Here is a 230,686-nt window from a genome sequence, read left to right on the forward strand (position 1 = left end):
TTACATAGCCGTCATCTTTCACTTGCTGGGCATGAGCGGCTGGACTTCTGCAAAGCTGGCACAACCAATCGAGCTAGCCATCCTCGCACTGATGCTCCTGTCCATTTTCATATTACGGAAAAAGAAACGAAAAAAGCGTCGGGCAAGAAGGCGAGCACCAGAAGTAGCAGTCATGCTTGAGCATGCCGAGGAAGGAGAACCAGGCAAATGATCCATGACATCCACATGCAGGCGATTCTGGACGCTTCTCATGACGGGATCATTGCGGTCGATCGGGATTCGATTATAATCGGAGTCAATAAAAATGCGATGGAAATACTCGGTCTGCCTAGCAATATTGTTGGACAAAAAATTACCCGTTATATCCCTAATTCAGATATGTTGAGGATTTTGGCAACGGGAAAAAAAGAGATAGGGGACATTGCGACGATCCTGAATCGACAAATTATCATCAACCGTTTGCCGATTGTCATAGAGGGTGAAATCGTGGGGGCGGTTTCCACTTTTAAAGAGATTACCGACATTCAAAAAATGGAGATGCGCATTCGCAAGCAAAGCATGGAGAGCGGCTTGGAAGCCAAATTCCGCCTGGAGGATATCATTGGAGAATCTGCTGCGATCCGGGAAGCAAAGGAATGGGCGGAAACATTTGCGCGGACAGATGCGACCGTTCTTATACAGGGAGAGACTGGGACTGGCAAGGAGCTGTTTGCTCAAGGGATACATTTGAGCAGCCAGCGTGCAACCGGACCGTTCATCCCGGTTAACTGTGCGGCTCTCCCTGGCAATTTATTGGAGAGCGAGTTGTTTGGATACGAGGAGGGCGCTTTTACTGGCGCGCGAAAAGGTGGAAAGCCCGGGCTGTTTGAATTGGCCCACGGAGGCACTCTGTTTCTCGATGAAATCGGAGAGATGTCGATTCCGATCCAAGCGTTGCTCTTGCGTATCTTGCAGGAGAAAAAAGTGCGCAGAATCAGCGGAGAGCGTATCGTCCCTGTCGATGTGAGAATCATTGCGGCAACGAATCGGGATTTGGAACGACTGGTCGAGGAAAAGCAGTTTCGTTCAGACCTGTACTTCCGATTGAATGTGTTGACGCTTGAGTTACCTGCTTTGCGAGAGCGAATCGAAGATATTCCTCTATTGGTGACATCGATCATGGAAGAAATCAAGGAACGGGAAAATAAAAGGCATTTGAAAGTAGAAGAGGCCGTTTTTCACGTTCTCAAACAATACGACTGGCCAGGCAATGTACGAGAGCTGCGCAACGTAGTGGAAAGAATGGTCTTGCTTTGCAAGGATGACGCGCTTGGCAAGGGGGACACAGCTTTTTTTGCCAAGAAGCTGTATCAGCGACAATCTTACCGAGACCATGAAGAGGGAGAAGCAGAAGCCATCCGAAAGGTTTTGGCGGAGACGAAGGGAAACAAAGGGGAGGCGGCGAAAATTTTGGGAATGGATCGGTCCACCCTATGGAGAAAAATGAAGCGCTACGAAAGGTCGTAAAAATTGATGCAATTGCAACAATGTCGATGCATAATTGCAACAGAGTGCCACCGTTAGTAGCTTAATTTACAGAAAATTAAAAACATATTTATTTGGCATGGTAGTTGCTTATTTATAGGAACACAACACATACGACTTTTACGAAGAGGCGAGGGGAGAGCATGACACCACAACCGATTATTCGTGTAGAAAATGTCTCGTTTGCCTATCAGGTTAACCAAGAGCAACAAATTCCTGTCCTGCAAAATGTCTCCATGGAGGTGTTTCCAGGAGAGTATGTGGCCATCATTGGTCATAATGGATCCGGTAAGTCAACACTGTCTAAGCATCTCAATGGAATATTGACTCCAAAGGAAGGCGATGTCATCGTTAACGGAATCAACACGCGTGAAAAACAGCGCATTCATGAAGTGAGGAGCCGTGTCGGGATGGTTTTTCAGCATCCGGACAACCAGATTGTCGCGACGATTGTAGAGGACGATGTGGCCTTCGGATTGGAGAACATCGGAACATCGGCGGAAGAGATGAAAACACGAGTGGATTTTGCCCTAGAGGCAGTAGGAATGAGTGCCTTTCGCCATCGACCGCCTCATCATTTGTCTGGCGGACAAAAGCAGCGGATCGCCATTGCGGGGATATTGGCGATGAAGCCACAATGCCTCGTCATGGATGAAGCGACGAGTATGCTAGACAGCTACGGTAGACAGGATATTTTGGCAGTCGTCCGCAAGCTGCACCGCGAAGGAATGACGATTGTCACAGTGACCCATCACATGTCAGAGGTAGCAGAAGCGGATCGCGTCATCGTGATGGAGGGAGGCAAGATCGTATTGCAGGGCACTCCGCGAGAAGTATTTTCCCATCAGGAAAGACTTCGCGAGCTGCATCTGGATGTTCCGGACGCGAGCCGGATTGCTCATCTCGTTCATTCCGAATATAGCGAATTTACACCTGATCTCATCCACAATGAGGAAGTTGTCGCGGAGGTTAATCGTCTGTACGTCAGACAAGCGGAGGCGAGTGGTTCATGACGCAACCGATCGTAAACGTAGAAAATCTATCTCATGTCTATATGCAAGGAACGCCTCTCGAACATCGTGCTCTCGATCAGGTAACCATCCAGGTGGAAGAGGGCGAATGCTTGGCCATTATCGGTCATACCGGCTCGGGAAAATCGACGTTAATCCAGCATTTTAACGGCCTGATTCGCCCTCAATCTGGTACGGTCATCATTAATGGAATGGATGTCTCTCAACCGAAGATCGATATACGTACGTTGCGCAGACAAGTAGGGCTCGTTTTTCAAAACCCAGAGGATCAACTGTTCGAAAAGCTGGTCGGTGATGATGTAGCCTATGGCCCTTTTCGGATGGGGCTGCCTTTAGAGGAGGTGCGGCGACGCGTTCAGTGGGCGATGGACTTGGTTGGCCTCTCGTTTCAGGAGATGAAAGACCGTCCGACTTTTGCCCTAAGTGGCGGACAGAAGCGTAAGGTGGCATTGGCTGGCGTCCTTTCCTTGCAACCCAAGATTCTCGTGCTTGACGAGCCAACCGCAGGGCTAGACCCGCGCTCTCGTCTTGAGCTATTGGAACGCATCCGCCGTCTCAATCGGGAAGAAAAGCTTACCGTTATTTTCGTCTCACACAATATGGAAGAGGTCGCGAAGCTCGCTGATCGCGTTTACGTCATGGCAAACGGCCATTCAGTCTGCGAGGGGACACCACGTGAAATTTTTGGCAATCAGGAATTACTGCGACAGCATCATATCGGCACACCGGAATCAGTTGATATTTTATACAGGCTCCGTGAGCAGGGCTACAGCATCGATCCAAGCGCTTTTTTACCTGAAGAGACGGCAATGGAAATTTTGAAACTGATGAACCGCTAAGGAGGGGGCACATATGTCAGCAGAATTTGAATTGACGCGCAATATTACCATCGGTCAATATTTACCCACTGCTTCTGTCGTTCATCGTCTCGATCCTCGTTTCAAGCTGGGGGCTTTCGTCATCCTCATCCTAGCCATTGCCATCTGTGATACATACGTGGGCAACCTGTTTGCTTTAGCCATTTGTATCTGGATGTTTCAAATCTCGAGAATCCCCCTGCATTACGGCATATCCGGGATCAAGCCCGCCATCCCCTTTATCATTATTTTGGCAATCATGCAGTTGCTTTTCTACGGGGAGGTTGTCAATGGCGGAACCGTTTATTTGAAATACGGCTTCATCACGATCACGAGTGAGAGTGTGCGCCTCGTCATCGTGTCTGCCATGCGCTTTGTAGAAGTCATATTCTTATCAAGTGTCCTCACGCTGAGCACTTCTACGACGGAACTCACGCACGGAATGGAACGACTGCTAGGGCCCTTGGAAAAAGTAAAATTTCCGGTTCACGCGTTTGCATTGATCATTACGATTGCTGTGCGCTTTGTACCTACCTTCGCGATGGAAATGGAAAAAATGATGAAAGCACAAGCGTCCCGTGGTGCAGATTTCGGGACAGGAGAATGGTGGAGGATCATCCAGCGAACAAAAGACATGTTTCCCATCATCATCCCGTTGTTTAATGTGGCGCTTTCCAGAGCAGAAGATTTGATTTTGGCAATGGAAGCCAGATGTTACACACCAGGTGCCGCACGGACGAGATACACCCAATACAAGGCGGTAGGCAAGGATTACGTCGCGCTGATCGCAAGCATTGTCATTTCTGTCATCATGCTCGCCATACCTTGGTAGGGAGACTAGGGGGAACTCGCCCGAGTAGGGCATTCCACATAAAACGCGTAAAAGGAGGAGTATGCATGGAAAAAGGCTTGACCGTTCGCAAGATTGTCATTGCAGGCGTTCTGGGCGCGATCGCGATTTTGCTCGGGGTGACACGTCTTGGCTACATTCCGGTTCCGACAGCAGCGGGCAATGCCACTATTATGCACATCCCGGCTGTTATCGGGGGCATAATGGAGGGCTGGGGCGTTGGTATGATCATTGGCCTTATATTTGGAGTCTCTTCTTTTTTAAATGCCACCGTTCCGCTTTTTAAAGACCCTCTTGTCGCCATTCTGCCACGCTTGTTCATCGGTGTGACTGCTTACTTGACTTACGTTGGTTTGAAAAACGTCAATCAGTATGTAGCGATTGGTGCCGCTGGCTTTATTGGGGCGATGACCAACACAATCCTGGTCCTGGGTATGGCCGTCATTCGAGGCTATATGACCCTCGGTGTAGCGACAACGGTCGCAATCACGAGTGGTTTGCCAGAAGCAATTGTGTCTGTCATTGTTACGGTGGCTGTCGTTGCGGCTTGGAAAAAATTAGGATCAGCAGGCAGGCAAAAATCAAAAATTTCAGGAGACTTATAATGAGTGGAACGATTGTTGACGTACCTGGCGTTCTCGTCGGGCATGCACAAAACGAAGAAACATTAACGGGATGTAGTGTAATTATGCTGGAAAAGCCATCTGTCTGCGGTGTGGATGTCCGGGGTTCTGCCCCGGGCACCCGTGAGACGGACCTCTTGGACCCTGTCAATCTGGTGAGTGTCGTCCATGCGATTTGCCTTTCCGGTGGTAGTGCATACGGTTTGGATGCTGCTACAGGTGTCATGCAGTATTTGGAAGAACAAGGCATCGGACTGGATGTTGGCTTTGGCGTCGTTCCTATCGTTCCAGCAGCAGTTTTGTTCGATCTGGCTGTAGGCGACTATCGGGTTCGTCCGGATCGTCAAATGGGCTATGAGGCAGTACAGGCAGCGAGCAGTGAGACAGTAGCACAAGGAAACGTCGGCGCTGGTACAGGTGCGTCAGTAGGAAAGCTGAATGGATTTGGGAATGCGATGAAGAGCGGGTTGGGCACAGCTTCCGTGATTCTACCCAATGGACTCGTCGTTGGCGCTATCGTCGCTGTCAATGCGGTCGGTCATGTCGTAGATCCCCAGTCAGGGACGATCATAGCTGGGCCGAGGGATGAACAGGGAACGATTCGGGATAGCATGGAGATAATGCGCCAGCGAGCTTTTGCCCCGATCCCTCCAGGTACAAACACGACGATAGCCGTAGTCGCGAGCAATGCCCGCTTGTCCAAAGCAGAAGCAAACAAAGTAGCGCAAATGGCTCATGACGGGCTTGCCCGTACGATCCGGCCGATTCACACCATGTACGATGGCGATACGATCTTTGCGGTAGCAACAGGCGAAGTCGAGACGAGTGTAGACTTGGTGGGCGCGTTATCCGCAGATGTGCTGGCGGAAGCCGTCATCCAAGCCGTTAAGCACGCAGAGGAGGCAGGGGGATTGCCTTCTTATCGCAGTTACTTCCAGGAATAGGTGTACCATAATGGGATGCAGAGGAGATGATTGGCGGATGAATCAGGTAATATCCTTTGTTGACGAGCAGGAAGTTGTGCGCCTAACGCAGGAGCTCGTTAGAATTCCGAGTGTGTTTCGCCCCGATCAGGCAGGAGCGAATGAAGAGCGGGTCGCGCTATTTGTCGCCGATTATCTTCGCAATATGGGGTTGCAGGTCTTCTATGAAGAGGTTGTTCCGGGCAGGCCAAATGTCATCGCGTTTTACGATTCGGGTAGACCTGGCAAAACGCTTTTGTTCGAAGCCCATACAGATGTCGTAACAGAAGGGGACCGGGGGGCTTGGAGCTACGACCCTTTTGGCGGGACAATATCTGGTGGGCGTATCTACGGGCGAGGCTCCTGTGACACAAAAGGAAATCTGGCTGCCGCAATATGTGCCGTCAAAGCAATCCAACGATCCAAACAGTCTTTTACAGGAAAAATCCTCCTGTGCATCCCTTGCGATGAGGAGGGCATGATGATCGGGATCAAAGATTTCATTCGGCGCGGCTGGGCCAATAATGTCGATGCTGCGATCATCTGTGAACCGGAAGAAAATCAGCTCTGCATCACGCAAAAAGGAGCGATGCGAGCGATTCTTCGTACGTTTGGCAAAATGGCGCATGGAGCTATGCCATTGACAGGAATCAATCCGAACACAAGGATGGCACGCGCCATAGTCGCATTAGAGGGGCTGGAGCGCAAGGAAATGGCTCGTCTGGGAGAGCACCCGATGTTGGGCTGGCCGAGTATCACTCCGACGATTTTGCAGGCACCGGTCAAAGGAGACGCTCAAATCAACGTCGTACCAGATCAATGCATGACTACACTTGATATTCGCACGGTACCTGGGCAGGACCACCAAGGGCTGTACAAAGAAATCAGTGTCATATTAGAAGGATTAAGTAAAGAGGATGACAAGTTCAAAGCCACCTTGGAAGTCATCGAAGAGCGTCCTTGGACGTTGACTGGCATGAAGGAAGAAGTCGTGACCGCTGTCGCAAGCGCCTATCGGGAAATCACGAAAAAAGAACCCGTATACAATGGCGTTCCAGGTGCGACAGATGGAACCTTCCTGCACAAGGCAGGCATTCCGATTTTGACAACAGGCGCAGGCGATCGCCACATCCCTCATCATGCAGACGAGTACGTAGCCATTGACCAATTGATAGAATCTACTCAGCTTTTTGCCTTGTCTGCCTTGACGTTTTTGACGCAGCCGGTACGAGCTTGATCGTATACAAAAGACCTCTGCTTACGCTAGCGGCAGAGTCTTTTTTTTCGCAAAAGAAGTTTTCTTAGTAAAAACTTGCAGAATCTATCTAATTTTTTTTACAATAGGCTTGTTACATAAGTGAAAAGGAGGCGCGTGCCCATGAATATGCGCTGGAATTTAGACGTCTTGTATTCCTCATTTGATGCACCAGAATGGAAACGAGATTGGGAGAAGTTCGTACGGGAAACAGAAGAGATCAAAAGCTGGGCAGCGCAAAACTTGCAATCTTCAGAAGATGCAGTAGCGAAGATGGAGAAATACATCACGATGATGACCTCCGTCCTGCAAACGCAATTCCGCTTGTATGCCTACGGAGAGCTGACTGCCAGTGTCGATGCCAAGAATGAGGCAGCACTGCTCGCGATTGAAAAAGTGCAGAATCAGGCTGTTGAATTGGTTGAACCAGGCGTACAATTCCAAAAATGGTTAGGATCGTTGAGCAACCTGGACGAGTTGATTACCCAGTCGGAACTGTTAGAAACACATCGTTTTATGTTGACAGAAATGTCAGACAAGAGCAAATACATGCTGGGAGAAAAAGAAGAAATCATCTTGGCAAAAATGAAAAATACAGGGTCAAATGCATGGACAAAGCTCCATGAAATGCTGACCTCCACATTGCTCGTAGACATTACAGTCGATGGAGAGCACAAGCAGCTTCCATTGCCAGTGGTGCGAAACATGGCGAACGAAAAAGATCCGCAGCTTCGCAAAACGGCATACGAGGCAGAACTTGCCGCTTACAAAAAAATCGTTGATGCTGCTGCTGCCAGCTTGAACGGAATTAAGGGCGAGGTTATTACCGTAGCGAAACTGAGAGGCTATGAATCACCACTGGATAAGACGTTGCAAGACTCCCGCATGGATCGCGAGACGCTCGAAGCAATGCTTCAGGCAATGCGTGAGAGCCTGCCATCTTTCCATCAATACTTCCGTACAAAGGCGAAGCTGCTCGGTCATGAGAGCGCTCAGTTGCCGTTTTATGATTTGTTTGCGCCAGTGGGCGAGGCAGACATGCGTTTCTCTTATGAGGAATCCCGCGATTTCATCGTGAAGCATTTTGGTAGCTTTAGCGAAAAGCTCGCCAACTATGCAGCACGAGCGTATGACAATCAGTGGATAGATGCAGAGATTCGTGAAGGCAAGCGTGGAGGGGCATTCTGCTACAACCTGCACATCGTAGGGGAGAGCAGAATTATGTCCAACTACACAGGCAGCTACAGCGATGTGAGTACAATGGCACATGAATTGGGACATGGCTATCACGGAGAATGTCTTGTAAACGAAGCCTTCTTGAATAGCGACTACCCAATGCCAATCGCTGAAACCGCGTCCATTTTGTGCGAAACCATCATTGCAAATGCAGCGCTTGAACAAGCGACTTCCGAGGAAGCATTTGCGATTTTGGAAAATGATATCAGCGGAGCAAGTCAGGTGATCGTCGATATTTATAGCCGTTACTTGTTCGAGACTGCTGTCTTTGAGCGCAGAACAGAAGGTGCCTTGTCTGTTTCCACGCTGAACGAACTGATGCTGCAAGCGCAAAAGGATGCGTACGGAGATGGTTTGGATCCGGAAGCTCTGCACCCGTACATGTGGGTATGCAAACCGCACTATTATAGCGCCGATTACAATTTCTACAACTTCCCGTATGCTTTTGGACTCCTGTTCGCGAAAGGCTTGTACGCAGAGTATCTCAAGCGCGGGGAAGCTTTTGTTGAGCAGTACGACAAGCTCTTGTCCGTAACGGGCAAAATGAGCATTGCGGATGTAGCAGCCATCATGGATGTTGATGTACGCTCCGTTGATTTCTGGCGGAATTCCCTCTCTTTGGTTGCAAAAGATATCGAAAAATTCGTTGAGCTCGCGTCTGCTCGCCTGAACTAAATTAGGAAGAACGTCCGCTATGTCATTAGCGGACGTTTTTTATTTATGCTGCTAAGCGTTTTTGTGCGCATAGGGAACAGAGGGGAAGGAGAAAGTAAGAAAAAACAGATGAGGTGATTACGTGGTAAATGGATTGCAGTTACTCGACCTATTACGGGAAACGGAGAACAAGATGCTGCATTTACATAGAGCCATCGACAGAGTAAGCAGCGAGCCGGATTTCAAGGAGTCTGTCAGTGTTCTTACCGTAGTCGTTCGTGATTATCAACTTCAGCTCGACAAAATGAAGCAAGCGTTGGGCAAAATTGAAATCGGAGGGCAACAGCAACAACAGCAGCAACAGCAGGGACATAATACCGAAATACATTAAGCATAGAACGACAAACAGCCCTCGAACTGCGCTGAAAAGGCGGATAGGGCTGTTTGTTTTCTTATCCGTGTAAGAAAGCTTACTGGAAATTAGCGTAACGCTTCACACCGTAAAACGGGTAGAGCTTATGCATGTATTCGACTTTGCCATAACGAACATCTTCGCCATTCGCGTGCACAATTGCTCCATTACCCAGATAGATCGCTACGTGGGACACGCGTCCTTTTCCAAGCGCATCGTAGAACAAAAGGTCACCCGGCTGTGCTTGATCCAGTGATACTTCTTGACCGCCACGGAATTGATCTTCAGAAGTGCGCGGAAGTGTAACCCCAAGCTGCTCAAAAACGTATGAAGTAAAGCCACTACAATCAAAGCCATTCGGAGTCGTTCCGCCTAAAACGTATGGTGTTTTGAGCAATGGCTCAAAAATTTCCTTCAAACGACCCAGATCTTCTGCATTTACCTCGACAGGCAGCGAAACGGTAGAAGTGAGATTTGGACTGAGGAATTCTGTAGCAACGTATGCTTCACGATCTTCGAATTCGATTTTCGTCCATTCACTACCCGTTTCTACGACTTCTACAATGGAACCGGATCGTAGCTTGCCTAACACTTTTGCGTCAGTCGAAGGCTTTTTACGCACATTCAGCACGTCACCAGTGACACGGGCTTTTTCACCAGCGGTTAGTTCTTTAGACTCAGTGGTAGCGTTATCATTCTGATCGACAGTTACATCGGAAGGAATGTCTGTCGCAATGGAGCCAGTAGTGTTTGCACCATGAATTGACAAAGTTTGTCCAATTGACAATCGATCATCATTCAGTTGGTTCCATTGAATAATTTGATCCACCGTGACCTGATGTTCGCGAGCGATCTTGCTCAACGTATCACCTGCTGATACCACATATGCCGATGAGGAAGCATGGGCAGCAGTAGGCAGCAGAGTGAAGAGGGCGAGGAAGGTGAGTAGCCTCGAAGTCTTTTTCATGTCATCGTCTCCACCAATCTACTAAAATCTGCATATCTAGCTAAAATTCTATCGGATTTTGCTTGGTAAATCTATGAAAAAATTAATCTTTCTATTATTTTTAAAAAACTATTGCTTCACGAGATAGGATCGTGCTATATTACAGAAGTCGCCGCAAGATGGGGGACAAAAACCACATGGAGCTGTGGTGAAGTTGGAGTTCACGCCGGTCTGTCACACCGGAGGTCGCGGGTTCGAGTCCCGTCAGCTCCGCCATTCTTTTACTAGAATGTGCAAATTGAATAGTTTCTTTTAACGTGCCGGTATAGCTCAATTGGTAGAGCACCTGACTTGTAATCAGGGGGTTGTGGGTTCAAGTCCTATTGCCGGCACCATTTTTATGCGGTCGTGGCGGAATTGGCAGACGCGCTAGATTCAGGTTCTAGTGGTGGCAACACCGTGGAGGTTCAAGTCCTCTCGACCGCACCATATGGCAAACAACAGGTTCGTAAATTAGCGGATGAAGCTAATTACGAGCCTTTTTATTTTTTCTAGCATGTTGAATCCTCCTCCATTTTCCATTACAATCACATTGTGATAATGAATCTCATTTTCACTATCACTTGATGATTCATAAACAAACGAGAAACACAGTGGAGGGGTAGTTGTGGGAGAACAGTTGGAACTGTTTGATGTAACCATTATCGGCGGTGGCCCTGCGGGGATGTACGCTGCCTTTTATAGCGGAATGCGCGATATGAAGACGAAACTCATTGAAGCGAAAGAAGAGCTCGGTGGACGAATGTTGATCTATCCAGAAAAAATGATCTGGGATGTAGGCGGTGTACCACCACAGTTATGTGAAAAGCTGATTGCCAATCTGGTGCAACAAGCGAAGACATTTGATCCAACCATCGTCCTAGGTGAGGCAATCATTGGACTAGAGCCACAAGAAGATGGCACGTACATACTCGTTGCAAAATCAGGGAGACGGCATTGGACCCGCACGATCATTTTGGCTTTAGGCCGAGGTATTTTGAAAATGGCAAAGCTGGAGATCGAAGGAGCAGAGCGCTACGAGGTGACAAATCTTCATTATACAGTACAGGAACTGGAGCCATTCCGTGGCAAGCACGTCCTTATCTCAGGTGGTGGGGACTCCGCTGTCGATTGGGCAAATGAACTGGTGCAGATTGCAGCGTCCGTAACGGTCGTGCATCGCCGTGATGTATTTGGTGGACATGAACGGAATGTGAAGCGCATGAAGGAGTCATCTGCGATCGTACGCACCCCATATGCGGTCACGCAATTGCAAAGCTCGGACAAAGAAACGATCGATAAAGTGACGATACGTCATCTAGAGACAGACGAGACGGAGCAAATCAATGTCGATGCGATCATCGTCAATCACGGATTGAAGGCCGATTTCACCGGGATTAAAGAGTGGGGCTTGGACATGGATGAATGGAACGTATTTGTTAGCCCTCGTCTGGCAACGAATCTACCAGGGATTTTTGCGGCGGGTGATTTTGCGAGCTTTGACAGCAAGATTACGCTGATCGCGGGAGCATTCACCGATGCGGCTGTGGCCGTAAACAGTGCCAAATTGCACATTGACCCGGTAGCAGATCGGATGGCGTACGTTTCTTCTCATAACCAGCGTTTTAAAGAAAAGAACAAAGCCCTCGGGGTTATCGACGAGGACGACGAGTAGAATTGATGTAGGACAAAAAGCCCAACATTTGCAGGTTGATTGTCGCTTTTCCCATACGTTACATTGTAAGAGGCAAGGTAGAAAAACTAGGTCAGACGATATAAATAGGGAACTTCGTGCTAGATAATCGATCAACAAATGTGGGAGAGGAAGTAGAAATGAAGAAAGTTCGGCATTGGCTGATCACTATGGCTACAGTGGCCCTTGTGTTCTCGCTCAGTATGAACTTCGCGCCTGAGCATGCAATGGCATTACAATTAGACCAGGTATCTCCTTCTATCGAGTTGCAGGATAAGTTACAGGAAAAGTATGTGGAGAAGATGGGCCTCAAGGAAGACGAGGTTCTCGGCTTTTATTACTCATCGATGAAAAACAGCACAGATGAGCGTAAACATAACATCAAGCAAGCATTGAGCAAGATTCATAATGAAAAAATCAAGCCGCAACAGGTGTTTTCTTTTAACGATATAGTGGGAAATTCGAATTTGCCCGAGGGTGGTTGGCAAAAGGCTGGCGTCATTCAGAACGGGCAGCTCGCTGATGACTATGGAGGCGGGATATGTCAGGTTTCCAGCACGCTTTACAATACAGCTGCTGAAGCGGGAATGATCATGGTGGAACGGCATAACCACAGCAAATCGGTGAGATACGTGCCAGCGGGTCAAGATGCCACAGTCGCGTATGGCTATATGGATTTCAAATTTGTCAACTTGTACGACTTCCCTGTGAAGATCAAAGCAAAATCATACGATGACGAACATGTTGTGATTGCGATCATACGTGCGTAGCTTCGAAGGAATAAAGGGGGCATCCTATGGATGAACCCTGTTTTTTTCGGTGTTTTTACAGGTAAAAAATGGATATTGATTTAGTTTTGAGTCATGCATTCCTGACCATACTGTGTTAGAAGGAGGTGCCGTGATGTTCGTTCAGGTGACAGGTGATTCACACAAGCAAGAGGTTCTCGTCATGGGAGAACGGTTAGAACGCCAGCAGGATGGTTGTTATCTTTTGCCTGGGAGACTTGTCCACGCATTGAAGCCACATGATTTGCCGGTAGGAATCCCATTCAAGCTCTCGGGTGCGCTGCCCTCTGGCTACGGGTTTTATCGGGAAGACTCTGTTATTTTCCGGCGGACGAATGATACTCCTTCCCTCTGGATTGATGTTACTTCTACATATATGGTGGCGGAATGGGATGGCATGTTCTCGGTGGAAGCAACGGTTGAAGCCAGAAAGCATGTCGTGGAACAACAACAGCAGTTTGCCTTTGTCCTCTCCGAAGCGACAGAGCAGCATGTGATTTTCCATTACGAGTTTTCCTGGAGCTCCGAGCAAGAGATGGATCTGGAAAGTGCCTTGGAATCTATTTGTGATACCGTAATTGAAGTAGAAGCACGTGGAAATGCCCGCCTTTGGCCTGGCTATGGAAACTGCATGGAAGAGGACGAACAAGACAAGCTGTAATACGCCATGCAGCCATGATATAGTGAAAAAAAGACAGCCACCAAAGGAGAGGACAAAATGGAGCACGTCAAAAATATTTACTGTATCGGTCGCAACTATCGATTGCATGCTGCGGAGTTGGGGAACGATGTGCCAACCAAGCCAATGATCTTTGATAAGCCAACACATGCGCTTGCAATGGCAAATGGTGAGGCCATTGAGCTTCCTTCATCTCGTGGAGAGCTCCATTATGAGGCGGAGCTTGTGATTCACATCGCGAGGCCGTATGAGGCTGGAGTTACTCTTGATGAAATGATTGACAAAATAGCGCTTGGGATCGACTTTACTTTGCGGGATGTTCAGAGCGAGCTCAAGAAAGCAGGGCATCCATGGTTGTTGGCAAAAGGGTTTAAAAATTCAGCGATTTTGACTTCTTTTCATCCTTTCCTTGGCATTGATGCGCTTCACCAAACAGATTTCTCCTTGCTGAAAAATGGAGAGCAAGTGCAACGCGGCAATCTGCGTGATGTGATTTTTGATTTGGAAATGATTATTGCCTATATTTCCGAACATCTAGGACTGGATCAAGGGGATATCATTTACACGGGTACGCCAGCGGGGGTAGGACCTGTTACGGATGGAGATGTCCTCACTCTCAAGTGGGGAGAAGAGACGTGGGGGCAGTTTACGGCGAAAATGAAATAGGGACAAATAGAGAACCATCTTCTGACAGAAACAAGCAGAAGATGGTTTTTGTTTGGGGATCGGGCCAGCAATAGAGCGGATTTTTGCGGCGAAAATCATCTTTGATACCGTTTTGTAACCTTTATGGTTCTATGGAACTAAGGAGTAGCAACCGCCTACGTTACACCTTGTTTTCTGACTAGTCCCATGCTACCAATTCCATCATTGGAAAATTTTACGGTCTTATCCTCCTGTTTCCTCCTGCGCTATTCTGTCCATGTACCCAAGACGGGTGCCACAACATGACAAGGAGGAAAAGAAAGTGACGAAACGAGATTGGGTAATGAGGTCAACAGTAGCAGTCATGCTGAGTACGTCCCTGTTAATGGGTGGTCAAGTTGGAGTAGTGGCCGCTAAGACACAAGATTCAAAACAATCAGAGGTTGCAAATATTGCTACTTCTTTGATCGGGAAGGATTACGAGTACAAAGCAAAGGGACCGAAGCAATTCGGATCAGCAGAGCTGGCTACGTATGCGTACAAACAAGTAGGGATTTCCATCGGGAGCACAATCTCTAGCCTGTACAAGACTGGGACGAAAGTATCCGAAAAAAGTGTAACGCCAGGAGATTTGGTGTTCTTCGCCTCTAGCGGAAGCGGCAGCCCAACTTTTATGGGAATATACATAGGCAGTGATCAATTCGTTTATTCTTCGAAAGGGGAAGACGAGGTAGTTGTCAAAACATATTCGGAGTACAGTGACAAATTTGTAGGGGCTCGTCGTGTTATTGAGAGCAATTCCTCAGAGAATAAGCCAAGCAAGCCAGAAAAGCCGGCAAGCACTGTTGCCGATCAAGTCATTAAAAATGGCGAAAAGTACATGGGCACCAATTACAAATACGGCTCTAGCAGCAGTACGACCAAAACATTCGATTGCTCTTCCTTTACACAGCGCGTGTTTAAAGAAGCGGGCATTACACTGCCGCGCGACTCCCGCCAGCAATCTACTGTAGGGAAATCTGTTTCCAAGAGCAATCTGCAAAAAGGTGATCTGATCTTCATGAAGGCATCGGTAAACAGTACTTCTGATCGGATTACACACGTGGCGATCTATGCAGGCGATGGGAAAATCCTGCACACGTACGGCAGTCCTGGTGTGACTTATTCCAAGTACGATGGAACGAACTGGGAAAAGCGCACAGTGAAAATCAAGCGCGTCATTTAAGCATCCAATCCATTTCAGCTCTCGTGCTTTTGCATGGGAGCTTTTGTATTATATATGACGCTTGTTCGCACAGATCGTTTCGCGTCAATTTTTGCCAATAGGGAAAAGGGAATCATAGCGCTTTTACGTTCGCAACAAAAAATATGTTGTAATATTCAGAAATATACATATAATAAAAACTGAGAGGTGATTCAGGTGTCAGAAAATAGTCTACCTACCGCTGTTTTAACCAAGAAAGGACAGGAAACCCGCAAAAAAATACTGGATGCCGCAGAGCATGTGTTTGGCGAGCTGGGTTATTATGATGCCTCTATCGTCTTGATCACGCAGCATGCACAGGTGTCCCAAGGAACGTTTTACAATTATTTCGAGTCGAAGAAAGCGATTTATGATGAATTGATCAGGCAGCTGAGTAGAGAGCTACGTTCCACGATCAAAGAAGCGATCATGGGAGCAACCACGCAAGAAGAGAATTTGCGCCTAGGATTTCTGGCCTTTTTTCGTTGGATCAAACATCATCGCAATATGTACAGCATTATTCAACAGGCTGCACTCGTCGACCAGGAGCTGTATCGCTGGTATTACGCCAAACTGGCAGCCGGGTACGTACGAAGTTTGAAGAACGCCATGAACGAAGGTGCGTTTCGAGAGATGGATCATGAGACGCTGGCTTATTGTCTCATGTCGATCGGACAATTCATCGGGATGCGTTGGGTTTACTGGGAAAATGAAGACGTACCGGAAGAGGTGTTAGAAACAGCCATGTCGATGATTATGAAAGGGATTGCTGCCAAGCCGTAACCGATCCATTTTATAGGCAAAGGAGTAGAGTTCATGCACGGAATTGCTTATTGGATTGAAAAGCGAGCCCGAATCACTCCGACGCGGATCGCAGTGATTGCCAACGAGCAATCACTTACGTATCAGCAAATGAATGAGCAGATCCAACGTGTTGCCAACTATTTACGACATGAGCTACAGGTCAAAAAGGGGGACCGGATCGGCATTTTGTCCCAAAACAGTTTGGAGTATGTGCTTCTGCTGTTTGCCATCGCCAAACTCGGTGCGATAGCCGTCCCCTTTAATATCCGCTTGACCCCTGCAGAATTAGATTATCAGTTTGAGGATAGTGGTATTCGCGTGTTATGTGCCCAGCCAGAGTTCGCTGCTACCATTGAGTTGATCAAGGCGAAGGCAAGTGTTGCGCACATGATATGGCTGGAACCGGGAGAACTTCCTTGGAGCCAGGATGGGCCGAGTGAGTCATCCCAGCACAGTAGGATCGACGCAGATGACGGCAGTGGAGATGATCCATACATCATTTGCTACACATCAGGAACGACAGGAAAGCCTAAGGGAGCAGTGCTCACCCAAGAAAACATGTTCTGGAACTCCGTACACAATGTAGCCGCGCTTGATCTCACCTCAGAAGACTGCTCGATTGTCTTATTGCCACTCTTTCATATCGGGGGAATCGGACTGTTCGCCTTCCCTACATGGCTTGCTGGCGGACGCGTCGTTGTAGCCGGGAAGTTCGACCCTGATAAAGCGATTCAACTAATCGAAACGCACCGAGTCACCATCGTGATGGGTGTGCCCGCCATCCATGAAGCCATTCGTCAAAGCCCTTTATTTGCAACCACATCATTCGATTCCGTCCGTTGGTTCTACAACGGCGGCGCTCCATGCCCCATGGAACTCATCCAGCATTTTCAGGAGCGAGGCCTCCCTTTTGGACAAGGATACGGCCTAACAGAAACATCCCCCACCGTGTTTATGATTGCCAAGGAAGATGCGAGAAGAAAAGCAGGCTCAATCGGAAAGCCCGTCATGTTTTGTGAAGTCCGCCTGATCTCGGATGACGGAAAAGACGTGGGTCAGGGCGAAATCGGAGAATTGCTTGTCAAAGGCCCGAATGTGATGAAGGAATACTGGAACAGACCAGAAGAAACAGCCAATACCATCCGCGATGGGTGGCTGTACACAGGGGATTTGGCGCGTTTTGATGAAGAAGGGTTCGCTTATATCGTAGGAAGACGCAAAGACATGATTATCTCAGGCGGGGAGAACATTTATCCGCTGGAGCTGGAACAGGTCATCGGCGAGCTGGATGGTGTTCAGGAAGCCGCAGTCGTCGGTGTACCCGATGAAAAATGGGGAGAGGTCGCGAAGGCGTTTATCGTGCCCAAATCAGGTGCAGTCATCACGGAAGCACACATCAAAGAACACTGTGAGCAAAGACTGGCGAAGTATAAAATCCCGAAGTCATTCGTGTTTTTAACTGAGCTGCCACGCAATGCGACAGGGAAAATTGTCAAGCAAGCATTGACCAGATTGAAAACAGATTCCATTACACAATGAGGTGATTACATGGCGAGATTTGCAATAGGGGAGCAAGCATCTTTTAGCAGAACGATTACGGAGACTGATATCGTTCTATTTGCGGGAATGAGTGGGGATTATAATCCGGTGCACATTGACCAACAGTACGCAAAAGACACGCGATTCGGCCAGCGTATCTCACATGGACTGTTGACGGCTAGCATGTTGTCCAGATTGCTCGGGATGCAGCTGCCTGGCATCGGTTCCATTTACAAAGACCAGACCATTTCGTTTACGGCTCCGGTATTGATCGGAGACACGATCACCGCGACCGCCACTGTGCTGGAGTATCAAGAAGAGCGTGGCATCATCCGATTGCTTACGGAATGCACGAATCAGCATGGAAAAGTAGTTCTGACTGGAACAGCGACGATGCTCGTACCGAGGGAAGGAGCGAAAGTATGAATCATCTTGAAGCGAATACGATCCAAGAGCAGACCATCGGAGTGGAAGCGACGTCCGTATTTTTTCCTGAAGGTGTAGAAACAGCTGAATGTTTGGCTGAAAAGACAGGAATCCCCACGCAAGTCATTATCGAAAAATTCGGTCTTTATCAGAAGCATGTCGCAGATGACACCCTTCATGCATCAGACCTCGCTGTGCTCGCTGCCCAACAGCTGACCGGCTCGGTGATCGATCCATCTGAGATTGACGTGATTATTTACTTTGGCAGCCCGCACAAAGATTACTATGTATGGTCCAGCGCACCGAAGATTACATACGAGCTAAAAGCGACAAACGCATACGGTTTCGAGATGATGAACGTCAGCTCTTGTTTTCCAATCGCCTTGAAGGTTGCCAAAGATATGCTGACGGCAGATGCATCCATTGAAAACATCTTGCTGGTTGCTGGCTGTAAAGAATCACAAATCGTCGATTACGACAATCCTCGCTCACGCTTCATGTTTAATTTTGCAGATGGGGGGACAGCGGCTCTCGTAAAACGTGGAGCTACTAAGAGCAGAATTCTCCACAGCTGTGTCATTACCGATGGTTCTTTTCACGATGATGTAAGGGTACCCGCTGGCGGCTCAAGGCACCAGCCTAGCCATGAAACGGTGGAAAACAGACTTCATTACATCGATGTGCCGAATCCGAGCGATATGAAAGAACGGCTTGATCCCATCTCGATACCAAACTTTGTTCATGTGGTAGAGCAGGCATTGGCAAAAAGTAATCGTTCCTTGCGTGATTTGAAGCTGCTGCTTCCTTTGCACACAAAGCGTTCGATGTTCCTGGAACTATTGGAACGTTTGCAACTGAGCGAGGAGCAGGCCGTCTATCTCGATCATTACGGGCATTTGTCTGCACTCGACCCGTGTATTGGACTGCATGTCGCACAGCAAGAGGGACGTCTTTCCCCAGGGGATATTGTCGTAGCGGTCAGTGCTGGGACTGGATATACGTGGGCTGCAACCGTCCTGGAATGGTTAGCCGAATCGCAATGAACATTATGACACTCGAGGAGGAACGGGCGTGAAAAAAAGAGGATGGAACATGTTGCTTCCGCTAGCGATGTCTGTCGTGCTTGTTGTTGGCTGCAGCCAAAATGAAAGCGCTTCATCTGGTGGCGGCAATACGATCAAGGTAGGCGTACTCGCTTCGCTCACAGGTCCACTGGAGAGCTACGGCAAGCAGACGGCAAGAGGTTTTGAGCTCGGACTCGATTATGCAACAGAAGGCAAGCGAGAGATCGGTGGCAAAAAGATCGAGTTTGTCATGGAGGATACGGAGACGAAGCCGGATGTCGCCGTCCAAAAAGCAACGAAGCTCCTGGAAACTGATAAGGTAGATTTTCTCGTAGGCTCCTCGAGTTCAGGCGATACGCTAGCTGTCCTTCCTCTGGCAGAGGAGTACAAAAAAATCATGGTCGTAGAGCCAGCAGTAGCAGATAGTATCACCGGGAAAAACTGGAACAAATACATTTTTCGCACAGGTCGAAATTCTTCACAGGACGCAGTAGCAGGCGCTGCGGCAATTGCTTCTAAAGGAACAAAGATCGCGACAATGGCTCAAGACAGCGCCTACGGTCGAGAAGGGATCGAAGCCTTTAAGACCGCCGCTGAAAAATTAGGGGCTGTCATTATCGAAGAGCAATACGTGGACACGAGCACGACTGATTTTACAGCCAACATTCAAAAAATCATTAGCGCTAAACCCGAGTATGTGTTCATCACGTGGGCAGGCTCGAACTCCCCGTGGAAACAGCTGCAAGATATGCAGGTTCAGAAAAAAGGCATCAAGGTGTCTACGGGAGCGCCTGATATCGCTGCATTGAAAACGATGGAGGCAATGATCGGGATGGAAGGCTTCTCGGTGTATTACCATTCGCTCCCCAAAACGAAAATGAACGACTGGCTCATCGATGAGCACCAGAAGCGTTTTCAAGGCGAGATTCCAGATTTATTTACGGCAGGCGGGATGACGGCAGCCGTAGCGATTGTGGAAGCACTGAAAAAGACGAACGCCGATACAGATTCGGAGAAGTTGATTGCTGCGATGGAAGGCATGACCTTTGATTCGCCGAAGGGTCAGATGCAGTTCCGGGTGGAGGACCATCAGGCACTGCAAACATTGTACGCGATCAAGCTAGAGAAAAAAGAAGGAGTCGATCATCCGGTCCCTGTGCTCGTTCGGGAGATGACGATGGAAGAGACAGCACCGCCTGTCAGGAACCAGAAGTAGAGGAGGTGTGTGATGAGTTACTTGTTGGAAACGGTTGACGCAAGCGTAGCATTCGGGGAGCAAACAGTCATAAACAAGGTATCGCTACGCATACCGAAGCAGCGATTTACTTCGATCATTGGACCGAATGGAGCTGGAAAGACGACGCTGTTTAACCTGTTAAGCGGACAGCTTACTCCCTCGCAAGGAACAATCAAGTACAAGGGACAAGAGATTACACACTTGCCCCCAGCAGCACGAGCGAGAATGGGGATTGGCCGATCGTTTCAATTGACAAACTTATTTCCCAAGCTAACGGTGCGGGAAAATATTCGATTAGCCGTGCAAGCTTCGCAGGGAGTTCGGTTTCGTCTATGGATTTCCCAGGCAGATCAGATGCGACAGGCTGAGGAAGTTGAACGATTGCTACATCTGGTATTGCTGGAGAAAAAGGCAGATGTGTTGGCAAGCCTACTGGCGCATGGGGAAAAACGAAAGCTGGAGCTGGCCATGCTCCTTGGACTGCGTCCGGATGTTCTTTTACTCGACGAACCGACGGCGGGGATTTCGCTGGAGGAAGTCCCGGCTGTATTGAGAGTGATCGAATCCATAAAGGAAAGCAATTCGTGCACGATCATCCTCATCGAACACAAGATGGACATGGTCAAATCACTCTCCGATCACATGGTCGTTCTGTTTCATGGAGAGCTATTGGCTGAGGGAACCCCGACTGACATGATGCGAAATGAACAGGTGCAATCTGCCTACTTGGGAGGGTTGTATAAGCATGATGCTGCAACTTGATCAGATTGAAACGTACCTCGACCAGTTTCACATCTTGCAAGGTGTCTCGCTCTCTGTGCAAGCAGGTAGTATTACTGTCCTGTTTGGTCGAAACGGCGCTGGCAAAACAACGACGCTTCGTTCCATCATGGGGCTTGCCCCGATCCGTCATGGTCAGGTTCGCTATCGAGGAGAAGAAATCGGACATTTGCCGACCTATTCCATCGCACGTAAAGGGATTGGGTATGTGCCCGAGAATCAAGGGATTTTTCATGATTTTACGGTAGAAGAGACGTTCCGGCTCGCCATGCAAAAAAATGACGACGAACAAAAAGAAAAGCTGGCGTGGATGCTCGATCTTTTTCCAGACCTGCATCACTACTGGAAAAAGAAAAGTGGGCACTTAAGCGGTGGTCAAAAACAAATGCTTGCGATTGCACGAGCTTACGTGAACAGCAACGGACTCTTGTTAATAGACGAACCGAGCAAGGGGCTTGCACCCATCATGGTTGAAAAACTCATGTTCCACATCGAATCGATGAAAGAGAAAACGACCGTGCTATTAGTTGAACAAAACTTTATGATGGCGAGCATGATTGGCGAGCAGTACTACTTGATGGATGAAGGGAAAATTGTCCGCAGTGGCGCGATGCAGGAGTTGAAGGATGATGCAGATACGCGACAAAAATATTTGGGTATTGCATGAGCGTATGACAGGGAGGGGGAGGATGAAATGGATGTCGCGATAAATTTGCTTGTAAATGGACTGGCGACAGGCACACTCATTTTCTTGCTCGCTTCCGGGCTCACGTTGATCTTTGGCTTAATGAGTGTGTTGAACTTTGCCCACGGCGGATTGTTTGCCTGGGGAGCCTTTGCTGGTGTATGGCTTTTCGGAGTGACCGATAGCTTTCTTCTGGCCATCGTAGGTGCTGCCGTCATCGGGATGCTGCTCGGTTTCGTGCTAGAGCGCGTTCTGATCCGTCCCGTGTATGGTGATCATATTCAGCAACTGCTTGTGACATTGGGCGGAATGCTCGTGATCAGTGAATTGCTCAAGGTGTTTTGGAGCCCCAATCCCATTCGGGCAGGATTACCAGATTATTTGCAAGGGAGCATCGAGCTTGGCGACATCATACTAATTACGTATCGCTTGTTTGTCATCGCAGTGGGAATAGCGGTGTACGTCGGGTTGCACCTGCTATTGACGAGAACGAGACTAGGCTTGATCGTCCGAGCGGGCGTCATCGATAAGGAAATGGTGCAGGCACTCGGCATCAATATTAAACAAGTGTTTACTTTCGTCTTTTTGCTGGGGGCAGGCATGGCTGCGCTGGGAGGAAGTCTGCTAGCCCCGTATTCGGGGGTGATTTTTGCGGAAATGGGTATGCAGTATGCGATTCTGGCATTCATCGTCGTCATTGTCGGTGGGATGGGAAGCGTTCAAGGCTCTATGATTGCGGCGCTTTTAGTAGGGGTGCTCGGCTCGTTTATGGCATACTTCGTTCCAGAGCTTTCACTGGCAGTGAACATGCTGCTGATGCTGGCAGTGCTGCTTATCAAACCATCCGGCCTGTTTGGAGCGAAGGGGTGATTATGCGTTGACTACATCCGGATTGTTGAATCATCGTTTTATCCTCTTTGTGTTTTTGTCTTTAGCCGTTTTGCCGTTTCTTTCAGACTCGCGAAGCCTGTACATCTTGTTCACCCAAATCTTTATCTTTGCAATTTTTGCGATGAGCTTTGATTTGTTGCTCGGCTATACGGGGATCGTCTCATTTGGACACTGTATGTTTTTCGGTATAGGTGCGTACTCTGTGTCTTTATTCCTGAAAAACTTTGACGCGTCGATCGGCTATTTCTTACTTGGTGTACTCGTTGCCATCATGCTATCTGGGATTCTTAGCTATGTGATCGGGATGCTATCCTTGCGCTTAAAAAGTCATTTTTATGCGATGCTGACGTTGGCGATTTCCCAGCTGCTATTCGTATTGGCAGAGAAATGGCGCTCGCTGACGATGGGGGGAGATGGCTTCACCTTCCCGGTGCCTGAGCTGTTTCGGGATCGTTTGTCCTTTTACTATGTATGCCTGCTCTTAATGGTCATGCTGTTCGTCATCTTGCGTGCGTTTACGCGCTCTCCACTCGGCAAGGTACTGAAAGCCATCGGTCAAAATGAACAACGCGCGGAAGCGTTAGGCTATCAAATTCTTCATTATAAGGTTATCGTCAGTATCGTCGCTGGAGTGGTTGCAGCGATTAGTGGGGGCTTGTACGCGGTCATGCTGCGATTCGTAAACACCCAAGTGTTTTCGATTGAAACGACACTGGATGCACTCTTGATGAGCATGATCGGTGGGCTGGGAACGCTATTTGGCTCTATTTTGGGGTCGGGGATCGTAGAGCTGGCGCATCACGGATTGACTGAGTTGGCAAAGCTTCACCCGATATTCGAGAGATGGGTCATATTCCTTGGCTTGCTCTATATTTTGGTCGTGCTCTGCTTTCCGAGCGGAATTGTCGGCAGCTTTCAAGAGTGGAGGGAAAAAAGAAAACAGCGTTCCGTGCAGGCTGCGACGATCGTAGAGCCAGTAGAGTGATAGGGATGAAAGAAGGGAGGTCAACCGATGGAAAAGGTTGGCCTTTTTTTGTCCCATTTTTGTCGAAAGAAAAAGGGGAGAATTATAGTGATGTCGAATTATAATTCATCAATCTTAGAAAAGGTGGAGATGTGCTATGGAATTAAACATGCCAGTGAACTATAATTTCGCAGCCCAGGTGGACGAATGGTCGAAAAAACATCCAGAGAGACGTGCGGTTTGGGAGTTAGATGAGCAAGGCCAGGAGCATATCCTTACGTACGAGAATTTGCGCCAATATTCAAATAAAATCGCAAATGGACTAGGGTCCATTGGAATCGGGCATGGAGATCGGGTACTCGTCCTGGTTTCCCGAGGAACATTGGCTTACGGTCTCTATTTGGCACTACTGAAGCTAGGGGCAGTGATTTTGCCAGGGTCTGAGATGCTGCGTTCCAAAGATATCGAGTACCGGATCAATCATGCAAAAGTAAAGGCAGTGATCAGCTTCGCGGGAGCAATGAGTGAGGTTGATCTGACGAGAGGCAACTGTTCTACCTTGCAACACTACATCACGACGGGCGAAGAAAAAGAAGGGTGGATTTCGCTTGAGGGGTTGCTCCAGGGGCAGGACACAGAATTTGAGGTAGTAAACACGAAGTCGGATGAGCTGGCCTTCCTGTCTTATACTTCAGGGACGACTGGGGGACCAAAAGGGGTTATGCATGTTCACGGTTGGCCGTTTGCGCATTTGGCTGTGGCGGCTACACAGTGGCTGGACGTTCGCGAAGGTGATGTGGTTTGGGCAACGGCTGGGCCTGGTTGGGCCAAGTGGATCTGGAGCCCGTTTGTCTCTACGTTAGGGCTGGGAGCGACCGCGTTTGTCTATAAAGGAAAGTTTTCTGCGGAAAATTATTTGACGATTCTGCAAAATTACCCGGTGTCTGTTTTGTGTGCGACGCCAACCGAGTACAGAATCATGGCAAAAGTAACGGATTTAGAACAATACAAGCTGTCCGCCCTGCGCTCCGCATGTTCGGCTGGTGAACCGCTCAATCGGGAAGTGATCGACACATTCCGCCGCGTCTTCCAGTTGACCGTGCGAGATGGATACGGACAGACAGAGAACACTTTACTGGTGGGTACCTTTGTCGGCATGGAGCCAAGGCCAGGTTCAATGGGCAAGCCATCGCCAGTTGTAAGGATCGCCATTATTGACGAAGAAGGAGCGGAGCTGCCAGTAGGCAAAGTAGGAGATATTGCCATTGATCGCCATATGGTGGCGCTATTCAAAGGCTATCTGGATGATCCGGGGCGCACTGCCAGAGCTTTTCGGGGTGACTGGTACGTGACGGGTGATCAAGGCCGCATGGACGAAGATGGCTACATCTGGTTCGAAGGACGTTCTGATGACATTATCATCTCAGGTGGATATACGATTGGTCCGTTTGAGGTCGAGGATGCGCTGGTGAAGCATGCGGCGGTAGCGGAATGTGCGGCGGTTGCCAGTCCTGATCCGGAGCGTGGTCATGTGGTAAAAGCGTTTGTCATCCTGAAAAAAGGGAATGAGCCATCCGAAGAGATGATCGTGGAATTGCAAAACCATGTCAAGCAATTAACTGCTCCGTATAAATACCCGCGCAAAATCGAGTTTGTACAAGAACTGCCGAAAACAACCTCCGGTAAAATCAGACGGATCGAGCTACGGCAGCAGGAGGCACAGCAAAATCAGCATTTGTAGGGAATCGTTTGTCTTACGAAAATGTAAGATTGCTGTAAGTGGATTCGATGGGACGAAATGCGTGCATCCCCTACAATGTGAGTAGAAGCAAGGCAAGGGGGAGTGCAGCATGAACCACCTTCCAATCCCATTAGGAAGAAACACCGACTTGTATGAAGCGGCGAGCATACCCAAGATTAAGAAACTCGGTGTTCGTTGGAAAAAACGACTGCGTATCAGTTTTCTCGTGATCATGATGGCAGCTATCCTGGCGCCGATCGTGCTTGCGTGGACAGGGAATATATGGATAGATGAAAAAAAGCTGGCTGGTGTACAGCAATCCAACAGTTATGTAAAGCTGGACGAAATGCCTGATTATGTGTGGAAGGCATTCGTTGCAATAGAGGATCATCGGTTTATGCAGCATCCAGGAGTGGACCCGATTGGATTGAGCCGAGCGATCTGGGTCGATGTCAAGGAAGGTGCCTACGTGCAGGGCGGAAGTACAATCACCATGCAGTTGGCGCGGAACCTGTTTCTCACAAACGACAAAACCATGACTAGAAAAGTAAAAGAAGTCGCGATCGCGTTACAATTAGAGCAGCGATACAGCAAAAAAGAACTGCTCGAAATGTACCTCAACGTCATTTATTTCGGGCACGGAAAATACGGAATTGGCGAGGCTGTTCCCTTTTACTTCGGAAAAAAAGCAAATGAAACAGGAAATCGAGCAGTAACATTAGGAGAAGCGGCCATGCTAGCTTCTTTGCCGAAAGGACCAGAGCGTTACTCACCGGTAAAGAACTGGGACCGAGCCAAAGAACGACAGGTGGTTGTGCTAAATCGGATGAACGAATTGGCCGTGATCGATCAAAGCGAAAGTACATTGGCAAAGAATGAGCAGATATCCGTTGTTCCCACCGCCAAACGCGCAGCGAAATAAATGAATGTGATGGAATCCCCTGTCTGGATGGCAGGGGATTTTTGCTATTTCCTGTGCACTCACCCATCCCAACCGTTGGGCATAAAATACAAGGAGGAACTACAGGAAGGAGTCCAAAAACGTCATGAGTTCGTATCCTTTTCAGACACAAGCACAACCAGCGTCGAGTACCCCCTCTATGAATTCCTTCATCGAACCTTATTTGTACCAGACGTTGCAAAGTGTCATACGGCGTGAAGTTGCCATTCAAACAACCCAGGGAAATGTCCGTGGAATCGTTGTCGATGTGCTACCTGACCATGTGGTACTGCAGATGGGTGGTTCTACGTTTTTTGTACGCATACAACAGATCGTCTGGGTTATGCCGTTTTAAACTGGTATGAAACAACCCTTCGCCCACATAAAACAGTACAGGTAGGTGCAAAAAGGGGGAGGGAAGCAGGTTGTTTACTCGTATCAACAGGTTGGCAATTGAGCTGCCAGAGCCGGCTTATGGTGATGCCAACGCTGCTGCGGCCGTCCAGGAGCTATTGGGCGGTCGTTTTGGTGAGATGTCAACGCTAAACAATTATTTGTTCCAATCCTTCAACTTTCGTGGAAAGAGCAAGCTGAAGCCTTTTTATGACTTGGTCGCCAGCATTACAGCGGAAGAAGTCGGGCATGTGGAGCTGGTCTCCAATGCAATCAATTTGTGCATGAAAGGCATTACGCGACCGGGGGACCCTGATACAACTCCACTGAATAACGGCTTGAATAAGCGCAATACGTACCATTTTATTGCGACCGCACAAACCGCCATGCCAGGAGACTCCATGGGAAAATCATGGACAGGGGATTACGTATTTTCGAGCGGGAATCTGGTGCTTGATCTTTTGCACAACTTTTTTCTCGAGTGTGGGGCGCGAACTCACAAGATGAGGGTGTACGAAATGACGGATCATCCCACAGCCCGGGCCATGATCGGTTACTTGCTCGTCAGAGGGGGCGTCCATATCGTAGCGTACGCCAAAGCGTTGGAGATCGCTACGGGTGTGGATATGACGAAAATGCTGCCTGTTCCCAATCTGGATAACACACAATTCGATGCGACTCACCCGTATATCGCGATGGGATTGAATCGCAAGCTGTTTACGTTCAGCTATCAGGACTATCAGGATATTGCCATGATTTGGCGCGGCCCGTTGCCTGATGGTGGAACAGCAGAAGTCATTCAAGGCGTCCCGGATGGCGGCCCAGTTCCGGATTTAGATGAACTGCCAGAAGAATTTGCACCAGGTGTATCGCGGGAAGACTTTATGAAAATCGCGGAACGCTTGCAAAGGTCAGCGGGGATGTAGATGGAATGGAAAAGCACGAAAAAAGTGACCAGTCCGCAATGGCATGCAGATTGGTCACTTGTTCTTGTTCAGCAATATTACGTCGTTCGATTCACAGCCTTGCCCAAAGCATCTTCTAATACATGGGCATACTGCATCGTCGTTTCGATTTTGGAGTGCCCCAGCTGTGCTTGGAGCTGATGGGGGTCTGGATTCAAGCGGAGAAACTGTGTAGCAAAGCTGTGACGAAGCTTATGGACAGACAAATCGGGAATGCCGAATGCTTTCGCGTACTTTTTGACCAGCTTTTGTACAGATCGTACTTCGATGCGATGCCCATTCGGATTGGCAGGGGAGACAGCGAGAAAAACAGCGTCCTCTTGCGGTTCGGGATTGTATTTGTCACGCAGCTGCAAGTATTTGGCTAAGTGCTCTTTGCCCCAGTCACTAAAAAAGGGAGCGTCCTCTTTCTTTCCTTTGCGAATCAATTTCAACTGGTTTTTTTCCATAATAATGTCGGATAGATCGAGACTGACGATCTCTGAAACACGGAAACCACCGGAGAGAATCATCGCGATCAAGGCAGTATCCCGGTCGCGGTTTTGCATGTGATACTGCTTCTTTTTTTCCGTATCGCAATGAGCCAAATATCCGTTGTAGACAAAATCAACGAACTGATAGATTTCGTCGTCTATCAGGATTTTTGCCCGAATGGCGTGGGCGCGTGCGAGGGGAGTCAGCTCCGTGATCTCCAGCTCGATTTTGGCGAGTACATTCCGCGTCAAATACGATTCCCCATTCTCATCCTCAGCGAGGGCAGACAAGTAATGAAAAAGCGATTTCAGGCTCGATATTTTTCTGCTGATCGTGCGGTCACTGTACTCTTTCTTCGCGCTTTTGGTAGGGTTCGAGAGCAAAGCAGATCGCTCATACAGATGCGACTCCTGCAAGTATAATATGTAGCTTTCTACCGTTTCCTTCCTTAAGTCATTCAAATCGCTTAACGGAATGTCCTTCATATCCGATGCAGTACTCAATCCTTCTGTCATCATCCAGCGAAAGAAAAAGGAGAAATCGCGCAGGTATCCAAGTAAGGTGGAGGGTGAGTTCTTTTTTGCTTTTTTATGCTCAATAAACTTTTCGACATACCATGGGTAGGAGCCCACTGTTTGCAAAAGCTGCAAGGCATCGCGCTGTTTGGTAACGGACATGCTTTCACCACCAACATCTATTTGTAATCGTATACGAACATATATTCTATCAAAAACCAAACGTTCTGGGAATTGCAAATTGAACAAGAAACCGTCATGATGGGGAGTGTGGATCGATGTTGGACAAGAACGGAGTGGATTTGTAGTGGCAACATGGGACTTATCTCAGACGAAACATCATGTGCTGATTTGTAACGGTGGAAGCTGTATGCGCAAGGGGGGCGAAGAGGTTACCGTAGCGATACGCGAAGCGATTACCGAATCAGGTTTGGATGACTATGTACATACAACTCGCACGCGTTGCAACGGACGCTGTGAGGACGCGTGCGTAATGATCGTGTACCCCGAGGGAATCTGGTATGAAAACGTGACACCAGAAGATGCACAGAAGTTGGTGGAAGAGCATTTTCAAAATGGCAGACCAGTAGAGTCCTTGATGACGCATCGCTTCGAAACGAACGGTTTTGTGCGTACGATAGACACCAAGCCCGGTATCTTAAAATCACAAAAGGCAAAAAAATGAGGAAAAGGCCACGATCTGCTCATGAAGCGAGAGAGTGGTTTTTTCATTTTCAGGAGTCTACGATTTACGACAAAAGGAGAAAGTAGGAGAGATGGCATTATCGAAAGGAAAATGATTGAAAGCGTTAACAATATGTCTTTGTGATATGGACGTTTTAAGTAAATGGTGGTAAAATGTCTGTAGATTAAGTTGATTTTATGCGAATTTTATCAAAATGATATGTCCATACAGTGTGAACAATTGTTTTTGTAGAAGTTACTAATCGATGGCTGAATAATGGAGGGATTCTCGTTGGCGAGCAAAACACTTGAACATTTTTTACATGAAAATTTGGCAGATTTGAAGAGCAAGGGACTGTACAACGTCATTGATCCATTGCAAAGCGCAAATGGTCCTGTCATTACGATTGCAGGAAAAGAACTGATCAACCTCTCCTCCAATAACTATCTGGGCTTGGCTACTGATCAACGCCTTGTGGACGCTGCGATTGCAGCAGCAAGCAAATACGGCGTAGGTGCAGGGGCTGTTCGTACGATTAACGGAACCTTGGACTTGCATGTGAAGCTGGAAGAAAAGCTCGCTGCCTTCAAGCATACGGAAGCTGCAATCGCTTACCAATCTGGCTTTAACTGCAACATGGCTGCGATCTCTGCTGTCATGGACAAGGACGATGCGATTCTTTCTGACGAATTGAACCACGCTTCCATTATTGATGGATGCCGCCTGTCTCGTGCACAAATTATCCGTGTGAACCACTCCGATATCGATGACCTGCGTGCGAAAGCGAAGGAAGCAAAAGAATCCGGCAAATATAAAAAACTGATGGTCATTACTGACGGCGTATTTTCAATGGATGGCGATGTTGCCAAGCTGCCGGAAATCGTCGAGGTAGCCGAAGAATTTGACTTGATTACGTATGTAGACGATGCCCACGGCTCTGGTGTTCTCGGTAAAGGGGCAGGAACGGTTAAGCATTTTGGTCTGTCTGATAAAATCGACTTCCAAATTGGCACGCTTTCCAAAGCAATTGGCGTAGTAGGCGGTTATGTAGCGGGACGCCAAGAGCTCATCGACTGGCTCAAAGTACGCAGCAGACCTTTCCTGTTCTCGACTTCGCTGACGCCAGCGGATGTGGCTGCTTCCATTGCTGCGATCGATATTTTGATGAACAGCACCGAGCTGCACGACAAGCTGTGGGATAACGGACATTACCTGAAAAAAGGCTTGAAAGAACTCGGCTTCAATATCGGGGAGAGCGAAACGCCTATCACTCCTTGCATTATCGGAGACGAACAGCAGACTCAAGAATTCAGCAAGCGACTGTATGAAGAGGGCGTGTACGCCAAAGCGATCGTGTTCCCGACTGTACCAAAAGGGACCGGCCGTGTACGGAATATGCCAACAGCGGCGCATAGCAAGGAAATGCTGGATCGTGCCCTTAGCATCTACGAAAAAGTTGGGAAAGAAATGGGGATCCTGAAATGAAAAAAATTCTGGTAACCGGGGCGTTAGGACAAATTGGTTCCGAGCTCATCATGAAACTACGCGATATTTACGGAGCGGATCAAGTCATCGCTACAGATATCCGGAAAAACGAAGAAGATCCTGTGGTGCAATCTGGACCCTTCGAAGTTCTTGATGTCACAGACGGAAACCGGATGTTTGAGCTGGCGAAAAAACATGGCGTGGATACGATCATGCATTTGGCTGCGCTGTTGTCTGCAACAGCAGAAGCAAAGCCACTCTTGGCATGGAACCTGAACATGGGCGGGCTGGTAAACGCGCTGGAAGCAGCACGTGAGTTGAACTGCCAGTTCTTTACACCGAGCTCGATTGGTGCATTTGGTCCGACTACACCGAAGGACAACACACCGCAGGACACGATTCAACGCCCTACGACCATGTATGGGGTAAATAAAGTTTCAGGTGAGTTGCTCTGCGATTACTATCATCAAAAATTTGGGGTAGATACGCGCGGCGTGCGCTTCCCAGGTTTGATCTCGTATGTAGCGCCTCCGGGTGGTGGTACGACTGACTACGCAGTAGATATTTACTACAAGGCGATCCAGCATGGAGCGTATACGTCCTACATCGGTAAAGGCACGTACATGGATATGATGTATATGCCTGATGCGTTGAATGCGATTGTTTCCCTGATGGAAGCAGATGCCTCCAAGCTCATCCACCGCAACGCGTTCAACGTGACTGCGATGAGCATTGAGCCAGAAGATGTAGCAGCAGCGATCCGTAAACACATTCCTGAGTTTACACTTTCTTATGAAGTCGACCCTGTGCGTCAGGCGATTGCCGATAGCTGGCCGAACTCCATTGACGCTACGGCTGCCATGCAAGAGTGGGGCTTCAAAGCCGAGTACGACTTGGACAAAATGACTGAGGACATGCTCGCAAAACTGCGGGGAAAGCTACTCCAGCAAGTCGGATAAACGAATAGAGAAAAGGAAAATGTGCCACTTCTTCTTGTGCCGTGATGCGAGAGAGGTGGCCATTTTTTGTTTGTCCGTTCACATGCACGTTATCAGACTTTTGAATGCCTTTCCTGTTCTCTGGGTACATTATGAAAAGAGAGGGGGAAAATCATGGATTTACCAAAAAACTTGCAGGACAACCATTTGAAGCACGACGAAGAAGGACAAGTCATCCCAAATATACAGGACAACAAAGACAGTAGTAATGAAGAACGACCAATAGAAAGCTGGGGCTGGTCAAATAATACGGAGAAGGTTCGAGAGAGCTGACACCATGTAACAAACAAAACCTTCCGGAATCCGGGAGGTTTTTCTCGTACACACAAAGGGAAAACCGTCCGAACAAGGACGGTTATTGAGGCTTACAGGAGCATTTGTTGTTGCGGCTGGTAGGCATTAATCATCGTGTTCATTGTGTGATCGGCAAGCTGTGGAGCTTGGTAGTAGCCTTTGGCATTCATGTATTGCCAGGTTTCATAAGCCATTTGCTGGCATGCATTAGCGCCATTTACATGATATTGCCGGATACCTGGATCTACGCACTCAGCCGCCCAGAGCATGCCAATTGCCGAACCCGATTTATGCCAGTTCAGCATCAGGGTAGCAATCGTCATATCTGACAAGCGGGTTGGGTGTGGGTTGGGAGCAGCCATCTGCGGGTTATTAAGACCTACTGCTGTAGGTTGTGCTACACGCAATTGAATAGGAGCTGGTGCAATGTTGAAGCCTTTTCCCTGCAAAAGGCTAATCCCTTGCTGGTAGGCGTTCATGATCATTTGCTGATGTCTGTTAATGATACCTGTTAATTGCGGGTCTTGTGCCATCTCGGCAAGTACTCCGTGCATTTCAATCGCGGCGTGTTTGGAGCGGAGTGCTTCTTGTGTTTCCAAAAACTCATGAGCAGCAAATCGTTGCATAATAGCCTCCTGTAATCGAATTGGGTTACTGTCAACCTTTGATAGTGTTTGTATAGAATCAATGGATATTCAGGAAAAAATGGGGAAAGGATTGTCGCTGACTTGTTCGTGTGTAATGGCGAGCCCTTGCTCGTGGGCATTAGGCAAAGGGGTGCTAACTCACGTATTCCGCTGAGTATGAATTAAAGCCTGCATGTACTGAAAGTAACGTATTGGCATAGCCAACCAAACGATTGACGGTCTCATCGACCACTGCGTAGACGAGCGGATGCAGAGTAGGGTCATGCAGTTTTGGGTCATCGAAAATCACGGTGGTGTTGATGAACACATCCCGATTTCCAAACAGGTCGTAATGAATGAATACTTTCCCGCAAGCCCCTTCTGTCTGCGGATCTCGATATCCCGGCAAAAACAGATACCATTCTTCGGCTGTTGCAGAACGGAAATTTTTCGTGAATGTGAGACCTTGGATAGCTTCTTCTGTTTTTCTTTTTAATTCAGGGCTCATCAAAATATCTGGCAAGAACCTTTCCTCCTTCTGCTCCTTTTCAGTATGAAGAAAGGAGGGCATTCCCATGCAGAACACCAATGATTGTCTAATAATCGTTAAAAGGAGACAAACTACAGCTAACTTGCATTCGGGAGGGATCATATTGACTGAACAAAACAATCAGGAAGTAGAAAATAAAGAACTGAAAGTACTGGGGACGCACGCAGCAGGAAGCACCGATTTATTTGAGACCCGAAAAGCGTCAAAGGACGAAGTCGTCGAAGCGCCCAAGCATCCTGGCGGAGCGGGCTCATCCGGGACTTATTGAGAATTGCCTAGCACAACAAAAAGAAGCGCCTCTGCCACGGCTATCGCCGGACGCGGGCGCTTCTTTTCATGAGTCTTACAGTTTTTCACGTGCATGTTTAAGGGTAATCGAATTGGCAATGGCTGCCCACATATCCGTTGATTCAGAGCCAACGTACCAGTACGCCAGCCCACCCACTTGCCATTGCAGACTAGCCTGAGCCTTGAGCCCAATCGAACGGCTTTCTTCCAGCCAAATTGTGTGCGTGACGCCTTGCTTTTGATACGTCGAACGGTATTGTCCAACTTTATCGTCCCACACTGTTTTTGCTCTGTATTGCGAGAGCAACTGGTAAGACTCAGGGATGCTGATATCTGTTGACTTCAATGTTCCATTCGATTGGTACCAGTCGCGCGTGTAAAGAGGCATTCCGACGATCAGCTTTTGGGTCGGAACCTCGTCAAGCAGATCGGTAATGACTTTCGTAAACCAAGGCAAGGATGCTACGGAGCCTGCTTCTGACCCACCTACCCAATGCTCTTCATAGGCCATGACTACCAAATAATCCGCATACTTTGCTAATTTGGCAAAATCGAAAGGATCGCTCCAGTCTGAATCACCATCAGGCGGAATATCTACAGATAGGACAGTGCCTTTTGCGTGAAGAGCAGTCGCGAGCTCCTGAATAAACAAGGTGAAGTTGTTGCGATCCGCAGGGGAGAACCCTTCAAAATCGATGTTAATCCCATTTAGGTGGTATTGATCAATGAACGAAGAAAGCTTTTGCACGGCTGCTTTTCGTTTATTCGGATCGGACAGCATGGCGTGAGTAGCATCAGGATCAAATTTATTCCCGAAAAGCGGCCACACCTGCTTGCCATTTGCATGTGCCCATTGGACAAGGGAAGTATCCGTAGAGTCGCTAATCGTTCCGTCTTTTTGCAGGAAGTACCAACGTGGAGATAGTGTATTGACTCCGCTATTCTTGACTTGTGCGATGAACTCCTCTGTCGTGGATTGGTATTGCCATCCGAGAGAGACAAGCGACTTTGCTGTAACGTTTTGCTTCTTCAGATTCTCCTGAATTCGATACAAAATAACAGCGGTTTCTTCTCTCGAGAGTGCGTGAGTCGGGCGGAAGTAGCCATTGTAGCCAACCAACCAATTTTTTTGCATGGCGTGGCTGACTGAGGCGCGTGCCCAGCTCGAAATCGCATTGGCATCCTTCACGGACAACTGGTAAGAAGACGAAATGCTTTGTTCCAGTGCGCGTACGAGAAATGCAGCGGCCTCTTCGCGAGAGATTGTCTGGTTCGGAGCAAAAGAAGTAGGACCGATGCCATTCGCGATGCGAAGTCCAGCAGCAGCTTGTACGTACCCGTATGCCCAAGAGTTTTTCGGAACATCCGAGTAGGATGCGACGTTGCTGACCACCGGTTTCATACCGAGCGTTCGTGTGAGCATCGCGACAAACTCAGCACGCGTCACCGGGCGAGTTGGGTGAAAGTACCCGTTTTCATCGCCGGAGATGACACCTGCCGCTTGTAGCGAACGGATTTGCTCTATCGCATAGCTGTTTGCGATATCTTTTAAATTTTTCGTCGAGGCTGTGGATGCTGGGACTCCTATGGCAAAAGAGAGACCGTACACCAGAAAAGCCAAGGAGACTAACCAGATATGTATCTTTTGTTTATTCATCATACATCCAGTATAAGGAGGGAGAACCATTCTTTCATTGGTCAGATTTTGGTAGAAACCTAGCAGGGGTGCCCGAACTCTTTTTCAGGAAATACAATATGATATGATGGAGGAATAAAAATAGAGAGAATGAAGCGAGGCGGAGAGAAATGGAAGACGTACTGATTGTAGGCGGTGGGCCTTGTGGACTGGCAGCGGCCATTGCCTGCAAACGAGCTGGACTTGATCCCATCATTATTGAAAAAGGGTCGCTTGTCCATTCGATTTATCGCTACCCGACCTATATGATTTTTCATAGCACACCAGATTTACTGGAAATCGGAGGTGTCCCTTTTGCAACGGCGAACGACAAACCGACTCGACAAGAGGCACTCAATTACTATCGACTGGTAGCAGCGCGAGAAAAATTGCGCGTGAACGTATATGAAACGGTAACGGAAGCGAAGAAAACACCAGAAGGCTTCCAGATTACGACTACGGACCGTTTCACCAAAACCCATACGTATGAAGCGAAAAACTTGGTGATCGCCACAGGTTACTTTGACAATCCAAATCGGTTGCAGGTCCCAGGCGAAGAGCTGCCAAAGGTTTCGTCCTTTTATAAGGAAGCACATCCGTATACAGGGATGAAAGTAGCGGTAGTAGGGGGGAACAACTCTGCCGTAGACGCGGCGATGGAGCTGGAGCGGGCAGGTGCAGAGGTAACGGTGATTTGCCGCCGAACGGAGCTATCTGACAAGGTCAAGGCATGGACAAGACCTGTTTTTGAGAGTCTGATCAAAAAAGGACGCATCCATATGCTGTTTGGTGCAACCGTCGAGAGCATTGAGGAACGTTCCATTAGGGTGAGGATGGGCGATGAAGTCATTACGCTTGCCAATGACCATGTATTTTCTTTGATTGGATACCGTCCGGATCGTACCTTCCTTCATTCGTTAGGAGTTATGATTGACGAGGAAACGGGAATCCCAGCACATCATCCTGAGACAATGGAGACGAACATCCCAGGACTCTATATCGCGGGAGTCATTGCGGCGGGCCGTCACGCGAACGCCATTTTTATCGAAAATGGAAGGTTTCATGGTGAAGGTATCGCCCGCCACATTGCCTCTCACTAAGAGCAGTAGCCGCTATTAATTAGAACTGCCACTCCAATTGTCGGCCTCCAATGAGGTGGTAGTGCAGATGGAAGACGGTTTGTTGCCCGTGCTTGCCAATGTTGGTTACGATACGGAAGCCATCCTCGTTCACACCCATTGTTTCTGCCACTTTTTGCAGCGACAGATGAAGGTGACCGATCAGCTCCTTGTCCTCAGGCTCGATAGCCAGAACGGATTGAATATGCTTTTTCGGAATCATCAGGACGTGAACAGGGGCGACAGGATTAATGTCGTGAAAGGCCAATACATGCTCGTCCTCATACACTTTTTTAGAAGGAATGTCTCCGTTTACAATTTTGCAAAATAAGCAGTCCATAGGGCTATACATCCTTTCTATAATGATAGATCGTAAAGCCTACTTCGTCATGCAAGTAGGCTTTCCCTGTTTTTTACTCTGGAAAAGTCCGTTCCAAAAACTGAAGAACCTCACGCCAAGAGTGCTCGGATGCGTAGGCGTTGTTTTTGGGCGTACCACCATTGAGCTGTGTGCGGGTAGTCGGTATGTAAGGAAAGCGGATCCCATGTCCTGTATCCGGGTAACGCAAATGCACCACCGAATGAGCAAACTGATGATTCTTTAACCGCTCGACCATTTGCTCGCAATGCTCTGCTGCTGGCCACCAGTGATCGTCATCCGAGGAGAGGAAGAGGATCGGGCCATTGATATTTTCCACCGGGATTTCGGCATCTTCTAACCATGCACAAGCAGCCCATGCTTCGGCATGGATGTGATCGATACGTTGACCTGCGTCGAGCCGCTCCTGCGAGTCTTTTGTCTGCTCCTCGGTCCATGGCACGAATGAGAGAGGCTCTCCTTGTAACGACCAAGAGGATTGCGGGGAGAACGTGTCTGACCCAGCGGATGCCTTATCTGTACCGATATTAACTGTAGAGCTGGGACTCGAAGCAATGACAGCATGCACATGTTGATCGATCGATGCTGTGACTAATGCCAATTCTGCTCCTTTGGAACGTCCGAATAACGTAATTTTATCAGGATGTACGGAGGGCTGTTGCTGTAACCAATGAATGGCGCGTTGAACATATTCGATCGGGATCTGGCGAATATCGTCAGGAAGATCATTGCATTGGAAATAAGCGAGTGCTAGTGCCGGATAGCCGTGAGAAGCGAACAAAGCTGCGAATTGTGAGCAGGAACCAATTCCGCCTTCGCTTCCACCTAGTACGACAATTGCGGGTCTTTGCTCCGTGTGGGGTTTTGAAAAATACAGACCGACTAGCCCATGGTCTGTCACTTTCTGTATCGATACGTCTCGGGAGACAAAAATACGTTTCACGACTGCTTTTGCTACGGACTTATCGTAGACTTCTGCCGTTAATTCTATCTCGGTGGAGCGTGGGGTGAACTGAAAGTCGTCCAGAGAATAAGCATGATAAAAACGCATGGTCTGGACATTCATGGACCAGAAAAGCCTTATCGGATCAATTCCTTCATACGTACCGAATAAGGGAGCTTGGGAAACCAAGTCCACCGAGCCATTTTCGTCTGCTTGGAATATAGCATGTGAGGATGCAGTCAAATCTCCTCCGGGCAACCCGTTTTTGAGAGTAGCATGAAGGGTGATTAATTGATTCGGGACAAACCCGCTGAGTGTAATATGGACGGGAACATCGATTAAGGCTGTTGCAGGCGTAACTTCAATTTGTGGAAGCATCATTTTGTCAACACTCCTTCCAGATTACGGGAACACTTGACACAGTCATTATAGTAGAATGAATAAAAGTTCGACGTGATGAAATGTGACGGTATGGTTAACTTGACTTCTTGTATTCGGTGTAACTATAATCATTACAACGAAAGGGTGACAACGTATGAAAATCAGCAGCCGTTTCTCCATTGCGGTTCACATTTTATCACTGCTTTCCATTGATTCGAATTCGCATTGCACTTCCGAATGGATCGCAGGTAGTGTGAATACAAATCCGGTCGTGATCCGACGTGTGCTGGGGCTGTTGAAGAAGGCTGGGCTCGTGAACGTACGTGCCGGAGCTGGCGGGGCTTCTCTCGCCAAGGAATTGGATCAAATCACGCTTCTTGAAATTTACCGTGCAGTCGATGTCGTGGAAGAAGGGCAACTTTTTCACATCCATGAGCAGCCGAACCCCGATTGTCCAGTGGGAGCGAATATACAGTTTGTGCTGGAGTTGATTTTGACCCGTGCGCAGCATGCCATGGAGGAGATTTTGGGCGGAGTGAAAATGTCCGAGCTCGTAGATAACCTTCGTCAAAAAATAACCGAAAAAGCGCAGTAAGAACAAAATGCCCTTGCATAAGCGAGGGCATTTTTGCGAGGAAGGAGTGCCCACATCCATTTTCCAGATGTTTCACGAATTCGGGTTAAAGGAGGTGGGATGTTTCTTTTTCATGATGGAGCAGCCAGCGTTTGCGCGAAAGTCCTCCTCCGTAACCTCCCAGATCACCATTGGAGTTGATGACCCGGTGGCAAGGAATGACAATCGCTAACTGATTCGCACCATTTGCCTGCGCGACTGCACGAAAGGCGCTTGGTTTCCCAATAGCTGCTGCAACATCGGAATAGGATGAAGTATGCCCCGGAGGAATCGTTTGCAAATGCTCCCAGACCATTCTTTGAAAAGGCGATCCGCACAAAAACAAAGGCGTTGCAAATTGTGTTCGCCCTCCGTCAAAATACTCCTCTAACTCACGTTCAATCGAACGGATAGGTGCTGTAGAACCAGGGATAATCGCTGACTTCGTTCTTTGTCTAAGCCGTTCAACTTCTCGTTCCAAGCCACGGCGGTCAATGAATTCAAGGAGATAGAGAGCTTCTTCATCTGCAATGGCGATCATGGGACCGAGTCGCGTATCCAGCCACGATGCCTTTAAGACTTGATGATCGCCAAGTAGAGTAGGTGCTGCCCCCATAATTCGTGAAAATGCGTCTCGAAAACCACTACTAGACTCGTAGCCGGTGGATAGCTGGGCATCGATGACGGCTTTTCCTTCTCTGATTTCTTTCAGTGCAATCCCCATACGTCGCGCCCTTGCATATTCGACGAACGTCATGCCAAAACGCTTTTTGAATTGGCGCCGCGCTGTTGCAGCATCCACGGATAATCTTTGAAAGTCATTTTCGGTCCAGCGCTGCTCGGGGTTTTCTTCTACAGCGTTTACTAGCAAACGCACGAGCTCTGAAACATGATTGGGATGTGAAAGTGGACGGCAGCGCTGGCAGGGCCGGAATGAGGCCAAAAGTGCTTGTTTGGCATGATCAAAAAACTCACAATTTATAAACTTAGGTTTTCTTGCTGGACACGTCGGGCGACAAAATACGCCAGTGGTTTTGACTCCAACAAAAAAGACACCTTCATATTCTGAATTTTTATCCAGTAACGCCTGATAATACTCGGACTTCATCTCGGCCGTTATCATTCGGTTCCCCCTTCATCGTTATGTTTTCATTTTATCGCTCACCCAAAATAGCTGCAGCCGAAAATCGTACATTGATTTTTTCTCGTACCTTCACTAGGAGGTAGCAAGGGAGAAGGGTGGGTTGGATTTAAGCTGGAATTAGCCTGAAAATATAGATATAATAAACGTATTCAGAAATATGCGATAAACCGACAACGGCGTCGGTTGCGTATGGAAATGATGAGTAGTTGGCACGTCCGTTCACTGGTGATCGGGAGGTGGAGTATTGCGTCAGCATTATCGAGTCATCATCATAGACGACGACCCCATAACGCGTATGGACCTGGTTGAGATGTTGCAAGAGCAGGGATATAACGTCGTAGCTGAAGGAAAAAACGGCAAAGAGGCCGTTCGATTGACGCAAATGTGGAACCCGCATCTGATTATTATGGATGTGAAAATGCCAATTATGGACGGTTTGACAGCGACTGGGATTATCCGAGAGCATTCGGACGCAGCGATCCTTCTCTTGACTGCTTACAGTCAAAAGGACATGGTCATGCAAGCCAAAGCGAAAGGGATATGTGCCTATCTGGTCAAACCCGTCATGGAAGAAGAACTGCTACCGGCAGTGGAGTTCGTGCTTACAAGCAAACAATGAACGCAAAAAAGTGAATCGATAGGAAGAGCAACGGCGCTTGGACCAAGGCGAGCATTTCGTCTTTTGTTTCGAAGCGCTTTTTTCGTTCCATGAGATAGAGTTTACGGAAAGTTGAAAAGAAAGTGAGTGAAGCTAGAGATGAAATTGGCTTGCGTTGTACGTAAACAGCATTACCAGTTTACTTCGGTTCGTGATGTATTGGCAAAAGCAAGTGAAGAAAAGTCTGGCGATCACATGAGTAAACTAGCAGCTAATTCCGCACTGGAGCGGATGGCGGCCAAAGTCGTATTAAGCGAAATGCAACTTCGTGATTTATATGAAAATCCGGTCATACCGTACGAAAAGGACGAAGTGACACGGATCATTTATGATGATATCAATCTCTCTATTTACGAAGAGATCAAAAATTGGACAGTAGGGGAGCTACGGGAGTACATCTTGTCGTTTTCCACAGGAATGCCTGAGCTGACACGAATTAGTCGTGGGCTGACCAGCGAGATGATTTCCGCTACGGCCAAGCTGATGTCCAGCATTGACCTAGTCATGGCTTCCCAAAAAATGAAGCATCAAGCCTACTGCAATACACTGATTGGCGAGCCGGGAAGACTGGCGTTCCGCTGTCAGCCGAATCACCCAATCGATGATCCCGATGGTATTTTGGCTTCGATGAAGGAAGGCTTGTCCTATGGATCTGGCGACGCCGTCATTGGAATTAACCCGAATAACGACTCCGTTGAAAGCGTTACCAAGCTCTTGAAAATGACACATGATTTCATGCAAAAGTGGGAAATCCCTACACAAAATTGCGTGCTGGCCCATATTACGACACAGATGCAGGCTCTTCGCGGCGGAGCGCCCATTTCCCTGATGTTCCAAAGTCTGGCAGGTTCACAACGCGCGAATGATGCGTTTGGTGTAAATAAAGAGATTTTGGATGAGGCAATGGAGTTGATGCTCCGAAAAGGCACAGCGTCGGGACCAAACGTCATGTATTTTGAGACAGGGCAAGGCTCCGAAGTGTCGCTGGACTCTCATGAAGGCGTCGATATGCAGACGCTGGAAGCGCGTACGTACGGTTTTTGCCGTCACTGGAAGCCATTCATGGTCAATAACGTCTCTGGCTTTATCGGACCAGAAACACTTTATGATGGCAGACAGATGATTCGTGCCGATCTGGAGGACTTGTTCATGGGTAAGCTGCATGGTTTGCCGATGGGAATCGCTCCGACTTATACGAACCACATGTACGCGGATCAGAATGACCAGGAGATTGCAGGGATGCTGACGACCTTGGCAGGGGCGAATTTTTATATGGGCGTACCAGGTGGGGACGATGTCATGCTCAGTTACCAAGACACGAGCTACCACGATGACGCCAGCTACCGCGAGCTCTTGGGACTGCGACCTCTCCGGGAATTTGAGAAATGGATGGAAAAAATGGGCCTTATGGAAAATGGTCGTTTGACAGAGCGCGCAGGCGATTTAACCATTTTTGACTAACGAGTGGGGAGGGAAGCAAGGTGAAACAGATCAATATGGAAGACTTGGTCCAGCGTGTAATCGATGAGCTGTCCAAAAAAGGCCAAGGAGTGATTCATTTTCCTGAGCAAAAGCAATGCGGGGTCAAGAATCCAAACAATCCAGAAGCATTGGAGCAAGCGATGAAACGAACGCCTGCTCGCATCGGAATCGGGCGGGCGGGTACCCGGATGAAGACGGGAAGCTACCTCCAATTTCGGATTGATCAGGCAGCAGCACGCGATGCGGTTATGAAAACGATCAGTCCAGAGCTGATCGAGAGTCTGCAACTGCCTGTCCTCCATTCAAGAGCGACAAGCATGGAGGAGTATTTAATGAACCTCGACTCCGGACGGATGCTATCGGATGAGTCAGCGCGTTGGCTGGAGCAGCATGGGGATAAAAACAAAGACGTGCAAATTGTCATCTCGGACGGACTGAGCACCTCAGCGTGTGAGGCGACAATCCCAGACTTGCTGCCTGCGTTAATCCAAGGTCTTTCCATGAGAAACGTCAGTGTAGGAAAACCAGTTTTCATTAACAAAGGTCGCGTTTGGATTCAGGATCAGGTCGCTTCCATCGTCAATTGCAAGGTCGTCATTTCCTTGATCGGAGAAAGACCGGGACTTGCGACGGCAGAAAGTCTCAGTGCTTACATGATTTACAAACCGGATGCCAATACGGTAGAATCAGATCGTACGGTTATTTCTAATATTCATAAGGGTGGCACGCTACCGATTGAAGCGGGTGCTTACCTTGCAGAACTTTTGGAGGAAATTTTGATGTACCAGGCGAGTGGTGTTAAATTATCACAGCTTCGGGCGATTAACGGGTAGATTCCCACTGGCGCTTCCTCCTGTCTTGCACTAGAATACATAGAAGATAACCAATTTCTATGAGGAGTTGCTAAGCATGACGGAGCCAAACCAAAACGAAAAAAATACCACTGAACAAAAGCCTGGAAAAATCAGCCTGCAAGAGGCAATGAAGCGCAAAATGGCAGAAAAGAAACAAGCGCAAGCACAGGCTAATAACCCAATGAATCAAAAGGCGCAAAATCAATCAATGAAAAGCCAGCTCACCAAAAAACCAAACAATCAACGCAGACGTATGGGCGTATAGCTTCGTATGAAGCAAAGCAAAAGGGAATGTGCAGCAACTTTAGGCTGCAGATTCCTTTTTTGTATGATCATTCATACGGGAATGATCTTCAAATTTTTAAAAGCCATCGATGAACCAACTAAGCTGGCGAGAAGAAAAAGCACAGGGCTCGCAGACCTTGACAACGCCTACTTAGTCGGAACTTCAAAAAGGGGGCCACGCTTGTCGAACACTTCTCCTCTGAGAAACTTCCGCCCGTAGGGTGGCTTTGGCTCGACGGTCCCCTTTTTGTAGAGGAGACGTCCAGTGAATCCCCCTGCTGGCGTGTCAGAGTCGAAGAGACCTGTGCTTTTTCTTCTCCACCACTATGTCGACTCAAAAGAAAAGGGGGCCAATCATGAAGGTAGAACGGCTACTCGCTATTGTCATCATGCTGTTGAACAAGCGCCGTGTGAGCGCCCGTGAACTATCTGACCACTTCGAAGTATCCTTGCGTACAGTCTATCGGGATTTGGAAACCATTAACGCAGCGGGAATTCCAATCGTAGCGTACCCCGGGGTAAGCGGCGGATACGAGATCATGGAGAATTTTACGATCGATCGACAATACTTATCCTTGGACGAGCTAGTCGCGGTTATTGCTGCGCTAAAAGGGGTTCATTCTTCCACAGACGACAAGCAAATCGGACAGCTTCTGGAAAAAATAAAAGCGTTGCTCACCACTGCACCATCCTCTCTTCAAGGAAGTGCACATCCTGTTGTTTACGACTTTAATCCATGGGGCAGTACACCGGCAATCGCCGAAAAAGTAAACAAGCTGCGGGAAGCCATCGAGAAAAGACTTCGTGTGCGGATCATATATACGAAAATACAAGGAGATGCGACAGAGCGCACCATTGAGCCTGTCACACTGATTATCAAAGGTTATGTGTGGTACATTTATGGCTATTGTTTACAACGCCAGGAGGATCGTCTGTTTCGCTTGTCGCGGATTGCAGACATGTCCGTGCTGACAGAGGAGTTTTCCCCTCGCCCCAATCAAATAGATAAACTGGAATGGCTCGAAGAATGGGACACGGCAGAGCGTATTTCTCTTGTCCTCGAATTTGCGCAGCGTGTACATGTAAGGGTACGGGATATGTTTGCGCCAGAAACGATAGAGACCATGCAGGATGGCTCATTGCTGGTACGAACGAACATGACAGACGACGAATGGTTAAACGGGATGCTGCTTAGCTTTGGCGATGCCTTGTGTGTACATGAGCCTTCCTATGTAAGACAGCGAATGGGGGATACGGTAAAAAGAATGGCGAAACTTTATGAATAAACGTTGGAACGTTGACAGATAGTTGTCAGGGTATGGTCGTTATACTAAGTCATGTAAACAAACTCTTACAGGAGCGTGGTTAATGATGAACCCAACGATCGTCAAACTGGATGAAATGCGTGTAGCAGGCTTGCATATTCGGACAACCAATGAGGCGGAAGGCGGACCGAACGGGAAAATTGGGGGACTGTGGCAGCGCTATTATCAAGAAGAGCATCCCATCAAAACTCCCCATCAAAAAGAACCGGGTGTGGTTCTGGGGGTGTATTCCGATTACGACAGTGACGAGACAGGCGAGTACTCCTTGTTAGTGGGAACCGTTGTAGAAAAAAACGGTGAGCTTCCTGCTGAGGTTACAGTCAAGACCCTGCCGGCTTCTACTTACGCTGTATTTACGACTCGCGTTGGCCCGATGGTAGAGGTTGTGATGGAGGCCTGGGCGAAGGTGTGGGAGTGGTCCCATCAACCGGGGAACAAGCGGACATTTACCGGAGATTTCGAACGATATGACGGAGTGCGCTGTGCTGATCCCAACAACGCGCAAGTGGATTTGTACATCGCGATCGCTGAAGAATAAAGAGGCATTCAATTATACAAGCAGTCGTAGTCGATCAGGCTACGACTGTTTTGCTTTTTTCCATGATTTCTTCACAAGTTTCGTTTACTCTAGAGGGAGAGTGGCAGAGGGGAGTCATACAGACGAATGGATTGGATAACCAATATAGAAGCCCTGGCAGAGTGGATTCGCTCTTTGGGGATGCTGGGGATTGTCGGTAGTATTTTATTGAACATCGTGATCAGTGTGGCGGGTGTATTGCCGTCCATTTTTTTATCGGGTGCGAACGCAGTCGTGTTTGGCTTGTACGGAGGGTTCTTGATTTCCTTAACGGGAGAGGTGGTTGGTGCTTGCATAGCCTTCTTTCTGTACCGCTACACGATCAAAAAAGCAGATCGAAGCGAAAAGCTGAAATCATTCAAATGGGTACATACCATCAATGGAACGACGAGTTTTCGCAAGTGCCTTGCCATCGTTTTGCTCCGGATCAATCCGCTGATGCCTTCGGGTGTAATCAATTTAGGCGCGGCTATGACGAATATCACCTTCGGGCAATTTTTGGTGGCGACCTTCCTGGGAAAAGTGCCGTCGATGGTTTTTGAAACATTCGTCGGGCATGATCTGATTACTTTTGGTGAAAACAAGTTTCGGTTGCTCGTTGCCTTGCTGGCAGGCGCTCTCGTCTTTTTCCTTTTCTGGAAAAAAGGAAAGGCTCAAACACAAGAAGAGTAGGGAGGATTCTTATGTCTACCATTTTGCTAGTCGATGATGAGCCGCAAATTTTAGAAATATTGTCCTCCTATCTGCAAAAGGAAGGCTATCATGTCCTGACCGCCCAAACAGGCAAGGAAGCAGTGGAAATGGCCACGACGATTTCATTGACCTGCATCATTTTGGATCTGATGCTTCCTGATTTGAGTGGGGAAGAAGTCTGCGTCCAAATTCGCAAAGAGTCGCGTGTCCCGATTTTGATGCTAACGGCGAAAAGTGGAGAGGCGGATCGGATTCGCGGGCTTACGATTGGTGCTGATGATTATTTGATCAAGCCTTTTAGCCCGAGAGAACTTGTCGCGCGTGTTCGAGCCGTCATGCGTCGTGCGGGCGATTATTCTACACTCTCCGATTTTGTTGAAGTGGGCGATTTGACCATATCGATGAATGAGAAGAGAGTCACGAAAAATGGAGTCGCTCTGGAGGTTACGCCGAATGAATACCGCTTGCTCACCACTCTTGTCCGTTATCCGGGGAGAACGTGGGGCAGGGAGGAGCTCGTGCGTGAGGTCATGGGCTTTGATTTTGAGGGATACGATAGAACCATTGATACGCATATCAAAAATCTTCGCCAAAAGATAGAGGCAGACCCGAAGCAACCTGAGTATATCAAGACGGTGTATGGATTGGGCTATCGCTTTGACGATCCCATGAAGAAGTGAGGCAACGATGAAGCATATTTGGGTAAAGCTCGCCTTTGTGATTATGACAGTTGGAGCATGCGCCGTTCTTTTTTCTTCGTTGTTGTCCGTAAAGGAAATGGATGTTCATTTTTCCATGTATGCCGATGAGGTGAGAAATCAGCATAACCAAGAAATATCACGTGTCGCACTCGAGGCATATCAGGACAATCAAGGCTGGGGAGCGGAAGCCTATCATAAGCTGGAAGCGGTTTCTGAGGTCTTGGGATTGCATATCACACTCCTCGATCAACAGCAACAAGTGAAAAACGAGTGGGGCAAGCGGCCAGTCCATACGAGCAATTACAGTATAGACAGGATTCCCCTCGTCAGTAAAGGTGTCATGATCGGGCAACTGGTGATTAGCCACGATGATCGGAGTGCGTACATGACCTTGGAAAGTCACTTCCAATGGGCCCATAAAAACACGACGTTGTGGACGATGGCTGTGCTGCTCATCCTGGTCATTATCATCAGCATACCACTCGCTCGGACCATGGTGCGCCCTGTCGTACAAGTGAGCACCGCAGCGCAACGAGTCGCAAGAGGCAATCTGTCCATACGCGTACCGGAGCCACGTGGCAAGGATGAGGTTACGTCATTGGTCGCAGCTTTTAACAACCTGGTCCAAAGTCTTGAGCATCAGGAGGAGTTGCGTAAGCGACTAACCTCCGATATTGCCCATGAATTGCGAACACCACTGAACACCTTATTAGCGCAGGTAGAGGGGATGATCGACGGTATATGGGAAGCAACACCCAAAAATCTCGACAGCACAAGGTCTGAGGTACTGCGTTTGAGCCGTCTCGTCCGCGATTTAGATCAGGTGATCCAGGTGGAGTCGGGCTCCTTGCAAATGCGCAGTGAAGAAGTGGAACTGCGTGAGGTTGTCAAAGAAGTCACAGAGTCGATGAGTGCTACGTTTGCCCGTGCGCAAGTGAATTTTCACTTCAAAGGCGATCATGCTGTCTGGATCACAGGGGACAGGCAGCGACTGGCGCAAATCGTGGCCAATTTGTTGACGAATGCCTGCAAGCATACGCCAGCGGGTGGAGAAGTCGTCGTCACGGTAGACAAACCGAGTACAATGGTCCGGTTGCAAGTGAAGGACAGCGGCACGGGCATCGACCAAAAGGACCTCCCGTACGTATTTGAGCGTTTTTATCGGGGGGATCGCTCGCGAGCAAGGGAACGCGGTGGAGCAGGTTTGGGGTTGACGATTGTGAAAGGGATCGTGGAGGCACACAAGGGAATCATCTCGTTGGATAGTAGTGTGGGTGAGGGTACGACCATTACGATTTTGTTTCCGCCGCAACCATATGAACTTTATGAGGCGGGGCATCAGAATTAATTTCCATTCATAAAATCAACCTCCTGTAAAATGAGCAGGAGGTTGCAGGAGCGGAGTGAAAACGGCCGACGGGCATGTTGTTACCGACAACGACAAGTTTTGGAAGCTGGGGACTTTTTATTACAATCCAGAGTTTGCTATTGTGGTGGTTATCGTTATAGAAGTGCTGGCGAATTAATCAGCAAGACTACCGATTCTTGCTGATGTGATTGGAGACTAGTAAACCACTTTCCAACTGAATACGTACCAATTTCTGAATAGGAATAACTGTATAGTTTAGTTCTCGTTCCAGCTCATCCGTATACTGTCGCAAATGGCGAAGCCCTTCTTGCAGCACTGCTTTCAGTTTTGTAATTGCCTCTTGGTCGTTTGAGCCTTCCTTTGCTAGCCGCTCTAGCTCAAATTCGCAAGTGCGGACCGCTAGTCCTAAGCTCAATCCTCGATAAAACTTCGATACCACGAAACTGCTGAAAACTTGGGAACCCTTTGCCGGCTTTTCAAATTCAGGATCGCTCATTGCCCATTTTCTCTGTGCTTCGTTCCTTTCTTTGCGTGCCGGGGAAGAGGGGTCCATCAACTTGAAAAACGGGTTATCCTGCGAAATATAGGACCGTATGCCACCCAAAAGTCCCTCCAGCATTTCAAAGAAAGCCTCACTTTGATCTGCTTCGGTCAGAAGTGCCTCTCTGCGGGAGATATCTGAGTCACTCTGATCCTCTATTCGTGGATCGAAAAAATAGGGCAGCTCGGTGATTAATGTTACACAATCCGCTTTCGAAGAGGCGTATGTGTGGCTGTCTGCCCCCACATCAAGTGTTGGGGGTTTTCCTGTATGTTTCTCCATATAATCATAGTATTCGTCTTGCCCGTTTAAACTGAAGATGGCCGGAGCAAACTCTGTCGCAAATGGCGTCTCTGGTTCTCCGAGATCTAAAGGCACGTCTTCCTTCCTTGCTGAATTGTGAAATCCCTCGTATAATTCCGGCAAATCGTGCGAAATATACCAATAAGCACCGCATAACCCCCCATTGTGTAGAGAATACATAAACTCAGGTCTAGTCTCGTCAATGATTTTCATGAGCACTTGCGTTTCAGGCAATGGTTTGTCAAAGCGATATTCTTTATATTCAAATGGAAAAGTCCATTCCACCTGCTCGTAGCCGACAGGTCTATAGTAATTTCTCATGTAGTTAAAAATAGTGTATGGCCCTTTAAACCAATTTTCATTTAGTCGCGTACCATCAGGGTCAGCACATTTGATGATGTACCACGTGAAGCCCAGCTCGTCGCGCAGAGCCTTGTCCTCTGCCAATGCCCGGGAGAGATATTCCATCGTCATCGCGCCAATTGGCTCGTTAGGATGCGGGCAGGCAAAGCATAGCGCATTTTTGGGTCCGTCTCCGATTTTGATACATTGAATGGGGTGTCCATCGCGGGACTTTCCCGCCTCAAATACGGTTACAGCATCAGGAAACTCTTCGGCCAGCTTTCTGGTGCTCTCATCCATTTCATCTACTGTTAGAAAAACCTTGTAGTCTGGCACCTTATCAATCACATGTTGAAAATTCATCGATCATTCCCCCTCGTCTGATGCAATATTTTAAAAAAGATGCTATTCCTGTAACGTATCAATTAGGTTCTTGACGTAGACGTAAAGACTCCATTTATTTTTCTACCCAGCTATCTTGGAAATTGGGAGAATAAGACGTCCATTTCACGCCTTTTACTCGCGAGCTTACTACCACAAAGAGCTTGTCATAATAGATGGGAACAACATATGCTTGCTCAAGGAGATGTTTTTGGGCATCTACATATACCTGTTTTCTGGCTTCCGTTTCAGTGGTTGCACGTCCTTTTGTTAATAAAGCGTCCAGCTTACCGTCTTTTAGACCACTTATGTTAAAGCCAGCACCAATTTGGCTAGAGTGGAAACTTTGGTATAAAGCATCAGGGTCATCGTAACTATAAGTAACCATTGTCACATCAAAATTTCCTTTCATTTGTCCATCACTAAACGCTGACTCTTCTAAATTTTGAATGGTAGCTTTGATACCCACCTCGCCCAGCATAGCTTGCAACAACTGAGCTTGCAGCTCAAACCTAGCCGAACTCAAAAAGGAAAGGGTAAATACTTTGCCATCCTTTTCTCTCAGGCCTTCTCCGTTTACCTTCCATCCAGCAGCGTCAAGGAGCTTCTTTGCTTCTTCCACATTGTATGGGTACCCGTATTTTTCCAATGACTTATCATACCCCAATGTTGAAGGGGATAAAAATGATTGGGCAACTTCTCCTTCACCCATCAAAACCGCCTGGACCATCGCTTGTTTATTAACCAGCATATGGAATGCTTTTCGGACTTGGATATCCTGGAACTCCGGTTTTGTCAAGTTCATATATAAACTAAGAGGTATCCCAGCTCGAAAGAGTTCCAAAACCTGATATTTAGGATTATTTCGATACTTCTTGATATCTTTTACGGGTACATCGAATGCAACATCGATGGTTCCGTTTTCCAAAGCGGCCAACATAACACTTTTATCTGGAATTGTTTTGATCACCAGTTTATCAGGTCTTGGCGGTCCTTGATTTTCATCGAGTGGCATGGCCCACTTAAAGGCTTCATTGCGAACCAATGTAACTCCCTCGCCAGCCTTCCAGCTCTCAAACTTCCATGGACCCATTCCCACAGGATTTCGTCCATATTCCTCACCATATTTTTCAATGGCCTTCATGGATAGCGGTTGAGTTACACCAATGCCTAAATCTTCAAGAATCGACACATTGGGTTCATGTAATTCAAGGATGAGGGTTTTATCATCAGGGGCACTGACGCTCTTCACCGGCATCATAACTATTCCCGCCAGTTTTGCTTTTGTTTTCGGATTCTTAATGCGTTCAAAGGTATCCTTAAAACTCTTGGCAGTCAGAGGTGTTCCATCGTGAAACGTAACATCGGAACGAATGGTAAAGGTGTACGTTTTTCCATCCTCTGAAATCTTGAATTCACTTGCGAGATTAGGTTTGAATTCTTTTGTAACAGGGTCCTTGTAGACCAGCGATCCACCCATATTCCAAGTAACACCCATATCGTTGCCAACTGACTTGTGAACATCTAAGGTATCTGCTTCACTTGCGTAAGCCACAGTGATGGTTCCACCTGTCTTTGGTTTGTTAGCCTCTGGCTGTTGATTTGGTTCAGGTGTGGTTGATTGTGTGCTGCATGCAACCACCAACGACGTACATATCATAATTAGTAATCCTAAAATAATGCCATGAAATCTCTGTTTTTTCTTCTTTACCATGTTACAGCTCCCTTGTTCTGTATTGTTTAAAAAATCTACATGACGACATATTTTTGAAAGATATCTTCTCCTTTATGAATCCAACGCATCAGCCCCCCTAACTCCCGATTATAAAACCTCCAGCAAGAGGAGATTCAATCGTTAGTTTTCGACAATATGTTTCTTCAAAAGAATAGGGAGTTTGTTTTAGAAGCTCCCTGCGCATGCTGAAATTCCAGCTCAGTCTCATTTCATTATCGTGCAGTGAAGAAGTGGAGCTGCGTGGAGGTTGTTCAAGAAGTCACAGAGTCGATGAGTGCTACGTTTGCCAGAGCGCAAGTGAAGGACAGCGGCACGGGCATCGATCAAAAGGACCTTCCGTACGTATTTGAGCGTTTTTATCGGGGAGATCGCTAGCGGGCGAAAAGTAAGTCTAAACCGTATCGCACTCGTTGCACATCGTTTATGATAAGAAGGGAATTTGAATATTTGATACAAAGAGGGAGAGGCACATGTTTGATTGGACTACTATGGGAGCATTTTTAGCTGTTGTGATCGGCCTCTTTTTAATTCCGGGACCCGCTGTCCTGTTAACTGCGACGCGTACCGTTCAGGGAGGACGTAAAGCAGGGATCATGGCAGGGCTTGGCATTGCTACAGGCGACTTCATTCATACGATTTTTGCTGCGGTCGGTTTATCCGCGATTTTGATGACATCTGCATGGGCATTCCATCTCGTAAAATTTGTGGGAGCGGCTTACTTGGTGTATCTAGGGGTTCGGGCCATGCTTGAAAAACCGGTTGACCCAGAGCTGCCAAAAGTAACACCGTTGCCACCGCTGCAATCGTATGGGCAAGCTATCCTCGCAGAAGTTCTAAATCCGAAGACTGCGTTGTTTTTTCTGGCGTTTCTGCCACAATTCGTACATCCGGAGCGCAGGGGGGCCATTTATCAATTCCTTGTCTTGGGATTGATTTTCGCCATCTTGGGGTTCTTTTACACCGCGTTGATTGCGATCAGTATAAGGCCACTGGGGCATCTGGTGAAGCGAATTTCCTGGCTGGGCCGCTGGAGTGGCAAGATCGTAGGTTCTGTTTACATCTTATTGGGATTAAAAGTAGCGCTGCAAGAAAGATAAAGGAATGAGTCGGGAGGACAGTCTTCCCGGCTTTTTTTATTGCTTGATTATTGGTGTAAGGTACTTTTTGGTGCCTATGATACTTGAAAGTACGTACTTCCTATCAAGTAAGGCATGAGACATAATAGCATTCAGAACCAACATATTCGCCAATCATGATAAGTAAGGGGCCCTGCTTTGTGAACGGCAAGAAAAATAAAGGGAGGATACAACTTAGATGAGCACAATTACATCCAATGTGAAGCAGCAAGCAACTGGTGCGAAAAAATCGACTCTTGCTTTACTTGCTCTCGCAATCAGTGCATTTGGTATCGGGACTACTGAATTCGTTATCGTCGGTTTGTTGTCTACTGTCGCACAGGATTTGAAAGTAACGATCACCTTAGCAGGACTTCTTATTTCTGGATATGCATTAGGGGTAGCCATTGGTGCACCGATTATTACAGCACTCACAAGTCGAATTCCACGCAAAGCGCTACTCATGCTTTTGATGATTGTCTTTGTTGTCGGAAACAGTGCGGCAGCCTTGTCGAGTAGCTTTGCGATATTAATCATTGCCCGTTTCTTTACCGCGTTTTCTCATGGTGTATTTTTCTCCATCGGTTCGACGATTGCGGCCGATCTGGTGCCAGAAAACAAGCGTGCCAGTGCGATTGCGACGATGTTTACCGGTCTGACTGTTGCAACCGTTACAGGCGTACCTTTGGGAACGTATATTGGTCAAATGTTTGGATGGAGAGCGACTTTTTGGGGAGTGGCCATTCTTGGCGTGATTGCACTTATCTCGACAGCGATTCTGGTACCAAGCAATTTAAAAAATGCCAAGCCAGCTTCTATTAAAGACCAAGTGAAAATTATTACAAACTTGCCACTGTTGCTTGTCTTTGCCATTACGGCTCTTGGCTACGGCGGTACCTTTGTAACCTTTACGTTCTTAGGTCCGATTCTGGAAGAAATCACAGGTTATCAGGCGAGCGCCGTCAGTTTGATTCTACTCGTCTATGGGATTGCGGTAGCGATTGGAAATACGGTCGGAGGAAAAGCGGCCGACAAGAATCCGATAAAAGCACTGCGCTGGATGTTCATCGTCCAGGCGATCATTCTGATCATCTTATCATTTACCGCTCCGTTCAAATGGGTGGGAACCCTTACGATTATGCTAATGGGCCTCTTGGCCTTTATGAACGTACCGGGCTTACAAGTGTATGTCGTGCAGTTGGCTGAAAAATACGTGCCAAGTGCTGTTGATGTAGCTTCTGCCATTAACATTGCGGCATTCAATCTCGGCATTGCGATTGGAGCCCTCGTTGGAGGAATGATCGTCGATACGATTGGCCTGATTCATACACCATGGGTCGGCGGAGTGATGGTGTTAGGTGCAGCATTACTCACGGTGATCAGCAGCAAGCTGGAAAAAACTCGTCGTTAATCGAACAAAGACGCGGATGCGGATCAAAGCATGTGTCCGCTGGTCACCATAGAAGGAGAGAGCATCGATGAGCAAATTCGACGGTCACTATGGCTTTCAGCGAATGTTCCAAGAAAGAAAGATGACGTTAGGATTTCACATTCCGCTGGAGGCATACGAATGGGAAGCGCCGACAATGGAGCGCCAGGTTGAACTCGTCAGAGCAGCAGAAGACTACGGCTTTACTGGAATCTGGCTGCGCGATGTGATTTTGCAGGACCCTGCTACCGGGCAAATTTATGACATGATGATTTATTTAACCTATTTGGCTGCGCAAACCAAAAAAATCGCTTTTGGTACCTCGAGCATCGTGCTTCCACTGCGGCATCCGTTGCGAGTGGCAAAAGAGACAGCGACCATCGAAAATTTGTTTCCCCAACGTTTGATGATGGGGATTTCTTCTGGGGACAGACGGGCTGATTTTCATGGGTTGAATGTGCCGCATGAACAGCGTGCGGAACTGTTTCGCGATGGCTACGACTACTTGCAGAAGGTTATGGCAGAGGATTTCCCGAAAATCAACTCGCCATACGGTATGATTAATGGAGCGAATCTTGTGCCTAAATCGACTTCGCCCATTCCTACCTTTATCACGGGGTACAGTCAACAAACGATGGACTGGTTTGCGCAAAACGGAGATGGCTGGATTTATTACCCGCGTGATCCATTCAATCAAGCACATGCCATCCAAGAATGGAGAGAACTTGTCCAGAAATATCATCCAGGTGTATTCAAGCCATTTATTCAGCCTCTTCACTTGGATCTAGCGGAAGATCCGGATGAGTCGGTCACGCCGATTCGATTAGGGTACCGAGTCGGCAGAAAAATGCTTTTAGAACTGCTGGCCATGTATCAAGAGGTCGGCGTCAATCATTTGTTCTTCGCCCTGTTCCCTAGCCAGCGTCCCATTGACGAGGTCATTGATGAGCTTGGACAAGAAGTATTGCCTTATTTCCCGGCTCATATCGACGCACCGGAGCGGGTTTGACTACATCTTCGTATGAGGAGGGGAGGATATGGGACGATACAATATCCCTGTAGAGGCAACATTGGAAGTTATTGGAGGGAAATGGAAAGTAGTGATCCTCTGCTTGTTGGCAAAAGGGGCAAAGCGGACAAGCGAATTGAAACGCGCAATGCCTGCCATCACGCAAAAAATGTTAACGCAGCAACTGCGAGAATTAGAAGCGGACAATATCATTACCCGCAATGTGTATCAGCAGATTCCCCCGCGCGTCGAGTATGACTTGACGCAGTATGGCAAGACCCTGTCGAAGGTTCTGGATGTCATGTGTGAATGGGGAGAGAGTCACATCGAAAACCAATTGCGAAAAATAGTCGAATGAAAAGGGGAAGTTCGATGAGAGGAATTGGCATGAAGCAATACGGTGGTATCCAGCAATTAACTGAAATGGAATGGCCAACAAAACCAATCGGGCCGGAGGATGTGCTCATTTCCATAAAAGCGAGCGGGGTAAATCCCGTGGATTGGAAGGTGCGGGAAGGACTGTTACAAGCAGATTTTCCTTTTGAACTGCCACTTATTTTAGGGTGGGATGCGGCGGGCACGGTAACGGCTGTCGGTACGAATGTGCAGGATTTTCAAATCGGGGACGATGTCTTCTTCCGACCAGAGCTGGAAAGGGAAGGGACATACGCAGATGAAATTGTCGTTCCGGCGAATATCGTAGCCCCGATGCCACGTGGTTTGTCGTATGCGGAAGCGGCTTCGCTACCACTGGTCGGACTAACGGTTTGGCAGGCATTGGTAGAGGTAGGGAAGGTACAAGCGGGAGAAAAAGTCCTGGTGTTGGGAGGAAGCGGCGGGATCGGTTCCATGGCGATTCAGCTAGCAAAAGCGCTAGGTGCCTATGTGGCTACGACAACTAGCTCCAAAAATAGCGATTTTGTCCGTGAGCTGGGAGCAGATGAAGTCATTGCTTATGATCAAGGACCACTTCATACCTCTACACCATTTTCATTCATGTTGGACACGCTGGGTGGAGAAGCGTATGGTGATGCTATAAAATTGATGAAGCGGCAAGGAAGAGTGGCGACTATTATTAGCGAGCGTGATGCCAAGAAACCTTCGTTCGCTGATGCGGTTGAGAAAGAACGAGAGCTGGATGTTACTTTTGGGTTCACGCGTCCAGATGGGGTAAATCTGAATCATATCCGTGCGCTAGTGGAAGCCAAGAACGTAAAGCCTATCTTGACGAAGGTATATCCATTGACGCTTGAAGGGGTTCGAGATGCGCATCTCTTTAGTCAAACGGGTAGAGTGCGTGGCAAGATTGTGCTCGTCCATTCATGATGGGGAAAATGGGTGTCGAGTGACACAAACGAAAAATGTGATTCTAAAAACTGGCTTGTTGAACCCATTTGTGTCGCAGAATGGTAGTACGTTCGTGTCGCCAGACAGTTTTCAAGTCATATACGTGTGACCCTTGTAGTTATAATATATAACCTTCAGTAGATTCCTGCTTTAGAATATTAAGGTCTTGACATTCTTCCGGTAATTAAACCTGAGTGGTTTTGGGCAATTCTGTATAAGCTAAAGAGATCATTACGAGTGATCAAGTGGGGGAATGTCTCATGGATTGGTATGACCGATTAAATGAATACTTTCCAGAATATGAAATGAAAAAGGAAGGACAAATTCAGGCGCTTATCAGGGAAACAGACATTTACCACAAAGTCGATACAGACAAATTTCTTTTGCTGTACGCGGAGTTTCCGACGTTTATCTTCATCGATTACCTCCTAATCAATCCTGCCACGCGTGGACAAGGTATCGGTACCAAGGTCATCCAGACACTCAAAAAGAGAGGGAAAGACATCATTCTGGAGGTAGAACCTATCGATCGAAATGATGAAGATTCCATCAAGAGAGTCCATTTTTATCAAAAGAACGGGTTTGTGAAAGCGGACCGCATTCAATACAGCTGGGAAAAAGAAAATAGCGAGACATATGAAATGAAGATCTATTACTGGAGTCCGCACGATGATCTACCACAGGAAGTCGTACTCCGGAATATGTCCAAGGCCTGTCAGGAGATCCACAACTTCCGCGCCCACCAATACTACGGACGAAATGTTGCCAATCCGGATGAAGTGCTGCATTGGAAACACTAATGACGCCTTCAAGTTAGTCCAACACCCCTGTAAAAGAAGGGGTGTTGGTATTCGATCAACTAGGGTGTGTACGCAAACTGTAAATTAAGGAAATAAGTTTGCGTACAGGCCCTAGATAAAATCAACCGTCACATTTGGCGGTTGATTTTATTTCACCGTTTGTAGAGTAATGCTGCTCAGTAAAAGTCGAGGGTTGTGATAACTCACAGGAAAAGAGCGAGTAAGTTGGAATGTAACAGCGGCGGGCTAGGATTGGATTTTTCAACCGAGCCCGCCGCTGTTTTCATAAAAAAGCCAGCGTGACAGTGTAGATCGCCTTCGCTGGTAACCGTCCCCTCTTCACCTCTTTCGAACCACGGCCCCCTGCAGAACAAAAGTAATCCCTAAGATTCCTACGATGGCAAGCAGGCGAATGAAACCGTTGGAGACAAACAGATTGACACAGATCAGCCCAATAATGATCAAAATAAGCAAGATCACCGTTTTCCCCGACATGTACGTGTTCCCCTTTCCCCAGACTAAATGAGTGGTCTCGTCAAATCGGAATATGCGGGTCGTTCCATGGCGTATGTAATTTGACTTTTTGCTTGTCAGAATCTTCTGTTCACATTCTGAGTACTTACTATTGTAGCGAATACAATCGTGGAAGAAAAGGCGGGATCATGTGAAAAACTCCCTTCTGTCATCGCCAGGTTCTCACCTGTACGTTTGAGAGGGAGTTTTCGCATGTGATCAGGCTACCCAGCTTACTTCGTAGCTAGCTGATGCTCCGTTGTTTGCTGCTTCAACGGCTGTCCAATCAATTGTGAACGTTTGGATCGAATCACGATGGCAGTAATCAACAGCGCGATACCATTGATGATAAATACGTAGCGAATCGGGATGAGTCCTCCGAGAAAACCGCCAATGATTGGACCCATCATGGTCGCGAGCTGCGTCGAGGATTGGTTCAAGCTAAACGCCCTGCCGCGAAACTCTGGTTCTGTGACTTTCACAATCATGGCGTTGATCGACGGATAAACAGCGGCAAAAAACAGTCCGTACGCGAATCGCAAAATGCCAAATCCATACAGATTGGTGAAGAAAAATTGCAGTAAATTTCCGACGGCTCCACCCATTAAGCCGATGAATAAGATTTTGGAATAGCCGATATTTGACCCGAGCTTTCCCCATTGTGGAGCAGCAATGACCGTCGCGATGCCCACTGCCGCAAAAATGATGCCGGAGCTAAGGGATGCGTCTTGCTGCGAAGCGCCCAATTGCATGACATACACGGTTAATAAAGGCTCAAGAAGCATAACGGAAATCGTGACCATCAGACTCATACCCAGTATGGACATCAACGGGCGGTTTGCCATCGCAGCACGCAAATCTTCTCGTACACTCGAGCGACTGCCGGAGCGGTTCAAGTTCGTTTCCTTCACGAAGAAAGTAGCGATCAGCGCTGCTACGAGCACGACAAATCCTGAAAATATAAAAGCTTCCGCGTTTCCCCATACGTGACTGACGACACCGCCAACCAATGGACCGATGATTCCTCCTGTTGCTCCCGAAGTCGCCATAATCCCCAGTGCGTACCCGACGCTTTTTTCTGGTGTATTCGTCGCTACCAGCGCAATGGCAGCAGGTACGTAGCCGGCAAGCAAGCCCTGGAAGATCCGTAACACAAGAAACAAATAAGGGTCTGTAATCAAATACGTCAAAAAGTACAACAAACCGAGGCTAAATCCAGAGCGAATCAACATGGGCTTTCGTCCATATTTGTCCGCGAGAGAGCCCCAAAATGGCGAGATGAGTGCACTTGCTAAAAACGTGATGCCAAACGAGATGCCGGACCATGCTTCCAGATGCTCATTGACCCCCAGTGAAGTATGGAGGAAGATGGGCAGGAAAGGGATGGAGATGGAGTAGGCGGTGCTGCAAAAAAATACCCCAATCCATAAGACGATCAAATTACGTTTCCATGAAAATTCCATCTTCTGTCACAACCTTTGCAGTTAAAAAGCAGGAATGTTGTTATTGATCATTCTAGCACTGCAAATTACTGCTGACCAATTCGGAAATATGATCGGACTATTGCAAAAATGAAATAAGAGGAAACCTTGACTTCATTCGGACAAAAGAAAACCCCCTGACGACAAGAGATGAAGCTCTTGTACTCATTAGGGGATTTTCATGTAAACAGCAGGTTAATGTCCGGCAGGTGTGCTTATACCCACACGATCAATCAATCGCTTACTTTCATCATTAAGTCCGGTGATGACGACGAATTTGTCCAGCTGTCTGTATTTCTCTACGACTTTCGAGATAGCCGTGACAGCTGACAAATCCCAGACGTGGGAACGAGAAAAATCAATGATAATCTGCTGGGGATCATCCTGAAAGGAAAACTGGTCGACGAAGTGTGTCATGGTACCGAAGAACAGTTGACCCGAGACGGTGTACACTTTTTCGCCCATATCGCTATCGTAGGAGGTGCATGCAAGCGGGCCATCCTCCAGCCAAATATGACCGACTTAGGATCACACCAGAAATGACTCCTTTTGCCAAATCGTGCGTAGCGACGACGATGATCACTGTAGTAATCATGACAACAGCATCCCCAACAGGAATTTTCCGCAGGTCACGTATGGACTGCCAGTTAAACGTCCCAATCGATACCATGACCATGACACCGACGAGGGCAGCCATCGGGATTTGTTTGACAACGTCTCCAAGGACCAGGATCAGGAACAAGAGAAAAATCCCTGCAACCAAGGTAGACAGACGACCACGTCCCCCTGATTTCACATTGATAACAGACTGTCCGATCATGGCACAACCAGCCATTCCGCCAAAGAATCCGGTGATGATGTTGGCGATCCCTTGGCCTTTCACTTCCGTATTTTTGTTACTGCGCGTATCTGTCATCTCATCGAGAATGGCAGCCGTCATCAATGATTCCAGAATCCCGACCAATGCAAGTGGGAAGGAGTAGGGCAGTATGATCATGAGTGTTTCCCAGTTCAACGGGACACTAGGAATGTGGAACAGCGGCAATTGACGTGTGATTTCACTCATGTCGCCAACGGTCCGTACATCAAGACCTGCCCAGATGGAAATGACGGTCATGACGATGATTGCTACGAGAGCTGAAGGGACTGCTTTGGTGAGACGCGGCAACAAATAGATAAATCGCGAGCGTTCCAGCCAGCATGACATACATAACCCAGGACGCCCCAATGAAATGGGGTAGCTGAGCCATAAAGATGAGAATAGCCAACGCATTGACGAAACCAAGCACGACCGTATGGGGGACAAAGGTCATCAGCCTGCCGATTTTACAGGCACCCAGTACCAGTTGCAAAATACCGGTCAGAACAGTCGCCGCGAATAAATACTCGATACCATGCTCCTTGACCAGAGTAATCATTAATAACGCCATCGCACCTGTAGCTGCGGAAATCATGCCCGGTCTTCCCCCGACAAATGCGATGGTGACTGCAATACAAAAGGAAGCGTACAATTCAACCATTGGATCGACACCGGCAATAATAGAAAAAGCAATGGCTTCCGGAATCAAGGCAAGTGCAACCGTAATACCTGCTAGCATGTCAACACGTACGTTTGAAAACCATTCCATTTTTAGTTGTTGAAGGTTCAATACTGTTCCTCGTTACTGTATCGTATCGTATCGTGACTTTTCCCTTTCAGAAAAGTCGGGGCCGTTTTTTGCAGTTTTTCATTATAGTAAAAAGGAGTCATCTTCGCCATCCTTTTTTTAGGGAAACGGTAAAAAGGCACAAGGATATACGACTTTCCGATTAAAAGTGCAGAGGGGGGACCTGAGACACGGATTTGTTGAATCCGATCAATTCTGTCAAGGAAGTCAATGCTATCGTTTACAGAGGTTCAGAGAACAAGGGATGAAACCATTGGAGATACAGTTTGCATCTCAGGAAGTCAAATGAAAAGAGTGAAGTGTGGAACGTTGAAATCAACTAATTGGAGGGGGAATATAGAAAGCCAAAATGGAGACAAACAATACTTTACTAACATGAGGCAGGCTAGTTATTCAGAAGTACCAGGGGATAGCGGAGGGCCTATATTTTATGGTGAAACAGCAATAGGAGTTCATAGCGCAGATACTGGAGTTTACACACATATTAGTGAAATAAAAGATTATTTTAACATTGATTCAATTTTTACTGGTAACTAGTTGAAATAAAGTTCCCCATGAGGCAAGGTTTTCTCATGGGGAATAAGAAAGGAAATGAGCACATTGAAAAAAACTTTGATATTAATCATTGCAGCATTACTTATAACTGGATGTACAACTAATCACAAGGATGTTGAAAAGCAAGCATTAACAGGATACGTAACTGAAAAAGATTTTCAAAAAAAAGGTCTCTTAGTTATAGAAAATGATGAAACCAAGACGAGCGATGAGAACTTCTATGCAGCAGAGTGGTATTTCCCAAAAGAAGAAGCCGTATTCCTCGATAGCAAGGGGAATAACATCTCGTATGATGAAATCGAAGTTGGTCACACAGTATCTACATGGTCAACAACACCATCAGCACAATCTTATCCTAGTGGCGCAGAACTCAGTAAACTTGTAATTAATGAAGAAAGCAAAAATCCTATTAATCAAATGGATGAAAAAAGTGCGATTCAACACGCAATCAATTATTTAAAGAGCAAACATGATGACGGAATCATTATTAAAAGTGCAAGTGGACAGAAGGATTATTGGCAGATTAAAGCAACAGACTATGATCATAAAAAAGAAACTAATCTACAAATTCATGCACAAACTGGGGAAGTAAAAGAGTTTTAAAATTTGTACCCTGCTGCAACTAAAGAAAGGAGTGATGCATGCGTGATGGAGAGTACATTTATAGTTCGGTTGAATGAGGAACGTTTGTTTGGTGTCTGATTCAAAGGTGGCGTGAAAAAGATATCTGGGACTATGTAGAACAAGAAGAGATTTCTTATAACGATTTATACAAGATGAATATTATCCAAACGTATCCGAAAAAGCTGGATATTTTAACTAGATTAATTGAACTAGAGATTTATGTAAATGAACTGCTAAACGAGCAGATTCAAAAAGTTAAACGATTCCAAGCAATATTTCTTGAATCAATTGGATTCAAAATTTTCACTCCACGCACTGGCTGTATGATGTGTCCATTTCCCGTGAAGCATGGTTACATTCAGGAAGGTATATAATGCAATGGTTTACAATTGGTTAACCGATCAAGCAGCTATCAATCGAGGTATTGATTGGTTCGAAGATGATAGATTCAATAAGAAATTTTTGATTCACGAAGGCGGAGTATCATGAAAAAAATCCTACATAAATAAGTTATTCATTGCTCTGTTTTTTTTGATCCTACTTCCCTTTTTACTCTATTACAACACATTTTATTCTAATGAGGTGTATTCGCCGAACAGTCAATACGTTGCCAAGGTATATCATGTCGGTGATGAAAGTGGCTTACGAGTAGATGTAAATACGGGACTTTTCGGTAGTGAGAGACTTATTTACTGGAGTTGGAAAGAAACAGAAGCAAAAGTAGAATGGCTTGACGAGACCCATATCAAAATCAATGAGAGAATCTTAGATGTTAGGTCTGAGAAGAATGACAAGAGAACAATGGATAAATTAGGGCAATTTTCATGCCCAGTTGGATATTCAATATAAGAAGGAATTCCTTCCTTATATTCGAGTAAATTAACCAAATATGATCAGTAAAGCAAAACGTTAAAAGGTTATAGACGTTTTATAAGCATAAAATGAATTCAGGATTTTAATGTAAATACAAACAATGTATCTCTCGACACTTTTCTATAACATACAACATCAAACTAGCAAATATTATGAAATGTTGACGAATATTCTGAACATTATATAATGTAGTAAAAAAAGGGAGCGCTGGTAATGATTAAGAGATTCTCTTGGTTGCTTTTTGCAGTTTCTCTACTATTTTTTTCATCTGGGGCTTATGCTAATGAAGATGATACATACGTTTCAGAAGAAGTTGCAGATGAGATAGTCAAGGATTACATCAAGAAATTCAAATTTGATGTTAGCCTTGAGGACAAGCAGGATGTTGTTGAACTTTATGACACCAACGATGAGCATATCGGATATTATTATGAGTTAGAAAATGAAGAAAGTTATTTCTTTATTGTTTCAGCAAACACTGATTACTCTCCAGTGTTTGCTGCTGGAAAAGGAAAGATTAAACTGCAAGAATTAGAAGATAATGAAAAATATTACTTTTTGGGAAACACTTCAATCCTAAAATCTAATGATGGTAGTAGGTTGGCTAAAAAAATCAACAAAGGACTACAGAAGAAGGAAAAAGACATTGAATTTACGATCCCGAAGAACAGAGAGGCAAAGTCTATTTGGGAAAGTTATACGACAGAAGAAGCTAGTGATGTAAGTACCTTAAGAGTAGACGAAGACTATCTTAACGTAACAAGGTTCACTCAATGGGAAGATGGAGTAAATAACCCAGCAAGCTCATGTGGGCCTGCAACAATTGCTGCAATAGCTGAGTACTGGCGTAGCAAAAAAGGATTTGACACAATAGATGGTTTAGATTATTTCACCAGAACTGAGATGATAAATGCTGTTTACAAGTATCATGGCGGAAAGTCATATGGCATGTCAGTTTCAAATGTGCGTAGTGGGTTGAAAAGTTACATAAACCGAGGTCACACTCATACTGTGTCAACAGACTCGTTTAATAGTTTTTCTACTTACAAGTATGAAATTGGTAGAAGTCGCCCACTTGCAGTAAAATTTGATCAGTACTTCACGTTTTTCGAACCAGATGCTGAGTACGCCTACGACTACCATTGGACTGTTGGTGTTGGGTATCTAGAAGATGGAACCGATAAATATCTCTATATTCAAGACAATGGAATTGGATACACGGATGGGACTTGGGATTGGTCGAAAGAACTGTACATTGACTACACAACAAACAAGCCAATTATTACTATGGTATCTTTAGAAGTTTCATGAGTCATTTAAATAAGGAGCAGGTGTTTCTGCTCTTATCATTCCATATAGATGGAGGGCATTCACCATTAAAAAAAAGATGATTTGGAGTGTAGTTAGTGTACTTAGTATTATATTAGTTTGGAACCTTTACACTATATTTTATGGAACATCTGGAGACAGGGCATTGGCTATTAACTATGCAACAGAGTATGTAAGTGAGAAGTATAATTTACCAATTGAGAGCTTAAGGACAGATGAGCCTACTTACAATTTCTCACATGGGACATATATGACAAAAGTCAGAAATACAAAAGCCCAAGAATCATATCTAATCAATGTTAAAATAACTTCCAATGGTGATATGCAGAGAATTGAAGAATATTCTAAGAATCCAGTAAGGGAATAATGTAAAAAATACCCTGAAAATTTTATAATACCAAAAAGCAAGTTTAATAAAAACAACCAAACTTTACATGCGTTAATGAGCACACGAGATGTACCTAGTGTAAGCAACAGTAAAGAATGGGTTCAAAACATCATGAATTGTGTAATAGATGTTGATCTATTTACAGCACACAATCTCAGTATTAAGATTTGCACGAAGTGAAATTCAGGTTCGAACCTCTCATTCCTTGATGGAGAAGGAGGTTCGAGCCGTTTTTTTGTGCCAATGTGCTCGGCGAAGAAAAAAATTCCAATAAAGCATCGATATAAAAGACAAATCCATATATAATGAAAATGATTTTCAAAATCAAACACTTGATACGATGTTGTTCTTGAGAGAGAGGAGTTGCTGCTTCAATGCTTCGCAGATTTTTTTCTTACTATCGGCCTTATCGTGGATTATTTATCCTCGACTTCACGTGTGCAGTATTCGTTGCTTTGTTGGAGTTGGGATTTCCGCTTGCAGTGAATATGGTTGTCGATCAACTACTTCCGAGCAAGGATTGGAACATGATTGTGTGGGCGTGCATTGGACTTTTGGCTTTGTATGGTATGAACGCCGGGATGAACTATGTCGTCACGTACTGGGGACATATGCTTGGAATTAATATCGAGACGGATATGCGCAAGAAGCTGTACGACCATATTCAAAAGCTCTCGTTCCGCTTTTTCGATAATACCAAGACGGGGCATTTGCTTTCTCGCCTAACGAATGACTTGATGGAGATCGGGGAGGTGGCTCACCACGGTCCGGAAGATTTGTTTATCGCCGTGATGACGCTGATTGGTGCTTTTCTCCTGATGTTTCATATTAACGAAGAAATGGCGCTGCTTACGTTTTTGGTGATTCCGCTCTTGATATTCTTCGTTGTTCACTTCAACCGTAAAATGACGAAAGCGTTCCACCGTCTGTACGGCGACATGGCAGATTTCAACGCACGTGTAGAGGACAACGTCGGCGGAATGCGTGTCGTACAAGCGTTTGCCAACGAGCAATTTGAAAATAAAAGATTCGCAGAGAACAACCAGCGTTTTCGGATCACGAAGCTGTTGTCCTACAAAATCATGGCCCAAAATATTTCCGTCAGTTACGTGCTGATGCGTTTAGTCAATTTGTTTGTCCTGATTTGCGGCAGCTGGTTTGTGATTCAAGGTGAATTGACGTACGGTGAATTTATCGCTTTCTTGCTGTTAACGAATGTATTTTTCCGTCCGTTGGAGAAAATTAATGCGATTATCGAGAGCTATCCAAAAGGGATTGCCGGCTTTAAGCGCTACATCGAAATCATGGACACAGCACCAGATATTGCGGATGCTCCGGATGCGATCCAGGTAGAGTCGTTGAAGGGCGATATCTCGTACAAGAATGTTTCGTTTAGCTATGACCAAGAGTCTTCTGTTTTGCAAAACATTGATTTAAACATCCGGGCGGGCGAGACCATTGCGTTTGTAGGTCCTTCTGGAGCAGGAAAAACCACGTTGTGCAGCCTCTTGCCGAGATTTTATGAGATCGACGGGGGCAGCATCTCCATTGATGGAATGGATATTCGCGAAATCACGTTGGCGTCATTGCGCAGCCAAATCGGGATCGTTCAGCAAGATGTGTTCCTCTTTTCAGGGACGATTCGTGAAAATATCGTGTATGGAAAGCTGAATGCTTCGGAGGAAGAGATCTGGGAAGCAGCACGTCTGGCTAAGCTGGAGGAGTTTATCCGTTCTCAGCCTGCTGGTCTGGAGACGATCATTGGTGAACGCGGAGTCAAATTGTCCGGTGGTCAAAAACAGAGACTGGCGATTGCGCGCATGTTCTTGAAAAACCCGCCAATCCTGATTTTGGATGAAGCTACCTCTGCACTCGATACCGAGACGGAGGCGGCGATCCAGCAGTCCTTGCAGGAATTGTCCAAAGGCCGTACGACATTGGTGATCGCCCACAGACTGGCTACTATTAAAAATGCAGATCGCATCATCGTTGTAACGGAACAAGGCATCACAGAGCAAGGAAGTCATGATCAGCTCTTGGCTCGCGAAGGCATCTATAGCAGACTGTATCAAGCACAGTTCGGCACGTACCTCGACCAGTCAAACAGCGTTTTTTCTTGATCATGAATAGAGAGGGAGATCGTGATGCTAGAATGGGATGACGATTTTATTGCACAACGGTTTACCATTACTTCAAAATCGAGACCCAATGCCTTGTTTTCGATGAAGGCAAGAGATTTGGTAGACCCGACACATATGAATGAGCTTGTTCAAATCTATGCTCCGCTAATCAAGGCACACGAGCTGACTGCTGCTGGTACTTACATCAGCAGTTGGCTCACGAGCCCTTCTCTTGGCCTTTCGTACATGATCTCTGTCTGGAATCGTGCACTTATCATGACGCTGGATCATATGACGATTGAATTGTTTTATGAGGATGACTATCCGCAATTCGCCTTTGTGATCCCGGCATATGAGATCGTAGAAGCGCCTGCCAGTGAAGCAGAGCGTGCAATCTGGCTGAAGGAATGCTATCGTGCGTATTTCCAAGATTTCCTGCACCCATTGCTCACGACGCTTGCAAAGGTAACAGGAAACCCCGAAGCGATGCTTTGGGGACAGTTCCCAACCAGGTTCAATTACTATATGGATGTTTTTGTGGCGTTGGTAGAACAGGATAGCATCAAGGAGCAAGTGAAGGCTGATTACGATGTCCTCTGTAATCAGTTGGAAGGCGAGAGCTTTGGATTGCAAAAAAATCCATTTCGCGTGAAAGTACGCTGGATTGAGGATATGCGTGATCCGCAAGGGAAAGTTCGGATCAAGAATCAATGCTGCTTGTACTATAAGACGGGGGAGCAAAAGTATTGCTACACCTGTCCGCGGATAAAAGAAGAAGAGCGAGCTCTGATGAGAATTCGTGCGTAGCTGACCCTCCCTTTGCGGAGGGTTTGCTAACAAAATCAAACCCAAGGCTAGAGTCCATAACCGGATCAGGCCTTGGGTTTTTCACACTTACTCTTTCTTTGTTTGGTTATCGGAAAATTGCTGTTGAACAGCTTCCAAAAAACGAAGCCATGCCTCGGGCAGCTTGGGCTCTTCTGTTGGACGGCGCAAAGTGGAATTGCCGTCGTTTTGTTTCACTCGCTCCATTCTCCTCTATCCTTTCGTATCTAGCCAATCATGGCGCAGGGTGAACAAGTCTCGCAGCTCTTCCGTTGATAGCTCTGTGATCCAGCTTTCACCCGTCCCGACAATTTGCTGGCTCAACGATAGCTTTCTCTCCATCATTTCATCGATGCGTTCCTCAATAGTCCCGAGTGAAATGAATTTGTAGACGTGAACATCGCGCTGCTGTCCTATGCGATGAGCACGGTCAGTGGCCTGATTTTCTACCGCAGGATTCCACCAGCGATCTACGTGAATGACGTGGTTGGCTTCCGTCAGGTTCAAGCCAGTTCCACCCGCGCGCAACGAAAGAATGAAGATGGCCCCGCGTTCATCGTCTGGAAGTGTCGGGTCTTGAAAACGAGCGATCATCTCATCGCGTTTCTCTTTTTTCGTGGCTCCATTTAGGAAGTAGACAGGTCCATAGCCTTCTCGCGTCAGCACCCGTTGAAGCATATTGCCCATTTGGATGTATTGGGTAAAAATCAGGCAACGCTCTTTCTTTTGGCGAATATCGTCCACCAATTCCAGCAGTCTTTCCAATTTGTGCGAACGACCTGCTTCATCTGTTGTTGCGATTTCATTCAAAATGAGCGCAGGATGGTCACACAGCTGTTTGAGACGTGTCAGTGTCGTCAGAATCAGACCGCGCCGCTCCATAGGGGAGGCTTTTTCCATTCGATCAAACATGTCTTGAATTGCTGTCTCATAAAGTGCGCCTTGTTCGGTAGTCAGCGGTACGTATTCCTTGCTCTCATTCTTGTCCGGCAAGTCGAGCTGAATGTTCGGATCGGTTTTCACGCGACGGAGCAGGAAAGGCTGAATGAGTCGTTGCACTTGATTGATGAGCTGCTGGTCTTGGTCGCGTTCGATGGGATGGACAAAGCGCTGGGTAAATTCCCCGAGACTTCCCAAGTAGCCGGGATTCAAGAAATCAAAGATGGACCAGAGCTCACTCAGACGATTTTCGATCGGAGTGCCTGTGAGAGCGATCCGATGCCATGCTTTCAAATCGCGCACAGCGGATGCTTGCTTTGTATAGGCGTTTTTAATATTTTGCGCCTCGTCGAGACAAATCGTATCCCATGTAACCATTCCTAGCTCCTGCTCATCCAAATGGGACAGGGCGTAGGAGGTAATCACCAGATCCGCTCCCTTGATCGCTGGCAAAAAGGCCTCCTTCTTTTGGCGATCATTACCATAATGAATCATCACCTGAAGAGAGGGTGCGAAGCGCTTCAGCTCTTTTTGCCAGTTACCTATGACGGAGGTCGGGCAGATTAAGAGAGAAGGAGTACTGGCTGGGCCATGTTGTTTGACATGAAGCAAATACGTAATAAATTGAACCGTTTTTCCCAATCCCATGTCATCAGCCAGACAAGCTCCCAACCCAAAGCGGCGTAAAAAGAACAGCCACGAACTGCCCTCTAGCTGATAATGGCGCAACGTCCCGTGAAAAGTAGATGGCTGCTCCATGATCGGAATGCGCTTTGTTTCTTGCAATTGATTCAACAGCTCTCGCAAATGCTGGTTTAGCTGAACTTCAACCGTTAGAGAAGTGTCGAAATCGAACTCATCATCGGGTAGCTCCTCAACCTCCACAGTGGGGGCGAGGTGCATTCTCATGACATCGCGAAGGGACATGCCGTTTTTCGCTTGGTTTTTCTTGAGCGCTTCCTGTAGCTGCAAGAATAGATCGGGAGTCAATTGCACCCAATGCCCGCGAATTTTCAACAGGCGCTGCTTTTGTTTAATGAGTTCCTCAAATTCCTCTTCGCTGAGCTCTACAGGTCCCAAGGCGAGCTTCCATTCAAAATCCATGAGCTGGGAGACACCCAGGAACGACTGTCTGCTAGCTCCGACAGAGGTTGTAATCTTGGCTTTTAGCTTCGGTTTTACCCGACGCACTTGTTCCCACCATGCTGGCAAAAAGACGTGAATACCAGCTTGCACTAACTGCAAACTGCTCGAGGTCAAAAAGATCCATGCTTGCTCGTTCGTCAGTCGGGTGAGAAAACGGCTTTGATTCTCCTGGGTGTCTTTTTGCCAAGGGAGAATCTCTTTGCATTTGGCTAGGTCCGTGAGAAAACGACTCCAGTGCTCACGCCAGTCAGCAGGGATGCGAGCGGTGGCTACTCCCTCAGCCGTCAACTGGTGTGGCTCAATGAGAAATAACTGATCTGGCTCTTCACGATTCTGCAAATACACGTGAAGTTGCCAGTCATTGGTGTGCTCCTCGGCCTCGATGATTTGCAAGCATGTGCGAAACGGTGTCGTATCTGGCAGCCAGCCTATGGATTGCAACCATTCCTGTTCCTGAAGGTGTGGAGAAAGCTCAGCGCCCATGACGTACAGAGCCGGGTAATGCGTCAATAGCTGCTCCCACTTTCGTCCAATCTCACCAGTGCCTTGCAAGGATTCCTCCACGACAAGCGAAAGCCACCTATGGCCGTACTCTGGAAAATCGACGGGAGTATGCAGGGCTCTCCAGCCGATTTGTCCTTTTTTCCAAGAAGAAAAATCAGGGGCAAGGGAGCCTTGTGCGAGCGTATTACGGATCATTCCCGCTACATGCGTAAATTGTTCAAATGGCGTGCTGGATGAATAGGTCCGATGCAAAAGCCACTGGGGGGAGACGAAAAAGGAGAGGGCCTTGGCAGGACTAAGCAAGACGCCTTGCTCGTTTTTGTCCAGGAAGGTTCCGTAATAAGATGACTCATCCCACGCAAACAGTGTTCCTGCCAATTCTTCTGGATCGACCACTGCTCCTTGTGTGTCTTTGCCAGTAATCAAGAATTGTCCGTCTGCCAAAAGCTCTCCATCTAGAACCAGTGTAGTGACGGTATTCATAAGTTGAAATTTCCTCTCCTTAGCTCTTCTTGAAAAGCACGTAACCGATTATGTTTGGCAGATAATTGTTCCACGTATCGTTCCCAGCGCGCATCTTGGTTGGCTCTGTTGTAAATCGTCCTTACTTTTTTCATGAGCTTGATCGCTTCTTTATAGGCCGTTCGATTACGTTCCGCAATGAGTCTGTTCACCTCACGTAAATAGAAAGGGAAGAGCAGAGTCGGTTCTGTTTCCTCAATTTCTTTCACCTGCACGAGCGAGATATCGGCCATGGGCACTTGAAACGACATTTGTAAATCAATCCATTGCTGAAACTGTCGTTCTTCATATAAATAGGCGGCATATTCGTGATAACTACTCGGTAAGAACTGCTTCAGCTTGGCGCCACACTCGGCTGATCGTCCCACTCGCTGCATCGCTTCCTGCCAAATGGCGATAACGAGACGGTATTGCTGTGTCTCCGCTTGACCGATTAAGGACGTTAAAGAAGCAGTCCAATCGAGAAATCGTTGCCATTCGCCATTGCGAGCGAATGATTTCATATAGGACAAGTAGAAGGAGAGGTTCAAGCGGCTCATTTTTTTCCAGATTTGCAGAGCAGCTTCGTCCTCCTTTTCCATCACATGAAAGTGGGCACGGAGCAGTAGCCCTTTTTCCTTTTCGGCGGCAGAACTGTTTTCATTGTTAATAAGCTGATCCAGCACATGGATCTCCTCTTGCATCCACTGTGGGTTCTTCAAGAGCATCCACCATAACATTTGATAGGCGAATATCCAGTAGAGAGAGGTGGCTTCGTTTTCTTTCAATTCCTTCGTCAGTTGAAGTGTATCGACGATAGCATCCTGATGGTGAGTCAAGAGAGCTGGGATATCCGCGAAGTACAATGTCCCTTCTAATTGGTCCAATAACCGCTCGGCGGTCTGAACCAAATCCAGGAACCAATATGATTGGCGGTACGTTTTGACGTATTGTGTAAGCTTCATGAGATGAAACAGATTGGCATGAATGACAAAGAGCTGTGCCCGATCCTTCGGCCACGAGGCAGCAACACTCAGTACATTTTGATAGCTCGATAATAACTCAGAGGAAGCCCGATACGATTCCATGGCCGCAAACAGATTGCGTGTCCAGCTCTCAAAAAATGCCCACCATTCTTTGACGGAGCTGTTCGAGGTAAGCGCCGAGGAAATAGACGCTGTATCCTGCTGAGCAGGAGCGGTATGGCTGTATTTATAAGTAGGAATCAGCAGATGAGGAGAAAAAGTAGCTCGCCTTGGTTGTTGGGAGCGGGTCAAAAATGTACGAGGATTCTCGAACACACTGTACATCTGAAAAAAGGTGGCAGCAATATGCTTGCAAATACGCGAATAAGGGCAGGTACACGTACTGTTTTGAACCGTTTCCATATCGAGGCGAACATGATACACCTCAGAACCTTGAACATCACTCGTCAAATACTGGCCTTGTTCTACGCGTGTATTAAAGACGACGCCATCTGAAAAGTACGTATAGCCCCGTTCAATAATGTGTCCTTCGACGGCAATTAGGATTTGCTCGCCTACCTGTATCGCTTGTTCCCGAGTCAACTCTCTTTGCAACATGTAGTCAGATCCTCCGAACGAAGTGTCATCCCTCCATTATAACCCAAAATGCGGAGAATGGAAAAAGATGCGTGTGTTCACAGGGGATAAAATAGTTGGGGCTATTAGCAGAAACAATGCTTAATTTTTCCGGGGACTGGGTGTATACTGTACACGTCGAATAAAAAGCAACTAAACGCAATGTGTTTGATTGCCTTTAGTTGTGTTTGTACAACATGAGAGAGAAGGGGCACACATGCTATCGATTTCGATTCTGCTCGTATTATCGTCAGGTCTTGCGCATGCAGTCTGGAACCTGTTCACGAAAAAAAGTGAGAACAAAATGGCGTTTCTTTGGTTGATTACCTTGCCAACAACCGTGATCATCTTGCCTGTTCTCCTTTGGGAATTGATGCACGTACAACTGACATGGTCTTTGGTTCTTTTTCTGTCTATGTCCTTTTTCTTTCAAGGATGCTATACCTTATTGATTTCAAAGGCGTATACATACGGGGATATCTCACAGGTTTACCCCATCATGAGGGGAACGGGGACGCTTCTCATTCCGTTTTTTAGCGCCATTTTCTTTCAAGAGTATTTATCGGTACCAGGATGGCTGGGGGTCATTTGCATCGTGATCGGAGTCTTCGCCATTAGCGGGATGATAGGGCCAAATCGTCAGGCACAACCAGTGAATCCGCTCGCCCTGCGATACGCTGTTGCTGTTGGACTATGCATTACAGGGTACACGTTAACCGACAAGCAAATCGTCCAACAATTGTCTCCATTCGCTTTATTGGAAATAACGAACTTTGCCTGTCTGATTGTCGCTGGGGGCTTCGTTTGGAAGAAGGGACTCATCCGCCGTGAGTGGCAAAAAAACTGGCAAACGATTGTACTCGGTGCCATCCTGTCACCAGGTTCGTATTTATTGTTTTTGTTTGCCATGACATTGGCACCGCTGGCAGCTATTGCGCCCATTCGTGAGGTAAGTACGGTTTTTGGTACGCTCCTCGGGGTCTTCTTGTTAAAGGAGCGACAACGCATATGGCGTCTGTCTATGTCGTTGATGATCACGATTGGCATTATTTCCATCGCGGTTTGGGGCTAAAGGATGATACAGAGTCAGTTGGGAGAAATCCTGGCTGGCTATTTTTTTTACTACCTGGGAAAGATGAAGGGGGAAGAAAATAACGGCTAAGGATGATCAAAATGGATGCAAAAGCAATTGCTCCGATCACTCATAAGCGGAAGAAAAAAAGAAGAATCGCAGTAAGAACTCTCGGAATCATCATTGGAGCCTTGTTGGTGGCAGTCGGACTGGAAATCTTTCTGGTTCCAAACAACATCATTGACGGTGGTGTTACCGGCGTTTCCATTATGGTCTCAAAGCTGACGGGAGGCCCACTCGGCTTATTTTTATTCCTGCTGAACCTGCCCTTTTTACTTGTTGGCTACAAGCAAATTGGCAAGACGTTTGCCATATCTACGCTGTTCGGTGTCGTCGTGATGTCGTTGGGGACGAGCTACCTCCATCATGTTCCGAGCTTGACGGACGATTTGCTTCTCTCTGCTGTTTTTGGTGGGATCATCATCGGGATCGGTGTGGGACTTGTCATTCGCGCGGGCGGTTCCTTGGATGGAACGGAAATTGTTGCGATCCTGATGACGAGGAAAAGTCCGTTTTCGGTCGGCGAAATGGTGATGTTTTTTAACATTTTTATTCTAGGCAGTGCCGGCTTCATTTTTGGATGGGACCGGGCCATGTACTCGTTAATTGCTTACTATATCGCTTACAAAATGATCGATATTACGATGGTCGGACTCGAACAATCCAGATCAGTATGGATCATCAGTGATTATCCAGCCGAAATTGGCGATGCGTTAACGGCGAGACTGGGGAGGGGAATTACCTATTTGAATGGGGAAGGTGGCTACTCCGGAGACGTTAAAAAAGTCATCTTCTGTGTCATCACCCGATTGGAAGAAGCGAAGCTAAAATCCATCGTGGAGGAAATCGATTCCTCTGCATTTTTGGCAATCGGTCATATTCACGATGTTTCTGGTGGACGGTTTAAGAAGAAAAATATTCATTAAAACCTTACGTACAAATTACCCCTGAGCCAGGTAGGTAGAACGACCTGATTGGTAAGGGGTAAAAATGTATTGACGGAAATAACTGAATTCATTTAATATTACGTCATACCAAAATACAAAATAACGTTCCGTATTTTGGGACAATTGAATGGTGATGAAAAATGGACAAAACAGAAAAAACAGCAAACCGAAGTGTGTTAAAAACGCTAGAGTTTCTCGAATATTTTATCCAAAACAGTGAATTAAGCCTGGCTGAGCTTGTCGAGTTGTCAGATATGCCGAAGAGTACGGTGTTTCGAATTCTTCAGACGCTGGAAATGCGCGGCTTTGTCTCCAAAACGACCACTCATAATCCGCCTAAATACCAATTGGGATTGAAGCTGCTGGAGTTTGGGAACATTGTTGCCCAACGGCTGGAGATCAGGAAAATCGCGCTCCCGTATATGCTGCAGCTACGGGATACGGTGGATGAGGCAGTCAACCTGATTATTCGTGATCAAGACGAAGGGGTTTACATCGAAAAAGTCGATACCCGCCAGTATGTTCGTGTATATACGCAGGTAGGCAGAAAATCACCGTTGTACGCAGGAGCATGCCCGCGCATTTTGCTCTCATTTCTACCGGATCATGAGATCGAAGAATTGTTGAACCGGGTAGACATGAAGAAAATCTCACCAGAAACAAATACAGACAAAGATCTGCTATGGCAATGGATTCACGATGCACGTGAAAACGGCTATACAGTCAGCTACGGTGAATTGGAGCCGGATTCCGCGGCAATTGCTGTACCTATTCGAGATTTTACGGGACAAGTAATAGCTGGCTTGAGCTTGGCTGGAGCTACATCACGCTTTCAGCCAGATCGATTGGAATATTTGGTACAGGAGACAAAAGCGGTAGCGAATCAAATCATGAGCAAGCTGGGCTATTCAGATGCAAAGGCGGGACTTTGATGCTGGAAATCAAAAATCTTCAGACGAGATTCCGAACCGATAATGGAGAAATTACCGTTTTGGATGGCGTTAGTTTTCAAATCAACAAAGGTGAGACGATTGGAGTAGTAGGGGAGTCGGGTTGTGGGAAAAGTGTCACCTCACTATCCATCATGGGGCTTCTGCCGAGAACCGCGCGAATCACTGGTGGAGAGATCCTGTACAACGGTGAAAATCTGGTTGCCTTCTCCAAGGATCAGATGAGGAAGGTACGGGGAAAAGAGATCGCGATGATTTTTCAAGAACCGATGACCTCACTCAATCCGGTTTATACAATCGGGGCGCAGATCATGGAGCTCGTCTTGAATCATACAAGTATGAACAAAAAACAAGCCAAAGAGCACGCGATCCAAATGCTGAAGCTGGTCGGGATTCCGAGAGCGGAAGAAATCGTTGATGAGTATCCGCATCAGCTATCTGGCGGGATGAGGCAGCGTGTGATGATCGCGATGGCGATGTCCTGTAGTCCATCTCTATTGGTTGCAGACGAGCCTACGACCGCACTCGACGTGACCATTCAGGCGCAGATTCTTGACCTGATGAGAGAGCTACAGCAGAAGAGCGAGATGACCATTATGCTGATCACGCACGATCTTGGTGTGGTAGCAGAGATGTGTGATCGGGTGGTCGTCATGTATGCAGGGCAAGTCGTCGAGGAAGCCGAGGTAGAAAAGCTATTTGCCACTCCAAAGCATCCGTACACGGTCGGTTTATTGGGCTCGATCCCGGATATGGACACAGAACAGGAGTACTTGTTTACGATTGGCGGGACCGTTCCCAGTCCAGGTCAGATGCCCCCAGGATGCCGTTTTGCTGAACGATGCCAGAAGGCTTTTGACAAATGCTACGAGCAAGCTCCACCGTTATTCGATCTGAATGATGGTACAAAAAGCAGATGCTGGCTGTATGAGTAAGCGTAAAGGATGTGAATCTTTTGGAAAAATCAGAATCTACTCCCTTGCTTGAGGTGAGAGGGTTAAAAAAATACTTTCCGATTCGCAGTGGATTCATGAAGAAGGTAACGAATCACGTCAAAGCTGTTGACGATCTCTCTTTTACCGTTGCAACGGGGGAGACGCTCGGAATTGTAGGTGAATCCGGTTGCGGGAAGTCAACCACAGGCAGAGCCATTCTACGATTGCTCGAACCTACGGGTGGCGAAGTGATTTTTCAAGGAGAGAATTTAGCGGCCCTTTCCCCAAATGAGATGAGGATGAAGCGAAAGGATTTGCAAATTATTTTCCAAGACCCGTTCGCCTCCCTCAATCCGCGAATGACAGTTGGGGAGATCATTGAAGAGCCGATGATCATATTCGAACTGTATGAAACGTCAAAAGAACGCAAGGAAAAAGTAGCGGAATTGATGCAGGTTGTCGGTTTGAAACCAGAAAATTCCGAACGTTTTCCCCATGAGTTTAGTGGTGGTCAGCGACAGCGGATCGGCATTGCACGTGCGCTAGCGCTTAATCCCAAGCTAATAGTGGCAGATGAACCAGTATCTGCACTCGATGTTTCGATTCAATCACAGGTATTGAACCTGATGAGGGATTTGCAAAAGCAATACGGACTCACTTACATATTCATCTCTCACAACTTGAGTGTCGTGAAGCATTTTTGCGACAGGATCGGCGTGATGTATTTGGGACGGATGGTTGAGCTGGCACCCAAAAATGCGCTATATGAAGAGCCGCTGCATCCTTATACGCGCTCATTACTGTCCGCAGTTCCGATTGCCAAGCCAAAAACGAAGCGAGAGCGCATCATCTTGACTGGAGATGTACCGAGTCCAGCGAACCCTCCGAGTGGCTGCACGTTCCATACGCGTTGTCCGGATTGTATGGAAATTTGCAAAACGGACAAGCCCGAATTCCAATCGATGGGCGATGGTCGATATGTTGCCTGTCATTTGTATAACCAATAGGAACAAATGACGGCTATCATATTTTTTCAACATGAATGCCAGAACGAACAGAAAAAAGGGGGACTTGTTTTGAAAAAGAAGGTAGGTATAACCACTTGCTCCGCATTACTCTTGCTAGCTGCTGCTTTGGGCGGATGTTCGGGTAAGTCGGCAGACACAAGCACACAGGCAAATCCGCAATCGAAGACAGAAGCGCAAGCTCCGGCAAAAAATGAACTTACACTTGGTGTGAATGGAGATCCGCACTCTTGGGATCCGATTGATACGTTTTTACTTGATTGGAGTACGGTAGCAACCTCTGTATTTGAAGGCTTAGTCGAGCGTACCACTGACTTGAAAATCCAGCCAGGACTCGCTGAATCGTGGGAGTTCAAGGATGACAAGACACTTCAGTTTAAACTTCGTAAAGGAGTTACCTTCCACAACGGCGAGCCATTCAACGCGGAAGCAGTGAAATTTACATTTGATCGCCTGCTTGGTGAAGAAGGGAAAAAAGGACCACAGCAAGCGAACTATGCTTCGATTGACCGTGTAGAAGTGGTAGACGAGTTTACAGTCAACATGATTCTCAAGGAAAAAGATCCTGTACTCCTTACAAAGCTGGCAGGTTATGGCGGTGTGATCGTTCCGCCTAAGTATTACAAGGAAAAAGGGGACGAGTACTTTAACACGCATCCAGTAGGTACGGGTCCTTTCAAAATGGATAGCTATGAAAAAGATAACAAGGTTGTACTGGTGAAAAACGAAAGCTATTGGAAGCAAGGTCAACCGAAGCTGGAAAAAGTAACGTTCCGTTTTATTCCAGAAGCAACTACACGTCTAGCTGAAATGCAAACAGGTGCGATCGACATTATGAAAAAAGTCGAGATTAGCCAAACAGAATCCATCAAGGGCATGTCTGATCTTGAACTGATGCAAGTCGGGTCGCCAACCGTTTATTCGATTCGATTTAATACATCGATGAAGCCAGTTGACAATGTAAAAGTCCGTGAAGCGATTGCTTACGCCATTGATGCAGACTTGATTATCGAAACGCTGCTCGGCGGATATGGTAAGCGGGTCAATTCCTTCCAAAGCGATATGTCTTTCGGCTATGATCCTAACCTGCCATTACGTAATTATGATCCAGAAAAAGCAAAACAACTGCTTGCAGAAGCAGGTGTGAAGGAAGGAACTGAGCTTGATCTCTTCCTCCCGGGTACAGATGCAACGTTTAAAGAGGTAGCACAAGCGATCGAAATGCAATTAGGCCAAGTCGGTCTCAAGGTGAAGCTGAATCTGGTGGACGCCTCCACATTTACTTCTGACCTCATCCCGAAAGGAAAAGCAGGACATATGTACCGGAATGGCTGGGGTGGATGGACGCTCGACTTTGATAATACTGCCTATCTGATGTATCACAAAGGCGAGTTCTGGAACCCTGATTTCTATGACGAAAAAGTAGAGGAGCTCTTGAAAACAGAACGCTCCACGTTTGACCAAGAAAAGCGTATGGCAGCATTTAAAGAGCTGAATCAACGCCTGTATGAGCTAGTCCCAGATGTACCGCTCTATCAAACGATCAACCTGTGGGCAGTAAACAAACGAGTAAAAGGCTTCCAACCTCCGACAGATGAACGTATCGATTTGCGCGAAGCATCGGTTGAATAAGGAAAGTTTTGAACAGGGGGAGTAGAAGATGTCTCTTCTATTCCCTTCATTTTTGATAAAGGAGGAGCGGGATGGCAGCCTTTTTAATTAGACGTCTACTACATAGTGTTTTTGTCGTTCTTGCTATTACTCTTGTCATTTTTGTCCTGGTGCGAATGACTGGCGACCCAGTATCGATCATGTTTCAAGCAGGAGAGCCTACCAAAGAGGCAATTACTGAGCTTCGGAAAAATCTCGGTCTGGACGAGCCCGTTTATGTACAGTTCGGGCTTTATTTAAAAGATATGTTTACCGGTAACTTTGGCACCTCGTTCCGAACAGGTGAGAGCGTGATCGACATGATGAATGAGAAGATGGGAGCAACTTTGCTGCTTGCCTTCGGGGGAATGTTTGTCGCTTTGTTGATTGCGATTCCAGTAGGGATCATTTCCGCTGTTTACAGAGGCAGCGTAGCTGACTTTTTCGGACGCATTTTTTCATTGCTAGGAATTTCTTTTCCTAACTTTTGGTTAGGGATTATGTTAATCATCATATTTGCCGTTAAGCTGGGCTGGTTTCCTGCTTCTGGTTATGAAGGTCTGGAGTATTTGGTTCTGCCTTCCGTCGCACTCGGACTCATCTTGTCAGGAATTTTGGCTCGATTAGTACGCTCTTCCATGCTGGAGGTAATGAATCAGCAATATATCAATACGGCCCGTTCCAAAGGGATCAAGGAATGGCTTGTCATCATCAAGCATGGCTTGCGAAACGCATTAATCCCAACGGTAACCTTTATTGGATTGCAATTTGGTACGTTGTTGGGCGGTACCGTGATTATTGAGCAAGTTTTTTCATGGCCAGGTATCGGGCGTATGCTGATTGATGCGATATCGCAACGTGACTTTCCCGTGATTCAAGGCTCTGTCATTATCTTGTCTTTTTTGATGATCTTCGTGAATTTGTTGGTTGATCTCAGTTATGGCTTTATTGATCCACGTATTAGGCAGGGAGGAGGAAAAAGCGAATGACGACAGCGACGGTTCCAAACAATCAGACCAATCTACCAATCAAAAAACGTGGAAAATGGAGCAAGATGGGCAGAAGATTCGCTCGAAATCCGTGGGCAATGACGGGGATGTTCTTGCTTATGCTTGCCGTCGTATCCGCACTTTTTGCACCGGTAATTGCGCCATCCACTCCTGATAAAGCTGATTTGCGTGCACGGTTGGTTGCTCCCTCGTGGATGGACGATACGGGGAAATCCGAGCATTTGCTGGGTACGGATCAGGTAGGACGTGACTTACTGAGCCGAATCATTTACGGAGCGCGAATATCGTTATTGGTTGGTGTCGTATCCGTACTGATTTCCTTAGTTATCGGGGTGATTCTGGGCCTCATCGCAGGCTTTTACGGGCGCTGGGTAGATGATCTGCTAATGCGCTTGGCAGATGTACAGCTGGCATTCCCTTTCATTTTGTTTGCGATTATCGTCATGACGGTTTTTGGGGCAGGTTTATGGAAGCTCATACTTGTTCTGGGGATCAGTAACTGGGTAGGCTTTGCACGACTGGTTCGAGGACAGGTCATGAGTGTAAAAGAAATGGAATACGTTCAGGCTGCCAAAGCTATCGGGGCTACGAATTTGCGGATCATCAGAAAACATGTCCTGCCAAACGTCTCTTCTTCGATCATCGTATTGGCAACGTTAAATGTAGCAACCAACATTTTGTTGGAAGCATCGTTGACGTTTATTGGATTGGGTGTAGACCCTTCGATTCCTACATGGGGCGGCATGCTGGCAGACGGTCGCAACTATCTGGAGACGGCATGGTGGGTTGCTACTTTCCCTGGCATCGCTATTATGATTACGGTGTTTGGAATTAACCTGCTGGGCGATTGGCTGCGTGATGAGCTAGATCCAAATCTGCGCGTGTAAGGGGGCTAACCAATGAGAGGGCTAGGTGATATTTTTACAACGAAAGGGTTAGTTGCGGACCGAAACAATGACGGTGTAGCTGATTCGTTGTCTGTTTCCTTCTGTTTTCAAACGGGAATCGTCGTAGAAGGATTCATTGATTTTTGTGCCCGATTAGGCCTTGAAACAAGTGAGCTGGATCTGCCCTCCATTCGTATGGAAGATTCACCGATGGTCGCTAGCAGCACGAAAAGCGGTGAGTGGCTTTGCACAGTATGTATCGAGCCATCCTGCGACGTGGATGATGCGTCATGCACTCTCGATCCAGGGAACAATCGAATTGCTTTCGTTGGTGGAAGCGAAGAGAGTCTTAGCCGATTACTGCGCTGGATGGCGGCATATTGGACAGATGCAGCACCTGAAACGGCTTCGCTCGGTGACATTGAAAGGATTCGTTGTTCTTTACATGAAGTTCAACTGTACGTTTCTGCGGATGTTTCACCTGTCTGTCAAATTGCGATACCTCAGTATGCACTGATGAGCTCGCATGAGGGAAGCCCTATCGTAGAGAGACCAACTCCACTTGATAGTCTGACAGAGCTTTGGACAACGGCAGGGTTCTATCAAGCAGGGCGTACGGATTTAACGAGTCGGACAGATGTATTTTTTACAGGGCTCCAAACTGCAGAGGCGGTTATGTCTGCCGCCCGCTTTGCAGCTCGGATTGGTCTTGCCTCGACCGGGATACATTTCCCGCTCACAGGAGAAGCAGATCGGATTGCGGAGCTCACTTTTTCCTTACACATGAATGGTGAAGCACCTCTAGCAAGTGGAGTGGTCGAGGTAATCCCAGACCCTAAAGAAAAGACAACAAGGGTCATCCAGCTTTCAGGGGGAGGACAAGCGATTGTTGCGGCGCTTGATTATTTCGGGACGGCCACTCCGCACCGACTCGGGGGGACTTTTGGTGCATGGGAAGAATCAGACGAGCAAAAAGGGAAGGAATTCCCGTTATTTTTAGAGAAAACCTGGAAAGACCAGGGCGAACGAAATGAGATAGAACAGTTGTTTCATGAGCAGTTGATCGCGATTGTTAGTCAAAAGGAGACGGCCGGGCGCTTATCCTCTCCGCTCGTGGTCACTGCGTTTTTGTCAGAACCAAAAGAGATTCGACGTGCGTTGGAGCGATGCTGGAGGAACGCAATCACGGAGCTGCTTCCGGATAACGATAGTACGGTACATATTCACTCTGCTTTTAAACCAGGTTTGTGCTGGATAAAAGAAACGATTTTGCCGTCTCTTGTACGTACAGGGGAACGTGTAGAACGAATGTTGATCTCTTTCCAACGAGAAGAGAGAGAAGGCGGAATGGAGCTTTCTCATCGATGGCTTCAAGAATTATACCCAGTAGATCAGTTGTTGGAAAAAGAATTGGGCTTGTCCTTGTCGCAAGTATTATTCGTAATGGATGAGAACCTACCGACTACTTACCGAGTCGAGGCTTGGGGAGTCGGGCTTGCGCACTTAGGTACATGGAATTTAGACGTACCTGTATCCACAGTGACGTATGCCGACGAGCAAAGTCGAGCTTATCCAACTACGTCAGGACTCTTCTTCTCCTATGGAACGACAAAAGAACAAATCTTGGTTCCGACGGATCGAGAGAGGTTTTGGCAATTCTATACGCAGCAGTTTTTACCTGAGTTGACGGAAGGATTGTTATGTAAACAAAATGAACCGTATCAAGGAAACAGTCCGCTCTTTCATTCGATAGAGGTAAACGTCACGATGAGTGAACAGGAAGAACGGCTAGACATAGACGAAGAAACAATATCGTCGTTAGAAGCGTTGCATGAAGATATTTATTTTTATACGCTGGACTACTATGCGTATTTGGGTGAAAGAAAAACGGGAGTGGCGTGGAATTCTCCTGGGGCGGTACGACCATTTGTAAAGGTCAAACCAGCAAGCTCTCCAGTGGCAACCATTCGCGTAAAAGAATATAAAGAAGAACAAGCTTTCTCTATCAAAACGACTCATTTATACTTCGAGGCAGAGCAATCTGCTCTTGTAAAAGCACGCATCCTGAGAACGAACGAAAAGAGTAGCAGCATCGAAGAACGGAAGCTTCCTTTTCTACACCGAAACCATCATCCAGATATGGGAGAATGGGCAGAGCTGGCTACACATCCGTCTGTGCATATCTGGGAAGTAGAGAAATCGTTTGAAGGACGGCCGATTTTTGCAGTGGAAGTAACAGCACCCCAGACATCCACTTACGTATCAACTCACAAGCTATCTCTGTATAAACCAACCATTTTGCTCGAAACCGGACATCATCCAAACGAGGTTTCCAGTATGCCTGCTGCACGTGAGCTGGTGGCAGAGCTCATAACCGAAAAAAGGGATTGGCTTACTCGTTTCAATCTGGTCGTGATTCCATTTGCCAATCCGGATGGGATCGCACTTCATCAAGAGCTCGTCAAAGATAATCCATTTTGGAAGCATCATGCTGCCCGTTATAATGCCGTTGGATTAGAGTATACCAATCACCGTTTTCAGCCGAGTGTTTTTGGCGAATCGCGGGTAGTTCCCCACCTGTTTTATCGCTGGATGCCGGATGTGATTATTGATGATCACGGAATTCCTTCGCATGAATGGACACAACCATTCGCTGGGTACAATAGCCCGCCGAGATTCCCTGTATCTTATTGGATGCCGATCTCACTCTTTTACGGAATTGGCCGCGAGATGGACCGATCTGACTATCCTCATCATGCTGTCGCTCTTGATACAATTCAAAAGGCAGCCGAGGAAGGGCTGAGACATCATCCGCGCCTGTGGAACAAAAATAAACGCTTTATCGACCGCTACATTCGGTATGGACATAACTGGGAGCCCACCATTTTCCCATTGCCTACTGATCAAAATTTCTTGTTTTATCGTTGGCCTACAAAGCTGAACAGAACCTCTCCTTCCTTACTCTCTCGTTTTCCTGAATGGGTGACGCTTGATTTAATAACGGAAGCGGCTGATGAGACGGTCGCGGGAGGAGCGTTACGAGATTGCATCGAAACGCATAAGATTTTCAATCGTGCTGTCATGGAGTGTGTGGCATCCAGCCCACGGCGTGTTTCGCGACAGTATGGACAAGACCATATTCGACTCTCACGAATGAGACCGATGCGGATCGGAGGAGACAATTATGAAGACCATTTTAGTAACAGGGTTTGATCCTTTTGGTGGAGAAATAGTTAACCCTGCTTGGGAATCGGTAAAAGAACTGGGAAAAATCGAGTCTGATTTGTATAAAGTAGAGCTACGCCAAATTCCTACCGTTTTTGAAAAATCGATCGAACATCTGTATGCAGCGATAGAAGAAACGAAACCGGACATCGTGTTATGTATCGGTCAAGCAGGTGGACGAGGAGATATTGCGGTTGAGCGTGTAGCGATTAACGTTAATGACGCTCGAATCCCGGATAATGAAGGAAATCAGCCGATTGATACACCGATCAGGGAAAACGGTCCTACTGGCTACTGGTCTACATTGCCAATCAAAGCGATTGTCCATGAGTTAAAACAAAAAGGAATTCCGGCTTCCATATCGCAGACGGCGGGTACCTATGTGTGCAACCATCTTTTTTATGGATTGATGCATTACCTTGCTGAGAAAAAAGCTTCCGTACGCGGAGGGTTCATCCATATCCCTTATTTGCCTGAACAGGCAGCAAGGCAAGCAGATCAGCCAAGCATGGCATTGGAAACAATTGTAAAAGGCTTGCAATTGGCAATCGAGACGACGATATCTCATGACCGGGATATTGTCATGGAAGGCGGACAAATTAGCTGAGCAGGAGGAGAAACCCTCCTCCCTTCCATTCATGTGGCAGTGCCGATATTCGAAAATGGAGGGAAAAACGTTGCCTAGATATGAATTCTCTCCTCTTGGGGACTCGGGTGTCATGGTCAAACTAGGAGAGGTTATCGATCAACAGACCCATGAGAAGGTCATCCTATTCTCTGAATACCTACAGGAGCATCCTTTCCCCGGGATGATCGAATCTGTACCTGGCTTTACGACTGTTACAGTCTATTACGATCCGATTACTCTGTTCGATCCACTTGATGATATTTTGCCATACGATCGTACCGTTGCTATTCTTGAGCAAATGTCGCAGCAAATCTCCAGCACTCATTCTAAAGAGTACAGACTGGTCGAAATTCCGGTTTGTTATGGTGGGAGCTTTGGTCCAGATCTGGAGGTAGTCGCCAAACAAAATGGTCTTAGTATAGAGGAAGTGATTTCGATCCATTCGACAACAGAGTACCTGGTGTACATGATCGGATTTGCTCCCGGCTTTCCGTATCTCGGTGGAATGGATGAGCGACTGGCCACACCGCGACGTTCCTCGCCACGACTATCTATTCCGATGGGGAGTGTAGGGATCGGAGGATTGCAAACAGGTATTTATTCGATAGAGAGCCCAGGTGGATGGCAAATTATCGGAAGAACACCACTGCGCTTATTTCAGGCAGGTGAAAGTTCTCCAAGTCTCTTGTGCGCTGGTGATAAAGTTCGCTTCCGTCCTATCTCCGAGAGGGAATACGATAACGGGGAGAAGGTGTAATAGTGAGTATAGAGGTGATTACGCCAGGACTTTGCACGACCGTTCAAGATACAGGTAGATTTGGCTTTCAGCAGGTTGGGGTTAGTGTCAGTGGGGGGATGGACAGGCAAGCTGTACAGATTGCGAACATGTTAGTTGGCAATCAACAAACGGATGCGGTTCTGGAGCTGACAATGAGAGGTCCTAGCTTATTGTTTCATAAGGACATGCTCATAGCCATTTGTGGTGGTGACTTCAAAGTCACGATCAATGATAGATCCGTCTTGCCCAATCGAGCAGTCTGGATCAGGAGTGGAAGCATCTTGAAGTTTGGCCTGGCCAAGGAAGGCTGTCGCGCCTATCTCGCAGTCGCAGGCGGATGGGATGTGCCACTTGTGATGGGAAGTCGTAGTACGAATCTCCGTGGAGGCTTCGGAGGCTTTGCGGGTAGAATGCTTGCGGCAGGAGATAAGCTAGTTCAAAGCCCTCCAGGTTCATTCAGCCAATTTCTCGCTAACCAATTGGAAAAAAAGGCAGGAGCAGCTCCCTTCTACCAAGCGAATTGGTTTATTCCTTCAAGTACGTCTGTAAAAAATGGAGAAGTGGTTGTACGGGTTATACAAGGAGAGCAATTCGCGGATTTTTCAGAAAAGAGTCGTCAAAGCTTTTTCGAACAAACCTATCAAGTGTCTCCTCAATCAGACAGGATGGGGTATCGTTTAACAGGACCGGCGCTTGAACTTACGCAGTCAATGGAACTGATCTCGGCTGCGGTCACCATTGGTACGATACAGGTTCCGCCGAACGGTCAACCTATTATCCTGATGGCAGACAGACAAACCATTGGCGGTTATCCGAAGATAGGCTATGTGCCAACGATAGATTTGCCGATCGTCGCCCAGTTGCGGCCAGGCGAAAAGATCCACTTTCAAGAGATTTCTCTGCGCGATGCTCAAAAGGAGCTTATCGAGAGGGATTCATGGATGAAGGCGATCAAGCTTGGTATAGAAGTAACCGTGGGATGGAGGTAAAAAGATGAAAACAGTAGATCTAAACTGTGATATGGGAGAGAGCTTTGGCGCTTATCAGTTGGGCAACGATCAAGAAATTTTGTCCTATATCACCTCTGCAAATGTGGCATGTGGTTTCCACGCTGGCGATCCTGCGACGATGAGAAAAACAGTGCAAATGGCTTTGAAGGCAGGTGTGGCAATCGGTGCCCATCCCGGATTCGCTGATTTGGTCGGCTTTGGTCGCCGCAACATGGAGATTTCCCCTGAAGAGGCATACGATCTAGTCGTGTACCAAATCGGCGCCCTGCAAGCTTTTGTTCGGGCAGAAGGGGGCGTCATGCATCATGTAAAGCCACATGGGGCCTTGTACAATATGGCAGCTACAAGACCCGCTCTGGCTGAGTCTATCGCGTTGGCTATCTATAAAGTAAATCCGGAACTAGTGTTGTATGGCTTGGCCGGAAGCGAGTTAACGCGTGCAGGGGAAAAAATCGGTCTTATCACGGCGCACGAAGTCTTTGCTGACCGTACGTATCAACAGGATGGTACACTGACACCGCGCAGTCAGCCGAATGCGATCATTTCGGACCAACAGCAATCCCTCCAGCAAGTCATTCGTATGGTAAGCGACGGACGTGTCCTGACCCAGCAAGGGGTTGATATTCCGATTCGGGCCGATTCCATTTGTATTCACGGCGACGGTGCCCATGCGTTGGCGTTCGCACAGAGCATCCGTGAAGCTTTGTCAGGAGCTGGCATTACAATCGCAGCACGTTTTGCTCGATAGATCTCTATCGGGCTTTTTCTGTTTCCGCACTGGGAGTCTGGTATCGTGCGGTACTTTGCTTACAATTCGCTTCATTGTGAGATGACACACATAACAGCAAACCTTTTGGCTGTAGGAAGAACGAATGAAGCTGTTCGCAAAGTTACGGAACAATGGAAAAAAGACAAGCTCTTCCCCTAAAACGGGAAGAGCTTGCCGTCTTTTAAGCTTTATCAGGCAATAACGAGCTGACAATTAAAGACAACGTTTGCCTGTATACCGCATGCGCCGATTGCACATCTCCTAAGTGTCCTCCCATGTAAAGATGAATGACACCATGGAGCGAAGCCCAGAATACGCGGATAACTAATTCAGTGTCATACTGGCCAGGGATGAGACCTTGTTGTTGCGCATTACTGATCACCGTCAATAATTGCCGCATGGCGGTTACGGTACCATTTAGGCTTTCCTCGTCCGGTTTGAAATCCGCGAATGCGCCTCCGAACATCAGTTTATAATAACTGGAGTAACGCTGCCCGAATTGCCAAAAGGCTTCGCCTAAATTCTGCAAATGCTGCGCTGGATCAGCAGCTTGCGGCGTCCTCTCTAATTCGTAAGCGAGAAGCTTACAACCATCCAGATACAACTGCTGAGCCAAGCCCTCTTTATTGACAAACAAGTTATAAATGATTTTTGTCGAGCAACCCATTTTCTGCGATACTTTACGGACCGTAACGGCTTCCGGTCCCTCTTCTTGCAAGATCGTTGCCGCAGCGTCAACAACGAGCTTGCGGAGATTTTCAAGATTTTGCAAGCGGGCTTCTTGGTAGGTTTTCAACACTCGTGAGTTTGCATTGGAGGAGATATCTTGATCGCTCATACTCATCACCTTCGGATACAAGTTATCATCAGGAAACAAAGTTTCTGACGCTATTGCAAGGAATTTTATACAGTTGTTAAGAGGTTGTCAATGAGAAGGTAGATGTTCAAGGATATTCAAAGATCATATTGACTTTCAAGAAAAGGCTGGATACAATGAACTCGTTCGGAAACACTGTTACCAAATAGTATAATAGTTACCGCATTCCTTGAGAATTGGGATAATTACTTCTGTTCATTTGGAAACAATGTTTCTGTATTGCAACGAAGTATTCGGAAGGGGAGTAGCGATATGACGATTCAAGGTAAATAGGCGCTCATCACGGGAGCTTCTTCCGGTATTGGAGAGCAATTTGCGAGACAACTGGCCAAACAAGGCAGCCATTGTATTCCCGCTCCCCCAATTGGAGAAGCATTCGCGCTCTTGGCTGAAGGAAAGCAATATTTTGTAAAGTTGTAGTCCAAATCTAAAATCTCGCTTATATGAAAAAGGAGACACATTAATGCCTAATACTCAAATTCGATCCGTTAAATCTACTGAAGGCGTGAATCGTCCTAAACGCTCACTACGTTCTAGGATAAACAGATGGGGGCTATCGCTGCTCGCGGTGCTCGTTCTAGGAATACTCGTTTTCTTGCTAGTACCTTCACCGATCAAACCGGCCAAATGGTCAGCACCTACGGCCCCCTCTTTTGAGGAAGCAGGTCCGTGGAAACAAAACAATAAACTCAGCTCGGCTCAGCTTGTGACTGATGCCCCTCAATTCCCTGAATTCATTACATTCGATAAAGAAGGTCAGCTATATACAGGAGATTCAGATGGGAAGATTTACAAGGTTCCTTTCGATGCAGAGGGAAATCCGCAAAAAGCCCAAATGTTTGCAGACACCAAAGGAACTCCTAATGGGCTTAAATTTGATGCCAAAGGCGATTTGACCGTTACTGATGTCAAGAGGGGACTGCTGTCTATTAATCCATCCGGGAGCATAAAGGTATTGGCTGATCAAGTGGACGGTCAGCCGATCTATCTAGCCAACGAGCTTGATATTGCCAAGGACGGCTCCATTTATTTTTCTGATACTTCGAATTATGGTAGTGTGACCTTCAAAGAAATTGCTGAGAACAAGCCGCATGGACGTTTGCTGAAGTATGATCCAAAGACCAAGCAAACGACCGTCCTGTTAGAAGGCCTTTATTTTGCAAACGGAGTTGCCTTGTCTGCGGATGAAGATTTTGTGCTTGTGGCGGAATCGTATCATTATCAATTGACCAGATACTGGCTTAAAGGACCGAAGAAGGGCACATCTGATATTTTCGTAGACAATCTCGCAGGTTTTCCAGACAACATTACGCGTGATGATCAAGGTCATTTCTGGGTGGGTATCTTCACGACTCGCATTTCTTTTGTAGATCAGATGCATAGCAACCCTTGGTTAGCCAGTACCATGGCCAAATTGCCGGAGTCGCTGCTTAGCGGAGCAAGCGCACCGGCGAAGCATGGGCTTGCTATGGAGCTCAGCCCGCAGGGAGAGCTTATCGGTAGCTGGCATGATCCGGAAGGCAAATTGTATGGCGTAACTACGGCTGTAAGCTATAACGGATATTTATATATAGGAACGGCACCGGGAGGCAGCAAGGGTGTTCATCGCGTGCTTTTAACAAAATAATGTTGGAATTTCGGAGGGTGAAAAATGAATCTGGATGATTTGGAGCTATCTTAGAATGAGAAGGATAGTCTGATTGGCAAAGTGGCCTTGGTGACAGGCGCTAGCAGTGGCATCGGGGCATCGATCGCCAGGAAACTGTCAAAGCGCGGCGCCCATGTGACGGTCGTGGCACGTCGACGGGATCGGAACGAAGCGGGAAAAATGGCGGAGTTCCGTGAGCGATTCATTTGCTTCTATGCGTTCTTGATAGGGACGTAAGAGATTTTTTTGCAGCAACTCTGTTTTTATCTAGGTTTGATAGTACCATGCTTAAAATCATTCGACTCTTGTGCGATGGAAAGAAACTCATTCCATTCCGTTATCATGTCGGTTTCACTCCATAAGCTGTTGATCATTGTGGAATTATCATCTAGGAAATAGAATGATTTCCTAGAGGGAGGGGAACAATCAAACAAAGTACGAAGCGTGAAGAGAAATGGAAATTGAGGGGTTCATATGCTGGAAGTTAACTGTGATACATCATCGCTGAAGGAGGAATTGCTGCAAGAGCTGAGGGGAATATCCGTTACATTGGATGAGAGCATCCATGCGTTAAAAAACGAAAATGAATGTGTGCTCGGGACGTTTGATCAAATACGGACGAAGTTTAGCCGACTCGAAACTGTAGCAGCCTCCTTTTATTTACAATGCTATCTCTCCCCCTATACAGGAAAATATCTGGATTTATCAAAGGCTGTTCAGCACTTGGCCAAAAGGCGCCAAGGAGCATTGATTGTCGTTGAGCGTGAGGACCCGCTTGATCTGCTGCTGCAAGCAGGCATACCGATTGAGGCCACGATGAGCCATTCCTTACTGGAATCGATCTTTTATCCTGGCAGCCCTTTGCATGATGGGGCCGTCCTGATTCGGGAAAATCATATCGTGTCCGCTGCCAATGTATTGCCATTATCTCAGGTTGTGGTAGGGGAAAAAAAGCTGGGAACCAGACATCGTGCTGCGTTGGGTTTGAGTGAAAAAAGCGATGCGTTGATCGTTGTTGTCTCCGAGGAAACGGGGAAAGCGTCCTTTGCCATGCAGGGACACTTGTATCCGATTATTTCCCCTTCATGAAAGCGCTTTGCGAAAAGTGGTTGTATGCGAGAAAAAAGAGGCTGGATTTGTCATGGTGATGATGAAATCCAGCCTCTCGCTATGTCATTCTCGTGTTAGATTCAAGCCCAATTTCCGTTGCGGAATAGCGGTTCACGCTTGCCGTCAGCTGTTTCTCCATCAATGTTCATCTCGGCGGAGCCGATCATGAAATCGACGTGGGTGAGGCTGATATTGATACCGCGGCTAGCCAGTTCCTCATTGCTCATGTCAGCGCCACCTTCAATATTCACGCTATAAGCGTTCCCAATCGCCAAGTGGTTGGACGCATTTTCATCAAAGAGCGTGTTATAGAAAATGATATTTGATTGCGAGATAGGGGATAGGTGAGGAACCAATGCCACTTCCCCCAAATAATGCGAACCTTCATCTGTCTCAATTAATTGCTTCAGGGACTCTTCACCCTTTTCAGCAGTTGCTGAGACAATTCTTCCTTTTTCAAAAGTCAGCGTAAAGTTCTCGATCAAATTCCCATGATAGCTCAAGGGCTTGGTGCTACGGACGGTTCCGTTGACGCCTTCTTTTAGCGGCGCAGTGAATACTTCTTCTGTCGGCATATTGGCCATGAAGGAGACGCCGTCTTTATTTACGCCACCGCCACCAATCCAAATGTGGTTGGCTGGCAGCTCAATCGTCAAATTGGTGCCGGGAGCTTCGTAATGGAGATAGCGGTATTGTTTGGCATTGAGTTGATCCACCTTGCTGTTTAATATCGCATGATGGTCATGCCAAGCTTGGACAGGGTCATCCATATCTGCGCGAGTGGCGCGGAAGATTGCATCCCACAGGGCTGGCTCCTGTTCCTCTTGTGGCAAATGCGGGAAGACCATGGCTGCCCATGCAGGTGATGGAACAGCTAGCACGCACCAGCTCACTTTATCGGACATGGTATAACTGCGGAACTTATGGAGGGCTTGACCAGCTGTTTTGTTAGCCGTAGAAATGCGGTCAAGATTTACTCCCTTCAGCAAATCGGGATTCGCTGCAGAGATGTAGAGAAACGCCGCGCCATTTTCCGCCATTTCCTCTAATCCCTGTACCTTCCATTGCGGGTATTCACGAAACGCTTCGTCAGGAGCCAAATCATATTTCATCCGTGTGAGTTCATCGTCGGTCCAATCAATATGTACATGCTTGGCACCCGCTTCGTACGCTTTTTTTGCTACTTTTCTTACAAAAGGAGCAGTAGATAGCGGAGCTGTTACTACTAACGTTTGCATAGGCTGCACGTTAACGCCGACTTTTACAGCGAGATCAGCGTAACGGTCAAACAAGATTTCAAAAGACATGGTTCATTTCCTCCTTTTTAGAACAAAAGGCTTACTTGCATTCTATCTATTTAACCTTACCCTCCGAAATCACCTGCTTATGATTTGAAAGAATTTCCTAGGAAAGCGCAGAAAAAGACAGATTACGGCCTATTTCGAGCAAGTTGTCCACTTGTTTATTTCGGTTAATTGTAGGAAAATTCAAATGAAAAGGCAAATTTATTACATAAAAAATATTTTATTGGAAGAATTAAAGGAGGCAGTCAAAGTGAAGACAAGACAGACACGTGATCAAGTCGCTGTCGAGTATACGTGGAACCTGAACGATCTGTTTGAGAGCCAAGAAGCGTGGGAGCAAGAATTAGCAGAAATTATACAGGGTCTGCCTGTCGTCACTGCATTCAAAGGTCAGCTGCATAAGAGTGGAGAGACGCTGTTGGCATGCTTGGAGGCAAATGAGGCGATCAATGTTCGGGCGAGTGTCGCAGCGACGTATGCCAGACTGCGGGCGTCTGAAGACGGGACGAACCCACAAAACCAAGCGAACTCTGCACGGGTAGGGGATGTCGTATCCCAGCTAAACGCTGCGCTTTCTTTTATACCTTCCGAGATTTTGGCGTTGCCTGAAGGAAAAATCGAGAGCTTCTTGGAAGAAGAACCAGGGCTCGAAACATTCCGCAAAAGCTTGAAAGATTTGTTGGAAACAAAGCCGTACCGATTGTCGGCTGAGACCGAGGAAGCGTTTGCGGCGATGGGCGAGGTTTTCGGTGCACCATACAACATTTACTTGCGCGGAAAGCTGTCCGACATGTCATTTGCACCCGTCCATGATGGCGAGGGAAATGAGCGTCCCGTATCCTTCGCACTGTTTGAGACCGATTATGAGATGTCTTCCGATACGACGCTGCGCCGTGCTTCGTACGAATCCTTTTCGAAGACACTCGCTTCCTACCAAAACTCCTTCGCTGCGGTATACGCGTCAGAGGTGAAAAGACAAACCGTCATGTCTCGTCTGCGTGGCTATGAAACCGTAACGGACATGCTGCTTAAGCCACAGCAAGTTACACTTGATATGTATCACAACATCCTGGATATTATCGGGAATGAACTCGCTCCGCACATGCGACGCTATGCGAAGCTGAAAGCAAAAGAGCTTGGCCTCGAAAAACTTGCCTTTTGTGATTTAAAGACGCCGCTTGACCCAGAATTCAGCCCGCCGATTACGATTGAAGAAGCTGGGAAAAAGATACTGGCATCCTTGCAAGTAATGGGGCCAGAGTACACGGCGATTATGGAAAAAGCACTGAATGAACGCTGGATCGACTACGTAGACAATGTGGGCAAATCGACAGGTGCGTTCTGCTCAACGACATACAGTAAGCACTCTTACATTCTCATTACGTGGTCGGGAAATATGCGCAGTGCTTTCACGCTGGCTCATGAGCTGGGGCATTGCGGACATTTTATGCTGGCGACAAGAGAGCAAAGCTTTACGAACTCTCGTCCATCGCTGTACTTTATTGAAGCGCCTTCCACACTCAACGAGCTCTTGCTTGCGCAGCACATCGTGGAGCAATCCGACGATCCTCGTCTGAAGCGCTGGGTCATTTTGCAATTGATGAATACGTATTACCACAACTTTGTCACGCATCTGCTAGAAGCGAGAATGCAACGAAAAGTGTACGAAGCAGCGCAAAATGACGTACCATTGACTGCTAAACAGCTCTCCGAATGGAAAGGGCAAGTGCTCGCAGACTTCTGGGGGGATGCAGTTGATCTTGACGATGCAGCTAGTCTTACATGGATGCGCCAACCGCACTATTACATGGGGCTGTATCCGTACACGTACGCAGCTGGTTTGACCGCTTCTACCGCAATGGCAGCGAGCATCAAGCAAGAGGGACAGCCTGCCGTTGATCGTTGGATCGAGGTGCTCAAAGCCGGAGGGACGCTGACGCCGCTGGAACTGATGAAAAAAGCTGGTGTGGATATGTCAGATCCCCAGCCAATCCGCGAGGCGGTTGCCTACGTCGGCAGTCTGGTTGACGAGCTGGAAAGACTGTTTTAACCTGAAATAAGAAGAAAAGGCTTGTGATCGCAAGGAGTCACAAGCCTTTTGATTTGATCAAGCAAGAAGGAGTCGTCATCATGACCGAATTTACGCAGCGCGCACTAAAAATCATTGCCGGGATTCCAGCTGGCCATGTCATGACGTACGGGCAAATTGCAGCGTTGGCCGGGAGTCCGAGAGCTGCCAGACAAATCGTTCGCATCCTTCATTCGATGTCCAAAAAGCACCAGCTTCCTTGGCATCGAGTCATCAACGCCCAAGGAAAGATCGGATTGCAAGATTTGGATTCGTTCACCCTGCAAAAAATGGCCTTGGAAAGCGAAGGGGTAGTCGTGTCAGCAGCAGGAGAAATAGCGTTGGAGCGCTATCAGTTTCACCCACAGGTAGTGGATGAGCCGATATTCTAATAGCCGACTTCTACCGAAGCGATGACGATATAGGCAAGGTCGTTCTTGTCCTCTTTTTCAGCGATCACGACCCCGCTGCTTGTCAGCATGCCGCCATCGACGATTTCGAAGGAGACTTCCCCGTAAGGCAGTGCTTGACGAACCGTTTTCAGGTCGAGCTTGTCCTTGTCAGCTGGAACGGCAAGTCTCACATGTACTTTCATGTTATGGATATCGTTTCCTGGCAGGACAGAACGCAATCCAGGCATCGAATTATGATGGATAGCATTTTGAACAGCGCGGACTGCGGCTTTGGTGACGTTTTGACCATGCATGTCGATGCCCATTCCAATTTCAATAAACATTACTTTTTCCATTGGCTTGTTCACTCCTGTTTTATTCTACTTTTCTACCATCCTTATCTTACCACGAAAAGGAATGGTTTTTTCTTTCATCTGTATTGTGTTTATCGTCAAGACATGTCATCATAACATGTTAGCATCTATGCTTGACGATTCTTTACATTATTGGAGGCAGGTCACAATTGGAACGTTATCCTTTTGACTACGATCCGTCCCAGCCGTTCATCTCTCAGGTGAGTGATTGGGTAGCGGACGTTTTTTATGAAGTATTGCCTGAGGCTGGATTCGAGGTGCGTGATGAGCAAATCTACATGGCCTTTCAGCTTGAACGGGCTTTTATAGAAAAGCAAACGATTTTTGCAGAGGCGGGAGTAGGCACGGGGAAAACATTGGCTTACTTGCTGTACGCGATCTGCTATGCAAGATATACCAGAAAGCCCGCCATCATTGCCTGTGCGAACGAGTCGCTGATTGAGCAGCTCGTAAAACCGGAAGGCGATATTGCCAAACTGGCTCGCCATCTCAACCTGACGATTGACGCGAGACTCGGAAAATCTCCGGACCAATATGTCTGTTTGCGCAAGCTGGATGAGGCGAGATTCCAGCCTGAGACAGGTGAAGCTTTCCAGCATATTTATCAAGAGCTGCCATCGTTTGTTCATACACATGAGGCCTTGCAGTCGTTTTATCCGTACGGGGATCGTAGCACATATCCTGATCTGGATGACCAAGAATGGGGGCAGATGAACTGGGATACTTTTCAGGATTGCTTTGTGTGCGACAGACAGCACCGCTGTGGGCAGACCCTATCCAGAAATCATTATCGTCAGTCAGCCGATTTGATCATTTGCTCCCATGACTTTTATATGGAGCATGTGTGGACTTATGAGATCCGCAAGCGCGGAGGTCAGCTACCGTTGCTGCCGCCGCATAGCTCGGTCATTTTTGACGAGGGTCATCTGTTAGAGCCTGCTGCCCAAAAAGCATTGACGTACAAGCTGAATCACTCCGTCTTCGAAGAAACGATTACGCGTGTCTTGAAGGGTGAGATCAGGGAAGAGCTCGCCATTGCCATTGAAGAAGCCATTGCCCAGAGCGAGGAGATGTTCTCCCGATTGAACGAAGAGAGCAAGGCTGTGATGGGCTCCAACCGAAAAGAAATCCATTTTCATCCAGAACTCCTTGCAACCATCCACCGTTTTACGAGTCTCGTCAGTTGGATTGAGGAAGAGCTGGCACTAGAGGGTGGTCTGTATACGTTGGACGAGTTCCAGCTGCGAATTGTCGAGGAGCATCTGGAAATGATGCAGCTGGCACTGGGACTTTTCCAAGACCCGGATCACGTCATTTCCTGGATGAGTGAAGAGATTACAGGGCCGACTTTGGTCGTCATGCCAAAAAAGGTGCAGGAAGTATTGGAAGAGCGCGTCTTCTCACAAAAGATGCCGATAGTCTTTTCGTCAGCGACTCTATCTGTCGATGGATCATTCAACTATGTGGCGGACAGCTTGGGCATTGAGCAATATCTGTCGTTCTCGGTGGCTTCTCCATACGAATACGAAAAGCAAATGGACGTATACGTACCAACCCTATCTGCGACAGACTCCTTTGCGGAAAAAATGAGACAGGCTACCCAATTGCTGCAAAAATCAGCGGGTAGTGCGCTGTTGTTGTTTTCCTCCATGGAGGAATTACAGCAATTCAAGGCCGCTATCAAAAACGAGCCTACCTGTTCGGATCTGCGATTCTTGTTCGAAGGAGATGCGGAAATCAGCCATCTGATCTCTCAGTTCCAAAACGACGAGAAAAGCAGCCTCTGTGCGGTCAGCCTGTGGGAAGGGCTAGATGTTCCAGGGCCTTCGCTGTCCAATGTGATTATTTGGTCATTGCCATTCCCGCCGAATGATCCGGTGTTTACAGCAAAACGAAAAAGTGCAGCAAATCCTTTCGACGAGGTAGATATGCCTTACATGCTGCTGAGACTGCGTCAAGGCATCGGGCGTTTGATCCGCACGAGAGAGGATAGTGGGCTGGTATCGATCTTGAGTCCGGAATTGAGCCAAAATGACAAGCTGAGACAGCACGTACAGGATGTATTTCCCAGTGGCGTAGAATGGAAAACGTCTTTGGACGGTGTGTTGGCGTAATGAAAAAGCAGGAAGCCATGTAGGCTCCTGCTTTTTTCTGTGGTTATTCTGGCATGTTGCCGACAGTAGGATCGACGACGAAATCTGGCTTGAAGCCTTCATATTTTATTTCGGATACCATTCCTTGCGCAGCGTGGCCCAAATCGTGGCAGTGGAACATCCAGTCTCCTGGATTGTCAGCTTCAAAGGCAACTACGTAAGCTTCACCCGGCAAAATGTTCAGCGTATCTTTAACCAGAGGAGAGCCTGAGATTGGCTGACCGTTTTTGCTTACTACTTGAAAGAAATGTCCGTGCAAATGCATCGGGTGGATATCTTTTGGGGATTTGTTCACCAGTGTGACTTTGACCAGATTTCCTTTTTTGACGTTAAGCGGAGGGACATTTGGGAACGTTTTTCCATTGATGGTAAAGAAAATTTTTCCATCTGCCGTTTCCGTGTTCAGATCCATTTGATACGTAATGTCATATTTCTGCTCTAGTGTAAAGCTGCTTTTTGCCGCCTCGCCGTATTTGGTAATGTCTATCGTCGGCATATCGCCAGCTTCGGATTTGGCTGCTTTTGATTCTGAGCCTTCGTAGACGATGGGCACGACAAGGGACTTGGCGCCTGGATTTGTGCTGCGCTCCTCTAGTAACCATTTGCCTGGATTGTTTGCGACAAATTCGAGATCATATCGTTCTCCTGGTCCGATATTGAGGAGCTGGCCGCCTACTAGTGGCGGGTTATTGATAGGTTGCCCGTCTGTTGCTACGATTTTAAATTCATGACCTTGCAGGTTCAGCTTGTGGTTCAAGTATCCGGCATTGACCAGGCGGATTCTGACCTTTTCACCTTCTTTAACAGATAGCGGCTGGATGGCCGGGCCTGTTTTTCCGTTCACGGAAAAGATCGTATACATCAGCGGCATCATCTCAGCGTCACTCATGGGCATCTCCATACTGGCCATGTTGTGACCACCAGTGGACGAGCTAGCGGAAGAAGGGGCACTCGTGCCATGGCTCATGCCACTTCCGTGCATTTCCGCCATGCTATCGTCCTGCATCCATTCATCCAGAACGAGGGTAAAGTCCTTATCAACAGGCTCTGGTGTAGCCGGTTCCACCACAAGTGAACCGTACAACCCTTTGTCTACCTGCTTGGCGCTGTTTTGATGCGAGTGGTACCAGTATGTCCCGGCAACGTCCACTTTGAATTTGTAGGTGAAGCTTTCGTTTGGTCTTACGGCATTTTGGGTAACCCCAGGGATTCCATCCATGTTATTCGGGACGGGTAAGCCATGCCAGTGAATGGTGACCGGCTCGGGCAATTCGTTTTTCAACGTCACGCTGATGGTTTCCCCTTGTTTGACACGAAGCTGTGGACCTGGAACGGTTCCATTGTACGTCCATGCGTTTTTCATGGTCTTGTCATCGAGGTGGAGCATCTTTTCTTTTGCCGTGAGGGTAAACGTAGTGCCTGTAAGTACCTCCATCGACGAGTCGCTGGATGCGGCCATCTGTTGGGTTTGAGCCTGTGAGGATGTTTCGGGTGAAGAATTCATGCTGTGTCCATTATGATCCATCGTGGTATTGTCAGTGGCAGTTGAGCATGCCGATAACAGCAAAACGCCACCTAGAACCAGTGGATAAGCCCATGGGCGTATTGTCCATTTGTTCATGTGCACTTTTTCCTCCTTTTCGCTGTTGAAGAAAGCGTACCAAACGATTGTGTAGAAAACATGAAGACAGGATGTATGACACTTCTGTTACGCATTGAACAAAAATGGGAAAGTAAGCGTGAACAAATGCTATAATGGAGTATCGTACATAGAAGTAATCAGTAGAATTGGACAGGGATGGTGTTCACGTGTGGGTAACGTAGATTTTGCGAGCTTGCCTTGGAATGTTTTTTGGGTTGGAGTCGCTTATTTTTTGGTCACAGGAGTCTTTTTCTGTCTTGGATTTATGCGATTGCTCTCCGAACGGGTGAAAAGTGGCATCGCATGCATGGTGATTGCGGTTGTCAGCGGTGGTCTTTTCTTGAATTATTTGTTTACTCATCATATTTAAATTGGATAATCAAACGAAAATCCTCGTCGGTGCTGGTAATCGATGGGGATTTTATTTTTGTCTTGTGTTTCCCGTTTCGATTGGCGAAAATGGTAGTGATAGGGGAATGACCGTGGTTGATGTCGCTTTCCTTCGGGGGATACCGATTCCAGACCAACCATTCCTCACCAATTGGAAGAGATGATACATACAAGCTTTTGGATTTGACATGACATCTAGTAGAAACTTATTGGCTCAAAGGTTTATCAACAAATGACAATCAGGAATGTCAATACAACTCGCAAAATTTACGAACGAATGCAGGCTGTTGATCCGTAAATCTTTTGTGACAAGTAAACACGTTGCATTTTGCATCTGACAGTGGTGGTCTGCGATGATCAACAATCGTGAAGCTGATGGGGAAAGTATACCAGCAGCTTCTTTTTTTTGTTCACGTTTTTACCGGGAAAAAATAGGGTCAGAATGTAAACAGTTTGTAACGAGTTATCCCCCGAAACCGTCATATAATCAGGTTACACACAACTACTCAGCAAGAGTCTAACGTAAGACAAGGACCGGGTAAATTCCTTGTGAGACCATCCACTATAAGGAAGGTGTGATGCATATATAAGGGAGTAAGCGAACCAAAAACAACGAGATAGTGAGTAGTTCATCACATCCTGAATACGGGCAACGATGATGGGAAGAATTCATTTTCCATAAAGATAATGAACGAGACCAACCCCCGGTTTCGCACGATTCCAGAAACAGGGGTTTTTGCATTCATAGAGCACGCAATTCCCGATGTGTAATGACTGCCCCCAACAACAAAGGACACTAACAGAACGGAAGGTAAAAGGGGAGAATGAAATGTTTTGCATGGCGAGCACGAAGAATCACCATAAAAATATGAAAAGGACGATGGGTACGAAAAGAAACAATAATCAGAACGAATTAATCACTCGCCAACATGCAACGATGGGAGGCCACCAGCATGCCTGAACCGATCAAAGGCTCCAGCAGTCGATACATGGCTGGGATCGACGGGCTTCGTGCGCTGGCGGTACTCGCAGTCATTATTTATCACTTGAATTACGACTGGGCACCCGGGGGATTGCTGGGTGTCGGTATTTTCTTCGTTTTATCGGGATATTTAATTACAGACTTATTAATTGCAGAATGGAATCGAAATGGCAGACTCGACATGAAAAACTTTTGGTTGCGCCGTGCCAGAAGACTGCTCCCAGCGCTGTTCCTCATGTTGTTTGTGGTAGTGGCAGGGGTAGCCATCTTTTCCCCAGCCCAGTTGGAAACCATTCGAGGAGATGTAGGAGCAGCCGTTCTGTACATGAGCAACTGGTGGCTGGTCTTTCATGACGTATCTTATTTTGAAAAATTCGGTCCGCCCTCACCATTAGGCCATCTGTGGTCATTGGCGGTCGAAGAACAGTTCTATGTCATTTGGCCGCTGGTACTCGCGCTGGGACTCCGCTTCCTGAAGCGCAGGGGGCCAATCATGATCATTACTTTGGTGCTGGCTGCACTATCCGCCATCCTCATGGCTGTTTTGTATGAGCCAGGTCTTGATCCGAGTCGTGTATATTACGGAACGGACACACGAGTATTCGGATTGTTGATCGGTGCCGCACTCGCCATGATGTGGCCGAGTCGCTTGCTTACGACGAACATTTCACAAAAAGCGCGAATTACGCTTGATCTAAGCGGTCTCTTGAGCTTAGGGATTCTTTTGTACAGCATTTGGAACACGAATCAATATGATGACTATTTGTACGAAGGCGGGCTCGTCCTTCTGTCTGTCGTCAGTGCCGTGCTGGTCGCCGTACTCGCACATCCGGCAAGCAGCTTGGCGAAATGGATGGGCTGCAAGCCACTGCGCTGGATTGGCGTTCGATCTTACGGTATTTATTTGTGGCATTACCCTGTTATCGTTTGGACGAATCCGTTTTTGGCGGAAAGGGAGTGGATGGCGATACCTGGAGCGGTTTTGCAGCTCCTCGCAAGCATTTTGCTGGCATCGTTGTCATGGAAATATCTCGAAGAGCCTATTCGCTATGGCGCATTAGGGAAAATCTGGAATCTCTCCAATAAGGCAGGGCAGAAAACAAAACGATTAAACCGTGTTTTGGCCACTGGTTGTGCGATTGCTCTTTGTGTTACGTATTATGGGATCGCTTCGCTCACGTCAGATGCGACCGCTGGCAATGTGACGCAGCCAACTCAAACGGTCGCCGAGACAAAGGTTCCCGACAAGCCCCACGGTCCTGAGGTGCCAATCGTAGAGAAGAAACCGGAAACGGTTCAAAAACCAGCTATTCCACCAACAAAACCGAAAAATGAGCAGAAGCCAGCTAACAACGGACAAAAGCAGAAGCCTGCCGAGAAGCAGAAAGATTCGAATGCTTCCAAACAGCCTGACCAAAAACAGGAACCGATCAAAGCGATAGGCTCTGGTAAAGGGATCACTGTGATCGGTGACTCTGTCATGCTTGATGTGGCTCCTTACATGGAGAAACTACTGCCAGGGATCGTCGTGGATGCCAAAATCGGAAGGCAAATGGCGCAAGCTCCTGACGTAATTGCGCAGCTCAAGGCAAAAGGCCAATTGGGAAATCGCGTCGTGATTGAATTGGGCTCGAACGGCGCCTTTAGTAAAGGGCAGCTCGACAAGCTACTGCAATCACTGAATGGCGTAGAGCAAATCATTCTCGTCAATTCTCGCGTACCTAAGCCGTGGGAAAGCGTCGTGAATAAGATGCTGGCGGAAACGGCTGCTGCCCAACCACATGTCGTTCTTGTGGATTGGTATACGGCAAGTGAAGGGCAAAGCTCTTACTTTTACAAAGACGGTGTTCACCCGAATAAGGAAGGCTCTCAAAAATACGCAGCACTCGTGGCGAGTGCAATCGCGCCGACGGAGCCAGAGAAGAAGCCGGAAGTAAAAGAGGAAGAGAAAGCGAAAGAGTCGGAAGTAGAAGAGACAGGGCAGATGGAAGGGGCACTGGAAGCAACCGAGGAGACCCCTATGGTAGAAATGGTACAATAAAACAAGGGAAGACCAGTGAACCAACTCGTTCGCTGGTCTTTTTTATGTGACAGGGCGTACAACCAAACATCATTTCCATCAAACAATAGCAGATCAGCTCATGGACTTTTTTCTCACTCTCCTGTACGATAGCTAACGGAAGAATAATGCATCGGGTGAAAGAAGGAACAATCATGATTCGGTCGTACTTGCTATTACTTTTTTGTGTGACGTTGTGGGGCAGTAATTTTGTGTTCGGAAGCATGCTGGTTAAAGAGTTTCCTCCGCTGTTTTTGGCAGATGTACGCTTGCTTTTCACATCAATGTTTCTCATCATTTACGCGTGGCTGGCCAAAAAATTCGTAAAAATCACAGCGCGTGAGCTAGGACTTCTAGTATTGCTTGGCTTGATCGGGACGCTGGCGAATCAAACGGCGTATTTCAACGGGCTCTTGACGACAGACGCGACAACGGCATCGTTGATTCTTTCCTTGTCACCGATCGTCACCGCAGTGCTGGCCTCTTTGTTTTTGAAGGAGCAGTTTACCTTGCGTATGAAGATTGGGTCTGGCTTGGCGCTCATGGGAACATTCTTCGTTGTCGGTATTGGGGCTGGACTCTCCATTACCAAGGGAGTCTTACTCATTGTGATTGCCATGGTCGCATTCTCGTCTTCCATGATCATCATTCGCAAACTGACGCAAACCATCCAGCCGTTTATTGCCACTGTTTACTCTACGACGGTGGGCACGTTATTTTTGACTCCCGCGGCGATGTTGACGATCGAGCCGGGCGCGCAAATCAGCCATGAAGTGTGGGCATGGGCGATGCTCATTTTGACCGCGATCCTCATGCAAGGAATATGTGGAATCGTCTGGAATCAGCAATTAAAGGTGGTAGGGACGGGCAAAGCAGCTATTTTTCTTAACTTGCAGCCCTTTGTAGCGATGCTGGTCGGGTTTTTACTGCTTGGTTCGCAGGTGACGTCGATACAAGTAGGAGGCTCCTTGTTAATCGTCGTGGGTGTAATTGTTGCCAGTGTTCAAAAGAAACAAGCTGTTCAGCCATCGAAATCGGTATAGAGCAGCTTACTTGCTCATAAGAAAAGGACCTGATGGAAAGGTCCTTTTTTTGCATGGAAGGAAAACGAATGGACACTATACGAATTTGTACATCAGGATATCATCTGCGTATTCATTCTCAGCCAGCTTGAATTCTTTCACTTTTCGTCCTTCTTCCACAAATCCAAGGCTTTTGTATAAAGCGATCGCTCTCAGATTGTTGGAGAACACCCCTAAGCTCACTTTTTCAATGAGCGGATGTTGCTCTGCCCAAGCTAACAACTCCTGCAATAAAGCCTTGCCGATGCCCTTATTTCTGTGAGCTTTCTGGATCATCATCGTGATCGAACCTGTATGAGACAAACGCTTCCGAGCCGGAGATACGAACACGACCATACCAGCCAATTCCCCGTTTATTTCCGCTACGAACATGGTGTCCCTGTCATTGTCGATGATGCTTTGTATCCACTCAAGCTGCTGCTCCATGGTTTTGTTGAACTCTTCGGAAACAGCAATGAAAAATTCACCTTCGTAAAACACTTCACGCTGCATAGATAAAATGGCTACCGCATCCTCGATGCGAACGAAGCGAATGGTCACTTTGTCGTCTGTATGTCTAGTCATGATTTCATCCTTCCTACCATGTTGATGCCTACGCTTTGTTTATCCAATACGACCTATATTTTGAAAGCTTTTCGTAATTGCGCCGACATCTCATCCAACGATTCTTGCGCTTGCTTGATAGTCGTATGGAATCCGATGAAGGAATGGATCAAGCCTTGTTCATTCCGATAGACGACATCGACACCGCTATCGCGTAGCTTGTCAGCATACGCTTTTCCGCCATCTCGCAAAGGGTCGTATTCGGCTGTAATCACCAAGGCAGGAGGCAGGGCAGTGAGATCGGCACCATGGATTGGATCAAGATAGGGATTTTGCAGATCGGTAGGCGGTAAATAATGAGAGAGGAACCAATTCAGCAATTCCACATCCATCAAATAGCCACGCGCATTTTCCTGCATGGATGGGTAGGGAGTGGTGTCCACAATTCCTACGGCTGGATAAATTAATAATTGAAATACGATAGGCGGGCCCTGTCGTTCTTTTGCCATGAGACTCACGACCGTGGCAAAATTACCTCCGGCACTATCTCCCCCTACGGCTATCCGCGATGGATCAATGCCAAACTGATCAGCATGAGCTGAAATATAAAGAAGTGAGTCATAGGCATCTTCCAATCCAGCAGGAAAAGGATGTTCAGGAGCGAGCCGATAATCAATAGAAATGACCACACATTTTGCGTTATTTGCGAAGTTGCGACATACCGAGTCTGCTGTTTCGAGATTGCCAATCACAAATCCGCCCCCATGATAGTACACGAGTGCAGGGAAGGGAGCATCTCCTTCTGGTGTGTATATTCGAATCGGAATGGAACGACCTTCTAAGGGAAGCGAGAGATTCTCTACCTGTTTTACCTGTTCACGTTCCGCGCTTGAATCTCGATTTAGATCTGTCGCCATTCGCATTATCTGTGGTGTCAATTGGTTAAAGTCAACATCATGACGTGAGCGGTTGAAGACGTCTAATATTTGTTGAATCTGTGGATGAACGGGCATGTGTATGACCCCCTAATCGCATAATAGTTGGATAGCTTATATGCATGACCAGCAATGATCCACAAAAGTTTTCTGGAAATCACAAGCTTAGGCCTTTCTCAAGGAGAAACAATTAAGTGGTTTGTGGCGAGGGGAGTATACGATAAATTTTCCGTGGGCGCCCTCGGTTCGTTGGCGTCTCTTCCCCAATGAGTTCGATAATGCTGTGCTCAGCCAAGTCACTTAAGATTCTTCGCGCATTGCGAGGTGTCATCCCCATCCATTCCGCGATCATCGAAGCGCTGATATATTTTTGCCCCAGCGCTTTTTGGACGGAAATGATTTTGTTAAACGTCGTAATACTGACACCAGCTTTTTTCAGATTTTCGCTGATTTCTTTGTCCTGTGTCCAATATTCGTAGCTGATGCTGTTCGGCTGACGTAGCGGACCTTCAATCGAACCATCATGGTCAACAAGGATCACGGCATCCTGATGGTTTTTGGCGTGACCGAGAGCAAGCTGTGCATTGCGCTCCGCAGACAATGCTGTGACACCGAAGCCGATTCCCATATTCGCGTGCGAATGGGTGAGCAGCTTAATTTTTTCCAAAAGGATCGTGGGGTGAAAATCTGGATTGTCTTCATACGATCCGCGTGTGGAAAAAATAATGAACTTGGAATTGCCGACCGCGACGAAGCTACCGGAAATCGACTCAGTGTAATCAAGTACGAGCTCTTGCAGCTTCAAATCGAGACGCCGTAGCTCGTATGCGTTTGCAGGTTCATTCACGAGCTTTTCCATGTCGGATACCTCAATCAATTGAACAGCAATTTGGGAGCGCTTGAAGTGGAGCGTTTCACCCTCTTGCAGAATTTGCTTGAAAATCTCTCGAAATATAAAGCGCGTGAAGCCCATTCGGTATACTCTGATTCCTTGTCGTTTTAATTCTTCGGTGACGTAAAGCGTTCCTGTGACACAAGCGTCTACCTTGCCTTCCTGGATAAGACGGGTGTGATAGGCTACCAATTCAGCTCTCTTTCGGAATTCTTTATAAGGCTTTAGGTATGGATTCTCACAGTGCAGGCCCAATTCCTCCAAAGTCTCACGAAAATGCGCTTCCGAAATGGTGTCGAAGCTCACACGATCCAAAGAAAGACCATCGCGGTATACCAATTCGAGCAACACTTTGGTCAGGACACTAGAATTGACTTGCGGATAAAAGGCCTTTTTCTTGCCTATATGCGCTTTTGCCATCGAATAGGGGGCGACTCCAGAGAAGAACCAGATATCTGTTTCCATATCATTTTCGGCTACATAAGCAGGTACTTGTTCCACTCCTTGATAAACAAAGGAGGTAAGTAGGATGTGATCGGAAAACTCACGACCCACAGCTAGCATTGCATCTACTGAATCTTTTGGACCGACTATGCCAACTTTTATCATCAAAATATCCTCCAAAAAAGGTAAACTACGGGATAAACCATTCGTCAGGAAGGAGATCCATCCTTTCTTCGGCATCTTAGTATGCCAGTCTTTCTTATATAGATAAGATATAACCCATCAGATGGGAATGCGAGCTGTCGCGACCACGAAGCTTTAAATAGGGATGTTTTAGGGAAATTTTCCGTATTAATTGTTTTATATTTGACAACTTTCAGCAAATTCCTTTATGAATCGATGTAAAAAATAAAAAAATCAGAATTGACATTAAATAATTACGGCACTATATTGTTGAATTAAGGAATGTTTTAGGTCAATTTCCGTTAAAGAGGTTGTTCAAAAAGTTGTCTTTTGATCACGAAGTAGTCAAGAAAGCGAATTCGACATCGAATATGGCGTTCACCTCCGAAGTCCGGTGCTCATGTAGATGGCCTACACTGCGCTCCTCCTTCGTTCGGTTCTCGCCATCTTCTCGGTGCTGAAAAGTCAACTTTTTGAACTCGAACAAAAGGAGGGTACGTTGAATTTTCTCAATCTTTTTGCAAGTCTGGACTAGGGGGCGTATAGATGTCGCGTTATTTACTCAAAAGAATTCTGATGATGGTACTCACCTTGTGGATTATTGTAACGTTGACTTTTAGCTTGATGCATATGATCCCTGGTGATCCATTCGCGTCGGAGTCAGATCAGTTGCCCGAGCAAATATTGCTCAATCTGCGTGCCAAATACAATTTGGATGAACCGCTGCCGATGCAGTATTTGCTTTATCTAAAAAGTTTGGTCATGCTCGATTTAGGACCTTCTATTAAGTCGGAGACACGCGGTGTCAATGATATGATCAAAGATGGCTTCGGAGCATCTGCAATGATTGGTTTGCAGGCGATAGCGGTTGCCCTTTTTTTCGGACTTTTATTCGGAACAATTGCGGCATTAAACCGAAATACCTGGATTGATTATGCGGCAATGGTCTTGGCTGTATTAGGAATTGCTGTACCTAGCTTTATCATGGCGCCATTGCTCATTAATTACTTGGCAATTAAATGGCCGTTATTCCCAGTAGCTACGCTTGCCAGCTGGAAACACTCGGTTCTGCCTTCACTCGCACTTGCTTTTGGACCTTTAGCCATCATTACACGCTATATGCGTACGAGCATGATCGACGTGATGAATCAGAATTACATACGGACCGCTGAGGCGAAAGGAATTCCGACTTTTCTGATAGTGATCAAGCACGGAATCCGCAACGCGATTTTGCCGATCGTCACGTTTATGGGACCGCTTATCGCGGGGTTGTTAACCGGAACGTTTGTTGTCGAAAAGATTTTTGCGGTACCAGGGATCGGCAAATACTTCGTCGATGGCATTTTCAATCGAGATTATCCCGTTATTCTAGGAACGACAGTATTCTACAGTGCCATCTTGGTACTCATTATCTTCTTGATTGATCTGGCCTATATATTCATCGATCCACGAATCAAACTATCGAGCAGGGGGAGGTAGCCAATGGCGGTAGATCAATCAGTAAATGAGTTGTTTCGACCTAGAGCTCAAAAAGCAGATGGACAGATCGCCCAGATGCGACCGAGCCTGACTCATTTTCAACAAGTAGCGAGAAAGCTCGTTAGAAACAAGCTGGCCATGGTGGGTTTGACCCTGATTGTTATGCTGATAGCCATGGCGATCATTGGTCCACATCTCGTTCCGTATAGCTATTCCGATCAGAGTCTCTTGAATGCGAATCAGGAAATTTCGAGCGAGCATTGGTTCGGAACAGATGAGCTGGGGCGCGACATGTTTTCACGAACATGGTACGGAGCGCGGATTTCACTGATTATCGGAATATCGGCAGCGTTAATTGACTTGGTCATCGGAGTGACCGTCGGCGGTATTGCCGGATACATGGCCGGTCGAGGCAAAAAGGGAGACCGAATCGATACCATCATCATGCGATTGATCGAGGTCTTATACGGATTGCCATATCTGCTCGTGGTGATCATGCTGATGGTTGTCATGGAGCCTGGAATTGTTACCATTATCATCGCATTGTCCGCAACCGGTTGGGTAGGGATGGCTCGTCTCGTTCGGGGACAAATCCTGCAATTGAAAAACCAGGAGTTCATCATGGCAGCGCAGGTGCTGGGCGCCAAATTCCCTCGCATTTTGTTGCGCCACCTGATTCCGAATACCATTGGAGTCATTATCGTGAACTTGACGTTTACCATTCCGTCGGCGATATTTGCAGAATCTTTCCTCAGCTTTCTGGGATTGGGTGTGCAAGCGCCAATCGCTAGCTGGGGCACGATGACCAACGATGCACTCGGCGTCATTTTGACAGGGGATTGGTGGAGACTTTTCTTCCCGGCCTTGATGATTTCTTTGACAATGTTTGCCTTCAACGTTTTCGGTGATGGCTTGCAGGACGCATTGGACCCAAGAATTCGCGAGTAACCTCGCCACGAAGATAGGAGGATCAGACATGGCAGATCATTTGCTACAAGTAGAAAACCTCCGCGTACATTTCAAAACGTACGGTGGAGAGGTACAGGCTGTACGGGGAGTTACCTTTCATGTTGATCGTGGCGAGACGCTTGCGGTAGTGGGAGAGAGCGGTTGTGGAAAGAGTGTAACCGCCCAAGCGATCATGGGCTTGATCCCGAACCCGCCGGGAAGAATCGTGGATGGTCAGATTCGTTTTGACGGAAAAGTCATCACGGGGATGAGTAAGAAGGAATTGCTATCGGTTCGTGGAGCTGAGATCGGGATGGTCTTCCAGGACCCGATGACGGCACTGAATCCGACGATGAGGGTCGGCGCCCAAATCGTCGAGGGATTTGTTCGTACTCAGCAGGTTAGCAAAGAAGAGGCACGTAAAAAAGCGATGGAGATGCTGCGATTGGTCGGTATCCCCGATCCGGAAAAACGAGTGGATCAATACCCGCATGAGTTTTCCGGGGGAATGCGGCAACGTGTCGTCATCGCGATTGCACTCGCCAATAATCCAAAGCTCGTCATTGCAGATGAACCGACGACAGCATTGGATGTAACGATTCAAGCACAAATCTTGGACTTGCTCCGAGAATTACAGGAAAAGCAGCAACTCTCCATCGTGATGATTACACATGACTTGGGTGTCGTAGCCGAAATCGCGCACCGGGCCGTGGTTATGTATGCAGGAATTGTGGTGGAAACAGGCAAGGTAGAGGATATTTTCGCAAATCCGAAGCATCCGTACACATGGGGCTTGATGCGCTCCCTGCCGCGGATCGATGGCGTGGAAAAGGAACGACTGGTACCGATTGAGGGAACACCGCCGGATTTATTCCACCCGCCAAAAGGGTGTCCGTTCGCTCCACGTTGTCAGTTTGCGATGGAAATATGCGAGCAGCAAATGCCGGACGCTTCCACATTCACTGAGGGTCACCAAGCTGCATGCTGGCTACATGATCCACGGGCACCGAAGCTGGAAGAACTGGTGGCAGTAGGGAGGCAGACGTAGATGAGCCAAGCGTTGGTTGAAGTCAAAAATCTAAAAAAGCATTTTGAGATAGGGAATGGAATTTCGCTAAAGGCAGTCGACGGCGTGACCTTCACCATTCATCGCGGTGAGACGCTCGGACTAGTAGGCGAGAGCGGCTGCGGTAAGTCGACGTTGGGCAGAACGATGATTCGCCTCTATGAAAATACAGATGGAGAAGTTTTGTTCAAAGGCAAAAATGCACATCGCTTAAAAGGAAAAGAGGCAGAGCAGTTCCACCGCGACGTCCAAATGATTTTTCAAGACCCGCAAGCAAGTCTGAATCCGCGCATGACCGTCATGGACATTATTGCGGAGGGCCTGGATATTCACGGCTTGTCCCGTGGTGCAAGAGCGGATCGGGTCAAAGAATTGTTGGAGCTGGTTGGTTTGTCCAAGGAACATGCGAACCGATTCCCTCATGAATTCAGTGGAGGCCAAAGGCAGCGGATCGGGATTGCCCGAGCACTTGCGGTCGAGCCGGAATTTATCATCGCGGATGAACCGATTTCGGCGCTTGATGTGTCGATTCAAGCGCAGGTTGTGAATCTACTGGAAGACTTGCAGCAGGACAGGGGTCTGACTTACTTGTTTATCGCCCACGATCTGTCTATGGTGAAGCATATTTCCACTCGAATCGGAGTGATGTACCTCGGCAAAATGGTAGAAATGGCAAACAGCTTCGAGCTGTACGCAAAGCCACTTCATCCATATACACAAGCGTTACTGTCCTCCATTCCGATTCCTGATCCGACAATCAAGCGGGAGCGCATCATCTTGCAGGGCGATTTGCCGAGTCCTGCCAATGCTCCAAGCGGTTGTGTTTTCCGAACAAGATGCCCAAAGGCCATGGAGCAATGCGCGGCACAGATTCCTGAATGGCAGGAAGCCGCACCAAACCATTGGGTCGCTTGTCATCTCTATCAGTAGTTCGATTTTCTATCTTAATATATAGGGGGAAACAACGTGAAGAAATTAGCTGCTTTTGCCCTGTCGCTCTCGCTCGTCATTCCGGCTCTGGCTGGTTGCGGCGGTAGTGGCGAGTCAGCATCGACTGGAGGTACCACTACCCCAGGCGCTGCTGCCAAACAAGAGGTTGTGTTCAATGCCAAGTCTGAGCCGCCAGATTTGAACCCACTCACGTCAACCGATACGACGTCCTTCTGGATCATGGATCATTTGGGCGAAGGTCTGTACACCAAGGATAAGGATGGTAATCCGATCTTGGGACAAGCCAAGGAAGTGAAGCTGTCAGATGACAAGCTAAAGTACACATTCATTTTGCGCGATGATGTGAAATGGACAAACGGCGAGCCAGTGACAGCCGAGGACTTTGCTTTCACGTATATGAAGCATCTTGATCCAGCAACTGCTTCGACTACGGCTTACTTGCTCTATTACATTAAAGGAGCAGAGGCATACAACAAGGGCACAGGAAAGGCAGAAGAGGTAGGTATCAAGGCAGTGGATGCAAAAACGCTCGAAATCGAGTTGGTTGCACCTACCTCGTACTTTGACAAAATGCTCGCTACCCGTTACTGGCACCCAATCAACAAGAAGCAAGCAGAGGCGAATCCAAAATGGGCAGCAAATGCGGACAGCTACATCTCCAACGGCGCTTACAAGCTGGTTTCCTGGAAGCATGACTCTGAGCTCGTGGTAGAAAAGAACGAGCATTATTGGAACAAAGCGGACGTAAAAATGGAGAAGATCACCTGGAAAATGGTGAACGATGCCACGACTGCTTATCAGATGTACAAGAGTGGCGAGCTCGACTTCAACAAAGAGATGCCGTCTGACATCCTCGCGCAAGAAAAATCGAGCCCAGACTTTAAATCCGTTCCTTACTACGGTACGTACATGTACATGTTTAACGTAACAAAAGAACCGTTTACGAATAAAAAGGTTCGTAAAGCTTTCGCCATGTCGCTTGACCGTAAAGCGCTGTCCGAAATGGTAAGCCAAGGTGGAGAGACGCCAGCTTACTCCATGGTTCCGCGTGGAGCGATGCAGCCAAACGGAAAAGACTTCCGCGAAGAGGGTGGAGACTACTTCAAAGAAGATTACGAAGCGGCGAAGAAGCTGTTGGCTGAAGGTATGCAAGAAGAAGGCTGGTCCACACTGCCAGAAGTTACACTCATGTACAACACCGATGAAAGCCACAAGAAAATAGCGCAAGCGATCCAAGAAATGCTCAAGAAAAACTTGGGCGTAGAAGTGAAAATGACAAACCAAGAGTGGAAAGTGTATCTGGATACAACCAAACAAAAGAACTATCAAATGGGCCGTATGGGCTGGGTAGGTCAAATCAACGATCCTTCATTTAACCTTGACTACTATTTGGGTGAAAGCCCGAACAACCGTACGGGTTGGGTGAACAAAGAGTATGATCAGTTGAATATGGCGGCAAAAGTTGAGCAAGACCCGAACAAGCGTATGGAATTGCTCCATCAGGCAGAAGCCGTTTTGATGGATGAAATGCCGTTCATGCCAGTCTACCACTACCAGCAAAACTATTTGGTGAAACCGAATCTGGAGGGTCTCACTTTCCCAGTCAACGCGTTCCCAAGCGCTCGCTGGGCAACGAAAAAATAGAAAAAAAGAGGAGCTTCTCCTCTTTTTTCTCTTTACATAATCCAACGAACATCCAGCAAAACAGGAAAGGATGATTTCTCGTGATTTTGGACTATCTGCAAGTGAAATCCGCGTATCAATTGAAGGTGGTACCGGAGCGTAGAGAGATTACCTTTTTAACGAAGCTGACAGGTATCGCGCAGTTGTGGCGCTGGAATGAAGAGTCCAACCGCTCGGAGCAAGTGACCTTTTTGCCTGATCGTGTGGTAGAAGTTGACCATTCCCCGTGTGGTACGAAAACGATTGTCGGTATGGACAACAAGGGAGACGAGCGGCAGCAATTCTTTTTGCTAACGGAAAATGGTGCAGTTGTGAAGCCGCTGACAGACGCTCCTGATTATTTTCACTATTTGGGTGGCTGGTCACCTTGTAGGCAAAAGATCGCGTGGTCCAGCAATCGTCGCAACCCGCGCAGCTTTGATATTTTTGTACAGGATGTCGAGAGTGGCGCGTATGAAGAAGTCTTCCGTTACGATGGGCGCACCGATCCAATCGGCTGGCTGCCAGATGGGAGAGGACTCATTTTCAGCGTGCAGGAGACCAACATTGACAATTGCCTGTATTTGTTGAATCTACAGACGAAGGAAGCACAAAAGCTCTCCATATGCAACAAACATGCGCGCTATCATTCCTTGGTACTGTCTAAAGACGGCCAAACGGGATATCTCGTAACCGACCGCGATGATAATACGAAAGCGTTGTGCCGCTTTTCACTCCGTACAGGAGAGCTGGATAAACTGGTGCACGACCCGAAATGGGACATGGAGGCGACCCAATTATCCCCAGATGAGAAGTTTCTTGCCTTCACGATTAATGAAGGAGGCTACTCCGTTCTTGCCCTCTATTCCTTGACAGAACAAAGCTGGAAGCGGGTAGAGGAAGCACCACGTGGTGTGATCTCTTCCTTGGCGTGGGTGAATGATGATCAGCTCGCCTATACGTTGAAAAGTCCTACACTACCAGGTGATATCTGGACGTACACCCTTTCGGAGCAAACCAGCAGACGTGTAACAAACATTGGTCAATCTGCTCTGAAGGATAAACTCATCGAGCCGGAATTATGCACGTTTCATTCATTTGATGGCTTGGAAGTGCCGTATTTCCTTTATGCCAAAGATACATCCGAACCTGCAGAGAAAAAACCAGTCGTCGTCTACGTCCATGGCGGGCCAGAGAGCCAAATTCGACCGGAGTATCATCCTGTTTTTCAATTTTTGGCGAACGAAGGCTTTACGGTGGTTGCACCGAATGTTCGCGGCAGTATGGGCTATGGTCGGGAATATGTCCAGCTCGATGATCGCCGCAAGCGGATGGATTCTGTAGCAGATTTGGCGTGGCTGGTCAAAGATTTAGGCAACCGCCCAAGCGTTGACCCGAATGCGATCGGCATCATGGGCCGCAGTTACGGAGGCTTCATGACACTGGCTGCGCTTACGCATTACCCTGACCTGTGGGCCGCGGGTGTTGATATTGTGGGGATTTCTCACTTCAAAACCTTTCTGGAGAACACCGGGGAATGGAGAAGGAGATTGCGTGAGGTGGAGTATGGGTTCCTCGGCGAAGACGATGACTTTTTTGAAGAAATTGCTCCTTTGAATCATTCGCATAAGATCACGGCCCCGCTTCTCGTATTCCATGGGCGCAATGATACGCGTGTTCCTGTCAGTGAAGCAGAACAGCTCGTAGCAGACATGAGAGGCAGGGGGCAAGAAGTCGATTTGCACATCTTTGAAGATGAAGGTCACTTTACCGAAAAGCTGGACAATCACATCACGTTGAATCAAAAGATTTCCCAGTTCTTTTTGGAGCAACTCGCATCCACCAATAAAATCGAGGAGTGATAAGCATGACGCAAGCAAAAAGAGGCATCACGGCTGAAGATTTGTATCAAATGCGGTACGCGAGTGATCCGCAGCTATCACCAGACGGAAAAACGCTTGCCTATGTAGAAAATCAAATCGATGAGTCCCACGCTTATCAAAATCACTTGTATTTACGAAAATTGGATGTAGATGATCCACTGCCCTTGACATCTGGCTCCCGCGATACCTACCCGCGTTGGTCGCCTGATGGTTCAAAGATTAGCTTTGTCTCGAATCGATCTGGAAAACCACAGATTTGGCTGATCGATGCAAACGGAGGAGAGGCTAGGCAGCTCACGCGTTGCAAAAACGGCGTCAGCAATCCGACTTGGTCACCTGACGGCAAATACATTGTCTTCTCGTCGATCCTGGATGAGGGAGAAACATTCGCAGACCTGGAAGCAGCTGAGGAGAAAGAAAAGGCCAAAGCCATTCATGTCGGGAGAATGAAGTACAAATCCGATGATCTTGGTTTCATTTACGAGAAAAACAAACAGCTGGCTATTGTTCATGTAGAAACAGGCGAGGTTACTCCACTCAGCGATGGCCCATACAATCATACAATTGGCTCCTGGTCGCCGGATGGAAAATGGCTCGCCGTTACGGCGAATCGTTCAGAAGACCCTGATTTTCAGCATGGTATTGACGTTTTTATCATTCCTTCTGAAGGGGGAGAATGGAAAAAGCTGACCAACAGCAAAGGGATTTTTGCCTATCCGACCTGGTCACCTGACGGTAAGAAGCTAGCGTATATCGGAAGTGAATCGGACACGCATTTGTACGCAGCACAGAAGCGCATCTGGGTATATGATTTTGAAAAGAGTGACTATTCTTGCATCACAGCGAATTGGGACGTTCAGGTTGGCGATTCCACCATCGGAGACATGCGCTCGCCAGGTCACCCGAATCCAGGTGCTGTGTGGACAGCAGACGGAAGAGGCATGTATTTCATCGCCAGCGAACGAGGAAATTCTGGCATTTATCACGTTACGCTGGACGGTCAAGTCACGACTGTTGTAACGGGCAATCGGAATATTTACGGCTTTTCGCTGCATGAAAACGAACAAACGGTAGTTGCTGCCATCAGTGATCCGTCTACCCCAGGCGACCTGTATCAAGTAAGTTTGAAGGACGGAGAAGAAAAACGTCTAACAGCGCTGAACGAAGAGCTATTTGCGGGCATGGAGCTCCCTGTTCCAGAAGAAATAGAGTTTGTCGCAAAGGATGGCTGGAAGCTGCACGGTTGGATGCTCAAGCCTGTCGGTTTTGAAAAAGGAAAAAAATACCCGATGGTTCTGCAAATTCATGGCGGACCTCACTCCCTGTATGGAAATACGTTTTTCCACGAGTTCCAGCTGCTCGCTGCAAAAGGCTACGCCGTACTCTATACGAATCCGAGAGGGAGCTTTGGCTACGGAGAGCATTTTGTTCAGGCATGCTGCGGTGACTATGGAGGGAATGATTACCGCGATTTGATGACGGCCGTGCAATTTGCATGCGATCATTTCGATTTTGTCGATGAGGACCGCTTGGGTGTCGCAGGCGGTAGCTACGGTGGCTTCATGACGAACTGGATCGTCGGTAAAACCAATCGATTCAAAGCGGGCGTAACCGATCGGAGTATTTGCAACTGGGTTAGCTTTTACGGTGTCAGTGATATCGGTTATTTCTTCACTGCGGAGGAGATTCAGGCAAATCCATTCACGAATCCGGAAAAAATGTGGCAGCATTCACCGATTCGTTTGGTGGAGAACATCGAGACGCCTCTGCTGATCATGCATGGCGAACATGACTACCGGTGCCCAATCGAACAGGCTGAGCAGCTCTATGTAACATTGAAGCATCAAGGCAAGGCTCCGGTATCGTTTGTTCGTTTCCCGGGTGCCAGTCATGAGCTTTCCCGCAGTGGTGATCCCGAGCAACGCGTGTTGAGACTGCAATATACGACAGATTGGTTTGACAGCTATTTGGTTGCACACCAAAAAGAGAAAGTCGAATAGCCAATAGGAGGTGCCCGTTTGTGAACAAAGAACAAGTGTTAAGTATCGTGCAAGAAAATTTGCCGCATGCAATCGAGAAGCTGAAGCAATATTTGCGTTTTCCTACCGTATCCGCACAGCATAAGGCCATCCCAGAAACGGTTGAATACGTGGTCAAAATGATTCATGAGGTTGGCGGTGAGACAAAGGTACTTGACAATCTTGGCGGCAATCCAGTCGTGTATGCGTTTTTTGCAGCAGGCAGTGAGGGAGACGCCAGCAAAACGATCCTCTTTTACGATCACTACGATGTTCAACCACCTGAACCGTTTCATGAGTGGAACACGGAGCCGTTCGACCCGACGATCATCGATGGAAAGCTGTATGCGCGTGGTGCTGCCGATAATAAAGGTGACCTCGTTGCGCGTCTGACGGCGATTCAGATTTTGCAGCAGCAGGCAGGCGGTTTGCCTTGCAACATCAAGTTCCTGATCGAAGGAGAAGAAGAGATTGGCAGCCCGAATCTGGAGCCATATCTCCGAGCGTACAAGGAGCTTTTCCAGGCGGATGCCTGCATTTGGGAATTTGGTGGGAAAGACGAAAATGAGCGAATCAGCATGGTTGCCGGGATCAAAGGAATGGCGTACCTAGAGCTGACCTGCGTTGGGGCAGAGATCGACATGCACTCCTCTGTCGGTGCGTATGTAGACAATGCAGCATGGCGCCTCGTACAGGCATTGGCGACGATGAAAAATCAGCAAAACGAGATTCTGGTCGAAGGCTTCTTTGATGGGATCGAGGAACCAACAGCGGATGAAAAGAAAGTCGTTTCCGAATTGCCGTTCAGTGAAGAGGCGACAGCAGCGCTATACGGTTTGAAACGCCCACTGATTACCGCAGCAAGCCAAGTGGACCCACGAGAAGCCATGGTTTTTCACCCGACCATGACCATTTGCGGTCTGGATAGCGGCTATACTGGAGAGGGCGCGAAGACAGTTCTGCCAAAAAGCGCGAAGGCCAAGCTGGATTGCCGCCTTGTCCCAGGACAAGATCCACAGCACATCATGAGTTGCATCGAGCATCATTTAGAGAAGCATGGTTTTACGGATATTACCGTCACAATGATCAACGGACAAAAAGCGTATCGCTCCGATTTCCATCATCCATTTGTTACTCACGTACTGGATACGGCTCGCGTCATTTACGATCATGAGCCAGTGCTTTCGCCAAACGCCGCAGGCACAGGTCCGATGTATATTTTCGGTGAACAGCTGAAGCTTCCGGTTGTCAGTACAGGGGTAGGTTGGGTTGGCTGCAAAGTACATGCGCCGAACGAATCCATCCGTTTGAAGGACTTCGAGGAAGGAATTGCCCATATGGTTGTCATGCTCTCTGGATTTGCCAAAGCGCTGTCTAAGTAGCAACCAAATAGCGAAAAGGGGACCTTTCGTGTAAAAAGGTCTCCTTTTCAATTTGGAACCCTCCTCGCAGCACTTACAGAGTGGACTTTGCTTTTGCAAACCATGTACAATCGTAAAGGAAAGTGTACATATATCTACAGGAGGCGAAATGCGTGAACAGCGATACACATCCATTCGAAATCGCAACCTTTGCAGGCGGATGCTTTTGGTGCATGGTCAGTCCGTTTGACAAGATGCCAGGCATTCAAAAAGTCGTCTCCGGCTATACAGGCGGTCATGTCGAAAACCCAACCTATGAAGAGGTATGCTCTGATACGACGGGACACTATGAAGCGGTCCAAATCACCTATGATCCGTCGCTCATCTCCTACGAGGAATTGCTGCAGATGTTTTGGAGACAAATCGACCCGACTGACGCTGGTGGTCAATTCGGTGACCGAGGTCAATCGTATGCGCCAGCGATCTTCTATCATAATGAAGAGCAAGAAAGGCTTGCGCAAAAATCCAAGCAAGAGCTAGATGCAAGTGGTCGTTTCCAAAAGCCTATTGCAACGCTAATTTTGCCAGCCAAGCCGTTCTATCCGGCGGAGGATTATCATCAGGAGTACTATAAGAAAAATCCGGTCCGCTACCAATACTATCGGGCGGCATCAGGCAGAGCGAAATTCACCAAGGAAGCATGGCGCGACCGTGCGAAGCAAGAAGAATTGAAAAAAATCTTGACCCCGCTTCAGTACGAGGTGACGCAAAATAACGGGACAGAACGTCCGTTTACGAATGAATTCTGGGACCACAAGGAAGAGGGCATCTACGTAGACATCGTCTCCAACGAGCCTTTGTTCAGTTCCTTGGACAAGTTCGATTCCAGCTGCGGGTGGCCATCCTTTACCAAGCCCATGCAAGCGGAAAACGTAACTGAGCATGTTGATTTGACACATAATATGATTCGGACAGAGGTTCGCAGCAAAGAGGCAGATTCTCATCTCGGCCACGTTTTCGAGGATGGTCCTGGAGAAAATGGATTGCGCTACTGCATCAATTCAGCCGCATTGCGCTTCATTCCGAAGGATCGCTTGGAGGAAGAAGGCTTCGGGGAGTTTAAGCGATTATTCGAAAAAGAATAGAGTGTGGACCGCCACTCTCTGGGAAACTTGGGAGAAGGGCGGTCTTTTTGCTACACATACAACGAGGGAAACATACGAGCATGCAGGGAGGGTCCAATGTATACACAGACATCCTTACACAGACGAATTGGACTGTTACTCGCAGCAATCATGGTCTTAGCAGGCTGTTCTTTCGGTCAGGAGCCGCCGCACAACAATCAAATCGCACCGACTCCCCCAAACGTTGCCGAGGGTGGGACGTTAATCATTGTACGTATGTCGGATGCCACAAATCTCGATCCCCATTTTATCTTGACGATCAATGAGGCGAGTGTTATCCAAGGAAAAGTGTATGAAGGGCTCGTCAAACGAGATCGGAACATGAACATTCAGCCACAGCTGGCAACGGCATGGAAGCAAATCGACGATCTTACTTGGGAGTTTACTCTCCGACAAGGCGTTGTTTTTCACGATGGGACTCCCTTTCAAGCACAGGCGGTCAAGAAAACATTTGATCGTGTATTAGATCCGGCGGTGGCTTCTCCTCGAGCAGCCATGTTCGATAAAATAAAGCAGGTAAGAGTCATCAATCCGTACAAAGTGCAAATCATTCTTCACAAACCATTTGCACCATTGCTCTCTATTTTGGCCAGTCATGAGGGGAGCATCATCAGCCCTACAGCAATCGATAAATACGGGCGGGAATTATCGCAGCATCCGGTTGGTACTGGCCCTTATCGGTTTCAATCATGGGAGCATGGCAGTCAAATCACGTTGAGCAAAAATCAGTCCTACTGGGGCGAAGCCGCTACGCTTGATCATGTCGTCTTCAAGGTTGTTCCGGATGATGCGGCTCGCATCGCGATGGTGGAGAATGGTAAAGCACATATTGCAGAGTCCATCCCTGTCATGGAGCTGGATCGAATTCAAGCATCCAACCAGATGCGTGTGTACCGCAGCGATGCACTCGGGACGGAGTTTATCGGATTTAATGTAGCACGTCCACCATTGAATGATATCCGTGTGAGGAAGGCCATCAGTATGGCGATCGAGACGGGAGCGATCATTAAAGGGGTGTATAACAATGTGGGAACAAAGGCGAACTCACCGATTGGCCCGCAAGTGTTCGGTTACAGTCCAACAGTGAAAAGCTACCCGTACGACATCAACCAAGCGCGCCGGTTGCTCGCAGAGGCGGGCTATCCAGATGGTTTTCCCATTCATATGATTACCTACAACAGACGGGATCGAATCTTGGTTGCCCAAGTGATACGGTCGCAATTAAAAGGAATCGGCGTCGACGCGGAGCTAAAAGTCGTCAGCTACGATGACTTCGTCCGAACCATTGAGCAAACGAAGGAGCATGAGATTTTTGTCAGTGGCTGGGGAAATGCAACCGGGGATGCCGACTATAATCAGTACAATTTGTTTCATACATCAGGTGGAGGGGCGGGCAACAGTTTTCAATATAGCAATCCCGAGCTGGATCGTCTCATCGAGGCTGGCCGGGTCGAAACTGATCCTGGAAAAAGACTCGCCATCTACGCAAAAGCACAAGAAGTGGAGCTGCAAGATGCTTTGGTTGTTCCGATTCGCAATCTGGAGAATTTGGCTGTGATTAGTAACCATATTCAGGGCTTCTCCATCAGTCCAGCGGGTTACCTGAATCTCGATCAGGTCGTGATTTCTCAATAAAACATGTAACGAAAAGCCTATCAATTATGTCATAATAGGTACGTACTTTTTACCGACATAATTGGATCCGCTCCAAAACGAAAGGAACGTTACAATGAGAAGTTTTCGACACCGACTTTTGCATCCGCTTGTACTCGTAACGGCATTGACATTTGTGTTGTCTGGGTGTAACAGTACAGCTGCTCCACAAGAACCACAGACACCACCATCCACGGAGTCGCCAACTCCTCCAAAGAAAGAAGCAGAGAAGCCAAAGGAGGAGACCACGCCTCCATCTGCTGAAACACCAAAGCAAGAACAACCGGAGCAACCCCAGAAAGCGAAGCCAATGGAAACGAAGCCAGCAGAAAAGCCGTCAGCTAGTCAGCCGCCTGAGTTGTCGTTTCCGGACATAGAGGTTGTGGGTGAGCCAGAGAGTGTTGCTGTACTGGTGAACAAACAACGCAAGCTTCCAGAGAACTATCAGCCAAATGATTTAGTGTTTCCAAATGTTCCTTACTTGCTCCCGGAAAAGAGCGAGAAACGCAAAATGCGCAAAGAAGCAGCGGGTGCGCTTGAGCAGTTATTTGCGGCAGCCCAGGCTGACGGTGTCCAGTTGGCTGGCGTATCTGCCTATCGCTCCCACGCCTACCAGAAAGCGCTGTTTAATCGCTATGTAAAAAAAGACGGCGTGGAGAAAGCACGGACTTACAGTGCCGTTCCTGGGACGAGTGAGCACGAGACGGGACTCGCGATTGACGTCTCTGGTAAGGATGGCAAATGTGCGGCAACGAGCTGCTTTGCCGGAACCAAGGAAGCGAAGTGGCTGGATGAAAACGTCGAGAAGTTCGGATTTATCATCCGCTACCCAGAGGGAAAAGACGCGATTACGGGCTATATTTATGAGCCGTGGCATTTGCGTTATGTAGGTGGCGAGATCGCGCAAGAAATCGGAGAAAAAGGAATTACGCTCGAAGAATATTCAGGTGCCGTACCTGTTTCCACACCATCGAATTAAAGAAGCAACGCCGATCTCGTACCGAAGAGAATCGGCGTTTTTGCTATGTAGTTATGCTATAATGTTCTCGGGTGAAGATAATGGTCGAAAAATCAATCAGAGAACGTATTATTGAAACATCCATGCGCTTGTTTGAAGCAAATGGCTACCACAAAGTGACTGTGGATCAAATTGTGAAAGAAAGCGGCACGTCAAAGGGAGGATTTTATCACAACTTCAAATCAAAAGATGAACTCCTCTACATCATTCATGATCAATTTATTACGTATGTGCTGGAAAAAGCGGAGGAAGCTTACGAGAAGTGGGATACCCCAACAGAACGTCTGCAAGCCATCGTAAAATCCTTCGTTATGATGATTGATCTATACCGCTCGCAGGTTACGATCTTTTATCAGGAAAGCTTGTTTTTAGCTCCAGAGTACTACACAGATATTGAAACGAAACGGGATCGCTATAAACAAATCATGTTCACCGTCATTTCGGACGGGATCGAATCAGGAGAGTTCCGCCCGGAGCTGCCAGTGCCGATTGTGTCCATGGCTATTTTTGGCATGGTGAACTGGATTTACAAATGGTATCAAAAGTCAGGGACGTACTCAATCGAGCAAATTGCGGATATTTATGCAGATATGGTTCTTCATTCTGTTTTGAAATCAGAATCAATGGAAAACCCGGCGTTCCAACGTTTTTTCCTGCAATCTCAAGAAAATCCCTTCCATCCATTGTAGGGATGCTAACAAGGATCATGCGGCTACACTCAAGCTTTTCGATAGGAGACAGGGGCATAGTCGCTTGATGGTCCCTTATATAATCCTTCGATCAGACCAACTAGTTGGTCTGTACTAGTATTCTGACATTTGCTATAATATCGACAAGACCAACTGGTCGGTCTTGCGCAATCATCATAGTCGGTTCGTGAGGTTGTTCCAGTCAGATTCGGAATAGGGGAGGAATAGTCGTGCTTACCATTTACGAATTACGAGAACTTGTGAAGCTATTAGAGCAGACAGACATAGAATCTTTTGAGGTAAATGACGAAGATTCTTCTTTGCGTATCAAACGAAGAAATGGGAATCCAGTCACAGTTGTGCATCAGCCCCCCGTACAAACCAAAAGCACGCCAATCGTGACGGCGGCACCTGCTGTCCTTTTGCCTAAAAAAGAAGCGATTGAGCGCCCGGTCACAACAAGCCCAGTGGAAACACCTCAGAAATCGGCAGAAGTGACAGAAAACTTGTACAAAATCACTTCACCTATGGTCGGAACCTTTTATGCTGCACCTGCCGTTGACGCAGCACCATACGTATCCGTAAATGATCGAGTAGAGCCAACGACCATTGTCTGTATTGTCGAAGCCATGAAGCTGTTTAACGAGATTGAAGCAGAAGTAAAAGGAGAGATTGTCCAAGTCTTGGTGGAAAACGGTCAGTTGGTTGAGCATGGACAGCCGTTGTTCCTGGTGAAGCAAGCGTAATGGTGCAGCTTTTAAGGGGAGGACTAGAAGAGTGAGCAAACATACATGGTTCAAGGAATTCTCGGTTCCCACGTACGACCAATGGCGGGAAGCAGCAGAGAAATCACTAAAGGGCGCATCTTTTGATGCCAAGCTACTGACGCAGTCGCACGAGGGAATTGTTCGCCAGCCCATTTATCGGTACGAAGATGTCAAAACATTGCCGCATCTGGAAGCGCTGCCAGGAGAGGCGCCTTTTCATAGAGGAAATCAGCAGCCTGGCGAGCATAAGGAACACAAATGGCAGGTCTGTCAGGAAATCAGCGCAACGAGTGCCAAAACATTTAATCAGGCAGCCGTAGACGACTTAGCGCGCGGACAAACGATGCTGCATCTGATAGTGGATCAAGCGACTTTGGCTGGACTTGATCCTGACGAAGCATTGCCAGATACGATTGGTCACAAAGGCGTATCTGTTTTTTGCCGGGAGGATATCGAGCAGGCATTTCAAGGGGTGAAGCTTTCAGAGGTCCCTCTTTACATGAACACAGGGGCGCTTGGCTTGCCTATTCTATCGATCCTTTTGGCACATGTTGAAGCGACAGACCAAAAAGCCTCTGAGCTTCGCGGATGCATCGGGCAAGACCCTGTAGCGGTTTTGCTCACAGAGGGCAAGCTCCCTTGTTCCTTGCAGACAGCTTATAACACGATGGCAAGCGTAACGAAATGGGCAAAAGATCAAGCGCCCGCGCTGAAAACGATCTTGGTTCAAAGTAATCCTTATCAGGACGGCGGCGGAAACGCAGTAACCGAACTGGCTTTTTCACTGGCCACAGGGGTGGACTATTTGCAAGCGATGCTTGAGCGAGGGCTATCCATAGAGGATATCGCAGCACGGATGCAGTTCTCGTATTCGATCGGCTCAGACGTTTTCATGGAAATCGCGAAGCTGCGTGCGGCAAGAATGCTCTGGTCAAACATCGTGGCGGCCTACGGCGGATCAACGGAAGCCCAAAAGATGACCATTCACGCCAGAACCTCTGCTTGGACAAAGACGATTTACGATCCGTATGTCAACATGCTGCGTTCCACGACAGAAGCGTTCTCAGCCGTTATTGGCGGAGCAGACAGTCTGCATGTATCCGCATTTGACGAAGCGATCCGCCCAGTCAATGAGTTTTCGAGAAGGATCGCCAGAAATACGCAAATCATTTTGCAAGAAGAAGCGCATCTGGCAAAAGTGATCGACCCTGCGGGAGGTTCTTGGTACGTAGAATGGCTCACAGACGCATTAGCGAAAAAGGCATGGGAGCTGTTCCAGCAGGTAGAAGCGCACGGTGGCATGCTGAGCGCATTAGAGGCAGGCTTCCCACAAGACTTGATCGCCCAGAGCGCGGATCAAAAAGCAGCGAGCATCGATACGCGTAAAAAGCGTTTGGTTGGAACCAACATGTATGCCAATACGGCTGAGCAGCCACTGAAGGCCGAGAGTCTTTTGAGCATTCACGAAGAACGAGCGGAGGAAGCAAGATCCCATCGGCTGCAACAGAACGCGACTCTCGTCTCCGCAGCGCTCGATGGGTTGGGGGAACATAACGATGAGCTCGTGGCTATTGCAGTAAAAGCAGTGCTTCTTGGAGCGACTGTGGGCGATATCGCCAAAGCCATGAGGCGTGAAGATTCCGTGGAGACAATCATTCAGCCACTTCGTATTCACCGGGCATCCGAACGCTTTGAAGCCTTGCGGATGCAGGCAGATGATTTCTTGAAAACAACAGGCAAAAGACCGACCGTGTTCTTGGCGACGATGGGGCCTGTGACAAAGCATAAGGCCCGGGCAGACTTCGCAGCAGAGTTTTTTGCGGTTGGCGGCTTTGAGATTTTGCGCAATCAAGCATTCTCAACCACGGTAGAGGCGGCTGAAGCTGCGGTGGCATCGGGTGCGATGGTCACGATCATTTGCTCGGACGATGCGAGTTATCCGGAGCAGGTTCCACCCTTAGCTCATGCAATCAAGCAACGTGTACCTCAGATGACGGTTCTGTTGGCTGGCTTGCCTGAGGCGGAGCAGCTGGCTACTTATAAGGCGGCCGGTGTAGATGATTGCATCCACATGCGTTCCAATTGCTACGAGATGCTGCGAGAACTTCAGGAGCGGATAGGAGTGGGCTCATGATGAAGCGACCTGATTTTTCACAAATGACTTATCAGTCCAAACGTGATGTGTCTGATTTGTTTCCCCAACTGGGTGCGAATCCAGAAGGAATGGAGCAAATGTGGCAGACGCTAGAGCAGATCCCTGTAAAACCACTGTACACAATGGCAGATGTGGAGGGGATGGATCACCTCGGCTACATGCCTGGTTTGCCACCATATACGCGCGGCCCGTATCCGACGATGTACGTGACTCAGCCATGGACGGTTCGCCAATATGCCGGCTTTTCTACGGCGGAAGAGAGCAACGCTTTTTACCGACGGAATTTGGCTGCGGGACAAAAAGGGCTATCGATTGCCTTCGACCTCGCGACGCATCGCGGCTATGACTCCGATCATCCCCGGGTAGTTGGTGATGTCGGGAAAGCAGGCGTGGCAGTTGACTCCATTCTGGATATGAAAATCTTGTTCGACGGCATCCCCCTCGATAAAATGTCCGTTTCCATGACGATGAACGGAGCGGTTTTGCCGATTATGGCGTTCTATATCGTGGCAGCAGAAGAGCAAGGGGTATCGCAGGCGGAGCTTACGGGAACGATCCAAAATGACATTTTGAAGGAATACATGGTTCGGAATACTTACATTTATCCGCCAGAAGCGTCGATGAAGATCATTTCCGATATTTTTGCTTACACCTCCAAGCACATGCCCAAATTCAACAGCATTAGTATTTCAGGCTACCACCTGCAGGAAGCGGGTGCGACTGCGGATATTGAGTTGGCCTACACACTAGCAGATGGCTTGGAATACGTTCGTACGGGTCTTGCAGCAGGTATTGACATCGATGCGTTTGCGCCACGGCTGTCATTTTTCTGGGCGATTGGCATGAACTACTTCATGGAAGTGGCGAAAATGCGTGCAGGTCGCTTGATTTGGGCCAATCTGATCAAACAGTTCCATCCGAAAAACGAAAAGTCGATGGCACTGCGGACACACTCACAAACGTCCGGGTGGAGTTTGACTGAGCAGGACCCGTATAACAACGTAGTGCGGACGTGCATCGAAGCCATGGCCGCTGCTCTGGGTCATACCCAATCTCTGCATACGAACGCACTGGATGAAGCCATTGCGTTACCGACCGATTTTTCGGCTCGAATCGCGCGGAATACGCAGTTGTTTTTGCAGGACGAAACCGAGATAACCAAGGTCGTCGATCCGTGGGCAGGCTCCTATTACGTGGAGTCCTTGACGGCGCAGCTCGTGGAAAAGGCGTGGGCGCACATCGAGGAGATCGAAGCGCTTGGCGGTATGGCAAAAGCAATTGAGACGGGATTGCCGAAAATGAAAATCGAGGAAGCGGCTGCACGCCGTCAGGCGCATATTGATTCAGCGAAGGAAGCCATTATTGGCGTGAACAAATATCGTCTGGACAAAGAAGATCCGCTGGAAATTCTCGAAGTTGACAACACGGCGGTTCGGGAAGCGCAAATCAGACGTTTGCAGGAGCTGCGCAGTAATCGGGATGAGGCGAGAGTGCAAGCAACTCTACAGGCCATTACGGAATGCGCGAAAACGGGCGAAGGCAATCTGTTGGAGCTGGCTATTGAAGCGGCACGAGCAAGAGCTTCTTTGGGCGAAATATCGGATGCCTATGAAAAGGTCGTGGGTAGACACAAGGCGGTCATTCGTTCCATTAGCGGCGTCTACAGTTCCGAATACGCAGATGCTGATGAGGTAGCGGCCGTGCGCAAGATGGCAGATGAATTCGAGCAGTGGGAAGGCAGACGTCCCCGTATTATGATCGCGAAAATGGGTCAAGACGGACATGACAGGGGCGCGAAGGTGATTGCCACCGCTTTTGCCGATTTGGGCTTTGACGTCGATATCGGTCCGTTGTTCCAGACACCTGAGGAAACAGCGAAGCAGGCGATAGAAAATGACGTACACGTGATCGGCTTCAGCTCGCTTGCGGCAGGTCATAAAACATTGCTGCCACAACTGGTGGAAGAGCTCAAAAAGCTGGGACGCGAGGATATTGTCGTCGTCATAGGTGGTGTGATTCCGGCGCAGGATTACGCCTTTTTGCGAGAGCATGGTGCCGCAGCTATCTTTGGGCCAGGAACAGTCATTCCTGTAGCAGCCCAGCACGTTCTGCAAGAGATCGTGTATCGCCTGGAGGCTGCTGGACAATGACCGGGGGCAGGGCAGACAAGAATTTCTTGAACGTTTCCTCCAAGGCACGTCTCCCACGGTTATCAGTGGATCAATACGTCACAGGCGTACGAGAGAATAACCGAACGGTTTTGGCGCAGGCAATCACGTTGGTCGAGAGCAATGCTCCTGCTCATATGGATATGGCCCAAGAGGTGATCAAGCAACTGCTTCCTCATACAGGTCAATCCATACGCATAGGGGTATCCGGTGTGCCAGGTGCGGGCAAGAGCACGTTCATTGAAGCATTCGGCAGTATGCTTTGTGAAAAAGGTCATCGTGTCGCTGTTTTGGCCGTTGATCCGAGCAGTACGGTTACTCGTGGGAGCATTCTCGGCGACAAGACGCGGATGGAGCTCTTGTCACGCAATTCACAGGCGTTCATCCGACCTTCTGCCACGGGCGGCACCCTAGGTGGAGTCAATCGGAAAACGCGGGAAACGATGCTAATCTGTGAAGCAGCAGGCTATGATGTGATTTTGGTCGAGACCGTCGGGGTCGGACAGAGCGAGACGACAGTCAGATCTATGGTCGATTTCTTTCTACTCCTGATGCTGACAGGGGCGGGCGATGAACTGCAAGGAATCAAAAAAGGCATTATGGAAATTGCAGATGCGCTTCTGATCAATAAAGCCGATGGGGAAAACCGGACGCGTGCCTTGATCGCCAAAGGGGAATACAATCGTGTTCTGCATTACTTGCAGCCGGCAACTACTGGCTGGGAAACGAAAGCATACATGTGTTCTTCGCTGACAGGGGAAGGCATTGAGGATATTTGGGAGGTCATCGGTCAATTTCGTGAAAGTACCATCCAATCAGGCGGGTTTGAGGCAAGACGCAAAGCGCAGCTACTCGATTGGATGCACAGTATGGCTCAGGACTACCTGCGCGCGACCTTTTTCGGCAACCAGCAAGTAGCCGAACTGCTTCCCTCGATTGAAGGAGCCGTTGCGAGTGGCGAGATTTCACCGACGAGCGCCGTACAGCAATTAGTGGCGATCTATGAGAATGCGATCATGAAAAAGGAATAGAGAGATGGTGGCCCTTATGAGCAGCAATATGTACGAAAAAATTGATGAATTGATGGAACGCAAATATAAAATCCAGCTTGGTGGCGGAGATGCTCGTATCGATGCCCAGCATAACCGCGGTAAGTTGACTGCACGCGAGCGAATCGAGCTACTGCTTGATCCAGACACCTTTATGGAGCTGAACCCGTTTGTTGAGCACCGTGCTACGCATTTTGGTCTCGACCAGATGGAGGCACCAGGCGAAGGCGTCGTAACGGGCTACGGAAAAATCAACGGTCGGCCTGTCTATTTGTTCGCGCAGGATTTCACGGTGTTTGGCGGTGCACTGGGTGAGATGCACGCGATGAAAATCGCCAAGGTGATGGATTTGGCAGCGAAAAACGGCGCCCCCTTTATCGGTCTGAACGATTCTGGCGGAGCACGTATTCAAGAAGGGGTAAGCTCACTGGATGGCTATGGCACGATTTTTTACCGCAATGCCATTTACTCCGGTGTGATTCCGCAAATCTCTGTCATCCTCGGTCCGTGTGCGGGAGGAGCCGTTTACTCTCCGGCGATTACGGATTTCGTGTTCATGGTAGAGAAGACGAGCCAAATGTTTATCACAGGTCCAAAAGTGATTGAAACCGTTACAGGTGAAAAAATATCCGCGGAGGACCTAGGCGGAGCCAAAGTCCATTCGACGGTGAGCGGCAATGCCCATTTTACAGGAGAAACCGAACAGGAAGTATTGGAAGGGGTACGCAGGCTGCTCAGCTTCCTTCCACAAAACAATCGTGATCGCGCACCAGTGATAGAAGCAGAGGAAAATAATGGTTGGCAAGAGGAGCTCTTGGAGCTGGTACCTGCTGAAAGCACGAAAGTATACGATGTGCGCAAGGTCATCGAAAAAATCGTAGATCACGGTGATTTCATGGAAGTACAGCCGAACTTTGCTCGCAATATCGTGATCGGTCTAGCGCGTATCGATGGACACAGTGTTGGCATTATCGCCAACCAGCCGAAGGTCATGGCAGGCGGACTGGACATTCATTCATCGGATAAGCTGGCACGTTTCATTCGTTTTTGTGACTGCTTCAACATTCCGCTCTTAACCTTTGAAGATGTCTCTGGCTTTTTCCCGGGGATCAATCAGGAGCATGGAGGGATTATCCGTCACGGCGCGAAAATCTTGTATGCATACTCAGAAGCAACGGTTCCCAAAATCACCGTGATTCTGCGCAAAGCTTACGGCGGCGCTTATGTGGCGCTCAACTCCAAATCCATTGGAGCAGATGTCGTGTATGCATGGCCGAATGCAGAGATTGCCGTCATGGGCCCAGAGGGGGCAGCCAACGTCATTTTTGCAAAGGAAATCGAACAAAGTGAGGACCCGGCTGCGACTCGCGCAGAGAAAATTGCCCTCTACAGAGAGAAGTTCGCCAATCCATATGTCGCGGCAAGTCTCGGCATGGTGGATGATGTCATCGACCCACGCGAAACCCGTCAAAAGGTCGCGCAAGCCTTGGAAATGCTCAGAAACAAGCAGGAAGATCGTCCGTACAAAAAGCACGGGAACATCCCACTTTAGAAAGGAGCTCTGATCGTGCTATGAAGCTGCATGAACTGCGTGAATTCATCAAGCTGGTGAATCAGTCTTCCATTGAGGAGCTGGAATGGGAGAAGGGTAAGACACGAATCGTGATCAAGAAAAGTGCACCATTCGAAAGCGTGGCTGTCCATGCGCCTGTACAGGTGGGCGAAGTGGAGCATGGCTATCAGGAGGCTGCCGCTACTGCTGAGTCAGTTAATGTCGTTGCTGAGGCTGAGGCACCTAAGGAAGTGACACAGCAAGTCATGTCTTTAGGAGTAGGACTGTTCTATGCGGAAGTAACAGTAGGGCAGACCGTTCAAGCTGGCGAAAAGGTTGGACGCTGCACGGCTGATGCTCTTCAGCTATCTGCCGATATTACGACGCCTGTTAGCGGCATCATCACGGAAATTCTCGTCGCGGATGGTCAGTTTGTCGATTACGGAAAAGCTTTGCTCGTTGTCAAAACTCAGTAGGAAGGAGTGCGCACATGTTTACGAAAGTATTGATTGCCAATCGTGGAGAAATCGCTGTCCGCATTATCCGCGCTTGTCAGGAACTAGGGATACGTACAGTCGCTGTCTTTTCTGAGGCGGATCGGGAAGCATTGCACGTAGAATTGGCGGATGAAGCGTATTGTATCGGACCTACGGCGTCCAAGGACAGTTATTTGAACATGGCACGGATTATGACGGTCGCACTTTACACAAAGGCAGACGCTATCCATCCGGGCTATGGCTTCTTGGCGGAAAACGCTTCGTTTGCCCAGCTTTGCCAGGATTGCTCGATAACCTTTATCGGTCCCGATCCCGAAGCGATCACCAAAATGGGGGATAAATCCGTAGCAAAAGCAACGATGAGTCAAGCGAATGTTCCATTAGTTCCGGGCACAGACGGTTTGATTGATGACATCGATGAGGCATTACAGGTGGCGAAGAAAATCGGCTATCCTGTCATTGTAAAAGCAACGGCTGGCGGCGGCGGCAGGGGAATGCGTGTCGCTTTTGACGCCGATGAGTTGTCCAAGGCGATTCGTCAGGCCCAGAAAGAAGCAGAGACGGCATTCGGCAACGCTGGCGTGTACTTGGAAAAATATGTAGAAGAGCCGCGGCATGTAGAGATTCAAATCATGGGGGATAAGCATGGCAACGCTGTGTACTTGGGAGAGCGGGATTGCTCCATTCAGCGTCGTCATCAAAAGCTGGTAGAAGAAGCGCCATCTCCGGCGCTGGACCAAACGCTGCGCGAGCAAATGGGGCAAGCTGCGGTGGCGGCAGCCAAGGCGGTTTCGTACCACGGAGCGGGTACTGTTGAATTTTTGCTAGACAAGCACGGCCAATTTTACTTCATGGAAATGAATACGCGGATTCAGGTAGAACATCCCGTAACAGAGATGATTACAGGGATTGACTTGATCAAAGAACAAATTTCTGTGGCAGTAGGCAATCCGTTATCCTTCTCCCAAGAAGATGTGAAAATCAACGGATGGGCAATCGAGTGCCGAATCAACGCGGAGAATCCTGCGAAAAACTTTATGCCATCACCAGGGAAGGTCGTCAACTACTTGCCGCCAGGCGGTTACGGTGTGCGCGTGGACAGTGCGGTTTATCCTGGCTACGAAATCTCTCCCTTCTATGATTCAATGGTCGCCAAGCTGATCGTTTGGGGAACAGATCGCAACGAAGCATTGGCTCGTATGAAGCGGGCGCTAGGTGAGTTTGTCATCGAAGGCGTACATACGACGGTTCCCTTCCATGAGAAGCTACTGGAGCACCCTGACTTTGTCGCAGGGAATTTCGCTACGAACTTTCTGGAAAAAAATACGCTGGATTTGTAACGAGCATGAAAGAACTGTGACAGAAATGCCTCTCTGTTACAGTTCTTTTTTCATTTATAGCAGTATTCATTTATACTACTAAAAAGAAAGGAGGTAACACCTTGATTGATGAGCTTCGAAAAATCGGATTGTCAGATCTGGAAGCCAGATGTTATTTAGTGCTTCACGAGGAACCGAAAATATCTGGATATGAAGTGGCCAAGAAAGTTTCCGTCTCTCGGACGAATGTATACGCAGCCCTTCGAGCATTGACGGAAAAGGGCATGTGCCGCATGATCGAATCGGAGCCTGTTCTTTATGATGCAGTACCGATCGAGCAGCTGATTCGCTTGTTACAATCGGAATTTGATCAAACAACCCGTGTCCTGCAAGAACAGTTGAAACCCACTCCCAGAACGTCTCCTTCCTTTTATAATTGGCAAGGTGACAAAGCGATTGAAACAGCCATAAAACGAATCGTCTCAAATGCAAACAAAAGCATTGTTGTCGATATTTGGTCCGAAGATGTTCATTGGGTAGAGGAACCATTGGCAGAGGCAGAAAAACAAGGGGTTGCTGTCACGCTAATATCGATTGGTGAATGCCATGCAAAGCTAAAAAATGTTGTCGTACATAAAAGGAGTGCGGAATGGCATCAAGTGCAATCCAGAAAGTTCTCTATTCTATGCGATGCACATTCGGCATTGCTGGGCAGCTTTGGGCGTGGGATCAAACCCACTATACTGGAGACGGACCACCCATCTCTCATTGAGTTGTTGCAAAACGCCTTCTACCATGACATTATCATGGGTCAGATCGAGAAGGATTTCAGCCAAGTGCTGGAAGAGAAATATGGGAGTGACTATGTACGCATTATCACCCCTTACAGGGAATACTTATAACGGATAACGTTTATTCTCATCCTATCTTTGCAAAAAAGAAGACAGTGGCTTCAAGTTCGAGGACGAATCTCGTTATCAACCAAAAAGAGAATTGAGCACAAAAAGCTATTATAAATGACAGCCAATCCTTAGAGGGTTGGCTGTTTGTTATGGATGGGCTTTTATTCTATTCTGTCAACTCATCAAGAAAGCTTCTTACAGCCTGATAATATCCATCAGGGTCAGTAGAATGGATATCATGCCCGCACGCTGCAAAACTGGCAAGCTTTGTGTTTGGCCTTTGGCTCACCATGCGCTCGGCCTGATTTTCATCCAGTACAAAGCTTTTTTTGCCGTGGATCAGCAAGATCGGGCAAGAAGACGCTAGCCAATCGTTCCACCATTCCCCGTTAATGTGTCGCTGAGAGATAGGCATGCCCTTTAAATCAGAACGGAATCCCCAGCCTTGTTCATCCTCAAACACGCTTTCCGAAAAATAATCGACCGCTCGAACGCCGACTTCCTCGAGCGATTTCCTTAGATCGTGTAAAGAAGGGGAGCGGTGTGGGAGTTTTTCTGCAAAGGATAAGTCGGCCTTAATTTCTACCCCGATATCTTCTACGATGACGGCGTTCACAAGCTCAGGATAACGAGTAGCAAATTGATAAGCGTTGACACCTCCTAAAGAATGCCCAACGATCGTAACAGGAGCTCCATCCAAAACGGTCTGAACAAAGGCGAGAATGTCGTTGACGTAGCCTTCACGGGAATAATCCTTATCTGGGGCATACTCACTCCAGCCGTGACCTCGTTGATCCAATCCAATCACGCGCCAATCTGTAAATCTGGAAGCAAACTCTGAAAATGTTCGTGCATCATTCATATGACCATGCAGCAGGAGCAAAACTCCTTGACTATCCCCTCCAAAATCGAGGTAAGATAGTTTTATGTTACCTGATTGGAAAAATTTTCTCGTTATCGTTCCTTTTTGTTCTGGCTGAAGCATACAGTAATTCCTCCTAATGGATAAACAGCATCATGTCCAACTCGACTTCTCCTTCACGTTAACAGTTAATCGTGACAGGAATTGTCATAATAAAAAATTTGAGAGTCATGCCAAACCAAAATCAAAGGCTGCTGGAAATGATGATAACTGTCAACTGGAAGCGCAAGTTTAAGAACTAATAAACATTTACTCGCAATGAGGAGGTTGCTATGGCATTACCAAAAAAAGGCACGAGGGGTATAACAGTAGGAGAACAGCGATATCGTTGGGTCATCAGCCCAGCAGCGAAGGGTCTGCTCGCGTTGACCATCCAGCACAATGAAGGGATAGGTCAGTTGATTCGCGTGTATGTAAAATCAGATGTGAATGACTTTTGGGCGGAGTACCCACTTGTGCAGCATTTGGATATGAGAGTCATAAAGCCAGCTGACGTCGCAGCTATCATTGAAGAGGCGATTAAGCTGGGGTGGCAGCCTGACAAAAAAGGGACGCCTTTGAGCTTTGACTTCATTGGAAGCACGCTCGTCAAAAAAGGGATACATAGCAATACCGGAACGGGAATTGTCTAGAAAAGCAGAGGAGAAGAAGTCGGATGGAATGGGCAAACGTCAGTAAGACAAAGGATCTAGAGATCGTGCGAGCAGCAGTGGATCGATTAGATATCAACGAACGGGATCAACGCGGGCGAACACCGCTGATGCTTTTTATCACAAACCGAATGCGGCCAGGAACGACAGAACGATTGCAGACCTGCTGCTCGAAACGAAAGGAGCGGTACGTCTAACACTGTCTTCTGAGGAAGAGGAAACGGTGGACGATATTTTATATGACGAATCTGAGCAGAAGCGGTGCAAAAAAATAAAACGGCTTGATTCATCTGTTCTCCTTCATGCTGTAGTGAATGGCTACAACTGGGATGACGGACCAGAGGCGATGATTGTGGCTTTTGAGAATCCTGCCTGTGCAACGATCACTCTTTTTGATTTGTATGAACGGATGGATGCCGACTATTGGCTGGAAATGGATGAGGAGGAAATCGCGGAATCGGAGGAACGAAAGCGCTGGAGAATGCTCGCCATGCAATTAAAAGAGAAACTTGCAGATGAATGAGATAGGGGTTGATCATCATGTGTCGATATGGGATGTATGGTCCATACAAACAAATATACGCGTGTTTCACGTGCCGAAAAGTGTTCAAGCAAACCTCCAAGTATGAATTGACGGAAGAAGAATGGAACAAGATCAAGCATAGCTGTCCGCAATGTGGTGAGGGAATGAAAGAGATGGGGCATGATTTCAAGGCTCCCAAGCAAACGGATGTAAAGCAGTGGAAAAAGGTTGAAATTCTCTATCAGCATGGGTTTGCCTATCATTCCTGCGGCTGCGATGGTCCTGGCTACCGACCAGCCGAATTACATGAAGTGAACGAGTTTCTCGAAAAGAATAAGCGGTTCAAATCAGAGGGAGAGAAATTGCTGGATAGACTCACGATAAGAATGTAAAAACGAAGCAGGGGGCGGGGGAACGTGGCAACCTTCTTTTTGATCATGATTTACTTGTCGTTTATCAGCTTGGGTCTTCCCGATTCGGTACTGGGGGCAGCTTGGCCGGTCATCCAAGCAGAATATGGGGCGGCATTTGGTATGGCTGGTGTGATCAATATTGTGATTGCGTCTGGAACGATCGTATCTAGCTTGATGAGCGGTGCATTACTAAAACGACTGGGGACAGGACAGATCACACTGATTAGCTGTTTAATCACAGCGGCAGCCTTGCTTGGATTTTCTTTTGCCCCATCAATGATATGGTTGATGGTATTGGCATTGCCACTGGGACTAGGAGCTGGCTGTGTAGATACCGCATTGAATCATTATGTCGCCACGCATTATCAAGCCCATCATATGAGCTGGCTGCATTGCTTCTGGGGTGTGGGTGCTACGCTTGGCCCCATTATTATGTCTAGCTTTATACGCGATCATGATTTATGGCGGAATGGCTACTTGACTATTTCTCTTATTCAATTTGCTTTAGTCGTACTTCTAGCGTTTACACTTCCTTTGTGGAAACGGATGGAAAACATACAAAGCCATGCTGTCAAAGAATCACAAGTTCAGCAGTCTCGTGGGCAGAGCGAACAACCGTTACGGACAAAAGGCGTTAAGCTGACTTTGCTCACATTTCTCTTCTATTGCGGGGCTGAAGCATCGGTAGGATTATGGGGGAGCAGCTTTTTGGTAAATGAAAAAGAGCTACCTTCGTCTGTCGCGGCGATGTGGGTAGCCATGTATTACGGTGGCATTACCGTTGGTAGATTTATTACGGGCTTTGTTACTTTTAAAGTGAGCAACCGCGTCCTGATTCGCAGTGGACTTCTCGTAGCATTCACCGGGGCAGCGCTGTTGATGTTTCCATTACCGACCTTCTGCTCGCTAATCGGTTTTCTGTTGCTCGGGTTAGGCTTCGCCCCGATTTATCCCTGTATGCTGCATGATACCCCAGAACGTTTTGGGAAAGAGCAAACGAAAAAGCTGATGGGCTATCAGATGGCGGTTGCGTACACGGGTGCCACATTTTTGCCTCCGTTGCTCGGGTGGCTTGCTACACAGACGACCATTTCTATTTTACCGTTTTTTACAGCCTTCTACATTGCGTTCATGCTATATGGTTCTGAGAGAGTCAATCGAATCACAAAGCAACAGGCTGCCCGATCAGAAATGATCTAGCATTTTGGCAATCCGCTATTTAGACGACAGCATGTTTTGCAAAGCTTTTCCGTATAAAGACAGGGGCATCTGGTCGCCGCTGATGTAATAAAAGGTCGACATGCCATGCTCTAAAGCAAGAATCGTCCATGCCATTTCATCCGCGGATAGAGTAGAGTCACTTTCTTTTGGTATCAAGGTCTGTATGGCCTCGGAAAGATGCAGTACCGACTCGATGATCATGTTCGACCATCGCTCTCGAACAGACTCTTCACGCATGGCATACAGCAAAAATTCCAGGTTCAGCATGTTCCACGTGCGATTTTGTTGCTGAACGGACATAAAATAGGCGTTCATGGCTTCTATAAAATGCGATAATGATGGCTGGTGATCAATTACGTGAAGGATATTCGACACATGTAATTGCATCTGACCTTCCAAAATAGCGAGAAAGAGATCTTCTTTGGACTGAAAATGAGCATAAACAGCTCCTTTGGTAAATCCAGCATGGTCTGCGATTTTATCAACGGAAGCCCCGTGGAAGCCTAACCGAGCAAAGGTCTCAATGGCTGCGTCAATGAGCAATTGCCGTGTTTCCTGTTTACGCTCTGATTGGGTTAATCTGCGTCTGTTCATTCGTCCACACTCCTTCTCTTGACAAGCATACCATATAGAATTAACATTCCATATAGTATTTAAATCCTTGCTGGTATGTAAGATACAAATGGCAGTTTTGTAGGATTTAACCGTCTACTATGTCATGCTATTTTGGAGTACGATAGATATATAGATCATCTAGTAAGAGGGGACAGTGTACGAATGCAGAGGGAAGAAAGCGTCGCAACGCGGAATCGGCCTATGTCCAATATCTTGGCGCAAACAGTTAAGACGGGAATTATCAAATCGAATCTGATTCCGATGTTTGCCGGATTAACATTGGCACTATATACGTATCACTTCAGTCTAATGGATAAGCTGCCAGAAATCTTATTTGCTACAATCGGCTCTATTTTAATCATGGCAGCTGCGGGTGCTTTTAATAACGTGTATGATCGCGATATCGATTCTGTCATGGAGCGGACGAAAAACAGACCTACGGTGACAGGGGATATATCGACAAAGACGGTTTTATGGCTTGCCTCTCTGATGACGATTTTTGGCTTGGCGGCTCTCGTCTTGGCATCACCATTGGCTGCTATTATGGGTTTTCTCGGACTGTTTTTTTATGTCGTGCCTTATACGATGTGGACGAAAAGAAGAACGATTTACAATACGGAGGTAGGGAGTATTTCTGGGGCAATGCCGCCGCTCATCGGTTGGGCCGCCATTCACCCAGATGTAACGCATCCTGCTATCCTTGGTCTCTTTATCATCATGGTCATTTGGCAAATGCCTCACTTCTATGCGATCGCGATTCGCAAGCATGATGAGTACAAGGCGGCTGGGGTTCCGATGTTGCCTGTGGTCAAAGGTGCAAGACGTACCTACATTCAAACAAATGTGTATTTAGTCATTTTAATTGCAAGCAGCTTTCTATTTTGGTCATTAAGCGCTGGTCTTACGTTTATGGCTCTGCTCCTGAATGTTTTATGGCTGGTTCTGAGTGTCTTTGGATACCGGAAAATGGATTCACAGAAATGGTCGAAAACGATGTTTATTTATTCGCTGATTCATATGACGGTGCTGTTCTCGACGGTGATTATTTACTCGCTGATGGGGATTATTTTCAAACTGTAAATCCATGATCATCCAAGCTGCCTTCACTTTGAGGGCGGCTTCTTTTTTTGTCAGAAAACCTTGACGCATAGCGGTTTCTTCTCATGTTCAGCCAAAAATGGGCGCATGATCTTTGCACGAATACCCAACGTCGCTTCATAAATCTAGAGTAGTTCCATGAAGTGGCGGAGGTGAAAACGAATGGATGAGTTCAAAAAAGAGCTAAAAAAATTGAAGGCTTCTGAAATAAAAGGAGATCGAATGCAGCGTTGGGACAAAGAAAAAATGAATGACGCGACGCTAGTTCGAGGTAGGTGTGGCGGATGTGGCAGATGTGGTGGTTGCAGCAGATGTAGTTGTGGTCGTTGCGGTCGTTGCTCTTGCTCCTGTAGCTGTTCCTGCTCCTGCTCCTGCTCTTGCTCCTGCACTTGCAGTTGCACTTGCTTCTTCCCATGCTTTATCGTGTTTGACGATTTCTAATCCATACGTAAATGAAGCTCCTGCCCAAATGGTGACCTGGCAGGGGCTTTGTTTTTCCAACTGGAATGTGAGACAAAGAGTGATACATAAAATAGTTGTGACATGTCTTGTCGCAAATTGGTTTATTTCACAACGTTAGGGGGAGGAGAATGGATAAGCTGAATCCTTCGATGCGCATAAAAGTGAAGCGGGATACAGTGTATATACCCGATTCAGATGGAAGCGTGTATTTTCGCAATAACATCGGGACTTTCCGCATGAAGGGCGACATGATCGATCGGTGGGTAGATCAGTTATTTCCCATGTTTAATGGTGTGCATACGTTGGAGCAATTGACCGACGATTTGCCGGAAGAATATCAGCAACAAATTTTTCAAGTGGCCGGGACACTTTTAGAAAATGGATTCCTTCAAGATGTGAGCCTGGAGAAATCACATGAATTATCACCAGAGGTCATGTCGAGGTATGCCGCGCAGATTGAATATTTGGATCAGTTAGGCGGATCAGGAGGGTATCGGTTTCAAAAATATCGAACAGAAAAAGTATTGGTGATCGGGGCAGGCTCCTTTCTCCTTTCTGCCATCCATGCATTGCTGGAATCGGGATGCGTTCAATTCCATTACGCGATCACGAATGAGACTGCGACCAATCGTGAGCGGCTAGAGGCGATTATAGAACATTCGCGTAGGAAGGACCCACACGTGGACCTGGATGAACTCAAGCTGACGTTGTGGGAGGGAGCCGACTGGTCAGCGACCATCGAGCCTTTCACTGGTATTTTGTACACGTCAGCAAACGTAAACAAGGACGAAGTGAGTATGATCCAGCTCGCGTGCAGAGAGCGGGAGAAGGTGTTTGTTCCGGCGTTATTTGTCCAGCAAAAAGGAATGGTAGGGCCGCTGATTCATCCACAGTCAGAGGCGTGCTTTGAATCGGCTTTGCGTCGTTTACATCGGCAGGCTTTGTGTGCGGACCCCGAACAACATCCATATTCAATGACCGCAGCAGCCATGCTGGCGAACATCGCTGTTTTTGAATGGTTTAAATACGTTTCAGGTGTCAATGAAGCAGAGGAACCAAACAAAATTTATTTGTTAAATCTGGAGACGATGGAAGGAAGCTGGCAGTCCTACATGCCTCACCCCATGCAAAAAGAAGAGGTGGGCATAGAGGTATTGGATGAGAGAGAGCTTGAATTACGGATATCGAAAGAGACAGAACAGAAAGAAAGTCTATTGTCTCTGTTTCCGTCATGGACCTCCCCAGATACCGGGATTTTTCACAGCTGGGAAGAGGGGGAGCTTACGCAGCTACCACTGACACAGTGTAGGGTGACAGCAGTCGACCCTGTGGCAGATGGTCCTGCGGAGCTATTATCAACAGTTGTATGCGCAGGATATACCCATGACGAGGCGCGTAGAGAAGCAGGATTGGTTGGGGCAGAGATGTATGTGGGAAGAATGGTGGACCACCTAATCGCTCAAAATTCAGCTTATCAAGCCGATCTGGAGAGCAATATCGGAGTTGGAGCAGGAGAAACGGCAGCAGAAGGTTTATGCCGGGCGTTACAGCATTGTTTGACACTCACGTATGTGTCAGAAATGAAAGGACGACAACCAACGGCTAGACCTGTGCAGGTTGATTCGATTGTGGATGAACAGTCCCAGTTTTATGTACGGTCTTTCGCTACATTAGGTGAGAAACTGAGGGTTGCAAAAGGTCATGAGGTATGCGGATTTCCGGTGTATTGGGTGGAAACGCGCACGGGATGGTACGGGAGTATTGGCTTGTTAGAGCGAGAAGCATTGCGAAAAGCACTGATGTATGCCTTGCAACAGATTCAAACGCCAACCAATCAAGTGTCCAAGTATGTACTAACTGCGCAATCTGTCGGCTTGACGGGTGAAGCCATCGAACTTGCATGCAGTAGCGTTCAGGAAGAATTGGAAAAAGAGGTCTGGAAACAAGCTGTCGAGGTACTGGCTCTTCATCAACTTTCTCCTCGAATCATGAATGCCGCGATAGAGCCTTTCCTGGAAGAAGACCTTGGTGGCGTATTTGCCTTGCTGCTCTCGAGGAGGTGCTCCGATGAGTGCTGACATTCTTGTCATTGGAGACGGAATACTGGCAGAGTTGGTTTCAGAACATTTGAAGAACGACTATCGCGTCTGGAACAGTGAAGACATGGCGTCTGCGACAAGTGGAGCAGATTTGGCTCTCCTGTTGCACGATACGTATCATCCTGCTTTGCATGTACAGGCAGAAAAACATTTTCGCCAAACAAATACCCCATGGCTGCGCGGCTTTGTTTCATTCGGGGAGGCCATCGTAGGTCCGTTGGTTCATCCAGATCAAACAGGATGCTCCCAGTGTGCAGACATGCGGCGATTGATGGCGGGACGCGATCGCAAAGAGATGTGGAAGGTACAAAATATGCTGAGGGAGAAAGGCGGCATACCCCGTGATCCATGGTCATCTCGCTCGGGATTGTTACAAGTGGCATACCATGTCAGTGCGGAGGTTGAACGTATAGTTGAGGGTAGGCAAGCCCAGTTATCTGAGCATATCCAGTTTATTGATTTGCAAACATTGACCAGCACGCGCCACTTCTTCTTGCCCAATCCTGTATGTCCGGTATGCAGTCGGCTGCCTGAGGATTCTGAAGAGCGGGCAAGAATACGCTTGAAGCCTATTGTAAAGCATAGTCCAGACAGCTACCGGACAAAATCTATAGCCTCTTTGAAACAAGCTCTCTCCACCGAATATTTGGATTCCCGTACTGGGTTTTTGAATGGAAAAGTCCGAGATCTTGTCTCGGTGTTCGCAGATGTAAGTGTCAATCTGCCGTTATTTTCACATGACGAGGGTACGGCTGGCAGGTCTGTTTCATATGCGGATAGTGAGATAACGGCGATTTTGGAAGGAATGGAAAGATATTGCGGGCTTATGCCGCGTGGCAAGAAGACGATGGTGCGTGACTGCTATGCAAACCTTGCGCCGTATGCCCTTGATCCGACAACAGCGGGGACCCATTCAGAAGAGCAGTATGCTCTGCCAAATTTTCCGTTTCAGCCATTTGATCCGAAGCGAGAGATGAACTGGGTATGGGGTTATTCCTTTAAAGAAGAGCGACCCATTCTTGTACCTGAGCTCATGGCCTACTACAGTATGGGATTCGGGGAGGGTGTTGTATTTGAGACCTCCAATGGCTGTGCGTTAGGCGGTAGTTTGGAGGAGGCGATCTTCTACGGCATCCTCGAAGTGGTGGAGCGAGATGCTTTCTTGTTGACCTGGTATGCCCAATTGCCATTGCCGCGCCTTGATCCCGCTACGGTCAATGATCGGGAATTGCTTCTTCTCATTGATCGTATGCAGACTGTTACCAATTACGATTTGTACTTGTTCGATGCGACTATGGAAAATGGAATTCCCGCTGTATGGACGATTGCGAAAAACCGCGGAGCGGAAGGCCTGCACCTCGTTTGTGCAGCAGGTGCGCATCCAGACCCTATCCGCGCTGTGAAAAGCTCCATTTACGAAACGGCAGCCATGCTCATGACTTTGACAGACAAGTACGAAGCGAATCGAGACAAATACTTGCGTATGCTTCAAGATTCGTCCCTCGTGAAAAAGATGGACGATCATGCAATGCTTTACAGCTTGCCAGAAGCAGCGGAGCGCTTATCCTTTCTCATGGATGGTTCACGTCCGATGGTCTCTTTCGCTGAACGCTTTCCTGGAAAAAACCAAAATCATGATCTAACAGACGATTTGCGGGAGTTGCTCGGTGTATTCCAAAAGTTGGATCTCGATGTCATTGTGGTAGATCAAACGACACCAGAGGTAGGGCGCCATGGCTTATCTTGCGTGCGTGTATTGATTCCTGGCATGCTTCCGATGACTTTTGGCCAGCATCTTACGCGAATAACGGGATTGAAACGAGTATTGGAGGTCCCTGTGAAGCTGGGGTATGTGAAACAACCGCTGCGTGTAGACGAGTTGAATCCTTTTCCCCATCCGTTTCCATAACATGCATCTGGGAGTGAGCCGGATGAATCTCGAAAATTTCTTGTACCGCCTTCATTTTGATACAGAAAACGCCAGACCAAGTGATCTCGAAGTGGATTGGGGAGATGCGCCACTACCATACAAGCTGTACAGGGGGCAACCTGTCATTTCACTACCTGAAGATGTGTCTCTATCGCTCATAGATCAAACGGTTTCACAAGAGATGACTCTTCCACAATTGGGTGCATGGCTATGGTATAGCTACGGACTGATACAAATCAGCCAATCGTTGTTGGTAACCACGACTTCGGCAGATGCAGAATCTGAGTCGTTTTTGCCGCTTGTAATGAAGCGAAGGCCGGTTCCGTCTGGGGGAGGGCTCTATCCAAGTGAGCTGTACGTGTATTTGAAGCTGTCGAGTATTCCTCCAGGTATATACCACTACGATGTGGCTCATCACAGACTCGTACAATTGCGCGAAGGGAATTTTGATCACGTCCTTAACCGAGCACTTGGTGGCAGTTGTCCAGTACATGCATGCTTTGGAGTTGCGTTCGTCTCCATCTATTTTTGGAAGAACTTTTTTAAGTATGATGAGTTTTCCTATCGATTGCAGGGCCTCGATGCTGGTGTACTACTTGGACAATTGCAGGGAATGGCAAACCAGCTCGGTGTTACGACTGCGGTACACTACCAGTTCCTGGATAGAGCGATGAATACACTGCTAGGATTGTCTGCCGATCAAGAGAGTGTCTACGCGGTAGTCCCTTTATCACTCCAAACAGAAGAGGGGAGGCATTCGCACTCACCGGCACAATGGATAGAACGAGAAAAAGGGGTGCTGGCAAGCGAGCTAACCAGAGAACTACCTGAGCAAAAGCATGTGCAAGTGATACGCTCAAAAAGAATGAGACAATATCCTGCACTCCTGCAAATGAATGAAGCTGCTATGCAGGCATCTACCCATTCATTTCGACGATATTCGGATCAGGCGGAAAGCACACGGCCTCGTCGGTCCGATGAGCGAATCCTTCTCCCGCGTTTGCAGAAACCAAGTTATGATCTGGCGGAATATTGCAGGGAGCGTTTTTCACCGGAAATGGACTTTATCAGGAGGAAAACAGACCAGAATCAGGTAGCGCGTATCATGGAAATGACGATGAGTGCGCTATCGTATGGCAATGATTTGGGGGGAAATCAAGAAGCAGCGTGGAGAAGGCTTTCACTCTTTGTCAGCATTCATCAGGTAGAAGGGATGAAAGATGGGGCATACGCTTACGAACCACTGGAGCACGCTCTTTATCCAATCGTCAATGGAGATTTACGAGCACGTCTACAAGAGGGAATGACCCTGGACAACGTGAATCTGTATCAAGTGCCGCTCTGCTTTCATGTAGTAGGAAAACGTGATCATCTGATGAATCAACTAGGGTATAGAGGGTATCGCATCCAACAGATGGAGGCAGGAATTGTCGTGCATCACTTGCTTTTAGCAGCGTTCACGTGTGGAATGGGCGGTCATCCGTTACTCGGATATGACGTGGAAAATTGCGATGATCTTTACAACCTAGCGTCCGAAGAGAAAACCTGCTTGATTCAAATTCCGGTCGGGCACTATCGCCCCCGCGCCAGATTTCAAACTGGACTTCATGGATAAAAAAGTGGAAGACCCGAGTCGCGACGACCCGGGTCTTGTCCTGGAAGTAAGGAGGGTATCGAGCTTATCTCGTTGTAAGGTAAGTGTCTCTATCCACCTTCAACCATCGAACGGTCATTCCACGATCAGCAGCAACAGTCAGCGACAGGCCTACATTGGGAGTTGCTCCCGGACTTTTTCGATGGGGAAATGTACAGATGCGACTTCTAATCGCCAATCATTGGAGCGCATAAAACTTCCTGGAGGGTATTCAAAGACGCATTCTGATTGCAGAGTGAAACCGAGCTTACGGCAAATGGCATTGGAGGCAGGGTTGTCCACAGAGGGATAGGCATGAATAAACTTGTGTCTTCGTTCTTGTTTGATGCGGGTAATCAGTAAAGCTAAAGCTGCAGAGGCGATTCCTTTCCCTTGAAAGGGTGGGAGGACGCTCCAGCCTACTTCGTATACGTTTTCTCCTTGCCAGATGCGGTCCCAATAGCCGATGCTTCCGACGGGAGTGTGATCTGGAAGCAGTACGATGCTGAACATCTTGCTCGTTTGCTGTCCGTCCTTATTGACGTATCGTTCGTGCCGAGCAAGGAGCTGTTCCTCCGTCTCCGGTCCTCCGAGCTGCTCCATCATGACTGGTGCATTCAAAAGGCGTAGCAAAGAAAGATCGTCATCCGCCCAGGGTTGAATACGGACAAGCTCAGTGTTTAGCGGTGTGGACATTCTCTCACTCCTTATCAACTAGATGGAAAATCATGCTATAATGGTGGTGCCCGAGTGATTCTTATTATCGGAGTATGGAAAGAGTAGCTGAGGTGTAGGAATAGACCCTTTCTGAAAAACATCTGGAGTGTAAATCCAACGTAAATATCGCCACGGACAATATAGGAAAGAGAAAGGGGTACTTGTTCCATGAATGAAAAAAGCATTCATACACAACGGCTCAAATTGATTCCATTTACACATAGAATAGCAACGAATATTTTGCAAGAAAATTACGAAGAGTTATTGGATATGGGGCTTACATTAGGCAAAGGCTGGCCAGATGAGGATGCGATGGAAACGATCCCCAAAATCATCCAAGCACTCGAACGCACAGGGGGACCGACAGGATTTGAATCGTGGATGATCCTTACAAAAGAAGACATGAAGATCATCGGGGATGTAGGATTCAAAGGAGTCCCGAATGCGCAGGGAGAAGTGGACATCGGCTATGGAATTATTGAAGCCGAGCGAAAAAAAGGCTACGCGTATGAGGCAGCAGAAGGTTTAGCGAATTGGGCGTTATTGCAGCCAGATGTGAAAAAGATTACGGCGAAATGCCTGCTAGATAACATAGATTCCGCAAAATTATTAGTCAAAATGGGCTTTACAGAAATAAAGAGGGACGACACGATGATTTACTGGTCTAGGCAGAAAGAATAGTACGCTAGAAGAGTTTCACACGAAAAAAGGACGAACACATGGCCGTCCTTTTTTTCATGGAGAACATCAGTTGCTAGAATTTTCTATGGGAACGTAGTAGATATGTTTCGTACCGTCTTTATACATTACCTCGAGTACACCTGATTGAAGGGACGGGCCCTTTGCTTTTACTTTTTTCTTTGTGGAAAACTCCCCAGACTTCGAGTCGACTCGCAACGTAATAATCGAATTGAACACCTGAAGCGATGCGCGTTTGATTTCTCTATTCGAGACTTTCCCTGTCACACTGAGTTCGTAATACGATTTAGGGAGCACACTTGATTCAGCCTGGAGCTCAATTTCATCTGGATTGAGGGCAAGCCTTGGAAGAAATTTCGTCTGCATCTTTACGATTTCCTCTTTGCGTTCTTTATCTTCAGGTCCAACGAGGATGTGTACGTAAGAGTTTAACTGAAAATAGTCTGGCGTTAGATCGCTCGGCAGTTCGTCTGTTCGGAAATATTCATCTTGCTCAATCGTTCTCCCGGGCTTTACGTTTTTTTCCTTGATGTCCGGGGTACAGGCAGGTTCGTCTTCAGGGTAGGGAAGCTCCCAAGAGTCTCCAGAGGCAAACGCTTCTAGCCGATTTGTTACACCATAGCAATGACCAGTCGTGTATGTGATGGGTTTCCGCGAAGTATTCGTGACAATGGTATTTACGTGGTACATTGGTGAGTCGTATTTTGGATTGTCGGTTTCGGTAACGGTCACTTGAAACCGAAGTCCCTCTTTCTTGAATGGTTTGTCAATGAAAAACATGCCGGTTGCTTTTGCTTGGGCCGCGTTTACATTCACGGCGCCAGCCGTCATAACCAGTAAAAGACATACGAGTGAATGGATAATCTTGCGAAACACACAGTTCACCTCCTCACGATTCGTTTTTGAAAAATGTGCATGGAGGCACCTTTTTAATATTCCATATATTACCTCCCTTTGCAATGTTTTTTGTTCCAGAATATTTTAAATAAAAACTTTCAAAGGAAAGGTAACCCCAGGCTCCCTTCTTTCGTATTGAAAGGAAGGAAAAGATGATCGCTTTTCATTGAACTATGCAACGCGTGTCTCTATACTGGAGAGATAAGCATTGGTAAATAATTGTGAGGGATAGCATGCAGAACTGGATGACCCAAATTATTGAACAATATAGTTACTTCGGTATCTTACTGATGATGGCACTGGAAAACATCTTTCCACCCATACCTTCAGAGGTGATCTTGACGTTCGGTGGCTTTATGACGACGCAATCCTCCTTAACGGTTTTTGGTGTAATCTTGTCAGCTACAATCGGTTCGGTGATCGGGGCAATCATTCTCTATGGAATCGGTTATTATCTGGACGTCAAAAAAATAGAGAAGATCGTAGAGCGATGGGGATATCTTCTGCGCATTAAAACGGCAGATATCCATAAGGCGAATAAATGGTTTGATCGATACGGGTACTGGACGGTCTTTTTTTGCCGCATGGTCCCATTAATCAGAAGCCTGATTTCCATTCCAGCTGGTATGACCAAAATGAATTTCCCGCTGTTCTTGTTGTTTACAACACTTGGTACGTTTATTTGGAACATCATCCTCGTGATGGCTGGTCACTTATTGGGGGAGTCATGGGAAGACATTCTGTACTACTTCGATCTCTATTCCAATGTCGTTTATGTTGTACTCGCCTTTGCGGGGATCGTGTTTCTCATCTTATTCCTCCGCAAACGAAAAGTGGACGCCTAAAACCGAAAAACCATCTTTCCTTCGAGGGAAGGTGGTTTTTCCATATGGAAACCAAGAGGTAAACATATTGCAAAAAGTCGTAATTTTCTTGCAAATACAAAACGCAGTAATTGCGTTAAGGTGTAGGGAGGGGGGAGTAGGTGACATGGGCACCGCCCTCATTCTTGAGGCTGGGAGAGATGCAACTTGATCGATTTGCTACTCGTAAACGGCGTAGTCATTACCATGGACAAAGACCGTAGGGTACTACAGGACGGGGCAATCGCCATTGACAAAGGAAGAATTTTGGAGGTAGGCGACACTCCACTTCTAAAAGACAAGTATCCCGCGCAAAAGGTAGTCGACTGCACACATCATTGTATACTACCAGGCTTCATTGACGCACATGGTCATGGCGGACATTCCTTGTTCAAAACGATTGCAACGGACAATATCAACGACTGGATGCCAATCATGACCAATACTTACAAGCACTACGTGACAGACGATTTCTGGTACTACGAAGGAAAGCTGTCAGCACTGGAGCGGCTTAAAGCCGGGATTACGACAGGTGTTAGCGTCTTAGGCTCCATGCCTCGCTCAGATGATCCGATCTTTGCCTTGAATCACGCCAAAGCGTACAACGAGGTTGGTGTCCGCGAAATCGTAGCGACAGGTCCATGCAACCCACCGTGGCCGCATCCCTTTAGCCGCTGGGTCGATGGACAAAAAGTGACGAAGGAAGTCACCTATGAGCAGGTTCTCGCTGGAGCAGAAGCAGTGATCGAAGCCCTGAATCACGCGAATAACGATAAAACCAGAGCATACATAACGCCATTTGTCATCGTGACCTCTGTCAATCCGTCCTATCCGACACCAGCTGACCAATTGTTTGGCTTAACCGATTTCGACCGGTACCAAGCACGGAAAATCAGGGAGATTGCGAAAAGGTACGACACGCGCATCCACTCCGATGCTTTTGGAGGCATGATTCACCTCGCGATCCAAGATAAAGAGTACGCGCTGCTTGGTCCAGACGTACACTTGCAGCATTGTCGGGGGATTTCGTTTGACGAGGCGAAAATTTTGGCCGAAACAGGAACGAATGTGAGCGCTTCTCCTGGTTTTGGTCAAATCAACGCAAGGACCCCGATTACGGAATTGCTGGAGATGGGAGCGACTGTTGCAATCACGACAGACGGTACTTCACCGATGACTCCTTTTGACATGTTTCAGGCCATGCGCAGAATGCAGCTGCTGCAACAAGCTGCGCTACGTGATTACTATTACCTCCCGCCGGGCAAGCTGCTGGAAATGGTAACAATTGATGCGGCGCGCTGTGTCGGCTGGGATGACGAGCTGGGGTCTCTTGAGGCTGGTAAAAAAGCGGACGTCATTACCGTAAATATGCATCAGGCCCACTTGAATCCAGAGAACATGCACGTCCATCGTGTCGTCTATCAGGCAGTCGGTGGAGATGTGAACCACGTCATTGTCGACGGTGAGCTGATTATGGACGAGCGCCGTGTTTTGACTGTGGATGAAAAGCAAATCCTCAAGGAAGCGAATGAAGAGGCGAATCGCACAATCGAGCGGGCAGGCCTGGAAATCTACATGCAGCCAAGCAAGTATTTCTGGGGGCATGCGCGAGCTTATTTGGATGAGAGAAGGTTTGATCCGACGAAGCTCGGATATTGATAAGTAAAGTGCGTGGTTTGTCAATAGGGTAAGTAGTTGAATGAGGTCTAATTCTCGTATTCATAGAAGCGATACTGGGTGTACTCTCAGTAACGCTTCTTCCAGTTTTACTCAGGAATAGACCAGGGTTTGTGAGGCCTTGTGGAGAAGTGGTATTTTGAACGGTAAGATGAAAAACTCCAGCGTCTATTATAAGTTTTCGGAAGGCGCCTCTCCCGAACAAATCGAAGCATTAAAGAAAAATAACATCGACTTTCTTATAAAACCAGACAGTTCCATATGGGTCAACCGATCGGATGAAATGGACGTAGTGCAATGCTGCACCTAAAGTGTCGCCCTTGCATTGAATAGGAGAAGGTGCCCGCCGCCTTCCCTTTTTTTATCGGATTATAGTTGACAAAAACGATAGGATTAATCATTATTTATTTATTCATAATCCCCATCGACTAAGTTGGAATAAAAAGAGGTGCATTCATGTATCTGACTATTGATAATGTTACGAAACATTTTGTGAATGAGCAGAAACAAAAAGTAAAGGTGCTGGATGATATCAATCTGGAAGTGGAAAAGGGCAGCTTCGTTTCCATTGTCGGCCCCTCTGGCTGTGGAAAATCGACGCTGCTCTACTTGATAGCGGGATTGGATCAACCGGACAACGGTGACATCCACGTTGCTGGCAATAAAGTGAATAAGCCCGGACCTGACAGAGTTGTCGTTTTTCAAGAAGCAGGATTATTTCCATGGCTGACCGTTTTGGAAAATGTTACATACGGGCTCAAGTTGAAGAAAATGTCAGCAGCGAAAGCCAACGAAAAGGCGCTGGAAGTGCTCAAGATGGTCCATTTAAGCAAGTATGTTCATTCCTATCCCCATCAGCTCTCAGGCGGGATGAAGCAACGCGTAGCCATCGCTCGGGCACTTGTCATGGAACCCGACATTTTGCTGATGGATGAACCGTTCTCGGCGCTGGATGAACAGACGCGGATGGTTCTTCATAAGGAGCTGCTTGAGATTTGGCGGAAGACCAAGGTCACGATTTTTTTCGTCACCCATAATATCCGGGAGGCCGTTTTACTTGCGGAGAGAATCGTCGTTTTTGCCACACGCCCGGGAAAAATCAAGGAAATCATTGCGGTTCCTGCCATGCGCGATGGGGTCATGCCGGACAGTGTGACAGTAAGCACCGAGCAGAAGGTGCTGTCGATTCTGCAAGAAGAGATAGAAAAGGTGCTGAAGGAGGAAATGGGCAATGACTACAGCTTTAAGACGGGTTATCTTCATCGCTATGATAGCGGCGATATGGGAAGTCACATCTAAATTATCGGGGCTGCCATCGTTCATGTTTCCCAGCTTGACCCAGGTTTTCGATACACTCGTAAATGGCTTGATAAGCGGGCAAATTACCGCCGCGATTGGAAAAAGCATGGGACGAATCCTGTTGGGCTTTCTCATTGCTATTATCATCGGACTGATATTGGGTTACTTCATTTGGAGGTACAAACTCGTAGAAGATACGCTTGGCTTTGTCGTGACTGCGCTTCAATCTATCCCAAGCATTGTCTGGTTCCCGCTTGCGATAATATGGTTTGGCTTAAATGACTTCTCTATTTTGTTCATCGTGACGATTGGGGCGACCTGGACGATGACGGTCAACGCGACCAGCGGTTTCAAAAATGTCCCGCCGCTATATCAACGGGTAGCCAAGACTTATGGTTCGACTGGCTTTCACTTCGTTCGAACGGTCATTCTTCCTGCATCCGTACCACAGATCATCTCTGGGCTTCGGATCGCTTGGGCGTTTTCGTGGCGGGCACTCATGGCTGGTGAGTTGCTCGGGGGTGGCGGTGGTCTTGGGCAATTACTCGAGATGGGCCGTTCACTTGGACAAATGGATTTGGTGATATCTGTCATGATCATTATTGCGATCATCGGGACCATCGTCGATAATGTTGTCTTTTCACGGATCGAACGCAACGTTCAGATGAAGTGGGGAGTCCATTCATAAAAGAAAAATGGCTAAGGAGTGTGTTGTCACATGCTAAAAAAAGTGTTCAGTACCGTGGTTGCGTCCCTATTATTGATGGGGATTGCTAGCGGGTGCTCTACAGGCGGAGCCGAATCCTCTGAGAAGGAAGTCAAGATCGGATATTTCCCAAATCTGACCCATAGCGCAACGATCATTGCATTGGAGAAAGGCTATTTCAAGGAAGCTTTCGGTGCGGATGTAAAGATTCAAACGAAAACGGTCGCCAATGGCGGATTGTTTATGGAAGCAATGGCAACAAAGGCGATTGACGTAGGGACAGTCGGACCTGGACCGTTGTTGAACTTTTATGTCAAGCATCCCGGGTATCGTTTGATTTCAGGTGCGGTCAATGGCGGAGCTGTGCTCGTCATGAATGGTTCAACCAATATTACGGAACTAAAGGATTTAAAAGGCAAAAGAATCACGATTCCGGTAATCGGCAGCACACAGGATGTCATGCTCAGAAAAGCACTGAATGAGGTTGGCCTGAAACCGACGACGAATGGTGGAGATGTGGAACTGTATGCGGCGGCTCCGGCAGATACGGCAGCCTTATTCGTACAAAAATCCGTTGACGGTGCAGCAACGCAAGAGCCGTGGGGATATGTCCTGGAAAATCAGGCTGGGGGAAAATTGCTTTTGGACTGGGATCAATTCGCTTGGGGGAAAGAATCAACCAATACCGTGGTAGCAGCCAGCGATGAATTTTTGAAACGAGAAGGATTGGCAACCGCCTACCTGCAAGCACATAAAAAGGCAGTTAAATTCATTCAGGAAAATCCCGAAGAAAGCCAAGACTTGATCATCAAGCATTTGAAAAATCTGACTGGCAAAGAGTTGAGCAAAAAAGAAGTGCAGGCAGCCTTTTCCCGTTTGGAAGTTACAACAGCGGTTAATGAAAAGGTCATTCAAGAAATGGCAGATATCAGCAAGGAAGCCGGATATATTTCCAGTAATAAAATCGATGGCTTGATCGATTTGAAGTATTTGGAAGAGGCGAAATAAATCGGGTGAGAAGACGGAATATTCAGCAGGAGGAAAGAGGGGTGGAAAGGAATTAGATGGGAAAGGAGGTCGTGCCACGATGAGACCACATGAACAAGGAAATAATCAACCGATCGACACCTCATTAGAGACACAGATTCATACTGATTTCCAAAAGGAGATGACGTACGGCGATTATTTACAGCTCGATCAAATCTTATCGAGTCAACAGCTTCAATCTACCCATCATGATGAAATGCTATTTATTATCATTCATCAGGTGAGTGAGCTATGGATGAAACAAATTTTGCACGAACTGTCAGCAGCAAATGAATGCATTTGCAATCATGATCTGGAGTCTGCTTTCAAAATGTTCGCGCGAGTCTCGCGTATCCAGCAGCAATTGATTAAATCGTGGGATGTCCTTTCTACATTGACGCCAGCTGACTACCTCCAGTTCCGTGACAAGCTGGGTCATTCGTCAGGATTTCAATCCTATCAAAACCGACTGATCGAATTTACGCTAGGATATAAGAACCAGCATGTCCTTGCGGTGTATGCGCATCAACCAGAGCTTCACGCCCAGATGAGTGTGGCCTTGCAGCAGCCTAGCATTTATGATGCGGCGATCAGGGAGATGGCTGTTCGGGGCTTGCCGATTGATCCGGAATGCTTGAATCGCGATTGGTCGCAACCATATCAACCAAATCAGAGTGTAGAGCAAGCCTGGCTGACCGTGTATCGAAATGTGAACCAGTATTGGGATTTGTACGAGTTGGCAGAAAAGCTGGTGGATATCGCAAGTCAGCAACAGCAATGGCGCTTTAACCATATGACGACAGTCGAACGTATCATAGGCCAAAAGACGGGAACGGGTGGGTCATCAGGCGTCATGTACTTACGCAGAGCGCTCGATCACCGTTTTTTCCCGGAGCTTTGGAGCTTGCGGACACAGTTGTAATAAACTCTTCAAAAAACAGCGAGAAAAGCGTCTTGGGGACCCAGGGCGCTTTTTGGCATGTAGTACTCAATTCACATCTTTTCACATATCTTTCCTAATAATGGGTACAAATACCCTTCTTTTCCTGACAAACATATGTTTTCATTTTTTATAGTATACCTTATTTTTCAAGTACAACCAGAAATGGAGTGGGCATTTGGATGGAAACAATGAAGCCACCTATGGAAGTGTTATATGCGAAACAGCTGAATGCACTGCGATCCCAGGATACAGGGACAAAACCTCCCAATTGGCTGATGTCGCCCAGAGCTGTGCGCGACTTTATTTTAGGAACGGATGAACCCCTCTCTTATGAGGGCGAAAGTATACCGATTACGAAGAAGTTCTATGGAGACGATGTACTTATTGAGCGTGCAATCGTCACGTTGGCAGGCAATCGCGGCTTAATGCTTGTCGGAGAACCTGGAACGGCAAAAACGATGCTCTCTGAGCTGCTGTCTGCGGCTATCTCTGGTACGAGCACGAATACGATCCAAGGCACCGCGGGAACGACAGAGGATATGATCAAATACTCCTGGAACTACGCGATGCTGCTGGACAAAGGTCCTTCGTTGCAAGCGCTGGTTCCTTCTCCTTTATACACCGGAATGAGCAAGGGAATCATTACCCGTTTTGAGGAGATTACCCGTTGTCCGTTTGAGGTTCAAGACGTGTTGATTAGTATTTTGAGTGACAAGGTGATGAACATTCCCGAGCTGTCAGACGGCATCCTGTTTGCCAAGCCCGGTTTTAATATCATTGCAACAGCAAACTTGCGGGACAAAGGCGTCAATGAAATGAGTAGCGCCCTCAAACGCCGTTTTAACTTCGAGACAATCGCACCGATTAATCATGTGAAAATGGAAGCCCAAATTATCGAATCCCAAGCAAAAGTGATTCTGGAGCAAAGTGGCGTAAACATCGAAATTGATCGCGATGTGGTTGAGATATTGGCGACTACCTTCATGGAACTGCGGATGGGCGAGACCAAGGAAGGATTCAAAATCGATTCCCCTCAATCCGTGATGAGCACAGCCGAAGCCGTATCCGTCTATGTCCAAAGTGCAATGACGTCCCATTACTATGATGGCAGGTCAATTTCCATGGATCGACTGGTACAGAACATGCTGGGAGCCGTCGTCAAGGAAAACCAAAAGGACGCAAATATCCTGAAAACCTACTTTACCAAAGTGGTCAAAGAACGGGCAAAGGAAGAGGGTCTATGGGGAACGTATTACAACGAGAAGAAATGGATCAAATAAAGGATCAGGACCGCTTCATAAAATCATTCGTCGAAGAAGAGGTCTACAACCTCAGCAAACAGGTCGTCTATTTCCCGGTTCGTCATCATAGTCCTGCATGCGCGTTTCATTTGAAAAAAACGATCGAAGAGTATCAACCGGAAATCATTTTGATTGAAGGCCCGGACCATAGCAATCATATCATTCCGATCTTAACGGATGAACGGACGAAGCCTCCTGTGAGCATTTATTATGCCTACGCCTCAGGGGAGCAAAAATACGTCTGTTACTTTCCGTTTCTTCTGTATTCGCCGGAATATGTGGCCTTGGTCGAAGCAAAACGCCGGCAGATTCCCGCTGCTTTCATTGATCTAAGCTACGGAAGCCGCCTGGAGAGCTTGGAAGACGGCCATGATTTGAAAAAGAAGAATGAAAAACTGTCCTATCACGATGAGCGCATGCTGGCAGGCTCGGAGTTTATTCAGCGATTGTGCCAGACGATGAAATGTCGAAACTTCGATGAGCTGTGGGAAAAGGTTTTTGAAATTGATGGGATTCGGAAACAGACGAAGGATTTCGTCAAGGATGTCTTTGCCTACTGCTACCTGTCACGCAAATGCTATGATGACGCTACTTTGGAAGCGGAAGGCGATTTGATTCGCGAGGCTCACATGCGTCAGAAAATTGCAGAGGCAAAGAAAAAGCATGCGAGAATTCTCGTGGTAACCGGGGGCTTTCATACATACGGACTCATCGAGGAACGCAAGACTTCCTACAAGATACAAAAGGTGCAGGAAGAAAAAATATATCCGATGGTGTACACGTACCAGGAAGCAGATCAGTTGAATGGGTACGCAAGCGGGATGCCGTACGTCCATTATTACGAGAGTGTGTGGAAGGCACTCGAGAAGAAGGAGCCTGCTCCCTTCTCGAACAGCGCGTTAACGTACCTTCCGCAACTGCTAAAAAAACTGCGTGGCAAGGGAGAAACGACGTCTACAGCGGATGCGATCGAAGCATATAGCCTCATGAACGGCTTGGCTGTCATGCGGGAAAAGGCTGAGGGCGGTGCCTATGAGTTGCTCGATTCCGTTCTCTCTGCTTTTACAAAAGGCGAGCGCTCGATAGCAACCTCTCAGCCGATCGAGACATTGCGAGAGCTGTTGACCGGAGACGGAATCGGTGAAGTGGCTCCTAATTCACTGGATGTACCCATCGTTCGCGATTGTAAAGACAGATGTAAATCGTTAAAGCTCGCGATCACGACGACAGCCCGCAATCAAAAGGTGCTAGAGCTGTATGCCAAGAAGTCGCATCGTGAAGCCAGCCAGTTTTTTCACTGCATGCAGTTCTTGGGCACAGAATTTTGCACCAAAGAAGCCGGACCTGACTGGATGAACAACCGAAATGTCAATCTCGTCCGAGAGACATGGCGCTACAGCTATTCCTCCTTCGTAGAAGCCCGTCTGATCGAGAGCTCGGTCTACGGTGGGACGGTGAAGGAGGCAGCTGCCCATAAGCTAGCCGATATGGTAAAAGAACTGCCGCAGCACCAGAGCTATGAGCTGGCAAAATGGCTTTTGATGGCGGTCGTTATGGGGTTGGAAGAGCTGTCGCAAAGGCTCTTTGAATCTGTAGTAGAGTCCGTTAGGCAGGATGGACATTTTCTCTCGCTATGCAAGACATTAAAGACACTCACCATTCTTTTGGAGCAAAAACGGTTGTTCGGTCTTAGCGAAACAGAACGGTTGGAGAACTTGGTGGAAGAAGTATATTACCAGGCTGTGACCAAAATCGTCGAGCAGGGAAACCCGAACCCCAATGAACTAGATGAGTTGGCCGATCAGCTCAAATTCCTCTACATGCTGAGTGAGAAGAGACAGGCGGATGATTCCCGAGAGATTTTCAGTGATCAACTGCGGGAATTGCTGCGTAACGACAAGCTCCCCGCGAAACTGGAGGGGGTAGTGGTCGCGATCTTGTGCAATCTCGAAGTGATCGACCGCGCAGAAATCTCCAAACGTGCCCGTGCCTATATGTTCGGCTCGCCTGAGCAAATGCTGCATACCGCCGCGTATTTACATGGCGTTTTTATCGTGGCTCGTGACTATCTCTTTCATCAAGAAGAAATCCTGCGCGATTTGCATCAGATGATAACATCCTTGGCTTACGACGACTTTTTGCAGGTAGTGCCTGAACTGCGATTGGCGTTTACATATTTTAGCCCAATGGAAATTAGTATGCTCTCGGAAAAAGTGGCAGCTCTCTTCCAAACGACGGTGGAACAAGTCACGAATCCAGTCATCGATGAGCGTACCTTGCGTGATGCCCGCATGCTCGATCAAGCGATCAAGGAGGAGTTTGCCAAATGGAACCTGATTTGAGCCGCGAAGCCTTGAACCGCTGGCGGTTGTTATTGGGCTCGCATGCCGAGGAATCATTGGAAGGCAGCGGGGTCTATCAATCATCCGAGTTTTCCTATCAGGAATTGGACTCGATTCTTGAATTTTTATACAACCGTGAATACGGAGAAGAGCAGGGTTATCGAAAAGAAGGCGGCCGAGGAGAATCGGCATTGACGGTTCCCTCTTGGTTGAACAAAATCCGCAAGCTGTTTCCCAAGAAGACGGTAGAAATCCTCGAGCGGCAAGCTCTGGATCGCTATAACATGACAGAGCTGTTGACTGACAAAAAAGTGTTGGAAAGCATGGAGCCCAACATGACCCTCTTAAAAAACATCCTCCAATTTAAAGGTAGGATGAAAGGAGAGGTCGTAAAAAGTGCAAAGGAAATTGTACGCAAGGTCGTAGACGATATACGGCGTCAGCTTGAAAATGAAGTGCAGACCAGCATCGTCGGCAAGCGCAATCGCCACAAACGCGGTTATACGAAGTCGATGAAAAATCTGGATGTCCATAAAACGATTCGTAAAAATTTGAAGAACTACGATCGCAAAAAAAGCCGTTTTATCATCGAAGAGCTGTATTTCCACAGCAATATCCAGCATCACAACAAATGGAACATCGTCATTGTTGTGGATGAGAGCGGCAGTATGATGGACTCTGTGATTTACAGCTCCGTTATGGCAAGTATTTTTTACAAGCTCGCTGCCTTGAAGACGAATTTGGTTATTTTTGATACGAAGGTCGTTGATTTGAGCGATAGACTGGATGATCCGGTCGATGTGCTGATGAGTGTGCAGCTTGGTGGGGGGACTCATATTGCACAGGCGCTCAAATACGGAAGAACACTGCTTGAAAATCCATCGAAGACGATATTTATCCTCGTCAGCGATTTGGAGGAAGGCTACCCGATCAAGGAAATGTATCGCCAAAGCAAGGAGATTATCGACGCAGGCTGCAAGTTTTTAGTGTTGACGGCTTTGGATTTCAATGGCAACGCTACGTACAACCAGCATGCTGCCAGGGTATTGAGCGATATGGGAGCAAACGTTGCCGCGATCACGCCTGATGAGCTCGCGCAGTGGATTGGTAAAGTGATCAAATAGAGAGAAGGAGGAGTAAGGAATGGTATTACGAAAGACAGATCTGAATCCGGTTACGAAGAAATTTGTGGAGGAGTTTATTAGTGCAAGTGATCGAAACAAGCATTTGTACGATCAAATCGCTGATTACGTTGCAGGTGACACAGACGAATGCCCGGCAATCGCAGAGGACCCGCGGTTTTACAGCTATACGGTTCGATCCGAATTTGACAAGCTGAAAAAACGCGGCGAGGAGCTGGCCTTCTATCGAGCAGCTGTGCTGATCTACAAGGCTAGCAACCGTTTTTACGAGAAGAAAAATGTGATGGATGAGTGCTTCCTAGATCAGATCGAACTTCAGGGGATGAAGGACATCAGTGATGCTGATATCCGAGCAAAAGATCAGAAAGCATTAGAGGCCATGAGAAAAACGGTCGAGCATTTCGGTCATACGTTGTTTGCCGAATTTTTGTCAAAAGCTGCGGAGGATTATCGCGCAAGTATCAGCCGTGATTACTCCTCGACATTTGATCGGGCCGAATTTTTGCTATTCATTTCGTATGCGTACTCGATTTCTCCGAGCTTATTGGAAGAAGCAAAAGAAAAGCTGATGCCGATCTATTATCACCTGATTACAGGTGATACGCGCGAATATATAAAAGAGCTGCATACGATTGCCAAAGAAGTCGTGACCATGCAGTTTTCGAGCAACAATTTACTGACCAACGAGTCGTTGTACCCTTCGTATGTCAAAGAGAAAAAAGCTGCATTGCGAGAAAAGTATTATCCAGAAGAGCAGGTGAAGGAAGGCTCCCTTTTGAATCAGAAGCATTTGAATCGGTATATGGAGCTGGTCATCAGCTTGCTGTATTACCGCATTCACGTCAAAGGCGGGATCAGTGCGTTCCTGAACAAGGAAGAGGAAATCGATCGGGAGCTGCACGATACTTTGCAAATCCTTTTCGGCGTGTGCCCGCTTGATATCCTGTCCCAAGATAAGAGACTGGTTGACCTCGTGCACATGGATGAGCCTTACGATTTACTGCTGGGCCTGCGCGAGCATTTGCTATCCCCGCCGACCAATTGGGAACAAGTGAAGCAACTTGTGTTGGAAGACGTAACGAGATCAAGACGAGCGCTTGAGCTTGCTTCGATCCCGATGGTCAAGGGATTCTTACACAAAACGCTGGCGGCAGAAGGCGTGGATCTTTCCGATTTCCAGCCATCGTTGGAAGGGATTATTCAGGACGCGCTGCGACGTGCGAAGGGCTCCACAAAACTGGCAAGCTATTTGGATGAAAAAGCTGCCCTAGAGGATGTGCTCGAGCATGTGCATCTGGAGGACGTACAACTCGTCAGACAGCAGATGATCCTCCTGAGCTTCTTGCCTGTGGATCATCCGTTTATTGCACGTCTGATTCCGTTCATGTGCCAATACAAAGACAAGTCCAATCGCAGAGTAGGCCATATGTGCTTCACTCATGCGTTCCAGGATCGATTGACCGCCTTCATCGATCATTACCGGAAGGACGAAGCTGTAGATATCCAGACACTTTTCTATCAGATTTTGTCGATCAAGGAGTCGCACTATTATTACACAGACGTCAAAGAAGAGGTGTATCGTTCGTTGGTCGTAGCGAATCCGGAAATGACTCTGGCTCAATTTGACAAGCTGGAAACGGAGCTTCGCGTGTTTGTGACGCAAACTCTATTAGCGGCAAAGGAGACGCTATCAGAGGAATTGCGCAACCAAGCGATTCTGCTCGGGTTGGGTGACAGCTCGAAGAAAGTGAGCGGCCTCGCTGGTGCAGCGTTTCTTCAGGCCAAGGACAAGGAGCTTTATTTGCACGTCTATCAAACCGAGAAAAAAGCAAAGGTCAAGGAAATGGCGCTGGATGCGATTCGCTCCCTGGACAATAACAAGGAGATTTTCCAGGAGCTACTGACAAATGAAAAAAGCAGCAAATTTAAAACGCTGCTGCAAACATTTATCGACGCTGAGGAGCAGGGGCCAGATGCGAGCTTGACTCATTTGGGCAACCTGACCGACAAGCGAAAACTCACAAGGATCAAATGGATGCCACTGGAGCGCATGCCAGTCCTTCGCGACCAAGACGGCAACGAGCTGGGGCAAGAAGTCATGGAGTACATGCTAACCGCCTCAATCGATTTCCCGGCTGCGCCAAACCAGCTGGTGCTTGACTTGAAACCGTCTCTGCAAGGGGCATCTGTTGCTGACTTTACCACCGAAGTTTTGCGCACTTGGCTCGATAATGGAGCAGTCGCCAAAGAAAAATGGGTCATGCCGCTCTGCGTTGCTTTTGGAGATCGACGTATTGTCGATACGATTGGTCAGTGGATCAAAGAGTGGACAGATCACTCCCGCGGGGCTTTGGCTGCAGATGGCGTGCGTGCCCTGTCGTTCTCGAATGATTTGACTGCTCTGCGTCTAATCGACCAGATTAAACGTACGATCAAAAACAGGCAAGTCAAATCTGCAGCAGAAGAGGCGCTGTCCATGGCGGCTGCGAATCAGAACATTTCCGCGATGGAACTGGAAGACCGACTGGTCACGACGCTTGGCTTCGATGCGTCCGGCAAGCAAGTGTTTGACTACGGCGACCGCACCTTCACGGTTAAAGTTAGCAACGAGCTAGAGCTGGAGGTCACGAACGACAGCACGGGAAAAGCGGTCAAAAATCTGCCTGCACCGTCCGCGAAAGACGATCAGGAGAAGGCAGAACAAGCGCGATTGACTTTTGCTCAGTTGAAAAAAGACCTGAAAAATATGGTGAAAGTACAATCTCTTCGTCTGGAGGAGTCCCTGTCCAAATCGCGTTATTGGTCAACGGCAGCATGGAAACGTCTCTTTGTGGAGAACGTGTTGATGCAAAAATTCGCAATCGGGCTCATCTGGGGTGTATACGAGGACGGAAAGCTCGTAGATACGTTCCGCTATATGGATGATGGGACATTTAACACCGTGGATGAGGATGAATATGAGTTGGCAGATGAGCAGCTCATTGGCTTGATTCACCCACTGGAGCTGGACGAAGAGATGTTAAACGGCTGGCGTACGCAGCTAGAAGATTACGAAATAACGCAACCGTTCGAGCAGTTAAGTCGTGAAGCGTTCCTGCCTACGGAAGAAGAAATAAAAGCAAATGAAATGCTCCGTCTGCCTGTTGAATCGTATTCACCAACCGCTTTTGCGAAAATGATGGAGAAATTCGGCTGGGTCAAAGGAACGCCGCTCGATGCTGGTTATTATTATGAGTTCTACAAGCTGTATGACGGTATGGTGGCTGAGTTGAAGATCAGCGGGGCAAGCATTTCGTATTGGGAAGGAATGGAGGATGTGAAGCTGGAGACATTGGCTTTCTTCCCGAATAAAGATGCCGAGTACAAGCATTTTTACTTCAAACCAGTGGATCGGCTGAAGCTCACGGATATTCCAACACGCATTTTCAGCGAAACCGTCTATGATGTCATGCGTGCAGCAGGAAAATAACGATGGCAGATTTCACATCAGAATTTCATCGGTTTATCGCGCTGTGCAACGAAGAGTATCTAATCAAATACGCGAATAAAGGGATTTACAACCGTTCCATCAAGGAAATGGAAAAAGGGATGTCCGTTTCCTACGAGTTCGGAGACGATTACGTCGAGTGTGCGCTGTCAGATGACAGCGTATGCCGACTTCATGCAGATATTGAGCGTTTTTCCTGCTCATGTCCATCTGACAAGATATGCAAGCATGTCATCATCTCCATCGTCTACTATGCCCAAAACCATTTGCAAGCAGGAGCAGAGACCGAGGAAGAGCAGGAGACCTACAAGCCTGACTTTAGCTGGCTCTTGCAATTGCAGCCGTCTCACATTAGTAAGGCTTTTACCCCAGCGCAGTTGGAAGAAGTGCTGTTTCGCCTCGACTATTTCGAGGAGATGGAAGTCGTTGAAACATCCTTTTTAACGATGACATTGCACACCCAAGATATTTCCGTATCTTTTGACAGTGAATCGGAGATCGGGAAGAGCATGTGCACCTGCAAGGCAAAAGGCAATTGCTTGCACAAGCTGGAGGTCATTTTGCGCTATCGGGCCATGCACCAGCTGCAGGATCGTGAGCAGTTACAAGCATCCGTAACCGATGTCAGCTATGAAACGGATGTCGTAACGGAAGCCAAAGCCCTGATCGCAGAGATTCTTGGCATCGGCTTGGCAAAGCTATCCCAGACGATTTGTACACGACTGGAGCTGCTTGCTATCGCTGCGCATAACGGCAATCTTCCTCGTGTGGAAAAGGACATTCGCGGCATTCATGGGGAGTTGAACTTATTTTTTCAGCGCCATGTCAAGTTTTCGACGGAAGCGCTGCTCGACCGACTTTCCCGGGTGTATCTCAGCTTGCTCGCTCTAGAGAAGACCGATCACACCGAAGCGAAAAAGCAGCTACTCGGCAGCTTCAAAAGTAAGTACCATATGGTTCCGCAGTTAAGTCTGTATGCTTTGGGAGCAAATCCATGGGAGACGCGGTCAGGGTACAAGGGGATTACGTATTACTTTTACTCGCTTTCTGATCAACGCATCTACACGTATACAGAAGCGCGCCCCGTGTATTATGAAGGCATATCCTTTTCCTTTAAGGACAGCTATAAAGGCAAGGTACCCTGGGGCGGGTTGATCTCGATGGAGGAGCTCTCTCATTCACAGGTCATCCTGACACAGGCGAAGACGAATCGGGAGCAGCGCTTGTCTTCCAGTGAAGAGACGCAGCTAACCATCGTTCCCAGAGACAATATCGAAGAGCTCGATCTCGGCAAGGTGCTCGTTTGCGACTGGTCAAATGGATGGAAGGACGCGGCAGGCGATATGTTTGAGACTGCGTTGGACTCGGTTTTTCTATTGAAAGCGAACAAGTTCACCCAAGTCGATTTTGATCAGAAGACGCAGCAGTTGATTCTGACAATCGAAGACGAGCAAAGTCATTCTCTCCAATTGAGCATCTCTTATCAAGGCGAATTCGCCCGCAATATACGTCATCTCGAACAAAACAAACGGCTGCTAGAGTTGCGCGATGTGTATTTACTTGTGCAAGAACTAGGAGATGGGCTTTACCCGATCAGCATCATGCAGGGAAAATCGCTGACGAGCTTTAAGTTAGACCTATAACGGTGAGGGAGTGGACGTAAAATCATGGAGGAGTTATATTCCTTTACCGAAAAGCTGACTGATTGGCAGGAACGCTTGTTGCTCAAAGGAATTCATAAACTTGACAGACAAGATTTGCAAGAGCTGAAAAAACTGCAAGAGCTCGCGACCGAATACGATATGAGCTTTCTCGGCTCATTGATCGAAGACCTGCATGTAGAGGGCAATCGCTATTTGCAGGAAGTAAAAACGGATGCGGAGTTGCTAACGCAGCAGTATTTGTATGTGGTGCAGTACATCAATATGATGAAAAAGCCTTTGACGCGATCATTGTAATAGAGTCCAGTGAAGAAAGAGAGATTCTTGAGGAGTCTCTCTTTTTTTTGTTTATTTATCAAGTTGTAAAGAAACTGAAAATAAAGGTAAACAAAGTGAAAATATAATAACTGAATATTGTCTAAAATAAAATATGTTTGAATGCTAAAACATTTGCAACAAGAATTGGGGGAACACAGATGAAAAAGAAGAGCTTTTATCACACGCTGATCGCCATGATAATCGCGGTATCTGCGGCTATGGCTGGGTGTTCGTCAGGGCAGGATACGGCGACTAGCGCCGGACAAGCAGGGGGTACTACGGAAGCTGGCAAAACAGGAGGAACCCTCGTCATCGCGCGTCTGTCCGATGCGAACAACCTCGACCCGCATTTCCTGTCCCAAATCCCTTCAGCAGCAATCATTCATCACAAAGTATACGAAGGGCTTGTCCGCATGGATAAAGAAAGCAAATACGTACCATCCCTCGCTAGTGAGTGGAAGCAGCTCGATGACTTGACGTGGGAGTTCAAGCTACGTCAAGGAGTGACGTTCCATGATGGCGCACCTTTCAATGCGGAAGCGGTTAAAGCAACGATCGCTCGCGTTCAAGACCCTGCCGTTGGCTCCAGTCGGATTAATATGTTTGAAGCTATCAAAGAAGTGAAGGTAGTAGATGAGTACACGGTACAATTTATTCTAAATTACCCGTACGCACCGGTCTTGTCTGTTTTGGCGAGTGCAGAGGGAAGCATTATCAGCCCGAAAGCCATTGAACAATACGGAAAAGAATTGAGCAAGCATCCAACCGGTACAGGCCCGTACAAATTTGAAAAATGGACGCCCGGTCAAGAAGTGGTTCTTGTGAGAAACGATAGCTACTATGGCGGTAAACCAAATTTGGATAAAGTCGTTTTCAAAACCGTACCGGAAGACACAACTCGCCTTGCCATGGTTGAGACAGGAGAAGTTCAAGTGGCAGAAAACCTGCCTGTGACGGACATCGATCGCGTACAAAACTCCCCATCCATGCAATTGGGGCGTTATCCTGGTTTCTCTGTCGATCACATCGGATTGAATACAAAGAAAAAGCCGTTTGATGATGTGCGTGTCCGCCAAGCCATTGCCCACGCAATCGACAAGAAAACCATTATTGAAGGTGTTTACAACAATGTGGGAACACCAGCTCACTCCTCGATTACACCAGCGATGGTTGGGTACAGCCCGAATGTAAAAGACATTCCGTATGATGTCGAGAAAGCGAAACAATTGCTAGCAGAGGCTGGATATCCAAACGGCTTCAAAGCAAAAATCGCGTTGAATGATAACAAAGCACGGATTAGCGTCGCCGAGGTTTTGCAGCAACAGCTCAAGCCAATCGGGATTGACCTGCAACTGGATGTGATGGAATTCGGGGCTTATATCGATGCAGCTTCCAAAGGGGAGACTGACCTGTTCATGAGTGGATGGGGAAATGCTACGGGCGATGCCGATTACAACCAATCGAACCTATATCACTCGAAAGCACATGGCGCACCTGGTAACCATTCCTTCTACAACAATCCGGAAGTAGACAAGCTGATTGACGAAGGACGCCGAGAAACAGACGCAGAAAAACGGAAGCAACTCTATGAAAAAGCACAACAAATCGAAATGAACGAAGCACCGCTTATTCCGTTCCGATTCTCCGAGACCTTGGCGGCGATTCAAAAGAATGTACAAGGGGTATGGATTAGCCCAGCAGGTCATATCGAGATTGACGAAGTAACGATTCAATAAGACGAGGCGCCGCTGACATGCTTGTGTCAGTGTCGTTTTTTGGTTGAAAAGTAGAACGGCATCCCCTAAGATAGATTATATTTTGTTGACCAGCGTGTAGCGGAGGTGGAATGGCGTGAAGCAAGGAAAAACGAATGCAATGCGGATATTGGATAAAGAAAAAATCGCATACACCATGCTAACGTATGCAACGGATGATGGAAAAATAGACGGAATCGCTGTCGCCCAAAAGATCGGTCGCGAAGAGAGCGTTGTCTATAAAACATTGATTTCACAAGGGACGAGCAAATTGTATTATGTGTTTGTCATTCCCGTTGAAGCTGAGCTTGATCTCAAAAAAGCGGCGAAAGCAGTCGGCGAAAAGAAGATCGAGATGATTCCCGTGAAAGAAATCACGAAAGTATCTGGCTACATTCGTGGTGGATGTTCGCCAGTTGGGATGAAGAAATTGTTTCCGACGGTGATCGATCAACGAGCACAATCGTTAGAGACGATCATTGTCAGTGGTGGAAACATTGGCGTCCAGATCGAGATGGCAGTAGAGGGTTTGTTACAAGCAACGAAAGGTTCCTTGGCAGATGTATCTGCAATTTAAAGCAAAAAGGCCACGGCATTAGCTGAGGCCTTTTTGCTGTTTATGAAAAAAGTCCCGTCCAAACGTGGATAGGGGTGTCACATGAGCAGCAGTTCAATTCACCAGCAAGATAAGGAAGGTGGGCAAGCAGCGTTTTATCCTCAATCGCAAGTGCATTTTGGTATAATCTCTGAAGTCCGCTGTCGTTTGTCGTGTCCGGTCTTTTGGTGATGATTGAAAGTCTGTTCGCTTTCTCATGAAAAACGGGGTCTTCTTCGTAACCGTACAAGACATCCTCGTTCTCATCTGGCCATATATAGATAGACTGATCACACGTCGGACACACCGTTACATATTCGTCACCCGCAGAAAAGGTGAGAAGCATGTTGGCAATGTCTTTGTCCCCACGAAACGCAGCGTCCGCAGCTAGTATGTAGCGCTTGTCTGCATCGTGCTCTCCCGTCCGTGCTAGGTGAAGGATGGATTCTGTCTTCGCGGTCAACGAGAGAATGGCATGTCGGTATTCACGATTGATCTCTCTGATGGTCTCTTGATCCAATAATGGTGGCTGATAGCGTAAAAACTCCGCTGGCACATCCACAAGAGGCGCATTTTTGCTACTGGCTTCGAAAATGCCGCAGGTTATGAAGATGTCTAACAAAATAGCGGGGCTCTCTGTTTTTCGTGCGATCTCTACTAAATAGGGGAAAGCAGCATATGTACATGGATAAATCGTATTTTGATGATACAGAAGCTCCCAATACAACTCTTCTTTTTCGTCGGAAAAATAGTCGTGCATTATATGCTGGATGAGCGCAGGGATTCGATCAGAAAAACCATAAGGGCCTTGTAGCTTACCCCATACAGGACTTGCGAAATCTAGCATAAGAACATCACCTTTCTTACTGAAATGTGACACTATTCCCATATCATAGTAAAACTTTCCGCATACCGCTAGATTTGAATCGCAAAATGTGGAGGCGTCAAATAACGGGTACGATCACCTTCATGTATACTTAGGGATAAGCGGAACGAATCGGTAAGCAATTAAAGGAGATCCAACGTAATGAAATCAGACCGAATAAAATTCCCGGCGGGATTTTGGGCGGGATTACAACGACTAGGGATTGCCCCACACGACCTAGCTCGGAAAGCGTGCCTTCCGCTCACCATTCTTACAGAACCAGCCGTAGTCACCACCGCTCAATATTTCAGAATCTGGCAAGCGTATTCCGATCTCGTTGGTGATATTGCTACGGGAATCATCAAGCTTTCAACCAGTTTTGAAACGGCACTTTATCCACCGACTGTTTTAGCGACCTACCATGCTCGTGACTATCGCGACGCGCTTTATCGAATGGCCCGATACAAACAACTGTGCCCTCCGGAAAGATTGCGTATAACAGAGGAGGGAGAGCGCTGTACAATCGACTTGGAATGGATGCACAGCGAGCAGCCCGGACCACCAGTCCTGATTGGAACCACGCTCGCCTTTCTTCTAGAACTTGGACGACGGGGCACGGGCAAGCGTTTAACTGCTCAGTCCGTGGAATTTTCTCACGCGATGGGGGATGTAACTGCACTTGAAGCTTACTTCGGTTGCCCGATACGGAATGGTGCCACTGATAACCGTTTAACCCTCCATCGACGCGATCTGGACCGACCCTTTCTTTCGTATAACAAAGAATTGTTGGAGATATTGACACCTGTATTGGACCGATCATTAGATGAACAGGGTAGTCATTCTGTTGCTGAGAAGGTCAAGTGGATCTTGAAGCGAAGTCTAACCGGAGGCCGCCTTGATATTCAAGCAGTTGCCAGCGAGCTGGGCATGAGCGATCGTACCTTGCAACGCCGTCTTGCGGATGAAAGCACAACGTTCAAGCAACTGTTGACACAGGCTCGGCATGAACAGGCACGAGAATACTTGGCCGACCCCAAGCTCGATATAAAAGAAGTGGCTTTTTTACTTGGATATGAAGATCAGAACTCATTCTACCGGGCCTTTCGCCTTTGGGAAGGCGATACACCTTCAAACTGGCGTTCCGAATACTTTCGGGTCAATCCACCCGTCATAGAATTTCTAACCTAACCCGTTCCAAGCAGGGCTACCAATTTCCCGGTTTTCATATTTGGCGGGTTCAGCAAGAAAATTGGCATCGTACGCTAGTTACCGAACGATCCAGACAAAGTACGATAATCTCTATCCGGAGCACAAGGATGTTCCAAGATGAACTTCTAGTCAGCTTTCCGTGAATGACTACAAAGGAGACAAGTGTTATGGATATGGGATTACGGAACAAAACTGCTTTGGTAACGGGATCAACGAAAGGGATTGGGAAAGCAATTGCCATTGAGCTTGCCAGAGAAGGCGCCAATGTTCTTGTAAATGGACGGAATGATGAAGAGGTAGAACGAATCGTAAATGAATTAAAGGCGGAATTCCCGGCTACTTCACCTCAGAATGCTACGGCCGATATAGTGGATCGACAGCAAAGAGAAGCTTTATTTGAGAAATATCCCAATGTTGATATTCTTGTTAACAATATGGGGATTTATGAAATCATGTCCTATGAAGACGTTGACGATGAAGTATGGGAAAAATACTTCCGAACCAATGTCCTTGCCGCGAATGGATTATCTAAATTTTACTTGCCTAACATGTTGAAGAACAATTTTGGACGAATCATCTTTATCGCAAGTGAAGAAGCGATTATGCCTTCAGGGCAAATGCCTCAGTATTGCATGACGAAATCGATGCTATTATCCCTGTCAAAAAGCCTATCCAAACGAACGAGAGGAACAGAAGTTACATCCAATACAATCATGCCAGGACCAACGCTTTCCGAAAATGTCTATCAAATCATTGATAGCTTGTTTCCTGATGATCTGGCATTTTCGGAAAAAGAAAATCAATTTATGGCAGCAAACCTGCCGCAATCCGAATTACAGCGGTTTATCAAGCCTTTTGAAATTGGCAGGCTGGTAGCATTTGTATCCAGTCCTTATGCAACCGCATTTAAAGGCTCACCAATCCGTATGGACGGGGGCATGGTGCCAACTATTTTTTAAAATACCGAGATCGACGCGGCCAGGCGCCAGTGGATCCAGCAAATGGAAAATTCCTGTAACTGAATGAAGATACACAAAAGTCCTGATGCATTTGTTCATCAGGACTTTTTCCGTTAACTATACTTACTCAGCACATCAAAAAACTCTTTCAGAAAATGATAAAAAAGCTTTTCAGAGGGGGGAAGCTCACGGTTGTTCGGGATGATAATGCCTACTGTTCGCGTCACCAATGGCTCACTTATCGGGATTTTTACTGTCTCACGAGGAACGTTATCCGTTAACGTAAGCTCTGGTAACAAAGTGACGCCTAAGCCTGCCGCTACCAACCCTTTAATGGCATCGATATCTTCTCCTTCAAAAGCAACTTTAGGAGAAAAGCCCATTTGTGAGCAAGCATTGACAGCGATATTGCGCAGGATGAAACCGGGTGGAAACAACACAAAAGTATCTTCCTGCAACTGACTGAGACGCAAGCTTGATTGTTTGGACAGCGGGTGCTTCGCGGGCAGCAACGCGACGATATTTTCAGCGAAGAAGATGTAGCTGCGCACATTTTTCTCATGAGTGGGAACAGGCCCAAGAAAAGCCAAGTCGATTTCACCATGGATGACCGAGTCGATCAGCCCTTGATAAGAGCCTTGCTTCAATTGAAAGCCGATGTCCGGATAACGCGCTCGAAAACCGGAGATGACCGTCGGAAGGGGATTGGCGGCAAGGCTACTTGTAAAACCAACACGAATCGTACCTCGAGACGGGTCAAGGAACTCCTCGATCTTTTCTTTCGCTTTCTCGATTTCGTTCATCGCCATTTCGACGTGCTGCAAAAAGATTTTTCCGACTGCCGTCAGCTTGATATTGCGACCTTCGCGGAGGAACAGTGACACACCGAGCTCCTCCTCCAGATTGGCGATTTGCCGACTGAGGGCAGATTGAGCGACGTGCAAATGATGGGAGGCCTCGGTGAAGTGCTCCCGTTTGGCAACCTCGATAAAGTATTGAATCTGTCGTAGCTCCATGAATACCCCCACCTTACCCATTCATCTCGATTTGAGATAGATTTTGCATAAATTATATATTGTTTGTATCGTTTCACTCAATCTAAAATGTACATACCAGAGAGAGCAAGGAGAGTGGAGATACATGACGACACAAGGAATGCCTGCTAAGCAAGGTCTGTACGATCCGATTTTCGAACATGACGCTTGCGGAATTGGTTTTATTGCCAATTTGAAATCCAAATCGACGCATGATATGGTCCGAAAGGGTCTGAAAATTCTGTGCCAACTGGAACACCGCGGCGGTCAAGGCAGTGATCCGGAAACGGGAGACGGTGCCGGAATCTTAACGCAAATTCCACACGCCTTTTTCAAAAAGACCTGTAAAGAGCTGAATATCACGCTACCGCACCCAGGCAAATACGGTGTAGGTATGCTGTTTCTTCCAATGGACGAAGCGAAACGGCAAAAGTATGAAGAGCAGCTGGAGGAGATTGTCGCAGCAGAGGGACAAAAGCTGCTCGGCTGGAGAACCGTTCCTGTCGATGCGACGAAAATCGGCAAAACGGCTGTAGCGAGTCAGCCGTATGTCCGCCAAGTATTCATCGGAGCCAGCTCGAATATGCAGGACCAAATGGCATTTGAACGGAAGCTGTACGTCATTCGCAAGCAGGTGGAACGGGCAACAGGTGCTGATTTTTACGCCGCCTCCATGTCTTCGCGTACGATTGTCTATAAAGGATTGCTCACACCAGGACAACTGGATGCTTTTTATCTAGATTTGCAAGATAATTCTTACACTTCTGCCTTCTCAGTCGTTCACTCCCGGTTCAGTACGAACACATTCCCTACATGGGAGAGGGCACACCCGAATCGTTATTTGATTCACAACGGGGAAATCAACACCTTGCAAGGAAACATGAACTGGATGATGGCTCGTGAGAAAATGTTCCAGTCCGATGCGTTTGGTGCTGATTTGGCAAAAGTGGTGCCAGTCATTGATATGTTGGGTAGTGATTCGGCGATTTTAGATAACTGCGTGGAGTTTTTCTCGCTGGCAGGTCGCTCCTTGCCACATGTCGCAATGATGATGATTCCTGAACCGTGGGATCAGGATGAGCAAATCGACGAAAATAAGAAAGCTTTTTACGAGTATCACAGCTGCCTCATGGAGCCGTGGGATGGTCCAACAGCTATTTCTTTTACGGATGGCAGAATCATCGGCGCGATTCTCGACCGAAATGGCTTGCGACCGGCGAGATACTATGTGACGTCCGATGATACCATCATTTTCTCATCGGAGGTTGGCGTTCTCGAAGTACCAGATGAAACGATTGTTCAGAAAGGCCGGCTGAGTCCGGGACGGATGTTGCTTGTCGATCTCGAGGAAGGCAGAATCGTTTCTGACCAGGAAATCAAGCAAAAAATCGCAAGCGAACAGCCATACCGGGAGTGGGTGAAAAACAACCTACATGCTATCGAGGATTTGCCGTCAGCGGGTCGCATGGAGGAGCTGCAAGGAGATAGCTTGCTTGCGTATCAAAAAGCATTTGGTTATACACAGGAGGAAGTCGACAAGGTACTTGCCCCGATGGTGGCTGAGCAGAAAGACCCCATTGGTTCGATGGGCGTAGACACACCACTCGCGGTACTGTCTGATCGCGCACAGCTCTTGTACCACTATTTCAAACAGTCTTTCGCCCAAGTCACGAATCCGCCGATCGATGCGTTGCGGGAGGCTTGCGTCACATCGACCCACACTGTACTTGGCGCGGAAGGAAACCTGCTTGCACCAGATGCGAGCAATTGCCGCAGAATTCGTTTGTCCAATCCGTTGATCTCTAATCAAGAGCTGGCGAAGCTTCGCGCGAACCCATACCAAGAGTTCAAGGCAAAAACATTGTCGATACTCTTCCCGGCCCAAGGGGGCGAACACGGGCTAGAACTGGCACTTGATCAAATGTTCGCTGCGGCGGATGAAGCGATTGCTGCCGGCTACACCTTGCTGATTTTATCAGATCGCGGAATGAATCAAGAGTTGGCCGCGATGCCTGCCTTGCTGGCTGGAAGTGGACTTCACCATCATCTCGTCCGCGCAGGGACACGTACCAAAGCGAGCATCATCATAGAATCCGGTGAACCGCGTGATGTACACCAGTTTGCCATGCTGATTGGGTACGGTGCCGATGCGATCAACCCATACGTCGCCATCTCAACGGTAAGCAATCTGGCTGTATCGGCAAAGCTGAAGGAGATTACGAGCGACGAAGCAGTCGAGGTTTACCTGCAAACAGCCGTTGAAGGTGTCGTAAAAGTCATGTCCAAGATGGGCATTTCGACCATTCAGAGCTACCGTGGCGCACAAATTTTTGAAGCGGTGGGCATTCATTCTGCCGTCATCGATCGCTATTTTAGCCGTACCCCTTCTCAGATTTCGGGGATTGGACTGGATGTAATTGCGCAAGAGACTTTGATTCGCCATGCAAAAGCATTTTTGCCGGAGCATTCCGAGGAAGGATTGGAGGCAGGCAGTGATTTTCAGTTCCGCCGTGACGGTGAGTTTCACTTGTTCAACCCAAAGACGGTTCATGCCCTGCAAAAAGCTTGTCGGGAAGGTAGCTATGAGCAGTACAAAATCTATGCAGAGCAAGCGACAGCCCAGCAATTCGTAGCCCTGCGGCATTTGCTCGATTTCAAGTCCAATCGGCAGCCGATTCCGCTGAGTGAGGTAGAATCTGTTGATTCCATTGTTCATCGTTTTAAAACGGGGGCGATGTCATACGGCTCTCTCAGCAAGGAAGCACATGAGACCTTAGCAATCGCTATGAACCGTTTGGGTGCGAAAAGCAACAGCGGGGAAGGCGGGGAAGATTCGGCGCGTTACATCATGGATGAAAACGGAGATTTGCGACGCAGTGCCATCAAGCAGGTCGCATCCGGACGCTTTGGCGTATCCAGTCATTACTTGGTCAATGCCGCTGAGATCCAGATCAAGATGGCACAGGGGGCAAAGCCGGGCGAAGGCGGTCAATTGCCAGGAAGCAAGGTCTACCCATGGATTGCTGAAGTACGCGGATCGACACCAGGAGTTGGACTCATTTCGCCGCCTCCTCATCACGATATTTACTCGATTGAGGATTTGGCACAGCTGATTTTTGACTTGAAAAATGCGAATCCGCGAGCACGAATCAGCGTGAAGCTCGTATCCAAGGCGGGAGTTGGAACGATTGCGGCTGGTGTGGCGAAAGGTCTTGCAGATGTCATTGTGGTCAGTGGACACGATGGCGGCACAGGTGCTTCCCCAAAATCAAGCATCAAGCACGCAGGATTGCCATGGGAACTCGGCCTTGCAGAGACACACCAGACGCTCTTGCTGAACCAGCTGCGCGACCGTGTGGTTCTGGAAACCGATGGCAAACTAATGACGGGACGCGATGTCGTCATTGCAGCTTTGCTCGGAGCGGAGGAGTTCGGCTTCGCTACAGCTCCACTTGTTTCCATTGGTTGTGTCATGGCTCGTGTTTGCCACCTCGATACATGTCCAGTGGGTGTGGCCACACAAAATCCCGAGCTTCGCAAACGGTTTAAAGGCGATCCGCAGCATGCCGTGAATTTCATGCGTCTCGTTGCCCGCGAAGTTCGTGAGATCATGGCGGAGCTGGGGTATCACTCCATCGAGTCGATGATTGGTCAGAGCCATGTCCTGAAGATGAACGACAAGGCAAAAGAACATTGGAAAGCCAAGCACATTGATTTGTCTGCGCTCTTGTTCCATCCGGATGTCTCCGAGAATGTGGGCCGCTATCATCAGCGCAACCAAGATCACAAGCTGGAAGAAACGCTGGATCGTCAAAAACTGCTCAAGCTGTGCAAGCCAGCATTGAGTAAACAGCAGCAGGTAGAGGCAAAGCTCGCCATCACCAATACGAATCGCGTGGTCGGTACGATCTTGGGCAGTGAGGTAACCAAACGCTTTGGCGAGCACGGTCTGCCGGAGGATACCATCCGCCTGCATTTTACGGGTTCGGCAGGTCAAAGCTTCGGGGCATTTGTTCCACGAGGGATCACGCTTCATCTCGAGGGAGATGCAAATGACTACGTCGGAAAAGGGTTGTCTGGCGGCAAAATAACGGTCGCACCATCGAAAAACAGCAAATTCGCTCCCGAACACAACATGATTATCGGTAACGTTGCGTTCTATGGAGCGACCTCTGGAGAAGCGTATATCAACGGCATGGCTGGTGAGCGTTTCTGCGTGCGCAACAGCGGAGTGACGGCAGTCGTTGAGGGAGTAGGCGACCATGGCTGCGAGTACATGACTGGGGGACGCGTCGTCGTTCTCGGCCCCGTCGGCAAAAACTTTGCAGCAGGCATGTCAGGTGGTACTGCTTACGTGCTGGCTGAGGATAAAGAGAAATTTGCTGCGATGTGTAATCAGGAGATGGTACTCCTGGAGTCATTGGAAGATCAACAAGAAATCGCTCGAGTCAAACGCTTGCTAGAGAACCACGTCAACCACACAGGTAGCCGTCATGCACAAGCTTTGCTCGATGAGTGGGAACGAACCGTCCAACAGTTTGTCAAAGTCATTCCAAAAGATTACAAGCAAATCGTCTCCACAATGGAGGAGTTGGAGAAATCCGGCATGAAGCGCCAAGAGGCGATATTGGCAGCTTTTGAAATGAGTCAGAAGAAAGGCGATGCCAAAGCCCCGAAAAAGAAAGCCAGCGAGCAATCCTATGTTTCAGTGGGGAAATAAGGAGTTGGCCGATGACTTATTTTGTGAGTCGTCGGCCTTTCTTCGTGTTCATTCAAACAGATTGGGAATAAAGACAGAATTTGATATGATAAGAAAAGATTAGATTCTATAAATGATTGTATGGCAGGTGACGGGATGTTTTTCCAAAATCACGAATCGCAATCAAGTTATCGGCAAACCCCTGAAAATTATTCGCTATCCCCAACCCCAAAAAGCGCTGCACCCCATGTCTTACAGCTCGCCAAAAAAATCGGAAACAAAGCCATGATCCAGTTACATCAAAAGCAAAGAAATAACCAACCGGTCATACAAGGCAAATTTAAGGATATTGAACCAACCGATTACACAAAAGATGAGTATGCTAACAATCCAAATAACGAAGGTCAATTTACTGCTGTTCGAGCAGATAAAGGCCTCCCTACCTTTTTGGGCGTATTGAAAGATACATATGGAGAGGACAACGTAAATAAAAACTTCTTTTCCAAGACAGAAGTATTAGGAGATACATGTGATCGTCCTCATTCCGTTACTGCTATCGTAAAAAAAGGCACATCGAGAAAGGATCGTAAAGGCGATTCTGTTGTAAGTGCGATTGGCAATCTGGGTACAGAAGAGCGATTGATACGGGATGGAAAAAATGCTGCAGCCAAAACCGCATACGATGGGGGGCACTTGGTCGGTTATCAGATTGTACGAGGAATCGAAGCGAACCAAGCGTGGAATATAGCCCCGCAGGATGTGAAAAACAACGAGCATTCCTATAACAATACGATTGAAAAAATGCTACGTGGAGCGGCAAGATATACGGAGTATACATACTCTGTTGAGGTGAAATACGATCAATGGAACTTTCGTGTGGATCAAGAACAATTGGTTAAGCTAGGTGCTTTGAAGCAAGTCGATTCAACGAAGCCATGGGAAATTCAGCTACCAGTCAGGATTCCGTTTAAATGGGATGCTAAGGCGGAAATGAGCAAGAAAGATGAAGAGAATTGGAAATTTGCCAGTCCAACAGAGGGAGAGTCTTCTTTCGAACAGTTTTCTCAAACAATGGATGAAGGGAATTTGGATTTTACGAGAAAAAGCCACACAGCAAGATTTAATCTCGCATTTTCCGATAAGGACGGAAATGAGGAGCTCTATGACATTGATTCCAACAACTTCGAGGCGACGAAAGTGAAAGGGATTCGCTATTCTATGCATCAATCATTACCTACAGACTTTTTGAAAAATCAAAAACCGGTAGAATGGAAGGGAGACGAAGCGAATGCAGTAGCTCATTTTGGTGAGGTGAAAAAGGGGCAAGCTTCGTCCACCAATGTTTTGGAAATCATACCAGCCAAACTGAAACGAAACAAAATTCTTATCGATGAGATTGAAGAAATTGGTGATGTAGAAAAGCCAGAAAAAATGAGATTAATTCCAGAAGGCATTTCCCTGTTAGACGAACGAGACGAGAAAAAATGTCTATTTATTTATCAATTAAATAAAAACAAAATTCGAAATGAATACGAGATACTTAAGGAAATAGAGGCGGATTATTACCCATTTTTTGATGTACAACAAGAAGAAGAGGAAAGCTTTGAGAAAGAAAAAGAGGACTTCGATACCATAGCAAGTGAGTTCGCCATGTTGGTGGAAGAATTAGACAATAAGAAAGAGGATGAGATAGAGAGTGCTCAACAAAAAATGGCCCAGTATAACAAAATACTAGAGGCACAGACCTTAACTCTAACATGGATAAAAAACCATCGAATCGGAAGGGATTTATACAAGGACACAGTAAATGAGCTCTATCCTCTATATAAAGAGAAAATATTTCGTAGCTTACAAGTAGTGCATTCGATAACTGGGTATGATTTTGGCATGGAATATTATCATAATGACAAAAAAACAGACAGTAAAAACAAAACGAACAGAAATGGGAAAAGAACATTGGAGGCAAGGGAAGATAAGCGCAAAAAAAGAAAAGCTGATAAGGAACAACAAGAAGAAATGAAAAAGATGACCGAAGAAGCGAGAGGCAAGTATTTGCGAAAATCAGTAGAAGATTATTTAAATAAGAAGTAAGGGGGAGAAAAAGAATGGGTATGTGTGGCAATTACATGATAGCAAATGACGAGATGATCGATTCATGGATTGCAGGGACGATCGATTTATATGAGGTAGAGCTGAAAGAAGAGGATATGCTGGATATAGATAAAACGTGGCAAGCCATTCCCTATACTTTATGCGGAGAATTAATGGATGGAGAGCCTCCATTTTGCTATGTGGTACCTTTATTAACGGACCAAGCAGTTGAATTCGGAGAGTTTGGCGCATTCTATTTACATAGTGAACAGGTAAAAGCAGCGTATGAGGCCATTGCCAATATGTCCGAGTCAGCTCTAAAAGAGAAGTACCATTTTCCTACCTTGGTAGAAAATGATGTGTACCCACTTCACGAGGGAGATGAAGCGGAAGGATTTTTCGCGTACATGTTTCATCATTTTCAATCTATTCAAGCATTTTTTAAGCGAGCAGCAGAGAAAGAAAAAGGCCTTATTTTCTACATCAGCTAATGGAACGAGGTGCAGGTTTGCCCCTGCACCCCGTCTTGTGAAACAGAAGAAGCTTGCTTTATTCTGTTCGGTCTCTATTGGCATCATTATTCGTAGCACCAAACGTGTCATTGGCGTCAGCCGACACATTTTCCCCCATTTTGTTGCCAACTGCACCCCCGGCAACGGCACCTGCAATGGTACCAAGCGGACCTAAAATAGAACCTACAGCAGCACCTACTGCCGCACCGCCAACTGTTCCTACAGCTTCACCGGCTCCACTGCCTGTCATGTTCGCTTCGTCGTTGCCGATAGCATCGTTGTGATTGCGTTCGTTGTTCGTAGCCAAGATTGTCACTCCCTCGATTAGTGTTGGGAAGCTCTGCTATATCAAACGTGCAGCCCCAAGGCATAGTGTGTCCCAAACCTATCTTTTCATTCCAAAAAAAACCTTTAAGCAGGAGGAGCCGTATCTCCGCCTGGTTCTGTTGGCACTACGATCTTGCTTGCAAAAGCATCCAAACCTGAGCAAGAGCCATTTATCGGGAATCAGGCTGGCGGGAGAGTTTTTCTCTTTTTAAACACAGACGATTGCCAAACGAATGAAGTAGCAGGTTACCCAGCCAGAGAAAAACAGGTCTTACCTCCAGTGATATGGATGGAAAGACCTGTTTTTCATTTTGTGTTACACGATATAGGACAGTCCCATGATCAAAATAATTGCCACAACAGAAAGAATGGTCTCCATAACTGTCCACGTTTTCAGTGTATCTGGCACAGACATATTGAAGTATTCCTTGATCAGCCAGAAGCCGGAATCATTTACGTGAGACAGGATCAGGGAGCCAGAACCTGTTGCCAGTACCAAAAGCTCCGGGCTTGTTCCAGGGATTTGCAGCGCGATAGGACCTACGATACCGGCTGCCGTCATCATGGAGACGGTCGCAGAGCCAGTTGCCACACGGATCAGGGCCGCGATCAGCCAGCCCAGGAAAATAGGGGAGATCGCAGATGCCGTAGCAAGCTCGGCAATATAGTCACCCACACCGCTGTTCAGTAGAACTTTGTTAAATGCGCCACCTGCGCCGATGACGAGCAAGATTGTCGCAGTTGGAGCCAAGCAATCATTTGTGAATTTGAGAATATCGTCTTTGGTAAAACCACGGTTGAACCCGAGTGTCCAGAAGGAAACAATCACGGCAATCAACAGAGACGTAATCGGGCTTCCGATAAAATCTGCCCATTGGCGAATCGTATGTTCTTTTGGCAGAGTCACATCCGCAACCGTTGCAGACAACATCAACAGCACAGGGAGCAAGACGGTGAAGACGGTGATCCCAAAGCTAGGCAAGTCACGCTCGGATTTTGGCTCTGCCAACTGGGAAGCGAGCTCTGGAGAGATGCTGGCCTTGACTCTTTTGCTAATCCAGCTACCGTAGATCGGTCCTGCAATGATCGCGGAAGGCAGTGCGACAATGAGGGAGAGCAGAATCGTTTTACCGACATCTGCTTGGAACAGATCGACAGCGGCCATAGCAGCAGGGTGAGGCGGCACAATCCCGTGAACGATGGAAAGGCCGGCTACGAGCGGAATTCCGATTTTGACAAGGGAGACCCCTGTTTGTCTGGCAATCGTAAACACGAGCGGAATCAAGAGTACAAAACCAACCTGGAAAAATACCGGAACCCCTACGATAAACGCCACGAACATCATGGCCCAGTGTACGTTTTTCTCACCGAAGCGGTTGATGAGCGTACGGGCAATGCGCTCGGCACCGCCAGATTCGGCCATCATTTTGCCAAGCATAGTTCCCAAGGCTAGCACGATCGCGATAAAACCGAGAGTGCCACCCATCCCATCCTTGATGGAGTCCACAACTTTTACAAGCGGCATGCCGGATGCGATTCCCACAAAACCTGCGGCCAATAACAGTGCGATAAAGGGGTTCAGTTTGAAGCGGGTAATCAGAACGAGCAGGAAGACGATGGACAGCAGTGTAATGACGAGTGGCATGATGAACCCTCCCTAGTTGTTGTCTCTAGTTGTTCAACCGCTTTTGGAATTCGGCTATCAGCTTGTACTCTTCCAGCAGGTTGTAATAAACACGCTCGTATATATAGAAAAGCTCCAAATAGACACTGGATCGTTCCAAATCAGGCTCATGGCGATGCGAAATATGAATCATTTTTTTCACATCTTGCAAATGATCCATCGCTCCCAATGCATGCATCGCCAGAAGAGCGGCACCAAAGCTCGAGCTTTCATGACTCTCCGGAATCAGCACTTCATACCCGAACATATCGGACATGATCTGCCGCCATTCCCGCGAGCGGGCGAAACCACCCGATGCTCGGATTTCCTTGGCTCCACCTGCCAGATCGCGCAGGGCGATACCGATGCTGTAGACGCTAAACAAGATTCCTTCGAGAACAGCTCGGATAAAATGCTCGCGCTTATGATGCAGGCCGATACCGAAGAAGGAGCCTCTTGCTTGTGCGTTCCAGTACGGAGCTCGTTCGCCCGACAAAAAGGGGAGAAAGAGCAACCCGTCTGCACCAGCTCGAACATGCTCAGCAGCTTGGATCATAACATCGTAGGGATCAACGCCGAGCTGTTTGGCTTTTTCTACTTCGGGCCAACTGAATTCGTCTCGGAACCAGCGAAGCATGATCCCACCGTTGTTCGAGGGTCCACCTATCACCCAATGGTTTTCCGTCAGCACGTAGCAGAAAGTCCGTCCTTTTGGATCCGTGATCGGCTCTGGAACAACCGTTCTTACTGCGCCACTCGTGCCAATCGTGATGGCTACTTGTCCGGGGTCAATAGCTCCAATGCCGAGGTTTGCCAAAACCCCATCGCTCGCACCGACAACGAAAGGTGTATCTGGATCGATCCCGATCTCTTCCGCATAACGGATCTTCATTCCTCGCAGGATATGAGTAGTTGGTACAGGTTCACTGAGATGTTGCTTGGAAATGCCTGCGACTCGGAGTGCCTCCTCATCCCAGTCGAGCTTTCTCAGATTAAACAGCCCCGTAGCAGAAGCAATGGAGTAATCAACGATGTACTCACCAAACAGCCGATAAATGACATACTCTTTAATCGAAATAAACTTGGCTGCCCGCCGAAACGTATCCGGCAAGTTCTCCCGTAGCCACATGATTTTGGGCAGTGGAGACATGGGATGGATGGGCGTGCCCGTCGCTAAGTAAATCTGATGACCGACACCGTCGGCTTTTAGTCGATCTGCCTGTGCCACGCTCCGATTATCAGCCCAGATAATGCTATTCGTCAGGGGATTGCCACTCGGATCGACAGCGATCAAACTGTGCATGGCAGTAGAGAAGCCAATACCACCGATCTCGCTTTTAGCAATGCCTGCATGCTCCAGTGCTTGCTTCAATGCCTGAATGACAGCAGCAAAAATCGTCTCCGGCTCTTGCTCAGCCCAAGACGGCTGGGGAACGAGTAGCTGATAATCGATATTACCCGTACCGCGGATGGCACCGGAAGGAGTGAAAACAATTGCTTTGGTGCTGGTCGTACCGATATCAAGCCCGATAAAGTAGGTTTGCGTCATAGAAGTCACCCCTAATTGAATACGCTTTCAACGTGTTGTCATGGAGATAACGCGATTATATCGAAATTTTTTTCATTTGTTAAGCATAAAGAAAAAAATTATTTCATAATTGAACACTTTACACGTTGCTTGTATGATTTGCATTTTTCTCCTGCAAGTTGCAAGAGTAGGCAAGCAAAAGAAAAAACGCCTGATTTACAGGCGTTTGAGTGAAATAGCTTCGCGAATGTGCTGGATATTGGCGATCGTATCCTCCTGGCGCCGTAAGGATACGGCTACATAGAGCAGATCAATTAAGCTGAGCTGAGCAAGCCTGGACGACAGGGCTTCTGTACGAAATACCGTTTCGCGTGAAGTCGTGTACAAGCACATGTCTGCCAGGCGCACAAGAGGAGATTTTCCATAGCTCGTGATGCCGATTGTTTTTGCTCCGGCTTCCTTGGCAACCTGAAGGGCTGCCAAAATATCTTTATTGGACCCAGAATGGGAAATGCCTACAACGACAGCACCTTTGGTAAGCAGCGAGGCGGACATCACTTGATAGTGTGCATCAGAATGATAGAGACAAGGAATGCCTGTCCGCATAAATTTGTGGTACGCATCCTGTGCGATGACGGCTGAGCCTCCCGAGCCATAAAACTCGATCCGGCTTGCGTTTTCCAAACAGGAGACGATTTTCATTAGCTCATCTTTATTGATAATTTGCTGCGTATCCCGAATCGTCTCGATATTTGCTGTGAAAATTTTTTCAGCAATCGCACTGACGTCATCGTCGTCGAGGTTGATTTCTTGGTGAATCGTTTGCTTCGGATTCGTGACTTCACTCGCCAAGGCGATTTTGAATGCTTGGTAGCCGCGAAATCCAAGCCTGCGACACAGACGAAATACGGTAGCATCTGCACACTGGCATTGATCAGCTAGCTCCGTGATCGAGAAGTGAATAATTTCACTGGCATGCTCCAAAATATAGTCGGCGATCTGTTGTTCTTTCCCGCTTAATTGTGTATAGATGGCGCGTAATTGCGTGAGCACACGAGGAGCATGTGGGGTGGAAGCGTTCATCAATAGGTACCTCCTAACGTTCCATTGTGAATCTGTACTGATAGTATAAGGAAAATCAGACTCCTTTTCATAGGTTCGAAAAAATTTTCTCCATTTTTAATGAAAGATGAAAATTTTTGTCTTATAATACGTGGTAACGGATATGATCCAAAAAGGAGTGACGTACACGATATGAAACTTGCGATCCTCGGATTAGGAAAAATGGGGTACAATCTCACGCTTAATTTGCTCTCGCATCAACATGAGGTCGTAGCCTATGATGTAGATTCTACGCGTGCAGAAGAGTTGAGTCATGAAGGCGCGATTCCAGCATTTTCGGTGGAGGACGCTATGGAGAAGCTTCCGACACCTCGCGTAGTATGGCTGATGGTACCGGCAGGAGAGATCGTGGATCAATTGGTCGATCAGCTCTCTACCTTGCTAGCTGTAGGAGATATTGTCATTGACGGTGGCAACTCCCATTACAAGCAATCGCTAGATCGCTATGCACGCTTGAAAGAGAAAGGTATTCACTTCATGGATGCAGGAACGAGCGGAGGTATGGAGGGAGCGCGCCACGGAGCATGCATGATGATTGGTGGAGATCGGGAAGCATTCTCTCATATCGAGCCAATGATTCGCGACATTAACGTCGAAAACGGATATTTGTATGCTGGGGAAGCGGGCAGCGGCCATTTCTTGAAAATGATTCATAACGGAATCGAATACGGTATGATGCAGGCGATTGGGGAAGGCTTTGAGGTACTTGCGAAAAGCCAGTATAACTTCGATTTTGCCGAGGTCGCACGCGTATGGGCAAATGGTTCCGTCATTCGAGGCTGGCTGATGGACTTGACAGAGCGAGCTTTTCGAAAAGACGCCAAGCTTGATGAAATCCGTGGGGTCATGCATTCTTCCGGGGAAGGAAAATGGACGCTGGAAACTGCGCTGGATTTACAGGCAGCTACACCCGTGATTGCGATGTCCTTGCTGATGCGTTACCGTTCGTTGGACGAGGATACATTCCACGGAAAAGTGGTCGCAGCCTTGCGCAATGAATTTGGCGGACATGCTGTAGAAAAGAAATAAGAAAGGGGATGACCGTAATGGTGCTTCGGTGGTTGAAGCTCCGGGGTCATCCTTTTTTTGTATATGGAAGAAGAAGGAATTTTCATTTGGAAAGCAAAGTATGTGTGTATCACCCAGAAGTTTGTAAGGTCGAAAAATGCTTGATTATTCTGTAGCTTCTAAAACGATGGGAGGATGGAAAGATGAGCGTTGAAGAGGTTGTTTTATTCAAAAATGAGAAAGGAATCGTGACCCTGACGCTAAACAGACCAGAGGCATTGAATGCATTGAACCGAGATGTGCTTAATCAGCTCTCGACCATCTTGGACCGGATCAAAAACGATACCAGTGTGAAAGCGGTCATCCTTACAGGGGCGGGAGAAAAAGCATTTTCGGCCGGAGCCGACATCTCGTACCTGCATCAGGCGACACCGATGGAAGTAAGGGATTTTGCTCAGTTGGCCGTTTCGGTGACCAGTCAAATCGAATCGTTGGGAAAAGTAGTCGTTGCTGCGATTAACGGCTATGCGCTAGGCGGGGGCCTTGAAATCGCTGAATCGTGCACGCTGCGTATTGCGGTTCAACATGCCAAAATGGGACATCCAGAGGTACGAATTGGAGCAGTGGCAGGCTTTGGTGGAACAACCAGACTCCCCAGGCTAATAGGAAAAGGCCGTGCCACGGAGTTGCTTCTTACAGGAGCAGCGATAGATGCGGATGAAGCACACCGCATAGGACTGGTAAATCGGGTCGTTTCGCGTGAGCGGCTACTGACAGAAACAGAGGAGCTTCTCCAAGAAATTTTGTCTCAGTCTCCGCTGGCAGTGAAACTAACGTGGGACGCGATTCATCGAGGAAGCAACCTGACAGTAGAGGAGTCCGCACTTCTTGGCGCAGATTACTTCGGACTCGTGGCATCCACCGAAGACTTCCGGGAAGGAACCAAAGCATTCTTAGACAAGACATCACCGCGTTTTACCGGAAGATAATCACACGAGCTCCAGTACTTCACATAATTCAACCAACCGCCTAACCCCGAACATCTGATGGCGATTGCGATCATGAATGCTTTTGATCGCATCTGCCGTCACTTTTTTCGCCTGCTCCATACTTTGATTTTCGACGGCTTGTACGATTTCTTTCATGTTCGTTAAAAAATACACCGTATTGCGCAATGTGCGGATAAGCAAAATTTTTCGTATATCCATGGGAGTGAATTGGCGGTAGCCGTTCTCAGGATCTCGTGGCAGTACGAGCAAGCCTTCTTTTTCCCAATGGCGAATCGCAGACGTGGTGACTCCTGTGTAAGCAGCGACTTCACCAATCGTCATGCGGTTTCGCCACTTTTTATTTAAGGGCAAGGAGACGTCGAGATTTTCCAAAAGTTCGAGTGTTTGGTCTGCTGCGACCTTCTCTTGTTGGAGATTGGCCTGTTCTTTATTCACGAGCCAAAAGGCAGCATCCATATCCGCTTTTTGAATCGATCGAAGGACTTCACAGGTGATAGCAACTCCGAAGCCGGGGAACATGGCGCGCAGGCAACGGAAATAGGCAAGATGGATCTCTGTATACAGTCGATAACCATTGTCTGCACGATCAGGAGCAGGAACGACTCCCCATGATTCATAATGACGCAAAGCACTCGTGCTAATATGTAGCTCGCGAGCGATCTCAATCGGCTTGTAATAAGACATCTGACGCACCTCCCGCTAGTTTGTTATCGCGGATTTCACCATACCAAGAACAGCAATTCGAAGCAAATGTTCCGACCATTTTTGGAAGGTCGTAATACTTATACCCTGTTCAGCACGGGATGGAAAGGTGAAAATTGTCAATAGATATTCATTCTTCATTTCCAGAGGTGAGACAACGTATGGCCATTGTTCAGCTACGATCAGAGAACCCGGATTTTTCGTACATGATCAAGAAAAATCCGAATTCCGGAATGAGTTTACGATCCATTCGAAAAGGCATCGCTTACGGATGGTTTTCCAATACGGATACATACAACGTTTACTTTAAAGATGCAGAAAATGAAGTTTCCTACAAACAATCCGAACAAGAGCATTTTGAATATTTGAATGTCTCCCGCTACAATACACCCTTGTTCCCGTTAAATGCGATCAATGAATTTTTTTCTGCAGCGATGAAGCAACACAACGAGCAGGATGCAGAAGGGTATGAGCATGTGTTTTTCATCAACATGATTCACATCGAACGCTTGCTGTATCTTACTTTTTTTGAGAAGCACCTGAAGGACTTCACCTTTGAACTCAAGCATCACGCCGATAAAAGCTACGCTCTGACTATCACAACGAGAACGAGTCTGCACCAGCTTCTCCACGTCGTAAGTGTGCTCTGTCTATTCTTGAGTATGTTTGGAAAAGAGTACATCGATATATCCGATAACATCCTGGATAAATACATCAAAAGCATCCATGTCATCGACGCACCTTTTTACATACGTAGCCTGTTCGCACGCAACTTCCTGACAACCAGAGAGCGCTATCGCAAGTACAAGACCGAGATTGAGAAGACGAGCCGCTATCCCATTCAATTGGAGTACGGCAGCACCGGTTTGCAGAGAAGGAACTACATCGCGAGTAAGCTTCCTTTTACCAAATCCATTGTAGATATCGGTTGCGGAGAAGGCTTTTATGCGATCCCGTTCGCTACCAAGCTGCCACAGTATTACTATGCCATCGATATCGATGAACAGTCGCTGGAATTAGTCAGACGCAGGGCCGATGAAAAAGAAATCTCGAATCTCATTTTGTTCCCCTCGCTCGATCAGTTTTTACAGGATTACAACGGTGAGCAGGTAGATGTCATTATGACTGAGGTCATTGAGCATATGAGCAAAGAGGAAGCGAGAGCGCTCATCCAGCAAATCTGCAGACGATTGGATTTTGACCAGCTTATCATTACAACACCCAATTCAGATTTTAATCAGTTCTATGAGCTGGAAGGCTATCGCCACGACGATCATAAATGGGAAATGGGACAAGAAGAGTTCCAGGCATGGATGACCGAGATCATGGAAGAAGCCGGGGTGCAGGGGCAATTTGTGTCCATTGGTGACGGCGTGAACGACATTCATACCACACAAGGCGTCATTGTCCAGAGAAAGGGGGCGTAACGATGCTGTTACAGACTCAGGTTCACACGATTTTTATGCTCGTCGGTCCCACCGAATGCGGGAAAACGACTTTTGCCAAGGAAGTACTCATGCCGAGGCTTTCGTTTGAAGATGAACAAAAAAACGTAAAAGCAAATGTCCAATACATTTCCTCGGACAGCATTCGCCAGGAACTGCTAGGCTATGATTACGACAAGTATGATCAGGTGATGCTGGAGGCCAGCGAGCAGGCATTTCAGCTCCTGTATGAAAAGCTGCGCTTGGTGACCTCGTTTCCGATCAACGCCGAATTCGTGGTTGTCGATACAACAGGTCTAGCAGAAGACTTCCGCTCGAAAGTCCGTGACATTGCAGTAGAGAACAATTACCGCTTGGAGGTGATCCTCTTTGATTATCGCAATCGGGAAGATTACTATGCATCCGAACGGTCGAAAAAACTGATTACCAACCATATTCTCCGGTTGAAGCAAGAGGTTCTCCGGGCATTATCCAAAGAAGGGTACCACAACATTCACCGGATACGGCACAAAGATTTTTACACACTAGCAGATGAGGTGGCAAATCCGCGTTATGAGGTCGTGATCGAAAATAAGGATGCCTATCTGGCTACGATCCTTCCCAAAGATCAAACATATATCATCATCGGAGACATTCACGAATGCGTCCACGAACTAAAAGGTCTCCTGCAAACCTACGGATTCAAGCTCGAGGACAATCGTCTCATCTCGACGGACAAGGTGCAGCATACCAAAATCATCGTAGCAGGGGACTGGATCGACAAAGGAGCGCAAACGAGGGAGATCATCGAGTTTCTATACACGAACCAAGAGCATTTCTTGTTCGTTCTCGGGAACCACGAAAATTTTGTCTACAAGTACCTACGAAAGGAACTAAAAGGGGTAGACCCACAGTTACTGGATACTTATTTTGATTCCACACACGTTTTGGAAAAAGACGCCGAATTAACAGAGAAGTTCAATCACCTGTATACGCTGGCTCAGCCGTTTTATCGATCGAACGCATTAACTGGGCCGTCCTATTATGTCACACATGCACCCTGCAAAAGGAAATATATCGGAAAGCTTGATGCGAATTCGATGCGACGCCAACGCAATTATCGGATAGACCGAACAGCATCATTGGAAGAGCAGCTTGCTTTTTTGACAGTTGAAGCGGTCAGTAACCATCCGTACCATATTTTTGGGCATATCGCGGCACAAAAAACGTTTCGCCTGAAAAACAAGCTTCATCTCGATACCGGATGTGTGCACGGAAATGCTTTAACTTCAGTCGTGATCGCGCACAAGCCGTTTTTCAAATCGTTTCAGTCTGAGCATCGGGTGATGACTGAGGAGCTACCGATCTTGTTCCATGCAGAAAAACAAGTATCCATGGGAGACTTGGAAGAGGAAGAACTCCGTCGACTCCGTTACTGCTCGCAAAATAAGGTCAATTTTATTTCTGGAACGATGCCTCCGGCGGATAAGGATACGGAGACACAGGAATTGGAATCGTTGAAGGCGGGGCTGGATTATTTCGCGAATCGAGGCGTTCATCAAGTCGTGTTGCAGCCGAAATACATGGGCTCGCGATGCAATCTCTATCTCCATCTTGATCGCGACAAATGCTTTGCGATCAGCAGAAACGGTTATGCTATCCATCAGGTTGATTTGACACCGATTTATGACAAGCTGCATGCAAGGTTCCGCGCATACATGGAGCAAAATGAAATCGCGATGCTCATCCTGGATGGCGAATTGTTGCCGTGGAGTGCAATAGGAAAGGGCTTGATCGAAAAGCAGTTCAAACCGATCGAATCCGCATTGCGGAGTGAATTTGCATTTTTGCAGGAAAATGGCTTTGAAGAGGCGCTGCACCAACTCATTCACAACTATGACGAGAGCGGATTTGAAAAAGACCAGTTCCACCTATCCAAGAGTGCACTCACGGAAAAATTCGGTTCGAGCTTGTATCAAAACTATAAGTATGTGCGAGAAATCAAAGAGAGCTACATTCCTGTAGACAAGCATTTGGAGGCCTATCACATTTACCAAAAACAGTTGGAGCTCTATGCAGGAGAAGGGGAGCTGGCCTACAAGCCTTTTACGATTCTAAAGACCGTCTATTTGAATGGGGACGAGCAATTGCCCGACTGGAAAACATCCGATATGTATCGTTTCGTCAATGACGATCATTTCCTCACGATCGATTTGTCCGAGCTGAATGCGTATGAAGAAGCGACACTTTATTTTTCCACGATTACACTGGAAAACAAAATGGAAGGCATCGTGATCAAGCCAGAGTTCATCAATCAGAAGGTCGCTCCTGCCATGAAGGTACGCAATCCGGAGTACTTGTCGATTATTTATGGCTACGACTACCGATTCCCACACAAGTACCGCAAGCTTTTCAATCAGAAAAACATTACGCAAAAGCTCAAGACTTCGATGCAGGAACACAGGCTGGGTGAGCGGATGCTTGGTTTTACATTTGACGACATTTCTCCAGAAAATACGGAGTATCAAAAAGTAGTCGCAACGATGCTCTTTGAAGTGGCGAAGGAAAAGGAGATCGATCCGCGATTGTAAATGAAAAACGAGAAGCTGCTGTCTGAGCAAGCTTCTCGTTTTTGGTTTGCAGAACTATTTGTTGGAGGATGGAGCAGCATCCCAGGCTTCAATATTATCGACGCCTTCAATACTGTCCTTGTAGAACACAGGATTTTTTCCTGCTTTTTTCTGTTCCAAATAATCATGTAGTGCAGCATAGGCGACTTTTGACAACATGGCGATCGCAATCAGGTTGACAATGACCATTAAGCCCATGAACAAATCGGCCAAATCCCATACGAGCTGTACCTTTGCTACTGATCCGAACAGCACCATGGCGAGTACACTTAACCGATATAGCATCAGCCATGCTTTGCTTGTCTTTAAAAACTCGATGTTCGTCTCGCCGTAATAGTAGTTACCGATCAATGTACTGAAGGCGAACAGGAATACCATAATGGCAAGGAAGCCAGAAGCCCAAGAACCGATATGAATGCTCAGTGCTGCTTGGGACAGCTCAATGCCACTCAGTCCTTGTTGTGTGTACGCGCCGGACAGCAAAATGATGAAAGCTGTGCTTGTACAGATCACGAGGGTATCGAATAGAACACCGAATGCTTGAATCAGACCTTGCTTCACTGGATGGCTTGTCGTTGCTGTTGCCGCAGCATTCGGCGCACTACCCATACCAGCTTCGTTCGAGAACAATCCTCGCTTGATGCCATGCATGAGCGCTGCACCGAGAGAACCTCCTGCGATTTGTTCGAAGCCGAACGCGTTTTTCACAATCAACGCGATCATTGCAGGCATCTCGGAGATGTTCATGATCACAATGAAGAGTGCCATCCCGATGTACAATACAGCCAATACAATGACGATGTACTCAGACATTTTCGCAATGCGTTTTACACCACCGAAAATGATAGCTGCGAATGCGAGCGTCATGAGGATACCTATTATCAAACGATCTGTCCCAAACGAATTTTCAAAAGCAATCGTGATCGTGTTGGATTGCACGGCATTAAATACGAGACCAAACGATAGGGTGATCAGGACAGCAAACAGGGCACCCATCCAACGTTTGTTCAGCCCTTTTTCCATGTAATAAGCCGGACCGCCACGAAAACCGTTCTTATCCTTTATTTTATAAATCTGAGCGAGCGTACTCTCAACAAAACTGGAAGCAGAACCGATAATGGCAATGACCCACATCCAGAATACGGCGCCAGGACCACCTAATGCAATGGCAATGGCAATTCCCGTAATGTTCCCTGTGCCGACACGTGCGGCCATACTAATAGCGAAAGCTTGAAAAGGGGAGATGCCACCATCGTCTTTCGCTCTTCCTTCTTTAATGGAACGGATCATTTCCGGCAACATGCGTACTTGCAAAAATTTGCCCCGGAAGGTAAAGAACAAGCCTAACGCGATTAGCATGACAATGATAATATAGGACCACAAAAAATCGTTTATGGAAGCTGTTACGTCGAGTAGAAATTGTTGCATTGTGTCACCTCGGATTTTGTTATGAATGTTTCCTTAGTATTCTCTAAAAAATCGTTACATCCCATTCCTGAGCAATATGTTTTAATAAAGAAACGCCCGCCACACTGTTTCCGCAACCGTCAATGGAAGGTCCAAAAATACCGATTCCACAGCCATCTTGAAACGGTGAATGTTGTTTGCGGTTAGGAGGAACCAATGTCATGATTCCGCCTGAGACGCCACTTTTTGCTGGCAAGCCAACATTCGCGGCGAATTTGCCCGATGCATCGTACATGCCGCAAGTGAGCATCAGTGCTTTAGCTAAACGGACGACATCTTTCGGGAGAACTTGTTCGTTGCGTAGCGGATGGAAGCCGTCGAGTGCCAACAGGAGACCGATCAAGGCGATTTGCTCGGTGGTTACTTCAATCGAGCATTGCGTTAGATAAACCTCTAAAGCCTCTTCTACTTCGCAGGCCAGATAGCCCGTATCCTTTAAATAATGGGCGAGTGCCCTGTTTCTGTGAGAGTTTTCCCATTCGGAAAGAAACACTTCCTCGTTCACCATTGGCGTCACACCTGTGATTTTACTGAAAAATGCATTCAAGTAACGCAACTTATGATCCGGTGTTTGACCAGGGAGGAGTGAAGATGTCGTAATCGCTCCCGCATTGATCATCGGATTAAAAGGCTTACCTGGCTTGTTCATTTCCAGTCGGATAATGGAGTTGAATGCATCACCAGTCGGTTCTACATCTACCCGATCCAACACGTAAGGGATGCCATGGTAGCAGCAAACAGCAATAAAGCTGATTACTTTGGAAATACTTTGCATCGTAAAAGGAGCTTCCCAGTCACCCGCGGTGTGCATTTTTCCAGTAGGCTCGATGATACAAATACCTAACTGATTCGGATCTGTTCTGTACAAAGCAGGGATATAACTGGCACATCTTCCTTCAGATGCCTTGGAACGATATTGTTCCACCCATTGTTCTAATTCATCCACGAGTAAAACCTGCTGAATCAACGCCTGTCCCCCCAAAAATCGAATACATTGCTCTTACGCGAAGTGAAAGAGAAAGCGCTTCCATGCTTCACGAAAATACATATAATGATCACTTTACAACCACCCTACAAAATAAAACAAAAACTCACAGATTGATTCATGAGAGTTTCAGATTTTTTTTTACTTGTCCTACATGCGATCCTCGGTAAAAATAGATAGGGGCATCAAGAAACAACGTGGGAAGTGAAAGGCGTGCGTGTTCAGACACAAGTAAAACGGGATTGGTATATATTGGTCCTCATGCTTATTACGGTGCCATTGGCAGGGGAGTTGAAATTTTATCCCGTCAATGAGACATTTCGAATTAGCTTTGGAGCTCCTACCTTTTTCTTCTTTTTATTACTGTTTCAACGAATTCCATCTGTTTTCGCCGGCTTTTTGACGGGGATTACGGTCGTATGCTTCCGGATTGTGATTGACCTCATCGCCGGGAATCATTCAGCATGGGAGGATTCTCTCCAAGCGCATTATTCTAGCTTTTTCTTTTATTTCGCTTATTGTGTTCTGTTTTATGTAACAGGAGTACGCCATATTCACAACAGGACGATATTGGTTGGATTAATGGGAATGGTCATTGAGGTATTGGCTGACCTCATTGAGTTTCTCTCGCAACATGTCCTGCTGAATAACGTCCTCACATGGGGAGCGGTGCAAGAAATGCTCGTGATAGCGCTGTCCCACAGCTTTATCGTGATTAGTTTTCTCAACATGATGAAGCTGTACGAGGCACAGTCGCGAGAGCAACAGACCAGAAAACAGAACGAACACATCCTGATGCTGATTTCTACCTTATATGAGGAATCCATTCATCTGAAAAAAACACTGCAAAATGCAGAGAGTATTAGTATGAAGTCTTTCGAGTTGTACCAAGGCTTGCAGGAGCTTCATAAGGAACAGGTGGCCACGAATGTAGAAGGCTTTGCCAAGAAAGCATTGGTTGTCGCAGGCGAGGTTCACGAGATTAAAAAGGATAATCAACGCATTTTTGCTGGGCTGCACAAGCTGATATCGGATGAAAGCATTACGGATTACATGGACATCCATCAGCTCGTGGACATTATCAGACGAAGCAATATGAAGTATGCAACTTTGTTGGAGAAGGACATACAAATCACAGCTTTCATAACGGGGACACACCCGCTCTACCATGTATTTATGATGCTTTCCCTGATCAATAATCTGGTGGCAAATGCAGTGGAAGCCATCCAGCAAACAGGAGCCATTTCCATTGAAATTGCTCGGATAGGCGATCTTGTGGAAATCAAAATCAACGATGACGGACCGGGAGTACCGCCACGGAGAAAGGGCTTGCTGTTCAAGCCAGGCTTTACGACGAAATACGATCGAACCGGCAACCCCTCTACAGGGATCGGACTGTCTTATGTACAACAATTGGTGGAACAATGGCAAGGGGAAATCTCCCTACAGGATGGAGTGAATGGGAAGGGGACAACATTTCTCATGCGATTACCAATTGATCCGATAACGAAGAAAGGGTGAGAAGATGCTGTTTTATTTAGTAGATGACGACGATGCCGTTCGCCTCATGCTGACGGAAATTATAGAAGACGAGAATCTGGGCGAAGTCGTAGGGGAAGCATCTGACGGCTCGATGGTAGATGGTCATACGTTAACCGCTCGCAATGTAGATATTTTGCTGATTGACTTGTTCATGCCCAACCGGGATGGAATTGAGACGATTCGCCAAGTGAAGCCGACATTCACAGGAAAGATCGTCATGATCTCTCAGGCAGAAACGAAAGATTTGATTGCCCAAGCTTACGCCCTGGGAAGTGAATACTACATTATCAAACCTGTAAACAAAATCGAAGTGGTAACGATCCTCCAAAAAGTGATCGAGAAAATTCGCCTCGAGCGTTCGATACGGGACATTCACAAATCGCTGAATGCCGTCATGCAAGTGGACCAGCCGCCTTCCGGACAAACTCGTCCGTCTCAGGCCAAACCACTTCGCGAGGCGGGTCAATTTCTCTTAACTGAGTTGGGCATCGCGGGAGACAATGGTAGCAATGATTTGTTAGATATTTTGGACTTCTTGCATGGATACGAACAGACGCATACGTTTAAAAATGGTTTTCCTGCCCTAAAAGAAATCTTTGTGGCGGTAGCACAGGACAGGCTCGGAGTCGCTGTAGACGATCAACAAGTCGCTAAGGTTGTCAAAGCTTCTGAGCAGAGAGTCCGCCGAGCGATTTATCAGTCACTGAATCATTTGGCGTCTCTTGGGCTTGCGGACCTCTCGAATTGGAAGTTCGAGAATTACGCTTCGCAGTTTTTTGATTTTACGTATGTGTGGAAGAAGATGGCGGAGTTAAAGAGCAATGCTGCATCGCCTAGTTCAGATATTCGGATCAATATGAAAAAGTTTATTCAAGTGCTGTATGCAGAGGCGAAGCGCATTCAGTCGGAGGCGTAGTTGTTCTGTGTTGACTTGTAGAGAGAAGTCCTGATCATGACGATTAGGACTTTTTCTTTTGTAGGGGGAATGCATTTGTTTTTTCATTGACTAAACGTTCATTCAATAATAAACTGGGATCATATACCAAATCTACATTTCACGGAGGGATCACCGATGGATTTGTACTATGAGGTTTCAGGGGAAGGAAAACCAGTCGTTCTATTGCACAGTGGCGGTGCTGATTTACGAGATTGGGCATTTGTCGCGCCGATTCTGGCGAAGCATTATCAGGTCATCGCTTTCGACGGACGCGGATGTGGGAAATCTCCGTCTCCAACAGAGACAGCGAACTACGTCGAAGATTTACTTTCCGTCATGGACCACTTCCAGCTGGATGAAGCCACGCTCGTAGGACATTCGATAGGCGGACGAATTGCAACAGATTTTGCGCTGACTTATCCGCAAAGAGTGAGCAAGCTCGTGCTGATTGCTCCAAGTTTGACAGGGTATACACCGAGTCAGCCGTTCACGGAATGGATGCAGAAAATCCAAGAAGCACCGGATGTTGACCGTATGGTAGAGCTTTCCTTATCGGCCTGCCCGTATCGCGTCGTAATGGCAAGTCCACAGAAGGACTTCTTAGTTGAGATGGCGAAGCATAATCTAGCAAAAATGTTAGAGTGGGCGACGTGGGAGTCCGTATGGCCGCAGCCGCCTGCGATAGAGCGGCTCAAAGAATTAGCGAATCAAACATACTTGATAATCGGTATGGAAGATGCCCTGGATGCGAAACGGATGGCTGAATATTTTAAAGAAGTTTTACCAGAGAGAAGGTTTATCGAGATTACGGGTGCCGATCATAAGCCAACGCTGACGCATCCAGAAGAAATCGCTCGCGCTATCACTGAATTTTTGGAGGACTGACTGAACCGTGCCCCGTACCCCAGCTGAAAATGAGCGCATTCGCCAAGCTGCAAAAGACAAAATCCATGCAGCCGCGATGACGCTCTTCATAAAAAAAGGCTACCACGCGACCTCAATCGACGATGTAGCCAAACAGGCCCAGATATCGAAGGGATTGCTTTACAACTATTACAAAGGAAAAGAAGAGCTCCTCGCCGCGATGGTCCAAGTACGGATCGAGGAAGTAAAAGAAGTGATGGAGGCTGCGACTCAGCTTGCAACGCCGCACAAACAGCTGTGCCATATTATCGACGGTGCGCTTGATAACGTCTACCAGCGACCGGATGTCTATCGTTTTTACTTGAATTTGCAGACGCAGCCCGAAGATGATCGCGTACTTGCTTCTTACAGAGAGCAATTAAATGAGGAGTCACTCAGGCAGTTTGAAGTCCAGTGCCAGATTTTCAAACAGTTAGGCGTAAAGCAGCCCAGATTGAGATCGCTCTATTTTTCATCGGCGCTCCAAGGCGCAATGTTGATGATGACGACTTATTCGGAAGGGTTTCCGGTTGAAGAGATGAAGGAGCAGCTGATACGGGAGTATTGTAGCCCTCCGGCAGAATGATAGAGTTACGTTCAATAATGAAGAGGCTATCCCATTCGTCAATGTTACTGGTGGGGGTAGCCTCCTCTACTTTCGTGTATCTAAATATTTAAAATTGACAGATAATAATAAAACCAATATATTGGTTTTATGGACACGAACCTAATCAAACAAATCGAACGCCCCACATTACGCGAACAAGTATACCAAGGCTTGAAGAAAGCGATCATCATGCTGGAGCTAAAGCCAGGACAACGAGTCAACGACAACGAACTGGCGGCTTTATTTGGCGTGAGTCGAACACCTGTGAGAGAAGCGCTCAAACGGTTGGAGGACGAAGGTCTTATTGAATCCGTCCCTGGCTCTCACACACGGGTAACACCCTTACTGGAAAAGGAGGCGAAGCACGCTTTTCCTGTTGTTGCGGCCTTGCACGGGTTGGCAGCACGACTGGCGATGCCATTTGAATCAGAGGTCATCCGTAGTCTGGAGCAATGGAATGAAAAGCTACAGGTTGCGCTCGAACAGCAAGATGTGATCAAAGCGATTGAAGCAGATGACGGCTTTCACGACGTGATCCTCGAGGCTGCGGGGAATCGTGAAATCTACCTGGCACTTGAGCGAGTTGTACCGAAAATTCGGCGTTTGGAATTTGCTCGGTTCGGTTCCTTGGAAGGGGTGGAATCAGTAGAACAGCACCGCAGAATCATCGAAGCGATTCGGGACAACAACAGTCAGCTTGCCTCTTCTTTGATGGAAGAAAACTGGATCAACCTCGGCAAATTGCTTACGGACCATTCCAAAGATGATTAGGGGGTAATGGCATGAGTACGGTTGAAATGAAGGGGGAAGTACATGATTCGCGTGTTCTGCAATGGGCACGATCCATTATCGAAGAGAGTCCGTCCCACCGTCTGATTCAGCAAGAGATCGTGAATGCTGTCAACCGCAATGCGATATGGCGAGGCGAGGAATGTTTGAATTTGCTCGCACCAGAAGCACCTACCACGCCTATCGTACGTCAATTACTCGCTTCTGAGGTTGGGACTCGCGCTGCGGAAGGACATATCGGGAGCACGCAGAGATGGTTCGCTGGCACGAAATATATCGATGAGATCGAAGCGCTATGTGTGGAGCTGTTGAAAAAAGTATTCCACGCCAATTTTGCTGACCATCGATTGGTAGCGAGCATGATCGGAAACATGACGGTCTACGCGGCGTTAACGCAACCGGGCGATACGATTATGACGATCGCGCAACCGTTTGGAGGGCATTCCAGCAATCGGGTGGACGGGCCTGCTGGCATTCGTGGTTTGCAAATTGTCGATGTGCCAATGGACCCAGTTGAGCTTACCGTTGATCTGGATGGATTCGCTAAGGTAGCACGACAAGTTAGACCAAAGCTCGTTACCCTAGGCGCGTCCATGACTTTATTTCCATTCCCGCTGAAGGAAATGGCAGAGATCGTGAAAGAATGGGGCGGTCGCATTTATTTTGATGGCGCACATCAACTGGGTTTGATCGGTGGCGGTCAATTTCAGGACCCGTTGCGAGAAGGGGCATGTGTGATGACTGGCTCTGCTGGGAAAACGTTTAGCGGCCCACAAAGCGGTATCATCGTCTGGAATGACCCGGAATTTTCGGTACCGATAACAAATGCCATCTTCCCGGCACTTGCCGCGACACATCAAGTCAACCGGGTAGCGGCATTGGCAGCGGCGGCGGCAGAGTTTTTGGCGTTTGGGAAGGAATACATGGCCCAAATTGTGACAAATGCACAAGCGCTGGGGAAAGCATTCGATGAACGGGGAATTCGGGTGCTTTGCACGCACAAAGGCTATACACGTACACATCAAGTGATTTTGGACGTAAAAGAGTTTGGCGGTGGCTACGAGGTAGGGAAGCGTTTGGCGGAAGCGAATATCATCACGAACAAAAATTTGATTCCTGGCGACGGACCAGAGGATTGGGACTTTCCAAGCGGTCTGCGTATCGGGACGACAGAAGTCACTCGGTTTGGCATGAAGGAAAAAGAGATGGATACGATTGCAGACCTGATTGCCAGCGTGTTATCAGGCAATGAAAAGCCCGAGGTTGTCCAGTCGAAGGTGATCGAATTGCGCAGATCGTTTAGCAAGATGCAGTACTGCTTCCCAGAATAGAGTAGGTAGGAATAACACCGTATGCCGGAGTTCAGAACTTGGCATACGGTGCTTTTTCGAGTGCGAAATGGACACTCATTCTTGACAATCTCATTTCATTTCGTAAATAATCGATTGATACCATCAAAGAATGGGAGTCTAAACGGATGAGTACAGACCATACAAACTCGGATGTTACCATTGATCAGACAACGAAAGAGCTGGCTCTCGTATTTGGTCAGTTAAAGCGGATCGGACATGTTTTCAGTCCTTCGAAAGACCTCCGTCAGAGCGAACTGAATTTGCTTGTTCACTTGACCTACGTAAGTCCACCAGGAACGAATGGCATCAGAGTTTCCGAGCTAGGCAAGCAGTTGAAAATAACGTCAGCAGCCGTGACGCATGTCATTCAATCACTCGAACAGCTTGGGCTTATTACCCGCACCGTGGGACCTAAGGATCGACGCTCCATTCTCGTAGCCCCAACGAAAGAGGGCTTTGATTTTGTGGCAGCGAGAGAGCAAGAGCTGTTTACTCGTTTTCAGCAGCTGCATGAGCATCTTGGTACGGATGATGCACAGGCACTCATACGGATTTTAACGAAATCAATCAGATTCCTGCATACCTATCAGCATAGCGATGAATTACAACCATAGTTCGATGATGGACTATGGTTTTTTATTGTTTTGATAAGAACCTTGCTCCAGCTCTTTGCGGAGTGAATTCGCAGAGGGACTCCATTGCAGCTGTTGCTCCGCGCGTAATCCAGATATCCTCTGATTGATGCTCGCCCCCCAAGCGGCTGGTCCTAATGCTTTGGCCGCGTCCTCATAGCTCCAGGATCCGACTTTTTCTATCTCTGCTATTTTGGCAATCGAAGTCATGAGCTCTTTTGTCGTGATCATTTCCTTGGAAGTTGCATTGAATAATGAGCCTGGCTGTGCTCGTAAAAAAGCGCATTCGTAAAGCCTTGCCAAATCATCAACATCGATAGTAGACCATGCCGCTTGACCATCATCGATGTAGTTGGCTGATTGAGAGAGCTTCGTTCTTTGAAGCGTTGCTTGGACGAGTCCACCGCCACGACCGTACACAAGTGTAGGACGTATGACGATCGTTCGAATATTGCGCTTGGCAGCTCCTAACACTTCCTGCTCCTGATTCGCTTTCCATTGCAGAAATGGCAAGGGGTTGAGAGGGGAGTTCTCATCCACGACATTGTCGTACGTATCGTTATAGATCAGCGTTCCGCTCGTATAAATAAATGGCTTCCCTGTGCCTTCCAAACCTTCGAGCATTGCCCTAACCGCCGCTACATCGAGTTTTTCCATATCAGGTGTGTGCGAGATCGCCGTATGGATGACCCCATCGAATTTTTTAACACTTTCTGTTAACAGGGTGGTATCCGCAAGATCGCCAACAATAGGGGTGAACCCTTGTGAGAGCAACAGCTCCGCTTTTTCTTCCGATCGCACAAGTCCAGCAACCTGATACCCTTGGGACTGAAAATGCTCGGCGACTACGGATCCGACATAACCTGTTATTCCTGTAAGGAAAACATTCATGACAAAACCTCCTTTGTATATGATTAATTTAGTAACTAAATTATATGATGAATTATTTAACAACACCCTCGCCATGTCAACAACATTTATAATTAACTGAATATTGACAAAAAAGATAGTTGAGTGTTATTTTTACATTAGGAAAACGTTTACCCGTTACATAGAAAGTGAGTGAAGAACCATTACTGTAACCATTAAAGACATCGCACAACTCGCCAACGTTTCCATCGCGACTGTTTCGCGCGTGCTAAACAATTCCAAGCCAGTCCGTCCAGAGCTGCGGGAAAGAGTTTTGAAAATCGTGCAAGAGACGGGGTTTCAGCCGAATGCGATTGCCAGGAGCTTGGTCAGCAAGGAAACCCGCATCATCGGGGTAATGATTCCCGATATCTCCAATAATTTTTACTCCAATCTCATTTACGGAATTGATAGCGTCATTAGCGAGTACGACTACAGCATGTTTTTGGCGATATCCGATGAAGTGGTGGACAAAGAGCTGAAGTACTTGCGCCTTTTCAAAGAAAAACAAATCGATGGTGTCATTATCGCGAGTATTCATTTCCTAGAGGGCAATATCCAGACGTTGCAAGAGATTCAGGTTCCTCTTGTTGTTACCGGACACGATTTGCCCGGCTATCAGATTCCGACTGTCAACGTCAACAATGTGCAAGCCTCCTATGATGCTACTGCCTATCTTATCTCACAAGGTCATACAAAAATCGCGTGTATATCTGGCCCATTGTGGGACCCGCCGTGCGGTCTGGATCGCATGGGCGGTTACCGAAAAGCCATGCGGGCACATGACTTGCCCATCCATGAAGGATTCGTTGTGGAAGGGGAATTCACAGCCAAGAGCGGTTACGAAGCCATGCGCCGTATTTGTGAGGAGAAAATCCGTCCGACAGCTGTTTTTGTCGCAACAGACCTGATGGCGGTTGGCGTCCTCAATTACTTGTACGACCATGGCATTCGTGTACCAGAAGACATCTCCGTCATGGGCTTCGACAATTTGGAGCTCGCCTCCCTTTCCCGCCCCATGCTCACAACCGTGCACAATGACCCGTTCATGTACGGAAAAGCCGCAGCAGAGCAGCTACTCAGACAAATCCGCAATGAACCAGTAGAGAGAATGAGCACCGTGCCACACCATCTCGTGGTTCGCCAAACTGTAAGCGCTCTACTTAAGTGAGGCAACAAGACTGACCATATAGAAGAAGCAAATGAGTTTACGCATTCAAAAGGGGTGAAGAGATATGAAGCTTGGCGTATTTACCGTTCTTTTTAGCGAGAAGTCGTTCGAAGAAATGCTAGATCATGTGCAGGCAGCAGGTTTAGAGGCGGTGGAAATCGGCACAGGCTGCTATCCGGGTAATGCGCACTGCAATCTGGATGAGCTGTTGGAAAGTCCGGAAAAAAGACGAGCGTACAAAAAGGCAGTAGAGGATCGGGGCTTGATAATCAGCGCGCTGAGTTGTCACGGCAACCCGTTGACACCAGAGAAAAGCTTCGCGCAGCAATCCCACGATACGTTTGTGAAAACGGTACAGCTAGCCGAGCTGCTGGAGGTGCCAGTGGTCAATTGCTTTTCTGGCACGGCAGGCGACCACGAAGGAGCGAAGTACCCGAGCTGGCCTGTTGCTCCTTGGCCTAATGAGTATCGCGACGTGCTCCATTGGCAATGGAACGAGAAGCTCATCCCGTACTGGCGCGAATGGACCGCTTATGCGACTGAGCATCATGTCAAGGTTGCGCTGGAACTGCATGGCGGCTTTCTCGTCCACACACCAGGGACATTGCTAAAGCTACGGGAACAGGTAGGGGAAGGGATTGGGGCAAACTTCGATCCAAGTCACATGTGGTGGCAAGGGATTGATCCGGTAGCTGCGATCAAAATCTTGGGCAAAGAAAAAGCCATCTATCATTTCCATGCCAAAGACACGTTTATTGACCAGGAAAAAGTGAACATGTACGGGCTGACGGATATGAATTCCTACGCCAATCTACATGAACGTGCGTGGTATTTCCGAACCGTAGGCTATGGGCATTCGCAGCAGACGTGGGCGGATATGATGAGTGCACTGCGCATGAATGGATACGATTACGTGGTGAGCATCGAGCACGAAGACGCCATCATGTCGATTGAGGAAGGATTCCAGCGCGCTGTTCAAAATCTGCAGCAAGTCATTTTGCGAGAACCAGTCCAAAATTTATGGTGGGTGTAGGAGGGGAGAAAATGACGAATCGACGTAAATGGAAAATCGGAATCATCGGTGCAGGGGGAATTACAGAAGCACACTTGGAGGCGATCAAGGAAGAATCGCGAGCAGAGGTAGTTGCCATTGCCGATATTTCCGCAGAAATGGCTTCCTATCGTGCGAAACGGCATGACATTCCGCAAGTTTTCACGGACTACGAGACGATGCTACAAGAGTCTGATGTAGACGCGATCATTGTTTGTGTCCCAAACTATTTGCATGCAGAAGCAACCAAACATGCGCTTGCAGCAGGCAAACACTTGCTGTGCGAAAAGCCGATGGCGATGAATGCCCAGGAAGCAGAAGAAATGATCGAAGCCGCGAAAAAAGCAGACAAGATCCTCATGGTCGCACAAAATAACCGATTCCGAAGCGATTCCCTGCAAGTCAAAACATGGCTGAAGGAAGGAAAGCTGGGAAATATTTATCACGCCAAAACTGGTTGGGTCAGACGAAATGGGATTCCAGGATGGGGAAGCTGGTTTACGCAAAAAGAATCGGCAGGCGGCGGTCCGTTGATTGATATCGGCGTGCATATGCTCGATTTGACCCTATGGCTCCTGGATCATCCAAAGCCTGTATCCGTCCTCGGGCAAACGTACGCGCAATTCGGGCCTCACAAACGCGGCTTGTCAGAGTGGGGAAGAATCGATGATAACGGGAAGTTTGACGTGGAAGATATGGCAGTGGCGATGATTACCTTTGAGAACGGATTGTCGCTTACGCTCGATGCAAGCTGGGCTTCTCACATCGAAGAGGAAAACGTTTTCCTTCAACTATATGGACAAGAGGGCGGGGCATCCCTTCGTTTATTGGAGAACCAGTTCACACTTTACCATGAGTGGAACGGCGTAACTGCCTCGACAGAATTAACACCAAAGCCCCAAAAAGAACGCGTACTCTTATTCCGTAATTTCATCGACGCCATCGAAGGGAAGGCAGAGGTTCTCTGCACACCGGAACAGGCCTTGTACATCAACAGATTGATCGAAGCCATCTACACATCCGCACAAAAAGGGGAAGCAGTCCGCTTCTAACATGAGCATAGGGGGTTACTTAGATGAAAGTTGCAAAAAGACTTACATCCGTTGGACTTACCTTATTAATGACCTTCGCATTGGCAGCATGTTCTTCCACATCTCAGCAAGCTTCTACAGATACAACCCCATCACAGCCTTCAACACCATCCGCACCCAAAACAGAGCCATCACAGCCCACAGCCGAAAAAATCAAGCTTGTCTACGCACGCGGAAAAGACGCGACGGATTCCACCAAAAAGCTCGTAGAAGCTTTCCAAAAAGCCCATCAAAATATCGAAGTAGAAATCCGTGAGATGCCCGCCGATTCCGGGCAGAGTCATGATCAATACGTCACCATGTTCAGTGCGCAATCGTCTGAAATCGACGTGTTTGACCTAGACGTCATCTGGCCGGCTGAATTTGCCCAAGCGGGTTATCTTCTGCCGCTCGACCGCCTAATGGAGCAAGATGGAATCGAGACCGGAAAATACATCAAAGGGGCCATGGATGCCGGGAACTTTGGCGGACAGCAATGGACCATGCCCAAGTTTATCGACGCGGGACTCTTGTTCTACCGCAAAGATCTCGTATCCGAAGCACCGAAGACGTGGGATGACCTGATTGCCCAAGCAAAAGCAACGAAGGGTAAGGGCGGTACGAAGTTCGGCTATTTGATGCAAGCCAAGCAATATGAAGGATTGGTTTGCAACTTTGTCGAGTTCAGTGCATCGTACGGTGGAAAAATTTTGGATGAACAAGGAAAAGTGGCAGTCAACAATCCGGCTACGATCAAAGGATTGAAAAAAATGATCGAAGTCGTCAAATCCGATTTCGTCCCAACCAATATCACCACATTCATGGAGCCGGAATCCCATACGGCCTTCCTTGAGGGACAGGCAGCGTTTATCCGTAACTGGCCGTATCAGTTCGCGTTGGCGCAAGATCAGGCCCAGTCCAAAATCGTCGATCAAGTCGCGATCGCTCCACTGCCAGCAGGCGATGCAGGCTCCGCAGCAGCACTCGGCGGTTGGATGGGAGGAATCAACAAGTTCTCGAAGCACCCGAAAGAAGCATGGGAATTCCTCAAATTCATGACAGGTCCAGAGGGTCAGAAAATATCCGCGATAGAGGGTGGGCTCGCACCAACCTACCTGCCAGCCTACGAGGAAGCCGATGTTCAAAAAGCCAGTCCGTTGTTCGCCAACAAAGATTTCGTCGATGGCGTAAGCGCTGCTGTATCTCGTCCAACGACTCCGATTTATCCGAAAATTTCGGAAGTGATCCAGATCGAGGTGTCCAAAGCGCTCGCAGGGCAGCAAACAGCCGAGCAGGCGGTGCAAAACATGGAAACACAGATGAACGACCTTATGAAAAAATAAGTAGCATCACGTGAGGCTTCCAAGGGAGTCAAACCGGCTTCCTTGGAAGTTGCACAACGATCTGGCAAGCACAAGCAAGCTTCTAGCGGGAAGGAAGGTGGTGAACGGATGATTCGATCAACGAAAAGGACTCTCTCAGAAAAACAGATGGGGTATTTGCTGATTTTTCCTGCACTGCTCATCATACTTGTTATCGCGATTTGGCCTGTCATGCGATCCTTTTGGATCAGTCTGCACGACATCCGGTTGAACGACCCGACGAAATCAGAGATTCACTCTTCATACGGATTAGATATGGAGCGATATGTCAGCACGTTACCCAATCTGCTCCGGTATGTAAAGAGGGAGGCGGACTCCGCAGAAGGGTCATCAAAGGAAAAATTGAACGCGCTCCAAGCGCAAATCGAGCAATTGAACACTTCCCTCAACCAAACAGGCGAGATCGCGAGTCGATACCAGATGATCGATCAGCTATTGCTGGATTTTAAACCAGTCCCGACCGAGCTCAAATATGTAAGCCTCTCGAACGAACAAACAGAGTCTATCAAAACCAACTTGGCAAAAGTCAGAGAAGTCCTTTTGCAAATGAGTGAACAAAAGCAGCTTTCGAAGCCAGAGGGTGCTCTTGGCGTGATCCAAGGCATGGAAGCTTCGATTATCGAGCCCAACTTTGTTGGCCTTGCCTACTACAAGAAGTTTTTAACGGACGCCCGGATGTGGGGAGCTCTGTACAATACGGCATTTTTTACCGTTATCTCCGTTGTCATTGAATTAGTGCTCGGTATATTGATTGCATTGTTGATCAATCGACCTTTTCGTGGTAGGAGTCTTGTACGAGCTACGGTGTTAATTCCGTGGGCGATTCCGACTGTCATCTCCGCGATGATGTGGAAGTTTTTGTACGACGGGCAAAACGGCATCGTTGCCTATCTTTTTGAGCAGGCAGGCTTGATCTCTGACATGGGGATGCTCCTGACGACCAAGGCTGGAGCCATGTTTTCCGTCATTTTGGCAGATGTGTGGAAGACGACCCCATTCATGGCCTTGCTCATTTTCGCTGGCCTGCAAACGATCCCGCAAAGCTTGTATGAAGCAGCTTCTGTAGACGGTGCCACCCGCACCCAGCAATTTTTTCGAATTACGCTTCCAATGCTGAAATCAACCATTCTGGTAGCGCTATTGTTCCGTACACTTGATGCGTTCCGTGTTTTTGACCTGATTTACACGCTGACAGGTGGGGCCCCCGGGAATTCGACCGAGACCATTTCCATTTACGCGTACAAAACGATGTTTGCTCAAATGAGTTTTGGGGAAGGCTCGGCGCTTGCCGTCATTGTCTTTTTATGTGTGGCGTTGATCTCCATCGGCTATGTGAAAATATTGGGAGCTGATCTGCTGAGTGATGGCAGTGGCAAATAAGGAGGTGATTGGATGCGTAAACATACGGGTCCCTTGTTTTACATGGGTCTACTGCTCTTCGTTTTTCTTGTGATGTTCCCGTTTTTATGGATTCTCCTCGCAGCATTGAAGCCACCAGCGGAGCTGTTTGGAGAGAGTGCCTTTCATTTTATCATCCAAAATCCTTCGTTTGACAACTTTGTCCGCGTCTTCACGGAAAGACCGTTTGCCCGTTACTTGTTGAATTCAACTGTCGTGGCAACGTTAACCACACTCTACTCCATAACAATCGCTTCCTTTGCTGCCTATGCAATTGCCTGGCTGTCCTTTCGGGGAAAAACGATTATTTTGGGTGTGGTACTGGCTGTGTCCATGTTTCCGCAGATCGCTACCATTTCTCCTATTTTTATGTTCATGCAATCGATGGGCTTAACGAATAGCTACACTGGCCTGATCATTCCTTATACAACCTTTGCGCTGCCGCTCGCAATCTGGAATTTGACCATCTTTTTCCGCAAAATACCGAGTGATTTGGGCGAGGCAGCTAAAGTAGACGGTGCGAGTATTTGGCAAACGATGACGAAAGTGTTTTTCCCACTTGCTATGCCTGGGGTTTTTACGACCGCCATCCTCGTTTTTATTGCAGCGTGGAATGAATTTTTGTTCGCCTTGACGCTGAATACGCAGGAAGCAATGAAGACTGTGCCTGTTGGAATCGTCATGTTTCAAGGAATGTTTACAATCCCATGGGGAGAAATATCGGCTGCCTCCATCATTGTGACGATCCCGCTAGTAGTGATGGTGCTGATTTTCCAGAGGCGGATTATATCAGGATTGACGTCCGGGGCAGTAAAAGAATAAAAGGCAGTCATTCGATCATTTGTCTCGCAAATGTGATTGTGATACGGTGGAGTCAGCATTCAGAAAGAGAGTTGACGGAGGCATGAACAATCTCACAAAATTTCAGATTAACAGACCTGCACAAGAAGTGTTCGAAGCATTCGTGGACCCTGAGAAAATCGGCAACTTCTGGTTCTCTTCCAGCTCGGCAAGGTGGGAAGAAGGGAAGAGCATTATGTTATTCTACGATATTTACAACGCAGAAGTAGGGATTACGGTTCACGAAATCGAAGTGAACAAACGAATCGTTTTCCAGTGGGCGGGAGAAGAAAATACCGTAACGATTACGTTAAACGAGTTAGATAAAGCCACGACGATTATTGAAGTGAACGAAGAGGGCTTTCAAGAAAATGATCCTGCGCTCCTGCAAAAAATGATCGACAATAAAGAAGGCTGGGTGTACGTCTTGAGCTGTTTGAAGGGATATCTGGAGCATGGGATCAACACATTAAGAGAAGGGCTTGTGAAATAGCGCCCAGATGTTTTGCAAGACCATACTCTGAAAAAACGAGAATGCCCGAACCAACGTGTATCGGGCTCTTCCTTTTGCACTATTTAATGCCGAGGCTGCGTTTTTTTCGCACGAGCGTGGATATGTTCACTTGCAGCTTATCCGCACACTGCTGCATGGTGTCTGTCTCCTTCAAGAGGCGTTGGATATACGCTCGTTCAAACCGTTCGACCGCTTCTTTTAGCGACAACAGCTCATCCATTTTGGCGAGTTGGAGCGGCAGGGCTGTCTGTTGTGTATTGCGAATCGACGCCGGTAACTGATCAAAGGTAATTCGCCCATTTTCACACATGTGGAAAGAACGTTCCACCACATTTTTCAGCTCGCGTATATTCCCGGGCCAGTCATAATCCATTAGCGCCTCCAACGCATCTGTTTCGATGCGCATTTCTTGCTGGTATTTCCATTCGAGCTTTTTCAAATAGTAGAAAATAAGAGCCGGAATATCCTCGCGGCGTTCACGCAAGGGTGGTATGGTGAGGGTTAGTACGTTTAGCCGGTAGAACAAATCCTGCCGAAAACGCTTTTGTTCGACCATCGCTTCCAAATCACTATTGGTAGCAGCGATGATACGCATGTTAACCTGACGTGATGTTTTCCCCCCGAGTCTGCGAATCCGTCCATCCTGCAACACATTCAAGAGCTTTACCTGTAAAGGAAAAGGGAGGTCTCCAATCTCATCGAGAAAAATGGTTCCCCGATCCGCCAGCTCGAGCAATCCTTCCTTTGACTGACTTGCCCCCGTAAAGGCGCCTTTCTCATAGCCAAATAATTCTGACTCGAGCAAATGCTCGGGAATGGCCCCACAGTTAATCTTGATAAATTCGCCAGTTCGCCCGCTTTGAGCGTGAATGTAGTTCGCCATGACATCTTTACCGACACCAGACTCGCCTAGCAAAAGGATAGGAGAGTCGTTCGTCGCAAAGCGCTTGGAGAGTGAAGCAATTCGATGCATGAGCCCACTGCGATAAATAATCTGCTCGTCAAAGTCACCATCGGTTTGGATATGTTCCAGAGCCCTTTGATACGCCGAACTGATTTGACGTGTTTCCTCCAGCTCCTTCTGAAGCTGATTCAGCTCCGTGACGTCGCGCACATTTCCCACTACAAACAATAATTCCTTGTTTGGATCGAGCAGCGGGGTAGCTGTATTGATCGCTTGCCGACCGTTTGCATAATCGATGACAACACTATGGGTTTGTTTCGTCAAAATCGTACGTACAGCAGAAGAGTCAGGAACCAGATGCATTTCTTTTTGCTCCATAAAGCTGAAATTATTCAAAATGTCGGCGGGAACTCCCGTGATGTTCAAGTACGCCTCATTGTAAAGCAGAACGTAGCCGTTACGGTCACAAATCGCCAATCCGTCGTGGGACGTACTGAAGATGGTCGTCAGTAATTTTGCGAGTTCATGATTGTCACTGGTCTGGAAATACTTGGTTTGATACATCGAAGTCCTCCTCAGTAGGCTTGTAAACGGAATAATCAGAAATAATCATCGATGCTCAAGTATGCATATGCAAAAATGATCATCTTCGGATTGTTTTGTTGTGAAATCGCTTTCAAATGTTTGGCATGCTACTTGCTCTTCTATAGGGACGAAAGCAGAGGCAAGACGAATCAATATCACATGATCGAAAGACACCGTGGTGTTTTTCATCGAAAAAGCGAGGGATGTTTCCATGTCTTCATTATATCAGGTATTGAGTCCAGCGGGTGAGCTGGTAAGCGATCTCAAGGGGCTTTTAGACGAGGCGACGATGATCAAGATGTATGAAAATATGGTGCTGGTTCGGCAGTTTGACCGCAAGTCGATTAACCTGCAACGACAAGGAAGAATGGGGACGTATGCTCCTTTTGAAGGGCAGGAAGCTTCGCAAGTCGGCAGCGCGATGGCATTAGCACCTGGAGATTGGCTTTTCCCAACCTACCGAGACCATGCGGCAGCGATCGTCCATGGTCAATCCATGGCACGGGTGTTCCTCTATTGGATGGGCCACATGGAAGGGAGTATCAGTCCGAAACATTTGAATATCATGCCGCCATGTGTACCAATTGCGACTCAAATGGTTCATGCGGTAGGGACTGCTTGGGCGAGCAAGCTGCAAAACGAACAGCATGTTAGCATCGCCTACTTTGGTGACGGAGCAAGCTCAGAGGGAGATTTCCATGAGGCATTGAATTTTGCAGGCGTATTTCAGACGCCGACCATTTTCTTCTGCCAAAACAACGGCTTCGCGATCAGCGTTCCGTTTTCACAGCAGTCTGCATCGAAAACGATTGCACAGCGTTCGGCCGCTTATGATATCCCTGGGGTTCGGATAGACGGCAATGATATCTTCGCTGTTTGGCTGACCATGAAAGAAGCCATGCAACGTGCGTTGGAAGGGAAGGGACCGACGTTGATCGAAGCGGTGACATTCCGCTATGGCGCTCACACAACCGCAGATGATCCGAAGAAATACCGGGATCAAGAGATTTTGTCCGAGGAATGGCGTCAAGAGCGCGACCCACTCCAACGTTTGCGTGTGTTTCTGGAGAATCAAGGGTTGTGGAATGAGACGAAGGAAGATGAGCTGATGGCACACGTGAATGAACAAATCGATGCAGCTCTTGTGGAAGCAGAGAGCTATCCGAAGTCCAAACCGGAAGACATGTTCAAGCACGTCTACGCTGAACCATCGTGGATGGCAACGGAACAGGAGAGCGAGCTCGTCAAGCCATCGAAGCAGGAGGGAATCCCAGCATGAAACGCAAACTGACGATGATTCAAGCGATCACGGAGGCCATGGATCAAAAATTGGCAGATGATTCACGCATCATGCTGCTCGGCGAGGATATTGGCGTGAATGGTGGTGTGTTCCGGGCGACGGAAGATTTGGTTCACAAATACGGTCCGGATCGTGTAGTGGACACGCCGCTAGCCGAGGCGGGAATCATCGGGGCAGCGATCGGTCTTGCCATGAACGGGAAAATTCCTGTGGTCGAGATTCAATTCCTTGCCTTTATTTACCCAGGCTTTGAGCAAATTGTTTCTCATGCTGCACGCATGCGCTATCGTACTCGCGGACAGTACCATGTCCCGATGGTCATACGCACGCCGTACGGGGCAGGGATTCGCGGTCCGGAGTTGCATTCGGAGAGTGTCGAAACGTTTTTTGCTCATGTACCGGGCTTAAAGGTTGTGGCACCAAGCACACCTTATGATGCAAAAGGCTTGCTGATTGCAGCAATGGAAGATCCTGATCCGGTTATTTTTTTGGAGCCGACCAAGCTCTATCGCGCATTTAAACAAGAGGTTCCCGAAGAAATGTACCGTGTGCCCATCGGAAAAGCGAAGGTCGTCCAGGAAGGCTCGGATGTATCTATTTTTGCTTGGGGAGCGATGCTTCGTGTCGCAGAGGATGCGGCGAAACAGATCGAGCGCGAAAACGGCTTGAGCTGCGAAGTCATTGATCTACGTACCCTCTATCCGTTGGATCGGGATACCATCATTGCCTCGGTCAAAAAGACTGGACGCGCAGTTGTCGTACATGAAGCCCATAAAACTGCTGGGTTGGGTGCAGAGATCATTTCCATAATTAATGATGAAGCTTTGATCTACATGAAGGCTCCCGTGAAACGGATTACCGGATTTGACGTGCCCGTCCCACAATTTAGCATCGAGGATGACTATTTGCCAACGGCTGAACGCGTGAAGGACGGAATTATGGAAACGGCTACGTTTTAAGAGAAGGAGCGAGTCATATGGTTGAGTTCAAGCTTCCGGATGTGGGAGAAGGTATGCATGAAGGAGAAATCGTAAAAGTACTGGTTCGCACAGGCGAATCCGTTCAACAGGATCAGCCACTACTGGAGGTGCAGACAGACAAGGTGAATGCCGAGTTGTCTGCGCCAGTGACTGGCATCATTCGTGACATTTTCATAGCAGAAGGGGAAATAGTAGAGGTCGGCACAACCCTTCTCGTGATCGATGCAGGTACAGAAGTGGAAGTAAAGACGGAGACAAAGCATCCAGAAAAGGTCGTAAACCCGGATAAGACCGTCCATTTTACTCCAGCTCGTGCTGATCACCGCCGCTCATTGGCCACGCCGTACGTTCGGCAGTTGGCGCGGGAAATGAAGCTGGATATCGAGTTGGTCACAGGTACAGGAGCAGCGGGACGTGTGACGGAAGAGGATTTGCGCCAATTCGCCAATCGATTGCAAAAATCAGCACCAGCTAAGTTTCCGACATCGGCCACTGGCAATGAGCGCCTGTTGGAGGCAAGTACAGCAGCGATTGAGACGGAACCGATTGTTCAGTCGAAAACAGGAACCGCTACTCGTGCAGCCACCTCGTCGCAGGGAGGTATCGAACGGCTACCGTTAAAAGGCATACGGAAAAAGATTGCCGAGCATATGGTGAAATCAGTCACAATCATCCCGCATGTGACTTCTGTCGACGAGCTGGAGATGGATCAGCTGCGTGCTTTGCGCGAAACGTTAAGGCCACATGCGGAAAAACGGAATATTAAGCTGACCTTCCTCCCGTTCTTTATCAAAGCGCTGGTCATTGCACTAAAGGAATTCCCGACGCTAAACGCATCGATTGACGAACGTACGAATGAAATTTTGCTCAAGCGCTTTTACCATATCGGCATTGCAACGGATACGCCTGAGGGCTTGATCGTACCAGTCATCAAGGATGCAGACCACAAATCGATTTTTCAACTCGCGGAAGAAATCGATCAACTGGCACGCTTGGCTCGCGAAGGAAAATTGACCATGGAGCACATTACAGGTGGCACTTTCACGATCAGCAATGTAGGGCCAATCGGGGGACTGCAAGCAACGCCAATCATTAATCACCCGGAAGTAGCGATTATCAGTTTGCACAAAATGGAGAAACGCTGGGTCGTGCGTGAGGATGAAGGCGTTATTCGCTGGATGATGAACCTGTCACTTTCGTTTGATCATCGCCTGATCGATGGCGTGACGGCAGTACGTTTTACCAACCGGATCAAGGAGCTGCTGGAAGATCCGAATCTATTGTTTGCGGAGATGGTATAGATGGTAGTCGGCGAAGTAGCAGTCGAAACAGATGTAGTTGTCATCGGTGGTGGGCCAGGAGGTTATGCAGCCGCTATTCGTCTCGGACAGCTGGGGAAATCGGTTGTTCTGATTGAAAAGGAAGTACTGGGTGGGGTTTGCTTAAATCGCGGATGCATCCCGTCGAAAGCCTTGATTCATACAGCAGGCGAATACCACAAGCTAAATCGTCTAAATAAGCTTGGAATCCAGCTTCCGACAGGGAAAGCAACCTTCCATATGCCGAGCTGGCAGACGTGGAAGTCTTCTGTCGTTGCTCAATTGAACAAAGGCATCGATTATCTCTGTCAGGCCAATGGGGTTACAGTCGTGAAGGGAACAGCGACATTTCTCTCGAGTGATCGGATTGGCGTAGAGACGGGTGGCGATTTTGAAACGTACAAATGTAAACAAGCGATTATTGCGACAGGATCACGTCCATTCATTCCATCGTTTTTAAAAACAGATGGAGAATATATTCTGGATTCTACTGATATGCTGGCATTGGATGACGTACCGGAAACACTGGCCATAATCGGCGGCGGCTATATTGGTATGGAGCTCGGGATGGCGTTCGCCAAGCTTGGATCGCAGGTGACCATCATTGAAGCAAGTGAGCGTATTTTGCCGCAAACAGCCGCCCATCTCTCTCAGGAAGTGCTCAAGCAGGCGAAACAGCTCGGGATGACGGTCAAGATCGCGACAAAAGTAGAGAAGGCTGAGGTAGCGAACGGAAGAGTCACACTCGTATGCACTTCGGAAAAGAACGGTTCCGAAAGTATCACTGCACATAAAACCCTCGTCACTATAGGGCGAGTGCCGAACACAGGTGAACTCGGACTTGCGCAGGCGGGAGTAGAAATGGACGAGCGCGGCTATATTCCCGTGACATCGACTGGCAGTACGAACAAGGCGCATATTTATGCCATCGGCGATGTAACACCTGGCCCTGCGTTAGCTCATCGTGCGGCGAAGCAAGGGATTGTGGCAGCCGAGGTGATCGCAGGGCTGCCTAGCAGCGTAGATTCCCCTTTTGTACCTTATGTGATTTTTACTGAGCCGCAAATAGCTGGTGTGGGGATGACACGCGATGAGGCAGAGCTTCAAGGGTACAAGGTCAAGGCAGCGACTTTCCCTTATCGGGCGAATGGCAGAGCACTCGCCATAGATGAAGGAGAAGGTTTTGCTGAGGTGATAGTGGATCAAGAAAGTCATTTATTGTTGGGAATGCACATTGTAGGTGCTGATGCATCGAACCTGATTGGGGAAGGCGTACTGGCACTTGAGCTTGCTGCGCGTGTAGAAGATGTGGCGTTAACCATGCATCCGCATCCCACTTTAAGCGAGGTATGGCTGGAGGCTGCCGAAGCGGTGTTAGGCCATGCTATTCATATCGTAAACAAATCAAAGTAGCTGCTGTGAGCAAATAGAATGATCGTGAAACCTTAAAGATATGTGACGGATCTTCATGACAATGATCTGCCTCGGAGCCTATCAAGATTGGCATTTGCATGAATGTGCTACGCTTGAATTAATCTCGTGCAAAGGATGTGTGGTCATTATGAAATTGAATCACGTCAATCTTACCGTTACGGATGTTCCAGCTGCTGCGGGTTTCTTGGAGAAATATTTTGGCCTAAAAAAGTTAGATACGTCGGAGGATGCTCGTGGCGATAATTTTAGGGTCCTATTTGACGATAACGGCCTGGTGTTTACCTTGATGAAGGGTGCCGAAGTCCAATATCCCAAGACATTTCATATCGGCTTCATCCAAGAGAGCGAAGAGAAAGTAAATGAAATTAATCAACGCTTAAAAGAAGATGGTTACAAAGTTGCACCGCCAGTAAGATCGCATGGGTGGACGTTTTATGTGAAAGCTCCTGGTGGTTTTACTGTTGAGGTACTTGCGTAACGCGTATACACATAGTTGAAAGCCTTCTTTTTCTCATGAGAAAAAGGGGGCTTTCTTTTTTCTTGTTTAAACATCCGGTAAATCAGAAGGGGTGGGCGATAAAGTTGCAACGCCCACCGTTGGCTTCGATAGAATGATATTTTTTATATTTTCAGGCTCTCTTTCTTTCCATAATGGAATCCCAGGTAATAAGCACGGTCCAACAGCTGCTCGATATGCGCTGGATTTTGCGCCAAGGTGTCATAAAGGAACTCAACCCTCGAATCGCCGATTCCGACGTAACTGGAGATTCCGACATTGAGGTGGTGCGCCATCATTTGGTCATAATTTCTTTTTTGAAAGTGATCTTCTGGAGCAGCTGCGAGACCGATCCACAATGCATGTTTATGATGCAGCTTGCGTGAGCCATAGGCAAATCCGTTGTTCCAGACGCGATCGATATATCCTTTTAACATGGCCGGCATGCTGAACCACCAGATCGGAAAAATAAAGGCTAACGCGTCGTGTTTTCTCATGCGCTCCATTTCAATCTCGACTTCTTCGGAATATTTCTTATCTCCATTGTTCCAATCTGGTTCATCTTCCTCCCATAAAACAGGGTGAAAACCACTGCGATGCAAATCCAATACTTCAACCTCATGTCCTGCATCTTTTAGTCCCTGAACGAAACGTTCTGCAACGGCAAAGGTCAAGGAATTGGTTCGTGGATGAGTAACAACTGTCAGTACTCTCATTTTTATACACCCTCTATCTTTGTAGTCATTTGTATGTTAGATGGGCGTCCATCTTCTAAGGTGCTAGTATATCCGAATCATGCACCATATAATGGAAAATGAAAAGTACGCACTTTTTTGTGCTATTGATACCAAAAAGTAACATAGGAACAAAAAAGTTCCTGTAAAAATCGTAAGTAATAGGGGAGGATAGCTGATTGATGAGACCAAAGCTCAAACATACATACCAAATTCCTTCTGAAGCAACACTAGATGTTTTAGGTGGTAAATGGAAAACCTTGATTTTATGTCAGCTATACTACGGCCCCAAACGAACGAGCGAATTGAAGAAACAAATGCCGGACATTAGCCAAAAAATCCTGACACAGCAGCTTCGTGAGCTAGAAGAGGATGGAATCGTCATCAGGACCGTGTACAGCCAAGTACCGCCAAAGGTCGAGTATGAATTGAGTGAATTGGGAGAATCGCTAAAACCAATCATGGATCTCATGTGTGAATGGGGCGAACGTTACCTTCGGGGGGAAATACCGGGCAAATAGTGTCGGTTCCTTCCATGGATGCTTTTCAATAGCATCGGGTGGATAAGGTATGCCATCCGTATCCATAATAATTGACAGTTAGCGGAAAATACGATAGCAGACAACTACGAATTCGGGGTGTCGACATGAAAAGGCTGCGACTAATTTCGTTGATGCTGATTGCAATTATGGGGATAAGTGGATGCAATTTTGGAAAACCGAATGTTCCGGAGGGAGTAGAGGTTGTACCAAAGCCAACCTATGTCATTGGAAGTGAAGTCATTCTAAAAGCGAATCATGCTCCGGGGATGCAGGGGGCTAAAGCAAAGATTGTGGCGGCATACGATACGACGGCCTATAGTGTTACCTATACGCCTACAACAGGGGAGCCACCAGTGAAGAATTATAAATGGATCATTCAGGAAGAGATCAAAAATCACATCAAGCAGCCGTATGATCCAGGAACAGAAGTCATTCTGAAGGCTGATCATGTGAAAGGGATGCTGGATGCAACAGGGAAGCTCGATACTGTCGAATCCACTACGGTATATATGGTCGATTACACGCCCACATCGGGTGGCGGAGAGGTCAAAAATTATAAATGGGTGACGGAAAACGAGTTATCGCCAGTCAAATGATTGATACCCATCCTTTTTTGAAAAAGGCAGCCCGTGGCTTTTCAACGCCAAAGCTGCCTTTTCTGCTTTTCATTTGATACGATATTGATACGAGCTCTTTGATGTTACATGCGACGAGACTTCCACTCAGCGAGCATTTGATTGAGAGATTCCCTGTATAGCTCAATTGCTTCCAGCATCTCATGAAACCGCTGCATAACTAACTCACTTTCCTTCAAATTTTCAATTTGCATTCCTTTTTCTATGATATTCTTTAATGATAATATTCGCTCTAAACCCTGTATAAACTCTTCCTCAATTGCGTCTGGTGCCACGATGTAATAACTCACACGGTCGCCTGTCACACTCTTTTTTTCCGCGATTCCACTTTTTAAAAGAATGCGCATATTGGTAGATACACTGCCTAGACTGACTTGCAATGTAGTGGCAATCTGTTCGGATGAAAGGGGTTCCTGCGAGACCATCAACAGTCCTATAATCCGGCCAGCAATTCTGGATAATCCTTGATTTTCGTGATGGAGAGCCATTTCTTCAATCAATTGCATCGTTTCCGCCGTTAATTTGTCCAACTTCAAGACTCCTTTTTCCTCGTTTTGCCCGATATCCATGCTTTTGTCTATTATACTATCAATAGTCATCGCTTTCTTCAGAAAATAACAAAAGAAAATGCGCCTGGTCTGCTGACAGGCGCTCACATCATTCCTTATTTTAGTGGCGTAGCGGTGCTATCATTGGTTTGACGAAGATGCTCCATTATCATCAAGGCAGAACCTAGCTGGACACCGCACAATTCGCGCAGTGGACGCATCGACCAATTAAAAAAGGAGAGTAGCTCTTGTAAGCCTTGATCCAGCCATTTTTCTGATTCTGCTCGAATCTCTGAAAGGGTGATGTTGTCGGGCTGGGCATCCAGCATGCGGATCTGCATGCTGCAGCAGCATAGAGAAGTCCATAAAGTGCGTAGTTTCAAGTCAAACATTTCAGCTACTGTTGCAAAGCGTGCTAAGGTTTCATCACTTTCAGCTGATTTTAAATGATGGGCTCGAACTTCCTCCATACCGATCAGAAAATCCTCTACAGATCGCTGAAATTTGGTTGGGATCGTTATGAATGCCTGTGCGCTTTGGTACTGTTTGGATAAAAATGCAAAATGCTCACCTTCCAGTTTGGCTATGTCCAGCGTAGCATCCTTGTAGCTATGAGTCGTTTCAGATTTATCTCCCATCCTTGGATCCGTAAACAACGATATTTCCGACACAAGGCAAAAGGTATTGTAACGTGTCCCAGCATAATCGCGGGATGAGCCCCCCATGAGGATTGCTTTTGCAGGGTCTTCTCCAGTAGGCAGGTTGCATTGGTAGTAATCGTACATAGCAGACAGCTCAGGTAGCTGATAAAAACCGTCTTGGATAGGGGGCATGAATGGTGCCTCCGGTTCGCCGATCATCAGCGGTAATTGATGATCATGGGTCAGTTTTACGATCTGTTGGCACAATGCGTCGGGAAGAGGCGTCGATACATAATAAAACGTTCCCGTTTGATCGGAGCTATGCAAGCTGTTGAGGAAATGCGGCTTGGCTTCATCAATCGCCCGCATAAATGCTACGGTTTCAGGAATGGGCTCGCTGAAGCCGAACGTTTTATAGGCGTACGGGAATGTCCATTCAACTTGTTCGAGCATACTGGGACGATAGTAGCTGCGGATGTAACGATCTGGAGAAAATGGACCGCGGTACCAACCCTCATTCAGTCGGCAACCATCTACATCGATTTCTTTGATGATATAGAAGGTATAATCCATTTGCTCTAATAGGGCAGAATCCTCACATAGCTTTTTGCTGAGATACTCTAACGATAGAGCTCCAACCGGTTCATTTGGATGCGGACAACCGACAAACAGCGCGCGATGTTGGCCATTTCCAATTCGCAGCATAAGGATGGGGTGTCCTTCTGTTGAGTGACCAATGGTACTGAGCGTAACAAGATGTGGATAGGCGGCTGCTAATTCACGGGAAGAGGTGTCCAATTCTTCAATAGTTAGAAAATGGGAGAAATCTGGCATTTCTTGCAGCAGTTTTTGAATGAAATCAGTCAAGCTACTCACTCCTTTTGAAATGGATAAGAATGGATGAAACAAAAGAGATTCCTGCACCTACTAGCAACAGGGAAAAACCGGCTTGAAAGGAGTACGCCTGAATGAATGCGCCTATCGCGATTGGTGTAAAAATACTTGCCAGCTTTCCTCCGGTTAACAGAATTCCAGTAGCAGTGCCCATAGCATCTGAGGGAATGAGACGCATGGTAAGTCCAATAATAGGTTGAGTGGTAAGGGATAGAAAAAACAAAGAAATAGCCTCAAACAACATAAACAGGTTGACATCGTCAGTTAGGATCATAAGCGTGAGGAAAATCGTTGAGACCAGAATGGACGGAACGACCATCGTTCGAAACTTTTGATGAAAATAACGGTCAAATAACCATCCGCCTGCCAAAAAGCCAAGCATGGAAATGAGAAGAGGAAGCGATGCATATAAGCCCGATTCGGTAATAGCAAGATGTTTTTCAGTTGTTAAGTAGGTAGGTACCCATGTCATGCATCCAATCATCACGATATTAATTCCGCTGAGCATACCTGTTAGTTTCCACAAATCGATGTTACGTAAAAGAGATAGTAAAGGGATAGGATTCGATTTTGATGCTGAGCTTGAATCTGAGCTTGAAGGTTGTTCTATTACGAAAGGACGGGGAAGGAATATCAAGAGAATGGGGGCCAAGAGCAGGCCGATTGATGCTGTAACAAAAGTAGCTTCCTGCCATCCCAGTATTGCAATCAATGGTGCTACGAGAAAAGGGGCAAGTCCAGACCCAAGTGGATCGGCTGTTGAAACGATGGATAATGTGGTCGTACGGATGTTTGCAGGTGTTCGTTCGGCAATCGCTTTATACATAGAAGGCATTAGTGGGGCATCGATAACCCCCAACAAAAAACGGACAACGAGTAAGGCTGCAAAACTTGTGACCGCTCCTGTAAGTGCAGTCAATATTGCCCACAGTACCACGCTGATTATAATAATTTGCTTCGATCCTCGTTTATCAGCAATGATCCCTCCAGGAATGGTGAAAATCGCGAAGCCTAAAAAATATACACTCATGATCGCACCTTGTTCCACTGGATTCAGATGTAATTCCTCTCCAATAAGTGGTAGTGCAATCATGATGCTGTACGTGCCAAGAACCCCTACGAGTATAGTGATAAACAAGAGCACAGCACTAATCAAAGCAGACTTTTTCATGTGCATCACTTCCTAAAAGATGTTATGTGTATTATCTTAAGTAATTTCAGTTATTTTAGTCAATACTGAAATTACTGAATTTAATTCTGTTTGGAAAACGCAGGATAGCTTTCCTTTCAAATAACGAAAACGACCTGTGGGTTACACGAATGGTTTTCCATCGTGCTACCTACAGGCCGTTTCATGATCTCATTTCGTAACAGATTGTATCCGTTATGATTAGTACTTTCTTGTGAGAATTCGAGAATGCTCTCCATCTACAGTGATTTCCCAGCCTCTTGGGATTTCATAAGCAAAGGCTGGCGAAGGGTGTTTGACCGCTTCAATGCTGGATTCAGTAGGGATACTGGTGATATTTACGATTTGTTTTTCATAGAGATTTACATTTACCACGACCCAGCCATATGGTACAGGCACCCCGGTACCGACCCATTTATTCTCCAGCTCTTGAGGTTGGTACCGTTTTTTATTCTCATTTCTGATATCGATATAAGCTTGTCTCTTGCTGTTATAACCTCGACCGATTTCTACCCAACCAGAAGGGATGTTAAAGCTCAAGCTTCTTTCTACTTGCCCATAATTAGCGCCAACAATATATTTCGCTACTTCATATCCAAGCTGTGTTCCACGATGTGGCTCTTTTTCAATCGAAATCCATCCATTCGGAAAGAACGTATCGTATGCCACTACTAACGTATCACCGTACTTCCAGTTTCCATCAAAGATATATTTTTGTGGACGGGCGTTAGAGTCGTTTCCTTTTCCTACCGCATCTGCTGCTTGAGTCGGGACGAACAGGAATGATGATGCCAACACGAGAATACCCAAGCCTCTGACTACTTTTTTCATAGTTTAACTCCTCCGTATAATTGCAATAATTAAAAAAATTTCAATAATGAGAATTCTGGGTGAATTCGAAACTTCCTGCTCTATATGGAAAAAATTTCTTGCTGGAAAATTGTCGAGTGAGAGGATTGTTCCAAGGAACACGTGTTTTCAATAGAAGCTACAGTAAAAAAACGGAAATATTCCTTGTTGAAAGGTGCAAATGATTATGATATGATGCTGTTAATTTAATGACTGGAGCTGAAGAGTATAATGGATAATTTTCTTGCTTAAAAAATAAAACAAACAGCGAAATCTTTCGCGTGTTTTATTCTTTATGTGCAAGAAAGTTACTTATATCTCTTCACTCAAACAATATATCCTTATCTAACTCCATTTTTTTGAGTTGGATTTGCTGTATTTATTTGAGCTACAAGAGAGTAACTTTCTTGTAGCTTTTCTATTTTTTTGCGTACAGGGGGATGATTGTATGTCATTAATCAGTGTAAATAACTTGACGTTTGCCTATGAAGGCAGTTTTGATAACATTTTTGAAAATGTGAGCTTCCAAATCGATACGGATTGGAAATTGGGCTTTACGGGAAGAAACGGTAGGGGGAAGACAACTTTTCTCAACCTGTTGCTTGGTAAGTATGAATACAGCGGAAAGATTAGTGCTCAAGTCAGCTTTGAATACTTTCCTTTCCAAGTCGAGAACAAAGAATATCTTACCCTTGATATCGTTCAAGACATTGTCCCGGACTATCAGCTATGGGAATTAATGCGCGAGTTCTCCCTCTTAAAGGTTTCAGACGATGTTCTATATCGTCCCTTTGAATCTTTGTCTAACGGGGAGCAAACGAAAGTGATGTTAGCCGCCTTATTTCTAAAGGAAAACAGTTTTTTGTTAATTGATGAGCCAACCAACCACCTCGACATGCATGCAAGGGAGCTCGTCAGTGATTATCTCCATTCCAAAAGCGGTTATATTCTGGTGTCCCACGACCGCGCATTTCTAGACAACTGTGTCGACCACATCCTGTCCATCAACAAGACGAACATCGAGGTGCAAAAAGGGAGTTTCTCCGATTGGTGGGAAAATAAACAGAGACAGGATAACTATGAGCTCGCTGAGAATGAGAAGCTCAAAAAAGACATAAAACGCTTGTCAGACGCAGCCAAACGCACAAGTAACTGGTCGGACGCTGTGGAAAAGACGAAAAATGGAACATTGAATTCCGGTTCCAAATTAGACAAAGGGTATGTTGGCCACAAGGCTGCGAAAATGATGAAACGCTCCAAATCGATGGAGCAAAGACAGCAATCCGCTATTGATGAAAAATCGAAGCTACTGAAAAACATTGAAAACCAGGAAAGCTTAAAGATTGCACAGCTTGCTTATCATAAAAATCAACTGGCCGAACTGGAGAAGGTCTCGATTTCTTACGGAGAAAAGCTTGTTTGCGCAGATGTCAGCTTTACGATTGACCAAGGAGAGCGTATAGCGCTGTCAGGAAAGAATGGTTCAGGAAAATCCAGCATTCTCAAGCTCATTTGCGGGGAGAACATTCAACATACGGGGACATTCAGAAAGGGAAGTCAACTGAAAATCTCGTATGTTTCTCAAGACACTTCCCATTTAAAGGGCAATCTAACTGACTTTGCCCGGGACAATGAGATTGAGGAAAGTCTGTTTAAATCGATTTTGCGCAAGCTGGACTTTTCCCGTGTGCAATTTGAGAAGGATATCTCTTCTTTTAGTGGCGGACAGAAGAAGAAAGTACTCATTGCGAAAAGTCTTTGCGAGAAAGCCCATCTTCATATTTGGGATGAGCCATTAAACTTTATTGACGTCATTTCTCGCATGCAAATTGAAGAGCTGCTCCTTGAACACTCGCCAACGATTCTTTTTGTGGAGCATGACAGGGAGTTTTGTAATAACATCGCTACAAAGATCGTTGAATTGTAGTTGGATAAAAAGTCTCTAAAAAAAAAGAAGAAGGTGGGGAAAACCGTTTTGGTTTCCTCACCTTTCTAATTCGTTCGTAAAGCAGGGTACACGAAAGCCTTTAACGTAACGCCTGTAAAGGAACATCCGGAAGCCTTTGGATGACCGCCACCACCGTAATGCTGGGCGATCACAGACAGATCTACGTCTTCTCGGATCGTTCGAAAGCTGATTCTGCCTTTCCCGGGATCGAGCATCGCGACAAAATCAATCATTTCCGCATTTTTACATAAGAAATTGCCTGTTGTGGAGTGATATTGTTCGAGGAAAACCACGCCCACTTGATACGTTTTTGGCTCGTCTAAATCAATTTCTACCGGAATCAGCTTCATTTGCTTCAGCTTTTTATGCTCAAATTCATCGATACGCTTTTCTTCTGTATAGATGAGGATCGATTCTACTTCGTCAAATACGAACTGATCCGTATGAGTACCTTCACCACGCAAGCGTCCCAGCACATTCTGGATAAAGCTGTCTCGCTCGACCATATAGAATAAAATGTTCAGTTGATTGGCTTGTACCGTACCGGTTGCATCCCAGTCCCACGTATCAAAGGCACGAACCAGCTCCACATAGTCAGAGAGAACGCCTGTAGGAGTCAGATATCCCAGGCTTACCAGATAATCATAATAAAGGCTCGTAGCCGAAGTCTTTTTCCCTGATTCTTCCGTAATAACCTTTGCCCATTCGTACGTGGAAGCCAACGGTAAGGCAGTTGGGTGATGATCGATCAAGACAAATACATGTCCCTGATCGACCTTTTTCTGAATGAGCGATCCGACCTCGTTATTGACACTTACATCGGTAATCACGACATACATATCGGGGGTAAGCTCTTCTTCGAGAAACTTTTGAACTTCTTGATTGACAGTGTAAGGAGTCACTCCGCGGTAATCGACTTCTTGATTGGAGAAAGCAATTTGACTCAGGATTGCACAAGATACGCCATCCAGGTCCTTATCACTGAAATGAATGATTTTTTGATGAGTCATGAAGTATCTCCTTATAAAATGAGTCCGTCGTCCAAATGGTACTGCCTTCTCTCATCTTTCCCATTCATGATGGCTTGCTTGCACGAAGACAAGAATTGGTGATTATTTGCAAGGTTAATTTTATTGTAATATAATGCTTTGGTCAAAAGCACTCCACATCTCGTTCAACCACACGGGCGTGTTCGCGTATAAAAGTGGAGAGAATATGTAAAAGGTGGTCCTCAACATGAAAAAGTCAGCATTGATCCCAGCTGCACTCCTGCTAGCAGTCCTTACTGCTTGCGGTAACACTCAGCCTACAGAGCAACCAACAAATCAAAATCAATCGACAACTGGCACCCAACAGCCAGCGGGTGAAGCAACTACGCAAAAACCTGAAGAAGCGAAAAAAGAAGAGCAACAGGTGATCGCTGCTCCACAAGAAATCGTAGTATACAAGCAAGGGGAAAAAACATCCCTGAAGCCAGAAGATGACAAGTTCAAGGAAATTCTTGCGCTCATGAACAAACGTTTTGAAACACCTGCGGACTCGATGCGTTTTGACGAGAGCACCCAAGCGGTGGAGAAGGACAAGAAAGAGGCTTTGGCAGTTGAATTCAACTACGCTGAAGTAACGACAAACACTTTGCCAGCGACTGTTCATACAGATAACAAAACAGAAGTAAAGGCGAAGACACTATTCTTCGTATTGAGCGGAGACAACAAAAACCATATGTTTGATTCAGAAGATGGGAAGGCTTATGGAACGGCACCGTTGCATTTGACCGAATCCACTGAACTGACCGAGCTGTTGAATAAGTAAGCGAACGAGCCAGACTGTCGAGCAACCGGCAGTCTTTTTTCTATCCATACTGCCTGATCAAAGAAAACCCTCTTGATCTTTGGTCAATCGATCAAGAGGGAAGGCATGACAAACTATTTCCTATTTTTGATCTGGTTCCGACTGCAAGACAGTTAACGTCGTATCTCCATCGGTCTCCACCAGGTGCTTCAACATAGACAGCTTATTGTTCCAAAACTGCTCGTAAAAGGAAAGCCACTGTTTTACTTCTGTCAGGGGACCGGGATGCAAACGATAGATCTTCTCACGACCAACCTTATGTCCCGTAACCAAGTCTGCGTCAGCAAGTATATGAAGATGCTTGACTACAGCCGTTCGGCTTATGGGGAAATGAGAGGTAATTGCTGAGATCGGCAATTCGTTTTCAGCAAGCAAGCGAAGCACCTCTCGACGAGTAGGGTCAGCGATCGCTTGAAATACATCAACCTTTTCTGCTGAGGCAGACATTTAGCCTTCCACAACCTTTTTCAGACGCTCATGAACAATACCAACCCAACCCTGATTCATCTTCTCGCGAATCATTGCGCTCTTCGCGTTTGCTTTTTCGATGATCTCATCTGCAGCTTTCCATCCACCATGAATGAGGGTAAACTCCGTTTTATCTCCCAGGTCTTTTAAAAGAAAAGAGACAACCCAACCGTCTGTATCCCAAGCAAAAGAAAGGCGATGTGGTGCTTCTACTTCCAGCACTTTGCATGGAGAAGGGCCAAAAGGGGATTGGATATGAAACTCATGACCAACTACAGGCTGAAAGTCATTTGGCATAAACCAAGCTGAGATGGCTTCCGCAGTGGATACCTTCTCCCATACCTTTTGAATAGGGGCGTCGAAAACGATGGTTTGCTTAATATCTTCTACGGTTTGTTGATTGTTCTGTTCCACGATAAAATCTCTCCGTTTCGTAGTGAAAAATATAACACCTTTTGGTTTTGCTTTTATGATGATATAACACCTTTTGGTTTTATGTAAATGGTATTTTCCCCCTAACTCATGAAAGATATTCGGTGAGGAGTGCGCGAAAAATGTGCGAATGTGCTCCTATCTTGCATGAAAAGGGTATAATAAATTGGCAAAATGTATCATGCGTACAATTACCTCCATGCAAATAACGTCAATCGATAAAAGGAGATACAATGACTGACAAAAAACCAACAATCGAACCAGGATGGAACTTCGATAACAGCTATACAACGCTGCCAAAATCGTTTTTTTCTAGGCTCAATCCACCGCCAGTACGTTCGCCAAAGCTTGCCATTCTCAATGAACGTTTGGCAAAATCACTAGGGCTGAATGTCGAAGCTCTGCAAAGCGAAGAAGTCATAGCCATGCTCGCGGGTAACAAAACCCCGGAAGGCGCAATGCCTCTCGCTCAAGCATATGCGGGGCATCAGTTTGGCCATTTTACTATGCTAGGCGACGGTCGTGCTCTCCTGCTTGGTGAGCAGATTACGCCTACAGGCGAGCGCTTCGATATCCAACTGAAAGGTTCAGGCAGAACACCTTATTCACGCGGCGGCGATGGTAGAGCAGCCCTTGGCCCGATGCTGCGCGAATACATCATTAGCGAGGCCATGCATGGGCTCGGAATTCCTACGACTCGCAGCCTTGCAGTAGTGACAACCGGCGAGTCTGTCTATCGCGAATCCGAGCTGCCTGGTGCCATTTTGACGCGTGTCGCAGCCAGTCATATCAGAGTAGGCACGTTCCAATTCGCGGCAAGATTTTGTTCCATAGAAGATCTCCGCGCGTTAGCTGATTACACATTGCAAAGACATTTTCCAGAGATCGAGACAGAAGAAAACCGCTATCTCCTCCTACTAAAAGGGGTCATCCAGCGTCAGGCAGCGTTGATTGCCAAGTGGCAGCTTGTGGGCTTTATCCATGGGGTCATGAACACCGACAACATGGCGATCAGTGGCGAAACCATTGATTACGGCCCTTGCGCTTTCATGGACACCTATGATCCTGCAACGGTATTTAGCTCTATTGACGTTCAGGGCCGCTATGCTTACGGAAATCAGCCGTACATTGCTGTCTGGAATCTTTCTCGTTTTGCGGAAAGCTTATTGCCGTTGCTGCATGAAAATGAAGCGCAGGCAGTGAAAATAGCCGAAGATGTCCTTGCCGAATTTAGCAAGCTGTACCATAGCAATTGGCTCACAGGAATGCGGGCAAAGCTCGGTTTGTTTAACGAAGAGGAGCAAGACGAAGCGTTGATCGAGGGTTTGCTCAACATGATGAAGGAGCACCGTGCAGATTATACGAATACATTTCGTGCTCTCACGCTTAATCAACCAGAAGAGACTGTGCTGTTTGGCACGAGCGAATTCACGGAATGGCATGAGCAGTGGAAAGCACGACTAACGAGACAGCCAGAAGACACCGACGCGGTACAACAGGGAATGAAAAAGAACAACCCGGCAGTCATTCCGCGGAACCATCGGGTAGAAGAAGCATTGGAAGCAGCATGGAAAGAGGGGGACTACACGGTGATGGAACGGCTCCTGACAGTCCTTTCTGATCCCTATGCGTACACGCCTGAACAGGTAGAATACACGACTTTACCAGCGGAATCAGCACGTCCTTACCAAACGTTTTGCGGTACCTGATAGCACGCAATCAGAGTCCAACGATCTTTTACACGTTGGACTCTTTTTTCATACGTCCGCTCTGCGCTAAAATATGGAAAGCTGAAGAAAAAGGAGAATCCCTTTATGGATAAAAAAGCAAAGCAAATCTTGATGAAGACATTTTGGAGCAGCAACGGCTGGAAGAGTCGCCCATACGATTTTTCGGGAGCAGATTTTGAATACGCAAAAAGCAAAGGTCTCATGTTTGACCCGCTAACGATCAGTCACGAGGAATGCATAGATAACATCATTGCTTTGCATGAAAAAGTGACCAAAGAGCAAGTTGCCATAGCCTTTTTACACAGTCTCTCGACGCGAAAGGTGTATCTGCGCAGCGCCTTGTCTAGTTGGTCCTTGACGGAGCATTTGACGGCTCATACGTTTGAAAGTAATGCAGGGAAGTATACAAATCCAGAAAACGGTACCTATTTTGCCATGTACGGGGACTGCCATAAATGCGACCGTTACTATATTGCTGGGCGAGAGCTATATACCGACGAAGATTTGAATGTCCTGAATTTTGAAAGAATCAAGTGGGGCGGCATTCGCCTGAACTATCTACCGTACCTCATGCTTGATCTGGAGCTAGTGAGCAAAGAAGACAATCTTACGGTACAGGAAGAAGATGTAGCCATCCTCCGTCAGGTGCTAGCCATCATCGCCAGCAGTGAACCAACCGATGCCGCTCGTCAACTGGAGAAGCGCCTCCAGGGTGTTTTTCCATCTAGCAAGAACGAACGGGATGTCTTCATGGAAATTCTTGCATCCGCTGGGATCTTGGCTCCAAGCAAGGACAGACCAGGACGTGGCGGGAAGAATGACTTTTTCGCCGTCGTGAACTGGCGGGGGGAAGATAGCTATTCCGAGCAAGCTGTCCAGAACTTCTTTGGTCCGTGGCTGTAAAGAACGGAAAATCTAGGAACAAAGAAGGGTGCCATCCATACGCGAAGTGTGTATAATATTGGAAAAGCATGTCGAATAATTTGTTTTCATTGAAAGGAGGTGAGATATAAGTGAAAAAGAAATTAATCGTCCTGTCAGGCATTGCGGGCAGTGGCAAAAGCAAGTGGGCGCAAGAAATTGCCAAAAAGGAACGAGCTATCATCGTGTCTACGGATGAAATTCGCCAGAACTTATTCGGTGATGAGCGAAAACAAAAAAAGTCGGCGCAAGTATTTTTTGAGGTTTATTCGAAAATCGCAACGGAGCTGGCGAATGGAAGGAATGTCATCTTAGACGCAACCAATATTGACAGAGAGAAGAGAATGAAGGTCCTGGCCAAATTTCCCGATGTCCAGAAGGAATGCTATTACGTCGATGTTCCCTATTCCGTTTGCCTAGAGCGCAATAAATCCCGAAAGAGAACCGTGGACGAATACATCTTGGCGAAGATGCGGAAAAACTTCCATTTTCCCATCAAGAATGAAGGCTGGGATCACATTCATCTCTTGCACGAGCCAGTTCCATATGACATTGAAAAAGAAGAGTTCGTTCAATTGCTTCAAAACGAACCCTCCTATGAAGAGCTGTTCGACAGGCTGAATGCCATTCCGATCTTCAAAGAGATGTATCAATTTAATCAGGAAAACCCTTATCATCAGTACCCTTTGTGCAAGCATACCTATCATGTTTTCGATTATGTAAACGCCTTTTACACGGAAGATGACAAATTTCTCATGCAAGTGGTCGCCTTGTTTCACGATACAGGAAAACCATTTTGCAAAACCTACAAGCCGATGAAAGGCCATTACTCCTACTTCGGACATGAGCATGTATCTGCACAAATTGCTTGCCATTTCTTAAAAGAATTAGGATTCGACGATGATTTTATTTTCGAAGTCGTCAACTTGATTCAAATGCACATGAAGATTAACTACGGAACGCAGCAAGATATTTCCGAGATTTATCATTTATTGGGCGAAGAGTACCTGTGGAAGCTGTACTTCTTCAAGGAAGGAGATGCTTATGCCAAATAAGGAGGTGAATAACGTTGTTGAAAAAATATCCGAGAACCTTTCATTTACCCTGGTCAAGAAGTAGAACCGACGATGATAAAATCTTGCGAACGGTTAGTCATTTCGAGGGAAAAGAAGTAGTCGTGACAGAAAAGCTGGATGGAGAAAATACCACGCTGTACCGAAACTATATCCATGCACGGTCACTCGATAGCAAAGATCACGCGTCCAGGCATTGGGTAAAGATGCTGCACGGGACGATTTCGTTTCATATCCCGGAAGGCTGGCGAGTTTGTGGGGAAAATGTATATGCGCTGCACTCCATCTATTACGGACATCTAACGAGCTATTTTTACGTGTTTTCGATCTGGAATGAAAACAATGAATGCTTGTCGTGGGATGAAACGGTAGAATGGGCCGAACTACTTGGCTTGGAAACAGCACCTGTCTTATACAGAGGGATTTGGAAGGAAGAGACCGTAAAAAGTTGCTACACCAAACAATCTGTCTTCGGTGGAGAGCAGGAGGGGTACGTTGTACGAGTAGCGGAGAGGTTTCCGTACGAAGATTTTAAACACTCTGCCGCCAAGTTTGTGCGCAAGAATCATGTGCAAACCGACCAGCATTGGTTATCGAAGCCAGTCGTTCCGAATGGGATAGCACAAACCTATTAAAGACTTTTGAATAGAAGGGAATGAGGACGATGTAATTTGCTAAGTGGTATTGACCGTCTACTAGAGTATCCAAATTTCATTTTGGCTATTGTTAAGACAGTCAAGATATGGGAGGCACGAGAGATGAGTGAAGAAATGAACGAAGAAATGATGTCAGCGGGCTGGGATGCCATTGATCAGGAGATGAGAAAGATTTATGGAGAGCAGGAGCCCAAGCATTACGGCACGCTTATCTCGTATGCGCTGGGTGGAAACGATCCATTGGATGGAATAAGCGCCTATATATCGGACGAGCCTAACCCGCATTGGCATTTTGTCACGTATGGATTTACCGAATTGTATGAAAAAGAGTCCGAGAATGAAGAAGAAAGCGGTTTTGGCTTTGAATTGACGTTTCGATTGGCACGAAAGGACGACGAGGAAGAACCGCCTGCCTGGGCGCTGAATTTGCTTCAAAATATGGGGCGTTACGTCTTCAACACGGGCAATGTGTTTCAAGCAGGTGATCATTTGGATGCAAACGGTCCGATATGCTTGGGCGCCGATACCCAACTGACTGCGCTCGCTTTTGTGACAGATCCACAGCTTGCCGAAATGGATACGCCGAATGGGCGGGTGCAATTTTTGCAAATGGTTGGGATCACAGGTGATGAACTCGATGCGATGATGGCTTGGAATACTCGTGGCGTACTTCAATCTGGCTTGCCGTACATGCCTTTCTACATAACCGATCTCGAGCGGGATTCTCTCCTTCGCCATTCTACGGTAACTGATGCTGTTCAAAAAGGAATGGAACAAGAAGGCTCCAGCACTGCTTATTTGTTCGTCAGCCAGCTTGGATGGGAGCCAGGAAAAAATGGCTTCTTGAAAAAAACGCCTTCGACCTTGAGGCTGGGAGCTAAGCAAGCGGAAGTCATCGGAAAAATTCTCCGCGGACGTATGCGCAAAGGGGAAAGCCTGAGCCTTGTGGGACCTGATGTCCGCGTTGTATTTGAGGCAGGAGAGAAGCCAGCGTGTATTCCAGGAGAGGACGTCATTCGATTTGTTCTCGATGATGCGACAACGCTTGCGCTTACCAAGCAGTTGCTTCCAAAGGAAAGCAGCTTTGAGATTCCTTCCCTGAAAGGAATTGCCATTAATATTGTGAAAACCAATATTACCGATAGCGAGGGCAATGTCGTCAAAGTCATCGGTTAAGGTGTTTTGGCAAGGAGGAGAGTCAGTCAATGAATCAGGCAGCAGAAGCATTTCTAAACGAAGTATGGACTTCCATCCAAGAAATTTACCAAAAAGAGAACCAACGGATCAATGAGATCAAAGACTGGAGTCTACTGCAGGCAGGGGTCAAAGACTACCTGAGAGTGGCGTGGAGAAAAGGAAAGCTCAATTGGGCCAATGGCAAAATCCACATCGATGTCCATGAACCATTCAGCTGGAGTGACGACTCGTACAAATACGAAGCGGGCTCTTATATCGAGGAGCTTACAGAGGAAATCCTCATGCAAGAGTTTTTTCCCGCACTGTGTGATCGAATGGAAGCCTTGTTCCATTCCACCGACTATGATTCTCACTTTTTTAATTACCGCTTTGAGCTCGTCTTCGAATTCGAGTGGAAACAATCGATGCAATGCCATTCTCGCCATTTCATAAACGAGCGAAAACGCGAGAGTCTAAAACAAGTACTGGATCAATTTATCGAGACAAAAATTAAAGCGGAGCTTCCTGTACGTCCGAAAGAAAGAGACGACTTCTTCTTCGCTCATTGTCTCGTCAATCCCGACTTGATGGAACAAAAGCAGGAAATTATCGAACCGCTCATCCAGCGTCTTAGCGAAAAGCTGCGCTCTAATAAAGAACGCGGTGATTCGTGGACGTACCATTCTGCCGTGGCTTTAAAAGGATGGGCGGATGAGCGTTTTTTAGTCAAATTTTTTGATCGTACCGGGCATTATGGAATGGACTGGGTTTTGAAACCCGAGCAGGAGCGTCAGGAACCAAAAGCAGAGGAGCTGGACTTTTTCCTATACGTCGCTCTCGCAATAGGTAACAAGGAACCTGACACCCGCAAGAAGTTTTTGGACCTCGCTGTTCAGCTTGGCTCCAAGCGGGCTACGGACTATGTAAAACGTGGCAGCGGTCGCTTTGAAAACGAGTATAAAAGCAGTCTGATTCAAGCAAAAGCCAATGACGTTTTACAAGCGATCGACATCCGTATCGTGACTGAGGAAGAAGCCGCCTACGGTGAAGCCATCGATTTTATCAACGGACTCTTGCGTGAAGGCTTTCCGAAAGGGTACAAGCTCAAGCTGAAGAGTAGCGAAAAGCACTACCTGCCCGTAAAAAAGCTGGCGAAGTCAGGTCTCCACCAGTTTTTTGCCAATGCTTCTCGTTATCCTGCCTTATATCCGAAAATCGCCGAATATGCGGAGCTTGCGATGGAAGAGTTCGCATGGTACGGGGATGTAGAGCCCAGTGAAAAATCCGTCATGCCTGGCACCTATGCGGTATTGGCTCTCGGGTTGTCTAGCAGCGATTATTTTCCACTCTTTCGCCGCTATATGGAGCTGGTCGACACGGAGCATCAGTCTGCGCAGGACGATTTTGCCCTAGCTTTTATGGAGGCGCATGGTGTAACCGTAGAGAATATGCCCGTACTCGTCTCTCTGGTGCTTGGCAGTAGCGACTCGGCGAAGCCTTTGAAAAATATCACCATTGATCGTGCCGAACTGGTGGATTCACTCATAGAGGAGCTTGCAGCGATGGAGGATTACCATCGGGAAAGCGTTATTTATCGCCTTTTCGGCGGGAACAAAAAGCTCGCACAGGCAGTAAAAAAGGAATCTTCCCCCCTCAAAGACAAGT

At 47.3% G+C, this 230,686-nt stretch carries 210 protein-coding genes, 3 tRNA genes and 4 pseudogenes (2 of these 217 only partly in view); 170 read left to right on the forward strand and 47 right to left on the reverse strand.

The window, feature by feature from the left end:
- The 10 genes from BBR47_RS13085 to BBR47_RS13130 form a co-directional block, all read left to right on the forward strand.
- Nucleotides 1–211, forward strand: partial view of a hypothetical protein gene (locus BBR47_RS13085; protein WP_041749400.1) — the 3' portion only. It extends 32 nt beyond the left edge of the window; 211 of the gene's 243 nt are visible here — the last part of the coding sequence; its start codon lies beyond the left edge, outside the window; its stop codon occupies nucleotides 209–211.
- On the forward strand, nucleotides 208–1,506 hold the full coding sequence (locus BBR47_RS13090) for a sigma-54 interaction domain-containing protein (RefSeq protein ID WP_012686246.1): 1,299 nt from the start codon (nucleotides 208–210) through the stop codon (nucleotides 1,504–1,506). The genes BBR47_RS13085 and BBR47_RS13090 overlap by 4 nt, the downstream gene beginning before the upstream one ends.
- Nucleotides 1,507–1,667: 161 nt before the next feature.
- Nucleotides 1,668–2,537: an energy-coupling factor transporter ATPase gene (locus BBR47_RS13095; RefSeq protein ID WP_012686247.1), complete on the forward strand. Its 870-nt coding sequence runs from the start codon at nucleotides 1,668–1,670 to the stop codon at nucleotides 2,535–2,537.
- A complete protein-coding gene (locus tag BBR47_RS13100; RefSeq protein WP_012686248.1) occupies nucleotides 2,534–3,394 on the forward strand; it encodes an energy-coupling factor transporter ATPase in 861 nt (286 codons plus the stop codon). Before BBR47_RS13095 ends, BBR47_RS13100 begins: the two co-directional genes overlap by 4 nt.
- 13 nt (nucleotides 3,395–3,407) lie before the next feature.
- Entirely contained in the window at nucleotides 3,408–4,244 is an 837-nt protein-coding gene (locus BBR47_RS13105; protein ID WP_041749401.1) for an energy-coupling factor transporter transmembrane component T family protein, read from the forward strand.
- A 65-nt stretch (nucleotides 4,245–4,309) separates the two neighbouring features.
- Nucleotides 4,310–4,867, forward strand: coding sequence for an ECF transporter S component (locus BBR47_RS13110; protein WP_016740391.1), 558 nt, complete (start codon nucleotides 4,310–4,312; stop codon nucleotides 4,865–4,867).
- Entirely contained in the window at nucleotides 4,867–5,829 is a 963-nt protein-coding gene (locus BBR47_RS13115; RefSeq protein WP_041749402.1) for a P1 family peptidase, read from the forward strand. Before BBR47_RS13110 ends, BBR47_RS13115 begins: the two co-directional genes overlap by 1 nt.
- A 37-nt stretch (nucleotides 5,830–5,866) precedes the next feature.
- Nucleotides 5,867–7,084, forward strand: a complete 1,218-nt coding sequence (locus BBR47_RS13120; protein ID WP_012686252.1) for a M20 family metallopeptidase — start codon at nucleotides 5,867–5,869, stop codon at nucleotides 7,082–7,084.
- 141 nt (nucleotides 7,085–7,225) lie between these two features.
- Complete coding sequence (locus tag BBR47_RS13125) at nucleotides 7,226–9,013, forward strand: M3 family oligoendopeptidase (RefSeq protein ID WP_012686253.1); 1,788 nt, start codon at nucleotides 7,226–7,228, stop codon at nucleotides 9,011–9,013.
- A gap of 121 nt (nucleotides 9,014–9,134) precedes the next feature.
- Nucleotides 9,135–9,383, forward strand: a complete 249-nt coding sequence (locus BBR47_RS13130) for a hypothetical protein (protein WP_012686254.1) — start codon at nucleotides 9,135–9,137, stop codon at nucleotides 9,381–9,383.
- A 79-nt stretch (nucleotides 9,384–9,462) separates the two neighbouring features.
- Here BBR47_RS13130 and BBR47_RS13135 read toward each other — a convergent pair whose 3' ends face one another.
- The gene (locus BBR47_RS13135; protein WP_012686255.1) at nucleotides 9,463–10,371 is read right to left on the reverse strand and encodes an NlpC/P60 family protein; all 909 of its coding nucleotides are present in this window, start codon (nucleotides 10,369–10,371) and stop codon (nucleotides 9,463–9,465) included.
- Between the two features lie 178 nt (nucleotides 10,372–10,549).
- On the opposite strand from BBR47_RS13135, the gene BBR47_RS13140 reads away from it, so the two are divergent.
- The 21 genes from BBR47_RS13140 to BBR47_RS13240 all read left to right on the forward strand — a co-directional run bounded on the left by BBR47_RS13140 (nucleotide 10,550) and on the right by BBR47_RS13240 (nucleotide 27,827).
- Nucleotides 10,550–10,626 (forward strand) — tRNA-Asp (locus BBR47_RS13140).
- A gap of 43 nt (nucleotides 10,627–10,669) precedes the next feature.
- Nucleotides 10,670–10,745, forward strand: a tRNA-Thr gene (locus BBR47_RS13145).
- A gap of 7 nt (nucleotides 10,746–10,752) precedes the next feature.
- A tRNA-Leu gene (locus BBR47_RS13150) sits at nucleotides 10,753–10,839 on the forward strand.
- 178 nt (nucleotides 10,840–11,017) lie between these two features.
- Nucleotides 11,018–12,064, forward strand: a complete 1,047-nt coding sequence (locus BBR47_RS13155; protein WP_012686256.1) for an NAD(P)/FAD-dependent oxidoreductase — start codon at nucleotides 11,018–11,020, stop codon at nucleotides 12,062–12,064.
- A 158-nt stretch (nucleotides 12,065–12,222) separates the two neighbouring features.
- Nucleotides 12,223–12,852 carry a VanW family protein gene (locus BBR47_RS13160; RefSeq protein WP_012686257.1) on the forward strand — a complete coding sequence of 210 codons (630 nt, stop codon included), beginning with the start codon at nucleotides 12,223–12,225 and terminating at the stop codon, nucleotides 12,850–12,852.
- A 133-nt stretch (nucleotides 12,853–12,985) separates the two neighbouring features.
- The gene (locus tag BBR47_RS13165; RefSeq protein ID WP_012686258.1) at nucleotides 12,986–13,531 is read left to right on the forward strand and encodes a hypothetical protein; all 546 of its coding nucleotides are present in this window, start codon (nucleotides 12,986–12,988) and stop codon (nucleotides 13,529–13,531) included.
- Between the two features lie 57 nt (nucleotides 13,532–13,588).
- Nucleotides 13,589–14,215: a fumarylacetoacetate hydrolase family protein gene (locus tag BBR47_RS13170; RefSeq protein WP_012686259.1), complete on the forward strand. Its 627-nt coding sequence runs from the start codon at nucleotides 13,589–13,591 to the stop codon at nucleotides 14,213–14,215.
- 301 nt (nucleotides 14,216–14,516) lie between these two features.
- On the forward strand, nucleotides 14,517–15,419 hold the full coding sequence (locus tag BBR47_RS13175) for a C40 family peptidase (RefSeq protein WP_041749403.1): 903 nt from the start codon (nucleotides 14,517–14,519) through the stop codon (nucleotides 15,417–15,419).
- A 195-nt stretch (nucleotides 15,420–15,614) separates the two neighbouring features.
- Nucleotides 15,615–16,220: a TetR/AcrR family transcriptional regulator gene (locus tag BBR47_RS13180; protein ID WP_012686261.1), complete on the forward strand. Its 606-nt coding sequence runs from the start codon at nucleotides 15,615–15,617 to the stop codon at nucleotides 16,218–16,220.
- Between the two features lie 33 nt (nucleotides 16,221–16,253).
- Nucleotides 16,254–17,780, forward strand: a complete 1,527-nt coding sequence (locus tag BBR47_RS13185; protein ID WP_012686262.1) for an o-succinylbenzoate--CoA ligase — start codon at nucleotides 16,254–16,256, stop codon at nucleotides 17,778–17,780.
- A gap of 9 nt (nucleotides 17,781–17,789) precedes the next feature.
- Nucleotides 17,790–18,206 carry a MaoC family dehydratase gene (locus BBR47_RS13190; protein ID WP_012686263.1) on the forward strand — a complete coding sequence of 139 codons (417 nt, stop codon included), beginning with the start codon at nucleotides 17,790–17,792 and terminating at the stop codon, nucleotides 18,204–18,206.
- The gene (locus tag BBR47_RS13195; RefSeq protein WP_012686264.1) at nucleotides 18,203–19,249 is read left to right on the forward strand and encodes a 3-oxoacyl-ACP synthase; all 1,047 of its coding nucleotides are present in this window, start codon (nucleotides 18,203–18,205) and stop codon (nucleotides 19,247–19,249) included. The genes BBR47_RS13190 and BBR47_RS13195 overlap by 4 nt, the downstream gene beginning before the upstream one ends.
- Nucleotides 19,250–19,316: 67 nt before the next feature.
- Nucleotides 19,317–20,486: a substrate-binding domain-containing protein gene (locus BBR47_RS13200; protein WP_419761087.1), complete on the forward strand. Its 1,170-nt coding sequence runs from the start codon at nucleotides 19,317–19,319 to the stop codon at nucleotides 20,484–20,486.
- Nucleotides 20,487–20,498: 12 nt separating this feature from the next.
- Nucleotides 20,499–21,269, forward strand: a complete 771-nt coding sequence (locus BBR47_RS13205; protein ID WP_012686266.1) for an ABC transporter ATP-binding protein — start codon at nucleotides 20,499–20,501, stop codon at nucleotides 21,267–21,269.
- The gene (locus BBR47_RS13210) at nucleotides 21,253–21,954 is read left to right on the forward strand and encodes an ABC transporter ATP-binding protein (RefSeq protein WP_012686267.1); all 702 of its coding nucleotides are present in this window, start codon (nucleotides 21,253–21,255) and stop codon (nucleotides 21,952–21,954) included. Before BBR47_RS13205 ends, BBR47_RS13210 begins: the two co-directional genes overlap by 17 nt.
- A 27-nt stretch (nucleotides 21,955–21,981) precedes the next feature.
- Nucleotides 21,982–22,842: a branched-chain amino acid ABC transporter permease gene (locus BBR47_RS13215; RefSeq protein WP_012686268.1), complete on the forward strand. Its 861-nt coding sequence runs from the start codon at nucleotides 21,982–21,984 to the stop codon at nucleotides 22,840–22,842.
- 7 nt (nucleotides 22,843–22,849) lie between these two features.
- A complete protein-coding gene (locus BBR47_RS13220) occupies nucleotides 22,850–23,848 on the forward strand; it encodes a branched-chain amino acid ABC transporter permease (protein ID WP_012686269.1) in 999 nt (332 codons plus the stop codon).
- Between the two features lie 136 nt (nucleotides 23,849–23,984).
- Nucleotides 23,985–25,568, forward strand: coding sequence for an AMP-binding protein (locus BBR47_RS13225; protein ID WP_012686270.1), 1,584 nt, complete (start codon nucleotides 23,985–23,987; stop codon nucleotides 25,566–25,568).
- Nucleotides 25,569–25,677: 109 nt separating this feature from the next.
- Complete coding sequence (locus tag BBR47_RS13230) at nucleotides 25,678–26,490, forward strand: transglycosylase domain-containing protein (RefSeq protein ID WP_012686271.1); 813 nt, start codon at nucleotides 25,678–25,680, stop codon at nucleotides 26,488–26,490.
- 124 nt (nucleotides 26,491–26,614) lie between these two features.
- Nucleotides 26,615–26,863 (forward strand): YuzF family protein, encoded by a 249-nt coding sequence (locus BBR47_RS13235; protein WP_012686272.1) that lies wholly within the window; start codon nucleotides 26,615–26,617, stop codon nucleotides 26,861–26,863.
- Between the two features lie 70 nt (nucleotides 26,864–26,933).
- Nucleotides 26,934–27,827, forward strand: a complete 894-nt coding sequence (locus BBR47_RS13240) for a manganese catalase family protein (protein ID WP_012686273.1) — start codon at nucleotides 26,934–26,936, stop codon at nucleotides 27,825–27,827.
- A 77-nt stretch (nucleotides 27,828–27,904) separates the two neighbouring features.
- On the opposite strand, the gene xerS is transcribed toward BBR47_RS13240, so the two are convergent.
- Nucleotides 27,905–29,017 (reverse strand): tyrosine recombinase XerS, encoded by a 1,113-nt coding sequence (xerS, locus tag BBR47_RS13245; protein WP_041749404.1) that lies wholly within the window; start codon nucleotides 29,015–29,017, stop codon nucleotides 27,905–27,907.
- 145 nt (nucleotides 29,018–29,162) lie between these two features.
- Between xerS and BBR47_RS13250 the strand changes: the two genes are divergently transcribed.
- From BBR47_RS13250 to BBR47_RS31245, 4 genes are all read left to right on the forward strand, one after another.
- Entirely contained in the window at nucleotides 29,163–29,540 is a 378-nt protein-coding gene (locus BBR47_RS13250; RefSeq protein WP_012686275.1) for a (2Fe-2S) ferredoxin domain-containing protein, read from the forward strand.
- Between the two features lie 291 nt (nucleotides 29,541–29,831).
- The gene (locus BBR47_RS13255; protein WP_012686276.1) at nucleotides 29,832–31,025 is read left to right on the forward strand and encodes a glycine C-acetyltransferase; all 1,194 of its coding nucleotides are present in this window, start codon (nucleotides 29,832–29,834) and stop codon (nucleotides 31,023–31,025) included.
- A complete protein-coding gene (locus tag BBR47_RS13260) occupies nucleotides 31,022–31,984 on the forward strand; it encodes an L-threonine 3-dehydrogenase (RefSeq protein WP_012686277.1) in 963 nt (320 codons plus the stop codon). Before BBR47_RS13255 ends, BBR47_RS13260 begins: the two co-directional genes overlap by 4 nt.
- A 153-nt stretch (nucleotides 31,985–32,137) precedes the next feature.
- Nucleotides 32,138–32,296 carry a hypothetical protein gene (locus tag BBR47_RS31245; protein ID WP_012686278.1) on the forward strand — a complete coding sequence of 53 codons (159 nt, stop codon included), beginning with the start codon at nucleotides 32,138–32,140 and terminating at the stop codon, nucleotides 32,294–32,296.
- 92 nt (nucleotides 32,297–32,388) lie between these two features.
- Here the strand turns inward: BBR47_RS31245 and BBR47_RS13265 are convergent, their stop codons facing one another.
- From BBR47_RS13265 to BBR47_RS13270, 3 genes are all read right to left on the reverse strand, one after another.
- Nucleotides 32,389–32,943: a spore coat protein gene (locus BBR47_RS13265; RefSeq protein WP_012686279.1), complete on the reverse strand. Its 555-nt coding sequence runs from the start codon at nucleotides 32,941–32,943 to the stop codon at nucleotides 32,389–32,391.
- A gap of 69 nt (nucleotides 32,944–33,012) precedes the next feature.
- Nucleotides 33,013–33,090, reverse strand: a complete 78-nt coding sequence (locus BBR47_RS31955; protein WP_142496394.1) for a YozQ family protein — start codon at nucleotides 33,088–33,090, stop codon at nucleotides 33,013–33,015.
- A 7-nt stretch (nucleotides 33,091–33,097) separates the two neighbouring features.
- Nucleotides 33,098–33,466, reverse strand: coding sequence for a hypothetical protein (locus tag BBR47_RS13270; protein WP_012686281.1), 369 nt, complete (start codon nucleotides 33,464–33,466; stop codon nucleotides 33,098–33,100).
- 130 nt (nucleotides 33,467–33,596) lie between these two features.
- Between BBR47_RS13270 and BBR47_RS31250 the strand changes: the two genes are divergently transcribed.
- Nucleotides 33,597–33,761, forward strand: a complete 165-nt coding sequence (locus BBR47_RS31250; RefSeq protein WP_012686282.1) for a hypothetical protein — start codon at nucleotides 33,597–33,599, stop codon at nucleotides 33,759–33,761.
- Nucleotides 33,762–33,836: 75 nt separating this feature from the next.
- On the opposite strand, the gene BBR47_RS13280 is transcribed toward BBR47_RS31250, so the two are convergent.
- Complete coding sequence (locus tag BBR47_RS13280) at nucleotides 33,837–35,441, reverse strand: glycosyl hydrolase family 18 protein (RefSeq protein ID WP_231850591.1); 1,605 nt, start codon at nucleotides 35,439–35,441, stop codon at nucleotides 33,837–33,839.
- A 146-nt stretch (nucleotides 35,442–35,587) separates the two neighbouring features.
- Between BBR47_RS13280 and BBR47_RS13285 the strand changes: the two genes are divergently transcribed.
- Entirely contained in the window at nucleotides 35,588–36,556 is a 969-nt protein-coding gene (locus BBR47_RS13285; protein ID WP_012686284.1) for a YpdA family putative bacillithiol disulfide reductase, read from the forward strand.
- A 19-nt stretch (nucleotides 36,557–36,575) separates the two neighbouring features.
- Here BBR47_RS13285 and BBR47_RS13290 read toward each other — a convergent pair whose 3' ends face one another.
- Both BBR47_RS13290 and BBR47_RS13295 read right to left on the reverse strand, forming a co-directional pair.
- Nucleotides 36,576–36,914 carry a histidine triad nucleotide-binding protein gene (locus tag BBR47_RS13290; RefSeq protein ID WP_007727375.1) on the reverse strand — a complete coding sequence of 113 codons (339 nt, stop codon included), beginning with the start codon at nucleotides 36,912–36,914 and terminating at the stop codon, nucleotides 36,576–36,578.
- Between the two features lie 73 nt (nucleotides 36,915–36,987).
- Nucleotides 36,988–38,277: an acyl-CoA thioesterase/bile acid-CoA:amino acid N-acyltransferase family protein gene (locus BBR47_RS13295; protein ID WP_012686285.1), complete on the reverse strand. Its 1,290-nt coding sequence runs from the start codon at nucleotides 38,275–38,277 to the stop codon at nucleotides 36,988–36,990.
- 154 nt (nucleotides 38,278–38,431) lie between these two features.
- Between BBR47_RS13295 and BBR47_RS13300 the strand changes: the two genes are divergently transcribed.
- Nucleotides 38,432–38,872, forward strand: a complete 441-nt coding sequence (locus BBR47_RS13300; RefSeq protein ID WP_012686286.1) for an Rrf2 family transcriptional regulator — start codon at nucleotides 38,432–38,434, stop codon at nucleotides 38,870–38,872.
- 85 nt (nucleotides 38,873–38,957) lie between these two features.
- Here the strand turns inward: BBR47_RS13300 and BBR47_RS13305 are convergent, their stop codons facing one another.
- Complete coding sequence (locus tag BBR47_RS13305) at nucleotides 38,958–40,013, reverse strand: bifunctional transcriptional activator/DNA repair enzyme AdaA (RefSeq protein WP_012686287.1); 1,056 nt, start codon at nucleotides 40,011–40,013, stop codon at nucleotides 38,958–38,960.
- A gap of 265 nt (nucleotides 40,014–40,278) precedes the next feature.
- Between BBR47_RS13305 and BBR47_RS13310 the strand changes: the two genes are divergently transcribed.
- From BBR47_RS13310 to BBR47_RS31790, 10 genes are all read left to right on the forward strand, one after another.
- Nucleotides 40,279–40,653: a response regulator gene (locus tag BBR47_RS13310; RefSeq protein ID WP_012686288.1), complete on the forward strand. Its 375-nt coding sequence runs from the start codon at nucleotides 40,279–40,281 to the stop codon at nucleotides 40,651–40,653.
- 138 nt (nucleotides 40,654–40,791) lie between these two features.
- Nucleotides 40,792–42,153, forward strand: a complete 1,362-nt coding sequence (locus tag BBR47_RS13315) for an ethanolamine ammonia-lyase subunit EutB (RefSeq protein WP_012686290.1) — start codon at nucleotides 40,792–40,794, stop codon at nucleotides 42,151–42,153.
- 20 nt (nucleotides 42,154–42,173) lie between these two features.
- Entirely contained in the window at nucleotides 42,174–43,007 is an 834-nt protein-coding gene (gene eutC / locus BBR47_RS13320) for an ethanolamine ammonia-lyase subunit EutC (protein WP_012686291.1), read from the forward strand.
- A 76-nt stretch (nucleotides 43,008–43,083) separates the two neighbouring features.
- Nucleotides 43,084–43,293: a hypothetical protein gene (locus BBR47_RS13325; RefSeq protein ID WP_015890910.1), complete on the forward strand. Its 210-nt coding sequence runs from the start codon at nucleotides 43,084–43,086 to the stop codon at nucleotides 43,291–43,293.
- 376 nt (nucleotides 43,294–43,669) lie between these two features.
- A complete protein-coding gene (locus tag BBR47_RS13330) occupies nucleotides 43,670–44,599 on the forward strand; it encodes a helix-turn-helix transcriptional regulator (protein ID WP_015890911.1) in 930 nt (309 codons plus the stop codon).
- Nucleotides 44,600–44,681: 82 nt separating this feature from the next.
- Nucleotides 44,682–45,176: a GyrI-like domain-containing protein gene (locus BBR47_RS13335; protein WP_015890912.1), complete on the forward strand. Its 495-nt coding sequence runs from the start codon at nucleotides 44,682–44,684 to the stop codon at nucleotides 45,174–45,176.
- A gap of 126 nt (nucleotides 45,177–45,302) precedes the next feature.
- Complete coding sequence (locus BBR47_RS13340) at nucleotides 45,303–45,887, forward strand: TVP38/TMEM64 family protein (RefSeq protein ID WP_015890913.1); 585 nt, start codon at nucleotides 45,303–45,305, stop codon at nucleotides 45,885–45,887.
- A gap of 11 nt (nucleotides 45,888–45,898) precedes the next feature.
- Complete coding sequence (locus BBR47_RS13345; RefSeq protein ID WP_015890914.1) at nucleotides 45,899–46,588, forward strand: response regulator transcription factor; 690 nt, start codon at nucleotides 45,899–45,901, stop codon at nucleotides 46,586–46,588.
- Nucleotides 46,589–46,595: 7 nt separating this feature from the next.
- Nucleotides 46,596–47,957: a sensor histidine kinase gene (locus BBR47_RS13350; RefSeq protein ID WP_015890915.1), complete on the forward strand. Its 1,362-nt coding sequence runs from the start codon at nucleotides 46,596–46,598 to the stop codon at nucleotides 47,955–47,957.
- Between the two features lie 55 nt (nucleotides 47,958–48,012).
- Complete coding sequence (locus BBR47_RS31790) at nucleotides 48,013–48,135, forward strand: hypothetical protein (protein ID WP_015890916.1); 123 nt, start codon at nucleotides 48,013–48,015, stop codon at nucleotides 48,133–48,135.
- 9 nt (nucleotides 48,136–48,144) lie between these two features.
- Here BBR47_RS31790 and BBR47_RS13355 read toward each other — a convergent pair whose 3' ends face one another.
- Both BBR47_RS13355 and BBR47_RS13360 read right to left on the reverse strand, forming a co-directional pair.
- Nucleotides 48,145–49,527 carry a M14 family zinc carboxypeptidase gene (locus BBR47_RS13355; RefSeq protein ID WP_015890917.1) on the reverse strand — a complete coding sequence of 461 codons (1,383 nt, stop codon included), beginning with the start codon at nucleotides 49,525–49,527 and terminating at the stop codon, nucleotides 48,145–48,147.
- Between the two features lie 94 nt (nucleotides 49,528–49,621).
- On the reverse strand, nucleotides 49,622–51,259 hold the full coding sequence (locus BBR47_RS13360; protein ID WP_015890918.1) for an ABC transporter substrate-binding protein: 1,638 nt from the start codon (nucleotides 51,257–51,259) through the stop codon (nucleotides 49,622–49,624).
- 261 nt (nucleotides 51,260–51,520) lie between these two features.
- Here BBR47_RS13360 and BBR47_RS31795 point away from each other — a divergent pair, with 261 nt between their 5' ends.
- From BBR47_RS31795 to BBR47_RS13390, 7 genes are all read left to right on the forward strand, one after another.
- Entirely contained in the window at nucleotides 51,521–51,655 is a 135-nt protein-coding gene (locus BBR47_RS31795) for a hypothetical protein (protein WP_269446218.1), read from the forward strand.
- Nucleotides 51,656–51,750: 95 nt separating this feature from the next.
- The gene (locus tag BBR47_RS13365) at nucleotides 51,751–52,377 is read left to right on the forward strand and encodes a LysE family translocator (RefSeq protein ID WP_015890920.1); all 627 of its coding nucleotides are present in this window, start codon (nucleotides 51,751–51,753) and stop codon (nucleotides 52,375–52,377) included.
- Between the two features lie 217 nt (nucleotides 52,378–52,594).
- Nucleotides 52,595–53,806, forward strand: coding sequence for an MFS transporter (locus BBR47_RS13370; RefSeq protein WP_015890921.1), 1,212 nt, complete (start codon nucleotides 52,595–52,597; stop codon nucleotides 53,804–53,806).
- 67 nt (nucleotides 53,807–53,873) lie between these two features.
- On the forward strand, nucleotides 53,874–54,833 hold the full coding sequence (locus BBR47_RS13375) for an LLM class oxidoreductase (protein ID WP_015890922.1): 960 nt from the start codon (nucleotides 53,874–53,876) through the stop codon (nucleotides 54,831–54,833).
- Between the two features lie 28 nt (nucleotides 54,834–54,861).
- Nucleotides 54,862–55,191 (forward strand): winged helix-turn-helix transcriptional regulator, encoded by a 330-nt coding sequence (locus tag BBR47_RS13380; protein WP_015890923.1) that lies wholly within the window; start codon nucleotides 54,862–54,864, stop codon nucleotides 55,189–55,191.
- A 14-nt stretch (nucleotides 55,192–55,205) separates the two neighbouring features.
- On the forward strand, nucleotides 55,206–56,159 hold the full coding sequence (locus tag BBR47_RS13385) for an NADP-dependent oxidoreductase (protein ID WP_015890924.1): 954 nt from the start codon (nucleotides 55,206–55,208) through the stop codon (nucleotides 56,157–56,159).
- A 281-nt stretch (nucleotides 56,160–56,440) separates the two neighbouring features.
- Nucleotides 56,441–56,980: a GNAT family N-acetyltransferase gene (locus BBR47_RS13390; protein WP_015890925.1), complete on the forward strand. Its 540-nt coding sequence runs from the start codon at nucleotides 56,441–56,443 to the stop codon at nucleotides 56,978–56,980.
- Nucleotides 56,981–57,319: 339 nt separating this feature from the next.
- Here the strand turns inward: BBR47_RS13390 and BBR47_RS31255 are convergent, their stop codons facing one another.
- The 3 genes and pseudogenes from BBR47_RS31255 to BBR47_RS13400 form a co-directional block, all read right to left on the reverse strand.
- Nucleotides 57,320–57,475, reverse strand: coding sequence for a hypothetical protein (locus BBR47_RS31255; RefSeq protein ID WP_015890926.1), 156 nt, complete (start codon nucleotides 57,473–57,475; stop codon nucleotides 57,320–57,322).
- A gap of 251 nt (nucleotides 57,476–57,726) precedes the next feature.
- Entirely contained in the window at nucleotides 57,727–58,956 is a 1,230-nt protein-coding gene (locus BBR47_RS13395) for an MFS transporter (RefSeq protein ID WP_015890927.1), read from the reverse strand.
- A 213-nt stretch (nucleotides 58,957–59,169) separates the two neighbouring features.
- Nucleotides 59,170–60,602, reverse strand: a pseudogene (locus BBR47_RS13400) (SulP family inorganic anion transporter).
- Between the two features lie 249 nt (nucleotides 60,603–60,851).
- On the opposite strand from BBR47_RS13400, the gene BBR47_RS13405 reads away from it, so the two are divergent.
- From BBR47_RS13405 to BBR47_RS13435, 8 genes are all read left to right on the forward strand, one after another.
- Nucleotides 60,852–61,178 (forward strand): trypsin-like serine protease, encoded by a 327-nt coding sequence (locus tag BBR47_RS13405; RefSeq protein WP_041749406.1) that lies wholly within the window; start codon nucleotides 60,852–60,854, stop codon nucleotides 61,176–61,178.
- Nucleotides 61,179–61,232: 54 nt separating this feature from the next.
- Entirely contained in the window at nucleotides 61,233–61,799 is a 567-nt protein-coding gene (locus BBR47_RS13410) for a YobA family protein (RefSeq protein WP_015890931.1), read from the forward strand.
- Between the two features lie 98 nt (nucleotides 61,800–61,897).
- Nucleotides 61,898–62,194, forward strand: coding sequence for a phosphoadenosine phosphosulfate reductase family protein (locus tag BBR47_RS31960; protein WP_419761088.1), 297 nt, complete (start codon nucleotides 61,898–61,900; stop codon nucleotides 62,192–62,194).
- A gap of 157 nt (nucleotides 62,195–62,351) precedes the next feature.
- The gene (locus BBR47_RS31085; protein WP_015890933.1) at nucleotides 62,352–62,669 is read left to right on the forward strand and encodes a DUF5412 family protein; all 318 of its coding nucleotides are present in this window, start codon (nucleotides 62,352–62,354) and stop codon (nucleotides 62,667–62,669) included.
- 237 nt (nucleotides 62,670–62,906) lie between these two features.
- Nucleotides 62,907–64,004, forward strand: coding sequence for a C39 family peptidase (locus BBR47_RS13420; RefSeq protein ID WP_015890934.1), 1,098 nt, complete (start codon nucleotides 62,907–62,909; stop codon nucleotides 64,002–64,004).
- Nucleotides 64,005–64,167: 163 nt separating this feature from the next.
- The gene (locus BBR47_RS13425; protein WP_155801084.1) at nucleotides 64,168–64,389 is read left to right on the forward strand and encodes a hypothetical protein; all 222 of its coding nucleotides are present in this window, start codon (nucleotides 64,168–64,170) and stop codon (nucleotides 64,387–64,389) included.
- A gap of 395 nt (nucleotides 64,390–64,784) precedes the next feature.
- Entirely contained in the window at nucleotides 64,785–66,530 is a 1,746-nt protein-coding gene (locus BBR47_RS13430; RefSeq protein WP_015890936.1) for an ABC transporter ATP-binding protein, read from the forward strand.
- A 24-nt stretch (nucleotides 66,531–66,554) separates the two neighbouring features.
- Nucleotides 66,555–67,337, forward strand: a complete 783-nt coding sequence (locus BBR47_RS13435) for a Fe-S oxidoreductase (protein ID WP_015890937.1) — start codon at nucleotides 66,555–66,557, stop codon at nucleotides 67,335–67,337.
- A gap of 87 nt (nucleotides 67,338–67,424) precedes the next feature.
- On the opposite strand, the gene BBR47_RS31800 is transcribed toward BBR47_RS13435, so the two are convergent.
- Genes BBR47_RS31800 through BBR47_RS13445 form a run of 3 tightly spaced genes read right to left on the reverse strand, consistent with a single transcriptional unit; the run spans nucleotide 67,425 to nucleotide 72,028 of the window.
- Nucleotides 67,425–67,553, reverse strand: coding sequence for a hypothetical protein (locus BBR47_RS31800; protein ID WP_269446222.1), 129 nt, complete (start codon nucleotides 67,551–67,553; stop codon nucleotides 67,425–67,427).
- A 15-nt stretch (nucleotides 67,554–67,568) separates the two neighbouring features.
- Nucleotides 67,569–70,427: a DEAD/DEAH box helicase gene (locus BBR47_RS13440; RefSeq protein ID WP_015890939.1), complete on the reverse strand. Its 2,859-nt coding sequence runs from the start codon at nucleotides 70,425–70,427 to the stop codon at nucleotides 67,569–67,571.
- Nucleotides 70,424–72,028 (reverse strand): SWIM zinc finger family protein, encoded by a 1,605-nt coding sequence (locus tag BBR47_RS13445; RefSeq protein WP_015890940.1) that lies wholly within the window; start codon nucleotides 72,026–72,028, stop codon nucleotides 70,424–70,426. Before BBR47_RS13445 ends, BBR47_RS13440 begins: the two co-directional genes overlap by 4 nt.
- Nucleotides 72,029–72,263: 235 nt before the next feature.
- Between BBR47_RS13445 and BBR47_RS13450 the strand changes: the two genes are divergently transcribed.
- The 13 genes from BBR47_RS13450 to BBR47_RS13510 all read left to right on the forward strand — a co-directional run bounded on the left by BBR47_RS13450 (nucleotide 72,264) and on the right by BBR47_RS13510 (nucleotide 86,971).
- Nucleotides 72,264–73,118, forward strand: coding sequence for a DMT family transporter (locus BBR47_RS13450; RefSeq protein ID WP_015890941.1), 855 nt, complete (start codon nucleotides 72,264–72,266; stop codon nucleotides 73,116–73,118).
- Nucleotides 73,119–73,219: 101 nt separating this feature from the next.
- Nucleotides 73,220–74,104, forward strand: a complete 885-nt coding sequence (locus BBR47_RS13455) for a YitT family protein (RefSeq protein ID WP_015890942.1) — start codon at nucleotides 73,220–73,222, stop codon at nucleotides 74,102–74,104.
- Between the two features lie 161 nt (nucleotides 74,105–74,265).
- A complete protein-coding gene (locus BBR47_RS13460; RefSeq protein WP_015890943.1) occupies nucleotides 74,266–75,057 on the forward strand; it encodes an IclR family transcriptional regulator in 792 nt (263 codons plus the stop codon).
- Nucleotides 75,057–76,010 carry an ABC transporter ATP-binding protein gene (locus tag BBR47_RS13465; RefSeq protein WP_007720998.1) on the forward strand — a complete coding sequence of 318 codons (954 nt, stop codon included), beginning with the start codon at nucleotides 75,057–75,059 and terminating at the stop codon, nucleotides 76,008–76,010. The genes BBR47_RS13460 and BBR47_RS13465 overlap by 1 nt, the downstream gene beginning before the upstream one ends.
- Before the next feature lie 20 nt (nucleotides 76,011–76,030).
- Nucleotides 76,031–77,017: an ABC transporter ATP-binding protein gene (locus tag BBR47_RS13470; RefSeq protein ID WP_015890944.1), complete on the forward strand. Its 987-nt coding sequence runs from the start codon at nucleotides 76,031–76,033 to the stop codon at nucleotides 77,015–77,017.
- A 69-nt stretch (nucleotides 77,018–77,086) separates the two neighbouring features.
- Nucleotides 77,087–78,667 (forward strand): ABC transporter substrate-binding protein, encoded by a 1,581-nt coding sequence (locus tag BBR47_RS13475; protein WP_015890945.1) that lies wholly within the window; start codon nucleotides 77,087–77,089, stop codon nucleotides 78,665–78,667.
- Nucleotides 78,668–78,738: 71 nt separating this feature from the next.
- Nucleotides 78,739–79,674, forward strand: coding sequence for a nickel ABC transporter permease (gene nikB / locus BBR47_RS13480; RefSeq protein ID WP_015890946.1), 936 nt, complete (start codon nucleotides 78,739–78,741; stop codon nucleotides 79,672–79,674).
- Nucleotides 79,671–80,582 carry an ABC transporter permease gene (locus BBR47_RS13485; protein ID WP_041749407.1) on the forward strand — a complete coding sequence of 304 codons (912 nt, stop codon included), beginning with the start codon at nucleotides 79,671–79,673 and terminating at the stop codon, nucleotides 80,580–80,582. Before nikB ends, BBR47_RS13485 begins: the two co-directional genes overlap by 4 nt.
- 12 nt (nucleotides 80,583–80,594) lie before the next feature.
- Nucleotides 80,595–83,795: a M14 family metallopeptidase gene (locus BBR47_RS13490; protein ID WP_015890948.1), complete on the forward strand. Its 3,201-nt coding sequence runs from the start codon at nucleotides 80,595–80,597 to the stop codon at nucleotides 83,793–83,795.
- A complete protein-coding gene (gene pcp, locus BBR47_RS13495; protein ID WP_015890949.1) occupies nucleotides 83,767–84,414 on the forward strand; it encodes a pyroglutamyl-peptidase I in 648 nt (215 codons plus the stop codon). Before BBR47_RS13490 ends, pcp begins: the two co-directional genes overlap by 29 nt.
- Nucleotides 84,415–84,445: 31 nt before the next feature.
- A complete protein-coding gene (gene pxpB / locus BBR47_RS13500; RefSeq protein ID WP_041749408.1) occupies nucleotides 84,446–85,192 on the forward strand; it encodes a 5-oxoprolinase subunit PxpB in 747 nt (248 codons plus the stop codon).
- A 2-nt stretch (nucleotides 85,193–85,194) separates the two neighbouring features.
- Complete coding sequence (locus BBR47_RS13505) at nucleotides 85,195–86,202, forward strand: biotin-dependent carboxyltransferase family protein (RefSeq protein ID WP_015890951.1); 1,008 nt, start codon at nucleotides 85,195–85,197, stop codon at nucleotides 86,200–86,202.
- Nucleotides 86,203–86,206: 4 nt separating this feature from the next.
- A complete protein-coding gene (locus BBR47_RS13510) occupies nucleotides 86,207–86,971 on the forward strand; it encodes a LamB/YcsF family protein (RefSeq protein WP_015890952.1) in 765 nt (254 codons plus the stop codon).
- Nucleotides 86,972–87,173: 202 nt separating this feature from the next.
- Here the strand turns inward: BBR47_RS13510 and BBR47_RS13515 are convergent, their stop codons facing one another.
- Nucleotides 87,174–87,830: a TetR/AcrR family transcriptional regulator gene (locus tag BBR47_RS13515; RefSeq protein ID WP_015890954.1), complete on the reverse strand. Its 657-nt coding sequence runs from the start codon at nucleotides 87,828–87,830 to the stop codon at nucleotides 87,174–87,176.
- A 502-nt stretch (nucleotides 87,831–88,332) separates the two neighbouring features.
- On the opposite strand from BBR47_RS13515, the gene BBR47_RS13520 reads away from it, so the two are divergent.
- The 3 genes and pseudogenes from BBR47_RS13520 (at nucleotide 88,333) to cdaS (ending at nucleotide 90,606) form a co-directional block, all read left to right on the forward strand.
- On the forward strand, nucleotides 88,333–89,496 hold the full coding sequence (locus BBR47_RS13520; RefSeq protein ID WP_015890956.1) for an SMP-30/gluconolactonase/LRE family protein: 1,164 nt from the start codon (nucleotides 88,333–88,335) through the stop codon (nucleotides 89,494–89,496).
- 69 nt (nucleotides 89,497–89,565) lie between these two features.
- Nucleotides 89,566–89,682 (forward strand): annotated as a pseudogene (locus tag BBR47_RS31965) (SDR family NAD(P)-dependent oxidoreductase); the annotation flags it as partial.
- Between the two features lie 309 nt (nucleotides 89,683–89,991).
- Nucleotides 89,992–90,606 (forward strand): sporulation-specific diadenylate cyclase CdaS, encoded by a 615-nt coding sequence (gene cdaS, locus BBR47_RS13525; protein WP_015890958.1) that lies wholly within the window; start codon nucleotides 89,992–89,994, stop codon nucleotides 90,604–90,606.
- 101 nt (nucleotides 90,607–90,707) lie between these two features.
- Here the strand turns inward: cdaS and BBR47_RS13530 are convergent, their stop codons facing one another.
- Complete coding sequence (locus BBR47_RS13530; protein WP_015890959.1) at nucleotides 90,708–91,934, reverse strand: aminopeptidase; 1,227 nt, start codon at nucleotides 91,932–91,934, stop codon at nucleotides 90,708–90,710.
- Nucleotides 91,935–92,181: 247 nt separating this feature from the next.
- Between BBR47_RS13530 and pepF the strand changes: the two genes are divergently transcribed.
- Both pepF and BBR47_RS13540 read left to right on the forward strand, forming a co-directional pair.
- Entirely contained in the window at nucleotides 92,182–93,981 is a 1,800-nt protein-coding gene (gene pepF, locus BBR47_RS13535) for an oligoendopeptidase F (RefSeq protein WP_015890960.1), read from the forward strand.
- Nucleotides 93,982–94,061: 80 nt separating this feature from the next.
- The gene (locus BBR47_RS13540; RefSeq protein WP_041749839.1) at nucleotides 94,062–94,391 is read left to right on the forward strand and encodes an MGMT family protein; all 330 of its coding nucleotides are present in this window, start codon (nucleotides 94,062–94,064) and stop codon (nucleotides 94,389–94,391) included.
- On the opposite strand, the gene BBR47_RS13545 is transcribed toward BBR47_RS13540, so the two are convergent.
- Nucleotides 94,388–94,747, reverse strand: coding sequence for a Lin0512 family protein (locus BBR47_RS13545; RefSeq protein ID WP_015890962.1), 360 nt, complete (start codon nucleotides 94,745–94,747; stop codon nucleotides 94,388–94,390). The two genes, BBR47_RS13540 and BBR47_RS13545, sit on opposite strands and share 4 nt — an antisense overlap.
- Before the next feature lie 167 nt (nucleotides 94,748–94,914).
- Between BBR47_RS13545 and BBR47_RS13550 the strand changes: the two genes are divergently transcribed.
- Nucleotides 94,915–96,879, forward strand: a complete 1,965-nt coding sequence (locus BBR47_RS13550; protein ID WP_015890963.1) for an ATP-dependent DNA helicase — start codon at nucleotides 94,915–94,917, stop codon at nucleotides 96,877–96,879.
- Nucleotides 96,880–96,922: 43 nt separating this feature from the next.
- On the opposite strand, the gene BBR47_RS13555 is transcribed toward BBR47_RS13550, so the two are convergent.
- A complete protein-coding gene (locus BBR47_RS13555) occupies nucleotides 96,923–98,539 on the reverse strand; it encodes a multicopper oxidase family protein (RefSeq protein ID WP_015890964.1) in 1,617 nt (538 codons plus the stop codon).
- Nucleotides 98,540–98,729: 190 nt separating this feature from the next.
- On the opposite strand from BBR47_RS13555, the gene BBR47_RS13560 reads away from it, so the two are divergent.
- The 4 genes and pseudogenes from BBR47_RS13560 to BBR47_RS13570 all read left to right on the forward strand — a co-directional run bounded on the left by BBR47_RS13560 (nucleotide 98,730) and on the right by BBR47_RS13570 (nucleotide 103,034).
- Nucleotides 98,730–98,930, forward strand: coding sequence for a hypothetical protein (locus tag BBR47_RS13560; protein ID WP_016740466.1), 201 nt, complete (start codon nucleotides 98,730–98,732; stop codon nucleotides 98,928–98,930).
- A 222-nt stretch (nucleotides 98,931–99,152) separates the two neighbouring features.
- A pseudogene (locus BBR47_RS31560) lies at nucleotides 99,153–99,248 on the forward strand (DUF1697 domain-containing protein); the annotation flags it as partial.
- A gap of 655 nt (nucleotides 99,249–99,903) precedes the next feature.
- Nucleotides 99,904–101,973, forward strand: coding sequence for an acyltransferase family protein (locus BBR47_RS13565; RefSeq protein ID WP_015890966.1), 2,070 nt, complete (start codon nucleotides 99,904–99,906; stop codon nucleotides 101,971–101,973).
- Nucleotides 101,974–102,146: 173 nt separating this feature from the next.
- A complete protein-coding gene (locus BBR47_RS13570; RefSeq protein ID WP_015890967.1) occupies nucleotides 102,147–103,034 on the forward strand; it encodes a DMT family transporter in 888 nt (295 codons plus the stop codon).
- A gap of 75 nt (nucleotides 103,035–103,109) precedes the next feature.
- Here BBR47_RS13570 and BBR47_RS13575 read toward each other — a convergent pair whose 3' ends face one another.
- The 3 genes from BBR47_RS13575 to BBR47_RS13585 all read right to left on the reverse strand — a co-directional run bounded on the left by BBR47_RS13575 (nucleotide 103,110) and on the right by BBR47_RS13585 (nucleotide 106,052).
- Entirely contained in the window at nucleotides 103,110–103,637 is a 528-nt protein-coding gene (locus BBR47_RS13575) for a GNAT family N-acetyltransferase (RefSeq protein WP_015890968.1), read from the reverse strand.
- A 53-nt stretch (nucleotides 103,638–103,690) separates the two neighbouring features.
- Nucleotides 103,691–104,629: an alpha/beta hydrolase gene (locus tag BBR47_RS13580; RefSeq protein WP_015890969.1), complete on the reverse strand. Its 939-nt coding sequence runs from the start codon at nucleotides 104,627–104,629 to the stop codon at nucleotides 103,691–103,693.
- A gap of 112 nt (nucleotides 104,630–104,741) precedes the next feature.
- On the reverse strand, nucleotides 104,742–106,052 hold the full coding sequence (locus BBR47_RS13585; protein WP_015890970.1) for a hypothetical protein: 1,311 nt from the start codon (nucleotides 106,050–106,052) through the stop codon (nucleotides 104,742–104,744).
- A gap of 564 nt (nucleotides 106,053–106,616) precedes the next feature.
- Here BBR47_RS13585 and BBR47_RS13590 point away from each other — a divergent pair.
- The 20 genes from BBR47_RS13590 to BBR47_RS13685 all read left to right on the forward strand — a co-directional run bounded on the left by BBR47_RS13590 (nucleotide 106,617) and on the right by BBR47_RS13685 (nucleotide 132,391).
- Nucleotides 106,617–107,549, forward strand: a complete 933-nt coding sequence (locus BBR47_RS13590; RefSeq protein WP_015890971.1) for an ABC transporter permease — start codon at nucleotides 106,617–106,619, stop codon at nucleotides 107,547–107,549.
- Between the two features lie 3 nt (nucleotides 107,550–107,552).
- On the forward strand, nucleotides 107,553–108,497 hold the full coding sequence (locus BBR47_RS13595) for an ABC transporter permease (protein ID WP_015890972.1): 945 nt from the start codon (nucleotides 107,553–107,555) through the stop codon (nucleotides 108,495–108,497).
- Nucleotides 108,498–108,525: 28 nt separating this feature from the next.
- Entirely contained in the window at nucleotides 108,526–109,545 is a 1,020-nt protein-coding gene (locus BBR47_RS13600; protein ID WP_015890973.1) for an ABC transporter ATP-binding protein, read from the forward strand.
- Nucleotides 109,546–110,493: an ABC transporter ATP-binding protein gene (locus BBR47_RS13605; protein ID WP_015890974.1), complete on the forward strand. Its 948-nt coding sequence runs from the start codon at nucleotides 109,546–109,548 to the stop codon at nucleotides 110,491–110,493.
- Between the two features lie 36 nt (nucleotides 110,494–110,529).
- Nucleotides 110,530–112,158, forward strand: coding sequence for a peptide ABC transporter substrate-binding protein (locus tag BBR47_RS13610; protein ID WP_015890975.1), 1,629 nt, complete (start codon nucleotides 110,530–110,532; stop codon nucleotides 112,156–112,158).
- Nucleotides 112,159–112,238: 80 nt separating this feature from the next.
- Nucleotides 112,239–114,038 carry a S9 family peptidase gene (locus tag BBR47_RS13615; RefSeq protein ID WP_015890976.1) on the forward strand — a complete coding sequence of 600 codons (1,800 nt, stop codon included), beginning with the start codon at nucleotides 112,239–112,241 and terminating at the stop codon, nucleotides 114,036–114,038.
- A gap of 5 nt (nucleotides 114,039–114,043) precedes the next feature.
- On the forward strand, nucleotides 114,044–116,059 hold the full coding sequence (locus tag BBR47_RS13620) for a S9 family peptidase (RefSeq protein ID WP_015890977.1): 2,016 nt from the start codon (nucleotides 114,044–114,046) through the stop codon (nucleotides 116,057–116,059).
- A 20-nt stretch (nucleotides 116,060–116,079) separates the two neighbouring features.
- Complete coding sequence (locus BBR47_RS13625; protein ID WP_015890978.1) at nucleotides 116,080–117,459, forward strand: M20/M25/M40 family metallo-hydrolase; 1,380 nt, start codon at nucleotides 116,080–116,082, stop codon at nucleotides 117,457–117,459.
- Nucleotides 117,460–117,611: 152 nt separating this feature from the next.
- Complete coding sequence (gene msrA, locus BBR47_RS13630; RefSeq protein ID WP_015890979.1) at nucleotides 117,612–118,583, forward strand: peptide-methionine (S)-S-oxide reductase MsrA; 972 nt, start codon at nucleotides 117,612–117,614, stop codon at nucleotides 118,581–118,583.
- A 96-nt stretch (nucleotides 118,584–118,679) separates the two neighbouring features.
- Nucleotides 118,680–120,257 (forward strand): glutathione ABC transporter substrate-binding protein, encoded by a 1,578-nt coding sequence (locus BBR47_RS13635; protein WP_015890980.1) that lies wholly within the window; start codon nucleotides 118,680–118,682, stop codon nucleotides 120,255–120,257.
- Nucleotides 120,258–120,351: 94 nt separating this feature from the next.
- Nucleotides 120,352–121,254 carry a M15 family metallopeptidase gene (locus tag BBR47_RS13640; protein WP_015890981.1) on the forward strand — a complete coding sequence of 301 codons (903 nt, stop codon included), beginning with the start codon at nucleotides 120,352–120,354 and terminating at the stop codon, nucleotides 121,252–121,254.
- An 80-nt stretch (nucleotides 121,255–121,334) separates the two neighbouring features.
- Nucleotides 121,335–121,982, forward strand: coding sequence for a TetR/AcrR family transcriptional regulator (locus BBR47_RS13645; RefSeq protein WP_041749409.1), 648 nt, complete (start codon nucleotides 121,335–121,337; stop codon nucleotides 121,980–121,982).
- A 230-nt stretch (nucleotides 121,983–122,212) separates the two neighbouring features.
- Nucleotides 122,213–122,728: an acetyl-CoA carboxylase biotin carboxyl carrier protein gene (accB, locus tag BBR47_RS13650; protein WP_015890983.1), complete on the forward strand. Its 516-nt coding sequence runs from the start codon at nucleotides 122,213–122,215 to the stop codon at nucleotides 122,726–122,728.
- 31 nt (nucleotides 122,729–122,759) lie between these two features.
- Nucleotides 122,760–124,883, forward strand: a complete 2,124-nt coding sequence (locus tag BBR47_RS13655; RefSeq protein WP_015890984.1) for a methylmalonyl-CoA mutase family protein — start codon at nucleotides 122,760–122,762, stop codon at nucleotides 124,881–124,883.
- The gene (gene scpA / locus BBR47_RS13660) at nucleotides 124,883–127,054 is read left to right on the forward strand and encodes a methylmalonyl-CoA mutase (RefSeq protein WP_015890985.1); all 2,172 of its coding nucleotides are present in this window, start codon (nucleotides 124,883–124,885) and stop codon (nucleotides 127,052–127,054) included. The genes BBR47_RS13655 and scpA overlap by 1 nt, the downstream gene beginning before the upstream one ends.
- Nucleotides 127,051–128,103 carry a methylmalonyl Co-A mutase-associated GTPase MeaB gene (meaB, locus tag BBR47_RS13665; RefSeq protein WP_015890986.1) on the forward strand — a complete coding sequence of 351 codons (1,053 nt, stop codon included), beginning with the start codon at nucleotides 127,051–127,053 and terminating at the stop codon, nucleotides 128,101–128,103. The genes scpA and meaB overlap by 4 nt, the downstream gene beginning before the upstream one ends.
- Before the next feature lie 4 nt (nucleotides 128,104–128,107).
- On the forward strand, nucleotides 128,108–129,673 hold the full coding sequence (locus BBR47_RS13670; protein WP_015890987.1) for an acyl-CoA carboxylase subunit beta: 1,566 nt from the start codon (nucleotides 128,108–128,110) through the stop codon (nucleotides 129,671–129,673).
- Nucleotides 129,674–129,693: 20 nt separating this feature from the next.
- Entirely contained in the window at nucleotides 129,694–130,149 is a 456-nt protein-coding gene (locus BBR47_RS13675; protein WP_015890988.1) for an acetyl-CoA carboxylase biotin carboxyl carrier protein, read from the forward strand.
- 14 nt (nucleotides 130,150–130,163) lie between these two features.
- Nucleotides 130,164–131,510, forward strand: coding sequence for an acetyl-CoA carboxylase biotin carboxylase subunit (gene accC, locus BBR47_RS13680; RefSeq protein WP_015890989.1), 1,347 nt, complete (start codon nucleotides 130,164–130,166; stop codon nucleotides 131,508–131,510).
- Nucleotides 131,511–131,611: 101 nt separating this feature from the next.
- Nucleotides 131,612–132,391 (forward strand): TrmB family transcriptional regulator, encoded by a 780-nt coding sequence (locus BBR47_RS13685; RefSeq protein ID WP_015890990.1) that lies wholly within the window; start codon nucleotides 131,612–131,614, stop codon nucleotides 132,389–132,391.
- Between the two features lie 166 nt (nucleotides 132,392–132,557).
- Here BBR47_RS13685 and BBR47_RS13690 read toward each other — a convergent pair whose 3' ends face one another.
- Complete coding sequence (locus BBR47_RS13690; protein ID WP_015890991.1) at nucleotides 132,558–133,376, reverse strand: alpha/beta fold hydrolase; 819 nt, start codon at nucleotides 133,374–133,376, stop codon at nucleotides 132,558–132,560.
- A gap of 209 nt (nucleotides 133,377–133,585) precedes the next feature.
- Here BBR47_RS13690 and BBR47_RS13695 point away from each other — a divergent pair, with 209 nt between their 5' ends.
- From BBR47_RS13695 to BBR47_RS13715, 5 genes are read left to right on the forward strand one after another with little or no spacing between them, the layout of a single operon-like run.
- On the forward strand, nucleotides 133,586–133,945 hold the full coding sequence (locus BBR47_RS13695; protein ID WP_015890992.1) for a hypothetical protein: 360 nt from the start codon (nucleotides 133,586–133,588) through the stop codon (nucleotides 133,943–133,945).
- A gap of 23 nt (nucleotides 133,946–133,968) precedes the next feature.
- Nucleotides 133,969–134,160, forward strand: coding sequence for an ankyrin repeat domain-containing protein (locus tag BBR47_RS31565; RefSeq protein ID WP_041749410.1), 192 nt, complete (start codon nucleotides 133,969–133,971; stop codon nucleotides 134,158–134,160).
- A 26-nt stretch (nucleotides 134,161–134,186) separates the two neighbouring features.
- Nucleotides 134,187–134,486, forward strand: coding sequence for a DUF4274 domain-containing protein (locus BBR47_RS31570; protein WP_015890993.1), 300 nt, complete (start codon nucleotides 134,187–134,189; stop codon nucleotides 134,484–134,486).
- Nucleotides 134,487–134,503: 17 nt separating this feature from the next.
- Complete coding sequence (locus BBR47_RS13710; protein ID WP_015890994.1) at nucleotides 134,504–134,878, forward strand: hypothetical protein; 375 nt, start codon at nucleotides 134,504–134,506, stop codon at nucleotides 134,876–134,878.
- Nucleotides 134,879–134,902: 24 nt separating this feature from the next.
- Nucleotides 134,903–136,099: an MFS transporter gene (locus BBR47_RS13715; RefSeq protein ID WP_015890995.1), complete on the forward strand. Its 1,197-nt coding sequence runs from the start codon at nucleotides 134,903–134,905 to the stop codon at nucleotides 136,097–136,099.
- A gap of 15 nt (nucleotides 136,100–136,114) precedes the next feature.
- Here BBR47_RS13715 and BBR47_RS13720 read toward each other — a convergent pair whose 3' ends face one another.
- Nucleotides 136,115–136,714, reverse strand: a complete 600-nt coding sequence (locus BBR47_RS13720; protein ID WP_015890996.1) for a TetR/AcrR family transcriptional regulator — start codon at nucleotides 136,712–136,714, stop codon at nucleotides 136,115–136,117.
- 183 nt (nucleotides 136,715–136,897) lie between these two features.
- Between BBR47_RS13720 and cyoE the strand changes: the two genes are divergently transcribed.
- The 5 genes from cyoE (at nucleotide 136,898) to BBR47_RS13745 (ending at nucleotide 143,939) form a co-directional block, all read left to right on the forward strand.
- Nucleotides 136,898–137,815, forward strand: coding sequence for a heme o synthase (gene cyoE / locus BBR47_RS13725; RefSeq protein WP_015890997.1), 918 nt, complete (start codon nucleotides 136,898–136,900; stop codon nucleotides 137,813–137,815).
- Nucleotides 137,816–138,055: 240 nt separating this feature from the next.
- Nucleotides 138,056–138,274, forward strand: a complete 219-nt coding sequence (locus BBR47_RS31970; RefSeq protein WP_419761089.1) for a heterocycloanthracin/sonorensin family bacteriocin — start codon at nucleotides 138,056–138,058, stop codon at nucleotides 138,272–138,274.
- 149 nt (nucleotides 138,275–138,423) lie between these two features.
- Nucleotides 138,424–140,373, forward strand: a complete 1,950-nt coding sequence (locus tag BBR47_RS13735) for a putative thiazole-containing bacteriocin maturation protein (RefSeq protein ID WP_015890999.1) — start codon at nucleotides 138,424–138,426, stop codon at nucleotides 140,371–140,373.
- Complete coding sequence (locus tag BBR47_RS13740; protein WP_015891000.1) at nucleotides 140,363–142,303, forward strand: TOMM precursor leader peptide-binding protein; 1,941 nt, start codon at nucleotides 140,363–140,365, stop codon at nucleotides 142,301–142,303. The genes BBR47_RS13735 and BBR47_RS13740 overlap by 11 nt, the downstream gene beginning before the upstream one ends.
- 22 nt (nucleotides 142,304–142,325) lie before the next feature.
- On the forward strand, nucleotides 142,326–143,939 hold the full coding sequence (locus BBR47_RS13745) for a SagB family peptide dehydrogenase (RefSeq protein ID WP_015891001.1): 1,614 nt from the start codon (nucleotides 142,326–142,328) through the stop codon (nucleotides 143,937–143,939).
- Nucleotides 143,940–144,089: 150 nt separating this feature from the next.
- Here BBR47_RS13745 and BBR47_RS13750 read toward each other — a convergent pair whose 3' ends face one another.
- Nucleotides 144,090–144,653, reverse strand: a complete 564-nt coding sequence (locus tag BBR47_RS13750; RefSeq protein WP_015891002.1) for a GNAT family N-acetyltransferase — start codon at nucleotides 144,651–144,653, stop codon at nucleotides 144,090–144,092.
- A 189-nt stretch (nucleotides 144,654–144,842) separates the two neighbouring features.
- Between BBR47_RS13750 and BBR47_RS13755 the strand changes: the two genes are divergently transcribed.
- Nucleotides 144,843–145,355, forward strand: coding sequence for a GNAT family N-acetyltransferase (locus BBR47_RS13755; RefSeq protein ID WP_015891003.1), 513 nt, complete (start codon nucleotides 144,843–144,845; stop codon nucleotides 145,353–145,355).
- A 66-nt stretch (nucleotides 145,356–145,421) separates the two neighbouring features.
- Here the strand turns inward: BBR47_RS13755 and BBR47_RS13760 are convergent, their stop codons facing one another.
- On the reverse strand, nucleotides 145,422–146,249 hold the full coding sequence (locus tag BBR47_RS13760) for a hypothetical protein (protein ID WP_015891004.1): 828 nt from the start codon (nucleotides 146,247–146,249) through the stop codon (nucleotides 145,422–145,424).
- 254 nt (nucleotides 146,250–146,503) lie between these two features.
- Here BBR47_RS13760 and BBR47_RS13765 point away from each other — a divergent pair, with 254 nt between their 5' ends.
- The 14 genes from BBR47_RS13765 (at nucleotide 146,504) to ybaK (ending at nucleotide 165,366) form a co-directional block, all read left to right on the forward strand.
- Nucleotides 146,504–147,115, forward strand: coding sequence for a DedA family protein (locus BBR47_RS13765; RefSeq protein ID WP_015891005.1), 612 nt, complete (start codon nucleotides 146,504–146,506; stop codon nucleotides 147,113–147,115).
- 186 nt (nucleotides 147,116–147,301) lie between these two features.
- Nucleotides 147,302–148,792, forward strand: coding sequence for an amidohydrolase family protein (locus BBR47_RS13770; protein WP_015891006.1), 1,491 nt, complete (start codon nucleotides 147,302–147,304; stop codon nucleotides 148,790–148,792).
- Nucleotides 148,793–149,266: 474 nt separating this feature from the next.
- Nucleotides 149,267–150,109, forward strand: coding sequence for an ABC transporter ATP-binding protein (locus tag BBR47_RS13775; protein WP_015891007.1), 843 nt, complete (start codon nucleotides 149,267–149,269; stop codon nucleotides 150,107–150,109).
- Nucleotides 150,042–150,797: an ABC transporter permease gene (locus BBR47_RS13780; RefSeq protein ID WP_015891008.1), complete on the forward strand. Its 756-nt coding sequence runs from the start codon at nucleotides 150,042–150,044 to the stop codon at nucleotides 150,795–150,797. The genes BBR47_RS13775 and BBR47_RS13780 overlap by 68 nt, the downstream gene beginning before the upstream one ends.
- A gap of 30 nt (nucleotides 150,798–150,827) precedes the next feature.
- On the forward strand, nucleotides 150,828–151,823 hold the full coding sequence (locus tag BBR47_RS13785; protein ID WP_015891009.1) for an aliphatic sulfonate ABC transporter substrate-binding protein: 996 nt from the start codon (nucleotides 150,828–150,830) through the stop codon (nucleotides 151,821–151,823).
- A 79-nt stretch (nucleotides 151,824–151,902) separates the two neighbouring features.
- Nucleotides 151,903–152,763 carry a tryptophan 2,3-dioxygenase gene (gene kynA / locus BBR47_RS13790; protein WP_015891010.1) on the forward strand — a complete coding sequence of 287 codons (861 nt, stop codon included), beginning with the start codon at nucleotides 151,903–151,905 and terminating at the stop codon, nucleotides 152,761–152,763.
- A 200-nt stretch (nucleotides 152,764–152,963) separates the two neighbouring features.
- Nucleotides 152,964–154,064: an ATP-binding protein gene (locus tag BBR47_RS13795; protein WP_172801856.1), complete on the forward strand. Its 1,101-nt coding sequence runs from the start codon at nucleotides 152,964–152,966 to the stop codon at nucleotides 154,062–154,064.
- Entirely contained in the window at nucleotides 154,025–156,427 is a 2,403-nt protein-coding gene (locus BBR47_RS13800) for a DUF5682 family protein (RefSeq protein WP_015891012.1), read from the forward strand. Before BBR47_RS13795 ends, BBR47_RS13800 begins: the two co-directional genes overlap by 40 nt.
- Complete coding sequence (locus tag BBR47_RS13805; protein WP_015891013.1) at nucleotides 156,412–157,551, forward strand: VWA domain-containing protein; 1,140 nt, start codon at nucleotides 156,412–156,414, stop codon at nucleotides 157,549–157,551. The genes BBR47_RS13800 and BBR47_RS13805 overlap by 16 nt, the downstream gene beginning before the upstream one ends.
- A 19-nt stretch (nucleotides 157,552–157,570) precedes the next feature.
- On the forward strand, nucleotides 157,571–161,038 hold the full coding sequence (locus BBR47_RS13810) for a DUF4132 domain-containing protein (RefSeq protein WP_015891014.1): 3,468 nt from the start codon (nucleotides 157,571–157,573) through the stop codon (nucleotides 161,036–161,038).
- 2 nt (nucleotides 161,039–161,040) lie between these two features.
- Entirely contained in the window at nucleotides 161,041–162,699 is a 1,659-nt protein-coding gene (locus BBR47_RS13815) for a hypothetical protein (protein ID WP_015891015.1), read from the forward strand.
- Nucleotides 162,700–162,723: 24 nt separating this feature from the next.
- Nucleotides 162,724–163,014 carry a hypothetical protein gene (locus BBR47_RS13820; RefSeq protein ID WP_015891016.1) on the forward strand — a complete coding sequence of 97 codons (291 nt, stop codon included), beginning with the start codon at nucleotides 162,724–162,726 and terminating at the stop codon, nucleotides 163,012–163,014.
- Between the two features lie 179 nt (nucleotides 163,015–163,193).
- Complete coding sequence (locus BBR47_RS13825; RefSeq protein WP_015891017.1) at nucleotides 163,194–164,771, forward strand: glutathione ABC transporter substrate-binding protein; 1,578 nt, start codon at nucleotides 163,194–163,196, stop codon at nucleotides 164,769–164,771.
- Between the two features lie 115 nt (nucleotides 164,772–164,886).
- A complete protein-coding gene (gene ybaK, locus BBR47_RS13830) occupies nucleotides 164,887–165,366 on the forward strand; it encodes a Cys-tRNA(Pro) deacylase (RefSeq protein ID WP_015891018.1) in 480 nt (159 codons plus the stop codon).
- A gap of 40 nt (nucleotides 165,367–165,406) precedes the next feature.
- On the opposite strand, the gene BBR47_RS13835 is transcribed toward ybaK, so the two are convergent.
- Complete coding sequence (locus BBR47_RS13835) at nucleotides 165,407–166,231, reverse strand: hypothetical protein (protein ID WP_015891019.1); 825 nt, start codon at nucleotides 166,229–166,231, stop codon at nucleotides 165,407–165,409.
- A gap of 180 nt (nucleotides 166,232–166,411) precedes the next feature.
- Between BBR47_RS13835 and BBR47_RS13840 the strand changes: the two genes are divergently transcribed.
- Both BBR47_RS13840 and BBR47_RS13845 read left to right on the forward strand, forming a co-directional pair.
- Complete coding sequence (locus BBR47_RS13840; protein WP_015891020.1) at nucleotides 166,412–167,437, forward strand: helix-turn-helix transcriptional regulator; 1,026 nt, start codon at nucleotides 166,412–166,414, stop codon at nucleotides 167,435–167,437.
- Nucleotides 167,438–167,625: 188 nt separating this feature from the next.
- The gene (locus BBR47_RS13845) at nucleotides 167,626–168,417 is read left to right on the forward strand and encodes an SDR family NAD(P)-dependent oxidoreductase (RefSeq protein ID WP_015891021.1); all 792 of its coding nucleotides are present in this window, start codon (nucleotides 167,626–167,628) and stop codon (nucleotides 168,415–168,417) included.
- A gap of 113 nt (nucleotides 168,418–168,530) precedes the next feature.
- On the opposite strand, the gene BBR47_RS13850 is transcribed toward BBR47_RS13845, so the two are convergent.
- Nucleotides 168,531–169,433 (reverse strand): LysR family transcriptional regulator, encoded by a 903-nt coding sequence (locus BBR47_RS13850; protein ID WP_015891022.1) that lies wholly within the window; start codon nucleotides 169,431–169,433, stop codon nucleotides 168,531–168,533.
- 124 nt (nucleotides 169,434–169,557) lie between these two features.
- On the opposite strand from BBR47_RS13850, the gene gltB reads away from it, so the two are divergent.
- From gltB to BBR47_RS13865, 3 genes are all read left to right on the forward strand, one after another.
- A complete protein-coding gene (gene gltB / locus BBR47_RS13855) occupies nucleotides 169,558–174,171 on the forward strand; it encodes a glutamate synthase large subunit (RefSeq protein ID WP_015891023.1) in 4,614 nt (1,537 codons plus the stop codon).
- A gap of 135 nt (nucleotides 174,172–174,306) precedes the next feature.
- Entirely contained in the window at nucleotides 174,307–176,241 is a 1,935-nt protein-coding gene (locus tag BBR47_RS13860) for a hypothetical protein (protein WP_041749412.1), read from the forward strand.
- A gap of 14 nt (nucleotides 176,242–176,255) precedes the next feature.
- Nucleotides 176,256–176,732 carry a YfbM family protein gene (locus BBR47_RS13865; protein ID WP_015891025.1) on the forward strand — a complete coding sequence of 159 codons (477 nt, stop codon included), beginning with the start codon at nucleotides 176,256–176,258 and terminating at the stop codon, nucleotides 176,730–176,732.
- 58 nt (nucleotides 176,733–176,790) lie between these two features.
- Here BBR47_RS13865 and BBR47_RS13870 read toward each other — a convergent pair whose 3' ends face one another.
- A complete protein-coding gene (locus BBR47_RS13870; protein WP_015891026.1) occupies nucleotides 176,791–177,069 on the reverse strand; it encodes a glycine zipper domain-containing protein in 279 nt (92 codons plus the stop codon).
- A 111-nt stretch (nucleotides 177,070–177,180) separates the two neighbouring features.
- Here BBR47_RS13870 and BBR47_RS30875 point away from each other — a divergent pair.
- Nucleotides 177,181–177,303, forward strand: a pseudogene (locus tag BBR47_RS30875) (VOC family protein); the annotation flags it as partial.
- Between the two features lie 93 nt (nucleotides 177,304–177,396).
- Here the strand turns inward: BBR47_RS30875 and BBR47_RS13875 are convergent.
- The 3 genes from BBR47_RS13875 to BBR47_RS13885 form a co-directional block, all read right to left on the reverse strand.
- On the reverse strand, nucleotides 177,397–178,725 hold the full coding sequence (locus BBR47_RS13875; RefSeq protein ID WP_015891027.1) for a GntP family permease: 1,329 nt from the start codon (nucleotides 178,723–178,725) through the stop codon (nucleotides 177,397–177,399).
- 25 nt (nucleotides 178,726–178,750) lie between these two features.
- Nucleotides 178,751–180,292: a gluconokinase gene (gene gntK / locus BBR47_RS13880; protein ID WP_041749414.1), complete on the reverse strand. Its 1,542-nt coding sequence runs from the start codon at nucleotides 180,290–180,292 to the stop codon at nucleotides 178,751–178,753.
- A gap of 195 nt (nucleotides 180,293–180,487) precedes the next feature.
- The gene (locus BBR47_RS13885; RefSeq protein ID WP_015891029.1) at nucleotides 180,488–181,354 is read right to left on the reverse strand and encodes a MurR/RpiR family transcriptional regulator; all 867 of its coding nucleotides are present in this window, start codon (nucleotides 181,352–181,354) and stop codon (nucleotides 180,488–180,490) included.
- Nucleotides 181,355–181,525: 171 nt separating this feature from the next.
- On the opposite strand from BBR47_RS13885, the gene gnd reads away from it, so the two are divergent.
- The gene (gene gnd, locus BBR47_RS13890) at nucleotides 181,526–182,422 is read left to right on the forward strand and encodes a phosphogluconate dehydrogenase (NAD(+)-dependent, decarboxylating) (RefSeq protein WP_015891030.1); all 897 of its coding nucleotides are present in this window, start codon (nucleotides 181,526–181,528) and stop codon (nucleotides 182,420–182,422) included.
- Nucleotides 182,423–182,604: 182 nt separating this feature from the next.
- Nucleotides 182,605–183,390, forward strand: a complete 786-nt coding sequence (locus BBR47_RS13895) for an enoyl-CoA hydratase/isomerase family protein (protein WP_015891031.1) — start codon at nucleotides 182,605–182,607, stop codon at nucleotides 183,388–183,390.
- On the opposite strand, the gene BBR47_RS13900 is transcribed toward BBR47_RS13895, so the two are convergent.
- Nucleotides 183,391–184,095, reverse strand: a complete 705-nt coding sequence (locus tag BBR47_RS13900) for a MerR family transcriptional regulator (protein WP_015891032.1) — start codon at nucleotides 184,093–184,095, stop codon at nucleotides 183,391–183,393.
- A 179-nt stretch (nucleotides 184,096–184,274) separates the two neighbouring features.
- Between BBR47_RS13900 and BBR47_RS13905 the strand changes: the two genes are divergently transcribed.
- Nucleotides 184,275–185,540 carry a class I SAM-dependent methyltransferase gene (locus tag BBR47_RS13905; RefSeq protein WP_015891033.1) on the forward strand — a complete coding sequence of 422 codons (1,266 nt, stop codon included), beginning with the start codon at nucleotides 184,275–184,277 and terminating at the stop codon, nucleotides 185,538–185,540.
- Between the two features lie 2 nt (nucleotides 185,541–185,542).
- On the forward strand, nucleotides 185,543–188,128 hold the full coding sequence (locus BBR47_RS13910; RefSeq protein WP_015891034.1) for a metallophosphoesterase: 2,586 nt from the start codon (nucleotides 185,543–185,545) through the stop codon (nucleotides 188,126–188,128).
- Nucleotides 188,129–188,182: 54 nt separating this feature from the next.
- Here BBR47_RS13910 and BBR47_RS13915 read toward each other — a convergent pair whose 3' ends face one another.
- Together BBR47_RS13915 and BBR47_RS13920 are read right to left on the reverse strand one after the other, a co-directional pair.
- Nucleotides 188,183–189,595: an alanine/glycine:cation symporter family protein gene (locus BBR47_RS13915; RefSeq protein ID WP_015891035.1), complete on the reverse strand. Its 1,413-nt coding sequence runs from the start codon at nucleotides 189,593–189,595 to the stop codon at nucleotides 188,183–188,185.
- Nucleotides 189,596–189,638: 43 nt separating this feature from the next.
- The gene (locus BBR47_RS13920) at nucleotides 189,639–190,616 is read right to left on the reverse strand and encodes a glutaminase (RefSeq protein ID WP_015891036.1); all 978 of its coding nucleotides are present in this window, start codon (nucleotides 190,614–190,616) and stop codon (nucleotides 189,639–189,641) included.
- 264 nt (nucleotides 190,617–190,880) lie between these two features.
- Here BBR47_RS13920 and BBR47_RS13925 point away from each other — a divergent pair, with 264 nt between their 5' ends.
- The 7 genes from BBR47_RS13925 to BBR47_RS13955 all read left to right on the forward strand — a co-directional run bounded on the left by BBR47_RS13925 (nucleotide 190,881) and on the right by BBR47_RS13955 (nucleotide 197,363).
- On the forward strand, nucleotides 190,881–192,140 hold the full coding sequence (locus tag BBR47_RS13925; protein ID WP_050763858.1) for an ATP-binding protein: 1,260 nt from the start codon (nucleotides 190,881–190,883) through the stop codon (nucleotides 192,138–192,140).
- A gap of 4 nt (nucleotides 192,141–192,144) precedes the next feature.
- Nucleotides 192,145–193,077, forward strand: a complete 933-nt coding sequence (locus tag BBR47_RS13930) for a response regulator (protein WP_015891038.1) — start codon at nucleotides 192,145–192,147, stop codon at nucleotides 193,075–193,077.
- Between the two features lie 156 nt (nucleotides 193,078–193,233).
- Nucleotides 193,234–193,983: an alpha/beta fold hydrolase gene (locus BBR47_RS13935; RefSeq protein ID WP_015891039.1), complete on the forward strand. Its 750-nt coding sequence runs from the start codon at nucleotides 193,234–193,236 to the stop codon at nucleotides 193,981–193,983.
- Nucleotides 193,984–193,990: 7 nt separating this feature from the next.
- Nucleotides 193,991–194,587 carry a TetR/AcrR family transcriptional regulator gene (locus tag BBR47_RS13940; protein ID WP_015891040.1) on the forward strand — a complete coding sequence of 199 codons (597 nt, stop codon included), beginning with the start codon at nucleotides 193,991–193,993 and terminating at the stop codon, nucleotides 194,585–194,587.
- A gap of 129 nt (nucleotides 194,588–194,716) precedes the next feature.
- Nucleotides 194,717–195,379 carry a GntR family transcriptional regulator gene (locus BBR47_RS13945; protein ID WP_015891041.1) on the forward strand — a complete coding sequence of 221 codons (663 nt, stop codon included), beginning with the start codon at nucleotides 194,717–194,719 and terminating at the stop codon, nucleotides 195,377–195,379.
- Nucleotides 195,380–195,390: 11 nt separating this feature from the next.
- Nucleotides 195,391–196,728, forward strand: a complete 1,338-nt coding sequence (glyA, locus tag BBR47_RS13950) for a serine hydroxymethyltransferase (protein WP_015891042.1) — start codon at nucleotides 195,391–195,393, stop codon at nucleotides 196,726–196,728.
- Between the two features lie 146 nt (nucleotides 196,729–196,874).
- Nucleotides 196,875–197,363: a MarR family winged helix-turn-helix transcriptional regulator gene (locus tag BBR47_RS13955; protein WP_015891043.1), complete on the forward strand. Its 489-nt coding sequence runs from the start codon at nucleotides 196,875–196,877 to the stop codon at nucleotides 197,361–197,363.
- A gap of 12 nt (nucleotides 197,364–197,375) precedes the next feature.
- Here the strand turns inward: BBR47_RS13955 and BBR47_RS13960 are convergent, their stop codons facing one another.
- Nucleotides 197,376–198,272, reverse strand: coding sequence for an NAD-dependent epimerase/dehydratase family protein (locus tag BBR47_RS13960; RefSeq protein ID WP_015891044.1), 897 nt, complete (start codon nucleotides 198,270–198,272; stop codon nucleotides 197,376–197,378).
- A 202-nt stretch (nucleotides 198,273–198,474) separates the two neighbouring features.
- Here BBR47_RS13960 and BBR47_RS13965 point away from each other — a divergent pair, with 202 nt between their 5' ends.
- From BBR47_RS13965 to BBR47_RS13995, 7 genes are all read left to right on the forward strand, one after another.
- Nucleotides 198,475–199,461, forward strand: coding sequence for a substrate-binding domain-containing protein (locus BBR47_RS13965; RefSeq protein ID WP_081437238.1), 987 nt, complete (start codon nucleotides 198,475–198,477; stop codon nucleotides 199,459–199,461).
- A 64-nt stretch (nucleotides 199,462–199,525) separates the two neighbouring features.
- Complete coding sequence (locus BBR47_RS13970) at nucleotides 199,526–200,494, forward strand: sugar phosphate isomerase/epimerase family protein (protein WP_015891046.1); 969 nt, start codon at nucleotides 199,526–199,528, stop codon at nucleotides 200,492–200,494.
- Between the two features lie 11 nt (nucleotides 200,495–200,505).
- Entirely contained in the window at nucleotides 200,506–201,564 is a 1,059-nt protein-coding gene (locus tag BBR47_RS13975) for a Gfo/Idh/MocA family protein (protein WP_015891047.1), read from the forward strand.
- A 23-nt stretch (nucleotides 201,565–201,587) separates the two neighbouring features.
- The gene (locus tag BBR47_RS13980) at nucleotides 201,588–202,925 is read left to right on the forward strand and encodes an ABC transporter substrate-binding protein (RefSeq protein ID WP_015891048.1); all 1,338 of its coding nucleotides are present in this window, start codon (nucleotides 201,588–201,590) and stop codon (nucleotides 202,923–202,925) included.
- Between the two features lie 108 nt (nucleotides 202,926–203,033).
- Nucleotides 203,034–204,344, forward strand: coding sequence for a carbohydrate ABC transporter permease (locus tag BBR47_RS13985; RefSeq protein WP_015891049.1), 1,311 nt, complete (start codon nucleotides 203,034–203,036; stop codon nucleotides 204,342–204,344).
- 12 nt (nucleotides 204,345–204,356) lie between these two features.
- Nucleotides 204,357–205,184 carry a carbohydrate ABC transporter permease gene (locus tag BBR47_RS13990; RefSeq protein ID WP_015891050.1) on the forward strand — a complete coding sequence of 276 codons (828 nt, stop codon included), beginning with the start codon at nucleotides 204,357–204,359 and terminating at the stop codon, nucleotides 205,182–205,184.
- Between the two features lie 19 nt (nucleotides 205,185–205,203).
- Complete coding sequence (locus BBR47_RS13995; protein ID WP_015891051.1) at nucleotides 205,204–205,695, forward strand: SRPBCC family protein; 492 nt, start codon at nucleotides 205,204–205,206, stop codon at nucleotides 205,693–205,695.
- 79 nt (nucleotides 205,696–205,774) lie between these two features.
- On the opposite strand, the gene BBR47_RS14000 is transcribed toward BBR47_RS13995, so the two are convergent.
- A complete protein-coding gene (locus tag BBR47_RS14000) occupies nucleotides 205,775–207,184 on the reverse strand; it encodes a sigma-54 interaction domain-containing protein (RefSeq protein WP_015891052.1) in 1,410 nt (469 codons plus the stop codon).
- Between the two features lie 232 nt (nucleotides 207,185–207,416).
- Between BBR47_RS14000 and pdhA the strand changes: the two genes are divergently transcribed.
- The 5 genes from pdhA (at nucleotide 207,417) to BBR47_RS14025 (ending at nucleotide 212,716) form a co-directional block, all read left to right on the forward strand.
- Nucleotides 207,417–208,484 carry a pyruvate dehydrogenase (acetyl-transferring) E1 component subunit alpha gene (gene pdhA, locus BBR47_RS14005; RefSeq protein ID WP_041749417.1) on the forward strand — a complete coding sequence of 356 codons (1,068 nt, stop codon included), beginning with the start codon at nucleotides 207,417–207,419 and terminating at the stop codon, nucleotides 208,482–208,484.
- Nucleotides 208,481–209,464: an alpha-ketoacid dehydrogenase subunit beta gene (locus BBR47_RS14010; RefSeq protein WP_015891054.1), complete on the forward strand. Its 984-nt coding sequence runs from the start codon at nucleotides 208,481–208,483 to the stop codon at nucleotides 209,462–209,464. Before pdhA ends, BBR47_RS14010 begins: the two co-directional genes overlap by 4 nt.
- 17 nt (nucleotides 209,465–209,481) lie before the next feature.
- Nucleotides 209,482–210,786 (forward strand): dihydrolipoamide acetyltransferase family protein, encoded by a 1,305-nt coding sequence (locus BBR47_RS14015; protein WP_015891055.1) that lies wholly within the window; start codon nucleotides 209,482–209,484, stop codon nucleotides 210,784–210,786.
- On the forward strand, nucleotides 210,787–212,217 hold the full coding sequence (lpdA, locus tag BBR47_RS14020) for a dihydrolipoyl dehydrogenase (protein ID WP_015891056.1): 1,431 nt from the start codon (nucleotides 210,787–210,789) through the stop codon (nucleotides 212,215–212,217). It begins immediately after the preceding gene.
- Between the two features lie 148 nt (nucleotides 212,218–212,365).
- Nucleotides 212,366–212,716, forward strand: a complete 351-nt coding sequence (locus BBR47_RS14025; protein ID WP_015891057.1) for a VOC family protein — start codon at nucleotides 212,366–212,368, stop codon at nucleotides 212,714–212,716.
- Between the two features lie 143 nt (nucleotides 212,717–212,859).
- Here BBR47_RS14025 and BBR47_RS14030 read toward each other — a convergent pair whose 3' ends face one another.
- On the reverse strand, nucleotides 212,860–213,450 hold the full coding sequence (locus BBR47_RS14030; RefSeq protein WP_015891058.1) for an NAD(P)H oxidoreductase: 591 nt from the start codon (nucleotides 213,448–213,450) through the stop codon (nucleotides 212,860–212,862).
- A gap of 200 nt (nucleotides 213,451–213,650) precedes the next feature.
- Between BBR47_RS14030 and BBR47_RS14035 the strand changes: the two genes are divergently transcribed.
- Both BBR47_RS14035 and BBR47_RS14040 read left to right on the forward strand, forming a co-directional pair.
- Nucleotides 213,651–213,989: a winged helix-turn-helix transcriptional regulator gene (locus tag BBR47_RS14035; RefSeq protein WP_015891059.1), complete on the forward strand. Its 339-nt coding sequence runs from the start codon at nucleotides 213,651–213,653 to the stop codon at nucleotides 213,987–213,989.
- 125 nt (nucleotides 213,990–214,114) lie between these two features.
- Nucleotides 214,115–214,606, forward strand: coding sequence for a YdhK family protein (locus BBR47_RS14040; RefSeq protein WP_041749418.1), 492 nt, complete (start codon nucleotides 214,115–214,117; stop codon nucleotides 214,604–214,606).
- A 104-nt stretch (nucleotides 214,607–214,710) separates the two neighbouring features.
- Here BBR47_RS14040 and BBR47_RS14045 read toward each other — a convergent pair whose 3' ends face one another.
- From BBR47_RS14045 to BBR47_RS14060, 4 genes are all read right to left on the reverse strand, one after another.
- Nucleotides 214,711–215,175: a GbsR/MarR family transcriptional regulator gene (locus tag BBR47_RS14045; RefSeq protein ID WP_231850595.1), complete on the reverse strand. Its 465-nt coding sequence runs from the start codon at nucleotides 215,173–215,175 to the stop codon at nucleotides 214,711–214,713.
- A gap of 134 nt (nucleotides 215,176–215,309) precedes the next feature.
- The gene (locus BBR47_RS14050; protein WP_050763830.1) at nucleotides 215,310–216,701 is read right to left on the reverse strand and encodes a M14 family zinc carboxypeptidase; all 1,392 of its coding nucleotides are present in this window, start codon (nucleotides 216,699–216,701) and stop codon (nucleotides 215,310–215,312) included.
- Nucleotide 216,702: 1 nt separating this feature from the next.
- Nucleotides 216,703–217,899 (reverse strand): MFS transporter, encoded by a 1,197-nt coding sequence (locus tag BBR47_RS14055; protein ID WP_015891063.1) that lies wholly within the window; start codon nucleotides 217,897–217,899, stop codon nucleotides 216,703–216,705.
- Nucleotides 217,900–218,118: 219 nt separating this feature from the next.
- Nucleotides 218,119–218,748 (reverse strand): hypothetical protein, encoded by a 630-nt coding sequence (locus tag BBR47_RS14060; protein ID WP_015891064.1) that lies wholly within the window; start codon nucleotides 218,746–218,748, stop codon nucleotides 218,119–218,121.
- A gap of 466 nt (nucleotides 218,749–219,214) precedes the next feature.
- Here BBR47_RS14060 and BBR47_RS14065 point away from each other — a divergent pair, with 466 nt between their 5' ends.
- A complete protein-coding gene (locus BBR47_RS14065) occupies nucleotides 219,215–220,693 on the forward strand; it encodes an Lsa family ABC-F type ribosomal protection protein (RefSeq protein WP_015891065.1) in 1,479 nt (492 codons plus the stop codon).
- A 65-nt stretch (nucleotides 220,694–220,758) separates the two neighbouring features.
- Here the strand turns inward: BBR47_RS14065 and BBR47_RS14070 are convergent, their stop codons facing one another.
- The gene (locus tag BBR47_RS14070; RefSeq protein ID WP_015891066.1) at nucleotides 220,759–221,724 is read right to left on the reverse strand and encodes a DHH family phosphoesterase; all 966 of its coding nucleotides are present in this window, start codon (nucleotides 221,722–221,724) and stop codon (nucleotides 220,759–220,761) included.
- 226 nt (nucleotides 221,725–221,950) lie between these two features.
- On the opposite strand from BBR47_RS14070, the gene BBR47_RS14075 reads away from it, so the two are divergent.
- Complete coding sequence (locus BBR47_RS14075) at nucleotides 221,951–222,526, forward strand: hypothetical protein (RefSeq protein WP_015891068.1); 576 nt, start codon at nucleotides 221,951–221,953, stop codon at nucleotides 222,524–222,526.
- Between the two features lie 120 nt (nucleotides 222,527–222,646).
- On the opposite strand, the gene BBR47_RS14080 is transcribed toward BBR47_RS14075, so the two are convergent.
- A complete protein-coding gene (locus tag BBR47_RS14080; protein WP_015891069.1) occupies nucleotides 222,647–223,012 on the reverse strand; it encodes an ArsR/SmtB family transcription factor in 366 nt (121 codons plus the stop codon).
- On the reverse strand, nucleotides 223,013–223,447 hold the full coding sequence (locus BBR47_RS14085; RefSeq protein ID WP_015891070.1) for an SRPBCC family protein: 435 nt from the start codon (nucleotides 223,445–223,447) through the stop codon (nucleotides 223,013–223,015).
- 251 nt (nucleotides 223,448–223,698) lie between these two features.
- On the opposite strand from BBR47_RS14085, the gene BBR47_RS14090 reads away from it, so the two are divergent.
- From BBR47_RS14090 to BBR47_RS14115, 6 genes are all read left to right on the forward strand, one after another.
- Nucleotides 223,699–225,174: a protein adenylyltransferase SelO gene (locus BBR47_RS14090; protein WP_015891071.1), complete on the forward strand. Its 1,476-nt coding sequence runs from the start codon at nucleotides 223,699–223,701 to the stop codon at nucleotides 225,172–225,174.
- 105 nt (nucleotides 225,175–225,279) lie between these two features.
- Complete coding sequence (locus BBR47_RS14095; protein WP_015891072.1) at nucleotides 225,280–226,098, forward strand: hypothetical protein; 819 nt, start codon at nucleotides 225,280–225,282, stop codon at nucleotides 226,096–226,098.
- Between the two features lie 110 nt (nucleotides 226,099–226,208).
- Entirely contained in the window at nucleotides 226,209–227,171 is a 963-nt protein-coding gene (locus BBR47_RS14100; RefSeq protein ID WP_015891073.1) for an AAA family ATPase, read from the forward strand.
- A 14-nt stretch (nucleotides 227,172–227,185) separates the two neighbouring features.
- Nucleotides 227,186–227,824 carry an RNA ligase family protein gene (locus BBR47_RS14105; RefSeq protein ID WP_015891074.1) on the forward strand — a complete coding sequence of 213 codons (639 nt, stop codon included), beginning with the start codon at nucleotides 227,186–227,188 and terminating at the stop codon, nucleotides 227,822–227,824.
- 135 nt (nucleotides 227,825–227,959) lie between these two features.
- On the forward strand, nucleotides 227,960–229,021 hold the full coding sequence (locus tag BBR47_RS14110; protein WP_041749841.1) for a suppressor of fused domain protein: 1,062 nt from the start codon (nucleotides 227,960–227,962) through the stop codon (nucleotides 229,019–229,021).
- Between the two features lie 29 nt (nucleotides 229,022–229,050).
- Nucleotides 229,051–230,686: the 5' portion of a DUF6138 family protein gene (locus tag BBR47_RS14115; protein ID WP_015891076.1), read on the forward strand. 29 nt of this gene lie beyond the right edge of the window; 1,636 of the gene's 1,665 nt are visible here — the first part of the coding sequence; it begins with the start codon at nucleotides 229,051–229,053; its stop codon lies off the right edge, out of view.

Source organism: Brevibacillus brevis NBRC 100599 (assembly GCF_000010165.1).
Taxonomy (GTDB): domain Bacteria; phylum Bacillota; class Bacilli; order Brevibacillales; family Brevibacillaceae; genus Brevibacillus; species Brevibacillus brevis_D.

What these genes read in the sequence shown, in the direction of transcription:
- glyA (WP_015891042.1), top strand. Translation starts at nt 195,391, where the DNA reads ATGAGTACGGTTGAAATGAAGGGGGAAGTACATGATTCGCGTGTTCTG.
- BBR47_RS13450 (WP_015890941.1), top strand. Translation starts at nt 72,264, where the DNA reads ATGCTATCGATTTCGATTCTGCTCGTATTATCGTCAGGTCTTGCGCAT.
- BBR47_RS13885 (WP_015891029.1), bottom strand. Translation starts at nt 181,354, where the DNA reads ATGAACGCTTCCACCCCACATGCTCCTCGTGTGCTCACGCAATTACGC.
- BBR47_RS13605 (WP_015890974.1), top strand. Translation starts at nt 109,546, where the DNA reads ATGAGCCAAGCGTTGGTTGAAGTCAAAAATCTAAAAAAGCATTTTGAG.
- BBR47_RS13465 (WP_007720998.1), top strand. Translation starts at nt 75,057, where the DNA reads ATGCTGGAAATCAAAAATCTTCAGACGAGATTCCGAACCGATAATGGA.
- BBR47_RS13340 (WP_015890913.1), top strand. Translation starts at nt 45,303, where the DNA reads ATGGATTGGATAACCAATATAGAAGCCCTGGCAGAGTGGATTCGCTCT.
- BBR47_RS13105 (WP_041749401.1), top strand. Translation starts at nt 3,408, where the DNA reads ATGTCAGCAGAATTTGAATTGACGCGCAATATTACCATCGGTCAATAT.
- BBR47_RS13210 (WP_012686267.1), top strand. Translation starts at nt 21,253, where the DNA reads ATGATGCTGCAACTTGATCAGATTGAAACGTACCTCGACCAGTTTCAC.
- BBR47_RS13430 (WP_015890936.1), top strand. Translation starts at nt 64,785, where the DNA reads ATGCTTCGCAGATTTTTTTCTTACTATCGGCCTTATCGTGGATTATTT.
- BBR47_RS13235 (WP_012686272.1), top strand. Translation starts at nt 26,615, where the DNA reads ATGAGTTCGTATCCTTTTCAGACACAAGCACAACCAGCGTCGAGTACC.
- BBR47_RS14035 (WP_015891059.1), top strand. Translation starts at nt 213,651, where the DNA reads ATGAGACCAAAGCTCAAACATACATACCAAATTCCTTCTGAAGCAACA.
- BBR47_RS14065 (WP_015891065.1), top strand. Translation starts at nt 219,215, where the DNA reads ATGTCATTAATCAGTGTAAATAACTTGACGTTTGCCTATGAAGGCAGT.
- BBR47_RS13385 (WP_015890924.1), top strand. Translation starts at nt 55,206, where the DNA reads ATGAGAGGAATTGGCATGAAGCAATACGGTGGTATCCAGCAATTAACT.
- BBR47_RS14070 (WP_015891066.1), bottom strand. Translation starts at nt 221,724, where the DNA reads ATGACTCATCAAAAAATCATTCATTTCAGTGATAAGGACCTGGATGGC.
- BBR47_RS13580 (WP_015890969.1), bottom strand. Translation starts at nt 104,629, where the DNA reads ATGCCCGTTCATCCACAGATTCAACAAATATTAGACGTCTTCAACCGC.
- gntK (WP_041749414.1), bottom strand. Translation starts at nt 180,292, where the DNA reads ATGACGCAAACCTACTTTATCGGGCTTGATATCGGTACGACCAGCACC.
- BBR47_RS13440 (WP_015890939.1), bottom strand. Translation starts at nt 70,427, where the DNA reads ATGAATACCGTCACTACACTGGTTCTAGATGGAGAGCTTTTGGCAGAC.
- BBR47_RS13875 (WP_015891027.1), bottom strand. Translation starts at nt 178,725, where the DNA reads ATGCCACTCGTCATTACACTGCTGTCCATCGTCTTCCTGCTCGTTCTG.
- BBR47_RS13120 (WP_012686252.1), top strand. Translation starts at nt 5,867, where the DNA reads ATGAATCAGGTAATATCCTTTGTTGACGAGCAGGAAGTTGTGCGCCTA.
- BBR47_RS13395 (WP_015890927.1), bottom strand. Translation starts at nt 58,956, where the DNA reads ATGGAATTTTCATGGAAACGTAATTTGATCGTCTTATGGATTGGGGTA.
- BBR47_RS13635 (WP_015890980.1), top strand. Translation starts at nt 118,680, where the DNA reads ATGTATACACAGACATCCTTACACAGACGAATTGGACTGTTACTCGCA.
- BBR47_RS14040 (WP_041749418.1), top strand. Translation starts at nt 214,115, where the DNA reads ATGAAAAGGCTGCGACTAATTTCGTTGATGCTGATTGCAATTATGGGG.
- BBR47_RS14075 (WP_015891068.1), top strand. Translation starts at nt 221,951, where the DNA reads ATGAAAAAGTCAGCATTGATCCCAGCTGCACTCCTGCTAGCAGTCCTT.
- BBR47_RS13330 (WP_015890911.1), top strand. Translation starts at nt 43,670, where the DNA reads ATGAAGGTAGAACGGCTACTCGCTATTGTCATCATGCTGTTGAACAAG.
- BBR47_RS13840 (WP_015891020.1), top strand. Translation starts at nt 166,412, where the DNA reads ATGAAATCAGACCGAATAAAATTCCCGGCGGGATTTTGGGCGGGATTA.
- BBR47_RS13980 (WP_015891048.1), top strand. Translation starts at nt 201,588, where the DNA reads ATGAAAGTTGCAAAAAGACTTACATCCGTTGGACTTACCTTATTAATG.
- BBR47_RS13485 (WP_041749407.1), top strand. Translation starts at nt 79,671, where the DNA reads ATGACGACAGCGACGGTTCCAAACAATCAGACCAATCTACCAATCAAA.
- BBR47_RS13595 (WP_015890972.1), top strand. Translation starts at nt 107,553, where the DNA reads ATGGCGGTAGATCAATCAGTAAATGAGTTGTTTCGACCTAGAGCTCAA.
- BBR47_RS13750 (WP_015891002.1), bottom strand. Translation starts at nt 144,653, where the DNA reads ATGTCCACACCGCTAAACACTGAGCTTGTCCGTATTCAACCCTGGGCG.
- BBR47_RS14080 (WP_015891069.1), bottom strand. Translation starts at nt 223,012, where the DNA reads ATGTCTGCCTCAGCAGAAAAGGTTGATGTATTTCAAGCGATCGCTGAC.
- BBR47_RS13410 (WP_015890931.1), top strand. Translation starts at nt 61,233, where the DNA reads ATGAGCACATTGAAAAAAACTTTGATATTAATCATTGCAGCATTACTT.
- BBR47_RS13905 (WP_015891033.1), top strand. Translation starts at nt 184,275, where the DNA reads ATGGCCATTGTTCAGCTACGATCAGAGAACCCGGATTTTTCGTACATG.
- BBR47_RS13775 (WP_015891007.1), top strand. Translation starts at nt 149,267, where the DNA reads ATGTATCTGACTATTGATAATGTTACGAAACATTTTGTGAATGAGCAG.
- scpA (WP_015890985.1), top strand. Translation starts at nt 124,883, where the DNA reads ATGAAGCGACCTGATTTTTCACAAATGACTTATCAGTCCAAACGTGAT.
- BBR47_RS13225 (WP_012686270.1), top strand. Translation starts at nt 23,985, where the DNA reads ATGGAATTAAACATGCCAGTGAACTATAATTTCGCAGCCCAGGTGGAC.
- BBR47_RS31245 (WP_012686278.1), top strand. Translation starts at nt 32,138, where the DNA reads ATGGATTTACCAAAAAACTTGCAGGACAACCATTTGAAGCACGACGAA.
- BBR47_RS13490 (WP_015890948.1), top strand. Translation starts at nt 80,595, where the DNA reads ATGAGAGGGCTAGGTGATATTTTTACAACGAAAGGGTTAGTTGCGGAC.
- BBR47_RS13540 (WP_041749839.1), top strand. Translation starts at nt 94,062, where the DNA reads ATGACCGAATTTACGCAGCGCGCACTAAAAATCATTGCCGGGATTCCA.
- BBR47_RS13895 (WP_015891031.1), top strand. Translation starts at nt 182,605, where the DNA reads ATGAGCGTTGAAGAGGTTGTTTTATTCAAAAATGAGAAAGGAATCGTG.
- pdhA (WP_041749417.1), top strand. Translation starts at nt 207,417, where the DNA reads ATGTCTTCATTATATCAGGTATTGAGTCCAGCGGGTGAGCTGGTAAGC.
- BBR47_RS13620 (WP_015890977.1), top strand. Translation starts at nt 114,044, where the DNA reads ATGACGCAAGCAAAAAGAGGCATCACGGCTGAAGATTTGTATCAAATG.
- BBR47_RS13455 (WP_015890942.1), top strand. Translation starts at nt 73,220, where the DNA reads ATGGATGCAAAAGCAATTGCTCCGATCACTCATAAGCGGAAGAAAAAA.
- BBR47_RS13555 (WP_015890964.1), bottom strand. Translation starts at nt 98,539, where the DNA reads ATGAACAAATGGACAATACGCCCATGGGCTTATCCACTGGTTCTAGGT.
- BBR47_RS13780 (WP_015891008.1), top strand. Translation starts at nt 150,042, where the DNA reads ATGACTACAGCTTTAAGACGGGTTATCTTCATCGCTATGATAGCGGCG.
- BBR47_RS13935 (WP_015891039.1), top strand. Translation starts at nt 193,234, where the DNA reads ATGGATTTGTACTATGAGGTTTCAGGGGAAGGAAAACCAGTCGTTCTA.
- BBR47_RS13285 (WP_012686284.1), top strand. Translation starts at nt 35,588, where the DNA reads ATGGAAGACGTACTGATTGTAGGCGGTGGGCCTTGTGGACTGGCAGCG.
- BBR47_RS13925 (WP_050763858.1), top strand. Translation starts at nt 190,881, where the DNA reads ATGCTTATTACGGTGCCATTGGCAGGGGAGTTGAAATTTTATCCCGTC.
- BBR47_RS13825 (WP_015891017.1), top strand. Translation starts at nt 163,194, where the DNA reads ATGAAAAAGAAGAGCTTTTATCACACGCTGATCGCCATGATAATCGCG.
- BBR47_RS13530 (WP_015890959.1), bottom strand. Translation starts at nt 91,934, where the DNA reads ATGTCTTTTGAAATCTTGTTTGACCGTTACGCTGATCTCGCTGTAAAA.
- BBR47_RS14025 (WP_015891057.1), top strand. Translation starts at nt 212,366, where the DNA reads ATGAAATTGAATCACGTCAATCTTACCGTTACGGATGTTCCAGCTGCT.
- BBR47_RS13900 (WP_015891032.1), bottom strand. Translation starts at nt 184,095, where the DNA reads ATGTCTTATTACAAGCCGATTGAGATCGCTCGCGAGCTACATATTAGC.
- BBR47_RS31565 (WP_041749410.1), top strand. Translation starts at nt 133,969, where the DNA reads ATGGAATGGGCAAACGTCAGTAAGACAAAGGATCTAGAGATCGTGCGA.
- pcp (WP_015890949.1), top strand. Translation starts at nt 83,767, where the DNA reads ATGAAGACCATTTTAGTAACAGGGTTTGATCCTTTTGGTGGAGAAATA.
- BBR47_RS13945 (WP_015891041.1), top strand. Translation starts at nt 194,717, where the DNA reads ATGGACACGAACCTAATCAAACAAATCGAACGCCCCACATTACGCGAA.
- BBR47_RS13955 (WP_015891043.1), top strand. Translation starts at nt 196,875, where the DNA reads ATGAGTACAGACCATACAAACTCGGATGTTACCATTGATCAGACAACG.
- BBR47_RS13720 (WP_015890996.1), bottom strand. Translation starts at nt 136,714, where the DNA reads ATGAACAGACGCAGATTAACCCAATCAGAGCGTAAACAGGAAACACGG.
- BBR47_RS13115 (WP_041749402.1), top strand. Translation starts at nt 4,867, where the DNA reads ATGAGTGGAACGATTGTTGACGTACCTGGCGTTCTCGTCGGGCATGCA.
- BBR47_RS13600 (WP_015890973.1), top strand. Translation starts at nt 108,526, where the DNA reads ATGGCAGATCATTTGCTACAAGTAGAAAACCTCCGCGTACATTTCAAA.
- BBR47_RS13380 (WP_015890923.1), top strand. Translation starts at nt 54,862, where the DNA reads ATGGGACGATACAATATCCCTGTAGAGGCAACATTGGAAGTTATTGGA.
- BBR47_RS13735 (WP_015890999.1), top strand. Translation starts at nt 138,424, where the DNA reads ATGGATAAGCTGAATCCTTCGATGCGCATAAAAGTGAAGCGGGATACA.
- cdaS (WP_015890958.1), top strand. Translation starts at nt 89,992, where the DNA reads ATGCTGGAAGTTAACTGTGATACATCATCGCTGAAGGAGGAATTGCTG.
- BBR47_RS13585 (WP_015890970.1), bottom strand. Translation starts at nt 106,052, where the DNA reads ATGATAAAAGTTGGCATAGTCGGTCCAAAAGATTCAGTAGATGCAATG.
- BBR47_RS13185 (WP_012686262.1), top strand. Translation starts at nt 16,254, where the DNA reads ATGCACGGAATTGCTTATTGGATTGAAAAGCGAGCCCGAATCACTCCG.
- BBR47_RS13755 (WP_015891003.1), top strand. Translation starts at nt 144,843, where the DNA reads ATGAATGAAAAAAGCATTCATACACAACGGCTCAAATTGATTCCATTT.
- BBR47_RS13290 (WP_007727375.1), bottom strand. Translation starts at nt 36,914, where the DNA reads ATGGACTGCTTATTTTGCAAAATTGTAAACGGAGACATTCCTTCTAAA.
- BBR47_RS13910 (WP_015891034.1), top strand. Translation starts at nt 185,543, where the DNA reads ATGCTGTTACAGACTCAGGTTCACACGATTTTTATGCTCGTCGGTCCC.
- BBR47_RS13815 (WP_015891015.1), top strand. Translation starts at nt 161,041, where the DNA reads ATGGCAGATTTCACATCAGAATTTCATCGGTTTATCGCGCTGTGCAAC.
- cyoE (WP_015890997.1), top strand. Translation starts at nt 136,898, where the DNA reads ATGCAGAGGGAAGAAAGCGTCGCAACGCGGAATCGGCCTATGTCCAAT.
- BBR47_RS13295 (WP_012686285.1), bottom strand. Translation starts at nt 38,277, where the DNA reads ATGATGCTTCCACAAATTGAAGTTACGCCTGCAACAGCCTTAATCGAT.
- BBR47_RS13785 (WP_015891009.1), top strand. Translation starts at nt 150,828, where the DNA reads ATGCTAAAAAAAGTGTTCAGTACCGTGGTTGCGTCCCTATTATTGATG.
- xerS (WP_041749404.1), bottom strand. Translation starts at nt 29,017, where the DNA reads ATGTCCGTTACCAAACAGCGCGATGCCTTGCAGCTTTTGCAAACAGTG.
- BBR47_RS13675 (WP_015890988.1), top strand. Translation starts at nt 129,694, where the DNA reads ATGAAGCTGCATGAACTGCGTGAATTCATCAAGCTGGTGAATCAGTCT.
- BBR47_RS13325 (WP_015890910.1), top strand. Translation starts at nt 43,084, where the DNA reads ATGACGGAGCCAAACCAAAACGAAAAAAATACCACTGAACAAAAGCCT.
- accC (WP_015890989.1), top strand. Translation starts at nt 130,164, where the DNA reads ATGTTTACGAAAGTATTGATTGCCAATCGTGGAGAAATCGCTGTCCGC.
- BBR47_RS13315 (WP_012686290.1), top strand. Translation starts at nt 40,792, where the DNA reads ATGAAATTGGCTTGCGTTGTACGTAAACAGCATTACCAGTTTACTTCG.
- BBR47_RS13345 (WP_015890914.1), top strand. Translation starts at nt 45,899, where the DNA reads ATGTCTACCATTTTGCTAGTCGATGATGAGCCGCAAATTTTAGAAATA.
- kynA (WP_015891010.1), top strand. Translation starts at nt 151,903, where the DNA reads ATGAGACCACATGAACAAGGAAATAATCAACCGATCGACACCTCATTA.
- BBR47_RS13990 (WP_015891050.1), top strand. Translation starts at nt 204,357, where the DNA reads ATGCGTAAACATACGGGTCCCTTGTTTTACATGGGTCTACTGCTCTTC.
- BBR47_RS13110 (WP_016740391.1), top strand. Translation starts at nt 4,310, where the DNA reads ATGGAAAAAGGCTTGACCGTTCGCAAGATTGTCATTGCAGGCGTTCTG.
- BBR47_RS13355 (WP_015890917.1), bottom strand. Translation starts at nt 49,527, where the DNA reads ATGAATTTTCAACATGTGATTGATAAGGTGCCAGACTACAAGGTTTTT.
- BBR47_RS13100 (WP_012686248.1), top strand. Translation starts at nt 2,534, where the DNA reads ATGACGCAACCGATCGTAAACGTAGAAAATCTATCTCATGTCTATATG.
- BBR47_RS14090 (WP_015891071.1), top strand. Translation starts at nt 223,699, where the DNA reads ATGACTGACAAAAAACCAACAATCGAACCAGGATGGAACTTCGATAAC.
- BBR47_RS13335 (WP_015890912.1), top strand. Translation starts at nt 44,682, where the DNA reads ATGATGAACCCAACGATCGTCAAACTGGATGAAATGCGTGTAGCAGGC.
- BBR47_RS13200 (WP_419761087.1), top strand. Translation starts at nt 19,317, where the DNA reads ATGTCTGTCGTGCTTGTTGTTGGCTGCAGCCAAAATGAAAGCGCTTCA.
- BBR47_RS13565 (WP_015890966.1), top strand. Translation starts at nt 99,904, where the DNA reads ATGCCTGAACCGATCAAAGGCTCCAGCAGTCGATACATGGCTGGGATC.
- BBR47_RS13265 (WP_012686279.1), bottom strand. Translation starts at nt 32,943, where the DNA reads ATGCAACGATTTGCTGCTCATGAGTTTTTGGAAACACAAGAAGCACTC.
- BBR47_RS13985 (WP_015891049.1), top strand. Translation starts at nt 203,034, where the DNA reads ATGATTCGATCAACGAAAAGGACTCTCTCAGAAAAACAGATGGGGTAT.
- BBR47_RS13125 (WP_012686253.1), top strand. Translation starts at nt 7,226, where the DNA reads ATGAATATGCGCTGGAATTTAGACGTCTTGTATTCCTCATTTGATGCA.
- BBR47_RS14015 (WP_015891055.1), top strand. Translation starts at nt 209,482, where the DNA reads ATGGTTGAGTTCAAGCTTCCGGATGTGGGAGAAGGTATGCATGAAGGA.
- BBR47_RS13805 (WP_015891013.1), top strand. Translation starts at nt 156,412, where the DNA reads ATGGAACCTGATTTGAGCCGCGAAGCCTTGAACCGCTGGCGGTTGTTA.
- BBR47_RS13160 (WP_012686257.1), top strand. Translation starts at nt 12,223, where the DNA reads ATGAAGAAAGTTCGGCATTGGCTGATCACTATGGCTACAGTGGCCCTT.
- BBR47_RS31970 (WP_419761089.1), top strand. Translation starts at nt 138,056, where the DNA reads ATGCAGCGTTGGGACAAAGAAAAAATGAATGACGCGACGCTAGTTCGA.
- BBR47_RS13545 (WP_015890962.1), bottom strand. Translation starts at nt 94,747, where the DNA reads ATGGAAAAAGTAATGTTTATTGAAATTGGAATGGGCATCGACATGCAT.
- BBR47_RS13520 (WP_015890956.1), top strand. Translation starts at nt 88,333, where the DNA reads ATGCCTAATACTCAAATTCGATCCGTTAAATCTACTGAAGGCGTGAAT.
- BBR47_RS13845 (WP_015891021.1), top strand. Translation starts at nt 167,626, where the DNA reads ATGGATATGGGATTACGGAACAAAACTGCTTTGGTAACGGGATCAACG.
- nikB (WP_015890946.1), top strand. Translation starts at nt 78,739, where the DNA reads ATGGCAGCCTTTTTAATTAGACGTCTACTACATAGTGTTTTTGTCGTT.
- BBR47_RS13165 (WP_012686258.1), top strand. Translation starts at nt 12,986, where the DNA reads ATGTTCGTTCAGGTGACAGGTGATTCACACAAGCAAGAGGTTCTCGTC.
- BBR47_RS14030 (WP_015891058.1), bottom strand. Translation starts at nt 213,450, where the DNA reads ATGAGAGTACTGACAGTTGTTACTCATCCACGAACCAATTCCTTGACC.
- BBR47_RS13690 (WP_015890991.1), bottom strand. Translation starts at nt 133,376, where the DNA reads ATGCTTCAGCCAGAACAAAAAGGAACGATAACGAGAAAATTTTTCCAA.
- BBR47_RS13205 (WP_012686266.1), top strand. Translation starts at nt 20,499, where the DNA reads ATGAGTTACTTGTTGGAAACGGTTGACGCAAGCGTAGCATTCGGGGAG.
- BBR47_RS13745 (WP_015891001.1), top strand. Translation starts at nt 142,326, where the DNA reads ATGAATCTCGAAAATTTCTTGTACCGCCTTCATTTTGATACAGAAAAC.
- BBR47_RS14110 (WP_041749841.1), top strand. Translation starts at nt 227,960, where the DNA reads ATGAACGAAGAAATGATGTCAGCGGGCTGGGATGCCATTGATCAGGAG.
- BBR47_RS13820 (WP_015891016.1), top strand. Translation starts at nt 162,724, where the DNA reads ATGGAGGAGTTATATTCCTTTACCGAAAAGCTGACTGATTGGCAGGAA.
- BBR47_RS13970 (WP_015891046.1), top strand. Translation starts at nt 199,526, where the DNA reads ATGAAGCTTGGCGTATTTACCGTTCTTTTTAGCGAGAAGTCGTTCGAA.
- BBR47_RS13260 (WP_012686277.1), top strand. Translation starts at nt 31,022, where the DNA reads ATGAAAAAAATTCTGGTAACCGGGGCGTTAGGACAAATTGGTTCCGAG.
- BBR47_RS14095 (WP_015891072.1), top strand. Translation starts at nt 225,280, where the DNA reads ATGGATAAAAAAGCAAAGCAAATCTTGATGAAGACATTTTGGAGCAGC.
- BBR47_RS13090 (WP_012686246.1), top strand. Translation starts at nt 208, where the DNA reads ATGATCCATGACATCCACATGCAGGCGATTCTGGACGCTTCTCATGAC.
- BBR47_RS13915 (WP_015891035.1), bottom strand. Translation starts at nt 189,595, where the DNA reads ATGCAACAATTTCTACTCGACGTAACAGCTTCCATAAACGATTTTTTG.
- BBR47_RS13190 (WP_012686263.1), top strand. Translation starts at nt 17,790, where the DNA reads ATGGCGAGATTTGCAATAGGGGAGCAAGCATCTTTTAGCAGAACGATT.
- BBR47_RS13365 (WP_015890920.1), top strand. Translation starts at nt 51,751, where the DNA reads ATGTTTGATTGGACTACTATGGGAGCATTTTTAGCTGTTGTGATCGGC.
- BBR47_RS13445 (WP_015890940.1), bottom strand. Translation starts at nt 72,028, where the DNA reads ATGTTGCAAAGAGAGTTGACTCGGGAACAAGCGATACAGGTAGGCGAG.
- BBR47_RS13350 (WP_015890915.1), top strand. Translation starts at nt 46,596, where the DNA reads ATGAAGCATATTTGGGTAAAGCTCGCCTTTGTGATTATGACAGTTGGA.
- BBR47_RS13515 (WP_015890954.1), bottom strand. Translation starts at nt 87,830, where the DNA reads ATGAGCGATCAAGATATCTCCTCCAATGCAAACTCACGAGTGTTGAAA.
- BBR47_RS13360 (WP_015890918.1), bottom strand. Translation starts at nt 51,259, where the DNA reads ATGGTAAAGAAGAAAAAACAGAGATTTCATGGCATTATTTTAGGATTA.
- BBR47_RS13300 (WP_012686286.1), top strand. Translation starts at nt 38,432, where the DNA reads ATGAAAATCAGCAGCCGTTTCTCCATTGCGGTTCACATTTTATCACTG.
- BBR47_RS13435 (WP_015890937.1), top strand. Translation starts at nt 66,555, where the DNA reads ATGCTAGAATGGGATGACGATTTTATTGCACAACGGTTTACCATTACT.
- BBR47_RS13575 (WP_015890968.1), bottom strand. Translation starts at nt 103,637, where the DNA reads ATGACTAGACATACAGACGACAAAGTGACCATTCGCTTCGTTCGCATC.
- BBR47_RS31255 (WP_015890926.1), bottom strand. Translation starts at nt 57,475, where the DNA reads ATGTCGGGGAAAACGGTGATCTTGCTTATTTTGATCATTATTGGGCTG.
- BBR47_RS13645 (WP_041749409.1), top strand. Translation starts at nt 121,335, where the DNA reads ATGGTCGAAAAATCAATCAGAGAACGTATTATTGAAACATCCATGCGC.
- BBR47_RS13850 (WP_015891022.1), bottom strand. Translation starts at nt 169,433, where the DNA reads ATGGAGCTACGACAGATTCAATACTTTATCGAGGTTGCCAAACGGGAG.
- BBR47_RS13590 (WP_015890971.1), top strand. Translation starts at nt 106,617, where the DNA reads ATGTCGCGTTATTTACTCAAAAGAATTCTGATGATGGTACTCACCTTG.
- BBR47_RS13865 (WP_015891025.1), top strand. Translation starts at nt 176,256, where the DNA reads ATGGGTATGTGTGGCAATTACATGATAGCAAATGACGAGATGATCGAT.
- BBR47_RS13800 (WP_015891012.1), top strand. Translation starts at nt 154,025, where the DNA reads ATGGGGAACGTATTACAACGAGAAGAAATGGATCAAATAAAGGATCAG.
- BBR47_RS13835 (WP_015891019.1), bottom strand. Translation starts at nt 166,231, where the DNA reads ATGCTAGATTTCGCAAGTCCTGTATGGGGTAAGCTACAAGGCCCTTAT.
- meaB (WP_015890986.1), top strand. Translation starts at nt 127,051, where the DNA reads ATGACCGGGGGCAGGGCAGACAAGAATTTCTTGAACGTTTCCTCCAAG.
- BBR47_RS13640 (WP_015890981.1), top strand. Translation starts at nt 120,352, where the DNA reads ATGAGAAGTTTTCGACACCGACTTTTGCATCCGCTTGTACTCGTAACG.
- BBR47_RS13740 (WP_015891000.1), top strand. Translation starts at nt 140,363, where the DNA reads ATGAGTGCTGACATTCTTGTCATTGGAGACGGAATACTGGCAGAGTTG.
- BBR47_RS14060 (WP_015891064.1), bottom strand. Translation starts at nt 218,748, where the DNA reads ATGAAAAAAGTAGTCAGAGGCTTGGGTATTCTCGTGTTGGCATCATCA.
- BBR47_RS13370 (WP_015890921.1), top strand. Translation starts at nt 52,595, where the DNA reads ATGAGCACAATTACATCCAATGTGAAGCAGCAAGCAACTGGTGCGAAA.
- BBR47_RS13460 (WP_015890943.1), top strand. Translation starts at nt 74,266, where the DNA reads ATGGACAAAACAGAAAAAACAGCAAACCGAAGTGTGTTAAAAACGCTA.
- BBR47_RS13930 (WP_015891038.1), top strand. Translation starts at nt 192,145, where the DNA reads ATGCTGTTTTATTTAGTAGATGACGACGATGCCGTTCGCCTCATGCTG.
- BBR47_RS14055 (WP_015891063.1), bottom strand. Translation starts at nt 217,899, where the DNA reads ATGAAAAAGTCTGCTTTGATTAGTGCTGTGCTCTTGTTTATCACTATA.
- BBR47_RS13405 (WP_041749406.1), top strand. Translation starts at nt 60,852, where the DNA reads ATGCTATCGTTTACAGAGGTTCAGAGAACAAGGGATGAAACCATTGGA.
- BBR47_RS13280 (WP_231850591.1), bottom strand. Translation starts at nt 35,441, where the DNA reads ATGATGAATAAACAAAAGATACATATCTGGTTAGTCTCCTTGGCTTTT.
- lpdA (WP_015891056.1), top strand. Translation starts at nt 210,787, where the DNA reads ATGGTAGTCGGCGAAGTAGCAGTCGAAACAGATGTAGTTGTCATCGGT.
- BBR47_RS14000 (WP_015891052.1), bottom strand. Translation starts at nt 207,184, where the DNA reads ATGTATCAAACCAAGTATTTCCAGACCAGTGACAATCATGAACTCGCA.
- gnd (WP_015891030.1), top strand. Translation starts at nt 181,526, where the DNA reads ATGAAACTTGCGATCCTCGGATTAGGAAAAATGGGGTACAATCTCACG.
- BBR47_RS13390 (WP_015890925.1), top strand. Translation starts at nt 56,441, where the DNA reads ATGGATTGGTATGACCGATTAAATGAATACTTTCCAGAATATGAAATG.
- BBR47_RS13765 (WP_015891005.1), top strand. Translation starts at nt 146,504, where the DNA reads ATGCAGAACTGGATGACCCAAATTATTGAACAATATAGTTACTTCGGT.
- BBR47_RS13670 (WP_015890987.1), top strand. Translation starts at nt 128,108, where the DNA reads ATGGTGGCCCTTATGAGCAGCAATATGTACGAAAAAATTGATGAATTG.
- BBR47_RS13305 (WP_012686287.1), bottom strand. Translation starts at nt 40,013, where the DNA reads ATGATAACGGCCGAGATGAAGTCCGAGTATTATCAGGCGTTACTGGAT.
- BBR47_RS13510 (WP_015890952.1), top strand. Translation starts at nt 86,207, where the DNA reads ATGAAAACAGTAGATCTAAACTGTGATATGGGAGAGAGCTTTGGCGCT.
- BBR47_RS13810 (WP_015891014.1), top strand. Translation starts at nt 157,571, where the DNA reads ATGGTATTACGAAAGACAGATCTGAATCCGGTTACGAAGAAATTTGTG.
- BBR47_RS13695 (WP_015890992.1), top strand. Translation starts at nt 133,586, where the DNA reads ATGGCATTACCAAAAAAAGGCACGAGGGGTATAACAGTAGGAGAACAG.
- BBR47_RS13170 (WP_012686259.1), top strand. Translation starts at nt 13,589, where the DNA reads ATGGAGCACGTCAAAAATATTTACTGTATCGGTCGCAACTATCGATTG.
- BBR47_RS13710 (WP_015890994.1), top strand. Translation starts at nt 134,504, where the DNA reads ATGTGTCGATATGGGATGTATGGTCCATACAAACAAATATACGCGTGT.
- BBR47_RS13795 (WP_172801856.1), top strand. Translation starts at nt 152,964, where the DNA reads ATGGAAACAATGAAGCCACCTATGGAAGTGTTATATGCGAAACAGCTG.
- BBR47_RS14010 (WP_015891054.1), top strand. Translation starts at nt 208,481, where the DNA reads ATGAAACGCAAACTGACGATGATTCAAGCGATCACGGAGGCCATGGAT.
- BBR47_RS13570 (WP_015890967.1), top strand. Translation starts at nt 102,147, where the DNA reads ATGATTCGGTCGTACTTGCTATTACTTTTTTGTGTGACGTTGTGGGGC.
- BBR47_RS13195 (WP_012686264.1), top strand. Translation starts at nt 18,203, where the DNA reads ATGAATCATCTTGAAGCGAATACGATCCAAGAGCAGACCATCGGAGTG.
- BBR47_RS13375 (WP_015890922.1), top strand. Translation starts at nt 53,874, where the DNA reads ATGAGCAAATTCGACGGTCACTATGGCTTTCAGCGAATGTTCCAAGAA.
- BBR47_RS13960 (WP_015891044.1), bottom strand. Translation starts at nt 198,272, where the DNA reads ATGAATGTTTTCCTTACAGGAATAACAGGTTATGTCGGATCCGTAGTC.
- BBR47_RS13860 (WP_041749412.1), top strand. Translation starts at nt 174,307, where the DNA reads ATGTTTTTCCAAAATCACGAATCGCAATCAAGTTATCGGCAAACCCCT.
- BBR47_RS13095 (WP_012686247.1), top strand. Translation starts at nt 1,668, where the DNA reads ATGACACCACAACCGATTATTCGTGTAGAAAATGTCTCGTTTGCCTAT.
- BBR47_RS13215 (WP_012686268.1), top strand. Translation starts at nt 21,982, where the DNA reads ATGGATGTCGCGATAAATTTGCTTGTAAATGGACTGGCGACAGGCACA.
- BBR47_RS13135 (WP_012686255.1), bottom strand. Translation starts at nt 10,371, where the DNA reads ATGAAAAAGACTTCGAGGCTACTCACCTTCCTCGCCCTCTTCACTCTG.
- pxpB (WP_041749408.1), top strand. Translation starts at nt 84,446, where the DNA reads ATGTGGCAGTGCCGATATTCGAAAATGGAGGGAAAAACGTTGCCTAGA.
- gltB (WP_015891023.1), top strand. Translation starts at nt 169,558, where the DNA reads ATGACGACACAAGGAATGCCTGCTAAGCAAGGTCTGTACGATCCGATT.
- BBR47_RS13230 (WP_012686271.1), top strand. Translation starts at nt 25,678, where the DNA reads ATGAACCACCTTCCAATCCCATTAGGAAGAAACACCGACTTGTATGAA.
- BBR47_RS13975 (WP_015891047.1), top strand. Translation starts at nt 200,506, where the DNA reads ATGACGAATCGACGTAAATGGAAAATCGGAATCATCGGTGCAGGGGGA.
- BBR47_RS13420 (WP_015890934.1), top strand. Translation starts at nt 62,907, where the DNA reads ATGATTAAGAGATTCTCTTGGTTGCTTTTTGCAGTTTCTCTACTATTT.